The 222803-nt window shown below is 71.5% G+C and carries 226 protein-coding genes, 1 tRNA gene and 6 pseudogenes (2 of these 233 running past the window's edge); 128 read left to right on the top strand and 105 right to left on the bottom strand.

Translation table 11 applies throughout. The features are described from left to right. Together ABD143_RS36560 and ABD143_RS36565 are read left to right on the top strand one after the other, a co-directional pair. Nucleotides 1-180, top strand: partial view of a PaaI family thioesterase gene (locus ABD143_RS36560; protein ID WP_343987890.1) — the 3' portion only. The gene continues 228 nt to the left of window position 1, outside the view; the window shows 180 of its 408 coding nt (coding positions 229-408); its start codon lies beyond the left edge, outside the window; the stop codon is at nucleotides 178-180. 92 nt (nucleotides 181-272) lie between these two features. Then, entirely contained in the window at nucleotides 273-527 is a 255-nt protein-coding gene (locus ABD143_RS36565; protein ID WP_343987893.1) for a hypothetical protein, read from the top strand. Between the two features lie 28 nt (nucleotides 528-555). Here ABD143_RS36565 and ABD143_RS36570 read toward each other — a convergent pair whose 3' ends face one another. Beyond that, entirely contained in the window at nucleotides 556-1671 is a 1116-nt protein-coding gene (locus ABD143_RS36570; protein WP_343987896.1) for an LLM class flavin-dependent oxidoreductase, read from the bottom strand. Nucleotides 1672-1950: 279 nt separating this feature from the next. Here ABD143_RS36570 and ABD143_RS36575 point away from each other — a divergent pair, with 279 nt between their 5' ends. Beyond that, nucleotides 1951-2769: an N-formylglutamate amidohydrolase gene (locus ABD143_RS36575; RefSeq protein ID WP_343987899.1), complete on the top strand. Its 819-nt coding sequence runs from the start codon at nucleotides 1951-1953 to the stop codon at nucleotides 2767-2769. 3 nt (nucleotides 2770-2772) lie between these two features. Here the strand turns inward: ABD143_RS36575 and ABD143_RS36580 are convergent, their stop codons facing one another. Further along, entirely contained in the window at nucleotides 2773-4980 is a 2208-nt protein-coding gene (locus tag ABD143_RS36580) for an FGLLP motif-containing membrane protein (RefSeq protein ID WP_343987902.1), read from the bottom strand. Between the two features lie 326 nt (nucleotides 4981-5306). Here ABD143_RS36580 and ABD143_RS36585 point away from each other — a divergent pair, with 326 nt between their 5' ends. From ABD143_RS36585 to ABD143_RS36595, 3 genes are all read left to right on the top strand, one after another. Further along, on the top strand, nucleotides 5307-7223 hold the full coding sequence (locus ABD143_RS36585; RefSeq protein ID WP_343987906.1) for an FAD/NAD(P)-binding protein: 1917 nt from the start codon (nucleotides 5307-5309) through the stop codon (nucleotides 7221-7223). 66 nt (nucleotides 7224-7289) lie between these two features. Beyond that, nucleotides 7290-8723: a 3' terminal RNA ribose 2'-O-methyltransferase Hen1 gene (locus tag ABD143_RS36590; RefSeq protein WP_343988565.1), complete on the top strand. Its 1434-nt coding sequence runs from the start codon at nucleotides 7290-7292 to the stop codon at nucleotides 8721-8723. Continuing rightward, nucleotides 8720-11257, top strand: coding sequence for a polynucleotide kinase-phosphatase (locus ABD143_RS36595; protein ID WP_343987909.1), 2538 nt, complete (start codon nucleotides 8720-8722; stop codon nucleotides 11255-11257). Before ABD143_RS36590 ends, ABD143_RS36595 begins: the two co-directional genes overlap by 4 nt. 67 nt (nucleotides 11258-11324) lie before the next feature. Here the strand turns inward: ABD143_RS36595 and ABD143_RS36600 are convergent, their stop codons facing one another. After that, a complete protein-coding gene (locus tag ABD143_RS36600; protein ID WP_343987912.1) occupies nucleotides 11325-12236 on the bottom strand; it encodes a TIGR03619 family F420-dependent LLM class oxidoreductase in 912 nt (303 codons plus the stop codon). 70 nt (nucleotides 12237-12306) lie between these two features. Here ABD143_RS36600 and ABD143_RS36605 point away from each other — a divergent pair, with 70 nt between their 5' ends. Continuing rightward, nucleotides 12307-13197 (top strand): LysR family transcriptional regulator, encoded by an 891-nt coding sequence (locus ABD143_RS36605; protein WP_343987915.1) that lies wholly within the window; start codon nucleotides 12307-12309, stop codon nucleotides 13195-13197. Nucleotides 13198-13373: 176 nt separating this feature from the next. On the opposite strand, the gene ABD143_RS36610 is transcribed toward ABD143_RS36605, so the two are convergent. The 6 genes from ABD143_RS36610 to ABD143_RS36635 form a co-directional block, all read right to left on the bottom strand. Next, entirely contained in the window at nucleotides 13374-14252 is an 879-nt protein-coding gene (locus ABD143_RS36610; protein ID WP_343987918.1) for a hypothetical protein, read from the bottom strand. Between the two features lie 115 nt (nucleotides 14253-14367). Further along, nucleotides 14368-15261 carry an ABC transporter permease gene (locus tag ABD143_RS36615; RefSeq protein ID WP_343987920.1) on the bottom strand — a complete coding sequence of 298 codons (894 nt, stop codon included), beginning with the start codon at nucleotides 15259-15261 and terminating at the stop codon, nucleotides 14368-14370. After that, nucleotides 15248-16036, bottom strand: coding sequence for an ABC transporter ATP-binding protein (locus ABD143_RS36620; protein ID WP_343987923.1), 789 nt, complete (start codon nucleotides 16034-16036; stop codon nucleotides 15248-15250). The genes ABD143_RS36615 and ABD143_RS36620 overlap by 14 nt, the downstream gene beginning before the upstream one ends. Continuing rightward, a complete protein-coding gene (locus tag ABD143_RS36625; RefSeq protein WP_343987926.1) occupies nucleotides 16033-17121 on the bottom strand; it encodes an ABC transporter substrate-binding protein in 1089 nt (362 codons plus the stop codon). The genes ABD143_RS36620 and ABD143_RS36625 overlap by 4 nt, the downstream gene beginning before the upstream one ends. Nucleotides 17122-17232: 111 nt before the next feature. Then, the gene (locus ABD143_RS36630) at nucleotides 17233-17367 is read right to left on the bottom strand and encodes a hypothetical protein (RefSeq protein WP_343987929.1); all 135 of its coding nucleotides are present in this window, start codon (nucleotides 17365-17367) and stop codon (nucleotides 17233-17235) included. A 312-nt stretch (nucleotides 17368-17679) separates the two neighbouring features. Further along, nucleotides 17680-17835 (bottom strand): transposase, encoded by a 156-nt coding sequence (locus ABD143_RS36635; RefSeq protein ID WP_379659768.1) that lies wholly within the window; start codon nucleotides 17833-17835, stop codon nucleotides 17680-17682. A gap of 78 nt (nucleotides 17836-17913) precedes the next feature. Between ABD143_RS36635 and ABD143_RS36640 the strand changes: the two genes are divergently transcribed. Continuing rightward, nucleotides 17914-18885, top strand: coding sequence for an RNA-guided endonuclease InsQ/TnpB family protein (locus ABD143_RS36640; protein ID WP_343987932.1), 972 nt, complete (start codon nucleotides 17914-17916; stop codon nucleotides 18883-18885). Between the two features lie 40 nt (nucleotides 18886-18925). Here the strand turns inward: ABD143_RS36640 and ABD143_RS36645 are convergent, their stop codons facing one another. The 8 genes from ABD143_RS36645 to ABD143_RS36680 form a co-directional block, all read right to left on the bottom strand. Then, nucleotides 18926-20662: a sulfatase-like hydrolase/transferase gene (locus tag ABD143_RS36645; RefSeq protein WP_343987935.1), complete on the bottom strand. Its 1737-nt coding sequence runs from the start codon at nucleotides 20660-20662 to the stop codon at nucleotides 18926-18928. Nucleotides 20663-20716: 54 nt separating this feature from the next. Continuing rightward, nucleotides 20717-21475, bottom strand: coding sequence for a sirohydrochlorin chelatase (locus ABD143_RS36650; RefSeq protein WP_343987938.1), 759 nt, complete (start codon nucleotides 21473-21475; stop codon nucleotides 20717-20719). A gap of 12 nt (nucleotides 21476-21487) precedes the next feature. Next, nucleotides 21488-22768, bottom strand: a complete 1281-nt coding sequence (locus tag ABD143_RS36655) for a sulfate adenylyltransferase subunit 1 (protein ID WP_343987941.1) — start codon at nucleotides 22766-22768, stop codon at nucleotides 21488-21490. Beyond that, nucleotides 22768-23691: a sulfate adenylyltransferase subunit CysD gene (gene cysD, locus ABD143_RS36660; RefSeq protein ID WP_343987945.1), complete on the bottom strand. Its 924-nt coding sequence runs from the start codon at nucleotides 23689-23691 to the stop codon at nucleotides 22768-22770. The genes ABD143_RS36655 and cysD overlap by 1 nt, the downstream gene beginning before the upstream one ends. Further along, a complete protein-coding gene (locus ABD143_RS36665) occupies nucleotides 23688-24392 on the bottom strand; it encodes a phosphoadenylyl-sulfate reductase (protein ID WP_343987948.1) in 705 nt (234 codons plus the stop codon). The genes cysD and ABD143_RS36665 overlap by 4 nt, the downstream gene beginning before the upstream one ends. Next, nucleotides 24389-24556: a PDDEXK family nuclease gene (locus ABD143_RS36670; RefSeq protein ID WP_343987951.1), complete on the bottom strand. Its 168-nt coding sequence runs from the start codon at nucleotides 24554-24556 to the stop codon at nucleotides 24389-24391. The genes ABD143_RS36665 and ABD143_RS36670 overlap by 4 nt, the downstream gene beginning before the upstream one ends. Nucleotides 24557-24562: 6 nt before the next feature. Further along, nucleotides 24563-26227 (bottom strand): nitrite/sulfite reductase, encoded by a 1665-nt coding sequence (locus tag ABD143_RS36675; protein WP_343987954.1) that lies wholly within the window; start codon nucleotides 26225-26227, stop codon nucleotides 24563-24565. Between the two features lie 88 nt (nucleotides 26228-26315). Continuing rightward, entirely contained in the window at nucleotides 26316-26432 is a 117-nt protein-coding gene (locus ABD143_RS36680) for a putative leader peptide (protein WP_343987957.1), read from the bottom strand. Between the two features lie 96 nt (nucleotides 26433-26528). On the opposite strand from ABD143_RS36680, the gene hemW reads away from it, so the two are divergent. From hemW to ABD143_RS36695, 3 genes are all read left to right on the top strand, one after another. Next, nucleotides 26529-27701 carry a radical SAM family heme chaperone HemW gene (gene hemW, locus ABD143_RS36685; protein WP_343987960.1) on the top strand — a complete coding sequence of 391 codons (1173 nt, stop codon included), beginning with the start codon at nucleotides 26529-26531 and terminating at the stop codon, nucleotides 27699-27701. A gap of 16 nt (nucleotides 27702-27717) precedes the next feature. Then, nucleotides 27718-28518, top strand: a complete 801-nt coding sequence (locus ABD143_RS36690) for an esterase/lipase family protein (protein WP_343987963.1) — start codon at nucleotides 27718-27720, stop codon at nucleotides 28516-28518. A gap of 139 nt (nucleotides 28519-28657) precedes the next feature. Then, nucleotides 28658-28852, top strand: a complete 195-nt coding sequence (locus ABD143_RS36695; RefSeq protein ID WP_343987966.1) for a hypothetical protein — start codon at nucleotides 28658-28660, stop codon at nucleotides 28850-28852. A gap of 7 nt (nucleotides 28853-28859) precedes the next feature. Here ABD143_RS36695 and ABD143_RS36700 read toward each other — a convergent pair whose 3' ends face one another. The 5 genes from ABD143_RS36700 to ABD143_RS36720 all read right to left on the bottom strand — a co-directional run bounded on the left by ABD143_RS36700 (nucleotide 28860) and on the right by ABD143_RS36720 (nucleotide 33307). Then, nucleotides 28860-29642: a methyltransferase domain-containing protein gene (locus tag ABD143_RS36700; protein ID WP_343987968.1), complete on the bottom strand. Its 783-nt coding sequence runs from the start codon at nucleotides 29640-29642 to the stop codon at nucleotides 28860-28862. A 16-nt stretch (nucleotides 29643-29658) separates the two neighbouring features. After that, nucleotides 29659-30489 (bottom strand): ABC transporter permease subunit, encoded by an 831-nt coding sequence (locus ABD143_RS36705; RefSeq protein WP_343987971.1) that lies wholly within the window; start codon nucleotides 30487-30489, stop codon nucleotides 29659-29661. Further along, nucleotides 30486-31406: an ABC transporter ATP-binding protein gene (locus tag ABD143_RS36710; RefSeq protein ID WP_343987974.1), complete on the bottom strand. Its 921-nt coding sequence runs from the start codon at nucleotides 31404-31406 to the stop codon at nucleotides 30486-30488. Before ABD143_RS36710 ends, ABD143_RS36705 begins: the two co-directional genes overlap by 4 nt. After that, entirely contained in the window at nucleotides 31406-32515 is a 1110-nt protein-coding gene (locus tag ABD143_RS36715) for a sigma-E factor regulatory protein RseB domain-containing protein (RefSeq protein WP_343987976.1), read from the bottom strand. The genes ABD143_RS36710 and ABD143_RS36715 overlap by 1 nt, the downstream gene beginning before the upstream one ends. 231 nt (nucleotides 32516-32746) lie before the next feature. Then, nucleotides 32747-33307, bottom strand: coding sequence for an ASCH domain-containing protein (locus ABD143_RS36720; RefSeq protein WP_343987979.1), 561 nt, complete (start codon nucleotides 33305-33307; stop codon nucleotides 32747-32749). A gap of 85 nt (nucleotides 33308-33392) precedes the next feature. On the opposite strand from ABD143_RS36720, the gene hrcA reads away from it, so the two are divergent. The 7 genes from hrcA to ABD143_RS36755 all read left to right on the top strand — a co-directional run bounded on the left by hrcA (nucleotide 33393) and on the right by ABD143_RS36755 (nucleotide 39827). Beyond that, the gene (hrcA, locus tag ABD143_RS36725; protein WP_343987982.1) at nucleotides 33393-34412 is read left to right on the top strand and encodes a heat-inducible transcriptional repressor HrcA; all 1020 of its coding nucleotides are present in this window, start codon (nucleotides 33393-33395) and stop codon (nucleotides 34410-34412) included. Between the two features lie 110 nt (nucleotides 34413-34522). Further along, a complete protein-coding gene (gene dnaJ, locus ABD143_RS36730; protein ID WP_343988568.1) occupies nucleotides 34523-35686 on the top strand; it encodes a molecular chaperone DnaJ in 1164 nt (387 codons plus the stop codon). A 132-nt stretch (nucleotides 35687-35818) separates the two neighbouring features. Beyond that, on the top strand, nucleotides 35819-36133 hold the full coding sequence (locus tag ABD143_RS36735) for an alpha/beta fold hydrolase (protein WP_343987984.1): 315 nt from the start codon (nucleotides 35819-35821) through the stop codon (nucleotides 36131-36133). A gap of 130 nt (nucleotides 36134-36263) precedes the next feature. Then, the gene (fmdA, locus tag ABD143_RS36740; RefSeq protein WP_343987987.1) at nucleotides 36264-37517 is read left to right on the top strand and encodes a formamidase; all 1254 of its coding nucleotides are present in this window, start codon (nucleotides 36264-36266) and stop codon (nucleotides 37515-37517) included. A 39-nt stretch (nucleotides 37518-37556) separates the two neighbouring features. Then, a complete protein-coding gene (locus tag ABD143_RS36745; RefSeq protein WP_343987990.1) occupies nucleotides 37557-37862 on the top strand; it encodes an alpha/beta fold hydrolase in 306 nt (101 codons plus the stop codon). Between the two features lie 75 nt (nucleotides 37863-37937). Beyond that, nucleotides 37938-38699: a 16S rRNA (uracil(1498)-N(3))-methyltransferase gene (locus ABD143_RS36750; protein ID WP_343987993.1), complete on the top strand. Its 762-nt coding sequence runs from the start codon at nucleotides 37938-37940 to the stop codon at nucleotides 38697-38699. 282 nt (nucleotides 38700-38981) lie between these two features. Then, nucleotides 38982-39827, top strand: coding sequence for an alpha/beta hydrolase family protein (locus ABD143_RS36755; protein ID WP_343987996.1), 846 nt, complete (start codon nucleotides 38982-38984; stop codon nucleotides 39825-39827). Here ABD143_RS36755 and ABD143_RS36760 read toward each other — a convergent pair. Genes ABD143_RS36760 through ABD143_RS36770 form a run of 3 tightly spaced genes read right to left on the bottom strand, consistent with a single transcriptional unit; the run spans nucleotide 39795 to nucleotide 41620 of the window. Next, nucleotides 39795-40637 carry a MerR family transcriptional regulator gene (locus tag ABD143_RS36760; protein ID WP_343987999.1) on the bottom strand — a complete coding sequence of 281 codons (843 nt, stop codon included), beginning with the start codon at nucleotides 40635-40637 and terminating at the stop codon, nucleotides 39795-39797. The genes ABD143_RS36755 and ABD143_RS36760 overlap by 33 nt on opposite strands. A 37-nt stretch (nucleotides 40638-40674) precedes the next feature. Next, a complete protein-coding gene (locus ABD143_RS36765) occupies nucleotides 40675-41340 on the bottom strand; it encodes a TetR/AcrR family transcriptional regulator (protein WP_343988002.1) in 666 nt (221 codons plus the stop codon). 46 nt (nucleotides 41341-41386) lie between these two features. After that, nucleotides 41387-41620, bottom strand: coding sequence for a hypothetical protein (locus tag ABD143_RS36770; protein ID WP_343988005.1), 234 nt, complete (start codon nucleotides 41618-41620; stop codon nucleotides 41387-41389). Nucleotides 41621-41746: 126 nt separating this feature from the next. Between ABD143_RS36770 and ABD143_RS36775 the strand changes: the two genes are divergently transcribed. Then, nucleotides 41747-42520 (top strand): cyclase family protein, encoded by a 774-nt coding sequence (locus ABD143_RS36775; RefSeq protein WP_343988007.1) that lies wholly within the window; start codon nucleotides 41747-41749, stop codon nucleotides 42518-42520. A 55-nt stretch (nucleotides 42521-42575) separates the two neighbouring features. Then, the gene (locus ABD143_RS36780) at nucleotides 42576-44207 is read left to right on the top strand and encodes a thiamine pyrophosphate-binding protein (RefSeq protein WP_343988010.1); all 1632 of its coding nucleotides are present in this window, start codon (nucleotides 42576-42578) and stop codon (nucleotides 44205-44207) included. Nucleotides 44208-44380: 173 nt separating this feature from the next. On the opposite strand, the gene ABD143_RS36785 is transcribed toward ABD143_RS36780, so the two are convergent. The 3 genes from ABD143_RS36785 to ABD143_RS36795 all read right to left on the bottom strand — a co-directional run bounded on the left by ABD143_RS36785 (nucleotide 44381) and on the right by ABD143_RS36795 (nucleotide 50211). Next, a complete protein-coding gene (locus ABD143_RS36785; protein WP_343988013.1) occupies nucleotides 44381-44812 on the bottom strand; it encodes a nuclear transport factor 2 family protein in 432 nt (143 codons plus the stop codon). Nucleotides 44813-45186: 374 nt separating this feature from the next. Beyond that, nucleotides 45187-47106 (bottom strand): vWA domain-containing protein, encoded by a 1920-nt coding sequence (locus tag ABD143_RS36790; RefSeq protein WP_343988016.1) that lies wholly within the window; start codon nucleotides 47104-47106, stop codon nucleotides 45187-45189. Between the two features lie 72 nt (nucleotides 47107-47178). Continuing rightward, nucleotides 47179-50211: an alpha-mannosidase gene (locus ABD143_RS36795; RefSeq protein ID WP_343988019.1), complete on the bottom strand. Its 3033-nt coding sequence runs from the start codon at nucleotides 50209-50211 to the stop codon at nucleotides 47179-47181. A 146-nt stretch (nucleotides 50212-50357) separates the two neighbouring features. On the opposite strand from ABD143_RS36795, the gene ABD143_RS36800 reads away from it, so the two are divergent. Together ABD143_RS36800 and ABD143_RS36805 are read left to right on the top strand one after the other, a co-directional pair. After that, nucleotides 50358-51386: a PhoH family protein gene (locus ABD143_RS36800; protein ID WP_425563755.1), complete on the top strand. Its 1029-nt coding sequence runs from the start codon at nucleotides 50358-50360 to the stop codon at nucleotides 51384-51386. A gap of 70 nt (nucleotides 51387-51456) precedes the next feature. Continuing rightward, a complete protein-coding gene (locus ABD143_RS36805) occupies nucleotides 51457-53022 on the top strand; it encodes an alpha/beta fold hydrolase (RefSeq protein ID WP_343988026.1) in 1566 nt (521 codons plus the stop codon). Between the two features lie 153 nt (nucleotides 53023-53175). Here the strand turns inward: ABD143_RS36805 and ABD143_RS36810 are convergent, their stop codons facing one another. Further along, nucleotides 53176-54405, bottom strand: coding sequence for a D-arabinono-1,4-lactone oxidase (locus ABD143_RS36810; RefSeq protein WP_343988029.1), 1230 nt, complete (start codon nucleotides 54403-54405; stop codon nucleotides 53176-53178). A 158-nt stretch (nucleotides 54406-54563) separates the two neighbouring features. Here ABD143_RS36810 and ybeY point away from each other — a divergent pair, with 158 nt between their 5' ends. From ybeY to era, 5 genes are read left to right on the top strand one after another with little or no spacing between them, the layout of a single operon-like run. Beyond that, a complete protein-coding gene (ybeY, locus tag ABD143_RS36815; protein WP_343988032.1) occupies nucleotides 54564-55100 on the top strand; it encodes an rRNA maturation RNase YbeY in 537 nt (178 codons plus the stop codon). An 11-nt stretch (nucleotides 55101-55111) separates the two neighbouring features. Then, complete coding sequence (locus ABD143_RS36820; RefSeq protein ID WP_343988034.1) at nucleotides 55112-56497, top strand: hemolysin family protein; 1386 nt, start codon at nucleotides 55112-55114, stop codon at nucleotides 56495-56497. Further along, complete coding sequence (locus ABD143_RS36825) at nucleotides 56481-56840, top strand: cytidine deaminase (protein WP_343988037.1); 360 nt, start codon at nucleotides 56481-56483, stop codon at nucleotides 56838-56840. The genes ABD143_RS36820 and ABD143_RS36825 overlap by 17 nt, the downstream gene beginning before the upstream one ends. Continuing rightward, nucleotides 56837-58063: an L-2-hydroxyglutarate oxidase gene (lhgO, locus tag ABD143_RS36830; RefSeq protein WP_343988040.1), complete on the top strand. Its 1227-nt coding sequence runs from the start codon at nucleotides 56837-56839 to the stop codon at nucleotides 58061-58063. Before ABD143_RS36825 ends, lhgO begins: the two co-directional genes overlap by 4 nt. A gap of 4 nt (nucleotides 58064-58067) precedes the next feature. Next, complete coding sequence (gene era / locus ABD143_RS36835; protein WP_343988044.1) at nucleotides 58068-58997, top strand: GTPase Era; 930 nt, start codon at nucleotides 58068-58070, stop codon at nucleotides 58995-58997. A 14-nt stretch (nucleotides 58998-59011) separates the two neighbouring features. On the opposite strand, the gene ABD143_RS36840 is transcribed toward era, so the two are convergent. Beyond that, nucleotides 59012-59704 carry a TetR/AcrR family transcriptional regulator gene (locus ABD143_RS36840; RefSeq protein WP_343988047.1) on the bottom strand — a complete coding sequence of 231 codons (693 nt, stop codon included), beginning with the start codon at nucleotides 59702-59704 and terminating at the stop codon, nucleotides 59012-59014. 78 nt (nucleotides 59705-59782) lie between these two features. Here ABD143_RS36840 and ABD143_RS36845 point away from each other — a divergent pair, with 78 nt between their 5' ends. The 3 genes from ABD143_RS36845 to recO are packed head-to-tail and all read left to right on the top strand — an operon-like array spanning nucleotide 59783 to nucleotide 62406. Next, nucleotides 59783-60739 carry an ATP-binding cassette domain-containing protein gene (locus ABD143_RS36845; protein WP_343988050.1) on the top strand — a complete coding sequence of 319 codons (957 nt, stop codon included), beginning with the start codon at nucleotides 59783-59785 and terminating at the stop codon, nucleotides 60737-60739. Then, a complete protein-coding gene (locus ABD143_RS36850; RefSeq protein WP_343988053.1) occupies nucleotides 60736-61545 on the top strand; it encodes an ABC transporter permease in 810 nt (269 codons plus the stop codon). Before ABD143_RS36845 ends, ABD143_RS36850 begins: the two co-directional genes overlap by 4 nt. Nucleotides 61546-61563: 18 nt before the next feature. Beyond that, the gene (recO, locus tag ABD143_RS36855; RefSeq protein ID WP_343988056.1) at nucleotides 61564-62406 is read left to right on the top strand and encodes a DNA repair protein RecO; all 843 of its coding nucleotides are present in this window, start codon (nucleotides 61564-61566) and stop codon (nucleotides 62404-62406) included. 151 nt (nucleotides 62407-62557) lie between these two features. On the opposite strand, the gene ABD143_RS36860 is transcribed toward recO, so the two are convergent. Beyond that, the gene (locus ABD143_RS36860; protein WP_343988059.1) at nucleotides 62558-63307 is read right to left on the bottom strand and encodes a DedA family protein; all 750 of its coding nucleotides are present in this window, start codon (nucleotides 63305-63307) and stop codon (nucleotides 62558-62560) included. Between the two features lie 219 nt (nucleotides 63308-63526). Here ABD143_RS36860 and ABD143_RS36865 point away from each other — a divergent pair, with 219 nt between their 5' ends. Continuing rightward, entirely contained in the window at nucleotides 63527-64243 is a 717-nt protein-coding gene (locus ABD143_RS36865; protein ID WP_379659770.1) for an isoprenyl transferase, read from the top strand. A gap of 17 nt (nucleotides 64244-64260) precedes the next feature. Further along, nucleotides 64261-64641: a hypothetical protein gene (locus tag ABD143_RS36870; protein ID WP_343988571.1), complete on the top strand. Its 381-nt coding sequence runs from the start codon at nucleotides 64261-64263 to the stop codon at nucleotides 64639-64641. A gap of 7 nt (nucleotides 64642-64648) precedes the next feature. Here the strand turns inward: ABD143_RS36870 and ABD143_RS36875 are convergent, their stop codons facing one another. From ABD143_RS36875 to ABD143_RS36885, 3 genes are read right to left on the bottom strand one after another with little or no spacing between them, the layout of a single operon-like run. Then, a complete protein-coding gene (locus ABD143_RS36875; protein WP_343988064.1) occupies nucleotides 64649-65242 on the bottom strand; it encodes a hypothetical protein in 594 nt (197 codons plus the stop codon). A gap of 57 nt (nucleotides 65243-65299) precedes the next feature. After that, nucleotides 65300-65722 (bottom strand): Fur family transcriptional regulator, encoded by a 423-nt coding sequence (locus ABD143_RS36880; protein ID WP_343988068.1) that lies wholly within the window; start codon nucleotides 65720-65722, stop codon nucleotides 65300-65302. Continuing rightward, on the bottom strand, nucleotides 65719-66093 hold the full coding sequence (locus tag ABD143_RS36885) for an ArsR/SmtB family transcription factor (RefSeq protein ID WP_343988071.1): 375 nt from the start codon (nucleotides 66091-66093) through the stop codon (nucleotides 65719-65721). The genes ABD143_RS36880 and ABD143_RS36885 overlap by 4 nt, the downstream gene beginning before the upstream one ends. A gap of 98 nt (nucleotides 66094-66191) precedes the next feature. Here ABD143_RS36885 and ABD143_RS36890 point away from each other — a divergent pair, with 98 nt between their 5' ends. After that, nucleotides 66192-66518, top strand: a complete 327-nt coding sequence (locus ABD143_RS36890; RefSeq protein WP_343988074.1) for an antibiotic biosynthesis monooxygenase family protein — start codon at nucleotides 66192-66194, stop codon at nucleotides 66516-66518. A gap of 13 nt (nucleotides 66519-66531) precedes the next feature. Here the strand turns inward: ABD143_RS36890 and ABD143_RS36895 are convergent, their stop codons facing one another. Beyond that, nucleotides 66532-67710: a winged helix DNA-binding domain-containing protein gene (locus ABD143_RS36895; RefSeq protein ID WP_343988077.1), complete on the bottom strand. Its 1179-nt coding sequence runs from the start codon at nucleotides 67708-67710 to the stop codon at nucleotides 66532-66534. A 464-nt stretch (nucleotides 67711-68174) separates the two neighbouring features. On the opposite strand from ABD143_RS36895, the gene ABD143_RS36900 reads away from it, so the two are divergent. Then, nucleotides 68175-69572, top strand: a complete 1398-nt coding sequence (locus tag ABD143_RS36900; RefSeq protein ID WP_343988079.1) for a glycine--tRNA ligase — start codon at nucleotides 68175-68177, stop codon at nucleotides 69570-69572. Nucleotides 69573-69588: 16 nt separating this feature from the next. On the opposite strand, the gene ABD143_RS36905 is transcribed toward ABD143_RS36900, so the two are convergent. Next, on the bottom strand, nucleotides 69589-69936 hold the full coding sequence (locus ABD143_RS36905) for a type II toxin-antitoxin system PemK/MazF family toxin (RefSeq protein WP_343988082.1): 348 nt from the start codon (nucleotides 69934-69936) through the stop codon (nucleotides 69589-69591). Then, a complete protein-coding gene (locus ABD143_RS36910) occupies nucleotides 69924-70163 on the bottom strand; it encodes a CopG family ribbon-helix-helix protein (RefSeq protein WP_343988085.1) in 240 nt (79 codons plus the stop codon). The genes ABD143_RS36905 and ABD143_RS36910 overlap by 13 nt, the downstream gene beginning before the upstream one ends. Before the next feature lie 714 nt (nucleotides 70164-70877). Between ABD143_RS36910 and ABD143_RS36915 the strand changes: the two are divergent. Beyond that, nucleotides 70878-71484, top strand: a pseudogene (locus tag ABD143_RS36915) (response regulator). A gap of 3 nt (nucleotides 71485-71487) precedes the next feature. Here ABD143_RS36915 and ABD143_RS36920 read toward each other — a convergent pair. The 4 genes from ABD143_RS36920 to ABD143_RS36935 all read right to left on the bottom strand — a co-directional run bounded on the left by ABD143_RS36920 (nucleotide 71488) and on the right by ABD143_RS36935 (nucleotide 75011). Continuing rightward, nucleotides 71488-71907, bottom strand: coding sequence for a YccF domain-containing protein (locus tag ABD143_RS36920; RefSeq protein WP_343988087.1), 420 nt, complete (start codon nucleotides 71905-71907; stop codon nucleotides 71488-71490). Between the two features lie 62 nt (nucleotides 71908-71969). Further along, nucleotides 71970-73214 carry a deoxyguanosinetriphosphate triphosphohydrolase gene (locus ABD143_RS36925; RefSeq protein ID WP_343988090.1) on the bottom strand — a complete coding sequence of 415 codons (1245 nt, stop codon included), beginning with the start codon at nucleotides 73212-73214 and terminating at the stop codon, nucleotides 71970-71972. 1 nt (nucleotide 73215) lies between these two features. Then, the gene (locus ABD143_RS36930; protein ID WP_343988092.1) at nucleotides 73216-73971 is read right to left on the bottom strand and encodes a YdcF family protein; all 756 of its coding nucleotides are present in this window, start codon (nucleotides 73969-73971) and stop codon (nucleotides 73216-73218) included. Beyond that, complete coding sequence (locus ABD143_RS36935; RefSeq protein WP_343988094.1) at nucleotides 73968-75011, bottom strand: XdhC family protein; 1044 nt, start codon at nucleotides 75009-75011, stop codon at nucleotides 73968-73970. The genes ABD143_RS36930 and ABD143_RS36935 overlap by 4 nt, the downstream gene beginning before the upstream one ends. A 195-nt stretch (nucleotides 75012-75206) precedes the next feature. Here ABD143_RS36935 and ABD143_RS36940 point away from each other — a divergent pair, with 195 nt between their 5' ends. After that, nucleotides 75207-75794, top strand: a complete 588-nt coding sequence (locus ABD143_RS36940; RefSeq protein WP_343988096.1) for a carboxymuconolactone decarboxylase family protein — start codon at nucleotides 75207-75209, stop codon at nucleotides 75792-75794. On the opposite strand, the gene sigJ is transcribed toward ABD143_RS36940, so the two are convergent. Further along, nucleotides 75721-76650, bottom strand: coding sequence for an RNA polymerase sigma factor SigJ (gene sigJ / locus ABD143_RS36945; protein ID WP_343988099.1), 930 nt, complete (start codon nucleotides 76648-76650; stop codon nucleotides 75721-75723). The two genes, ABD143_RS36940 and sigJ, sit on opposite strands and share 74 nt — an antisense overlap. Nucleotides 76651-76660: 10 nt before the next feature. Further along, the gene (locus ABD143_RS36950; RefSeq protein ID WP_343988101.1) at nucleotides 76661-77371 is read right to left on the bottom strand and encodes an HNH endonuclease family protein; all 711 of its coding nucleotides are present in this window, start codon (nucleotides 77369-77371) and stop codon (nucleotides 76661-76663) included. Nucleotides 77372-77580: 209 nt separating this feature from the next. On the opposite strand from ABD143_RS36950, the gene ABD143_RS36955 reads away from it, so the two are divergent. The 11 genes from ABD143_RS36955 (at nucleotide 77581) to ABD143_RS37005 (ending at nucleotide 87226) form a co-directional block, all read left to right on the top strand. Next, nucleotides 77581-77820, top strand: a complete 240-nt coding sequence (locus tag ABD143_RS36955) for a hypothetical protein (RefSeq protein WP_343988104.1) — start codon at nucleotides 77581-77583, stop codon at nucleotides 77818-77820. A 4-nt stretch (nucleotides 77821-77824) separates the two neighbouring features. Beyond that, on the top strand, nucleotides 77825-78001 hold the full coding sequence (locus ABD143_RS36960) for a DUF7455 domain-containing protein (protein WP_343988107.1): 177 nt from the start codon (nucleotides 77825-77827) through the stop codon (nucleotides 77999-78001). Nucleotides 78002-78384: 383 nt separating this feature from the next. After that, nucleotides 78385-80253, top strand: a complete 1869-nt coding sequence (gene dnaG / locus ABD143_RS36965; RefSeq protein ID WP_343988110.1) for a DNA primase — start codon at nucleotides 78385-78387, stop codon at nucleotides 80251-80253. Continuing rightward, nucleotides 80250-80777: a hypothetical protein gene (locus ABD143_RS36970; RefSeq protein ID WP_343988113.1), complete on the top strand. Its 528-nt coding sequence runs from the start codon at nucleotides 80250-80252 to the stop codon at nucleotides 80775-80777. The genes dnaG and ABD143_RS36970 overlap by 4 nt, the downstream gene beginning before the upstream one ends. Next, nucleotides 80774-81541, top strand: coding sequence for a trans-aconitate 2-methyltransferase (locus ABD143_RS36975; protein ID WP_343988116.1), 768 nt, complete (start codon nucleotides 80774-80776; stop codon nucleotides 81539-81541). Before ABD143_RS36970 ends, ABD143_RS36975 begins: the two co-directional genes overlap by 4 nt. 63 nt (nucleotides 81542-81604) lie before the next feature. Further along, nucleotides 81605-81733 (top strand): ATP-binding protein, encoded by a 129-nt coding sequence (locus ABD143_RS36980; protein WP_343988574.1) that lies wholly within the window; start codon nucleotides 81605-81607, stop codon nucleotides 81731-81733. A 105-nt stretch (nucleotides 81734-81838) separates the two neighbouring features. Next, entirely contained in the window at nucleotides 81839-82432 is a 594-nt protein-coding gene (locus ABD143_RS36985) for a DinB family protein (RefSeq protein WP_343988119.1), read from the top strand. Nucleotides 82433-82694: 262 nt separating this feature from the next. Continuing rightward, entirely contained in the window at nucleotides 82695-83186 is a 492-nt protein-coding gene (locus ABD143_RS36990) for a MarR family winged helix-turn-helix transcriptional regulator (RefSeq protein WP_465269692.1), read from the top strand. Further along, a complete protein-coding gene (locus tag ABD143_RS36995) occupies nucleotides 83183-84415 on the top strand; it encodes an MFS transporter (RefSeq protein ID WP_343988121.1) in 1233 nt (410 codons plus the stop codon). The genes ABD143_RS36990 and ABD143_RS36995 overlap by 4 nt, the downstream gene beginning before the upstream one ends. Before the next feature lie 154 nt (nucleotides 84416-84569). Then, the gene (locus ABD143_RS37000) at nucleotides 84570-86177 is read left to right on the top strand and encodes an SLC13 family permease (RefSeq protein WP_343988124.1); all 1608 of its coding nucleotides are present in this window, start codon (nucleotides 84570-84572) and stop codon (nucleotides 86175-86177) included. After that, nucleotides 86174-87226, top strand: coding sequence for a tartrate dehydrogenase (locus ABD143_RS37005; protein WP_343988127.1), 1053 nt, complete (start codon nucleotides 86174-86176; stop codon nucleotides 87224-87226). The genes ABD143_RS37000 and ABD143_RS37005 overlap by 4 nt, the downstream gene beginning before the upstream one ends. Nucleotides 87227-87334: 108 nt before the next feature. Here the strand turns inward: ABD143_RS37005 and ABD143_RS37010 are convergent, their stop codons facing one another. Together ABD143_RS37010 and ABD143_RS37015 are read right to left on the bottom strand one after the other, a co-directional pair. Then, the gene (locus ABD143_RS37010) at nucleotides 87335-88720 is read right to left on the bottom strand and encodes an FAD-binding oxidoreductase (protein ID WP_343988130.1); all 1386 of its coding nucleotides are present in this window, start codon (nucleotides 88718-88720) and stop codon (nucleotides 87335-87337) included. After that, nucleotides 88717-89385 (bottom strand): GntR family transcriptional regulator, encoded by a 669-nt coding sequence (locus ABD143_RS37015; RefSeq protein WP_343988133.1) that lies wholly within the window; start codon nucleotides 89383-89385, stop codon nucleotides 88717-88719. Before ABD143_RS37015 ends, ABD143_RS37010 begins: the two co-directional genes overlap by 4 nt. 93 nt (nucleotides 89386-89478) lie before the next feature. Here ABD143_RS37015 and ABD143_RS37020 point away from each other — a divergent pair, with 93 nt between their 5' ends. Together ABD143_RS37020 and ABD143_RS37025 are read left to right on the top strand one after the other, a co-directional pair. Beyond that, complete coding sequence (locus tag ABD143_RS37020; protein ID WP_343988135.1) at nucleotides 89479-90384, top strand: fumarylacetoacetate hydrolase family protein; 906 nt, start codon at nucleotides 89479-89481, stop codon at nucleotides 90382-90384. Continuing rightward, on the top strand, nucleotides 90381-91847 hold the full coding sequence (locus ABD143_RS37025; RefSeq protein WP_343988138.1) for an aldehyde dehydrogenase (NADP(+)): 1467 nt from the start codon (nucleotides 90381-90383) through the stop codon (nucleotides 91845-91847). The genes ABD143_RS37020 and ABD143_RS37025 overlap by 4 nt, the downstream gene beginning before the upstream one ends. A gap of 9 nt (nucleotides 91848-91856) precedes the next feature. On the opposite strand, the gene ABD143_RS37030 is transcribed toward ABD143_RS37025, so the two are convergent. Further along, on the bottom strand, nucleotides 91857-92690 hold the full coding sequence (locus tag ABD143_RS37030; RefSeq protein ID WP_343988141.1) for a hypothetical protein: 834 nt from the start codon (nucleotides 92688-92690) through the stop codon (nucleotides 91857-91859). 132 nt (nucleotides 92691-92822) lie between these two features. Then, entirely contained in the window at nucleotides 92823-93797 is a 975-nt protein-coding gene (locus tag ABD143_RS37035) for a helix-turn-helix transcriptional regulator (RefSeq protein WP_343988580.1), read from the bottom strand. A gap of 194 nt (nucleotides 93798-93991) precedes the next feature. Between ABD143_RS37035 and ABD143_RS37040 the strand changes: the two genes are divergently transcribed. After that, a complete protein-coding gene (locus ABD143_RS37040) occupies nucleotides 93992-94330 on the top strand; it encodes a YybH family protein (protein ID WP_343988582.1) in 339 nt (112 codons plus the stop codon). Between the two features lie 90 nt (nucleotides 94331-94420). After that, nucleotides 94421-94558, top strand: coding sequence for a DUF488 family protein (locus ABD143_RS37045; RefSeq protein WP_343988144.1), 138 nt, complete (start codon nucleotides 94421-94423; stop codon nucleotides 94556-94558). On the opposite strand, the gene ABD143_RS37050 is transcribed toward ABD143_RS37045, so the two are convergent. Beyond that, nucleotides 94555-95226: a maleylpyruvate isomerase N-terminal domain-containing protein gene (locus ABD143_RS37050; RefSeq protein WP_343988147.1), complete on the bottom strand. Its 672-nt coding sequence runs from the start codon at nucleotides 95224-95226 to the stop codon at nucleotides 94555-94557. The genes ABD143_RS37045 and ABD143_RS37050 overlap by 4 nt on opposite strands. Nucleotides 95227-95295: 69 nt before the next feature. Between ABD143_RS37050 and ABD143_RS37055 the strand changes: the two genes are divergently transcribed. The 5 genes from ABD143_RS37055 (at nucleotide 95296) to ABD143_RS37075 (ending at nucleotide 99973) form a co-directional block, all read left to right on the top strand. Beyond that, a complete protein-coding gene (locus tag ABD143_RS37055; RefSeq protein ID WP_343988150.1) occupies nucleotides 95296-95508 on the top strand; it encodes a hypothetical protein in 213 nt (70 codons plus the stop codon). Nucleotides 95509-95629: 121 nt separating this feature from the next. Beyond that, the gene (locus ABD143_RS37060) at nucleotides 95630-97300 is read left to right on the top strand and encodes an FAD-dependent oxidoreductase (protein WP_343988152.1); all 1671 of its coding nucleotides are present in this window, start codon (nucleotides 95630-95632) and stop codon (nucleotides 97298-97300) included. A gap of 8 nt (nucleotides 97301-97308) precedes the next feature. Continuing rightward, nucleotides 97309-98748, top strand: a complete 1440-nt coding sequence (locus ABD143_RS37065) for an ATP-binding protein (protein ID WP_343988155.1) — start codon at nucleotides 97309-97311, stop codon at nucleotides 98746-98748. Nucleotides 98749-98755: 7 nt separating this feature from the next. After that, entirely contained in the window at nucleotides 98756-99172 is a 417-nt protein-coding gene (locus ABD143_RS37070; protein ID WP_343988158.1) for an OsmC family protein, read from the top strand. Nucleotides 99173-99241: 69 nt separating this feature from the next. Then, the gene (locus ABD143_RS37075) at nucleotides 99242-99973 is read left to right on the top strand and encodes a cysteine peptidase family C39 domain-containing protein (protein ID WP_343988161.1); all 732 of its coding nucleotides are present in this window, start codon (nucleotides 99242-99244) and stop codon (nucleotides 99971-99973) included. Nucleotides 99974-100362: 389 nt separating this feature from the next. On the opposite strand, the gene ABD143_RS37080 is transcribed toward ABD143_RS37075, so the two are convergent. Continuing rightward, entirely contained in the window at nucleotides 100363-101391 is a 1029-nt protein-coding gene (locus ABD143_RS37080; protein WP_343988163.1) for a LacI family DNA-binding transcriptional regulator, read from the bottom strand. Nucleotides 101392-101499: 108 nt separating this feature from the next. Here ABD143_RS37080 and ABD143_RS37085 point away from each other — a divergent pair, with 108 nt between their 5' ends. Genes ABD143_RS37085 through ABD143_RS37120 form a run of 8 tightly spaced genes read left to right on the top strand, consistent with a single transcriptional unit; the run spans nucleotide 101500 to nucleotide 108436 of the window. Further along, entirely contained in the window at nucleotides 101500-102339 is an 840-nt protein-coding gene (locus tag ABD143_RS37085; protein ID WP_343988166.1) for a BtpA/SgcQ family protein, read from the top strand. Next, nucleotides 102282-103244: a carbohydrate kinase family protein gene (locus ABD143_RS37090; RefSeq protein ID WP_343988169.1), complete on the top strand. Its 963-nt coding sequence runs from the start codon at nucleotides 102282-102284 to the stop codon at nucleotides 103242-103244. Before ABD143_RS37085 ends, ABD143_RS37090 begins: the two co-directional genes overlap by 58 nt. Then, nucleotides 103241-104248, top strand: coding sequence for a substrate-binding domain-containing protein (locus tag ABD143_RS37095; RefSeq protein ID WP_343988172.1), 1008 nt, complete (start codon nucleotides 103241-103243; stop codon nucleotides 104246-104248). The genes ABD143_RS37090 and ABD143_RS37095 overlap by 4 nt, the downstream gene beginning before the upstream one ends. 4 nt (nucleotides 104249-104252) lie before the next feature. After that, nucleotides 104253-104993 (top strand): ATP-binding cassette domain-containing protein, encoded by a 741-nt coding sequence (locus ABD143_RS37100; protein WP_343988174.1) that lies wholly within the window; start codon nucleotides 104253-104255, stop codon nucleotides 104991-104993. Then, nucleotides 104990-106015 (top strand): ABC transporter permease, encoded by a 1026-nt coding sequence (locus ABD143_RS37105; protein ID WP_343988177.1) that lies wholly within the window; start codon nucleotides 104990-104992, stop codon nucleotides 106013-106015. The genes ABD143_RS37100 and ABD143_RS37105 overlap by 4 nt, the downstream gene beginning before the upstream one ends. After that, on the top strand, nucleotides 106012-107049 hold the full coding sequence (locus tag ABD143_RS37110) for a phosphotriesterase family protein (protein ID WP_343988180.1): 1038 nt from the start codon (nucleotides 106012-106014) through the stop codon (nucleotides 107047-107049). The genes ABD143_RS37105 and ABD143_RS37110 overlap by 4 nt, the downstream gene beginning before the upstream one ends. Nucleotides 107050-107051: 2 nt before the next feature. After that, nucleotides 107052-107801, top strand: coding sequence for a glutamine amidotransferase (locus ABD143_RS37115; RefSeq protein WP_343988184.1), 750 nt, complete (start codon nucleotides 107052-107054; stop codon nucleotides 107799-107801). Next, entirely contained in the window at nucleotides 107798-108436 is a 639-nt protein-coding gene (locus ABD143_RS37120; protein WP_343988187.1) for a TenA family protein, read from the top strand. Before ABD143_RS37115 ends, ABD143_RS37120 begins: the two co-directional genes overlap by 4 nt. A gap of 3 nt (nucleotides 108437-108439) precedes the next feature. On the opposite strand, the gene ABD143_RS37125 is transcribed toward ABD143_RS37120, so the two are convergent. Next, nucleotides 108440-109060, bottom strand: a complete 621-nt coding sequence (locus ABD143_RS37125; protein ID WP_343988190.1) for an FMN-binding negative transcriptional regulator — start codon at nucleotides 109058-109060, stop codon at nucleotides 108440-108442. Nucleotides 109061-109106: 46 nt separating this feature from the next. On the opposite strand from ABD143_RS37125, the gene ABD143_RS37130 reads away from it, so the two are divergent. The 3 genes from ABD143_RS37130 to ABD143_RS37140 all read left to right on the top strand — a co-directional run bounded on the left by ABD143_RS37130 (nucleotide 109107) and on the right by ABD143_RS37140 (nucleotide 111336). Next, the gene (locus tag ABD143_RS37130) at nucleotides 109107-109466 is read left to right on the top strand and encodes a hypothetical protein (RefSeq protein WP_343988193.1); all 360 of its coding nucleotides are present in this window, start codon (nucleotides 109107-109109) and stop codon (nucleotides 109464-109466) included. A gap of 43 nt (nucleotides 109467-109509) precedes the next feature. Next, the gene (locus ABD143_RS37135) at nucleotides 109510-110958 is read left to right on the top strand and encodes an HNH endonuclease signature motif containing protein (RefSeq protein ID WP_343988195.1); all 1449 of its coding nucleotides are present in this window, start codon (nucleotides 109510-109512) and stop codon (nucleotides 110956-110958) included. A gap of 117 nt (nucleotides 110959-111075) precedes the next feature. Further along, nucleotides 111076-111336, top strand: a complete 261-nt coding sequence (locus ABD143_RS37140; protein WP_343988197.1) for a hypothetical protein — start codon at nucleotides 111076-111078, stop codon at nucleotides 111334-111336. A 51-nt stretch (nucleotides 111337-111387) separates the two neighbouring features. Here the strand turns inward: ABD143_RS37140 and ABD143_RS38440 are convergent, their stop codons facing one another. The 5 genes from ABD143_RS38440 to ABD143_RS37165 form a co-directional block, all read right to left on the bottom strand. Continuing rightward, nucleotides 111388-111951, bottom strand: coding sequence for a GNAT family N-acetyltransferase (locus tag ABD143_RS38440; protein ID WP_379659771.1), 564 nt, complete (start codon nucleotides 111949-111951; stop codon nucleotides 111388-111390). Nucleotides 111952-112216: 265 nt separating this feature from the next. Further along, nucleotides 112217-113344, bottom strand: coding sequence for a galactokinase (galK, locus tag ABD143_RS37150; protein ID WP_343988203.1), 1128 nt, complete (start codon nucleotides 113342-113344; stop codon nucleotides 112217-112219). Beyond that, nucleotides 113341-114471 (bottom strand): galactose-1-phosphate uridylyltransferase, encoded by a 1131-nt coding sequence (gene galT / locus ABD143_RS37155; protein WP_343988207.1) that lies wholly within the window; start codon nucleotides 114469-114471, stop codon nucleotides 113341-113343. Before galT ends, galK begins: the two co-directional genes overlap by 4 nt. After that, a complete protein-coding gene (locus ABD143_RS37160; RefSeq protein WP_343988210.1) occupies nucleotides 114468-115229 on the bottom strand; it encodes a DeoR/GlpR family DNA-binding transcription regulator in 762 nt (253 codons plus the stop codon). The genes galT and ABD143_RS37160 overlap by 4 nt, the downstream gene beginning before the upstream one ends. Beyond that, nucleotides 115229-117208, bottom strand: coding sequence for a beta-galactosidase (locus ABD143_RS37165; protein ID WP_343988213.1), 1980 nt, complete (start codon nucleotides 117206-117208; stop codon nucleotides 115229-115231). The genes ABD143_RS37160 and ABD143_RS37165 overlap by 1 nt, the downstream gene beginning before the upstream one ends. 167 nt (nucleotides 117209-117375) lie before the next feature. Here ABD143_RS37165 and ABD143_RS37170 point away from each other — a divergent pair, with 167 nt between their 5' ends. Next, entirely contained in the window at nucleotides 117376-117588 is a 213-nt protein-coding gene (locus tag ABD143_RS37170; protein ID WP_343988216.1) for a hypothetical protein, read from the top strand. 89 nt (nucleotides 117589-117677) lie between these two features. Further along, nucleotides 117678-117750 (top strand) — tRNA-Asn (locus ABD143_RS37175). 203 nt (nucleotides 117751-117953) lie between these two features. Here the strand turns inward: ABD143_RS37175 and ABD143_RS38445 are convergent. From ABD143_RS38445 to ABD143_RS37195, 4 genes and pseudogenes are all read right to left on the bottom strand, one after another. Next, a pseudogene (locus ABD143_RS38445) lies at nucleotides 117954-118214 on the bottom strand (transposase); the annotation flags it as partial. Nucleotides 118215-118299: 85 nt separating this feature from the next. Continuing rightward, nucleotides 118300-118911, bottom strand: coding sequence for a hypothetical protein (locus tag ABD143_RS37185; protein ID WP_343988222.1), 612 nt, complete (start codon nucleotides 118909-118911; stop codon nucleotides 118300-118302). Nucleotides 118912-119139: 228 nt separating this feature from the next. Beyond that, nucleotides 119140-119706, bottom strand: coding sequence for a hypothetical protein (locus ABD143_RS37190; protein ID WP_343988225.1), 567 nt, complete (start codon nucleotides 119704-119706; stop codon nucleotides 119140-119142). 305 nt (nucleotides 119707-120011) lie between these two features. Then, nucleotides 120012-120842, bottom strand: coding sequence for a DUF2382 domain-containing protein (locus ABD143_RS37195; RefSeq protein WP_343988227.1), 831 nt, complete (start codon nucleotides 120840-120842; stop codon nucleotides 120012-120014). Nucleotides 120843-121307: 465 nt separating this feature from the next. On the opposite strand from ABD143_RS37195, the pseudogene ABD143_RS37200 reads away from it, so the two are divergent. After that, nucleotides 121308-121741 (top strand): annotated as a pseudogene (locus tag ABD143_RS37200) (Nramp family divalent metal transporter). 603 nt (nucleotides 121742-122344) lie between these two features. Continuing rightward, nucleotides 122345-122815 carry a bifunctional nuclease family protein gene (locus ABD143_RS37205; RefSeq protein WP_343988229.1) on the top strand — a complete coding sequence of 157 codons (471 nt, stop codon included), beginning with the start codon at nucleotides 122345-122347 and terminating at the stop codon, nucleotides 122813-122815. 1356 nt (nucleotides 122816-124171) lie between these two features. Here the strand turns inward: ABD143_RS37205 and ABD143_RS37215 are convergent. From ABD143_RS37215 to ABD143_RS37225, 3 genes are all read right to left on the bottom strand, one after another. Beyond that, nucleotides 124172-124738 (bottom strand): hemerythrin domain-containing protein, encoded by a 567-nt coding sequence (locus ABD143_RS37215; RefSeq protein WP_343988231.1) that lies wholly within the window; start codon nucleotides 124736-124738, stop codon nucleotides 124172-124174. Between the two features lie 504 nt (nucleotides 124739-125242). Then, on the bottom strand, nucleotides 125243-125602 hold the full coding sequence (locus ABD143_RS37220; protein WP_343988233.1) for a hypothetical protein: 360 nt from the start codon (nucleotides 125600-125602) through the stop codon (nucleotides 125243-125245). A 44-nt stretch (nucleotides 125603-125646) separates the two neighbouring features. After that, nucleotides 125647-126090, bottom strand: a complete 444-nt coding sequence (locus tag ABD143_RS37225; RefSeq protein ID WP_343988235.1) for an Hsp20/alpha crystallin family protein — start codon at nucleotides 126088-126090, stop codon at nucleotides 125647-125649. 983 nt (nucleotides 126091-127073) lie between these two features. On the opposite strand from ABD143_RS37225, the gene ABD143_RS37230 reads away from it, so the two are divergent. After that, nucleotides 127074-128546: a DHA2 family efflux MFS transporter permease subunit gene (locus tag ABD143_RS37230; RefSeq protein WP_343988237.1), complete on the top strand. Its 1473-nt coding sequence runs from the start codon at nucleotides 127074-127076 to the stop codon at nucleotides 128544-128546. A 116-nt stretch (nucleotides 128547-128662) separates the two neighbouring features. On the opposite strand, the gene ABD143_RS37235 is transcribed toward ABD143_RS37230, so the two are convergent. Beyond that, the gene (locus ABD143_RS37235; protein ID WP_343988240.1) at nucleotides 128663-129769 is read right to left on the bottom strand and encodes a serine hydrolase domain-containing protein; all 1107 of its coding nucleotides are present in this window, start codon (nucleotides 129767-129769) and stop codon (nucleotides 128663-128665) included. A 426-nt stretch (nucleotides 129770-130195) separates the two neighbouring features. On the opposite strand from ABD143_RS37235, the gene ABD143_RS37240 reads away from it, so the two are divergent. Then, a complete protein-coding gene (locus ABD143_RS37240) occupies nucleotides 130196-130369 on the top strand; it encodes a Rossmann-fold NAD(P)-binding domain-containing protein (RefSeq protein ID WP_343988243.1) in 174 nt (57 codons plus the stop codon). A gap of 1176 nt (nucleotides 130370-131545) precedes the next feature. Further along, entirely contained in the window at nucleotides 131546-131737 is a 192-nt protein-coding gene (locus ABD143_RS37245) for a hypothetical protein (protein WP_343988246.1), read from the top strand. Nucleotides 131738-131822: 85 nt separating this feature from the next. Here the strand turns inward: ABD143_RS37245 and ABD143_RS37250 are convergent, their stop codons facing one another. From ABD143_RS37250 to ABD143_RS37265, 4 genes are all read right to left on the bottom strand, one after another. Then, entirely contained in the window at nucleotides 131823-132152 is a 330-nt protein-coding gene (locus tag ABD143_RS37250) for a DUF202 domain-containing protein (RefSeq protein ID WP_343988249.1), read from the bottom strand. A 6-nt stretch (nucleotides 132153-132158) separates the two neighbouring features. Continuing rightward, a complete protein-coding gene (locus ABD143_RS37255; RefSeq protein ID WP_343988252.1) occupies nucleotides 132159-132533 on the bottom strand; it encodes a YidH family protein in 375 nt (124 codons plus the stop codon). Then, nucleotides 132533-133717, bottom strand: coding sequence for a sulfite oxidase (locus ABD143_RS37260; RefSeq protein WP_343988255.1), 1185 nt, complete (start codon nucleotides 133715-133717; stop codon nucleotides 132533-132535). The genes ABD143_RS37255 and ABD143_RS37260 overlap by 1 nt, the downstream gene beginning before the upstream one ends. 130 nt (nucleotides 133718-133847) lie before the next feature. Next, entirely contained in the window at nucleotides 133848-134762 is a 915-nt protein-coding gene (locus tag ABD143_RS37265) for a LysR family transcriptional regulator (RefSeq protein ID WP_343988257.1), read from the bottom strand. Nucleotides 134763-135058: 296 nt separating this feature from the next. Here ABD143_RS37265 and ABD143_RS37270 point away from each other — a divergent pair, with 296 nt between their 5' ends. After that, a complete protein-coding gene (locus ABD143_RS37270; protein WP_343988260.1) occupies nucleotides 135059-135928 on the top strand; it encodes an SAM-dependent methyltransferase in 870 nt (289 codons plus the stop codon). A gap of 145 nt (nucleotides 135929-136073) precedes the next feature. Here ABD143_RS37270 and ABD143_RS37275 read toward each other — a convergent pair whose 3' ends face one another. Further along, nucleotides 136074-137210, bottom strand: coding sequence for a response regulator transcription factor (locus ABD143_RS37275; RefSeq protein ID WP_343988263.1), 1137 nt, complete (start codon nucleotides 137208-137210; stop codon nucleotides 136074-136076). 179 nt (nucleotides 137211-137389) lie between these two features. Here ABD143_RS37275 and ABD143_RS37280 point away from each other — a divergent pair, with 179 nt between their 5' ends. Then, nucleotides 137390-137800 carry a YybH family protein gene (locus ABD143_RS37280; protein ID WP_343988266.1) on the top strand — a complete coding sequence of 137 codons (411 nt, stop codon included), beginning with the start codon at nucleotides 137390-137392 and terminating at the stop codon, nucleotides 137798-137800. Nucleotides 137801-137978: 178 nt separating this feature from the next. Continuing rightward, nucleotides 137979-138557, top strand: a complete 579-nt coding sequence (locus ABD143_RS37285) for a CAP domain-containing protein (RefSeq protein WP_343988269.1) — start codon at nucleotides 137979-137981, stop codon at nucleotides 138555-138557. A gap of 426 nt (nucleotides 138558-138983) precedes the next feature. Here the strand turns inward: ABD143_RS37285 and ABD143_RS37290 are convergent, their stop codons facing one another. Both ABD143_RS37290 and ABD143_RS37295 read right to left on the bottom strand, forming a co-directional pair. Continuing rightward, complete coding sequence (locus ABD143_RS37290; RefSeq protein ID WP_343988271.1) at nucleotides 138984-140795, bottom strand: bifunctional homocysteine S-methyltransferase/methylenetetrahydrofolate reductase; 1812 nt, start codon at nucleotides 140793-140795, stop codon at nucleotides 138984-138986. Next, nucleotides 140792-142147 (bottom strand): PucR family transcriptional regulator, encoded by a 1356-nt coding sequence (locus tag ABD143_RS37295; protein WP_343988274.1) that lies wholly within the window; start codon nucleotides 142145-142147, stop codon nucleotides 140792-140794. The genes ABD143_RS37290 and ABD143_RS37295 overlap by 4 nt, the downstream gene beginning before the upstream one ends. 404 nt (nucleotides 142148-142551) lie before the next feature. Here ABD143_RS37295 and ABD143_RS37300 point away from each other — a divergent pair, with 404 nt between their 5' ends. The 6 genes from ABD143_RS37300 (at nucleotide 142552) to ABD143_RS37325 (ending at nucleotide 148913) form a co-directional block, all read left to right on the top strand. Beyond that, on the top strand, nucleotides 142552-144057 hold the full coding sequence (locus ABD143_RS37300) for a hypothetical protein (protein WP_343988277.1): 1506 nt from the start codon (nucleotides 142552-142554) through the stop codon (nucleotides 144055-144057). Further along, nucleotides 144057-145160, top strand: coding sequence for a uroporphyrinogen decarboxylase/cobalamine-independent methonine synthase family protein (locus tag ABD143_RS37305; RefSeq protein ID WP_343988279.1), 1104 nt, complete (start codon nucleotides 144057-144059; stop codon nucleotides 145158-145160). Before ABD143_RS37300 ends, ABD143_RS37305 begins: the two co-directional genes overlap by 1 nt. Further along, on the top strand, nucleotides 145157-146374 hold the full coding sequence (metK, locus tag ABD143_RS37310) for a methionine adenosyltransferase (protein WP_343988282.1): 1218 nt from the start codon (nucleotides 145157-145159) through the stop codon (nucleotides 146372-146374). Before ABD143_RS37305 ends, metK begins: the two co-directional genes overlap by 4 nt. Nucleotides 146375-146476: 102 nt before the next feature. Then, nucleotides 146477-147385, top strand: coding sequence for a formyltetrahydrofolate deformylase (purU, locus tag ABD143_RS37315; protein ID WP_343988285.1), 909 nt, complete (start codon nucleotides 146477-146479; stop codon nucleotides 147383-147385). Nucleotides 147386-147523: 138 nt separating this feature from the next. Beyond that, nucleotides 147524-148432 (top strand): methylenetetrahydrofolate reductase, encoded by a 909-nt coding sequence (locus ABD143_RS37320; RefSeq protein WP_343988288.1) that lies wholly within the window; start codon nucleotides 147524-147526, stop codon nucleotides 148430-148432. 205 nt (nucleotides 148433-148637) lie between these two features. Continuing rightward, on the top strand, nucleotides 148638-148913 hold the full coding sequence (locus tag ABD143_RS37325; RefSeq protein WP_343988290.1) for a hypothetical protein: 276 nt from the start codon (nucleotides 148638-148640) through the stop codon (nucleotides 148911-148913). Nucleotides 148914-149113: 200 nt separating this feature from the next. Here ABD143_RS37325 and ABD143_RS37330 read toward each other — a convergent pair whose 3' ends face one another. The 3 genes from ABD143_RS37330 to ABD143_RS37340 all read right to left on the bottom strand — a co-directional run bounded on the left by ABD143_RS37330 (nucleotide 149114) and on the right by ABD143_RS37340 (nucleotide 150951). Continuing rightward, entirely contained in the window at nucleotides 149114-149770 is a 657-nt protein-coding gene (locus ABD143_RS37330) for a DUF305 domain-containing protein (RefSeq protein ID WP_343988293.1), read from the bottom strand. A 69-nt stretch (nucleotides 149771-149839) separates the two neighbouring features. Then, complete coding sequence (locus tag ABD143_RS37335; RefSeq protein ID WP_343988296.1) at nucleotides 149840-150271, bottom strand: hypothetical protein; 432 nt, start codon at nucleotides 150269-150271, stop codon at nucleotides 149840-149842. Between the two features lie 107 nt (nucleotides 150272-150378). Further along, nucleotides 150379-150951, bottom strand: a complete 573-nt coding sequence (locus ABD143_RS37340; RefSeq protein WP_343988298.1) for a TetR/AcrR family transcriptional regulator — start codon at nucleotides 150949-150951, stop codon at nucleotides 150379-150381. 178 nt (nucleotides 150952-151129) lie between these two features. Between ABD143_RS37340 and ABD143_RS37345 the strand changes: the two genes are divergently transcribed. The 4 genes from ABD143_RS37345 to ABD143_RS37360 all read left to right on the top strand — a co-directional run bounded on the left by ABD143_RS37345 (nucleotide 151130) and on the right by ABD143_RS37360 (nucleotide 152921). Further along, complete coding sequence (locus ABD143_RS37345; protein WP_343988301.1) at nucleotides 151130-151297, top strand: hypothetical protein; 168 nt, start codon at nucleotides 151130-151132, stop codon at nucleotides 151295-151297. A gap of 5 nt (nucleotides 151298-151302) precedes the next feature. Further along, nucleotides 151303-151815 carry a DUF2269 domain-containing protein gene (locus ABD143_RS37350; RefSeq protein WP_343988304.1) on the top strand — a complete coding sequence of 171 codons (513 nt, stop codon included), beginning with the start codon at nucleotides 151303-151305 and terminating at the stop codon, nucleotides 151813-151815. A gap of 162 nt (nucleotides 151816-151977) precedes the next feature. Continuing rightward, nucleotides 151978-152382, top strand: a complete 405-nt coding sequence (locus ABD143_RS37355; protein WP_343988307.1) for a MarR family winged helix-turn-helix transcriptional regulator — start codon at nucleotides 151978-151980, stop codon at nucleotides 152380-152382. An 86-nt stretch (nucleotides 152383-152468) separates the two neighbouring features. Next, a complete protein-coding gene (locus tag ABD143_RS37360) occupies nucleotides 152469-152921 on the top strand; it encodes a hypothetical protein (RefSeq protein WP_343988309.1) in 453 nt (150 codons plus the stop codon). A 112-nt stretch (nucleotides 152922-153033) separates the two neighbouring features. On the opposite strand, the gene ABD143_RS37365 is transcribed toward ABD143_RS37360, so the two are convergent. The 7 genes from ABD143_RS37365 to ABD143_RS37395 form a co-directional block, all read right to left on the bottom strand. Beyond that, nucleotides 153034-155391: a heavy metal translocating P-type ATPase gene (locus ABD143_RS37365; protein WP_343988312.1), complete on the bottom strand. Its 2358-nt coding sequence runs from the start codon at nucleotides 155389-155391 to the stop codon at nucleotides 153034-153036. Nucleotides 155392-155450: 59 nt separating this feature from the next. Next, on the bottom strand, nucleotides 155451-156401 hold the full coding sequence (locus ABD143_RS37370) for a hypothetical protein (RefSeq protein WP_343988315.1): 951 nt from the start codon (nucleotides 156399-156401) through the stop codon (nucleotides 155451-155453). Between the two features lie 55 nt (nucleotides 156402-156456). Further along, nucleotides 156457-156666, bottom strand: coding sequence for a heavy-metal-associated domain-containing protein (locus ABD143_RS37375; RefSeq protein ID WP_343988318.1), 210 nt, complete (start codon nucleotides 156664-156666; stop codon nucleotides 156457-156459). Between the two features lie 34 nt (nucleotides 156667-156700). Further along, entirely contained in the window at nucleotides 156701-156982 is a 282-nt protein-coding gene (locus tag ABD143_RS37380) for a metal-sensitive transcriptional regulator (RefSeq protein WP_343988321.1), read from the bottom strand. A 351-nt stretch (nucleotides 156983-157333) separates the two neighbouring features. Further along, nucleotides 157334-157615, bottom strand: a complete 282-nt coding sequence (locus tag ABD143_RS37385; protein WP_343988324.1) for a metal-sensitive transcriptional regulator — start codon at nucleotides 157613-157615, stop codon at nucleotides 157334-157336. A 127-nt stretch (nucleotides 157616-157742) separates the two neighbouring features. Continuing rightward, nucleotides 157743-158291, bottom strand: coding sequence for a carboxymuconolactone decarboxylase family protein (locus ABD143_RS37390; protein WP_343988326.1), 549 nt, complete (start codon nucleotides 158289-158291; stop codon nucleotides 157743-157745). 132 nt (nucleotides 158292-158423) lie between these two features. Further along, entirely contained in the window at nucleotides 158424-159857 is a 1434-nt protein-coding gene (locus ABD143_RS37395) for an MFS transporter (RefSeq protein WP_343988328.1), read from the bottom strand. 348 nt (nucleotides 159858-160205) lie between these two features. On the opposite strand from ABD143_RS37395, the gene ABD143_RS37400 reads away from it, so the two are divergent. After that, nucleotides 160206-160556: an NADH-quinone oxidoreductase subunit A gene (locus ABD143_RS37400; RefSeq protein ID WP_343988330.1), complete on the top strand. Its 351-nt coding sequence runs from the start codon at nucleotides 160206-160208 to the stop codon at nucleotides 160554-160556. Here the strand turns inward: ABD143_RS37400 and ABD143_RS37405 are convergent. Then, the gene (locus ABD143_RS37405) at nucleotides 160520-161095 is read right to left on the bottom strand and encodes a hypothetical protein (protein WP_343988333.1); all 576 of its coding nucleotides are present in this window, start codon (nucleotides 161093-161095) and stop codon (nucleotides 160520-160522) included. The genes ABD143_RS37400 and ABD143_RS37405 overlap by 37 nt on opposite strands. 9 nt (nucleotides 161096-161104) lie before the next feature. On the opposite strand from ABD143_RS37405, the gene ABD143_RS37410 reads away from it, so the two are divergent. The 7 genes from ABD143_RS37410 to ABD143_RS37440 are packed head-to-tail and all read left to right on the top strand — an operon-like array spanning nucleotide 161105 to nucleotide 168363. Next, the gene (locus ABD143_RS37410; RefSeq protein ID WP_343988336.1) at nucleotides 161105-161752 is read left to right on the top strand and encodes a hypothetical protein; all 648 of its coding nucleotides are present in this window, start codon (nucleotides 161105-161107) and stop codon (nucleotides 161750-161752) included. Further along, nucleotides 161745-162725 (top strand): complex I subunit 1 family protein, encoded by a 981-nt coding sequence (locus ABD143_RS37415; protein WP_343988339.1) that lies wholly within the window; start codon nucleotides 161745-161747, stop codon nucleotides 162723-162725. Before ABD143_RS37410 ends, ABD143_RS37415 begins: the two co-directional genes overlap by 8 nt. Next, nucleotides 162726-163289, top strand: a complete 564-nt coding sequence (locus ABD143_RS37420; protein ID WP_343988341.1) for an NADH-quinone oxidoreductase subunit J — start codon at nucleotides 162726-162728, stop codon at nucleotides 163287-163289. Next, the gene (gene nuoK, locus ABD143_RS37425) at nucleotides 163286-163591 is read left to right on the top strand and encodes an NADH-quinone oxidoreductase subunit NuoK (protein ID WP_343988344.1); all 306 of its coding nucleotides are present in this window, start codon (nucleotides 163286-163288) and stop codon (nucleotides 163589-163591) included. The genes ABD143_RS37420 and nuoK overlap by 4 nt, the downstream gene beginning before the upstream one ends. Before the next feature lie 5 nt (nucleotides 163592-163596). Beyond that, nucleotides 163597-165411: a proton-conducting transporter transmembrane domain-containing protein gene (locus tag ABD143_RS37430; protein ID WP_343988347.1), complete on the top strand. Its 1815-nt coding sequence runs from the start codon at nucleotides 163597-163599 to the stop codon at nucleotides 165409-165411. Nucleotides 165412-165427: 16 nt separating this feature from the next. Then, entirely contained in the window at nucleotides 165428-166936 is a 1509-nt protein-coding gene (locus ABD143_RS37435) for a complex I subunit 4 family protein (protein WP_343988350.1), read from the top strand. Further along, nucleotides 166933-168363 (top strand): NADH-quinone oxidoreductase subunit N, encoded by a 1431-nt coding sequence (locus tag ABD143_RS37440; RefSeq protein ID WP_343988353.1) that lies wholly within the window; start codon nucleotides 166933-166935, stop codon nucleotides 168361-168363. The genes ABD143_RS37435 and ABD143_RS37440 overlap by 4 nt, the downstream gene beginning before the upstream one ends. A 28-nt stretch (nucleotides 168364-168391) precedes the next feature. Here the strand turns inward: ABD143_RS37440 and ABD143_RS37445 are convergent, their stop codons facing one another. Both ABD143_RS37445 and ABD143_RS37450 read right to left on the bottom strand, forming a co-directional pair. Beyond that, nucleotides 168392-168535 (bottom strand): hypothetical protein, encoded by a 144-nt coding sequence (locus ABD143_RS37445; protein WP_343988356.1) that lies wholly within the window; start codon nucleotides 168533-168535, stop codon nucleotides 168392-168394. Nucleotides 168536-168594: 59 nt separating this feature from the next. Next, nucleotides 168595-168801 (bottom strand): hypothetical protein, encoded by a 207-nt coding sequence (locus tag ABD143_RS37450; RefSeq protein ID WP_343988359.1) that lies wholly within the window; start codon nucleotides 168799-168801, stop codon nucleotides 168595-168597. On the opposite strand from ABD143_RS37450, the gene ABD143_RS37455 reads away from it, so the two are divergent. Then, nucleotides 168802-169134 carry a hypothetical protein gene (locus ABD143_RS37455; protein WP_343988362.1) on the top strand — a complete coding sequence of 111 codons (333 nt, stop codon included), beginning with the start codon at nucleotides 168802-168804 and terminating at the stop codon, nucleotides 169132-169134. Between the two features lie 841 nt (nucleotides 169135-169975). Next, nucleotides 169976-171328: an NAD(P)/FAD-dependent oxidoreductase gene (locus tag ABD143_RS37460; RefSeq protein ID WP_343988365.1), complete on the top strand. Its 1353-nt coding sequence runs from the start codon at nucleotides 169976-169978 to the stop codon at nucleotides 171326-171328. On the opposite strand, the gene ABD143_RS37465 is transcribed toward ABD143_RS37460, so the two are convergent. Continuing rightward, the gene (locus tag ABD143_RS37465) at nucleotides 171311-174088 is read right to left on the bottom strand and encodes a helix-turn-helix transcriptional regulator (protein WP_343988368.1); all 2778 of its coding nucleotides are present in this window, start codon (nucleotides 174086-174088) and stop codon (nucleotides 171311-171313) included. The two genes, ABD143_RS37460 and ABD143_RS37465, sit on opposite strands and share 18 nt — an antisense overlap. A gap of 124 nt (nucleotides 174089-174212) precedes the next feature. Continuing rightward, entirely contained in the window at nucleotides 174213-175943 is a 1731-nt protein-coding gene (locus ABD143_RS37470) for an L-aspartate oxidase (RefSeq protein WP_343988371.1), read from the bottom strand. 357 nt (nucleotides 175944-176300) lie between these two features. Between ABD143_RS37470 and ABD143_RS37475 the strand changes: the two genes are divergently transcribed. The 4 genes and pseudogenes from ABD143_RS37475 to ABD143_RS37490 all read left to right on the top strand — a co-directional run bounded on the left by ABD143_RS37475 (nucleotide 176301) and on the right by ABD143_RS37490 (nucleotide 180007). Continuing rightward, a complete protein-coding gene (locus tag ABD143_RS37475; RefSeq protein WP_343988374.1) occupies nucleotides 176301-178046 on the top strand; it encodes a ferritin-like domain-containing protein in 1746 nt (581 codons plus the stop codon). 222 nt (nucleotides 178047-178268) lie between these two features. Then, nucleotides 178269-178841 (top strand): annotated as a pseudogene (locus ABD143_RS37480) (sodium:solute symporter family transporter); the annotation flags it as partial. 24 nt (nucleotides 178842-178865) lie between these two features. Continuing rightward, the gene (locus ABD143_RS37485; protein WP_379659625.1) at nucleotides 178866-179150 is read left to right on the top strand and encodes a hypothetical protein; all 285 of its coding nucleotides are present in this window, start codon (nucleotides 178866-178868) and stop codon (nucleotides 179148-179150) included. A 125-nt stretch (nucleotides 179151-179275) separates the two neighbouring features. Continuing rightward, a complete protein-coding gene (locus tag ABD143_RS37490) occupies nucleotides 179276-180007 on the top strand; it encodes an SDR family oxidoreductase (RefSeq protein ID WP_343988379.1) in 732 nt (243 codons plus the stop codon). Between the two features lie 130 nt (nucleotides 180008-180137). Here ABD143_RS37490 and ABD143_RS37495 read toward each other — a convergent pair whose 3' ends face one another. The 3 genes from ABD143_RS37495 to ABD143_RS37505 form a co-directional block, all read right to left on the bottom strand. Further along, the gene (locus tag ABD143_RS37495; RefSeq protein WP_343988382.1) at nucleotides 180138-183008 is read right to left on the bottom strand and encodes a helix-turn-helix transcriptional regulator; all 2871 of its coding nucleotides are present in this window, start codon (nucleotides 183006-183008) and stop codon (nucleotides 180138-180140) included. Nucleotides 183009-183108: 100 nt separating this feature from the next. Further along, nucleotides 183109-184302 carry a low temperature requirement protein A gene (locus ABD143_RS37500; RefSeq protein ID WP_343988384.1) on the bottom strand — a complete coding sequence of 398 codons (1194 nt, stop codon included), beginning with the start codon at nucleotides 184300-184302 and terminating at the stop codon, nucleotides 183109-183111. Nucleotides 184303-184367: 65 nt separating this feature from the next. Then, the gene (locus tag ABD143_RS37505) at nucleotides 184368-184787 is read right to left on the bottom strand and encodes a cupin domain-containing protein (RefSeq protein ID WP_343988386.1); all 420 of its coding nucleotides are present in this window, start codon (nucleotides 184785-184787) and stop codon (nucleotides 184368-184370) included. A gap of 24 nt (nucleotides 184788-184811) precedes the next feature. Between ABD143_RS37505 and ABD143_RS37510 the strand changes: the two genes are divergently transcribed. The 4 genes from ABD143_RS37510 (at nucleotide 184812) to ABD143_RS37525 (ending at nucleotide 190016) form a co-directional block, all read left to right on the top strand. Continuing rightward, complete coding sequence (locus ABD143_RS37510) at nucleotides 184812-184967, top strand: hypothetical protein (RefSeq protein WP_343988388.1); 156 nt, start codon at nucleotides 184812-184814, stop codon at nucleotides 184965-184967. A 12-nt stretch (nucleotides 184968-184979) separates the two neighbouring features. Beyond that, nucleotides 184980-185723 (top strand): SDR family oxidoreductase, encoded by a 744-nt coding sequence (locus ABD143_RS37515; protein ID WP_343988390.1) that lies wholly within the window; start codon nucleotides 184980-184982, stop codon nucleotides 185721-185723. A gap of 378 nt (nucleotides 185724-186101) precedes the next feature. Next, nucleotides 186102-186536: a cupin domain-containing protein gene (locus ABD143_RS37520; protein ID WP_343988393.1), complete on the top strand. Its 435-nt coding sequence runs from the start codon at nucleotides 186102-186104 to the stop codon at nucleotides 186534-186536. A gap of 717 nt (nucleotides 186537-187253) precedes the next feature. Beyond that, nucleotides 187254-190016, top strand: a complete 2763-nt coding sequence (locus ABD143_RS37525) for a helix-turn-helix transcriptional regulator (RefSeq protein ID WP_343988396.1) — start codon at nucleotides 187254-187256, stop codon at nucleotides 190014-190016. 13 nt (nucleotides 190017-190029) lie between these two features. Here ABD143_RS37525 and ABD143_RS37530 read toward each other — a convergent pair whose 3' ends face one another. From ABD143_RS37530 to ABD143_RS37540, 3 genes are all read right to left on the bottom strand, one after another. Then, the gene (locus ABD143_RS37530; protein ID WP_343988399.1) at nucleotides 190030-190578 is read right to left on the bottom strand and encodes a TetR/AcrR family transcriptional regulator; all 549 of its coding nucleotides are present in this window, start codon (nucleotides 190576-190578) and stop codon (nucleotides 190030-190032) included. A 218-nt stretch (nucleotides 190579-190796) separates the two neighbouring features. After that, a complete protein-coding gene (locus tag ABD143_RS37535) occupies nucleotides 190797-191096 on the bottom strand; it encodes a DUF3040 domain-containing protein (RefSeq protein ID WP_343988402.1) in 300 nt (99 codons plus the stop codon). Between the two features lie 135 nt (nucleotides 191097-191231). Further along, the gene (locus ABD143_RS37540) at nucleotides 191232-191519 is read right to left on the bottom strand and encodes a hypothetical protein (protein ID WP_343988405.1); all 288 of its coding nucleotides are present in this window, start codon (nucleotides 191517-191519) and stop codon (nucleotides 191232-191234) included. Between the two features lie 514 nt (nucleotides 191520-192033). Between ABD143_RS37540 and ABD143_RS37545 the strand changes: the two genes are divergently transcribed. The 3 genes from ABD143_RS37545 to ABD143_RS37555 all read left to right on the top strand — a co-directional run bounded on the left by ABD143_RS37545 (nucleotide 192034) and on the right by ABD143_RS37555 (nucleotide 194289). Next, a complete protein-coding gene (locus ABD143_RS37545; RefSeq protein WP_343988588.1) occupies nucleotides 192034-192984 on the top strand; it encodes an alpha/beta hydrolase in 951 nt (316 codons plus the stop codon). Between the two features lie 36 nt (nucleotides 192985-193020). Further along, on the top strand, nucleotides 193021-193740 hold the full coding sequence (locus ABD143_RS37550) for an alpha/beta fold hydrolase (RefSeq protein WP_343988412.1): 720 nt from the start codon (nucleotides 193021-193023) through the stop codon (nucleotides 193738-193740). A 168-nt stretch (nucleotides 193741-193908) separates the two neighbouring features. Continuing rightward, nucleotides 193909-194289, top strand: a complete 381-nt coding sequence (locus ABD143_RS37555; RefSeq protein ID WP_343988415.1) for an STAS domain-containing protein — start codon at nucleotides 193909-193911, stop codon at nucleotides 194287-194289. Here ABD143_RS37555 and ABD143_RS37560 read toward each other — a convergent pair. After that, nucleotides 194282-195232, bottom strand: coding sequence for a sigma-70 family RNA polymerase sigma factor (locus tag ABD143_RS37560; RefSeq protein WP_343988419.1), 951 nt, complete (start codon nucleotides 195230-195232; stop codon nucleotides 194282-194284). The genes ABD143_RS37555 and ABD143_RS37560 overlap by 8 nt on opposite strands. A gap of 400 nt (nucleotides 195233-195632) precedes the next feature. On the opposite strand from ABD143_RS37560, the pseudogene ABD143_RS37565 reads away from it, so the two are divergent. Both ABD143_RS37565 and ABD143_RS37570 read left to right on the top strand, forming a co-directional pair. Further along, nucleotides 195633-195869: pseudogene (locus ABD143_RS37565) on the top strand (WhiB family transcriptional regulator); the annotation flags it as partial. A gap of 400 nt (nucleotides 195870-196269) precedes the next feature. Continuing rightward, on the top strand, nucleotides 196270-197253 hold the full coding sequence (locus tag ABD143_RS37570) for an SDR family oxidoreductase (protein WP_343988422.1): 984 nt from the start codon (nucleotides 196270-196272) through the stop codon (nucleotides 197251-197253). A gap of 200 nt (nucleotides 197254-197453) precedes the next feature. On the opposite strand, the gene ABD143_RS37575 is transcribed toward ABD143_RS37570, so the two are convergent. Beyond that, nucleotides 197454-200231, bottom strand: coding sequence for a helix-turn-helix transcriptional regulator (locus ABD143_RS37575; RefSeq protein ID WP_343988425.1), 2778 nt, complete (start codon nucleotides 200229-200231; stop codon nucleotides 197454-197456). Between the two features lie 29 nt (nucleotides 200232-200260). Between ABD143_RS37575 and ABD143_RS37580 the strand changes: the two genes are divergently transcribed. Then, on the top strand, nucleotides 200261-200566 hold the full coding sequence (locus ABD143_RS37580; RefSeq protein ID WP_343988428.1) for a hypothetical protein: 306 nt from the start codon (nucleotides 200261-200263) through the stop codon (nucleotides 200564-200566). A gap of 109 nt (nucleotides 200567-200675) precedes the next feature. Here ABD143_RS37580 and ABD143_RS37585 read toward each other — a convergent pair whose 3' ends face one another. Beyond that, entirely contained in the window at nucleotides 200676-201173 is a 498-nt protein-coding gene (locus ABD143_RS37585) for a nuclear transport factor 2 family protein (protein WP_343988431.1), read from the bottom strand. Between the two features lie 410 nt (nucleotides 201174-201583). Here ABD143_RS37585 and ABD143_RS37590 point away from each other — a divergent pair, with 410 nt between their 5' ends. Then, nucleotides 201584-202525, top strand: coding sequence for a universal stress protein (locus ABD143_RS37590; RefSeq protein ID WP_343988434.1), 942 nt, complete (start codon nucleotides 201584-201586; stop codon nucleotides 202523-202525). A gap of 131 nt (nucleotides 202526-202656) precedes the next feature. Next, nucleotides 202657-202890, top strand: a complete 234-nt coding sequence (locus tag ABD143_RS37595) for a hypothetical protein (protein WP_343988437.1) — start codon at nucleotides 202657-202659, stop codon at nucleotides 202888-202890. 113 nt (nucleotides 202891-203003) lie between these two features. Here the strand turns inward: ABD143_RS37595 and ABD143_RS37600 are convergent, their stop codons facing one another. From ABD143_RS37600 to ABD143_RS38455, 3 genes and pseudogenes are all read right to left on the bottom strand, one after another. Continuing rightward, nucleotides 203004-204050: an alpha/beta fold hydrolase gene (locus ABD143_RS37600; RefSeq protein ID WP_343988440.1), complete on the bottom strand. Its 1047-nt coding sequence runs from the start codon at nucleotides 204048-204050 to the stop codon at nucleotides 203004-203006. Nucleotides 204051-204287: 237 nt separating this feature from the next. Continuing rightward, entirely contained in the window at nucleotides 204288-205022 is a 735-nt protein-coding gene (locus ABD143_RS38450) for an SAM-dependent methyltransferase (RefSeq protein ID WP_425563756.1), read from the bottom strand. 34 nt (nucleotides 205023-205056) lie between these two features. Beyond that, nucleotides 205057-205353 (bottom strand): annotated as a pseudogene (locus ABD143_RS38455) (SDR family NAD(P)-dependent oxidoreductase); the annotation flags it as partial. Between the two features lie 201 nt (nucleotides 205354-205554). Here ABD143_RS38455 and ABD143_RS37615 point away from each other — a divergent pair. The 3 genes from ABD143_RS37615 to nthA are packed head-to-tail and all read left to right on the top strand — an operon-like array spanning nucleotide 205555 to nucleotide 206706. Next, a complete protein-coding gene (locus ABD143_RS37615) occupies nucleotides 205555-205830 on the top strand; it encodes a hypothetical protein (protein WP_343988443.1) in 276 nt (91 codons plus the stop codon). Beyond that, the gene (locus ABD143_RS37620; RefSeq protein ID WP_343988446.1) at nucleotides 205823-206113 is read left to right on the top strand and encodes an SH3-like domain-containing protein; all 291 of its coding nucleotides are present in this window, start codon (nucleotides 205823-205825) and stop codon (nucleotides 206111-206113) included. The genes ABD143_RS37615 and ABD143_RS37620 overlap by 8 nt, the downstream gene beginning before the upstream one ends. Further along, nucleotides 206110-206706: a nitrile hydratase subunit alpha gene (nthA, locus tag ABD143_RS37625; protein ID WP_343988449.1), complete on the top strand. Its 597-nt coding sequence runs from the start codon at nucleotides 206110-206112 to the stop codon at nucleotides 206704-206706. Before ABD143_RS37620 ends, nthA begins: the two co-directional genes overlap by 4 nt. Nucleotides 206707-206733: 27 nt before the next feature. Here nthA and ABD143_RS37630 read toward each other — a convergent pair whose 3' ends face one another. Both ABD143_RS37630 and ABD143_RS37635 read right to left on the bottom strand, forming a co-directional pair. Beyond that, the gene (locus ABD143_RS37630) at nucleotides 206734-207858 is read right to left on the bottom strand and encodes an alpha/beta fold hydrolase (RefSeq protein ID WP_343988452.1); all 1125 of its coding nucleotides are present in this window, start codon (nucleotides 207856-207858) and stop codon (nucleotides 206734-206736) included. Continuing rightward, nucleotides 207839-208120, bottom strand: a complete 282-nt coding sequence (locus ABD143_RS37635) for an AbrB/MazE/SpoVT family DNA-binding domain-containing protein (RefSeq protein WP_343988455.1) — start codon at nucleotides 208118-208120, stop codon at nucleotides 207839-207841. Before ABD143_RS37635 ends, ABD143_RS37630 begins: the two co-directional genes overlap by 20 nt. Before the next feature lie 157 nt (nucleotides 208121-208277). On the opposite strand from ABD143_RS37635, the gene ABD143_RS37640 reads away from it, so the two are divergent. From ABD143_RS37640 to ABD143_RS37650, 3 genes are all read left to right on the top strand, one after another. Further along, the gene (locus ABD143_RS37640; protein WP_343988458.1) at nucleotides 208278-208709 is read left to right on the top strand and encodes an SRPBCC domain-containing protein; all 432 of its coding nucleotides are present in this window, start codon (nucleotides 208278-208280) and stop codon (nucleotides 208707-208709) included. Further along, entirely contained in the window at nucleotides 208699-209028 is a 330-nt protein-coding gene (locus ABD143_RS37645) for an ArsR/SmtB family transcription factor (RefSeq protein WP_343988461.1), read from the top strand. The genes ABD143_RS37640 and ABD143_RS37645 overlap by 11 nt, the downstream gene beginning before the upstream one ends. A gap of 99 nt (nucleotides 209029-209127) precedes the next feature. Next, on the top strand, nucleotides 209128-209916 hold the full coding sequence (locus ABD143_RS37650) for a DUF899 domain-containing protein (protein ID WP_343988594.1): 789 nt from the start codon (nucleotides 209128-209130) through the stop codon (nucleotides 209914-209916). A 42-nt stretch (nucleotides 209917-209958) separates the two neighbouring features. On the opposite strand, the gene ABD143_RS37655 is transcribed toward ABD143_RS37650, so the two are convergent. Next, nucleotides 209959-210795 (bottom strand): SAM-dependent methyltransferase, encoded by an 837-nt coding sequence (locus ABD143_RS37655; RefSeq protein ID WP_343988464.1) that lies wholly within the window; start codon nucleotides 210793-210795, stop codon nucleotides 209959-209961. Between the two features lie 152 nt (nucleotides 210796-210947). Then, nucleotides 210948-211406: a DUF1348 family protein gene (locus ABD143_RS37660; RefSeq protein WP_343988467.1), complete on the bottom strand. Its 459-nt coding sequence runs from the start codon at nucleotides 211404-211406 to the stop codon at nucleotides 210948-210950. A 97-nt stretch (nucleotides 211407-211503) separates the two neighbouring features. On the opposite strand from ABD143_RS37660, the gene ABD143_RS37665 reads away from it, so the two are divergent. After that, a complete protein-coding gene (locus ABD143_RS37665; protein WP_343988470.1) occupies nucleotides 211504-212079 on the top strand; it encodes a TetR/AcrR family transcriptional regulator in 576 nt (191 codons plus the stop codon). Between the two features lie 92 nt (nucleotides 212080-212171). Here the strand turns inward: ABD143_RS37665 and ABD143_RS37670 are convergent, their stop codons facing one another. Beyond that, nucleotides 212172-212510 carry a hypothetical protein gene (locus tag ABD143_RS37670; RefSeq protein ID WP_343988473.1) on the bottom strand — a complete coding sequence of 113 codons (339 nt, stop codon included), beginning with the start codon at nucleotides 212508-212510 and terminating at the stop codon, nucleotides 212172-212174. Nucleotides 212511-212685: 175 nt separating this feature from the next. Here ABD143_RS37670 and ABD143_RS37675 point away from each other — a divergent pair, with 175 nt between their 5' ends. The 3 genes from ABD143_RS37675 to ABD143_RS37685 all read left to right on the top strand — a co-directional run bounded on the left by ABD143_RS37675 (nucleotide 212686) and on the right by ABD143_RS37685 (nucleotide 214932). Further along, nucleotides 212686-213900, top strand: a complete 1215-nt coding sequence (locus ABD143_RS37675; RefSeq protein WP_343988476.1) for a phosphodiester glycosidase family protein — start codon at nucleotides 212686-212688, stop codon at nucleotides 213898-213900. 149 nt (nucleotides 213901-214049) lie between these two features. Continuing rightward, nucleotides 214050-214514, top strand: a complete 465-nt coding sequence (locus ABD143_RS37680) for a MarR family winged helix-turn-helix transcriptional regulator (protein ID WP_343988479.1) — start codon at nucleotides 214050-214052, stop codon at nucleotides 214512-214514. 52 nt (nucleotides 214515-214566) lie between these two features. Further along, on the top strand, nucleotides 214567-214932 hold the full coding sequence (locus ABD143_RS37685; RefSeq protein WP_343988482.1) for a tetratricopeptide repeat protein: 366 nt from the start codon (nucleotides 214567-214569) through the stop codon (nucleotides 214930-214932). 12 nt (nucleotides 214933-214944) lie between these two features. On the opposite strand, the gene paaK is transcribed toward ABD143_RS37685, so the two are convergent. Continuing rightward, complete coding sequence (gene paaK / locus ABD143_RS37690; protein ID WP_343988485.1) at nucleotides 214945-216270, bottom strand: phenylacetate--CoA ligase PaaK; 1326 nt, start codon at nucleotides 216268-216270, stop codon at nucleotides 214945-214947. Then, a complete protein-coding gene (paaZ, locus tag ABD143_RS37695) occupies nucleotides 216267-218294 on the bottom strand; it encodes a phenylacetic acid degradation bifunctional protein PaaZ (protein ID WP_343988488.1) in 2028 nt (675 codons plus the stop codon). The genes paaK and paaZ overlap by 4 nt, the downstream gene beginning before the upstream one ends. 185 nt (nucleotides 218295-218479) lie before the next feature. Here paaZ and ABD143_RS37700 point away from each other — a divergent pair, with 185 nt between their 5' ends. Next, nucleotides 218480-219283 (top strand): enoyl-CoA hydratase/isomerase family protein, encoded by an 804-nt coding sequence (locus ABD143_RS37700; protein WP_343988491.1) that lies wholly within the window; start codon nucleotides 218480-218482, stop codon nucleotides 219281-219283. After that, nucleotides 219280-219882, top strand: coding sequence for a TetR/AcrR family transcriptional regulator (locus ABD143_RS37705; RefSeq protein ID WP_343988494.1), 603 nt, complete (start codon nucleotides 219280-219282; stop codon nucleotides 219880-219882). Before ABD143_RS37700 ends, ABD143_RS37705 begins: the two co-directional genes overlap by 4 nt. Before the next feature lie 489 nt (nucleotides 219883-220371). Here ABD143_RS37705 and ABD143_RS37710 read toward each other — a convergent pair whose 3' ends face one another. Then, nucleotides 220372-220953, bottom strand: coding sequence for a hypothetical protein (locus ABD143_RS37710; protein WP_343988497.1), 582 nt, complete (start codon nucleotides 220951-220953; stop codon nucleotides 220372-220374). A gap of 240 nt (nucleotides 220954-221193) precedes the next feature. Between ABD143_RS37710 and paaA the strand changes: the two genes are divergently transcribed. The 3 genes in view from paaA to paaC are tightly spaced (each overlapping or abutting the next) and all read left to right on the top strand, a layout consistent with a single transcriptional unit that may run on beyond the window. Then, entirely contained in the window at nucleotides 221194-222150 is a 957-nt protein-coding gene (gene paaA, locus ABD143_RS37715) for a 1,2-phenylacetyl-CoA epoxidase subunit PaaA (RefSeq protein ID WP_343988500.1), read from the top strand. After that, the gene (gene paaB, locus ABD143_RS37720; protein ID WP_343988503.1) at nucleotides 222147-222506 is read left to right on the top strand and encodes a 1,2-phenylacetyl-CoA epoxidase subunit PaaB; all 360 of its coding nucleotides are present in this window, start codon (nucleotides 222147-222149) and stop codon (nucleotides 222504-222506) included. The genes paaA and paaB overlap by 4 nt, the downstream gene beginning before the upstream one ends. Then, nucleotides 222503-222803 carry the start of a 1,2-phenylacetyl-CoA epoxidase subunit PaaC gene (gene paaC, locus ABD143_RS37725; RefSeq protein WP_343988506.1) on the top strand. It continues 617 nt past the right edge of the window, so 301 of the gene's 918 nt are visible here — the first part of the coding sequence; its start codon is at nucleotides 222503-222505; its stop codon lies beyond the right edge, outside the window. Before paaB ends, paaC begins: the two co-directional genes overlap by 4 nt.

Consider the following 222803-nt stretch of genomic DNA (forward strand, 5'->3'; position numbering starts at 1 on the left):
GGGACGGCTACCACCTCGTCGAACACGCAGTTCCTGCGCCCCGTCACGGCCGGGCACGTCGAGGCCGTCGCGCGTCCGCTCAAGGTCGGGCGCACGGTGATCGTCCTCGACACGGACCTGCGCGACGCGGCGGGGACGCTGGCGGCCCGGGTGACGCAGACGCAGGCAGTACTGCGTTAGTTCCCTGCCACCGGATGCGTCACAGGTGGGAGCGGCGGCGGGAGCGCGATGGCACCGTGGAACGGTCCGTTCCCCGCCCGGAGGTCTCACTCGTGATCACGTTCGAGGACTGGCTCGTCACGCAGACGGCCGCTCCCCGCCCGCGCAGCACCCTCGCCCAGCTGATGCTCGACGGCCGCTTCGCCGAGGTCGACCTGGGCGCTCGGACCACCCGCGACGCCCTGCGTGACCTGCTGGACGCCTTCGAGCGCGACGCCGACGGCCAGTGGGTGCGCAGCACGCCCCTTCCCCCGCGTCGGGGCACGGGCGGCGCCACCGCCCGCCCGCGCACCCGCCCGGCCGCCTGACGGTGCGCCGGCCCGGTAACCAGCCGGGTCAGGCCGGGACGGCGTTCCGCGCCTGCTCCGCATCGCGCTTCGCGACCTCCGCCCGCACCAGCGGGATCACCTCGCGGCCGAACTCGGCGGCGTCCGCCAGCAGGTCGTAGCCCCGCGCCGAAAGGATGCGGACGCCCAGGTCGTAGTAGTCCATCAGCGCGGCCGCGACCGTCTCCGGTGTGCCGACGAGCGCGGTGGAGTTGCCCGCCCCGCCGGTGGCCTTCGCCGTGACCGTCCACAGCGCGCGGTCGTGGCGCTCGCCCTGCTCGGCGACGGCAAGCAGCCGCTGCGACCCGGCGTTCTCCGGGTCGGTGAGCTTGTGGCGGCGGGTGATCGGCGCGGTGCCGCCCTTCGTCAGGTCCTGGATGCGGGCGACGGTGGCGTAGGCCTTCTCCCAGGCCTCCTCCTCGGTGCGGCCGAGGATGGGGCGGAACGCCACCTGGAACGTCGGTGCCGGGCGGCCGGCGGCAGTGGCCAGCCCGGTGATGGTGCGGATCTGCTCGGCGGTGCCGGCGAGCGGCTCGCCCCACAGCGCGTAGATGTCGGCTTCCTCGGCCCCGACCTTGTACGCGGCGGGCGACGAGCCGCCGAACGAGATCAGCGGGCGCGGCTTCTGTGCCGGTTCGACGTCGAGCACGAAGTCGGAGAAGTCGTAGTGCTCGCCGTGGAAGTCGAACGGCTCGCGGGAGGTCCAGGCCTTCTTGAAGATCTGGATGGCCTCGCGGGTGCGGTCGTAGCGGAGGTCCTTGGGCAGCGTGTCGCCCTCGCGCTGCTGCTCGTGGTCGTTGCCGCCGGTGATGACGTGCAGGGTGAGCCTGCCGTCGCTGATCTGGTCGAGCGTCGCGACGGTCTTGGCGGCGAACGTCGGGTACGAGACGTTCGGGCGGTGGGCGAGCAGGAGCTGGAGCCGTTCGGTGCGGCAGGCGATCAGCGCCGCAGCCTGCGCGGGGTCGGGGCTGCCCGAGCCGTACGCGGTGAGCACGCGGTCCCAGCCGGTGTCCTCGTGGGCACGGGCCAGCGCGAGCGTGTACTCCTTGTCGAACGCGGGGCCGGAGCGCGGGGTGGTCTCGGTGCCGTTGTTGGTGGCACCGATTCCAAGGAACTCGACGGGCATGGTGGGTCCTTACGGGGTGGTAGTGGGTGTCTGGGCTAGGGAGCGCGCTGAAAAGCTCGGGCCTACTGCGCGACGCCCAGGCGACCACCTCGCGGCGTTGTCGTCGGGCCCGATACAACAGCGGTATCGGGCCTCTCCTCCGCCTTGCGATGCGGCCACCTGGACGCCGCTCGCTACGGCCGGAGCTTTTCAGCACCCTCCAAGCAGCCCGGACACGCCGCCGAGCAGACGCGACCGAGGTCGACGTGCGGGCGGGTCACCAGCGGAACCCGGATGGTCATGTCCTCCACTCCAACACCAGGTGCCCGGGCCGTCAACCAGACTGGGTCCGGCGATCCCACGAGCCCCGTGCTGCTGCACGTCCCGCACGCCGGGACCGAGATCCCGGCCTGGACCCGGCGGCACATCGTGCTCGACGACGCCGAGCTGGCGGCCGAAGTAGCGGCGCTGACCGACCACCGCACGGACGAGATCGCGGCCGCGGCCGCGGACCGGGCAGCCGTCCGGCCGTGGATGCTGGTCAATCCGGTGTCCCGGTTCGTCGTCGACCCCGAGCGGTTCCCCGATGAGCGGGAGGAGATGGCCGCCGCCGGGATGCCTGCCGTGTACACGCGGGGCACGCGCGGCCAGCCGATCCGGGCCGATGACCCCGCCCACCGCGACGCGCTGCTCGCCGCGTTCTACGAGCCGTGGGGGAAGGCCGTCCGCGCGGCGGTGGACGCCCGGCTCGCGGCCACGGGTCACGCCGTACTGCTGGACGTGCACTCCTACCCGTCGGCGCCGCTGCCCTACGAGCTGCACGCCGACGGCGAGCGGCCCGCCGTGTGTCTCGGCACCGACCCGGCGCACACCCCGGCGTGGCTCGTCGCCGCCGCGCTGGAGGTGTTCGCCCCGCTCGGGACGGTCGGGCTCAACTCCCCGTTCGCGGGCACCTACGTCCCGCTCGCCCACTACGGCAGCGACGAGCGGGTGCTCTCGCTGATGGTGGAGCTGCGCCGCGACCTGTACCTGACCGAGCCCGACGGCCCGGCCACCGCAGCGTTCCCGCAGGTCGTGGCCGCGCTGGCCGAACTGGTGAACCGCTGCACGCGCCGGTAGGAGTCAGCCGACGAGCTCGCGCTCCCGGCGCACCGCTGTGGCGGGCTCCGTGCGGTAGTGGAACCACGCCCAGAACGCCGCCGCGGCGAGCAGGTAGGCGCCCACCAGCACGGCCAGGAACGTGGAGCGCCCGGCGAGCGCGCCCGCGTCGGAGGACGCGGCCAGCAGCACGTGCACGAACACGAAGGCGCCGATCCCGGCGAGCACCGCCCATACGACCTTCGACCAGCGGAAGAGCGCCGCGCCGTCGAGGAACCCGAGCGGCACCAGCATGAACACCACGTTCCCCGCGGCCGCCCCGGCCACGGCGGTGAGCGCGGCGTCGAGGGTGTCGGGGAGGAACGAGCCCCGCGCGCCCGCCGCGGCGACCACCGCGTCCCGGGAGAACCATGCGATCAGCCCCACCACCGAGAGGCTGACGGCCGACACAGCGACGGCCGGGCCCTCCTCGTCGGGGCGCAGGGCCTTGGCCGTGCCGAACGCCATGAGCGTGCCCAGGATCAGCCCTGGCTCGAGCCCGAACACCCGGGAGGCCACCACACACGCGAGCCCGAGCAGCAGGAAACCGGGGAACAGCGACAGCTGTCCGCGGATGCCCCACCACTGGTCCATGTACGCCGAGCGCGGGACCTGCTGCGCCACTGTGATCACGAGGAACGCGAGCGCCAGCCCGAGCACGAGGGCAAGCGAGGACTCGTCGAACCAGAGCGCCGGCTCGAGGAAGGCGTAGAGCACCGCGCCCGTGGCGGCCACCGCGGTCACAGCGGCGGCGAGGGGCAGCCGCTCGGTCCACGCGATGACCGCGGGCACCCGAAGCCGCGCCAGCGCCGCGCCGATCCGGCGCGCGTTGGCCTCGGCCGTGCTGTTGACGGCACCGACCGGGAGAGCGAGCACGGCCAGCAGCCCGAGCGTGAGCAGCAGGCTCTGCGCGATGGCGCCGAGGTCCCAGCGCACCTCGGCCGGGGAACGCAGCGCGTCCGCGAACGAGACGGCCGCGATCCCGCGGTCGTACTCCGGTGCGTCGCGCGAGAGTGGGGCCGGCGGGCTCGGCACGAGCGGTTCGGCCGCCGGTGGCTCGACCGGCAGCGGGCCTGCGGGCGCCGGACCGCGCACGTCCTGCGGCGGGACGAGGGCGCCGGTCCAGTCGAGCCCCGACTGCATCGAGCGGTCCGCGGCGTCCCCCGCTCCCGGCAGCACCGCCGCGGCGATGCCCACTGCGGCGCCGGAGTCGGCGGGGAAGCCGACCGCGGTGGTCGGGGCACGCCGGGCCGGGGTCGCGGGCGCGGCGGGGTCGGCAGCGGATGCCAGGGCGGGCTCGACCCCCGAGCGCTCGGCAGGCGATTGCGCCGGGACGGGCACCGCCTCGGCGTTCGCGCTGTCGTGCACGTTCGACCTCGGCGCGGAGCGGGTCTCGGCCGCGTCACCGGACGCCGAGCGGGAGTCGTCATCGGAGTCGCCCGGGGCGAGGATCGAGCCAGGTCCGAGGATCGAGCCGAGCGCGGGTCCGCCGAGCGGCAGCCCCGGCACGAGCGGCTGCTCCGTCGGGAGCACGCCGGGGCCGTAGGAGACGTCGTCGAGGAGCATCGAGGCTCTGGTCACGCTGTCGCCGACGCACGGCCCGTCGCCGAACCGGACGGGCGCGGCGTTGTCGAGGTCGACCACGCCACCTGCGCGCTTGCTGACGGTCTCGCCGTCCACCGCAACGGACAGCGCGCTGCCGTCGCGGCTCACGGAGATCATGTGCCACTGGCCGTCGTGGACGTTCGCCGGGTGCAGCACGCCGACGCCGCTGTTCCCCGCGCCCCGCAGCTCCGCGAACACCTGCCCGTCGCGGGTGCGGACGTCGAGGAAGCTGCCGGGGCGGCAGCTTGCGCGCTTACTGAGCACCTGCTCGTCCGCGCCGCCTGCTCCGGAGAAACGAGCGGAGAACCGCAACGTGAACGGGCGGGTGCCGAAGTTGCCCTCACTCGCGTCGTCGGCGGCCAGGTGGCCGCGGCCACCGAGCGCGAACGCCTCGTCGTCCTGGTCGCCGCTGCGCCCTGGCCCGTAGTCGGCCGGACCCGACCACACGAGGCCCGGCCCTCCGTACTCGTCGCTCGTGCCGTCGCCGGTGTAGTACCGGGGAGACGGGTTGTCGACGGCGAGGGCAGGTGTCGCCGCCGCCACGGCCAGCGCACACGCCAGCGCGACCGCGGTGACGGCCCGCCGCATCAGGCCGCTACGCAGTGTGATCCCCGCCCCTCGAAATTCGTCGCCCGGCTCCGGGTGCAGCCGGGCCTGCAATCCAACAACGACCTGGGACGCGATGGGAAACGATCAATTTAGAGCCGATCGGGGAACGGCTCTCACCAGTACGAATGACCCCCGAAGGGGGTGTGTGCCGAGTCTCGGAGGCTGTGTGCCGTGGGGCGGCGCCGCTTACAGTCGAGGCGTGGGGATGCAGCTCGTGCGCCGGTGGCATGTCGACCTGTGCCGTACCAGCGCCGCGCTCTGAGGTTCCGGGACCGCCTGTTCTGTCCCGCCTCGAGAGGAGCACTGTGTCGCCTGCCATCGCGATCGTCGGAGCCGGCCCCCGCGGCGTCGGCATCCTGGAGCGCATCGGCGCGAGCGCCCCGGAGCTGCTGGCCGCCGGTGGCCCGCTCGACGTGCACCTGGTCGACCCCTACCCCGCCGGTGCCGGGCGGATCTGGCGGCACCAGCAGTCGCCGCTGCTCGCGATGAACTCGATGGCGGCCGACGTCACGATGTTCACCGACTCGTCCGTCGTCTGCGACGGGCCGATCCGGCCGGGCCCCTCGTTCTGGGAGTGGGCGCAGCACCTGCAGGACTTCGGGGAGCCGCCCGCGCTCCCACCGGAGGGCGTCGGTCCCGAGCTGGCCGCCGAGCTGGCTGCCGTCACCGCGTCGACGTTCCCGAGCAGGCGGCTGCAGAGCGCCTACCTGGGTTGGGTGCTGCGTGAGGTGATCGCGGACCTGCCGCCCGGGGTGCGCGTGCACCTCCACGCCACGCGGGCCACCGGGCTCACGGAGGACGGCCCGACGCAGGTGCTGCACCTCGAAGGCGCCCCGCCGCTGCTGGTGGACGTGGTGGTACTGGCGTCCGGGCATCTCGACGCCGCACCGACACCCGGCGAGCAGGCGCTCGTGGAGCGCGCGGCGGAGCTGGGCCTGCGCTACCTCCCGCCGGAGCAGACGACCGACTCCGACCTCTCGGTGCTGAAGCCCGGCGAGACCGTACTGGTGAGGGGCCTCGGGCTGGCCTTCATCGACCTGGTCGTGCTGCTGTTCGAGGGCCGCGGCGGGCGGTTCGAACCCGACGGCGACGGGCTGCGCTACGTGCCGTCGGGCGCCGAGCCGCGACTGGTGGCCGGGTCGCCGCGTGGCGCGACCTACCACTCCAAGACCCACTACGCCCTTCGCGCCGACCGGCCGCCCCTGCCGCGGTTCTTCGGGCCGGACGTGGTCGACGCGCTGATCGCCTCCGGTGGGCCTGTGGAGCTGCGGGACCAGGCGTGGCCGCTGATGGCCAAGGAGATCGCCTGGGGCTGGTACCACGAGCTGTTCCTGGGTCACCCCGGCCGCGTCCGGGTGCCGTGGGCCGAGTTCGCCGCGCGGTACGCCGAGCTCGACTGGGACTCGCCCGCGATGGCGGCGCTTCTCGCCGACGCCGTGCCGGATCCGGTCGACCGCATCGATTTCACCGCGCTCGACCGGCCCCTCGACGGCCTGCGCGCCCGCGACCTCGCCGCGCTGCAGCCGCTGGTGCGCGAGCGGATCGCCGAGGACCTGCGCCAGCACGTCGACCCGGCCCACACGCCACACCTCGGGGCGTTCGTCGCGATGCTGTCGGTCTACGGGGAGACCACCCGTCTCGCCGGGTCGGGCGTGCTCTCGCAGCGCTCGCGAGCGTTCGACCTCGCCTGGTGGCAGGGCTTCTTCAACTCGGTGGCGAGCGGCCCTCCCGGGTTCCGGGTGCGCGAGCTGCTCGCGCTGTCGCGGGCCGGGTTCGTCGACTTCCTCGGCGCCGGCATGTGGGTGGACGTCGCCGACGGTGAGTTCCGGGCGGGCAGCGCCACCCTGGAAGGCGCGCCGCCCGTCACCGCCCGGGTGCTGGTGGACGCGCGGCTGCCGGAGCCGAGCGCGTCCCGCACGGGCGACCCGCTGCTCGCCGCGCTCGTCCGGGACGGGGTGGTCAGCGAGGACGTGCTCACCGACACCGACGGCACGGTGCTGCGCAACACCGGCCTGATCCGGGTGCGCCCGGCCGACGGGGCGGTGGTGGACGCGGCGGGGCGGGTGCACCCGCGGCTGTTCGCGGTGGGCCCGCACACCACGGTGAAGGTGGCGGGCGCCTTCACGCGGCCCGGGATGAACGCTCAGAGCCTGCGCTACAACGACGCGGTCGCGAGAGCGGTCCTCCGCGCCCTGCCGGCGGCAAGGGAGGCGGCGGCGTAAGCCCACCCGTTCGGGAGCGGCGGAAGTCGGGGGCGGGGTGTTCCCGTGCTCCGGCAGACTCAGGCCGTGCTGTTGACGTTGACGACCACCGCCGAGCCGGCCACGGACCTGGGCTTCCTGCTGCACAAGCACCCCGACCGGGCGCAGAGCTTCCCGGTGACGGCAGGCACCGCGCACGTGTTCTACCCACGCGCCGAGCCCGGCGAGTGCACGGCCGCGCTGCTGCTGGAGGTCGACCCGATCACGCTCGTGCGCGGCCGTTCCGACGCGTTCACGCTCGGCCAGTACGTCAACGACCGCCCCTACGCCGCCGGCTCGATGCTAGCGGTGGCGATCAGCTCGGTGTTCTCCTCCGCGATGAAGGGCCGCTGCGCCGCACGTCCTGAGCTGGCGGCCACGCCGATCCTGCTCACCGTCCGCATCCCGACGCTCTCCTGCCGGGGCGGCGATGACCTGGTGCGGCGCCTGTTCACCCCGCTCGGCTGGGACGTCTCGACCACCCCGGTGCCGCTGGATCCGCAGGTGCCCGATTGGGGGGACTCGCGCTACCTGGACACCGTGCTCACCGGCGAGCTGCTGCTCTCCGACGCGCTCACCCACCTCTACGTCCTGCTGCCCGTGCTCGACGGCGCCAAGCACTACTGGGTGGGCGAGGACGAGGTGGAGAAGCTCCTGCGCGCGGGTGCGGGCTGGCTCGCCGCGCACCCCGAGCGCGCCATGATCAGCGAGCGGTATCTGGCTCACCGCCGGGCCTACGTCGCCACAGCGCTGGAGCGGCTCGCCGACGCCGACGACACCGACGTCGATGCGCTCGCCGAGCCGGTGGTCGCCGTGCAGCCGGGGCGGCCGGAGCCGCTCGCGGTGCAGCGGCGGGTCGCGGTGCTCGCCGTGCTGCGCGCGAGTGGCGCCCGCCGGGTCCTCGACCTCGGCTGCGGTGGCGGCGCCTTGCTGCGGGATCTGCTGGCCGAGCCGTCGTTCACCGAGATCGTCGGGGTCGACGTCTCGGCGCGGGCGCTGGAGGTGGCCGCGCGCGGCCTGCAGCTCGACCGGATGGGCGAGCGGCAGCGCGAGCGGATCACGCTGCGGCAGTCCGCGCTGACCTACACCGACGCGAGCCTCGCAGGCTACGACGCGGCGGTGCTGATGGAGGTGATCGAGCACGTCGACGAGGAGCGGCTGCCCGCACTGGAGCAGGCCGTCTTCGGGGCCGCGCGGCCCGCCACGGTGGTCGTGACCACCCCGAACGTCGAGTACAACGTGCGGTTCGAGGCGCTCGAAGCAGGTCGAAGCCGGGGGATGGAAGCCGGCGGGGCGGGTAAGGGTAAGCGCCATGCCGACCATCGCTTCGAGTGGACGCGGGCGCAGTTCCGGGAGTGGGCCTCCGGCGTGGCCGGGCGGCGCGGGTACGCGGTGCGGTTCCTGCCTGTCGGCGCGGAGGACCCTGAGGTGGGCCCGCCGACCCAGCTGGCCGTGTTCGACCGGCAGGAGGTCGCGCGATGACGGTCCTGACGATCCCGGACATGGCGCTGGTGGTGCTCGTCGGGGTCTCCGGCTCCGGCAAGTCGACGTTCGCCCGCACGCACTTCGCGCCGACGCAGGTGCTCTCGAGCGACGCGTTCCGCGGCATGGTCGCCGACGACGAGAACGACCAGTCGGCCACCGGGCCGGCGTTCGAGGCGCTGCACTTCGTGGCGGGTAAGCGGCTGGCGGCAGGCCGCGTCACGGTGGTGGACGCCACCAACGTGCAGCGCGAGTCGCGGGCGCCGCTCGTCGCGCTCGCCCGCGAGCACGACGTGCTGCCGGTCGCGATCGTGCTGGACCTGCCCGAGGCACTCTGCCGCGAGCGGAACGACGCACGTCCGGACCGGGAGTTCGGGTCGCACGTGATCCGCCGCCAGCGCGGCGAGCTGCACCGCTCGCTGCGCAACCTGGCCAAGGAGGGCTTCCGCCGGGTGCACGTGCTGCGCACGCCGGAGGAGGTCGAGGCCGCGACGATCGAGGTCGAGCCGCTTCTCAATGACCGGCGCGGCGACACCGGCCCGTTCGACGTGATCGGCGACGTCCACGGCTGCCGATCGGAGCTGCAGACCCTGCTCGGCGAGCTGGGGTACGTGCTCACCCGTGACGCCGGAGGCCGCCCGGACGGCGCGCGGCACCCGGAAGGGCGGCGGGCGGCGTTCGTCGGCGACCTCGTCGACCGCGGCCCCGACACGCCCGGCGTGTTGCGACTGGTGATGGGCATGGTCGCCGCGGGCGACGCGATCTGCGTCTGCGGCAACCACGAGCAGAAGCTGGCGCGCGCGCTCTCCGGGCGCAACGTGCGGGTGACCCACGGGCTCGCCGAGTCACTGGCCCAGCTCGCCGCCGAGCCGGAGGAGTTCCGCAAGGAGGTGCTGTCCTTCTGCGACGGGCTGGTGGCGCACTACGTCCTCGACGGCGGGCGGCTCGTCATCGCGCACGCCGGGCTGCCGGAGCGCTACCACGGCCGGGCGTCCGGGAAGGTGCGCAGCTTCGCGCTCTACGGCGACACCACCGGCGAGACCGACGAGTACGGCCTCCCGGTGCGCTACCCGTGGGCCAACGACTACCGCGGCTCCGCCACAGTGCTCTACGGGCACACGCCCACCCCGGACGCCGAGTGGGTCAACGGCACGATGTGCCTGGACACCGGGGTCGTGTTCGGCGGGAAGCTCAGCGCGCTGCGCTACCCGGAGCGCGAGGTCGTCGCGGTGCCCGCCGAGCGCACCTGGTACGAGCCGAAGCGGCCGCTGGTGCCCGCGGCCCCGGCGCCCGTCACCCGCGAGCCGGACGTGCTCGACATCGGCGACGTCGCCGGCAAACGCCAGGTCGGCACCGGCCACCACGGCACGATCACGGTGCGGGCCGAGCAGGCAGCGGCCGCGCTGGAGGTCATGAGCCGGTTCGCCGTCGACCCGCGGTGGCTCGTCTACCTGCCGCCGACCATGGCGCCGACGGCCACCTCGGCGCGCGAGGGCGTGCTGGAGCACCCGGCCGAGGCGTTCGCCGGGTTCCGCACCGCCGGCGTGGAGGTGGTCGTGTGCGAGGAGAAGCACATGGGCTCGCGCGCCGTGGTCCTCGTGACCAGGGACGGGGGCGCGCGCAGGTTCGGGGTGGACGGGCCGGGAGTGGTCGTCACGCGCACCGGCCGCCAGTTCTTTCCGCAGGCGCTGACCGGTGACCTCCTGGCGTGCACGGGAGCCGCCATCACCGTCGCCGGGCTCTGGGAGGAGCTGGCGACGGACTGGCTGCTGCTCGACGCCGAGTTGCTGCCGTGGAGCGCCAAGGCGGGGCCGCTCGTCCGTGACCAGTACGCGTCGGTAGGCGCGGCCGCCGAGGCGGGCCTGACGGCGGCGGGCTCGGCGCTCGCCGCCGCGTCCGCCCGCGGTGTCGACGTCGCCGAGCTGGCGGCGCGCGTCACCTCCCGCACCGCAGACAGCCGGGCCTTCCGGGAGGTCTACCGGCGGTACTGCTGGCCCACCGACGGCCTGGCAGGTGTGCAGCTCGCGCCGTTCCAGGTGCTCGCGGCCGAAGGCGCCACCTTCCACGACCGCCCGCACGACTGGCACCTCGCCGTCGCCGACCGCCTGTGCGCGGCCGACCCCGTGCTCTTCCGCCGCACCCGCACGGCTGTCGTCGACACCACCGACGAGACCTCGGTCGCGGCGGGTACGTCCTGGTGGGAGGAGCTGACCGGGGCCGGCGGCGAGGGCATGGTCGTCAAGCCGATGGCGAACCTGGTGCGTGCCACCCGCGGCCTCGTGCAGCCGGGTGTGAAGGTGCGCGGGCGGGAGTACCTGCGGCTGATCTACGGGCTCGACTACACCGACCCCGCCCACCTCGACCGGCTGCGGCAGCGCAAGCTCGGCGTCAAACGCTCGCTCGCGCTCCGCGAGTACGCGCTGGGACTGGAGGGTCTGGAGCGGCTGGCCCGCGGCGAGCCACTGTGGCGCGTGCACGAGTGCGTGTTCGCGGTGCTGGCGCTGGAGTCGGAGCCGGTCGACCCGCGGCTCTGAGGGGCTGCGCTCACCCATCGCCCGTCGAAGGGGCGGCGGTGGCCAGGAGACCGGTGAGTGCGTGGAGCTACTTCACCGGGCCTACCGAGCTGAACCCCTCGCCGCGCCGTGAGTCGACGGAGGCATCGCTGGATGTTGCTCCCAGCTCCGCGGGGGCGTTGCGGGCCAGCAGGCGGTGCAGTGCCGGGGGGTCGGCGTCCGGGCGTGGCGCGATGATCAGCCGGTCGGCGCCTGCCTCGGCGTAAGCGGCCGCCGTGGCCGCGTCCACCGGCCGCTCGGGCGTGATGGAGATGTGCAGCGGGCGCTCCCGGCCCGCCTCGGCCGCCGCCTTGCGCAGCGCCGCCACGTGCTGGGCCGTCGACTCGGGGGAATGCATGTAGCCGTACCAGCCGTCGGCGTCGCGGGCCGCGCGCCGGTGCGCCGCCGCTGTGCGGCCGCCCACGACAACCGGCACCGGGCGCTGTGCCGGCCGCGGGTGGGCGTCGACGGCCGCGAACCGCACGTGTCGACCGGCGTACGCGGGGGCGTCCTGCGTCCAGAGCGCGCGCATGGCGGCGAGGTACTCGTCGGTGCGGGCGCCGCGCTCGGCCATCGGCACGCCGAGCGCCGTGAGCTCGGGTTCGAGATAGCCGGCGCCGATGCCGACGACGAGCCGCCCTCGCGACAGGACGTCCAGGGTGGCCAGTTGCTTGGCCAGGATGAGGGGGTTGCGCTGGGGCAGCACGAGCACGCCGGTGCCCAGCCGGACGTGTTCGGTGCGGGCCGCGAGGTGGGCGAGCAGGACCACGGGATCGAAGATCGGCTCGTCCGGCTCCATCGGCGAGGGCGGCACGCGCGGGCTCGGCACCACGACGTGTTCTCCCGCCCAGAGGGAGTCGTAGCCCAGCTCCTCGGCGTGCACCGCGACGTCGACGGCGGCGGCGGGATCGGACTGGACGTAGCGGTTGTGCAGGAACAGACCGATCGTCAAGGCGTTCACGCCTCTACGGTATGGAGCCGTGAGCCATGCGAATAGCGACAGCTTAACAGGGGAGCCATTCCGTCCGGGAATGGACGTGACCGACCTGCGGGTGTTCGCCGCCGTCGCCGAGCACGGGTCGTTCACCGCGGCTGCCGCGCGGCTGCGCTACACGCAGTCCGCCGTCTCCCGGCGCGTTGCGGCGCTGGAGCGGGCCGTGGGGGTGCCGCTGTTCCAGCGGGCCGCGCGCGGGGTGTGGCTCACCCCGGCGGGCGCCACGCTGCAGCAGCACGCGCTGACCGTCCTGCGTGCCGTGGACGACGCCGCGGCCGCGGTCGCGGCGGTGCGGTCGGGTTCGGCGGGTCCATTGCGGGTCGGCGCCGTCCCCACCGCCAACGCCGCGCTCGTGCCGCGTGCGCTGGCCCTCGTGGAGGAGCGCCTCCCGGAGATCGAGGTGCGGTTCCGGGAGGGCGGGAGCGTCGGGCTCGCGGCGGGCGTCGGGACCGGTGATCTCGACCTCGCCGTCGTCTTCGCCGCCCCGGTCGAGGCGCCGCCGCACGTGGAGCTGGTCGACCTGGTGCGCGACCCGCTGCTGGTGGCGATGCCCCGCGGCCACCGGCTCAGCGGCGCGCGGGAGGTGCACCTGGCCGACCTGGCGGACGAGCGGTGGGTGCAGGGTCCGCCGGACGTGGCCGACGAGCTCTTCGCCGCCGCGGACCCCGCGCCGCGGCACGTGTTCCGGGTGCGGGAGTGGACGGCCAAACAGGGTTTCGTCGCGGCGGGTCTCGGACTGACGGTGGTGGCGTCCCTCGCGGCCGACGGCGTGCGTCCCGACGTCGTGCTGCGCCCGTTGCGCGGTGCCGGCTCCGCCCGCCGGGTGGCGGCCGTGCTGCCGCGGGAGGCGAGCGCGGCCGCCAGAGGCTTCCTCGCCGTGCTGCAGGAGGTCGCGGCGGGACTGGGAGGACCGGCTGCGAGCCAGTGAGCCCCCGGTAGCTCTGCACACACATACGCGTCCACGTGGGGCGCGGGTGGGTCGTGAGAGTCGCGTCAGGGTCGATTGAGCTTGGGTTTGCGACGCTGGTGTTCAGCTCACGGGCGTGCGCGGTGCGTATGTGTGTGCAGAGCCTGGGCGCGGCCGGTAGTGGCGCAGGCTCGCGGCTACGACTCGAAGAAGGACCGCAGCTCCGGCCGGGTGACGTTCTTGTCGCCCGTGATCACGTAGTAGTCCATGCCGGCGTCGGACACGTCGCCGTTGCCGAGCAGGTCGATCCGGGAGTACAGCCACTCCATGTCGTCGCCGCCGTCCTTCAGGTAGTCCCAGTCGGACATGTCGGTCTCGCCGAGGTTGCTGTTCTGGTCCGGGATCCGGACCTTCTGGCAGCCCAGGTCGATGAGGTCGTCGTAGGTGTGGCCGCCGTGGTCGTCGTGCCCATGGGTCTCGTTCCACTTGCCGTGGGAGAGGCACTTGACGCTCTTGCGGGCCTGCGGGTCGGCGGCGGAGAGGCCCATCCAGGCGGTCTCCATGGGTCCGGCGAGCAAGAGCCACAGCTCGTCGTCGGGGGTGGAGCGGTTGATCTCGGCGGCGAGGTTCTCGGTACCGGCGGCGAGTTCGTCGGGGTTGGTGGCGTCGTAGAAGCGGGAGGTGTCGAACCCGAACCGCTCGCCGCCTTCCATGACGCTCTCGGTCATGTTCCGGCGGTGCCGCTCCTCGGAGTCCCAGATGTGGTTGTTGTAGTCGTAGTGCACGACGTTGGCCTGCAGGCCCCCGTGGGCCAGGATCGCGAGGCCCATCGCGGCACCCGCCCAGTCGTCCTCGTCGTGCTGGTTGCCGTCCGACGACAGCGCGATGCGCCGGGCACCGTCGAAGAGCGTGCGCATCTCAGGGGCGGCCCCCGGCGCGGGCGTGGAGGTTCCGGGGACAGGTGCGGCGCCCGGGGAACAGGCCAGCAGCGTGCCGGCGGCCAGCAGCGCGGAGACGAAGCCCAGGGCCGTACCGACCGTCTTGCGCGCCGACCACGACCGGTCCGGTCCACCCAATGCATGCTCCCGTTCCCGGCGATCACTGGTCGTCGGAAGCGATATCGAAACACACCCCGGCGCGGTGACCGCACGCACTCCCGCCCGATCGGGGGCACGCGCGGACGGCGCGGGCTCAGGCTGCCGTGGCGAGACCGCGGGTACGCAGGACCCGGCGCTCGAGCGGCCGGAACACCAGCAGCTCGATCCCGACGCCGACCAGAAGGATCAGCAGGATCGCGGCGATGACCCCGGGCATGCTGTTGAAGTCGCTGCCTTCCTTGAGGTACGCGCCGAGCCCGATGCCCAGCTGCGGAGAGGTCGCGATGATCTCCGCGGCCATGAGGGACCGCCAGGCGAACGCCCATCCCTGCTTGCACCCTGCGATGTAGCCGGGCAGCGCCGCGGGCAGCAGGATCAGCCGCGCCGCGTCGATCCGGCTCGCGCCCATCACCTGCCCGACGCGCGGGAGGATCGGCGGCACCTGTTCGATGCCGGAGACGAGGCCGTTGGCGATCGACGGGACCGCGCCGAGCAGCACGACGAAGTAGATCGTGGCGTCGGTCAACCCGAACCACAGCACGGCGGCGGGCACCCACGCGACGGACGGGAGGCTCTGCATCCCCGCGAGGAGCGGCCCGATCGCGGCCCGCACGACGGGGACCTTCGCGACGAGCAGCCCGAGCGGCGTGGCAATCACAACGGACGTGAGGAAGCCCAGCACCGCGCGGTGCACGGAGATCCACACGATCTCCCAGATCCGGCCGTCGGCGACTGTGCCGGCGAACTCCTGCCAGACCGCGAGCGGTGCCGGCAGCTGGTACTCGGGGTAGATGGCCGACGCCCACACCGCCTGCCAGACACCGATGAACAGCGCGAGCGCGACGAGCGGGGGCAGCCCCGTGCGCAGCACCCGGCGCAACACCGGGGTGCGTTCGACTGTCGGGGTGTCGAGCGCGTCCAGACCGGCGCCCATCGCGGCCGTGTCGGCCGCGCCGCCGGAGGTGGAGAGGACCTCAGGCGCGGGCATGCGTGGAGATCACCTCCCTCAGCCTGCCGGTGATCTCCTCGGTCAGCTGCTCGCGGTCGGCCCCGTCCGCGTCGAGGTTCCACTCGCGGACCACGGTGCCGGGCCGCGACGACAGCAGCACGACCCGCTGGCCGAGGCGCACCGCTTCGCGGACGTCGTGGGTCACGAACAGCACCGCGGTCTGCGTCGCCTTCCAGATGCGCTGCAGCTCGCCCTGCAGGAAGTCGCGGGTGATGGCGTCCAGCGCCGCGAACGGCTCGTCCATCAGCAGGAGGCCGCCTTCGCTGCCGTCCCCGGCGGACGTGGCCGCGAGCGCGCGGGCGAGCGCGACGCGCTGCCGCATGCCACCGGACAGCTCGTGCGGCCGCTTGCGGGCCTGCCCGCCCAGCCGCACGAGGTCGAGCAGCTCCGTCGCGCGGGCCCGGCGGGCGCTGCGACCCACCCCGGACAGCCGCAGCGGCAGCTCGACGTTGCGCACGGCGTCCAGCCACGGGAGCAGCGCGGGCTCCTGGAACATGACGGCCGGGCGGCTGCTGTCGACGGTGACGGCTCCCGAGCTGGGACGGTCCAGCCCGGCCACGAGGTTGAGGAGCGTCGTCTTGCCGCATCCCGAGGCGCCGAGGAGCACGACGAACTCGCCGGGCCGCACGCGCAGGTCGACGCCGGTGAGCGCGGTGACCGCCTCGGGCCCGTGGCCGAAGACCTTGCTCACGCCGCGCAGCTCGACGGCGGCGCCGTGCTGTGTGCCGACGCGACGATCGACGGTGGCGGTCATGAGTTGCCTCCGGGCTTGTCGAGTCCTGCGGCGTCAACGGTGGGACGGCCGGCGGCCTGCAGCTCGGTGTTGAGCGGGCCGACGTCGAGCAGGCCGTGCAGGTCGGTGGGCTTGTCCGTGATGCCTGCCGTGGCGCTGTCCTGCGCGAGCTGCGGGAACGTCGAGGCCAGCGGGTCGGGGCCGAGCGTGATGTTCTCGAAGGCGCGGTCGATCACCGGCTGGGCGAGGGCGTTGCCGGTGAGCTTCTCGAGCCCGGCGTTGACGATCGTCTTGGCCTGGGCCGGGTCCGAGGCGGCGAGGTCGAGGGCCTTCAGGTGCCCGCGCAGGATCGCGCGCACCGTCTCCGGGTACTGCTGGAGGAACGCGGTACGGACCAGCACCACGGTGGTGGGGAACTGCCCGTTCGGCCAGAGGCTCCGCTCGTCGAGAAGGACGCTCGCGCCGGCGTCGAGCACGAGGCGCGAGCTCCACGGCTCCGGCAGCCAGCCACCGTCGACACTGCCCTGGCGGAACGCGTCGAGCGTGCGGGGGTTGTCCAGGTTCGCGATCTTCACGTCGTTGGGGCCGTCGCCGGCCGTGAGGCCGTGCTCCGACAGCCACTTCTTCAACGCGATGTCCTGGGTGTTGCCGAGCTGCGGGGTGGCGATCGTCTTGCCCCGCAGCTGCTCGGGGCTCGTGATGCCGGGACGCACGACGAGCTGGGCGCCGCCCTCGGTGGCCCCGGCGACGAGCCGCACGGCATCCCCGTTGGACTTCGCGAAGGCGTTGATGGCCGGGCCGGATCCGATGTAGGTGATGTCGAGGGAGCCGCCGAGGAGGGCGTTGACGGCATCGCCGCCGGCGTTGAAGGTCTGCGGAGTCAGGGTCGTGGAGCCGAGCTCGGCGGTGAACAGGCCCTGTTCGATGCCGATGATGGCCGGGGCGTGCGTGACGTTGGGGAAGTACCCCAGCCGCACCTCCGGCGCCGTGCCACCGTTGACCGGGGCGGCGGTGTCAGTGGGAGAGGGCTCTGCCCGGGAGCAGGCCGCGACGGCGAGGAGCGCGGCGAGGGCGACGATCAGTGCATGGGCTCGGAGCCGAGGCATCGGGAGTGGTCCTGTTCTGAGGCGGCGTGCCGGGTGCGGGCCAGCGGGCACCGCGGCGCGGCAACGGGCGCGCTTACAGCGCGTACACCGGCCGGGGTGCGGTGCGGGGGTTCAGCGACAGAACTCGTCGTAGGCGTGGCCGCGGCGCGACGGCCAGTACCACTCGAGGTCCATCCCGAGGAATGCCCTCATCGCCGCGCCGGGCACACGCCGGAGGCCGGCGGGCAGCTGCGCGGTCGTGGGCACCGCACCATCGTGCGCGGCCGGTTCCCGCAGGACAACCAGGTGTCCGCGCTGCGGGACGCGCGCGAAATGTCCGGACGTCTGGCCGGACCACGGCAGCGGGCGGCAAGGGTCCGGACAATTGCGAGTCGGCGTGACCAGAACCACCCCCCGGGATCGCGTACGAAGCGAGAGAACCACGTCGACCACGAGTTCGCGCGGGGCGACGACGACGTCGCCGAGGCCGAGGAGAGCTACCGAGATGTGGGCTAGTGCACCGCCCTTCAGGGCGGTGGTGAAGACCCGCGCGGGAGTCCGCGCAGCGGGCGAGCGTGCCTAGGCCGGCCGTTCTTGCTGCTCGATGTACTGCCGCACAATCGACAGCGGCGCCCCGCCGACCGAGCCAGCGAAGTACGACCCGGACCACAGTCGCTGAGCGCGCCAGTAGTGCCGCGCGAGGTCGGGGAACTCCTGCCGCATGGAAGAGGTCATGCGGGCAGTGTGCGACGACTTCGAGGTGCAACTTGTCGAGTTCAACGGCGAGGCCAATGGCTCGCCGAGGTGAGCGCGGTGGTCCTGCAGCAGGCGTTGGCCGATGCGAACTCCGCGTACCGCAACTTCTTCGCCTCGATGTCCGGCAAGCGCGCCGGACGCCGGGTCGGGGCACCGCGGTTCCGGTCACGGAAGGACTCCCGGCAGGCGATCCGCTTCACCCGAGCCGCGCGGTTCCGGGTCACCGATGCCGGTCGGCTGCGGCTGCCCGGCATCGGCGACGTCGCGGTCCGGTGGTCGCGTGAGCTGCCGGGCGACGCGTCGAGTGTGACCGTGACGGTGGACGCCACCGGCCGGTACCACGCCTCGTTCGTCGTGGAGGTGGCTGACCAGCCGCTCCCGGTCGTCGAGCGCGAGGTCGGGATCGACCTCGGGTTGGAGTCGTTCGCGGTGCTCTCGGACGGCCGGAAGATCGCCAACCCGAGGTTCGCCCGCAAGGCCGCGCGGAAGTTTCGCCGGGCTCAGCGGGCGCTCGCTCGCAAGGAGAAGGGCTCGGCGAACCGTCGCAAGGCCGTCCGCTGGGTCGCACGGCAGCATGCCCGGGTGGCCGACATCCGGCGGGATTGGCTGCACAAGGCGTCCACCACGATCATCCGCGATAACCAAGCGGTCTATGTGGAAGACCTCGCCGTGTCCGGCCTCGCTCGCACCCGTCTGGCCCGCTCGGTGCACGACGCCGGGTGGTCGACATTCGTGGCCATGCTGGAGTACAAGTCAGCCCGTCACGGGCGCACGTTCGGGAAGGTGGACCGCTGGTTCCCCTCCACCCGGGCGTGTTCGACGTGCGGCGCCATCGGGGACAAGAAGGCCCTGCACGTCCGCACCTGGACATGCCCGTGCGGCGCGGTCCACGACCGCGATCACAACGCCGCGATCAACATCCTGGCCGCCGGACGGGCGGACAGGTCAACGCCTGTGGAGACGACCTCAGACCTCGGCTTGCCGGGGCAGTCGTCCCTGAAGCAGGAACCCGCCGGGAGCGCTGCATGAGCGCAGACCGGAATCCCCGCCCTTCAGGGCGGGGAGGACGTCAACGTCCGAACGCGGTCAGGAACCGGTCACGGAAGGACTCCATGGGCCAGACGGGGGCCTCCGCGTCCGGCCGCAGGCCGTCCTGCCACCCCCATCCGGCGATGCGGTCCAGGACGGCCGGGTCGCGGGCGACGATGGTGATCGGGACGTCCCTGCCGGCGTTCTCCCCGGTGACGAACGGGGCGGGCTGGTGGTCGCCGAGGAAGACGAGCACCAGGTTGTCATCGCCGTAGGTCTCCACGTACGAGATGAGGGTGGACAGCGAGTACTCGGTGGATCGGCGGTACCCGTCGCGCATGCGGGCGGGGTCGCTCTCGACGACCTGCTCGGGATCGCTCTGCCCGGCTCCGGGGCGGTCGAACACCGACCCGTCGCCGACGGCGTCCCAGGGGAGGAGCCGCGGGACCTCCGCCCATGGCCAGTGGCTGGACACGAGGGGGATCTCTGCCATGATCGGCCCTCGGTCCGGCTTGCCGCGCTCGGTCTGCTCGAAGGCGGACAGGGTGTACTGGTCGGGGGTCTGAAAGCCGGAATAGACCTGGGAACGGTTGCCGAGGTTCCCGGAGTCGTAGGACCGGTCGAATCCGTAGAACTTCCCCTCGGGCCAGGGACCGGCGCTCGACGGCATGACCGAGACGGTCTGCCAGCCGGCGCGCTGGAACGCGCTCGTGAGCGTCAGTCGGTCGCTCGTGACGAGCTTGTCGAAGGTGTGCTGGTTGGTGACCCGCAGCCCCGAGAGCAGCGTGGCGTGGGCCAGCCAGCTGCCACCGCCGGTCACCGACGATGTGAGGAAGGCGCTGCGCGCTGCGAAGCCGTCCGCGGCCAGCCTGCGGGTCCCCTCGTCGAGGACCGCGTCGACCGTCGGCGCGAACTCCGGGTCCTCCACTGCGGAGCGCCCGTAGCTCTCGACGTAGGTGAGGACGACGTCCTTGCCGCGCAGCGCCGTCAACAGGTCCGTGCTCGGGGTGCCGCGGAATGCGTCCGCGGCCGCCTGTTCGTCGAAGATCTGCTGGTCCCGCAGGCTCGTGGACACCTGCTGGGCCGTCTGGACGGCCATCGCGGCGGCGCTCCTCGACGCGACCGGTACGGGCGCGACGACCTGCGCGCCGAGCGCGAAACACACGAGCCAGGCGGCGCTGACCACGGCGACGGCCCGGATCGCGGCCGTGCGGCGCCGGGCGGCGAGATCGGCCAGGTGGCGCACGGACAGTGCCAGGAGGAGGACGAGGACAGCGGCGCCGGCAACCGCGCCGACGGCGGCGCCCACCGCGCCGGCCCGCCCCAGCGAGCCCTCGAGCAGCGTCACGACGCTGGCCAGCTGAGACCAGTCGAAGAGCGGGTCGAACGGCCGCGCGAGAACCTCGAGGAAGCCCATCTCCAGGACGTGGAGAAGGGTCAGGAGACCCAGAAGTGCCCCCGCGACGATCGCGACCACCCGGCGCGCGCGCGGTGGCAGGACGAGCAGGAGCGCAACACCGACCAGCGCCTCCACCGGGATCCGCAGCAGCGCGAGTGGGGTGACCTCCGCGACCTCGCGGGGCGCGACGAGAGCGACGAACACCAGCGCGCCGGCTAGGCAGGTGACGATCCACCCGACCGCGGGCCGGCGTGGCCGACGCTCACGAGCTGCGGTGTCGTCCTTGGACGTGTCGGACTCGTCGTTCTCGCCCGGCACGCGCGATCCCCTGCGCAGCAGCACACTCATCAGCACGGCCCGGGGGCGGCCGGGGTTCACCCGAGATCCGACGGAGGACGACGGTCCCACGGAGCGGGACGGTGGCTCGGTGGCTCAGGCCGCCGACGCGGCGAGCGAGCGCTTGACGGACGCGTAGCGGTCCAGCACCGCCTCCGCGACAGCCGGGTCGGGCCCGAGTGGATCGGCGACGTGGGCTCCCGCCGCGATGGCGTCCCGGACGATCCGGTCCGGGAGCAGCCCGGGTGCCAGGACCCACTGCGCCACGGCCACCCTCCTCGCCCCGCGGGCGCGCAGGGCCGCCACCGCGTCGGTAACGGTCGGGGTCGTTGCGGTGGCGAAGGCAGCGGTCGCGCAGCTCCAGCCGAAGCGGCCCTGCCACGTGGCGGCGACCTCGGCGACGGCCGCGTTGGCCGGGCGGTGTGAGGAGCCGATCGCGGCGAGCACGACGCCGAGCCCCGGGTCGTCGAGGGGACCTGCGACGGCGGCCAGCCGCCGCAGCGCGGCCGTGCCGAGACCGTCATGACCCCCGAGAACGGGTGCGATGGCGATGTCCAGTCCTGGCAACCGCTGCCCGGCTGCGGAGACGGCCTCCGGCACGTCCACCCGTGCGTGGTAGGCGCGCCCGAGCAGCAGGGGCACCACGACGGCGCTGCGGTGCCCGTCGGCGGCCACGGTCGCCAGCACGTCCGGGAGCCGGGGTGCGGACAGGTCGAGGAAGCTCACCCGAACGTCCAGGTCGGGGCGCTGCCTGCGGACCTCCTCGGCGAGCGCCGTCACCGCGGCGGCCGAGCGTGGGTCCCGGCTGCCGTGCGCGACGGCGACCAGCGCGGGGCTCACGAGGGCGGGGCTCACGATGGCCACCGGCTACCGGACCAGCGCCAGCGGGGCACCCACCAGCCCCGCGGCCAGCGTGTTGCCGGTGGGGGGGTCGATGAGTAGGAAGCTCCCCGTGGCGCGGACGTCGGCGTACGAGTCGACCGGCAGGGGGTCGGCCGTGCGCAGCGTCGCGTGCGCGATGTCGTTGATGGCGAGCTGCTCAGGGGTGTCGGTGAACCCGGGGGTGTCGCCCTCGAACGACAGCCGCTCGCCCAGCGCCCCGACGATCACCTGAGTGGTGCGGGTGCCGTGCTTGAGCAGGAGCCGGGCGCCCGGCCGCAGCGGTTTCTCGGCCAGCCAGCAGAGCGTGGCCTCGATCTCGTCGGTGACCTGCGGCGGCTGGGCCGCCGACGCGATCACGTCGCCGCGGGAGATGTCGATGTCGTCGGCCAGCAGCACCGTGACGCTGCGCCCGGCGCCCGCCGACTCCAGCGGCCCGTCGGCCGTCTCGACCGCCGACACCGTGGTGCGGACACCCGACGGCAGCACCACGACCTCGTCGCCCGGCCCGACCGTTCCCGCCGCGACCTGGCCAGCGTAACCGCGGTAGTCGTGCAGCTCCTCGGTTCGGGGCCGGATCACATACTGCACCGGCATCCGGAACGGCGCCGCCACATCGGGGCCGGTGACGGGCACCGACTCCAGGTGCCCGAGCAGCGTCGGGCCGGTGTACCAGGGGGTGTGCTCGGAGCGGTCGACGACGTTGTCGCCGACCAGCGCGGACACCGGGATCGTCACAACGGCCTCGTCCGCGAAACCGAGCGAGCGGGCGAGCCCGGCGAAGTCCTTCGCGATGGCGGCGAGCACGGCCTCGTCGTAGCCGACGAGGTCGATCTTGTTGATCGCCAGCACCAGCCGGGGCACCCGCAGCAGCGCCAGCACGGCTGCGTGCCGCCTGGTCTGCTCCACGACGCCGTGGCGGGCGTCGACGAGCAGCACGGCCAGCTCCGCCGTGGAGGCGCCGGTGACGGTGTTGCGAGTGTACTGCACGTGGCCGGGCGTGTCGGCGAGCACGAACTCGCGGGTGGGCGTGCCGAAGTAGCGGTAGGCGACGTCGATCGTGATGCCCTGCTCGCGCTCCGCGCGCAGGCCGTCGACCAGCAGCGACAGGTCCGGCGTCGACAGGCCCTTGTCGACCGAGGCGCGCTGCACGGCCTCGATCTGGTCGGCGAGCACCGACTTGGTGTCGTAGAGCAGCCGCCCCACGAGCGTGGACTTGCCGTCGTCGACGCTCCCCGCGGTGGCGAAGCGGAGGAGATCCTTAGGCATCAGAAGTAGCCCTCGCGCTTCCGGTCTTCCATAGCGGCCTCGGACAGCCGGTCGTCGGCGCGCGTGGCACCGCGCTCGGTGAGCCGCGACGCCGTGACCTCGGCGATCACCTCATCAAGCGTGGTGGCGGTGCTCTCGACGGCTCCGGTGCACGACCCGTCGCCCACGGTGCGGTAGCGCACGGACCTGGCCTCGAGCGCCTCGGCGCCGCGCGGCCCGCCCCACGGGCCCTCGGCGAGCCACATCCCGTCGCGCCGGAAGACCTCGCGCTCGTGCGCGAAGTAGATCGACGGCAGCTCGATGCCCTCGCGCTGGATGTAGCGCCAGACGTCCAGCTCGGTCCAGTTGGAGATCGGGAACACCCGCACGTGCTCTCCCGGCGCGTGCCGGCCGTTGTAGAGGTTCCACAGCTCAGGGCGCTGCTTGCGCGGGTCCCAGCGCCCGAACGCGTCGCGCAGCGAGATGATCCGCTCCTTGGCGCGGGCGCGTTCCTCGTCGCGGCGCCCGCCGCCGAACACGGCGTCGAACTTGTGCTCGACGATCGAGTCGAGCAGCGGCACGGTCTGCAGCGGGTTGCGGGTTCCGTCGGGGCGTTCGGTGAGGCGCCCGTCGTCGATCCAGTCCTGGACGTGCGCCACCTCCAGCCGCAGGCCCAGGCGCTCGACGAGCCGGTCGCGGAAGTCGATGACCTCCGGGTAGTTGTGCCCGGTGTCGACGTGCAGCAGCGGGAACGGCACCGGCGCGGGTGCGAACGCCTTGACGGCGAGGTGCACCAGCAGCGTGGAGTCCTTGCCGCCGGAGAAGAGGATCACCGGCCGGTCGAACTCGCCCGCGACCTCGCGGAAGATGTGGATGGACTCCGACTCCAGCGCGTCGAGCGCGTCCAGGGCGGCGGCCGCAGGGGACGGAAGCGTGGCCGTCATGAGACGTGCAACCCGCACTCGATCTTGCCGGTGCCCGCCCAGCGCCCGGAGCGCTTGTCGGCTCCGGGCAGCGGCTTCGCCGTGCAGGGCGCGCACCCGATCGAGGGGTAACCCTCGCTGACCAGCGGGTTCACCAGGATCCCGTGCTCGGCGATGTAGGCGTCCATCTCGTCGTCGCTCCAGGCGGCGATCGGGTTGACCTTCACCAGCCCGAACTTCTCGTCGTACGTGACGAGGGGTGTGTTGGCCCTGGTCGGCGCCTCGACACGGCGAACGCCGGTGACCCAGCCGTCGTAGCCGGCCAGCGTGTTCTGCAGCGGGGCGACCTTGCGCAGGGCGCAGCACTGGTTGGGGTCGCGGGCGAAGAGGTCCTTGCCCAGAAGCGAGTCCTGCTCCGCCACGGTGTGCTCGGGTGTCGCGTTGACGATGTTCACGTCGTAGACGGTGCCGACGGCGTCGCGCGTGCCGATCGTCTCCGCGAAGTGGTAGCCGGTCTCGAGGAACAGCACGTCCACGCCCGGACTCGCCGTGGCGGCCAGGTCGACGAGCACCGCGTCCTGCATGTTCGACGCCACGATCAGCCGGTCACCGAACGTATCGGCAGCCCAGGCGAGCACCTGCTGCGCCGAGGCGTCCTGGCCGAGCTCGGCGGCACCGCGCTCGGCGATCGCGCGCAGATCGGTCTCAGTTGCCACACTCATCGAGAAACCTCCGGAACCCCGATACCGATCATCTTCAGCGAGAACGTCCGCAGGCAGGCCGCGCAGTACCAGGCGCCGTGGGGCACCCTGTCGGTCTGCTCTGCGGGGCGCAGGTCCTCCTCGCCGCAGTACGGGCAGTAGAAGGGGACGGCGCGCTCAGACATGACGACTCACTTGAGGTCGTCCTCTTCGGCGCGCACAACCCATTGCGCGAACCGCTCGCCGTCCTCGCGCTGGGCGAGGAAGCGCCGCACGACCCGGTCGACGTAGTCGCCCAGCTCCGCGCTGGTGACCTTGAGCCCGCGCAGCTTGCGCCCGAACCCGGCGTCCAGGCCGAGCCCGCCGCCCAGGTGCACCTGGAAGCCCTCGACCTGCTTGCCACTCGCGTCGACGACGATCTGGCCCTTGAGCCCGATGTCGGCGACCTGGGTGCGGGCGCAGGCGTTGGGACAGCCGTTGAGGTGGATCGAGATGGGGACGTCCGGGCTCACGTCGGCGAGGCGCTTCTCCAGCTCCTCGACCAGCCGGATCGCCCGTTCCTTCGTCTCGACGATCGCGAGCTTGCAGAACTCGATGCCCGTGCACGCCATCGTGGAGCGCCGCCACGGCGACGGGTCGGCCTGCAGGCCCAGCGCGTTGAGGTCGGCCTGCAGCCCCGCCAGCGCGCGATCGGGCACGTCGAGCACCACGATCTTCTGCTGCGGGGTGAGCCGCACGCGCCGCGATCCGGCCTTCTCGGCGGCATCCGCCAGCGCCACGAGTGCGGCGCCGGAGACGCGGCCCGCCGCGGGCGCGACCCCGACGTAGTTGAGCCCGTCCTTCTGCTTGTGGACGCCGATGTGGTCGATCGGACGCTCGGGGGTGGCCGGGGCCGGGCCGTCGACCAGCTTGCGGCCGAGGTACTCGTCCTCCAGCACCTGCCGGAACTTCTCCACACCCCAGTCGGCCACGAGGAACTTGATGCGGGCGCGGTGGCGCAGGCGGCGGTAGCCGTAGTCGCGGAACACCGAGATGACACCGGCCCACACGTCGGGCACCTCGTCGAGCGGCACCCAGGTACCGAGCCGCTGCGCGATCTTCGGGTTGGTGGACAGACCGCCGCCGACCCACAGGTCGAAGCCCGGGCCGTGCTCCGGGTGCACCACCCCGACGAACGAGATGTCGTTGACCTCGTGGGCCACGTCCTGCTGCCACGAGATCGCACTCTTGAACTTGCGCGGGAGGTTGGAGAACTGCGGGTCGCCGATCCAGCGCTCGAGGATGGTGTCGATCGCCGGGCGCGGGTCGATCTCCTCGTCCGCCGCGATGCCCGCCACCGGCGAGCCGAGGATCACGCGGGGCGTGTCGCCGCAGGCCTCGGTGGTGAGCAGGCCGACGCCCTCCAGCTTCTTCCAGATCGCCGGCATGTCCTCGATCTCGATCCAGTGGTACTGGATGTTCTGCCGGTCCGTGACGTCCGCCGTGCCGCGGGCGTGGTCCTGCGAGATCTCCCCGAGCAGCCGCAGCTGCTCCGAGGTGAGCGCCCCGCCGTCGATGCGCACGCGGAGCATGAAGTAGCGGTCGTCGAGCTCCTCGGGCTCCAGCACCGCGGTGCGGCCGCCGTCGATCCCGGGGCGGCGCTGCGTGTAGAGGCCCCACCAGCGCATACGGCCGCGCAGGTCGGCGGGGTCGATCGAATCGAACCCCTTCTTCGCGTAGATGTTCTCGATGCGCGCCCGGACGTTGAGGCCGTCGTCGTCCTTCTTGGTGCGCTCGTTGGGGTTGAGCGGCTCGCGGTGGCCGAGCTTCCACTGGCCTTCGCCGCGCTTGCGCTTGACAGGAGTGGTGGGGGGCAAGACGGTGCCTCCGGATCACGGCACGGCCGCGCCGCAGCTGACCTGCGGCAGGGCTCGGCGCTGAGTGGTGGGTCGGGGGGCGCGAGAGCTAGGGCCGCAGACAGAGTGCGCTGCTCACCCGGCGCAGATCCACGTGGCGACGGGCCACGAGCCGCAGGGTGAGCGCGGCCGACCCAGGAGCGGGCTCGGTCAACGGCGCGGTCACGGACTTCAGCGTGCCACTTGTCCGGTCCACGATCCATTGGCGTCCGCATGCTGGGAGCGGGCTCACACGCCGGGCGGGCTGGCAGACTGGGATGTCGTGTCCAGCCAGCCGCTTCCCGCCCCCCCGTTCGGGGTCTACGTCCACGTGCCGTTCTGCGCGGCGCGCTGCGGCTACTGCGACTTCAACACCTATACGGCCTCCGAGCTGGCCGGCTCGGGAGCATCCCCGGACGGCTGGCTGGAGGCCGTGCGTCGCGAGCTGGAGCGTGCCGCCGCGACGGTGGGCGAGCGGGCCGTGGACACGGTGTTCGTGGGCGGCGGCACGCCCTCGCTGCTCGGTGCGGCGCGGCTCGGCGAGGTGCTCGACGCGGTGCGTGGCACCTTCGGCCTCGCACGGGGCGCCGAGGTCACCACCGAGTCCAACCCCGAGTCGACCTCGCCGGAGTTCTTCGCGGGGCTCGCGGAGGCCGGGTTCACCCGCGTGTCGCTCGGCATGCAGTCGGCCGCACCCCACGTGCTGAAGGTGCTGGAACGGCGGCATACCCCAGGGCGTGCGGTGGCCGCTGCCCGGGAGGCGCGGGCCGCGGGGCTCGGGCACGTCAACCTCGACCTGATCTACGCCACCCCCGGCGAGACCGACGACGACCTGCGCGCCTCCCTCGACGCCGTGCTGGAAGCGGGTGTGGACCACGTGTCGGCGTACGCGCTGATCGTGGAGGACGGCACGGCGCTCGCGCGCCGGGTCAACCGCGGCGAGCTGCCTGCCCCCGACGATGATGTGGCCGCCGCCCGCTACGAGCTGATCGACGACCGGCTGGGCGCGGCGGGCATGAGCTGGTACGAGGTGTCGAACTGGGCTGCGGCACCGGCGGCGGAGTGCCGGCACAACCTCGGCTACTGGCGGGGCGGCGACTGGTGGGGCCTCGGACCGGGCGCGCACTCGCACCTGGGCGGGGCGCGCTGGTGGAACGTCAAACACCCGGCCCGGTACGCGGCGCTGCTCGCGGCGGGCGACTCCCCCGAAGCGGGGCGCGAGGAGCTGACCGACGGCGAGCGGCACACCGAGAGCGTGATGCTGCGGCTGCGCCTTTCGACGGGGCTGCCGCTGCGCCTGCTCGACGCCCACGGGGCCGCGGCGGCGGTCCGCGCGGCGGAGGACGGGCTGCTCGACCCGGCGGCCCTCGCGGCGGACCGCGCGGTGCTCACGCGCCGCGGCCGCCTCCTGGCCGACCGGGTCGTCCACGCGCTGCTGGTGGGAGTCCCGGCATGACCCCGCCTGCGCCTCGATGAGCCCCCGCCGTCGGCTGCTGGTCGTGGTGCTCGCCGCGCTCGTCGCGGTGGCGGCCGTGGTCGTCGGCGTGCAGGTGGTCGCGTCCCGCGGTCCTGCGGTCGACCCCGGTTCCCGGCCTGCGCAGGACGCGCTCGGGCCGGTGCTGCTGGTCCCTGGCTACGGCGGCTCGCGCAGCAGCCTGGAGGACTTGGCCGCGCGGATCGCCGTGACCGGCCGGGAGGCCCGCGTGCTCACCCTGGCAGGGGACGGGACGGGGGACCTGTCGGCGCAGGTGCACGTGCTCGACGCCGCCGTGGCCGACGCGCTCGCCGCGGGCGCGCCCTCGGTCGACGTGGTCGGCTACTCGGCGGGCGGGGTGGTCGCCGGGCTCTGGGTCGCGCGCAACGACGGTGCGGCGAAGGCGCGGCGCGTGATCACCCTCGGTGCGCCGCTCGCCGGCACGAGGCTCGCGGCGGCCGCCGCCACCAGCACCCCGGACGTGTGCCCGCTCGCGTGCACGCAACTCGCCCCCGGCAGCGCGGAGCTGGCCGAGCTGGCCCGCGCCCGCGTGGGGTTGGCCCTCCCGTGGCTCTCTGTCTGGACGGCGGATGACCAGACGGTCACGCCGCCGGACTCGGCGCGGCTCGCGGGCGCGGTCAACGTCCCGGTGCAGTCGATCTGCCCAGGGGCGCGCGTGAGCCACTCCGAGCTGCCGACCGACCCGGCCGTGGCGGGGCTGGTGCTGGGCGCGGTCTCGACCGGGCCGCTCGGCGCCGGCGGCGAGTGCGGCGCCCTGCGGGCCGTCGGCGCGGGCTGAGGTGTCGGGCTGACGCCCGGGTGGGGCATGCCGCACCGAGCCGGAGGTCCACCGCATGACCATGCAAGTGCCCCGCTGGGAAGACCGCCTTCCAGCCCGACTGCGTATGAGATACGCTATTAAGCGTATTGCATACGCAGTGAGGGTGCACGGCGGGGTGCGTCCGCCGCTCACCGGTGGCCCGTTCGACCCGGTTGCCCTCAGCCATGCGGCAGGCGTGTCGGCGTGGCTGAGCTGGGTGGTGAACCTGCTGGTCGTCGAGTACTGGCTGCACCGCACCCGCAACCGCAGGCGGGTGCAGACCACCGCGGCGCCTGCCCTGGCCGGATCGTGAAGCGGGGTCAGACAGCCGTCGCCAGGAAGACGTACCGGTTGAGGCTGAAGAGGTAGTCGCCCTCGTCGGCGCGGGCGCGCAGGTCGGCGAGCCAGGCCTGGGCGTCCTCGGCGGTGAGACCTTGCCTGCCGGTGACGAACTCCGCCACCAGCTCCATCATGCTGGCGCTGAACGTCTGCGCGTGCAGCTGCGGGTTGAACAGCACCACAACCCGCTGGCCGGTCACCTCGAAGCCCGCCCGGCGCAGGAGCCCGGCGAGGGTCCGCGGCAGGCGGGGGTGGACGAGGTGCTCCTCCCAGGCGGCGATCACCTGCTGGTGCAGCTCGCGGTCGCGCGTGTGCCACACCAGCGAGTCCCAGTCGGTGTCGAGCACCAGCGCGCGCCCGCCCGGCCGCAACACCCGCCGCAGCTCCGCGAGCGCCCTGGGCATGTCGGCCACGTACTCGTACACCTGCGTCGACACGGCGGCGTCGAACGTGCCGTCCGGGTAGGGCAGCGCGACGGCGTCACCCTCGTCGATGTGCACCCAGGGCCGGCCCGCGGTGCGGGTTCTGGCCAGGGTGTTCATCGGTGCGCTCGGGTCCAGCCCGTGCACGGCGCCGGAGGGTCCGACGGCGTCGGCGACGGAGGCCACGAGGTAGCCCGGTCCCGACCCGATGTCGAGTACCCGCTCGCCCTGCTGCGGCCCGAGCAGCTCCATCACCTGCGCCCGCTGCGCGACGACATCCGGCGTGGCGTAGGCCCGCTCGACGCGGCGCGCCGCGGCGTCGCCGAACTCGAGCGGCGCCATCCGGCGAGCGTAGTCCTCAGCTGGTGATGTCCTTCGTCGCGAAGTTGGCCCATGCCGCGCCGAACGCGACGAGCACGTACGACAGCTGCACGGCCGCTCCCTCACGCACCGCGGTCCAGAGGATGGGGGCGCGGTAGAGGTCGATCCAGGCCAGCCAGTGCGTGGTCGGCAGGTACGTCCGGATGGCGGCCGCGGCGTCGAGCGGCATCAATGCCGCGCTCGTGACGACCACGGCCAGCACGCCGAGCGCGGCGGCGAGCGGGGAGTCGGTCAGCGTCGAGAAGAACACGCCGACGGCGCCGATCGCGAGCATGCACAGCGCGAGGTAACCCACCACCGCGGCGGTGCGGGCGCCCAGCTCGGCCGGGGTGATCACGGCTCCCGAGAGGGAGGTGATCCCGCCTGCGCCGCCGAGTGTGGCGTCGGCGCCGAAGCCGAATGCGGCGACGCCGACGACGTAGCCGGTGACCGTCACGAGCGCCACCGAGAGCAGCACGAACGCCGCCACCGCCACGAGCTTCGCCACGAGCAGCCGCAGCCGCCCGACCGGGCGGACCAGCAGGTAGCGAAGTGTCCCGGTGGCGGCCTCGCCCGCGACGGCGTCACCGGCGACGACCGCCACCGTGATGGGCAGGAACACCGGGAGCACCAGCGCCAGCGCCGCGGCCGGGAACAGCTGCCCGTTGCTGACGACGGCCGACAGGAACGCCCCGCCCTGGCCCGGTGGCGGCGCGAGCCGGGTGGTGGCCAGCAGCACCGCGACGAGCGTGGGCAGCGCGCAGAGCAGCGCCCAGCACAGCCACACCCGGCGCCGGCGCAGCATCAGCCGCAGCTCCACCCCGATCACGTAGTGCCTCCGTCCACCCGGTCCGAGCCGGTGCCGGTCAGCCCGAGCACCACCTGTTCGAGGGTCCGCCGCTGCAGGGCCAGCTCCGAGACCGCGACGCCCGCCGCGACCAAGCGGGCGTTGAGCGCCGCCGCATCGTCGCCGCGCACGACGAGCGCGTCCCCGCTGCGTCCCACGACCTGTCCGTCCAGCAGCGGGACGACGGCGGCCGGGTCCGGCGTGCGCACGAGCACATGGCCGGTCGGGGCGCGCAGGACGTCGAGGTCTTCGGTGAGGACGAGCTGGCCTCCGTCCATCACGCCGACGCGGGTGCACAGCGCCTCGACCTCGGTCAGGAGGTGGCTGGACAGCACGACGGTCGTCCCGGCCTCGTTCAGGGCGATGAGCAGGTCCCGGACCTCGCCGATGCCGCGCGGGTCGAGGCCGTTGGTCGGCTCGTCGAGAAGCAGCAGCTCAGGGGCGCGCAGGAGGGCTGCGGCGATGCCGAGCCGCTGGCGCATCCCGAGCGAGTAGGCGCGCACGGGTCGCCGGTCGATACCGCCGAGCCCGACGCGCTCCAGCGCGTCCTGCACCCGGCGGCGCCGGTCGCGGCGTCGCCCGCCCGGCCCTGCGGCGTCCAGCAGCCGCAGGTTGGCGGGCCCGGATAGGTGCGGCCACGCGGACGGCCCCTCGACGAGCGCGCCGACCCGGGGGAGCACCTCGGCCCCGTGCCGGGGCATCGCGCGTCCGAGCAGTTCGACCGACCCCGACGTGGGGTGCACCAGCCCGAGCAGCATCCGCACGAGCGTCGTCTTGCCCGAGCCGTTGGGCCCGAGCAGCCCGAAGCGGGCGCCCGCTGGGACACGCAGGTCGACGTGGTCGACGGCGGTGACGCGGCCGAACCGCTTGGTGAGCCCGCTGGTGCCGATGACGTCCATCAGGTCCGCCTCCGTTGGGGGAGCTCACGCAGCGCCTGGTCCAGCACCTCGGGCCCGACCGTGCCCATGAGCAGCACCCCGCTGCGCCTCCTGGCCCGCACGGCTACCGTCACCAATGGCGTCGCGAGCCGGACCGCTCGCGCGCCGCCCGGCACCTCCACCGACGTGCCGCCCGCCGCAGCCGCCCCGTCGACGGCGCGGCCGGCGATCTCCTGGCTGAGGGGCACGAGCGCGAACCCGGCGAGACCCGACCCGTAGAGCCCGACTCCGGGCAGCTGGGCGTCGGGGGTGCCGGCGAGCGGCACGCGGTCGCGGCCCGCGAGCCGGTCGGGCGGCGGCGGGGCGTCGAGAGTGCGGAGGGCGCCGCTGAGGTCCGCTGCGCTCGCGGTGACGGCTCCGGCTCCGGGCGGGACCGGCGGCACGAGCGCCGCGGGGTCGGGCGGGCCGTCGGTCACGTCCACGAACTCGGTGACGAGCAGCGGTGGCCCGGCTCGCGGGGAGACCTCGACGCGCAGCACCAGCCCGGTCGTCGGGTCCGCCCAGACGTCGACACCGCCCACGGTGGTGGCCGGGTCTGCCGGCACGAGCCGCAGCCCGGCGGCCGTGCGGCCCGCGACGCGGCGCGCCGGGAGCGGGCTGACCGGGTCGGCGGGGGCGAGGCGGAATAGCCGCTGCGCGAGCTGGGGCGGGAGCAGGTCGGCGGCGCGGGGCAGCCGGAGCGGCGTGGTGCCGACCACACGGGTGAGCTCGTCGCTCCCGAAGTCCCAGACGTACTCGGCGCCGCCCAGGTGATAGGTGTCGCGCTCGCCCGCGGGCGTCAGCTCGTCGGCGCGCCAGCTGTCGGCGCCCGAGACGAACGCGCGGATGCGGGTGGTGCCGGTGAGGAGCGCGGTGACCGACTCAAGCTGCGGGATCTCGGGCAGCCCCAGCCGCCCGCTGCTCTCGGCGTACCCGACGTGGGGTGGTGGGCCGGCGAGGATCCGCGCGCGCAGGGCGTCGGGCTCGGCCGTGACGGCCCCGGCGGGGAGTGCGACGACTCCGGCGCCGACGAGTCCGGCGGCGCCGGCGGCGACGAGGAGCCAGCGCCGGCTGAAACGCTGCGCGGTCACGCCGCCACACGATGCCACCAGCGATGTGAGGGGCGTGTGGCCTGCGGCTAGGAGCGCCCTGAACAACTCGGCCCTACTGCGCGCCGCCCAGGCGGGCACCTCGCGGCGTTGGACGATCGGGCCGATACAACAGCGGTATCGGCCCGATCGTCCGCCTTGCGATGCACCCACCTGGACGCCGCTCGCTACGGGCGGAGTTGTTCAGGACCCTTCTCGGCCGGATCCCATGGGTCAGCGGCGGTACGCGCGGCCGCGGGGGGAGAGGCGGTAACCGACTTCCAGGCTCTCGGTCAGGCCGAGCTCCTTGAGCTTGCGGACGTCACGCTTGAACGGGAGCGTCTCCCGGCCCATTCGCGCGGCGAGGTCGGGGGCCCGGACCGCGGGGTTGTCCGCGATCAGCTCCAGCACGGCCGCGGTCCACGGCCCGTGCTTCGACGCCCGGTCCAGCCGCGCAAGGCGGGCATCCAGGTCCGCCCGGTCGGCCGCCGAGAGCCTGCGCTTCGCCCGCAGCGCCACCCGCGGATCGGGCCCGGCCAGCCGCACGCCGACGCGGTACAGGGTGCCGTCCCCGACCTGGGCCTTCAGCAGCGCGTCGCGGTCGGCGAACCCGGCCGCTACGGCGTCGCTGCTGGTCAGGCCCGTGTCGTCGACCGGCTCGACCGAGGTGAACTCCAGCACTCCGACGGCCGTGCGCTGCGTCCCTCCCGCGCGCACCCGCGGGCGGTCCCAGCGCCGGAACACGACGGTGACGCGGCCCGTCGCGATGGCATCGAGGACCGGACGTCGGATCATCACGTGCCACATTCTGTGCGCACTCCTGCCGGCGCGAGAACACCTAGAATGGGCCGAACACCACAGATCGGAGGGGGAGCAACACGTGAACGCCGACGAGCGACGGTTCGCGGTGCTCCGCGCGATCGTGGCCGACTACGTGGCCACTCACGAGCCGGTGGGCTCGAAGATGATCGTCGACAGGCACAACCTGGGCGTCTCCAGCGCCACGGTGCGCAACGACATGGCGGTGCTGGAGGAGGACGGGCTCATCGCCCAGCCCCACACCAGCGCGGGCCGCGTGCCCACCGACAAGGGCTACCGCCTGTTCGTCGACCAGCTGGCGCAGGTCAAGCCGCTCACGGTGGCCGAGCGTCGGGCGGTGCAGGCGTTCCTCGACGGCGCCATCGACCTCGACGACGTCCTGCGGCGCAGCGTGCGGCTGCTTGCGCAGCTCACGCGCCAGGTCGCCGTCGTCCAGTACCCCACGCTCACGCGTTCCACCGTGCGCCACTGCGAGGTCGTGCAGCTCACCCCGGCCCGGCTCATGCTGGTGCTCATCACCGACAGCGGCCGGGTCGACCAGCGGGTCGTCGACCTCGGCGACGTCATCTCCGACGACGAAGTGGTCAAGCTGCGCAACCTCGTCAACGGCGCGCTGGTCGGCAGCCCGCTCGCGGTGGCGTCGGCAGCCGTGGCCGAGCTGCCCAGCACGGGCCCTTCCGAGCTGCGCGCGCAGCTCATCAGCGTGTGCACCGTGCTCATCGAGACCCTCGTCGAGCACCCCGAGGAGCGGCTCCTGCTGGGCGGCACGGCCAACCTCACGCGCAACGCGGCCGACTTCCCGAACTCCCTGCGCCAGGTGCTGGAGGCGCTCGAGGAGCAGGTCGTGGTGCTGAAGCTGCTGGCGTCGGCGCAGATCCCGGGCACGGTCACGGTGCGGATCGGCGAGGAGAACGAAGCCGAGGAGATGCGCGACACCTCCGTGGTGTCCATCGGTTACGGACCGGGCACTGTCCTGGGCGGGATGGGTGTCGTCGGGCCCACCCGGATGGACTACCCGGGCTCGATTGCGGCGGTGCATGCCGTCGCCCGGTACGTGGGTGAGATCCTGGCCGGGCGATGACGGCCGCGCACACCAGCACGGACATCAGCACGGACACGACGTGAGCAGGCACTACCGACGCAACTGACGCGAAGCAGGAACGAGCGAGAAGGACCATGGGGAACGCCAGGGTGGCACGGGACTACTACGGGATCCTGGGCGTCGATCGCGACGCCGGACCTGACGAGATCAAGCGGGCCTACCGCAGGCTCGCGCGTGAGCTGCATCCCGACGTCAACCCGGACGCAGCGGCGCAGGAGCGCTTCGCCGAGGTGAGCGCAGCGTACGAGGTGCTCTCCGACCCGGAGAAGCGCCGCATCGTCGACCTCGGCGGCGACCCGCTGGGCAACGGCGCGGGTGGCGGTGCAGGCGGCGGTGGCGGCGACCCGTTCAGCGCCTTCGGCTTCGGCGACATCATGGACGCGTTCTTCGGCGGGCAGGGCGGGGTGCGCGGGCGGGGTCCGCGCAGCCGCGTGCAGCCGGGCGCCGACGCGCTCATCCGGATGCGGCTCACGCTGGAGGATTGCGCCAGCGGCGTCACGCGCGACCTCGCAGTCGACACCGCAGTGCTCTGCTCGGAGTGCACCGGCTCGGGCTGCGCCCCTGGCAGCGCCCCCACGATGTGCGACATCTGCAACGGCCGCGGTGAGGTGCAGAGCGTGCAGCGCTCGTTCCTCGGCCAGGTCGTCACCTCGCGGCCGTGCCCCAACTGCCGTGGGTTCGGCGAGGTCATCCCGGAGCCGTGCCGGCAGTGCGGCGGCGACGGGCGCGTACGTTCGCGGCGCAACGTCGGCGTGCGGATCCCGGCAGGCGTGGCCGACGGCATGCGCGTGCGGCTCGCCGGGCAGGGTGAGGTCGGTCCCGGTGGTGGCCCAGCAGGCGACCTCTACGTGGAGGTCGAGGAGGAGCCGCACGAGCTGTTCACCCGCGACGGCGCCGACCTGCACTGCACCGTGCAGTTGCCCATGACGGCGGCCGCGCTCGGCACCACACTCCCGCTGCCGACCCTGGACGGCGTCGAGGAGCTGCACGTCGAGCCGGGCACGCAGGCAGGCAGTGTGCGCACGCTGCGCGGCAAGGGGATGCCGCGGCTGCGCTCCACCGGCCGGGTCGACGGCCAGGGCGACCTCATGGTGCACGTGGACGTGGTCGTGCCGACCAAGCTCGACCCCCGGCAGACGGAGCTGCTGCGCCAGCTCGCCGCGCTGCGCGGCGAGGAGCAGCCCGACCTCGTCGGCGGCAACCGCAACGGCCACGGCCTGTTCTCCCGGCTGCGCGACTCGTTCGGGCGCTGACTGCGCCCGGCCGCCGGCCCCGTCGCGCGCTCGTGGCGGGGCGGCCGGGGATGTGCAAGGTGGCGATGAGTCCGGCGTTGATTGGGTGGCCACCCCCGCCGCCGCCGCCGTCGGTCGGGCACTGTCGCACGCGTGAGAGCGGACGCGGACGGCCTCGTCGACGTCGGCGGCGTGCCGACCTGGTACGCGGAGCACGGCAGCGGGGAGCCGCTGGTCTACCTGCACGGCGAGTTCAGCGACTCCCGCGACCTCGGGCCGGACGCCGAGCTGGCAGTCGTGCCGGGCACCTCACACGTGCTCGTCATAGAGAAGCCGCACCGGGTGCAGGAGCTGGCACTGGAGTTCCTCACCGCCGACCCGGTGCCCACAATCATGCCGATCCGCCGGGCGAGTACAACCGATGAGTCCACCGTGGGCGATCCGGGTGACGGCTCTCCCGGCGCGTAGCACGCGGGTCTAGCCTCCCAGGCTTACAACCTGTGGGTGATGGCGCTCACCTGAACTGCGGCGCTGACCGTTTACGACCCCTAGTCGATCGCGCTCTCGTGTCGCGTACTCGGAAGCAGGGAGAGGTCGAATGCCCGAAGTCGTGTTCCCGCTCGACAACACCAAGAAGTTCACCGAGCAGCGGATTGTCGGCCACAACCGGTGGCACCCGGACATCCCGGCGCAGGTGCAGGTCAAGCCGGGGGACGCGTTCCGGGTGGAGTGCCGGGAATGGTTCGACGGCGCGATCCACAACGACGACTCGGCCGAGGACGTGCTGAACGCTCCGTTGCCGAGCGTGCACGTGCTCAGCGGCCCCCTCGAGGTCCAAGGGGCACAGCCCGGGGATCTGCTGATGGTCGACATCCTCGACGTCGGCCCGGTCCCACAGGAGGACTCCGGTCCATTGGCGGGCCAGGGCTGGGGCTATACCGGCATCTTCGCCAAGGAGAACGGGGGCGGGTTCCTCACCGACCAGTTCCCCGATGCCTACAAGGTGATCTGGGACTTCCGCGGCGGTGTGGCGACCTCCCGCCACATACCCGGGGTGTCCTTCACCGGCATCGTCCACCCCGGCCTGATGGGCACCGCGCCGTCCGCAGACCTGCTCGCGAAGTGGAACGCGCGCGAGCAGGAACTCATCGACACCGACCCGGACCGCGTGCCGCCGCTGGCGCTGCCGCCGCTGCCCGACTCGGCCGTCCTCGGCAGCCTGTCCGGCGACGAGTTCGACCGGGTCGCCCGAGAGGCCGCCCGCACCGCTCCGCCCCGGGAGAACGGCGGTAACCAGGACATCAAGAACTTCACGAAAGGGACCAGGGTCTTCTACCCGGTCTTCGTCGACGGCGCCAAGCTGTCGATGGGGGACCTGCATTTCTCCCAGGGCGACGGCGAGATCACGTTCTGTGGGGCGATTGAAATGGGCGGGTTCATGGATCTCGGCGTCGACCTGATCAAGGGCGGCATGGAGACCTATGGCGTCTCGGAGAACGCGATCTTCATGCCGGGCAACACGCCTCCCCAGTACAGCGAATGGCTGGCGTTCTCCGGCACGTCGGTAACCCTGGACGGCAAGCAGCACTACCTGGACGCGCAGCTGTCCTACCAGCGCGCCTGCCTGCATGCCATCGACTACCTGACCAAGTTCGGCTACACCCCGGAGCAGGCCTACATGATCCTGGGCGCGGCGCCGATCGAAGGCCGGCTGTCGGGGGTGGTGGACATTCCGAACTCGTGCTCCACGGTCTACATCCCGACCGCGATCTTCGACTTCGACGTCCGCCCCGGCAAGGGCGGTCCGCACCAGATCGACCCCGGTCCGGGCGTGCCCAAGGCCAGTTTCTGACGACCGATGAGTCCGGCGCGGCTCTGACGTCCTATCGGCATGAGCACAGAGCTGAGGGAGAGCGGGTACGTCGATCCCCTCGGCGTGCGGAGCTGGTACACGGCGTACGGCGCCGGTGACCCTGCGCTCACCGGGCCCACGCTCGCCGCCGGGCAGCTCGCGGCGGTCTCCGCGCGCACGCTCGTGGTGTCCGGGGACGACGACGGGGTGCACCTGGAGCACACCGTCGAGATGTACCGCTCGATCCCCGGCGCCGAGTTGGCGGTCGTGCCCGGCACCTCGCACCTGCTCGCCATGGAGAAGCCGGCGCTGCTGACCGAGCTGGTGCTGGGCTTCCTCACCTGAGACCCGGTGCCGACGATCGCGCCGATCCGCCGGGCCCACTGACCCCTGGCCCGCAGCGGGGGAGAGGATCGACCCGTGAGCACCCCGCCGCTGTTCGTGGTCGACGCGCTGCCCGCGGGCGACCGCGCGGTGCTGGACGGGCCGGAGGGGCGGCACGCCGCCACCGTGAAGCGGCTGCGGCCCGGTGAGACCGTGCAGCTCGCCGACGGACGCGGCGGGCTCATGTGGGCGGTCGTGGCCGCGGCCGGCCGGGACACGGTCGAGCTGACCGTGACCGGGCGGACCCAGCTCGACCCGCCCACGCCTCGCGTGCTGGTCGCCCAGGCGCTGGTGAAGGGCGACCGCGGCGAGCTGGCCGTCGAGCTCGCCACCGAGGCCGGGGTGGACGGGATCCTGCCGTGGCGCGCAGCGCGCTGCGTGGCCCGCTGGGAGGAGGGGCCGCGCGGCGACAAGGCGCTGGCCCGCTGGCGCAGCACTGCGCGGGAAGCCGCGAAGCAGGCGCGCCGGGCGTGGCACCCGGTCGTCGAGGAGCCCGTGACGACGGCGGCGCTCGCCCGGCGGGTGACCGATGTCGACATGGCCCTCGTCCTGCACGAGTCCGCCACCGACCGGCTCACCGACCTCGGGGCCGAGCTGTCGGAGCTGTCCGGGCTGTCCGGGGCCGCCGAGGTGCTGCTCGTCGTCGGACCTGAGGGCGGGATCACCGACGAGGAGGTCGCCGCTCTCACGGCGGCGGGCGCGCGGCCCGTCCGGCTCGGGCCGGAGGTGCTGCGCGCGTCCACGGCGGCGACGGTAGGACTGGGCGCCCTCGGCGTGCTCACCGGCCGCTGGGGCTAGCAGGCTCCTATAGGACCTAGGCCACGCGGCCCACGCGCGAACGGCACCCGGCCAGCGCGGTGGCGGAGCGTAATCCAGTCGGATGCCCGATGTCGCCCGCTCGGCCGGACTCACCGCCGACACGCTCGTCATACGGGTGAGAGGCTCCTCCCTGAGCCCTTAGGCGCGTTATCGTTCCCCGTGTTCCGGTCGCGGCACGTGATCGGACCCGTGCCGCGGGTGCTTTGCACCCACGGGGCCGCCGGGGAGTCCCCCTCAGCCGGCGGAGCCACGTCGCGGTGGGTGTCCCCCCACGTCCGCCGCGACGTGGCAACCGGCATGCTCATCGGGGTGACTCCCGGCGCCACCCCCATGCGGATCCCGTACGGCACCCATCCCAGCCAGTTCGGTGAGCTGACGCTCCCCGCCGGGCCCGTCCGCGGTGTCGCCGTGGTGGTGCACGGCGGATTCTGGCGGCAGCGGCGCGACCTGGAGCTGGGCCGCCCGCTCGCCGCGGACCTGGCCGAGCGTGGCTGGGCGGCGTGGAACGTCGAGTACCGGCGCGTCGGCGGGGACGGCGGCTGGCCCACGACGTTCGAGGACGTTGCCGCAGCCGTGGACCTGCTCGCCGGGCCCGTGCAGGAGGTGGCGGGCGGGCGGCTCCCCCTGGACCGGGTGGTTGCCGTCGGGCACTCGGCGGGAGGGCAGCTCGCGGCCTGGCTCGCCGCGCGGCCCGGACTCCTGGCCGGGACGCCCGGCGCCGGCCCGGTGGTGCGGTTGTGCGGGGCCGTCAGCCAGGCCGGGGTGCTCGACCTCGTCGACGCCGCGCGCCACGGGGTGGGCGACGGCGCCGTGACGGACCTGCTGGGCGGATTCCCCGAGGACGTCCCCGACCGGTACTCGCTGGCGTCGCCGGTGGCCCGATTGCCGATCGGGGTCCCGGTGGTCTGCGTGCACGGCACGGCCGACGAGAACGTGCCGCCGCGGCAGAGCGACCGGTTCGTCGCGGCCTCCCGGGGCGAAGCCGAGCTCGTGTCGCTGCCGGACGTGGACCACTTCAAGGTCATCGACCCGGCCGACGAGGCGTGGTGGGTCTGCCGCGACGCTGCGGAACGCCTACTCGCCCGTGCGCAGGAGCGGGGGGAGTAGCGGCGCGGCTCCGGAGAGCGGCACCTGCAGTTCGGTCACCTCGTCGGCCAGCGACAGCTCCCGGGCGTGCTGGGAGGTGAGCGGGTGGCCGTGGGCGTCGAGCCAGCGCGCGAGCGCCTGCACGGTGGGCAGGACCCGGTCCATCGGGCCGCTGTGCACGATCGTCGCGGCTTGCTCCACCGATGGGAGGTCGACGATCCCGGCGCCCTCGACGGGACCGGCACCGGCGGCGACCGGCAGCCCCGCGAGGACGACGACCCCCAAGCCGTCCGGCCCGTCCTCGTAGCGGGTGACACCGCAGCCGGTCGGGACCACGCCTGCGGCCTGCAGGCGGGCACGCAGGTCCGCGTACAGGGAGCCGACGAGCGGGCCCATCTCCCGCGGGTCGAAGCTCCGGGCCGTGCCTCTCACCTCGGCCACCCGCAGCGGGGGCAGGCTCTTGACGACCACATGGTCGGTGGGCATGAGGTGCTCGCTCTCGATCGTGCGGAGCCTCGCCTCGACCTCGGCCAGCCGCGCTGCCGTGTCGGCCATGACCGACTCCAGCTCCGCCCGCCGCAACCGCAGCATCCCGCGCAGCTCGTCGGCGCTCACGTCGTCGTGGAGGATCGAGCGGACCAGCTGGAGGCTGAAGCCCAGCTCCTTCAGCGCGACGATGCGGTTGAGCTGCGTGAGCTGCTCGGCCCGGTAGTAGCGATAACCGCTGGCCGGATCGACGTGCGCGGGGCGCAGCAGCCCGATGGCGTCGTAGTGCCGCAGCATGCGGACCGAGACGCGGCCGTGATCGGCGAAGGCTCCGATGGTGAACATGACGGGGGCGAGTACACGGCCTCACACAGGGAGAGGGTCAAGCACCTGCGTGCTTGCCGCGGCCGCAGGCCGCCTCGAACTCGTCCAGCGTCAGTGCCGGCTGAAGAAGTGAGGTCGATCCGGCGCGGTCGGCGCGGAGGCCGTCGAGCAGGATCTGCAGGTAGCGGCGCCACACCTCCGGCCGGGTGGCCGGGCTGAAGTCGGCCACCGTCGTCAGCATGACCTGCAGCGCGCCGAGGTCGGTGAGCCCGACGTCCGCGCGGAGCACCCCGGCGGCCTTCGCCCGGTCCATCGTCTGCTCCACGAGGGGCAGGAACCGTTCGCGGCGCTCGCGGAACACCTCCTTGTCGCCGACCCCGCTGAAGATCACGTCCTTGAGCCCGCGGTCCTCGATCTGCATCCTCGTGACCGACTCGAGGATTTCGACCAGGCCCTCCCAAGGGTCAGGATGGGTGGCAGCGGCCTCCACGAACGCGAACATCTGGTCGAGCCGGTCCTCGAACAGCGCCTCGATGAGCAGCGACTTCTCGGGGAAGCGCCGGTAGACCGTTCCGGTGCCGACGCCTGCGTGGCGGGCGATCTCGTCGAGCCCGGCGTCGAGCCCACGCCGCGCGAACACCTCCCTCGCGGCTGTGAGTATGCGGCGCCGGTTGCGTTCGGCGTCGGCGCGCAGTGGGCGGGATCGCTCGGCGGGGGCTGTCAACCTTGACTCCGATGTACGTACTGGCTACTGCGTTCGGACCAGTGGATCACGCCGGGCGGCGTAGCCGCGGGCGCCTTCCCATCTTCCTCCAGGGAGCGGGCTTGCGCTTGGGGAGGAGAACAAAAGTCACGACGAACGCGATCCCGACGAACCCGACGGCCCACCAGAACTTCGCTCCGAACGCCGCGGCGAGCCGCGGCTGGATCCGCGCGAGCAGCAGCCCGGTCTGGAGCGCGGACTCGCCGCGTACGAGCTGCAGGTACAGCGGGAGCAGGAGCATGCCGCCGAAGACCCGCGAGGGTCATCAGCACCATGGTGATGATCGAGGCCGAGAACACCCGGTGCGCGGACGCGTCCCGATGCGCCAGGATCGGCTGACTGGAACCGTCCCCCGTCAGGAGCTCCGATGCCGGTGCTGCAGGACCTGCTCGACGCGATGCGCGCCCGCACCGTCGAGGTCGTCGACCTCACCGCGCCGCTGCACAGCGGAACCCCGATCCTCGCGCTGCCCCCGCCCTTCGCCAACGCGTCGCCGTTCGGGCTCACCGAGATCAGCCGCTACGACGATCGCGGTCCGGCCTGGTACTGGAACGACATCCGGACCTCCGAGCACACCGGCACCCATTTCGACGCGCCCGTGCACTGGGTGACGGCGAAGGACGGCGAGGACATCGCCGAGGTGCCGCCGGAGCGGCTGGTCGCTCCGGCCGTGGTGCTCGACTTCTCGGCGCAGGCCGCCGCCGACCCGGACTTCTTGCTGGAGGTGGAGCACGTGCGGGCCTGGGAGGCCGAGCACGGGCCGCTTCCCGAGGGCGGCTGGCTGCTCTACCGCACCGGCTGGGACGCGCGCAGCGAGGACGCGGGCGCCTTCCTCAACGCGAACGCGACCGGCCCGCACACCCCCGGCATCTCGGTGGACTGCGCGCGGTGGCTGGCCGAGGAGGCGCCGGTGATCGGTCTCGGCGTCGAGACCGTCGGCACGGACGCGGGCGCGGCGCACTCCTTCGACCCGCCGTTCCCGTGCCATTCCTACCTCCTGGGCGCTGGCAAGTACGGGCTGACGCAGTTGCAGAACCTGGCGCAGCTCCCGCCCACCGGGGTGGTGGTGATCGCGGGGCCGCTGCCGATCGTGGGCGGCTCGGGGAGCCCGGCCCGCGTGCTGGCGCTGGTGGAGCGATGAGGGCCCGCGCCGACGTCAGCGGGGTGGCCCCGCTGACGTGCCGAGGGGGTTGCGCATGAGCACCGTGGCTGAGCTTGTCGGCGGCACGCTCGCGGGTCTCGGCGTCGGGCACGCGTTCGGTGTGGTCGGTAGCGGCAACTTCCACGTGACGAACGCGCTGCGCGACGGCGGTGTCCCGTTCGTCGCGGCCCGCCACGAGGGCGGCGCCGCGACCATGGCCGACGCCTACGCCCGCACGAGCGGCCGGGTGGGCGTGCTGTCGCTGCACCAGGGCTGCGGGCTCACCAACGCGATGACGGGCATCACCGAGGCGGCGAAGAGCCGCACGCCGCTGCTGGTGCTCGCCGCCGACACCGGCGCGGCCGCGGTGCGGTCCAACTTCCGCATCGACCAGGACGCGCTGGTGAGGGCGGTGGGCGCGGTCGCCGAACGGGTCCACTCACCCGCTTCGGCGCTCGCCGACACCGTGCGCGCGTATCGCACGGTCGTCGAGCAGCGCCGCACCGTGGTGCTCAATCTCCCGCTGGACGTGCAGGCGACCGAGGCGCCGGAGGGCCAGGCCGTGCCGGCGGTGCCCGCGCTCGCGCCGATCCGGCCTGCTCCCGCCGCGGTGGCCGAGCTGGCGGCCATGATCACCTCGGCGCGGCGGCCGGTGTTCGTCGCCGGCCGCGGGGCCCGCGGCGCGCGGACCGAGCTGCTGGCGCTTGCCGAGGCCACCGGGGCACTGCTCGCCACGTCCGCCGTCGCCTCGGGGCTGTTCGTGGACGAGCCGTGGGCGCTGGGTATCTCCGGCGGTTTCGCCTCTCCGCTGGCCGCGGAGCTGATCTCCGGCGCCGACCTGGTCGTCGGCTGGGGTTGCGCGCTGAACATGTGGACGATGCGGCACGGCGCCCTGATCGGCCCGGACGCGCGGGTGGTTCAGGTGGACCTCGACGCCGACGCCATCGGCGCCAACCGCCCGGTCAACCTGGGCGTGCTCGGCGACGTGGCGGCCACGGCGTCCGACGTGCTCGCCGCGGTCGGCGAGCCGCGTACCGGCTACCGGACCGACGACGTGCGGGCGGCGATCCGCGAGCGCATCCGCTGGAGCAGCGAGCCGTACGAGGACCTGACGGGGCCGGACGGGATCGACCCCCGCACGCTCTCGATCGCGCTCGACGAGCTGCTACCGGCCGAGCGCACAGTGGCTGTGGACTCCGGCAACTTCATGGGCTACCCCAGCGCCTACCTGCGGGTCCCCGACCAGCACGGGTTCTGCTTCACCCAGGGCTTCCAGTCGATCGGGCTCGGGCTGGCCACCGCGATCGGTGCGGCGCTCGCCCGCCCCGACCGGGTCGCCGTCGCGGCGCTCGGGGACGGCGGGGCGCTGATGGCGGCGGCGGAGCTGGAGACCGTGGCGCGGCTCGGGCTCCCGATGGTCGTGGTGGTCTACGACGACCGCGGCTACGGCGCCGAGGTGCACCACTTCGCGGACGGCGACCACAGCACTGTCACGTTCCCGGAGACCGACATCGCGGCGATCGGGCGCGGGTACGGCTTCGACGCCGTGACCGTGCGAGCACCGGGCGACCTGAAGGCGGTGGCCGAGTGGGTAGCCGGGCCGCGGGCCGCGCCGCTGCTGGTGGACGCGAAGATCGCCTCCGACGGCGGGGCGTGGTGGCTCGCGGAGGCGTTCCGCGGCCACTAGCAGGTCGAGTCCGGACGGCGCGACCCGCCACAACCTGCGTGACGTCGACCCGGCGACCGTCACCCGGATCCGCGCCGAGGTGACGGAGTCGCTCACGGAGTTTGAAACCACCGGCGGGGTCATGATCCCCGGCTCGGTCTGGCTCGTCACGGCGTCTCGGTAGCTCCCGTTCGTCAGCTCGGGCCGCTGGCGGCGGCGATCGCGGCGGTGTCCCAGTAGAACGGCCGGACCTCCGTGATGCGCCCGCCCTGCACCGTGATCGTCTGGAGAATGGGGAACTCGAGCTGCCGTCCGGTCGCGCGGGCGCGGGCGCGGACCTGGGTACGCACCACAACCGTGTCGCCGTCGGCGAAGAAATCCTGTTCCAGCAGCTCGAACGACTCCCAGGTCGCACTCATGGCGACGAAGAACCGCTCCATGCCCTCGTGGCCGCGCCAGAGGCCGCCGTAGGGGAGCGCGTCGGCCTGGTGCAGCACCACGTCGGAGGCGAAGAACGGGGCGAGCGAATCGAAGCTCGCCCGACCGGGACCGCCCGCGGCGAGGTAGCGCTCCTCGGCGGCGTACATGCCCTTCAGGACGTCGAGCGGGTCGGTTGTCGTCTGCATGGCGTCGAGTCTGGTGGCGCAGGCCGCGCCCGGCTGGCGGCGATCGGCCGTGGCGCTCGGCGCACGGCTCCCCAGAGGTGGCGCAGCAGTTCCTGGCCGCGCCCCGATGCTGGTCGACGCGAAGATCGCCTCGGACGGCGGTTCCTGGTGGCTCGCGGAGGCCCTCCGAGGACACTGACGTTCCGGGAACCGACAGGGTCGACGCCTACCGGTTCGCCGACCGTGCGCGGCGGCGGCGCCGGACCACCAGCGCCGTGGCGAGGGCCGCCATCAGCACGGCCGCCGCACCGGTCACGCTGCGACGGCGCGGAGCGTGACCAGCGGAGGCGTTCCGCAGCTACTGAACACCCGGCCAGGAACGCCCGGCAGCGGACCTACCGCGCGCGTCGGCGGCGCAGGGTGAGTGCCACGAGCAGTGCGGCCAGCAGCGCGCCGCCGGCGCCGATCGCGGCCCAGCCGAGCGGCGAGACCACGGTGCTGCTCGTGGCCGTCCCCGCGGCCGCCGGGGCGGGCTCGGCCCGCGGTGCCGCGGCAGCGGGCACCTTGCCCTCGCCGAACGGCCCCGCCTGCCGGGCCTCGGCCGAGGCGAACGCGTACTGCGGGCCTGTTTCGGGCGTGCCCGTGACCGACACGTCCAGCTGGACGGGTACCGGAGCGGCCGCACCGTTGTCCTCGCTCGGTGCCCCCACCTGCACCGACACGTAGTACCAACCCGCCACGCTCTGCGTGCGGGAGCCGACGACGTCGGCCGCGCGGTTGCCGTAGCGCACTGGGACCGTGGTGAGGGCGGGCGAGTTCGTCGGTAACACGCTGTCGGGGCCGGTGTAGGCCATGAAGTCCTGCTCGATCTCCTCCCGCGTGGGCGCGTACAGCCGCGTCGACACGGGCGAGACGTTCTCCAGGCCGGTGCCGGGCGTCGCGCCGAAACGGACGCGGTAGGCCAGCCCCTGGCCCCAGTCCAGCCGCACCCGGTAGAAGACGAACTCGCTCCGGCGCAGCACGTCGGTGTAGCTCCCGGAGCCGTCGAGCGTGCCGGCCACGGCGAACGACCCGCCGCCGACGACCGGCCGGGGTGCGCCCGCCGGCTCGACGAACTCCGCGGCGGGCAGGACCGCGACCGGCCCGCCGTCGGTGACCGCGGGTTCCACACCGACGAGCAGCTCGACCGGCAGCCGCGCGGGCACGCCTGCGGACACCCGGTCCCACTCGAGTGCGAAGTAGTAGCGGCCGCCGCCCTTGCACCGGTCGCCGCTCGCGCTGCCGGTGTCCTCCTTGGTGGCGCCGTCCCACGTCGTGGCCACGGTGAGCGCGGCGCCGTCGCTGGACCGCGACGTCTGCTCGGACTCGAACGCGTGGCAGTCCTCGCCACCGTCGCCGTAGGTCCGTAGCTGCAGCGTGTTGAAGTCGTCGAGCACATTGACGTCTTGGACGCGCGGGAAGGAGACGGTCGCGCTGAAGTACGCCGTGGCCCCCGCCGGAACGTCGACGGCGTAGTAGCGCTTCTCGTGCTGGCCGATCGTGTCGAGGTGCTGCCCCGGTCCGGCCGAAGGCGCCGTGTCGGAGGCCGGGGTGCCGGTGATTGGGGTTCCGGTCGGCTCGTAGTTGCGCAGCGCCGTGGCGGTGACACGCGGCAGTACCCGCTGCAGCGCGGCCGCGTCGGGTGCGTCGGTGTAGGTGCCGCCGGTGGCCTGGGCGATGCAGGCGAGCTGGGCGCGGGCGGTGTCGTCCACGCCGAAACCGACGGTGTGCACGACCAGGTCGACGCCCTGCCCGGCGAGGGTGCGCACCACATCGCACGGCTCCGGCGGGGCGCAGGTGTCCTCCCCGTCGGAGACCAGCACGAGCGAGCGGGGGCCCTCCTGCGGCAGCTGCTCGGCCGCGACCTGCAGGGATCGCCCGATCGGCGTATAGCCCCGCGGGGTGACCGCATCGACCGCGGCGGCGAGCCCGGCCTTGTCGACCGGCCCGGGCGGGCTCAGAACGGTGACGTCCTGGCAGCCGCGCTCGCGATCCGCCGCGGAGTTGCCGGTGGACGTGCCGTAGACCGCGAGACCGACCGGGGCACCGTCCGGGGCGGTCTCCACCAGCGCGCGCACCGCCCGCTTCGCGGCGTCCATCTTGCTGCCGCCGTCGGGGTCCGGACCGGTCATCGAGCCGGACGCGTCGAGCACGACCATTGTGGGTGCCAGCTCGGTGCGGGCCTGTCCGTCCTGTGCGTTCGCGCCGGTCAGGGGGAGGACCGCGAGGAGGACCCCGGCCAACGCCGCGATCGCGATCCGAGTCGGCCGTGCCATGGTGTTGTCGGTCCCCCCGTTGCACCGGGGCCCTCGTTGCCCCGGTTGCCGTGACGGAGTGTTCCATCCGGCTCAACCGAGTTGATCACCAGCTCCCCTGCGGTAGCGCAGGGTGACGATCTGGAACGGACGGACGGTGAGGTGCGTGCCGTCAGGGGCGAGGGCGACAGGCTCGGTCAGCGGCGTCTCCAGCAGGTCGGTCTCCACCACGGACCCGTACGGGAAGTCCGTCGTGACCTGCGCCGTCGCCCGCCCGCCGTGTGCCTCGTAGAGCCGCACCACGACGTCGCCACTGCCGTCCTCGGCCAGCTTGACGGCCTCGACGACGACGGCGGGGTGGTCAACCGCGACGAGCGGAGCGATGCCGGAGCCGCCACTGACCGTGCGCAGCGGGAGGTTCAGCCGGTAACCCTCCGCCACGGCGTCCGCAATGGTGGCGCCCACCCGCAGCGACACCGCGAGCCGGTGCTCGCCCTGGTCGGCCGTCGGGTCCGGGAAGAGCGGCGCGCGCAGCAGCGACAGGCGCACGGTTGTCGTGGTGCCGCCGCCCGGCCGCGTCGAGCGCCCGACGTCGTGGCCGTAGGTGGAGTCGTTGGCGACGGCCACCCCGTAGCCCGGCTCGCCGACGTGCACCCACCGGTGCGCGACCGTCTCGAACCGCGCCGCGTCCCACGAGGTGTTGGTGTGGGTCGGGCGGTGGATGTGCCCGAACTGGATCTCCGACGTCGCCCGGTCCGCGTGCACGTCCAGCGGGAACGCCAGCTTGAGCAGCTTCTGCCGCTCGTGCCAGTCGACGTCGGTCACGACGTCCACCGCGGGCGTTCCTGCCCGCAGGCTCACGACCTGCATGATCGTCGACGCGCCCGCCTTGCGTGTGATCCGCACCGCCACCCGCTCCGGGCCCCGCTCGGTGACGGTCAGTTCGGCGACGTCGACCAGGTCGCGGCCGTGGCGGCGGTAGTGCTCGTCGATGTCCCACGCGTCCCACTTCACCGGCGTGTCGCGGTGGAGCTGGAGCAGGTTGGCCGCGGCGCCGGGCGGCACGAGCTCGCGGTCGGCGGCGATGTCCCGCACCGACGTGAGCAGCCCGCGCCCGTCGACGACGACCCGGACGGCGCCGTTGGCGAGCACGATCTCGTCGCCGACCTCCTCGACGGCTGCCGTGGCGTCGGGCGGCACGACCGTGCCGCCCCCGAGCGCGGGCACCCCGTCGCGGGCGTACGGGCCGGCGTTGATGGCGATCTCCCGGTCGCCCGCACCCGCCAGCGCCGCGAGCGAGCGGGTGATCACGTCCTCGAGCTCCGCGGCCACCCGCGCGTAGTTGCGCTCCGCCTCCTGGTGCACCCACGCGATCGACGTGCCCGGCAGGATGTCGTGGAACTGCTGGAGCAGCACCGTGTGCCAGCAGCGCTCCAGCGTCTCCGCGGGGTACGGGACTCCGGCGCGGACGGCGGCGGTGGCGGCCCACAGCTCGGCCTCGCGCAGGAGGTGCTCGCTGCGCCGGTTGCCGCGTTTCGTGCGCGCCTGCGAGGTGTAGGTGCCGCGGTGGAACTCCAGGTACAGCTCGCCCGACCAGACGGGCGGGCTCGGGTACTCAGCCTCCGCCGTCGCGAAGAACTCCGCCGGCGTTGTCATCCGGACGGTCGGCGAGCCCTCGAGCGAGCGGGTGCGTGCCGCCGCCGCCAGCATCTCCCTGGTCGGCCCGCCGCCGCCGTCACCCCAGCCGAACGGCACGAGCGAGGTGTTGGCCCGGCCCTTCTCCGCGTACTGCCGCTGCGCCCTCGCCAGCTCCGCCGCCGAGAGCTGCGCGTTGTAGGTGTCGACCGGCGGGAAGTGCGTGAACACCTGGGTGCCGTCGATGCCCTCCCAGCGGAACGTGTGGTGCGGCATCACGTTCGTCTCGTTCCAGGAGATCTTCTGCGTGAGGAACCAGCGCGCGCCCGCCGCCGTGATGATCTGCGGCAGCGCCGCCGAGTAGCCGAAGGAGTCGGGCAGCCACACCTCCTGCGGGTCGACCCCCAGCTGCTCGCGGAAGAACCGCTTGCCCGCCACGAACTGCCGGGCCAGGGCCTCCCCACCCGGCATGTTGGTGTCCGACTCCACCCACATCGAGCCCACCGGTACGAACCGGCCCTCGGCCGCCCGCGCCTTGACGCGCGCGAACAGCTCGGGCTGGTGCTCCTGCAGCCATGCGTACTGCTGGGCCGACGAGGCCGCGAACACGAACTCGTCGTCGCCGTCCATCAGGTCGAGCACGTTCGCGAACGTGCGCGCCACCTTGCGGACGGTTTCGCGCACCGGCCACAGCCACGCCGAGTCGATGTGCGCGTGCCCGACGGCGTGCACCCGGTGCGCGCTCGGGTACGCGGGGCTCGCGAGCACGCCGGCCAGCGCCGCACGGCCCAACTCCGCAGTGCCGGAGACGTCCTCCGGGTCCACGGCGTCCACGGCCCGCTCCAGCGCGCGGAGCACCTCGGCACGCCGCGGCAGGTCGGCCGGCAGCTCGCCGACCAGCCCGGAGAGCGTCCAGATGTCCTGCGCGAGCTCCCACACCGGCACGTCGAGCAGCGCGACGTCGATCCCGGCCAGCCGGCAGATCGGGTCGGTCCCGGCCGTCTGCAGGTCACCGAGCGGCGTGGGGCCGAACTCCCACGTGCCCGCTACCTGCGGGTTCGAGGCGGCCTCCACGTACAGGTCGACGGCCGAGCCCGCGCCGCCCAGCCGGACGTGGGCGTTGAACGGCTCGACCGCCGCCACGACCACGCCGTCGGGGGTGTAGGCGAGCCCCTCGGCCTGGAACCCGGCCGTGACGGCGGTGAACCCCAGGTCGACGACCAGCTCGGGGCGCGTGGCCGGGTCGGTCCACGCCGCGGGCACCGAGCCCGTCACGTGGAACCACACGGTGCCCCACGGGCGCCCCCACGGCGCGCCGGGCGCGATCGGGGTGAACTCTTGGCGCACCGCGTCGGCGAACGGGACCGGCTCGCCGGGCGCCGTCCACGCCGTCAGCTGCGCTGGAACGCGCTCGCGGTAGAGGGCGGGCGTGAGCCGCTCGCGGACGAACCGCGCAATTCGCGGAAGGACAAGAGCCGAGTCGTCGTGCACGGGACCATCGAATCAATTCGACACCTCGGCGGAAAGGCCGGGCGCGTCGCGGGGTATGGGCGGTAGCATCGAGTACGTCCCTACCAGCAGAGTTGAGGAAGCAGGCGGCACAGCCCTTGACCATTCCGGATTCCGTCCAGTCCCGTATGGCCGTTCCGGACGCCGCTCTGCTCGCGCTGCTGGGTTCGCGCGACGAGAGCCTGCGCGTCGCGGAGGAGATGCTCACCGCTGACGTGCACGTTCGCGGCAACGAGCTCACGCTCACCGGGGACCCGGCCGACGTGGCCTTCGCCGAGCGCGTCTTCACCGAGCTGATCACCCTGGCCGAGCGCGGCCAGCAGGTCTCCACCGACGCCGTGCGCCGCACCGTCGAGATGCTCGGCGACGGCGAGGCCGACGAGCGCGCCCGCATCGGTGAGTCACCCGCCGAGGTGCTCTCGCTCGACATCCTGTCGCGGCGGGGCAAGACCATCCGGCCCAAGACGCTCAACCAGAAGCGCTACGTCGACGCCATCGACGCGCACACCATCGTCTTCGGCATCGGCCCGGCGGGAACCGGCAAGACGTACCTGGCGATGGCCAAGGCCGTGCAGGCGCTGCAGGCCAAGATGGTCAACCGGATCATCCTGACCCGCCCGGCCGTCGAGGCGGGGGAGCGGCTGGGTTACCTGCCCGGCACGCTCTACGAGAAGATCGACCCGTACCTTCGCCCGCTGTACGACGCCCTGCACGACATGATCGACCCCGAGTCGATCCCGAAGCTGATGGCCGCAGGCACCATCGAGGTGGCGCCGCTCGCGTACATGCGGGGAAGGACGTTGAACGACGCCTTCATCATCCTCGACGAGGCACAGAACACCACGCCCGAGCAGATGAAGATGTTCCTCACCCGGCTCGGCTTCGGCTCGAAGATCGTCGTCACCGGTGACGTCACGCAGGTCGACCTGCCCGGCGGCACCCGTTCCGGGCTCATGGTCGTCCGCGACATCCTCGGCGACGTCGACGACGTGCACTTCGCGCAGCTGTCCAGCACCGACGTCGTGCGCCACCGGCTGGTGGCCGACATCGTCGATGCCTACGCCCGCTGGGACGCCGAAGGTGAGCGGCCCAACCTGCGTGCGGCCGCCCCGCGCAACGGTCCCCCGCAGGACCACCGCCGCTCCCGGCGCCGCTGACGGATCGCGCTACGGCAACGGGGGCGCCGCCCAGTTGTCGTAATGGTCGGCATCCGCCAGGATTCCCGCTGTGCCGTTCCGCCTTCGCGCGTTCATCGCAGCTTCGATCGCCGCGCTCGTCGCCGTCGCGCTAGCCGCGACGCCGGCGGCTGCGTCTGACCTGGAACGAGGGGCGGGACTAGAACGGTACGCCGACCAGGAGCTGACCTGGGGCTCCTGCGGCGGGTTCGCCCGCACGGCCGACGAGGAGAAGACCTTCGCCGACGCGCGCTACGACTGCGCGTACCTGGAGGTCCCCCTCGACTACTCCGAGCCGGACGGGAAGATCGCGCGCATCGCACTTCTTCGGCAGAAGGCGCTCGACCCGGCCCACCGGATCGGCTCGCTCTTCATGGACCCGGGCGGGCCCGGCGGGTCGGGCGTGAGTTTCCTGCCTGCGATCGCCGGCATCATCGGCGACGGCGAGTTGGCCCAGCGGTTCGACCTGATCGGCTTCGACCCGCGGGGCGTCGGCGTCTCCGAGCCGACGATCGACTGCTCGAACACCGCCGAGATCGACGCCGAGCGGGCCGACGTCGACGTCGACACCTCGCCGGAGGGTGTCGCGCAGACCGAGGAGGAGTACAAGGCCTTCGCCGAGCGCTGCGTCGACCGCGTCGGCCTCGACGTGCTCGCGAACGTCGGCACCCGCGACGTCGCGCGCGACCTGCACATCGCCCACCACGTGGTCGGTGACCCGAAGCTCACCTACGTCGGCTACTCCTACGGCACCGCGATCGGCGCGAAGTACGCCGAGCAGTTCCCCACCGACGTCCGCGCGCTCATGCTGGACGGCGCGATCGACCCGTCGCTCGGCCCCGTGGAGTCGCGGCTCACGCAGTCGCGCGGCTTCCAGCGGGCCTTCGACAACTTCGCGGCGGCCTGCGTCCAGCAGCCGGGCTGCGCGGTGGGCACCAACGCCGCAGACGCGTCCGCGCGCCTGCAGCAACTGCTGCGGCCCCTGATCACCAAGCCGGTCCCGGCCGGTCCAGGCCGCACGCTGAGCTACTCCGACGCCATGACCAGCGTGATCACCGCCATGTACGCGCAGTCGCTGTGGCCGTTCCTCTCCGAGGGACTGACGAAGGTGGCGAGCGGCGACGGCACCGACCTGATGCGTCTCGCAGACTCCTACTGGGAGCGCAACCCCGACGGCAGCTACAGCAACCTGCTCGAGGCGTTCCAGGTGATCACCTGTGCCGACACCGTCCCGATCATGGATCGGGACGTGGCCCGCCAGATCAGCGAGCAGTCGATCAAGCTCGCCCCGTTCTACGACGCCGGGTTCGGGCCGTCGAACGCGCTGGAACAGTGCTCGTTCTGGCCCGTGCCGCCCACGTCGAAGCCGGGCCCGGTGCGCGCCGAAGGCCTGCCCACCGTGCTCGTCGTCTCGTCGACGGGCGACCCCGCCACCCCGTACGAGGACGGCGTCTCGCTCGCGAAGCAGATGGGCGCCCGCCTGCTGACCGTGGAGAACGACGGCCACACCGTCGCGCTGCAGGGCGCGAACCCGTGCGCAGACGAGGTGGCCACGAGCTACCTCGTGGACCTGAAGCTCCCCGCGAAGGACAAGACCTGCGCGGCGCCACACGCCTGAGGCGGGTGGCCGTCAGGGCGGGGCGCTCCCCGTCGCGGCCCACATCGGCGGTGAGGTCCCCGGCCGGCGAGCATGATCACCTCGGGGTGAGGGTCGAGCGCCGACGGTATGAGCCGGTGGGTGCCGGGGTGAGAGCCCGCGCCCGATACGGCGTCAAGCCGGTACGTAGCGGTCGAGCATCTCGTTGCGGAACTTGCCGGCCGGGTCGTGCTCCGCGAGGAGCTTGCGGAACTCCGGCAGCCGCGGCCAGCGCCCGCTGACCGTGGCGGGTGACATCCCGAACACCTTGCCCCAGTGCGGGCGCGGGGCGAACGGCTCGACCGCCGCCTCCACCGCGGCCACAACCGGGAGCACCGCCGCCGCGTCGGGCACCCACGTGAAGTGGAGTGCGGCGCTGTCGCGGCCCTCGGCCAGCGAGAGCCACAGGTCGTCGGCGGCGACGGTGCGGATCTCCGACACCAGCAGGACCTGGGCGATCCGATCGCGGATGGCATCGAGCGCGCGCAGGGCGTCGGGGAGGGCGGCGCGCGGCACGAAGTACTCCGACTGGAGCTCCTCGCCCGTGCTCGGGGTGAACGCGAGCCGGAAGTGCGGGAGCCGCTCGTGCCACGCGCCGGGCTCGCCGAGTTGCGGTGTGCAGTGCCCGGGGTCGACGCCGCGCACCATGTGGCGCTGCGCGTCCGCCCGGGTCGCCCCGAGCCAGCGCGCAGGCGGCTCGGGGTCGGTGTCGCGCTGTTTGACCCATGCCTGCTCGAAGCCGTCGCCCTCCCAGTAGGTGAAGAGGCTGACGCTGTAGGCGGAGGCGAGCACCTCCTCCGCGTCGCCGAGGGCGAGCCCCTCGTACACCCACTGCCGCACGCCGAACGCCGGCTGCAGGTCCAGCGTCAGCGCCGTCACGATGCCCAGCCCGCCGAGCGCGACGACCGAGCCCGCGAAGTCCGGGTCGCCGCGGCGCACGGTGCGCAGCTCGCCGTCCGCGCCCATCAGCTCGACGGCCGACACGGCCGTCGCCAGCGCGCCGTTGTCGTTGCCGGAGCCGTGGGTGCCGGTCGCGCACGCTCCGGCGACGGCGATGTGCGGGAGCGACCCCAGGTTGGGCAGGGCGAACCCGGCCTCGTGCAGCCGCGGCGTGACCTCGCCGTACCGGAGCCCCGCCCCGATCGTGGCGGTGCCTGCCGCGGCGTCGATGTCGACGACCGGCGGGAGCCCGGCGAGCGTGACCAGGTCGCCCGTTGTGTCCGCGATCCGGCTGAACGAGTGCCCGCTGCCGAGCGCCCGGATCCGCTCGCTACCCGCCACCAGCTCCTGCAGCTGCGCCACCGAGGTCGGGCGGTGTAGCGCCCGCGCGGCGAACACGACGTTGCCCGCCCAGTTCGTCACCATGACGGGAACCTAACCGAGGCCGGGCGGCGCGAGTACGTCGTCCGGATGTCGGGAAACCCACGCTCCTGCCTCCGCGGACCCCCGCGGTGCGCAACGCGGTGCGGCGAGCGCCACCGGATACTCTGAACGGAGTCCATCGGAACGGAGCTGGGATAAGGGTGTCGATAGAGGTCTCGAACGAGTCCGGCGTGACGGTGGATGAGTCGCTCCTCGCCTCCGTAGCGCGCTACGCCCTCGACGCGATGCGCGTCAACCCGGCCGCCGAGCTCAGCATCCTCGCCGTCGGGCTCGACGTCATGAGCGAGCTGCACGAGCGCTGGATGGACGAACCGGGACCAACGGACGTCATGTCGTTCCCGATGGACGAGTTCGCCGAGGAGTCCCGGCGCCCCGACGCGCCCGAGATGGGGCCCGCGCTGCTCGGCGACATCGTGCTCTGCCCCGAGTTCGCGAGGGAGCAGGCCAAGAAGGCGGGCCACGGCCTCGCCGACGAGCTGCACCTGCTCACGGTGCACGGCGTCCTGCACCTGCTCGGGTACGACCACGCCGAGCCGGAGCAGGAGCGAGAGATGTTCGCGCTGCAGAACAAGCTCCTCACCGACTGGCGAGCGGCGCGTCAGCTCGCCGCCGAGCGCGAGGCGCGGCGCCGCACCGACTCCGCCGTGCTCGGCACCGCCGGCCTCGAGGACGGCTGATCCCTTCCGTCATGGACGGCACCACCCCCCTCATCGTCATCGCTGTACTGCTGATCCCAGTTGCCGGGTTGTTCGCCGCCGCGGACGCCGCCCTGAACTCCGTCTCCCGGGCCAGGGTCGACGCGCTGGTGCGCGCCGGGCGCCCCGGGTCGCGCGCGCTCGCCGCCGTGGTGGCCGACCGGCCGCGACACGTCAACCTGCTCCTCCTGCTGCGCCTCGCCGCCGAGACCGTGGCCACGGTGCTGCTCACCATCGCGCTCATCGCGATCTTCGACCGGGACTGGACGGGTGCCCTCACGGCTGCGGGCATCATGATCGTCGTCAGCTACGTGCTCATCGGCGTCGGACCGCGCACTCTCGGCCGTCAGCACCCGTACCGAGTCGGGATGCTTGTCGCGGCGCCCGTCCGCGCGCTGGCCACCCTGCTGGGCCCGCTCACCAAGCTGCTGATCGTCGTCGGCAACGCGATCACCCCCGGCCAGGGCTTCCGCCAGGGCCCGTTCTCCTCGGAGGTGGAGCTGCGCGAGCTCGTCGACATGGCGAGCACCAGTGGCGTCGTCGACGAGGACGAGCGGCAGATGATTCACTCCGTGTTCGAGCTGGGTGACACCCTCGTGCGTGAGGTGATGGTGCCGCGCCCCGACGTCGTCTGGACCGAGCAGGACACGCCGGTGGACAAGGTGCTGCGGCTCGCGCTCAAGAGCGGCTACTCCCGCATCCCGGTGCTGGGGGAGAACATCGACGACATCGTCGGGGTCGCCTATCTCAAGGACATCGTGCGGGCGCAGGCAGAAAGCCCGGAGGACACCCCGCTGACCCACGTCATGCGGCCCGCGGTGTTCGTGCCGGACACCAAGCGCGTCGACGACCTGCTCAAGGAGATGCAGGCCGCCCGCAACCACATGGCGATCGTCGTGGACGAGTACGGCGGTACCGCGGGCGTCGTGACGATCGAGGACATCCTCGAGGAGATCGTCGGTGAGATCACCGATGAGTACGACTCCGAGGAGGTGCCCGCGGTCCAGGAGCTGGACGGACGTAGGCTCCGGGTGGCGGCGCGGCTGCCGGTGGAGGACCTCGCCGAGCTCTTCCCCGGTGTCGACGGCACCGACAGCGCGCTCTCCGAGGTACTGGCGGCGGCCGACGTCGACACGGTGGGCGGCCTGCTCGCCCAGCAGCTCGGCCGGGTACCGCTGCCGGGCGCGGAGGCGGAGGTCGCCGGGCTGCGGCTGCTCGCCGAGGGGGGCAAGGACGCCAGGGGGCGAGTGCGCATCAACACGGTGCTCGTCGAACCGGTCGAGCCCGGTCCCGTCGGCGAGCCGTCCGACGAGGAGCACGACGAGGACGGCGACGGCACGGCCCGCCGCCGGGAGGAGAGCGATGTCCGGCCCGGGTGAGATCGGCCCCGAGGACACCAAGATCGTGACGCTCGCGCGCTCGGCCAGAGCCCGCACCGGGGCAGCCGAGGGCGCCGCCGTCCGCGATACCGACGGCCGCACCTACGCCGCGGCCACCGTCGCGCTCCCGTCGCTCGCGCTCACCGCGCTCCAGGCCGCCGTAGCCGCAGCCGTGTCGAGCGGAGCCCCCGGTCTGGAGGCCGCTGCTGTTGTCACCGGTGCCGGTGTCGTGGACGAGGCGTCGCTCGCCGCCGTCCGCGACCTCGCCCCCGCCGCACCCGTCCTGCGCGCCGACTCCTCCGGCGCGGTCCAGCAGATCCACACCCCGGAGTCGCTTACATGACCACCCCCTCGTTCGACGTCGTCGTTGTCGGCGGCGGCATCGTCGGCCTGGCAACCGCGCACGCCGTGGCCCGGACCGGCCGATCCGTCGCAGTGGTGGAGCGCGAGCAGCAGCTTGCCAGGCACCAGACCGGCAACAACTCCAACGTGATCCACTCCGGGCTGTACTACGCCCCGGGCGGGTTCAAGGCGCGCCTGGCCGTGTCCGGCTGCGCGGAGACGGTGGCGTTCTGCCGCGAGCACGACCTCCCGCATGAGGTCACCGGCAAGCTCGTCGTGGCCACCGACCCGGAGGAGCTGCCGCGGATGGCGGAGCTCAAGCGGCGCGGCGACGCCAACGGCGTGGAGAACCACGAGCTGGACCAGGCCGGGATGCGCGAGCACGAGCCGCACGTCCGGGGCATCGCGGCGCTCTACGTGCCGTCCACCGGCATCACCGACTACCGCGCGATCGCGGAGAAGATCGGCGAACTGGTGGCCAAGGAGGGCGGCGAGATCCACCTGGGCCGGGCGGTGACGCAGATCGCGCGCCGGGCCTCCGACGTCGTGGTGCGCACCGACGCCGGTGACCTGCTCGGCAAGCAGGTCGTCGTCTGCGCCGGGCTGCGCTGCGACGAGGTGGCGAAGGCCGCGGGCGCCGACCCCGGCATCAGGATCATCCCGTTCCGCGGCGAGTACTCCGGGTTCAGCGAGCGCGCGGCGGGCATGGTGAAGGGCCTGATCTACCCCGTGCCCGACCCCGCGTTCCCGTTCCTCGGCGTGCACGCCACCCGCGGCATCGACGGGCACGTCCACGCCGGGCCGAACGCCGTGCTGGCGCTCGCGCGTGAGGGCTACTCGTGGGGCACGATCAAGCCCAAGGAGTTCCTGGAGACCATCACCTACCCCGGGATGCTGCGGATCGCCAAGCAGCACTGGCGCTACGGCTTCGGCGAGATGCACCGCTCGCTGTCGAAGAAGGCGATGGTCAAGCAGATCCAGCGGATGCTCCCCGACGTCCGGGCGGAGGACCTGCACCCCGCAGGCGCCGGTGTGCGCGCGCAGGCCGTCAAGCGGGACGGCACGCTCGTCGACGACTTCCTGTTCGTCGACCAGGGTTCGGGCCCCGGCTCGGTGCTGCACGTGCTCAACGCCCCCAGCCCCGCTGCCACGGCCGCCCTGCCGATCGGCCGGGAGATCCTGGAGCGGCTCACCGGCGAGAAGCTCTCCCCATTGACGGCGTGAGCGCGTGAAGAGCTTCCTGGAGGTCCCGGACGGCTACCGGTCCGGCTTCGCCTGCTTCGTCGGGCGGCCCAACGCCGGCAAGTCGACGCTGACGAACGCGCTGATCGGGTCGAAGATCGCGATCACGTCGAGCCGTCCGCAGACCACGCGGCACGCCATCCGCGGCATCCTGCACCGGCCCGACGCGCAGCTCGTCGTCGTCGACACCCCGGGCCTGCACAAGCCGCGCACGCTGCTCGGAAGCAGGCTCAACGACGTGGTCCGCCAGACGTGGGCCGAGGTCGACGTGATCGGCTTCTGCGTCCCGGCCGACCAGCCCGTCGGCCGGGGCGACGAATTCATCGTCAACGAGCTGCGTTCGGTCGCCGCGCGCACACCGGTGATCGGGATCGTCACGAAGACCGACATCGCGCAGCCGGAGCAGATCGCGGAGCGGCTCACGCAGCTCAGCGGACTGATGAACTTCGCGGAGGTCGTGCCCTGCTCGGCAGTCGACGGGTTCCAGGTGGACCTGCTCGCCGACCTGCTCGTGGCGCGCCTCCCGGAGGGCCCGCCGCTCTACCCGGAGGGCGATCTCACCGACGAGCCCGAGGAGACGCTGGTCGCGGAGCTGATCCGCGAGGCCGCGCTGGAGGGCGTGCGCGACGAGCTGCCGCACTCGATCGCCGTGGTGATCGAGGAGATGGTGCCCCGCGAGGGCCGCCACCCGAAGGCGGAGCCGATGCTCGACGTGCGCGCCAACATCTATGTCGAGCGCTCCAGCCAGAAGGGCATCGTGATCGGCAAGGGCGGCGAGCGGCTGCGCCAGGTGGGCAGCGACTCCCGCCGCCAGATCGAGGCGCTGCTCGGCACGAAGGTGTTCCTGGACCTGCACGTGAAGATCGCAAAAGACTGGCAGCGCGACCCGAAGCAGCTCCGCAAGCTCGGCTTCTAACGCCTGCCCGCACCTCATGGCCGGTCGCCGCCCGTCTCGAGGAGGCCGGTCAGTACGCGGGGCAGCACGCTGTCGAGCAGATCGGCGACGGCGGGCGTCGCCTGGGACGGGGTGGCGAACGCCGCGGCGAGGTGGGGGTGACGCCCGTCGGTGACCACCGAGGCGAGGAACTCGGCCTGCGACTCCTGCCATTCGGTCGTCGCGCCGCCCAGTTCCTTCTCGGAGCGCACGAGGAGTGCGACGAAGCCGTTGAGCAGGGCGAACGCCTCCATTTTCGCCGGGGTCGGCGCGTCGAGATCCTGCATCGTGGCGAGCGCGTACTCCAGGACGTCCACGGTGTTGGGGCCCAGGGCGACCCGCCCCGGTGCGATGTCGAGCATCCACGGGTGGCGCCGGTACACCTCGCGGAGCTCATGCGCGAGCGCGACGAGGTCGGCCCGCCAGTCCCCCGACGGCGCCCGGGAGAGGTCGATCTCCCCGGCGGCGGCGTCGGCCATGAGCTCCAGCAACTCGTCGCGCGTCTCGACGTAGCGGTAGAGCGACGCGGCGCCGGCGCCGATCGCGGCGGCCACCTTCCGCATGGAGACGGCGTCGAGGCCGCCGACGTCGGCCAGTTCCACGGCGGCCGCGGCGATCCGCGCCCTGCTGTGCTCGGGCGCGGGTCCCCGGCCGGACCGTTCCTGGCGCAGCCAGATGCTCCGGGCCATCACTACTCCTTTGCGAACAGCGTACCCAGTCGGCTATCCTCGCTCACTGCGAACAATGGTTGCAGTACAGGAGGACCGATGACGGTTGCAGTGGTAGCAGAGGGCCTCGTGCGGGCATACGGCCCAGTGCGGGCGCTCGACGGGCTCGATCTCGTGGTCGCCCGCGGCAGCGTGTGCGCCGTGCTCGGGCCCAACGGGGCAGGCAAGACCACGGCCATCCGCGTGCTGGCCACCCTCACCGTGCCCGACGCCGGACGGGCCACGGTGCTCGGCCACGACGTGGTGCGGGACGCGGCGCTGGTCCGCGCCTCGATCGGCCTCGCCGGGCAGCACGCCGCCGTGGACGACGACCTCACCGGCCGGGAGAACCTGGAGATCCTCGGCCGGATGCACCACCTCGGCCGCCGCGCCGCCCGGGAACGGGCCGGGGAGCTGCTGGACCGTTTCGACCTCGCCGACGCCGCCGACCGGCTCGTCAAGACCTGGTCGGGCGGGATGCGCAGGCGGCTCGACCTGATCGCGAGCGTGGTCGTCGCGCCGCCCGTGCTGTTCCTGGACGAGCCGACAACCGGGCTCGACCCGCGCAGCCGCACCGAGATCTGGACGACGGTCCGCGAGCTGGTGGCCGCCGGCACCACGGTGCTGCTCACCACCCAGTACCTGGAGGAAGCCGACCGGCTGGCCAACGACATCGTGATCGTCGACGGCGGGAGGACGGTCGCCACCGGCAGCCCGGACGTCCTCAAGGACTCGATCGGCGTCCGCGTCGACGTCATCGTTGAGACACCCGCCGAGCTGCCCGCTGCGGCGGCCGCGCTCGCTGAGTACGCCCGTGGCGAGCCGGAGATCGACGAGGCGGCCCTGCGGATCAGCGCTCCTGTGGCCGGCGCCGCGGTCACGGTGCCGGGCGCTGTGCGCATGCTCGACGCCGCAGGCGTGGCGGTGCTCGACGTCGGCATCCGCCGTCCGACTCTCGACGAGGTGTTCCTGCACCTCGTCGGCCGCCGGCCCCGGCAGGAGGAAGCAGCGGCATGACCACCATCCCCATGACGCCCACCCGCTCCCGTTCGGCCGTGGACGGCGCCGCGGCCGCCGTCCGCGTGCTCTGGAAGCTGCGCCACGACCCGGCGGGGATCGTCCTCACCCTCGCCGCACCGGTCGTGCTCGTGCTCGTGTTCGGCTACATCTTCGGCAGCGCGATCGCCGTGCCAGGCTCGGGCGACTACCGCGAGTTCCTCGTGCCCGGGCTGTTCGCCACCATCGCGTTCAACATCATCCCGTCGATGATCACCATGGCGCGCGACAGCGGGCGCGGTGTCGTCGACCGGTTCCGCTCGATGCCGATCTCTCGCGTCGCGGTGCCGTTCGGGCAGGCGGCGGCGACCGCCGTGTACGGGTTGCTGTGCCTGCTGTTGATGGCCGCCTGCGGCCTGCTGGTGGGCTGGCGGATCCGGAACGGGATCGCGCCGGCGCTCGGTGCGCTGGGGCTGCTGGTGGCGTTCCAGTTCGCGGCCACCTGGATCGGCATGTTCCTCGGCTTGCTGATCGGGAAGGAGGAGGTGGCCGGGCAGCTGTCGGTGCTCGTCCTCCCCGTAGGGATGCTGTCGAACGTCTTCGTGCCGACGACGGGGATGCCGGCCTGGCTGCGGACGATCGCCGACTGGAACCCCGTCAGCGCGGTGGCGGCGGCCGTCCGCGAGCTATGCGGCAACCCCACGGCGCCGACGAACGGGGCCTGGCCGCTGGAGCATCCCGTGGTCGCCTCACTGGGCTGGACGGCGCTCCTGCTGGCGGTATTCGTGCCGCTCTGCACGGCCCGGTACGCGCGGCCGCGCGCCTGACCGCCGTAGTCTTGCGCGGTGAGCCTCTACCGCGACATCGGCGTGGTGCTGCGGGTGCAGAAGCTGGGCGAGGCCGACCGGATCGTCACGCTGCTCACCCAGCGCCACGGGAAGGTGCGCGCGGTGGCGAAGGGGGTGCGGCGCACGCGGTCGCGGTGGGGCGCCCGGCTGGAGCCGTTCAACCACGTCGACGTGCAGTGCTACACCGGCCGCTCGCTCGACATCGTCACGCAGGCCCAGACGGTCGACGCGTTCGGCGCGGGCATCATCGGCGACTACACCCGCTACACCACCGGCTGCGCGATCCTGGAGACGGCCGACCGGCTCGTCGCCGAGGAGGGCGAGCCCGCGTTGCGGCTGTACCTGCTGCTGGTCGGTGCCGTCCGGGCGCTCGCAGGCCGGGAGCGCGACCCCTCGCTCGTGCTCGACGCGTTCCTGCTGCGGGCGATGACCCACGCCGGCTGGGCGCCCGCCATCAGCGAGTGCGCCCGCTGCGCCGAGCCCGGCCCGCACCCGGCGTTCAACATCGCCGCCGGGGGAGCGGTGTGCCCGCGCTGCCGCCCGCCCGGCTCGGTGATGCCCTCGCGCGAGACGTTCGCGCTGCTCGACGCCCTGCTGCACGGCGACTGGGACACCGCGGACGCCGCCGCCCCCGCCACCCGCCGCGACACCAGCGGGCTCGTGGCGGCGCACCTGCAGTGGCACATGGAGCGCCAGCTCCGGTCGCTGCCGCTGGTGGAGCGGCGGTCGGTCACGCCTCCGGCGGCGTCAGGAACACGCACCGCGGGCCGGGAGCCCGTGTCAGCCGACGGGTCGAGGGTGACAAGCGGGGCGCCGAGCAGTTCGGCGAGTGCGACGTAGCAGTCACCCGCAGCCTGAGCCGGGGCGAGGGCGGGCACCAGGAGCGCCACGGCCGCGGGTGCGACTAGCAACAGATGCGCAATCGAGGTGAACCCACCCCAGGGTGAGCCCGAGGCCCGTACGAGCCGCCCGCCCGATCACCGATCGGACGCTACCGGCGCGGGCCGCGCGGCGGGGGCGCCTGACCCGGACGGGCCGCCGGGAGCCGCACCGTCGGGCTCTCGGCCGACACGACCGGCAGCCGCTCGGTGGGGCTGTCGGCCGACGCCTCCTCCACGGGGTGGCGGCGGCGCCACAGCCGGTGCGCGATGAATCCCACGATCGCGAGCACGGCGATCACGAGCACCACGCGGGAGGCGATGCCCGCGTATTGCTCGACGATGTGCCAGCTCTCCCCGAGGCCGTACCCGGCCAGCACGAACGCCGTGTTCCAGATGAGGCTCCCGGCCGCCGTGAGCGCCGCGAAGAGCAGCACCGGCATCCGTTCGACACCGGCAGGCACCGAGATCATGCTCCGCACCAGCGGCACCATCCGGCCGAAGAACACCGCCTTGTTGCCGTGGCGAGCGAACCACTCCTCCGCCTTGTCGACGTCGCGCAGATTCACCAGCGGCATCCGGTCGACGATCGCGCGCAGCCGTTCGCGGCCGAGCGCCGCCCCGATGCCGTAGAGCGCCAGTGCTCCGACGAGCGAACCGAGGGTCGTCCAGATGATCGCCGCGAGGAGGCTCATGTCGCCGCGGGCCGCGGCGAAGCCGGCCAGCGGGAGGAAGACTTCGCTAGGGAGCGGGGGGAAGACGTTCTCGAGGGCGATGGCGAGCCCGACGCCCGGGGCGCCGAGTGAGTCCATCAGGTTGACGACCCAACCGACGATTCCGGTCAATTCGGGAGCGCTGCTCATACCGTCGAGATTAGGGAAACTTCTCTGAAGGGGTACTGAGGGGATCAGCCGGAGCACCCTGAGGCCATCCCCACCCCCGCCCGCGTGCATCCGGGCTGGACGCCGGAGGGGGCCAGGAACCCCGTTTCCCCGCCACTAGGCTGGTCCGCCGTGGCCCGTTTCCAGCCCCCTCCGCCGCACCCGTCCGGTGCGCGACCGCCAGCGATCCCGAAGGAGCTGGTGCCCAACCACGTCGCGCTCGTCATGGACGGCAACGGACGCTGGGCGAACGCGCGGGGGCTGCCCCGCATCGAGGGGCACCGGCGCGGCGAGGCCTCGCTGATGGACGTGGCCCGCGGTGCCATCGACATCGGCGTCCGCTGGCTCTCGGCGTACGCGTTCTCCACGGAGAACTGGAAGCGCAGCCCGGACGAGGTCCGGTTCCTCATGGGCTTCAACCGTGACGTCATCCGCCGCCGGGTGGACGAGATGCACGCGATGGGCGTGCGGGTGCGGTGGGCGGGCAGGCGGCCGCGGCTGTGGCGCTCGGTGATCAAGGAGCTGGAGATCGCCGAGGAGAAGACGAAGCACAACGACGTCCTGACCCTCACCATGTGCGTCAACTACGGCGGGCGCGCCGAGATCGCGGACGCGGTCAAGAAGATCGCCCAGCTTGCCGCGGAGGGCCGGATCCGCCCCGACAAGGTCGACGAGCGCATGATCGCCCGCTACCTCGACGAGCCGGACATGCCCGACGTCGACCTGTTCGTGCGTTCCTCTGGCGAGCAGCGCACGTCCAACTTCCTGCTCTGGCAGTCCGCATACGCGGAGATGGTCTTCCTCGACACGCTCTTCCCCGACTTCGACCGGCGCCACCTCTGGGAGGCGATCGAGATCTACGCTCGCCGCGACCGCCGCTTCGGCGGCGCCCTCGACAAGCCCGGAGCGGCCTCGTGACTGCGACGATCCCCCAGATGCTCGACGTCGCCAAGGTGGCGCTCGAGCGCTACCACGACGTCACCGTCGACGACGACGGCGCGCTCACGTTCGCCCACGGCGGCGTGGTGTGCGCGCTGCAGGGTCTGGAACTGGAGGAGGGCCTGCCGGTCCTGAACCTCACCTGCGTCGTGGCGTGGGACCTCGCGGCCGAGTCCGACGTCCCGCAGCGCGTGGCGCTCGGCGCAGGCGAGGGCTTGTTCGGCACACCGCGGGTTATCCGCGGCGCGAACGGATGGGACGTGACGCTGCGCTACGCGTTCCCCGCCGCCGGCCTCGACGAGAAGGCCATGGGGACGCTGCTGATGCTGGTGGTGAGCAGCGCGTCGAGCATGCGGGCCGAGCTGACGGAGGAGTGAGACCCGGTCAGGCCAGGTGCACGAGCGGCAGCTTGCTGAGCTGCGCCGGAGAGAGGCTCCCGGCGGCCGCGAGCACCCGCGCCTGGGTCTCCTGCATCCGTGCGTCGAGCAGCCCGCTCAGCGCGTAGGCGACTCGGCCGAGCAGCCGGACGGTGGTGTCGTCCACCAGCGGGCGCGGCGCCGAGACCACGGCGACGCCGGTCGGCGTGCCGTCGTTGGCCTGCGCGGCGCCGATCGTGAAGGACTCACGCGGGTTCACGTGGCGCGAGGCATAGTGGTCGCGAAGCTTCTTGACCATGCCGTGGAACTCGCGGACGTCGCCGTCGAGCTCGAGCTTCCCCAGGTCGTCGTCGGTGAGCACCCCGGCCCGCCCCGAGAAGCAGCGGGCGTAGCCGACCAAAGCGCCGGTCCACAGCGCCTCGACCATCGCCGAGTCGGGCTCCGGGCGGGCGAGAGCGGCCACGAGGTGCTCGCAGCAGCGCAGCACGTACTGCAGGTCCTCGAAGACCGCGGCGAGTGCGGCCAGGTGGTCGACCTCGCTGCCGTCCAGCCTGCGGACGGCGCTCGGCGTGGTCACGGCCCCGTTCGCAGCTTCGCTCACTCGGCGGAGGCTAGCGGTGACCGGGGCCACCGGATGTGTCGTTCTGAGACGGGCGGCTCAGCGGATGCCGCAGCCCTTGCACAGGCCGAAGATCTCGGCCGTGTGGCTCAGCTCGACGAAGCCGTGTGTCTCGGCCACCCGCTGTGCCCACGTCTCGACGGCCGGGCCTTCGATCTCCACGGTGTGGCCGCAGCGCCGGCACACGAGGTGGTGATGGTGGTCGGCCGTGGCGCAGCGGCGGTACACGGCCTCGCCGGAGCCGGTGCGGAGCACGTCGACCTCGCCGCTGTCGGCGAGGGTCTGCAGCGTGCGGTAGACGGTGGTGAGCCCGATGCCCTCCCCGGCCCGGCGCAGCTCCTCGTGGATCTCCTGCGCGGAGCGGAAGTCGTCGAGCCGGTCCAGCAGCGCCGACACCGCGGCCCGCTGCCGGGTGGCACGCACGGCGCGGGTGGTGGGTGCCTGCCCGTTGCTGGTGGTCATCGGCTCTCCTCGGCGTGCGCCACGGCGTCCACGACGATGTGCGCCAGGTGGTCGTCGACCAGGGAGTAGACCACTTCCCGGCCGCGGCGATCACCCCGCACCACTCCAGCCGACTTGAGCACGCGCAGGTGCTGGCTGATCAGCGGCTGCGCGACTCCGAGCGCGTCGACGAGGTCGTGCACGCAGCGGTCGGACTCCAGCAGCTGCAGCACGATGGCGATGCGGACGGGGGCGGCGAGCGCGCGCAGCAGGTCGCCTGCGGCTGCGAGCGTGCGCGGGGTGCGGACGGGCGCAGGAGCGGTGCCGTGCGCCGTGGCCGTCCTGTCGCCCACGGACGTGTCCGCGGGGCCGGCACCTGCGACGATCGACATCGGTGTCCCATCCCCGGAAGCGGCGGCCGCGCCCCCGGTGATCAGTGTGCGTGTGGGCCGCACCGTCCATCGTAGGCGTGTGCTGCGATGCTGATGCGATGTTGCTGGTCTGCCGGTTCGCCGCGACGCCGGAGGACGCCTCGGAGCTCCTCGCCAGGGCCTGTCGCGCGCTGGAGCTGCTGACCGCCGCCGAGGGCTGCCTCGGCGGCGAGTTCGGCCGGTCCGTGGACGAGCCGGAGCGCTGGGTGCTCGCCGTGCGGTTCACGTCGGTGGACGCCTACCGGCGGGCGCTCTCGCCGTTCCCGGTGCGTGAACACGTGGTGCCGCTGCTCTCCGAGGCGCTCGCCGACGAGCCCGCCACGTACGAGACGCTCGTGAGCGCAGTGGACGCGGTGGCCACCGAGCACCCCAGCCTGCTCGCCTGATCAGGCGCTTGGCTCAAGCCCGCAGCTCGGTCTGTAGGGGAGCGGGGAAGCGCACCGAGAAGCGGACGTCGCCGATCAGCTCCTCCAGCCGATGGGCGGCGGCCTCGATCTCCGCGCGCCGCTCCGCACCGACGTCCTCCAGCAGCCGGAGGGCGATGGTGCCGTCGGCGCGCTGCACCCAGCCCCCGACCATCCGGCCGTCGACCCACACGGTGGGGCCGCCGTTGCCGTTGCGGTCGAACAGGACGGGCACGTGGGCGGGGTCGAGGTGGAACCCACGCTGCTTCCAGCCCATCGTCGAGGGGTCCAGGCCCGGCAGCAGCGCCACGAACGGCTCGGCGGGTGGGACGGGGTCGACGTCGTCGGGAAGGACGAAGCCGGGCCCCTCGTCGAGCTCGACCTCGACCGCGCCGACGTCGGCGAGCGCTCGTTTGGTGGTGGCGACCGTCCAGCCGGCCCACCACTGCAGGTCGGCCTGCGTGCCCGGCCCGAACGCGCGCAGCCAGCTCGTGGCGAGAATGGCGGCGGCCGCTCGCGGGTCGAGCGGCTCGCTGAACGCGGGGAGCCAGTCGTGCGTGGCGGCCCAGCGGTACTGCCCGTTGATCCACGTGCCGGTCGGACGGGCCCGCAGCACCCGCCCCTCGAAGCCGAGCACAAGCAGCACCCGGGTGTGCGCGGCCTGCACTGCTGCGTTGCGGCCGGTGCCGATGGTGAGCGGAACGGCGAGGTGCGGCACGAGCTTGCCCAGCTCGCGTGCGCTCTGCAGGCCCTTGCCGGAGAGCACCGTGAGGATCTCCCCCGACGCAGCGGCGACCCAGCGCTCGGGATCGGGGCCGAGCCCGGCCCCGGCCACGGCGTCGAGCAGCATGGCGCGCTGCCGGGCGAGGAGCGTGACGGTGGACGAGTGGTGCGCCGCCCGCGCCAGCTCATGGCCGAACACCCAGAGCGTTCGCCGCATCGCGTGGTGGCGCACCAGGCTGCGCTCCTCGTAGAGCGCCTCCTCCACGGCCGGGAGCCGCGGGTTGCGCATGCGCGCCGCGACCGAGAGGTGGACGGTGACGGGGTCGGTGGAGTGGAGGCCGGCGAGGTCGTCGGCGATGGCCACGACGTCGTCGGTGTGCCCGGTGGCCGTGAGCCGGTGGCGGACGGCGAGCCGGGCGCGGCGCTCGGCGACGGGGATGCGGCGGGACACGGGGGAAGGCTCCCAGACGCCCCCGACACCCAGCGCCCGAGTGGTGGCCGGCGGCGGGCGGGCGCATCTCCAGGCTCTGCACACATCCACGCACCGGCCGCCACTGTGAGATGGACATGAGAGCTGCTCAGGCAAGATCGATTAGCTCTGGTGTGGATCTCGTGGCTGGTGGGTGGTGGGTGGACGCGTATGTGTGTGCAGAGCCTGGGGCGGTCCGGGCGCGGGCGTCTCGCCCCCTCCAGGCTCTGCACACATCTACGCACCGGCCACCGTCGTGAGATGGACGTAAGAGCTGCTCAGGCAAAATCGAACACTCTCGTGTGCATGTCGAGGCCCGCCGGCGAGTGGGTGGACGCGTATATGTGTGCAGAGCCTGGGCGCCCGCGGCCCGCAGCGGGCGCGGGCAACCGGCTCGCGCGCGATCGCTACCCTGGAGTCTCACCTTCCGTCGTCCTGGAGTCGCTGTGGCCAGCAAGTCCTCTTCCGCCAAGATCGATACCATCGTCGCGCTCGCCAAGCGCCGCGGATTCGTCTTCGCGTCAGGGGAGATCTACGGCGGTACGCGGTCGGCGTGGGACTACGGGCCCCTGGGCGTCGAGCTCAAGGAGAACATCAAGCGGCAGTGGTGGCGGAACATCGTCACCGGGCGCGAGGACGTTGTGGGGCTCGACAGCTCGGTGATCCTGCCCCGGCAGGTGTGGGTGGCGTCCGGGCACGTCGGCGTCTTCACCGACCCGCTGGTCGAGTGTCTGAGCTGCCACCGCCGTTTCCGGGCCGACCAGCTGGCCGAGGAGTACAGCGAGCGCACGGGCAAGGAGGTCGCGGAGGACGACCTGTCCGACGTGCCCTGCCCCAACTGCGGCACGCGCGGCCAGTACACCGAGCCGCGCGACTTCAACATGATGCTCAAGACCTACCTCGGCCCGGTGGAGTCCGAGGAGGGCCTGCATTACCTGCGGCCGGAGACGGCGCAGGGCATCTTCGTCAACTTCCTCAACGTGCAGACCACGTCGCGGAAGAAGCCGCCGTTCGGCATCGGCCAGATGGGCAAGAGCTTCCGCAACGAGATCACGCCGGGCAACTTCATCTTCCGCACGCGCGAGTTCGAGCAGATGGAGATGGAGTACTTCGTCGAGCCGGGCACCGACGAGGAGCTGCACCAGTACTGGATCGACGAGCGCACCAACTGGTACGTCGACCTGGGCATCTCGCGGGAGAACCTGCGGCACTACGAGCACCCGAAGGAGAAGCTCTCCCATTACTCGAAGCGCACCGTCGACATCGAGTACCGGTTCGGCTTCACCGGGCAGGAGTGGGGCGAGCTGGAGGGCATCGCCAACCGCACCGACTTCGACCTCACCACGCACTCCAACCACTCGGGTGTGGACCTGTCGTTCTACGACCAGGCCACCGACACCCGCTATCGGCCTTACGTCATCGAGCCGGCGGCGGGCGTGGGGCGCTCGATGATGGCGTTCCTCGTCGAGGCCTACACGGAGGACGAGGCGCCCAACGCCAAGGGCGGTGTGGACAAGCGCGTGGTGCTGCGGCTGGACCGGCGGCTCGCGCCCGTCAAGGCCGCGGTGCTGCCGCTCTCGCGCAACGCCGACCTCTCGCCGAAGGCTCGTGACCTCGCCGCCCAGCTGCGCAAGTACTGGAACGTCGAGTTCGACGACGCCGGGGCGATCGGCCGCCGCTACCGCCGCCAGGACGAGATCGGTACGCCGTTCTGCATCACGGTCGACTTCGACACGCTCACCGACCAGGCCGTCACGATCCGCGAGCGCGACTCGATGGCGCAGGAGCGGGTGGCGCTGGACCAGGTCGAGGGTTACCTGGCGGCCCGCCTGATCGGCGCCTGAGGCAGCTCGACGGGGGTCAGAGGGCCAGCGCGAGGCGCAGGCCGGCGTCGAGGGCGTAGCGCTGCGCGGTGGGTAGCGATCCCGCCTGCCGCACGAGCATGCCGCGGTCGACGCATGCGAGCTGGCTGACGTTCACCACGGACGGGCGGTCGAGGCCGGTCTCGTCGGGGGAGAGTGCGATGTTGCCCGGGGCGGCCGCGAGGGTGACGTTGGAGGTCACGGCTGCGACGACGACGGTCCTGATCCGGGAGCGGTTGAACCGGTCGGAGGAGACGACGACGGCGGGGCGGCGGTAGCCGGGTTCGGACCCCTGCGGCTCGCCGAAGTCGACCCACCAGATCTCGCCGCGCTTCACCACTCCCACTGGCCTGAGTCGACGAGCTGTCGTGCGGCCGCGGGGGTGAGCGCGGGCTCGAACTGCGCGGCCAGCTCGTTCAGCTTGGCTGTGACGGGGTCGTTCTCGTCGTCGTGCGACGCCAGGTACTCCTCCAAGGCACGCGCATAGACCTGGGAGCGGGAGACGCCCAACCGGCCCGCCAGCTCGTCGGCCCGTTCGAACAGTTCATCGGGTACGGAGACAGCAATCTTCATGCGGTCGAGTATAACCGGTATTACCCCGTTTTCTCAGCCTCGTCCGGCACCCCTGACATCCGTCACCCCGAGGACGTGACGCGCGATCCGGGCCCGGCGCGGCCGGCGGCGCGATTGTCGTGGCATGACGAGGAGCACTCCCGCGAGACCCCTGGCCCCGCCCGTCGTGACGGCGGGCGCGGCGGTCGCGCTGAGCGGCCTGCGCCGTAGCTACGGCACCGTCCGCGCCGTCGACGGCATCGACCTGACCATCGCGCCGGTCGACATGGAACGGCTCGGGCGGCAGGCGCTCGCGGAGGTGCGGGTCCACGGTGTCGGCGAACCGCGTGGCCTCGCTGGGGCGCGAGCTGGCGGGGGCCAGGGAGGCGCTGCGGGCGGCCGGGATCGCCGCCGAGCTGCCCGGCGCGGTCGACGACGTGCCGGCCGATCGGCAGCAGGCCTTCGCGCACGTCGTGCGCGAGGGCGTCACCAACACGATCCGGCACAGCGGGGCGAGCCGGTGCACCGTGCGCCTCACGCCGACGTCGGTCGAGGTCGTCGATGACGGCGTCGGGAGCCCGGCGGGGTTCCTGCCGGGCACGGCATCAGCGGGCTCGGGGAGCGGCTCGCCGCCGTCGGCGGCCGGGTCGTCGCGGGCCCGATGCCTGACGGCGGCTATCGGCTGCTGGCGGAGTGCCTCCCGCGCGCCGCCCGGGACCGCCGCCCGGAACTCGCATGATCCGGGACCTGCTCGCCGACGACCAGGCCCTCGTCGGGGGCGCACTGGCCGCGATGCTCGGCCTGGAGACCGACATCGAGGTGGTCGCCCAGGTCGGGTCGGGTGCCGAGGTGGTGCCCGCAGCGCTGCGCACGGTCCCGGACGTCGCCCTCCTGGACGTCCAGATGCCCGGCGGTGACGGCCTCGACGCTGCCGCGGCACTGCACGAGGCGCTTCCTGCGTGCCGCGTGCTGATGCTCACGACCTTCGGCAGGCCGGGTTACCTGGCGCGCGCCATGCGGCGCCGGGGCGAGTGGGTTCCTGGTCAAGGACGCGCCACCCGAGCAGCTCGCCGACGCGGTGCGCCGCTCGCACGCCGGGCTCCGGGTCGTCGACCCGGTGCTCGCCGCTGAGTCGCTCTCCACCGGCACGAGCCCACTGACCGACCGGGAGCGTGACGTCCTGCTGGCCGCGGCCGACGGGGCCACCGTGGCGGACGTGGCCGCGCGGCTGCAGCTGTCGGAGGGCACGGTCCGTAACCACCTCTCGTCGGCGATCGGGAAGACCTCCGCCCGCACCCGGGCCGAGGCGGTGCGGCTCGCCGATGAGCGTGGCTGGCTCTGATCGTCAACGGTAGGCGGGCTCGCGGCCGTAGTGCGGGGTGGCCCAGTTGTCGTGGGCGTCCACCACCTGCGTGCCGAGCGGCACCAGCGCCAGCACGGCGAGCTTGATCGACGCGATCCCGAACGGGATCCCGATGATCGTCACCATCAGCAGCAGCCCCGCCACGAGGTGCAGGAGTGCCAGCTCCCACCCGAACAGCAGGATCCACAGGACGTTGCCGATCGCGGACGCCGCACCTGCGCTCCGGCGCACCACCACCCGCCTGCCGAACGGCCACAACGCGTAGCCGGCGAGCCGGAACGACGCGATGCCGAACGGGATGGTGACGATCAGGAGGCAGGCGAGCAGGCCGGCCACGGCGTAGGCGAGGGCGAGCCACCAGCCGACGAGGACGAACCACAGCAGGTTCCCCACGGTGCGCATTCACCCAGGATGGCGCGAATCGCCCGGCCGGGCCTCGGGGAGATCCCGGATACGGGTCGGGGTCAGCGCGCTCCTAGCGCGGCGTGCCGGGCTACCGCCTGCTGGTCGGTGAGGATCGCGACCTGGTCCAGCACCACCCGCAACCGGGCGCGGTCGTCGGGGGCCGCCTCCCAGTCCTCGACGAACACGGGATCGAGCACGTCGGGCGCCGCGGCGAGCAGCGCCGTGGCCAGCTCGGCGAGCAGCTCGCGCTGACTGGCCTGCATCGCGATTCGGCCGGGGTCGCTCATCACGTACCGCAGCGCCACGGCCTTGAGCAGGGCCACCTCGGCGGCCGCCGCGTCCGGCACCGCGAGGTCGGCCGCATATCGCAGCAGCGGGCCCGGCCCGTGGACGGCCCGGGTGGCTTCGGTCGCGGCGTCCACGAACCGGCCGACGAGCTCGCTCGTGAGCCGCTTCAGTGCCGCGTGCGCGGACGCGGGCGCTTCGGTGGGCGAGAAGCCGCGCACGGCGTCCACGACGGGCAGGGCGAGCAGCTCCTTCCCGGCCTTCGTGAGCGCCTCGGGGTCGGCGCCGAAGTGCTTCGCCGCGAGTGCCACCAGCGCGTCGCCCTCCGCCGGTGAGCCGAGCGCGGCGAGGTCGATGCGGCCGGCGAGGATGCCGTCCTCCACGTCGTGCACCGAGTACGCGACGTCGTCGGCCCAGTCCATGACCTGCGCTTCGATGCAGCGCCGTTCGGGCGGCGCCCCGTCACGCAGCCAGGAGAAGACGGCCCCGTCCTCGGCGTACGCCCCGTACTTGCGGTCGCCGGGCCTGCGGACCCACGGGTACTTGCAGGACGCGTCGAGCGAGGCGCGGGTGAGGTTGAGCCCCACGCCGCCGATCTTCGGTTCGAGGCGTGTCAGGATGCGCAGCGTCTGCGCGTTGCCCTCGAACCCGCCGCACGCCACGCCGATCTCGTCGAGCGCCCGCTCACCGTTGTGCCCGAACGGCGGGTGCCCGATGTCGTGGGCGAGCCCGGCGGTGTCGACGATGTCCGGATCGCAGCCCAGGTCCTCGCCCATGCCACGGCCGATCTGTGCCACCTCGAGCGAGTGCGTGAGGCGGGTTCGTGGCACGCCGCTGACTTCCGCGCCCTCACCGGGCCCGACGACCTGGGTCTTGCCGGCGAGCCTGCGCAGAGCCGCCGAGTGCAGCACGCGCGCCCGGTCGCGGGAGAACGGGCTGCGCCGTTCGCTGCGGGTGGCGCTCTTGGGCGGCTCCGGGGCCAGCCGCTCCCGGTCGTGTTCGGAGTATCCGGGGTGCACCTCAGCCGAGCCCCGTAGTCTCGGTGTCCACCGACGCATGGGTGAGCCGGTAGTACAGCAGCGCGGCGGTCTCGCGGACGATGTAGCGCAGCTGCGTCTCGCGGGTCTGGACGACGGGTCCGCTTCGGGTGGGGGAGGTCCACGCGTAGAGCCCGGTGTCGCGGGCCATCGTGCGGGCGCGCAGCGAGTGCCACGGGTCGCTGACGACGAGCGCGCTCTGCCAGCCGTCCTGGTTCGCGCGGGCGGCGACCGCCTGGAGGCTGCCCAGGGTGTCCGAGCCCACCGCCACGGCCACAACCCGGTCGGCCGGCACGCCCCGGTCCATCAGGTACCGGCGGCCCGCCTCGGCCTCGGTGTAGACGTCACCGGTGCGCCCGCCTCCGGTGGTGACGATCAACGGCGCGACGCCTTGCTCGTAGAGCGCCTGGGCGTGCCGCAACCGGGAGGCGAAGATCGAGCTGGGCACGCCGTCGTACTGGGCCGCACCGAGCACGACGACCGCGTCGACCGGCCTGCGGTCGTCGATGCGGGCGACCTGCCAGACGCTGAAGGCCGTGCCGCCCAGCACCAGCGCCCCGACCAGGAGCCCACCCACGATCACCCGGACGAGCCACCCGCGACGGCGGCGTCGTGGCGCAGCGGCGGGCGGGGGCTCGCTCCACAGCGGAACTGTCGGCGGGTCGCCGGGCGCGGCCCACTCGTCCCCGGGGAGGGAGCGCACCGCCTCCCGGCGCGCCGGGCCGTTCCGGGCGGTCATCCGCCGATCCGGCCTTCCGCGGCGGCGAGCGCGGTGCCTGCGCGTCCGGAACGGGCCGCGACCACCTGCGCCACGATCGACACCGCGGTCTCGGCGGGGGTACGGGCGCCCAGGTCGAGGCCGACGGGGCCGCGCAGCCGGGCCAGTTCGTCCTCGGTGACGCCTGCGGCGAGCAGCCGCTCTCGGCGCGCGCTCTGGGTGCGCCGCGAGCCGAGGGCGCCGATGAAGCCGCGCCCGCGGCGGAGGCCTTCGGCGAGCACGACGTCGAAGGCCGGGGCGTGGTCGAGCAGCACAAGCACGTCGGCGTCGGTGAAGGCGGCGACGGCCGCCCGGACCGGCTCCGGCTCGGTCTCCGTGCGGGCGGTCCAGCCGAGCAGCCCGGCCTGGGCGACGAGCGCGGCGCCGATCGCGCCCGCTCCGGCCACCAGCACCGACGGCACCGGCACCCACAGGTCCAGCAGCAGCTCGCCGCCCTCGACGTCGATCCGCTCGGTGGCCGTGGCCCCGCGGCGCAACAGCCGGCGGGCGGCGTCGGAGGCCGCCTCGTCCAGCTCGGAGGTGCCCAGCCCGCCGTGCGCCGACTCGAGCTCGGGCCCGGTGAGCACCAGCGCGCCCCGGCCCGCCGTGGTGGACACGAGCGCGGCGGGCACACCCTGCTCCAGCGCCTCGCCCAGCGCGGCGGCCGGTCGGGCGGGTAGCGGGTGGCCCAGCAGGGTCGCGCCACCGCTGCACGCGAGCCCGGCGTCGAGCGCCGCGGCTTCCGGCACGTGGGCGTCGGCGGTGCCGGGTGTGTCCACGGCACTGACGACGAGCGGGACGGCAGCGTGGTCGAGGGTGCCGCGGTAGAGACCCCCGGCGAGGGCGCCGTCGATCCGGCCGGCGAGCAGCTGCCCGCTCTCGACCGTGCCGAAGCCGTGGCGATCCAGGACCCGCACCACACCGACGCCGGCGGGCGCCCACTCCCGGAGTGCCGCGCCGAGCTGCCGCAGCGCGTTCGACTGGGACGGACCTGGTGCAGCTGCGGTGCTCGTGTCGGCCACGACCGCCAGGCTAGCGCCCCACGGTCGCCACAAGACGGTGCGACCGGAGCGCGTCGGCGATGTCCCGTCAGGCGCGTGAGACCTCCGGCGTGTCCCCGCTCCACCCAGCCCATGGGTGTGGCGCGCGTCTCGGTCCGTCACGCCGCGGGCCGCGGTCCCGTCCCCGGGGTGACGGTCCGAATCGAGGAGGACAACATGGCACGGATTCCCGCGGTGCCCGCGGACGAAGCAGGGGTGCTGGGACGGCTCGTGTATCGGTTCGCCCGGCGCCGGTTCGGCGACGTGCCCGAGCCGTTCGGGGTGGCCCGCCACCACCGCAAGGTGTTCTGGGCCCAGCTCGTCACGGAGGCGGCGCACGAGAAGGCGGCGACGGTGCTGCCGGCGCGGCTGCGCGAGCTGGCCGTGTTCCGCACGGCGACGGTGGTGGGCTGCTCGTGGTGCGTGGACTTCGGCACGATGCTGCAGCGCCTCGATGGGCTGGACATCGAGCGGCTGGAGCACATCGACTCCTACGCCACACACCCGGCCTACGAGCCCCTGGAACGGCTCGTGATCGCCTACGCGGACGCGATGACGGCCACCCCGCCCACCGTCACGGACGGGCAGGTCGCGGAGCTCGAGGAGGCGCTCGGCCGGACCGGGCTCATCGAGCTGACGACGCAGGTCGCGCTGGAGAACATGCGGGCGCGCAGCAACCACGCCTTCGGGATCACCGAGCAGGGCTTCGACGCGGCCTGCAAGGTGCGGCTCGGCCCGGGAGGTGCGCCAGCTTCTCGGGGTTGACCACCTGGTAGGCGCCCTCGATCCGGCCGTCGCGCACGGCCAGCACGGCGACGCCCGCGGGCTCGTGCTCGCCGTAGGCGGGAAAGCGGAAGCCCGGGTCGCCGTTGACGAGCACGGGCTCCCAGCCGACGGCGATCGCGCCCGCGTAGCGCTCCAGTAGGCCGAGCAGCAGGCGCCTGACCTTCTCCGCGCCCACCACGGCGCGCCGCGCGGCGCGCGAGCGGCCGTCGGAGTCGGTGACCCAGACGGCATCGGGGTGCAGCAGTTCGAGCAGGGCCGGGCCGTCGGCGCGGGCCATGGCCTCGGCGAACCGGGCAAGCACGGCTTGCAGGTCCGCGGGCGGCACCCGCGGGGGCGGGTCGGCGTCGGCGACGATCTTGCGGGCCCTGGCCGCATGCTGGCGGGCGGTGGCCTCCGGGCAGCCGAGCACCTCGCCGATCTGGGCGTAGGGCAGTTCGAGCGCCTCGTGCAGCACCAACGCCACACGCTGCGGAGGCGTCAGCCGCTCCAGCACCACCATGGCGGCCATCCGCACGCCCTCGTCGCGCACGACGGCGGCCAGTGGCCCATCGGACTCGGGGGTGGTGACGAGCGGCTCCGGCAGCCACGGGCCGACGTACTGCTCGCGGCGTGCCGCAGCCGACCGCAGCCGGTCGAGGCACAGCCGCCCGACGACCTTGGTGAGCCAGGCCCGGTCGTCCCGGATCGCTGCCCTGGCCTCCTCGTCGAGCGCCGCGAGGCGCAGCCACGCCTCCTGCACTGCGTCCTCGGCGTCGGCGATGCTCCCGGTGATGCGGTACCCGACCTGCGTCAGGTGCGTGCGGTGACGCTCGAACAGCTCGACCCCCGTGTCCACAGTGGAGACGCTACGCGGGCTCGACACCGGAGTCGGGCGGCAGCGGCTCGCCGTCGCAGCCCGACAGCACGCCCGCGATGGCGTCCCGCTCGGCCGCCGTCACCCACAGCGTGTACTTCGCCTTGACCGCCACCTGCCGCGCCACGTACGCGCAGCGGAAACCCCGGGCGGGCGGCAGCCAGGTGGCCGCGTCGCCGTCGCTCTTGGCCTGGTTGACCGCCCCCTCTGTGGCCATCAGGTTGAGCGGGTCGTTGGCGAACCGCTCACGGGTGGCCGGGTCGAGCTGCTGTGCGCCGGTCTGCCACGCGTTCGACAGCGCCACGACGTGGTCGATCTGCACGTCGTCGCTCGTGTCCCGGCCGCGCGTGAAGGGGATGGTGTGGCCGGAGTACGGGTCTTCCAGGATCCCGGTGAGCACGACGCACGACCGGGTGCCCTCGCGGAACGCCACCTGGGCCAGGTCGCGGGCGAGCACGTCGTTGCGCTGGTCGCAGCCGTTGCGGTCGATGTCGCGCCAGCTCTCGCCGAACTGCTCCCGCTCGTACCCCGTGCGCGGGGCACGGCCCTTGACCGGAAGCGTGGCGAGGACGGTGGCGGCGTCGCCCGTCGGCTGCGGTGGAGGGCCGACGAGATCGGGGAGAACGGGGAGGCCGGCGCAACCGGCGCTGACGACCCCGACGACCACGGCCGCGAGCAGTGCCCGCCCCCACCCGATCCGCACCTGGTGATCATGGCGTACGGGCGGGTGCCTGCGCGCCTCTCGTGGGGAACGGCACGGCGATCGGCGGCCGTCGGGTGGGGGGCAGCCCCCACCGGGGTCGGCGGGTAGGGGCCAGTGACATGGGGGGACAGCGGGCTGGCCGGTCGACCCGCCCGCGACGGATCCTTCAAGGGTCGCCGAACCACACCGCACCGGAAGGCGAAACGACGATGAGCACCACAGCCGAGGCCCCCCTCAACCACCGTGATCGCGCTGTTCTCCGCGCGGTCGCCGCCGGCCGATGCGAGGTCAGCAAGGTCTCGTGCGGCGCGTTGGTCGTCGACGGCCGGTTCCTCAGCGACCAGTTCTCGGGCCACCGGCTCGCCGCGGCAGGCCTGATCGAGGCCCGTGCGGCCGGGGGACCGGCCCGGCTCACCGCCTCCGGCGTGGCCGTGCTCGCGGCGGTGTGACGTCATGGCCACCCAGACCTCCGTGATCCTCACCAACCGGGACCGCTGCGACCGATGCCGGGCGGCCGCCGCCGTCCGGGCTCTGCTCCCGGCAGGCGAGCTCCTGTTCTGCGGGCACCACGCCCGCAAGCACGCGCCCCGGCTACGCGAGATCGGAGCACAGCTCCGCCCCGATCCCTGACCCGCCCCCCGCCACCGATGAGCCCGGTCCTCCCGCGACCGGGCTCGTCGGTGCGTCCGCGGACGGCATCGCCTCGGCCGACTTGCCGAGAGATTTCAGGAAATCCGCACCTAAGCCTGAAGCGCGTTCAGGTAGCGCGACGCAGAGTGGAGTTATGAGAGTGGTCGGGGAAGTTCTGACGATACTCGGTGCCTCCGCCGGGATAGCCGTCTTGTTGATCATGGCTCTGGTGCCGCTGCTGATCGATTCCTACCGGCCACACGGGTGGGTCGGCGGGGTGCGGGGGGCGCGGGCGCCCACCCAGCGCGGTCCCTCGCACCTCTCATCGCGTGTTCTGGGCCGGGCGGGGCGGGCCGGGTCGCCGCGCGCCTAGACTTCCCACTGTGGCGGGGCGGATCCGGGACAGCGACATCGCGGAGGTCCGCGACCGCACCCGCATCGACGAGGTCATCGGCGAGTACGTGGCGCTGCGCAGGGCAGGCGCCGGTTCGCTGAAGGGCCTCTGCCCCTTCCACGACGAGAAGAGCCCGTCGTTCAACGTGCGGCCCAGCCACGGCACGTTCCACTGCTTCGGCTGCGGTGAGGGCGGCGACGCCGTCGCGTTCGTCATGAAGATCGAGCACGTCGGGTTCGTCGAGGCCGTGGAGCGGCTCGCCGACCGCGTCGGACTCCGCCTCACCTACGAGGGCGGCGGCAGCTCGGTGCAGCGTGACCGCGGCACCCGGTCCCGGCTGCTGGAGGCCAACAAGCGCGCCGCGGAGTTCTACGCCGCGCAGCTGCGCACGCCCGAGGGCGCCGCGGCCGTCCAGTTCCTCACGAGCCGCGGGTTCGACGTCGTCGCGGCCCAGACGTTCGGCTGCGGCTACGCGCCCGCAGGCTGGGACCTTCTCACCAAGCACCTGCTCGCCGCCGGCTTCACGCTCGACGAACTGATGAAGGCCGGGCTCACGAAGGAGGGCCGCCGCGGCCCGATCGACCGGTTCCACCGGCGGCTGCTGTGGCCGATCAAGGACCTCGGCGGCGACGTCGTCGGGTTCGGCGCGCGCCGGTTGTTCGACGACGACGGCATCGAGGCCAAGTACCTCAACACCTCCGACACGCCCGTCTACCACAAGACGAAGGTCCTCTTCGGGCTCGACCTCGCCAAACGCGAGATCGCCAAGCGTCGCCAGGTGGTCGTGGTCGAGGGCTACACAGATGTGATGGCGATGCACCTGGCGGGTGTGCCCACCGCCGTGGCGTCCTGTGGCACGGCCTTCGGCGCCGAGCACATCGCCGTCATCAGGCGGCTCATCGGCGACGACTCGTTCGACCTCGGCGAGGTGATCTACACGTTCGACGGCGACGCGGCCGGGCAGGCGGCGGCGCTCAAGGCGTTCGAGGGCGAGCAGAGCTTCGCCGCCCAGACGTTCGTGGCGATCGCCCCCGACGGGAAGGACCCCTGCGAGCTGCGCCAGAGCCACGGCGACACCGCCGTCCGCGACCTGGTGGCGCGGCGCGAGCCGCTCTTCGAGTTCGCGATCCGCTCCATGCTGCGCGACCACAACCTGGACACGGCGGAGGGCCGCGTGGCCGCCCTGCAGCGGTGCGTGCCGCTGGTGGCGCGGATCAAGCGGGAGGACCTGCGCGACGAGTACGCGCGCAGGCTCGCCGGCTGGACCAGCTGGGACGACATCGCCATGGTCGTGCGCCGTGTGCGGGAGTCGGCGGGCGCGCCCGCGGAGCCCGTGCGGGGCGGCCGGGGCGCGAGGCGGGACACCACGGTCCCGGTGCCGCCCAAGGACGAGCCGCGGCTGCACCGCCAGCGCGAGGCGCTCAAGGCGGCGCTGCAGGTGCCGGCCATCGCCGGCCCGAGCTACGACGAGCTGCCCGGACAGGTGTTCACGCATCCCGCGTTCGCCGCAGTGCACCGGGCGGTGCAGGCCGCCGGTGGGGTGTGCAGTGGGCGGAGCGGGCAGGCCTGGGTGGAGGCGGTGCTCGCCGAGTGCCCCACGGAGATCCGGTCGCTCGTCACCGAGCTCGCGGTGGAGCCGCTGCAGCTCCCGCGGCGCAACCCGGACGAGGCCCGGTACGTGGGGAGCATCATCGCGGGGGTGCGGCTCGCGATGGTGGAGGCGCACGTCGCGGAGCTGAAGGCCCGGCTGCAGCGCATCAACCCTGTGGAGGAGCTCGACGCCTACATGGAGGCGTTCGGCGACCTCGTGCCGCTGGAGCAGTACGGCAAGGCACTGCGGGAGAAGGCGGAGGCATGAACCTCCTGGTCGCGGTGCGCAAGCTGCTGGGGCGCGACGAGCTGCCGGCGGGTTTCTCCGGGAAGCTCGACGCCGACGAGCGGGTGCTCGCCACAGCGGCGATCGTGGGCGGCGGCCACCTGGTCGTCACGTCGGTCGGGATCTGGCTGCCCACCGCCGACGGCGTCCGCAGGCTCGGCTGGCACCTGGTGAGCAAGGCGTCGTGGCAGAACGGGGCGATCACCCTGGTGGAAGCCGAGGAGCGGGAGGACGTCGGCGGAGTCGTGCTGCTCGCCGACCTCCCGCCACAGCGGCTGCGGCTCGCCGAGCCCGGCCGGGTGCCCGAGGCCGTGCACGCCCGGGTGGAGGGCTCGATCAGGTCCCGCCACCATCGTGACCTGCCCGGCGGCGGCGCGTGGTTCGTCCAGCGCAAGATCGCGGGCCGGGACGGCACAGTGCTGCAGGTGCGTCCCGACCCGGGCACCGACGTGGCCGTCGTGCGCCAGGTCGCGGGTGACGTGGCCCGGACGCTGGGCGGCGAATGACCAGCACGAGCTGGGACCCGACCCTTTACCTGGGTTTCGACGACCACCGGGCACGCCCGTTCCACGACCTCGTCGCGCGGATCGGCGCCACGGCTCCGCGGCGGGTCGTCGACCTGGGCTGCGGGCCGGGAAACCTCACCGGCCTGCTCGCGGCCCGCTGGCCCGGCGCCGAGCTGAACGCGCTGGATTCGTCGGCGGAGATGGTCGCTGCCGCGCGCGAACGGGGCGTCGACGCGCAGCGCGCCGACGTCGTCGACTGGATGCCCGCGCCGGACACCGACGTGGTGGTCACCAACGCGGTGCTGCAATGGATCCCCACGCACCCCGAGCTGCTGCCGCGGTGGCTGGGCGCGCTGCCGCGGGGGGCGTGGTTCGCGATGCAGGTTCCGGGCAACTTCGGCGCGCCGTCACACGCGCTGGTGCGCGAGCTGCTGGCCGAGCCGCGGTGGCGGGGGAGCGTGGAGCTGCGCGGGGAGAAGTCCGTGCCGGAGCCGGACGAGTACGCCGAGCTGTTGTCGGGCACCGGCGCGGACGTCGACGTCTGGGAGACCACCTACCTGCACCGGCTCACCGGCACCGACCCGGTGCTCGACTGGATCAGCGCCACCGCCCTGCGCCCCGTGCGCGACGCGCTCGCCGCCGACGACTACGCCGCCTTCCGAGAGGAACTGGCCCCGCGGCTGCGGGCGGCCTACCCGCAGCGTCCCGACGGCACGACCTGGTTCCCGTTCCGGAGGATCTTCGCCGTCGCCCGCACGGCTTAGGCAAATCGGGCGAACCGAGGACCAGGCGATCGAGGCGGCCGTCCCGGTGTCGAAGGGCGGCTGATCGGCGACTCCGGCACCGGCAAGTCACACCTGCTCATCGCGCTCGGGACCGAGGCTGCGATGGACGGCTACCGGGTGAAGCACGCCCTGGCCACGAAGCTGGTCGTCGTCGCCGGTTCGTCTGGCTGAGTCTCGGCATCCGCGCGTCGGACTGTCCGATAGCGGACAGGAACTGACCGTTATGGTCGGCAGAGTCGTGTCCACAGCACCACCATGGAGCCCGGAGGTCGCACGATGTACGCACCCGCCCAGCACGACGAGGTCACTGGCCTGGTCAACTACATCGACGAGCAGCTCACGGCCATCCGTGCCGCCGCGTTCGGCCTGACCGAGGAGCAGGCGCGCGAGACGCCGTGCCGGAGTGCGCTGTCGGTCGGGGGCATCATCAAGCACGCGGCCTACGTCATGCGAGGAGCGCTGGAGCGGTTGAGAGCCGAAGTCACCGAGCAGCCGGTCGATGCGGCGGCGTACGCCGCGTTCACCGATAGCTTCGCCGTGCGCGATGGCGAGACGGTGGCCGGGACCATCGAGGACTTCGACCGGGTGCGGGCTCAGCTGCTGGCCACGGTCGCCGCGACCGATCCGGCCGGCGACACCATGGCGCCTCCCGCGCCGTGGCACGGGATCTTCGACGCCCGGCTGATTCACGCTCGCTACTACCTGGTGCACCTGGTCGAGGAGTGTGCCCGGCACGCGGGGCATGCCGACATCATCCGCGAGCAGATCGACGGTGTGGCGGTGCCGACGCTGGTGCTCACCCTGGCCGGGGCGAGCGCCAACGACTTCTTCCAGCCGTACCAGCCGGCCCCTGGCACCCTCCTGGCGTGATCTGCGGCCGCGGCGGCCACCGGCGCTGCGGTGAGTCGGTCACTGTTCGGCGCTCACGGCGGCGGTCAGCCTTTGTCGACGGTCCGCGCGACCCAGGTGACCACCAGGTCCCGCGTTTCTCAGGGCGGACGTCGCGCGTCGGCTTGGCAGGGCGGTGGCCCGGTGGCACCTCGGGTGCATCGGCGACGAGGACGCCGCCGACATGCCCAGGGTGGACCAGCGAGCTTCCCAGGCTGTCTATTAGGGCTGTTATATTAGTGCTGTGACATCTCCGGGAGGCGGCGATCCGACGCTGCACAGCGCAATCCGCCCCTTGCGCGAGCTCCTGGGCGAGATGGACGCCGACATCGGGCGCCTCTACGCGGCCCGCGGCGTCACCGGCGTCCGGCCGCGGTTCAGCATGGCGCTCATCCGCCTGCACCACCGCGGCCCGATGACCGTCAAGGAGCTGGCGGAGCAGATCGACGTCTCGCACTCGGCGATGAGCCAGACCGTCACGGCCATGCGGAGCGAAGGGCTTGTCGAGACCGCCCCCGGCCGCGACGCCCGGACCCGCGACGTGAGGTTGACCGAGAAGGGCCGGGCGCTCGTCCCGTTCCTGGAAGCGGAGTGGCGGGCGACCGAACGCGCCTTCGCCGAGCTGGAGACCGAGCTGCCCTACGCCCTGACACAGGTGGTGGAGGACATGGCGGCGGCCCTGCGGCGCAGGCCGTTCCTCGACAGGATCACGGCTGCGCTGGACGAAGGACCGTGAGTGCGCTCGACGGCGTGATCGACACCCGGCCGCTGCGCTCGCAGCCCGCGTTCCGCCGCCTCTGGATCGGAACGACCACGGCGGTCTTCGGCGCGCAGGTCGCCATGGTCGCGGTGCTCTACCAGGTGTGGGAGCTGACCCACAGCGCCGTGTGGGTCGGCGTGGTCGGCGTCGCGACGGCCGTGCCCACGATCGTGTTCGGGCTGATCGGCGGCACGCTGGCCGACGCGGTGGACCGGCGCAGGCTCGTGCTGCTGTCCGGCCTCGGGCTGACCACCGCGGCCGTCCTGCTCGCCGTCCAGGCCGCGGTGGGGGCGGGCTCGCTGGCGCTCGTCCTGGTGCTCGTGACGGCGCAGACGGCATGCGGCTCGCTCGGCTCGGCCGCCCGGCGCACGTTCGTCCCGCGCCTGTTGCCCCGCGAACTCGTGCCTGCGGGGGTCGCCCTGAACCACGTGAGCTTCCAGTTCGCGATGCTGGCGGGCCCGGCGGTCGCCGGTCTGGTGCTCGCCGGCTGGGGCCTGACGGCGGCCTTCGCGATCGACGCGGTGGCTGTCGCCGTCTCCATGTACGGCGTGGCTCGGCTCCCGAGCATGCGCCCGGACGGCGCTACCCGGCCCGGCCTGCGGGCCACGTGGGACGGGTGGCGGTTCGTCCTGCGCCGCCCGGCGCTCCGTGGGGCGATGGCGTCCGACCTCGCCGCCACCGTGCTCGCCATGCCGATCGCGCTCTTCCCCGTGCTGAACGAGGAGCGGTTCGGCGGTGACCCGCAGACCCTCGGGCTGTTCCTGTCGGCCATCGCGGTGGGCGGGATCGCGGCCGGACTGACCTCGGGTGCGGTGACGCGGGCGAGCCGGCCCGGCCTGGTCATGCTCGGCGCGGCGGGCGTCTGGGGAGCGGCGCTCGCCGGGTTCGGGCTCGTCGACTCGCTGTACCCGACGCTCGCCTTCCTCGCCGTCGCCGGGGCGGCCGACACGGTCTCGGTGATCTCCCGTGGCGCGCTGGTACAGCTCGCCACCCCCGACGCCTACCTCGGGAGGGTCAGCTCGGTCGAGAACGTCGTCGGGATGGGCGGTCCGGGCATCGGCAACGCGCGGGCGGGACTGGTCGCGGGGCTCACCTCGGCCTCGTTCGCGGCCGTCAGCGGCGGGCTCGCGTGTGTCGCCGTGGTGGCCGCGCTGGCCGCCTCCTCGCCCGGGCTGCGCCGGTGGCGTCAGGACCCCGGCGGGTGACCGTGTGGACCGGGATCGGCACCTGCCTAGCCGTGGGCGGGGGGCCCTGATGCGATGAATGTGGCTTTCCTGGCTTTCCTGGCGTTCTGGGGTGGCACGTCCGGGTGAGCGGTGTCACTCTCTCCATGTCGATCTCTCGGAGTGGAGGGGGACCATGACCGCGGGGAGCAAAGGCGCTCGCACGGACGTCGACAAGGCCCTGCTGGGGCACGCCACCTATCGGAGCCTGGGGGAGCAGCGGCTCTCGCCCGCCGAGGAGCGGTTCGAAAGGGGCCGCCGGACTGTCGGGCTGGTGCTCGCGCCGGTCGTCACACTCGTGTTCCTGGCGTTGCCGCTCGCCATCACGCCGCAGCAGCAGGTGCTCGCCGGGATCCTGCTCGGCGTGATCGTCCTGTGGGTCACCGAGGCGGTGCCGATCCCGATCGCGGGGTTGCTCGGCGTGGCGCTGGTGGTGATCATGCAGGTCGCCCCGGCCGACGACGTGCTCGCCAACTTCGGCAACTCCACGATCTTCACGTTCATCGGGGCGTTCATCCTGGCCCAGGCGATGCTCAAGCACGGCGTCGCGCGGCGGTTCGCGTTCCGGATCCTCGCGCTGCCGCGGGCCGGGCGCTCGACAACGGGCGTGATCATCGCGTTCGGCGGCATCACCTGCGTGCTCTCGGCGTTCGTCTCCAACACCGCCACCGTAGCGATGCTGCTGCCGACGGCGCTCGGCATCCTCGCGGTGATCGCGAAGCTGATGCAGGAACGCGGGGTCGTCCCGGTCGACTTCGACCCGCTGCGGCTGCGGGTCGGCGCCGCGATCATGCTGATGCTCGCGTACGGCGCGAGCGTCGGCGGCCTGCTCACTCCGGTCGGCAGCCCGCCCAACCTGATCGGCCGTGGGCTGATCGAGGAAGCCACCGGCGTTCGGATCAGCTTCGCGCAGTGGGTGGCGATCGCCGTGCCGGTGTGCCTGCTGATGTTCGTGGCGCTCGCCGTCGTGCTGCTCCTGCTCAACAAGCCCGAGATCAAGCGCATCGACGGCGTCGCGGACTACGTCGCTGAGCAGCGCCGCGAGATGGGACCGCTGTCGCGCGCGGAGAAGAACACCCTCATCGCCTTCGGCGTCACTGTGACGCTGTGGATCCTGCCCGGCATCGTCGCGTTGTTCGCGGGCAACGAGTCGCCCGTGTACACGGCTCTCAGCGACCGGCTCGACGAGGGCATGGTCGCCATCCTCGGCGCGTCGCTGCTCTACCTGCTGCCCACCGACTGGCAGCAGCGGGAGTTCACGCTGCGCTGGCGCGACGCCGCCGAGATCGACTGGGGCACGATCGTGCTCTTCGGCACCGGCATCATCTTCGGTTCCCTGCTCGCCGACACCGGCCTCGCCGAGACGATCGGCGTCGCCGTGGCGCAGGGAGCGGGGCTGAACAACGTCGTCACGATCACGGTCTTCGCGGTGCTGCTCGCGATCATCGTCTCCGAGACCACCAGCAACACGGCCTCGGCCGCCGTGGTGGTGCCGATCATCATCCCGGTGGCGGTGGCCGCGGGCGTCAACCCGTTCGTGCCGGCGCTCGCCGCGACGTTCGCGGCCTCGTTCGGCTTCATGCTGCCGGTCTCGACGCCTCAGAACGCGGTGGTCTACGGGTCGGGTGCTGTGCCCATCACCACGATGATTCGCTCCGGCGCGGCGTTCGACGTGCTCGGCGCGATACTCATCATCGTGTTCCTTCCATTGATGGTGTCGCTGCTCGGCCTGGGGGTCGCGTGACCTCTCAGAAGATCGCCGTGATCCCCGGCGACGGGATCGGTACCGAGGTCGTCTCCGCCGCTCGTGAGGTGCTGGACGCCGGGTGCGCCAAACACGGCGTGACGCTCGAGTACACCGAGTTCGACTGGTCGTGCCGGCGCTACGAGGAGCAGGGCGCGATGATGCCGCCCGACGGCCTGGAGAGGCTGCGCGGCTTCGACGCGATCTTCCTCGGCGCCGTCGGCTGGCCTGGCGTGCCCGACCACGTATCGCTGTGGGGCCTGCTCATCCCGATCCGCCGCACGTTCCGCCAGTACGTCAACCTGCGCCCGATCCGCGTGTTCGACGGCGTGCAGAGCCCGCTACGGGGGGCTGAGCACGTCGACTTCGTGGTGGTGCGGGAGAACGTCGAGGGCGAGTACAGCGAGGTCGGCGGCCGGGTGAACCGTGGGTTCCCGGACGAGGCCGCGATCCAGGAGTCGATCTTCACTCGTGTCGGGGTGAGCCGGATCGCCGACTTCGCGTTCGACCTGGCCGCATCCCGCCGCGGGTACGTCACCTCGGCGACCAAGTCCAACGGGATCGTCCACACGCTCCCGTTCTGGGACGAGGTGGTCGCCGAGCGCGCCGCCCAGCACCCGGACGTGCGGTTCGACAGCGAGCACATCGACGCCCTCGCGGCGAAGTTCGTACTGCAGCCGGAGCGGTTCGACGTGGTGGTGGGCTCCAACCTGTTCGGCGACATCCTCTCCGACCTCGCCGCCGCCGTCGCGGGCTCGATCGGGATCGCGCCCTCGGCGAACCTCGACCCGACCAAGCAGCACCCGTCGATGTTCGAGCCGGTGCACGGCTCGGCTCCGGACATCGCCGGGCAGGGCGTGGCGAACCCGGTCGGAGCGGTGTGGTCGGCTGCACTGATGCTGGAGCACCTGGGCCATGCGGCCGCGGCCGCCGACGTCGTCGCGGCGATGGAGGCGACCCTGGCGAAGCCGGAGACGAGGACGGCCGACCTGGGCGGCACGGCGAAGACGGCCGACGTGACGGCGGCGATGGTGGCGCACCTGCGCTGACCGCGGATCGCGCAGGCGCAGCATCCGGGATCAGAGCAGGTCCACCTCCCGGCCCGTACCTCGCCCGGCGCCGGCACGTGGTCCCCACGGACGTCCTCGCGGCGTGACTCACCCGGCCGCGAGGACCTTTCCGGGGTTCAGGATGCCCAGCGGGTCGAAGGCCTTCTTGATGTCGCGGTGCAGGCGCGTGCTCAGCTCGCCAAGCTCCGTCGCGAGCCAGTCGCGCTTGAGCACCCCCACGCCGTGCTCGCCCGTGATCGTGCCGCCGAGCGCGAGCCCGAGCCGCATGATCGCGTCGAACGCCTTCTGCGCCCGCTCCACCGCGGCCGGGTCGCCGCGGTCGAAGATCACCGTGGGGTGCATGTTGCCGTCGCCGACGTGGCCGGGGCAGCAGACGGTCACGCCGTGCTCCTGGGCGATCACGGTGATCCCGTCGAGCAGGTCCACGAGCCGCGAGCGGGGCACGGCGACGTCGTCGATGAGCGTGGAGCCGAGCTTCTCCACCGCGAAGTGGACGATCCGGCGGGCCTCCATCAGCATCGCCGACTCGGTGGCGTCGGAGGCCACGGCCACGTCGAGGGCGCCGAGCTCGCCGCAGATCACGCCCATCGCCTCGACATCGGCGGCGGCGCGCGGGCCGCGGTCGGACTGCGTGAGCAGCAGCGCCCCGACGCCGGTGGGCAGGCCCATGTCGCGGTAGTCCTGGATCGCCCGCACGGTCACGCCGTCGAGGAACTCGCACATCGACGGCTGCAACCCGGCGGCCATGATCTTCGTGACGGCGGTGAGCGCGTCGGCGGCCGTGGTGAAGGCGGCGGCCATCGTCAGTGCCGCCTCGGGCGCGGGCTTCAGCCCGAGGGTGGCCTGCGTGATCACGCCGAGGGTGCCCTCGGAGCCGACGATCAGGCGGGTGAGGTCGTAGCCGGCCACGCCCTTCGCGGTGCGCCGGCCGGTGCGCAGGATCTCCCCGCTCGCCATGACGACCTCGAGGGCACGGACGAAGTCGGTGGTCACCCCGTACTTCACGCAGCACAGCCCGCCGGCGTTGGTGGCGAGGTTGCCGCCGATCGTCGAGAGCTCCCACGACGACGGGTCCGGCGGGTAGTAGAGGCCCTGTTCCAGCACCGCCCGGGACAGCACGGCGTTCAGCACGCCGGGCTCGACGACCGCGACCTGGTCGACGGGGTTGATCTCGACGATCTGGTCCATCCTGCTGAGCGAGAGCACGATCCCGCCGTCGACGGCGTTGGCCGCGCCCGACAGGCCCGTCCGGGAACCCTGGGGCACCACCGGCACCCGGTGGGCCGACGCCACCCGCAGCACGTGCTGCACCTGCTCGGTCGCGGTCGGCCGCACCACGGCGAGGGGCGTGCCGGACGGGCAGAAGTTCGCTTCGTCGTGGCGGTAGGCCTCGGTGCTCGCCGGGTCGGTGAGCACCGCGTCCGCGGGCAGGCCCGCAGCGAGTTCGTCGAGAACGGGCGCGAGAACGGTCATCGGTCTCCTTCGGCGTACGTGGGGCGCAGGCGGCCGTAGTAGGACCGCTCGAGGTGCTCGCGCATCGCCGCCTCCGCGGCGGCCGCGTCGCAGGCGAGCACGGCGTCGCTGATCTTCCGGTGCTCGGCGAGCGCCTTCGGGCCGATCCCGCGGTCGTAGTGGAGGCGGTAGATGTGCAGGTGCCAGTGGGTGCGCTGGAACGCCTGCCGCACCTGGTCGCTGCCGGCGAGCTCGGCGACCAGCAGGTGGAAGCGGGCGTCGTGCGCGGTGAAGGCCCGGTATGCCGCGTACGTGTCGTCATCGGGTGCGTCGGCGGCGGCGAGCTCGGCGGCCAGCCGCGCCCGCCCGTCCTCGCCCGCTCGCCCGGCGGCTCGCGCCGCCGCCCACGGCTCGATGAGCAGCCGGAACTGGTACAGGTCGTCGAGCTGGTCGAGGGTCAGCAGCGGGGTGGTGCGGTAGCCGCGCAACGGCTCCTTGACGACGAGCTGCGCCGACTCCAGCCGGGCCAGCGCCTCCCGGACGGGGGTGGGTGAGACGCCCAGGTCGCGGGCCAGCCCGTCGATCGAGACGCGGGCACCCGGCGCGATCCGGTGATCCATGATCAGCGCCTTGATCGCCTCGTGGACGTCGTCGACAAGGACCGGACGACGGAGCGGCGCGCCCATGTGTGACCTCCGACCCCTCCGGCGACGCGGTAGATCCTATAGGATCCTCTTCGATCGGGACCTTGGAGACAGCGCAGCAGACAGGAGTCGTGCATGGAGATCGTCCGCTACGTCGAGCCGGGGGCGGCGGAGCCCCGGGTCGGGGTGCGCCAGGACGGGCGCGTCACACCGGTCGGCTTCGACAGTGTCGGTGCGCTGCTCCGGGAGCCGGTTGCCACCCTGCGAGAGAAGCTCGGTCCGGCGGGCTCCGAGGTCGACGCCGCTGAGGTGACGTTCCTCCCGCCCGTCGACGGCCGCACGGAGGTGTGGGCGGCGGGCGTCACCTACGAGCGTTCCCGCACCGGGCGCGTCGAGGAGAGCAGCGCGGCCACCATCTACGAGAAGGTCTACGACGCCGAGCGCCCGGAGATCTTCCTCAAGTCCGTCGCGTGGCGGCTGGTCACCGACGGCGAGCCGGTGGCCCTGCGCGCCGACTCCAAGCTCGACGTGCCGGAGCCGGAGCTGGCGGTCGTCGCCAACAGCGCGGGCGAGATCGTGGGCTACACCGTCTGCAACGACATGAGCTCCCGCTCCATCGAGGGCGAAAACCCGCTCTACCTCCCGCAGGCCAAGATCTACTCCGGCGCCTGCTCGGTGGCCACCGGCATCCGGCCGGCGTGGGAGGTCGACACGAGCGACCTGGCGATCACCATGCGCGTGGTGCGCGACGGCGAGGTCGCCTACGACGGCGAGACGAGCACCGCCCGACTGCATCGCACGCTCGAGGAGCTCGTCGCCACGCTGTTCGAGCCCACCGACTTCCCGGACGGCGCCGTGCTCTCAACGGGCACCGGCATCGTCCCCGAGATGAGCTTCTCGCTCGCCGAGGGCGACGTGGTCGAGATCGAGATCGAGCAGGTGGGCACCCTGACCAACCCCGTCGTACGGGGCCGCGAACCGATGACCTGGCTGGTCGACGCGCTGGAGCGTCCCGGCACCAGGAGGAAGGCGCAGCAATGAGCACCGTTCCCGGCACCACTCCTGAGGAGCTCGAGTCCGTTCTGGCCGCGGCCACCCGCGCCGCCGGGCCGCTCGGCACCCTGCGTCCGGCGGAGCGCGCAGGCCTGCTGCGCGCGGCCGCCGACGCGCTCGACGCCGCCGCGGACGAGCTGGTCCCGCTCGCGATCGAGGAGTCGTCGCTCCCGGAGGGCCGCCTGCGGGGCGAGGTCGCCCGCTCCAGCGGCCAGCTGCGGCTGTTCGCCGAGGTGCTGGAGGAGGGCTCCTTCCTCGAGGTCATCCTCGACAGTGCCGACGCGGGCGCGAAGCCCGTGCCGCGCCCCGACCTGCGCCGGATGCTCGTGCCGCTGGGCCCGGTGCTGGTCTTCGCCGCGAGCAACTTCCCGTTCGCGTTCTCCGTGCCCGGCGGCGATACTGCATCCGCGCTGGCCGCGGGCTCGCCCGTGGTGATCAAGGCGCACCCGGGGCACCCGAAGCTCTCCCAGCGCACCGGCGAGGTGCTCGTGGAGGCGCTGCGCGCCGCGGGCGCACCCGAGGGCACGTTCGCGGTGATCCACGGCATGGACGTGGGCACGACGGCACTCACCGACCCGCGGGTCAAGGCGGCGGCGTTCACCGGCTCGGTGAAGGGCGGGCGGGCGCTGCTGGACATCGCCACCACCCGCGCGGAGCCGATCCCGTTCTACGGGGAGCTGGGCAGCCTCAACCCGGTGTTCGTCACGCCGGCCGCCGTCGCCGCCCGCGGTGACGGAATCGCCGACGGCTACGTCGGCTCGTTCACGCTCGGTACCGGGCAGTTCTGCACGAAGCCCGGCCTGTTGTTCCTCCCGGAGGGCCACGGGCTGGAGGAGCGGATCGCCGCCGCCGTGCGCGGCACCGCCCCGGCGGGGATGCTCAACGACCGCATCCGCGAAGGCCACGCGCACGAGCGCGACCGGCTTGAGGGCCTCGGCCCGGTGCGCACCCTCGTGCACGGCGCCGACAGCGACGCCGGGGTGGCGCCCACGCTGCTCGCCACAACAGCGAAGGAGCTGCTCGCCGACCCGGACGCGCTGCTGCAGGAGTGCTTCGGCCCCACGTCGATCATCGTGGAGTATGCGGGTCAGGACGAGGTGCTCGCGGCCGCGGAGGCGTTCGGCGGCAACCTGACCGCCACCATCCACGCCGAGGACGGCGACGCCGCCACCCTGCCCCCGCTGCTCGACGTGCTGCGCGAGCGCACGGGCAGGCTCGTCTACAACGGCTGGCCTACCGGCGTGGCCGTGGCGTGGGCGATGCACCACGGCGGCCCGCACCCGGCCACGACGGCGTCGGTGCACACGTCCGTGGGCGCCACGGCGGTGCGGCGTTTCCTGCGCCCGGTCTGCTACCAGGACACGCCCCAGGCCCTGCTGCCCGAGGCGCTGCAGGACGGGAACCCGCTGGGCCTGCCGAGGCGGATCGACGGTGTGCTGACCCCGGCCTGACCCAAGGCGTCACGACCAGATGACCAGGCGCTCGTCCTGGGTGACGCCGATGAAGAAGGACAGCGAGAGGCGGCCGACGCCCCCGGCGCACGGCAGCACGCGGTGGTAGCCACGCGGGTCGAAGATCAGCGCGGCGTGTTTCGCGGGGCTGACGTCGACGGAGCCCGCACCGTCGGGGGGCGGGGCGTCGGCGCCACTCGCCCAGATGCGGGTCTCGCCGCCGTGCGGGACGTCGCTGAGGACGAGGTCGAACGCGAGCTGGCCGAGGACGGGACCGCCGAGGATCCCTGCCGGGAACTCCTCGGCGACGTCGTTCCGGTGGACCGGCGTGCCGGTGTGGGTCTCCCGGAGGACACCCCAGTACAGCTCCCGGCCGTCGACCGTGGTGGCCGGCGCGACGCTCGTGGCGAAGACGCCCGCGAGCCGGGCCCGGCAGCAGTCGCGCAGGTCCCGGACCTCTGGGACCGCGTCGTCGACGAGCATCGCGTCGGCCGCCCGCTCCCAGTACCGGTCGGACAGCTGCCCGTTCACCCGGTGCTCGGCGAGCGTCGGGCCGTACAGCGGTGCTGCTGACCCATACGGCGCTGACCCATATGGCGCTGACCCATATGGCGCTGACCCATATGGCGCTGACTCGTACAGCGCTGACCCGTATCGCTCCGCGCCGTCGTAGGCAGAGGTGGATGGATGGCCGAACCCCGCCGCGACGGAGGCGCAGATCTCCCAGGTGAGGTAGGGGGCGAGGACCAGCGCGCGCAGCTCACCGCCGAGCAGCGCGTGCAGGTCGTCGAGCTCGGCCTGTTCGGGCCTGCAGCGCACCACGAGATCGTCGGCTCTCGTCATCTCGAATGCCTCTCGCGGCTCGGCGATTGTCCGAAGCGCGGTTCATCGTACCGACCGGCGGTCGCCGATCCCCGCTCCTTCGGTGGTTTGCGGATGCCGCCCTCGCCTGGCAGGTGAATCGCCCTTCAAGTCTCAGGATGACACTCCGTAGCAGGTGGCGATCGCGGCGGCGCGGTCGCGCAGGGCGGTGCGTAACCATTGCGGGGCCAGGGCTTCCGCGCTCGTGGCGAGCTGCCACAGTGCCCATTCGGCGTGTCTCGGATCGCTGAAGGTCACCTCCAGTCGCAGCCAGCCGTCCGCGTCGGGTTCCTCGGCGCGGACGGCCAGCGCGGTGCGCACCAGCTCCTCCCGCCGTGCCGCGTTCATCCGTACCAGCACGGTGACCTGGTCGCCCCTGGTCCGAAACTGCGTGCTGCGTTCCTGCCAGGCCCGGTCCAGATCGACCCGGTCTGGTCGCTGTGCGGGTTCGGCGAGTTCCTCGGCGGCCAAGACCCGGGACAGCCGGTAGGTGCGGTCTGCGCCAGACTTCGTGGCCAGCAAGTAGCCCTGGTCGCGTACGGTGACCAGGCCGATCGGGTCCACCGTGCGCCACTTCGGGGTCTGGTCCACAGCCGCGTAGTGGATGCGCAGCTTGTGCCCAGCGAACACCGCGCGCCGGATCTCGGTCACTATGGTGTCGGGCACCACCTCAGCGACCAGCCGGCGCGAGAGGAGGTCGGTCTCCGGGTCGATGAGCAATCGCTGGGCCGCGCCGGCCGCGGTGGCCCGATAGCTTTCGGGTAGGGCGTCAACCACCTTGCGCATGGCCGAAGCGAGCGCCGAGCCGAGGCCGAATGCCTGCGCGCCGCGCCGTGATCCGGCGACCAGCAAGGCAAGCGCCTCATCGTGGTTCAGTCCGGTGAGCTCGGTCTGGAAACCGGGCAACAACGCGAAACCGCCGTGCCGGCCGCGTTCGGCGTAGACCGGGACGCCAGCCGCGGACAGCGCCTCGATGTCGCGCAGCACGGTGCGGGTGGACACCTCCAGCTCGTGGGCCAGCGTGGCCGCAGACAGCCGACCGCGCTGGCGCAGCAGCAGCACCAGCGAGACCAACCGGTCGGCCCGCATACGAAAAATTATGCCAGGAATACACGACACAAGATGTCGTGATTGGCTGGGAGGCTCTCCAGCATGATCCCGGCAAAAGGTACCGGCCCCCGACCGCCCTACCTCGACGCCCTGGCCTGGGTCCACCAGCCGGCCATGGCGGTCAACCGTTCTTGTCCGACCCCTGCGGCACGGTGCTCGGCATGACGAAGATGGTGGCTACCGAGCCCAATGACCTGGGCAGATACTTCATCGAGCGCGCCAACGCCGGCGACGTCGACGGGCTGGTGGCGTTGTACGAGCCGAACGCCGTGCTGGCGTTCCCGCGGGGCAACCTCGCGACCGGACACGCGGAGATCCGCAAGGTGTACGAGCAGTTCGTCGCGGCCGCGCCGGTGCTCTCGCCGGGCAGGCAGCATCCAGCGCTGGTGAGCGGCGACCTGGCACTGACAGCGTCCACGCTGACCACCGGTGAGGTGACCGTCGAGATCGCCCGTCGCCAGCCGGACGGATCGTGGCTGTGGGCCGTAGACGAGCCGGCACTCGTGCCGTAGCGGGGCGGCGGTGGGCCGGCGTGACCGAGCCCACCGCCGCGCAGCGGCGTATGTACGAACGGCGCGTACGCCGCCCCGCACGGCGCGCTCGTGGCGGAGCGCCCGGGCGACTCGGTGATCGCCCTGCTCTGCGTCGAGCGCGATCCGGAGGCGTGCCACCGCTCGCTCGTGGCCGAGCGCCTGCGCGCCGAGCACGGCCTGCCGGTCACGGACCTCCGCCCGGTTTAAAGGAGGCGCAGCCCGTAGTCGGTCACGCAGCTTGAGTGTTCGGGCCGCTCGTTGTGCCAGCGCCAGTCGGTGCGCCGGGGCCTGCCGGGCAGCTCGGTGCGGCCGGTCGCCCAGCGCAGCACCTCCCACGGCGCCTGCTCGCCGACCTCGACGTCGGCCATCAGCCGGGCGAGCACGCGGGCGCACAGGTCATCGTCCGGCCGCCACTCGAGCCCCAGCCCACGGGCCACGTCGTCGACGTGCACCAGGGTCTCCAGCACCCCCATCGCCGCGGACGCCTCGGCGTCGGCGAGGCCGTACGTGTGGTAGCCCCGGGCGTCCGGCGGCGCGGCCGTGACCGCCGCGACGAGGAGGGCGCCGCACGCGGAGAGCACCGCGAGCAGGCCGTCAGGCCCGGCGTCGGGCTGGGCCTGGATCGTGTTCGGCTCCCCGTCCGGGTACCGGGGCGTCGCGAGGAACGGGAGGTAGGCGGTGGTGTCGCGGGCGGCGAGTTGCGCGGCGTAGGCGAACAGGTCGTCGGCGACGTGCTCGACGGTCTCCCAGCAGGTCCAGTCGAGCCCGCCCGCCGGCACGGACCAGTCGCGGTCCCGACCGCCGCTGAGCGCTCCAACCGCCGCCGCCACCGCGTCCCGCACGTCGTCGGCCCGCACCGGCACCCGCTCACCCATCTGCTGGACGGTAATGGAACGGCTCCGGTGTGCGATTACCACTACGACACGTGCGCCGGAGGGGGAGCGATGGAGTCGCCGCTGCAGCACGCTCGTACGGTCGCGTGGGGGGGACTGTGGTTCCTCGTCGTCATGACGTTCACGGCCGCGGTCGGCGTCATCTCGGCCGCCGCTTCGGCTGGTGAGATGCCCCCGCTCACCCCCAACGTCCGGACCGTCGTCGGCCCGTACCCGGACGGGCCCAGCTCCGCCCCGTCGCCGGACCCGCTGCGGGCCGGCTGACCCTCGCCGTCCTAGTCCCGGCGCGGGCTAGATTTCTTCTTCGCAGTCGGTGTACGGCAGCGGCACCGCGCACCGCCGCGCGGGCACAATCGACGGAGAAGCTAGTTCGGCAGGAGCCCGCATGACAGCCCCCACGGCAAAGCCCGTACTCATGACCGTCGACGACGACCCGGGAGTGAGCCGTGCGGTCGCCCGCGACCTGCGCAGGCGCTACGGCCAGGACTACCGCATCGTGCGCGCGGAGTCCGGCCCGGAAGCGCTCGAGGCGCTGCGCGAGCTGACACTGCGCGGCGAGCCCGTCGCGGCGATCCTCGCCGACTACCGGATGCCGGAGATGAACGGCATCGAGTTCCTCGAGCAGGCGATGGACGTCGCCCCGCACGCCCGCCGCGCGCTGCTCACCGCGTACGCCGACACCGACGCCGCGATCCAGGCCATCAACCTCGTCGACGTCGACCATTACCTGCTCAAGCCGTGGGACCCGCCGGAGGAGAAGCTCTACCCGGTGGTAGACGCGCTGGTGGAGACCTGGCGGGCGGTGGGCATCCGCCCCGTGGACGAGATCCGCGTGCTCGGCCATCGCTGGTCGGCCGAGTGCTTCGCGGCGCGCGACTTCCTCGCCCGCAACTCCGTGCCCTACCGCTACTACTCCATCGACGAACCGGAGGGCGCCCGGCTCCTGGAGGCCGCCGGCGCCACACCCGAGGACGTTCCGGTGATCGTCATCGCTGACGGCACGCCCTTGCTCTCGCCCACCGACGCCGAGATCGCCAGCGCGTGCGGGCTGACCACCGACCCCGTCTCCGACTTCTACGACCTGATCGTGATCGGCGGCGGCCCGGCGGGGCTCGGGTCCGCGGTCTACGGCGCATCCGAGGGGCTGCGCACGGTGCTCGTCGAGCGGCAGGCCACGGGCGGGCAGGCCGGGCAGAGCTCCCGGATCGAGAACTACCTCGGCTTCCCCGACGGGGTGTCGGGAGCCCAGCTGACCGACCGCGCGCGCCGGCAGGCCGCGAAGTTCGGCGCGGAGGTGCTCACGGCCCGGGACGTCGTCGCGCTGGAGGCGCGCGGCTCGGCGCGGGTGGTCCGGTTCGGCGACGGTAGCGAGATCGCCGCCCACGCGGTCGTGCTCGCCACGGGGGTGTCCTACCGGAGCCTCGACGCGCCGGGGGTGGCCGACCTGACCGGCCGCGGCGTCTTCTACGGCTCGGCCGCCACGGAGGCGCCGGGCTGCCGCGGCGAGGACGTCTATATCGTCGGTGGCGCCAACTCCGCAGGCCAGGCAGCTGTGTTCTTCTCGAGGCACGCCGCGACCGTCACGCTCGTGGTGCGCGGGGCGAGCCTCGAGGCGTCCATGTCGAGCTACCTGATTAAGCAGATCGAGGGCATCGACAACGTCGTGGTGCGCACCCGCTGCGAGGTGGTGGAGGCCACGGGCGAGGGGCACCTGCAGACGTTGCGGCTGTGCGACCGCGACAGTGGCACTGTGGAGGCGGTGAAGGCGGGCTCGATGTTCGTGTTCATCGGCGCGGCACCGCGCACGGACTGGCTGGACGGGGTGGTGCAGCGCGATGAGCGCGGGTTCGTGCGCACCGGGCCCGACCTGATCGTCGACGGGCAGCGGCCGCCGGGCTGGCCGCTGGACCGCGACCCGTACCACCTGGAGGCGAGTGTGCCGGGAGTGTTCGTGGCCGGGGACGTGCGGGCCGAGTCGGTCAAGCGCGTCGCTTCGGCCGTAGGGGAGGGCGCGATGGCTGTCACGCTCGTTCACCGCTACCTGGCGGAACAATGAGCGAGCTCTTGAGCGATTCATCGGCGCAGCACCTCGCGCCGGAGGAGCTGCGGACGCTGTTCCTGTTCACGGACCTCACCGACGAGCAGGTCGGGTGGGTCTCCACCAACGCCGAGATCGTCAACGAACCGGCAGGCAAGGACATCGTCGTCGAGGGTGAGCCGGCGCGCTGCTTCTACGTGCTGCTCGCCGGCACCGTCTCGATGAGCCGGCTGGTGGGCGCCGAGTCGGTCGAGACCACCCGCACCGACCAGCGCGGGGTCTACTTCGGCGATGTCCAGTTCTACGTCGACAACGAGACGCCCCGCGACTACCCGGCGTCGGTGCGCGCGATCACCGACGCCACGGTGCTCGCCCTGCCGGCCCGCGAGTTCGCCGCGGAGTTCTCCCGCTGGTACCCGATGGCCGTGCACCTGCTGGAGGGGCTGCGGCTGGGGATGAAGCGCGGCAACTCGATGCTGGCCGAGCGGGAGCGGCTGCTCGCGCTGGGCAAGCTCTCGGCGGGCCTCACCCACGAGCTCAACAACCCCGCCGCCGCGGCCGGCCGCGCGGCCGACACCCTGCGGGACAAGGTCGCCGGGATGCGCGCCAAGCTCGCCATGATCGCCGACGGGCGGATCGCGGGCGACCAGCTGAAGAAGCTGGTGATGGCGCAGGACGAGTTCGTCAAGAAGGTGCGAAGCGCCCCGTCGATCTCCGCGCTGGAGGCCTCCGACCGGGAGGACGAGGTGGGCGACTGGCTCGACGACCACGGCATCGGGGGTGGCTGGGACCTCGCGCCGGTGTTCGTGGCGGGCGGGCTCGGCGTCGAGGACATGGAGGCCGTGTACGCCGCGGCCAACGAGACCACGCTCGAGGGGGCGATCCGCTGGCTCGCCTACACCGTCGAGACCGAGAGCCTGCTGCGCGAGATCCTCGACGCCACCACGCGGATCTCCGACCTCGTGCTCGCGGCCAAGCAGTACTCGCAGATGGACCGCGCCCCGTACCGCTTCGTCGACGTGCACGAGGGCCTCGACGCCACCCTCGTGATGTTCGGCCGCAAGCTGGGCGAGGAGCGCGGGATCGGCATCGTCAAGGACTACGACCGGAGCCTCCCGCTGATCCCGGCCTACTCCGCCGAGCTCAACCAGGTCTGGACCAACATCATCGACAACGCGATCGACGCGATGGGCGACGGTCCCGGCACGCTGACCGTACGCACGTCCATGTTCGACGAGTGCGTGCAGGTGGAGATCGGTGACACCGGGCCGGGCATCCCGCCCGACGTCCGGGCGCGGATCTTCGAGCCGTTCTTCACCACGAAGCCGGTGGGGCGCGGCACGGGGCTCGGCCTGGACGTGAGCTACCGCGTGATCGTCTCCCGCCACCACGGCGACATCTCGGTGGAGTCCGAGCCGGGCGACACGCGGTTCCGGGTGCGCCTGCCGGTCACCGAGGAGCCGTGACCGCCGGATGACGATGCAGATCCCGATGGCGACCGCGCAGGCTCGCCTAGCGTCCGAGGCCGGTCGGGCCGTCGAGCTGTCCCTCGGACCGCACACCGTGGTGGCCGACCACGCCGAGCGCGGCAGCGGCAAGGGGCCCACCCCGCTGGAGCTTCTGACGGCGTCGCTGGCCGCGTGCAGCGCGATGTCGGCACGCACGCATCTGGAGCGCGACGGCGACCCCGGCGACATCGAGGTGATCGTCACGCTGGACGCAGGCCCGCCGACGCTGCTCTACCGGCGCGTTCTGCTCGGCTACCGCCTCGACGCGGGGGAGGCCCATCAGCTCGCCGACGCGCTGGAGCGCACCGAGCTGACGATGATGCTCAAGCCCGCTTTCTCCATCCGCACGCAGATCGAGCACGCGGGCGATCCGCTGAACTGAGTGCATCGAGGAGCGCGCTGAAAAGCTCCCTCCTAGACGAATTCTGCGGAAATATGGCACGGTGCCGGCATGGTATTCCCTTATGTCGGTTCCGGTCCGTACTGCTACGCCAATTCCGCCGCCATGCTGATGGGGGTTGCCGCGCCCGAGCCGTCCGCGATCGAGGTGCTCACCGGGTCGCCGTTCGGCCTGTCCCTGCACGAGGGGCTCGCCTACTTCGACCCGCTCGGCTGGAATCCGGAAATCGGCCTGGACACGGCGCTTGACCTGCTGGGGTGGACGTGTGAGCGGGTGGCGGGCGGGTCCGCGGCCGACGCCGTGCGGCGGCTGCGGGACGCGGGCGGACCCGTGCTCGCCGGGCCGGTCGAGATCGGGCTGCTGCGCCACCACCCCGGATCCGGCACCCCGGTGGAGTCCGACCACTTCGTGGTGGTGATCGGAGCCGAGGACGGCCACGTACATTTCCACGATCCGCACGGCTACCCGTTCTCGACGCTGCCCGTCGCCGAATTCACGGCGGCCTGGGAGTCGGTTTCCTTCGCGTATCCGGCCGTACCGTTCACGATGCGGTCGGATTTCCGGCGCGTCCGTGCCGTCGACGTGCCGGACGCGCTGCGCGCGTCGTTGCCCGCCGCCCGGCAGTGGCTCGCCCCGGCCGGTGAGATGCCCGCCGCGGCCGCCCTGCGGTTCGCCGATCTCGTCGAGGACGGGCTCACGCCGGGGCAGGAGGCACCTCGTCCATTTCGCCGTGCGGGTGGGCGCGCGCCGATTGGCCGACGCCGCGCCCTAGGAGCGCGCTGAAACGCTCGGGCCTACTGCGCGACGTCCAGGCAGCCACCTCGCCGCGTTGTCGTCGGGCCCGATACAACAGCGGTATCGGGCCTCTCCCGTCAGGTGACCCGATGCGATGCGGCCACCTGGACGCCGCTCGCTACGGCCGGAGCTTTCAGCACCCTCCTAGCTCGCCCGGATCGGGTGCGGTGCCGCGGCCGACGTGGCCGCCCGCCAGGCGCGCCTGGTCGGCGGCCTGCAATACCCCCTCGTGACAGGTGACCGGTCGGCGGCTGCCGGTCTGCTGCGCCGCCTCGCGCCCACCTACGGGGAGCTGCGCGCGGCCCTCCCGGCGGGTCGAGGCCGCGAGTTCCGGTTGCGCTTGCAGGCTGAGCCCATGCGCAACCGACGCGGTGGCCTCAGCCCCCCGTGCTGGCCCGCACCACGAGACTCGGCTGCAGCGCCAGCCTGCTCAGCGGCCGCTCGCCGGCGCGTTCGGCGTCGGCCAGCAGGCGGACCGCCTCGGCCGCGATCTCGACCTGCGGCTGCCGCACGGTGGTGAGCGGCGGGTCGCTCAGCGCCGCGAAAGGGATGTCGTCGAAGCCGGTGACGAGCAGGTCGTCCGGCACCCGCACCCCGCCTGCCGCGCAGGTCTGGAGCACGCCGAGCGCGATGAGGTCGTCGGCGCATGTGACGGCGTCGGGCAGCGACGGCCCGGCGAGCAGGCGCTGCATCGCCTCGCGGCCCCACTCGATCGAGTACTCGCCGAGCAGCATCCCGCCGGGGGCGAGGCCGATTCCGAGTCGGGCGCTGTGCTCCTGGAACCCGGCAACGCGCAGCTCGGTGGAGGAGCTCGTCAGCTCCGAGCTCACGAAGGCCGCGGTGCGCACGCCGCGCTCGGCCAGGTGCTCCAGCAGGAGCCGCAGCGCGGCGTCGTCGTCGACGCCGACCCAGTCGCTCTCCACGCCCGTGACGTAGCGGTCCACCTGGACCAGCGGCAGCTCGCCAGCCGCCCACGACACCGCGCCGGTGCTCTCCGTGCCGTGCACCGGGCTGATCACGATGCCGTCGACCTGCCGCGCCACCAGGCTGCGGAGCCGCTGGGCCTCCAGCGCGGGGTCGGAGCGGGACGAGCAGAGGAAGAGCTGTCTGCCGCTGTCCTGCAGCGCGTGCTCGACACCCTCGACGAGGGAGGTGAAGAACGGGTTGGTGATGCTCGGCACGACCATCCCGACGGTGTCGGTGCGGCTGCGCCGCAGGGCGCTGGCGATCCCGTTCGCGGAGTAGCCCAGCTCCTCAGCCGCCTGCCTGACCTGCTCGACCACGGCGGGGGAGACCCGCTTCGCCCCGGAGAGTGCCCGGGAGACGGTGGCCGTGGAGACGCCGACGCGCGCGGCGACCTCCCGGATCGTCACCCTCGCCACCGCGGCCTCCCGTCGTCGTCGCAACAGAAATGTAAACGATTGCCTCTTCCCGTCCGGCAGGGCGTGAGTTTAAGGTCTCGCCGCGAGGTAATCGATTGCCCGGCGTCGGCCGGGCGTAGTCAAGGAGGTGGCGTGACGGGCTCCCTCGGGGTCTACCCGCCCAAGCCGTCGGCGGTCGCCGAGCTCTTCGGCGCCGGTCCGGTGCTCATCGGCGCCGTGCACCTGCCCCCGCTCCCGGGCAGCCCGTCCTACCGCGGGGAGCCGGTGGCGCAGATCTGCCGCTTCGCCGTGGAGGAGGCGCGGGCCTACGTCGACAACGGGTTCGACTCCGTGATCGTCGAGAACCACTGGGACATCCCGTTCCTCAAACCTGGCGAGCACGGCTACGAGGTGGCGGCCGCGATGGGCGTGATCACAGCGGCCGTGGTGGCCGAGCTCGGGCCGCACGTAGGGGTCAGCGTGCTGTCCAACGCGGGAGAGTGCTCGGTGGCCTCCGCATGGGCCGCTGGGGCGGGCTGGGTGCGGGTCAACCAGTGGGCCAACGCCTACGTCGCCAACGAGGGGTTCATCGAGGGGCAGGCGGCGCGCACCACCCGCTACCGCCACACGATCGGCGCCGACGGCATCCGCGTCTTCGCCGACGTGCACGTCAAGCACGGGGCGCACGCCATCGTCGCCGACCGGACGCTCGCCGAGCAGACCGAGGACGCCGAGTTCTTCGACGCCGACGTGCTCATCGCCACCGGCTCCCGCACCGGCCACGCCACCTCCGTCGACGAGGTGATCGGGATCCGCTCGGCCACCCGGCTGCCGGTGATCGTCGGCAGCGGGATCGACCCGGCCAACGTCGCCGAGCTCTTCGCCGAGTGCGACGGCGGGATCGTCGCGTCGGCGGCGAAGGAGAACGGCCGCTGGTGGGGCCGGGCGTCCCCGGACCGCGTCCGGGCCGTCGCGAGGGCCGCCGGCAAGTGATCGTCTTCTGCGGGTACGCCAACCTGGACGTCGTCGGCCGCGTGCCGCACTTCCCCCGGCCCGACGAGCGGGTGCACGCCTCCGCCGTCGAGCACCTGCCGGGCGGGATGGCGGCGAACGCGGCTGTCGCGGCGGCCAGGGCGGGCGCCCGCGTCGCGTTCGCCGGGGCGCTGGGTGGCGACCCGCTGTCGGACCGCTTCCTCGCCGAGCTCGTCGCCGAGGGCGTCGACACCGCGTGGAGCGACCGCTCGGCCTTCCTCTCCACGGCCATCGTGCTCGTCGACGCGGCCGGCAGGCGGTCGGTGATCAGCGAGGACGACGGGCTCGGCGGCGCGCACGTCACGGTGGCGGCCGACCGGCTCGCGGCCGCGGGTGGCGGTCTGCTCTACCTCGACGGCTATCGCGCGGCGGCGGCAGCGGCGGCTGTGCGGCCCGGCGTTGCCGTAGCGGTGGACCTGGACGGCTGCGACGACCCGGCCGACGCGCTCCGCGCGGTGCGCGCTGCGACACACGTGGTGGTGGGCAGGCACCGGCTGGAGTCGTTCGGCGTGCCCCGCGACGGCTGGTCCGCGCTGGCTGCAGCGTCGGGCACCGTGCTCGCCGTCACCGACGGGGCCAGCGGCTGGACGCTCTGCACACCCGACGGCGCTGTCGTAACCGGTGCCGCCCTCCCCGTCGACGTCGTGGACGACACCGGCGCGGGCGACTGCTTCACAGGCACCTTTCTCGCCGGGATCGACGATGGGCTCCTGACCGCCGAGGCCGCCCGCCGCGCCGGTGTCGCGGCGAGCCTGTCGTGCACGGTGCCGGGCGCCCGTGGGGCGCCAACCCCGGACCTCGTCGGCGTCGCGCTGCGCCGCCTGCCCCCCGACCTGCCCCAACCCCTGCTGGAGGACCCCACATGAAGCGCATCCTCGCTGCGGCCGCGGCCGCCTGCATGCTCCTGCTCGCCGGTTGCGACAGCGCGCCGCCCCCATCCGCGGACCAGCCGAATGCTGCGGCACCGGCAGGGCTGCCGGTGCCGCAGGCCCAGCCGAAGGGCTGCACAACGACCGACGGGCCGATGAAGATCGCGCTCGTCACGATCAACCTGCAGGCACTGTTCTTCAACCAGATCAACTCCGCGGCCCAGGCCATGGCCCAGCAGCACGGGGTCGACCTGCAGATCATCTCGGGCAACGACGACTCGGTGACGCAGGCCGACGCGATCGACAACCTCGTGGCCTCCGGCGTCGACGCGATCATCGTGGACGCCGTCGACACCGAGGGCATCAAGCCCGCGATCCGGGCGGCCGACGCCAAGGGCGTGCCGGTGGTCGCGGTGGACTCGATCGTGGACGACCCGGCCGTCGACGCGCAGGTCGGCACCGCGAACGCCGACGGCGGCAAGCAGGTCGGTGAGCTGCTCGCCCAGCAGGCGGGCGGCACGGGTGAGGTCGGCATCGTGGGGGCGCTCAACAGCACGATCCAGCTCGACCGCCAGCGCGGGTTCACCGACGCGGTCTCCGCCGGCGGGATGACGGTCGGCACGGTGGTGGACGGCAAGAACATCCAGGAGAACGCCCAGTCCGCCGCGGAGAACCTGCTGACCGGCAACCCCAACCTGCGCTACGTCTACGCGACCGGCGAGCCGGCGTTGATCGGGCTCGCGGCCGCCGTGCGCAGCCAGAGCGCCCAGGACCGGATCAGCGTGACCGGGTGGGACCTCTCCGTCCCTGCCGTGGACGGGCTCAAGGCCGGCTGGATCAAGGCGGTCGTCCAGCAGAACACGTTCGAGTTCGGCTACCAGGCGATGTCCTCGGCCATCGACCTGGCCTGCGGCAACCCCGTGCAGCGGGACAACCCGGTGCCCACCCAGATCGTGACGCCGCAGAACGTCGACCAGTACAGCTACTACCTGGAGTCCTGAGGCCATGACCGACGACCTCCTCGTGGAACTGCGCGGGATCACCAAGTCCTACGGACCGGTGCGCTCGCTGCGAGGCGTCGACCTGTCCCTGCGCCGCGGGGAGGTCCTCGCCCTCGTGGGAGACAACGGCGCCGGCAAGTCCACGCTCATGAAGGTGCTGGCCGGGGCCGTGCAGCACGACGACGGCGAGATCCGCGTGCACGGCCACCCCGTGCGCTTCGCCAAGCCGGCCGACGCCCAGGCCGAGAAGATCGGGATCGTCTACCAGGACCTGGCGCTCTGCGACACGCTCGACGTCGCGGGCAACCTGTTCCTCGGCCGCGAGCCGCGGCGCGGCCCGTTCCTCGACCGGCCACGGATGCACGCGGCGGCGGCGCGGATCCTCGCCGAGCTCGACGTGAAGGTGGCGAGCACCCACCAGGAGATCGGCACGCTCTCGGGCGGCCAGCGCCAGACCGTCGCCATCGCGCGAGCGGTCTCGTTCGCCCCCGACGTGCTGATCCTCGACGAACCGACCGCGGCGCTCGCCGTCGCCGAGGTCGAGTCGGTGCTGCGGCTGGTGGGCGAGGTCGCTGCCCGCGGGGTGGGCGTCATCCTCATCACCCACCGCCTGCAGGACATCTTCCGCGTCTGCGATCGCGTCACCGTCATGTATGAGGGGCAGAGCGTCGACGACGTGCCGATCGGCGAGCTGAACATCGAGAAGCTCGTCGGCCTGATCACACGGCAGGAGGAGCCGGTATGACCACCACCGCGCAACCCGCCCCGGCAACCGCGCAGCTCGCCCGGCCGCCGTCATGGTGGGCCCGGGCGAACAAGGCGACGGTCGTGATGGCCGTGGTCACCTTCGTTGTGGGCGTGGTGTTCGCCGTCGCCGACCCGAACTTCCTCAGCTTCGCCAACATCTCCAACCTCGCGACCCAGGTGGCGCCTGCGCTGATCGTCGGCGTCGCGATGACGTTTGTGATCACCGCGGGGCAGATCGACCTGTCGGTCGGCTCGATCGTCGCGTTCGTCTCGGCCACCTGCGCGCAGCTGCTGGTCGCCGGCTGGGACTCCTCGGTCGTACTCGTCGCCGGGCTGCTCATGGGGCTCGGCTGGGGGCTCGTGAACGGGTGGTTCGCCGCCTACCAGGGCATCCCGGCGTTCATCGTGACGCTGGCGACCCTGTCGGTGGTGCGCGGCTTCGCGCTGCTGCAGACCGAGGGGTTCTCGGTGCCGATCGAGTCGTGGACGTTCTTCGCGCGGTTGGGCGGCGCGCGCTGGCTCGGCTTCTCGATCAGCGCGTGGATCGCGGTCGCCGTGACGATCGTCGGGCTCGTACTGCTGCATCGCACGCGCTTCGGCCAGTACGTCGTCGGGATCGGGGCCAACGAGGAGTCGGTGCGCCGGGCGGGCGTGGACGTGCGTCGGGTCAAGATGCTCGCGCTCGGCTTCTCCGGGCTGGCTGCGGGCGTGGCCGGCATTCTCATCGCCGCCCGGCTGGGCTCCGGCTCGGCCAACTCGGCGCAGGGCTTCGAGCTGACGGTGATCGCCGCCGTCGTGCTGGGTGGGACGAGCCTGCTCGGCGGCCGCGGCACGGTGGTCGGGACGCTCATCGGGGCCGTGCTGACCGGGGTGATCGCGAACGGGCTCACGCTGGTAGGCGTCAGCCCGTTCCTCACGCCGATCATCACCGGCTGCGTGCTGATCCTCGTCATCTGGATCAACCTGCGCAGCGCGGGCGTGGCCGAGCTGGTGCGCAGGCTGACAGGCCGCTCCTCGTGACGCTCGTCGCGACCGTCACCGGCGACGTGGACGCGGCCGACCTGGGGCTGGTGCTCCCGCACGAGCACCTGGGCAACGACATCTCGGCAGCGTTCCGGCCCTCGGCCGACCCACGGGTCGCGGCGCTGCTCGACGGACCGGTGCGCGCCGACCTGGCGTGGGTACTCACCGACCACCCGTACGAGAGCCTCGACAACTGCCGTCTCGACGACGACGCTGCGGTGGCGGCCGACCTCGCCGGGTTCGCCGCCGCCGGCGGGCGGACGATCGTCGACCTGACCCCGCCCGGCCTCGGGCGCGACCCGGAACGGCTGCGGCGGCTCTCGGAGGCGTCGGGCGTGCAGGTGGTGATGGGTTCGGGCTGGTATCTGGAGGCCACCCACCCGGCCGGCCTCGCCACCGCGTCCGTCGACCTGCTGGCCGAGCAGCTCGTCGCCGAGTTCGATGCGGCGCGGGAGATCCGGCCGGGGGTGATCGGCGAGATCGGCGTCTCTCCGGCGTTCACCGAGGCCGAGCACCGCGCCCTGCGGGCCGCGTGCCGCGCGCAGCGGGAGGTGCGGGTGCCGCTCTTCGTGCACCTGCCCGGATGGCAGCGCCGCGCGTTCGAGGTGCTCGACGTCGTGCTCGGCTCCGAGGGCGTCGACCCGGCCGCCGTGGTGCTCTGCCACATGGACCCCTCCGGCGACGACCCCGGCTACCAGCGGGCTGTCGCCGAGCGGGGTGTCCACCTGGAGTTCGACATGATCGGCATGCCGTTCGACTTCCCGGGCGAGGGCCGCTCGCCCGCCCCCCACGAGACCGCCGCCGCGATCGTCGCGCTGGTGGAGGCGGGCCATGCCGACCGGCTGCTGCTCTCCCACGACCTGTTCCTCAAGGCGATGCTCACCCGCCACGGCGGCAACGGGCTCGCGTACGTGCCGCTGGCCTTCGCCGACCGGTTGCGCCGTGCCGGGCTCGACCCCGCGCTCGTGACCTCCCTCATGACCGACAACCCGCGCGCCCTGTTCGAGGGCGCCGCACCGGAAGGACCCTGACGTTGGCCCGCATCCTCATCGCCGGCGAGAGCTGGATGACCACATCGACCCACGTGAAGGGCGTCGACGCGTTCTCCGTGCACTCCTACACGGAGGGGGTCGGCCCGCTGCGGGACGCGCTCGTCGCGCGTGGGCACGAGGTGGTGCACCTGCCGGCGCACCGGGTGCCCGGCGAGTTCCCCGGCGACGCGGCGGCGCTCAGCGCGTACGACCTCGTGGTGCTCTCCGACATCGGCGCCAACTCGATCCAGCTCGCCCCCGCGGTGTTCGAGCGGGCCGAGCCCGGCGAGGACCGGCTGGGCGCGCTGCGCGACTGGGTCGGCGACGGCGGCGCCCTGCTCATGGTCGGCGGCTACCTGTCCTTCAGCGGGTTCGAGGCGAAGGCGGCGTTCCGCCAGACCGTGCTCGCCGACGTGCTGCCCGTGACGATGCTCGCCGAGGACGACCGCGTGGAGCGCCCCGCAGGCGTCGTCCCGACCGTGGTGGAGGCGGGGCACGCGGCGCTCGGCGGCGCGGGGGAGTCGTGGCCGCTGCTGCTCGGCTACAACCGGGTCGTCGCCAAGGAGGGCGCCGAGGTGCCCGTGGTCGTCGGGGACGACCCGCTCGTCGCGCTGGGGACGTTCGGGGCAGGCCGGGCGGGCGCGTTCACGTCCGACTGCTCGCCGCACTGGGCACCGCCCGCCTTCTGCGAGCAGTGGCCCGGCTACGCCGACCTGTTCGACGGGCTCGTGCGCTGGCTGGCGAAGGCGTGACAAGCCGCTCGGCCGCGCTGCTGGACCGCAACGCCGCGCTGCTGGACGCGGCGTGCGCGATCCGGTTCGTGCGCGAGGCCACCGACGGCACCCTCGCCGCCGCCGACTTCGCCCGCTACCTCGTGATCGAGGAGGCGTTCGTGCTCACCGCCTCGCGGGTGCTCGGGCGCGTGGTCTGGGAGTCGACGGGCTGGGCCGACCTGCTCCCGCACGCCCGGTCGCTCAGCAACCTCGTCACCGAGCAGCGCGACTACTTCGCCGGGCTGCGCGGCCGCTGGCCCGTCCCCGACGGCGTGGCGGCGGATGCCCTTCGGCGCTCCGCGGTGCTCTCCGACGTGGTGCTCGACCAGGTCGCCGGGGGTGGCCGGGCCGCCGCCGTGACCGGGATGCTCGCCGCCGAGACGATGTACACGCGCTGGTGCACGGCGGCGGCCGGCGTGCCCGCAGAACGAACCCCCGACCTGCAGGTGTGGATCAACCTGCACACCGAACCGGCGTTCCTCGCCCAGGTGGACGCCCTGCGCGCCGACGTCGACGCCCTCTACCCGGCTGTCGTGCCGGACGCGCAGCTCGACCGCTGGTTCGCCGGGGTGCTGCGCGCCGAGATCACCTTCCACGAGGCGGCACACGCCTGACTCTTACCCGCGGGACGCCCGGACCGCCGCGGCCGTAGCGGTGTCGCCGCGTGCCTCCAGGCCAGCGATCACGCCGTCGACGTCGGCGGCCGGGCGGTTCTGGCTCATCTTGACCTTCGCCTCGATGCGGCTGACCACGAGCTCCACACCGACGATCGCGCGCAGCTGCCCCGTCACGAACTTCTCGGGAGGGTCGTCGACGGTCCACGGCCGCGGTTCGGCCGACTCGTGCAGCTCGGTCAGCCTGCGGACCAGCGCGGCGAGCCACGCCGGGTCGTCGTGCACGCGCAGCTCGCCGTAGACGTGCGCGGTGACGTAGTTCCAGGTCGGCACCACCCGGCCGTGTTCGGCCTTGGACGCGTACCAGTTCGGCGTGACGTAGGCGTCCGGGCCGTGGACGATCACCAGCGACTCGCCGTGCGCAGGACGCGACCACTGGTCGTTGTTGCGTGCGACGTGCCCGCGCAGGACGCCGTGCTCGCCCTCGTCGGGGTCGAAGACGAACGGGAGGAACGTCGCGACCATCCCGTCCTCGGTCATGGTGACGAGGTCGGCGGCCTGCGGGCGGGCGAGCAGCGCACGCACGGCGGCGTCGTCAGCGGCGAAGTGGGTGGGGACGTACACGGTCTGAGTCTGCGCTCCGATCCGGCCCGGCTTCTACCCTGTTCCGATGATCGAGGTGGGGACACGCAGGCGCGGGCAGCCGGCCCCGCCGCAGGTGGTGGCGGAGTCCCTCCAGCAGCCCGACCGCGACCCCGCCCGACCCTGGATGCGGCTGCTGGCCGACGAGCAGCCACCGCGGGTCGTCGAGGCGCGGCCGCCGGAGCTGGTGGTGTGGTCGTCGTTGTGGGCGACGCGGCCGGACGCTCTTGTGCGCTTCGACCTCGTGTCTGACGGGCGGGGTGGCACCGACGTGCGCTGGACGCTCCTGGTTGCCGAGCCCGTGCCGGACGCGTCCAAGCTCGGGCACCTGCGCAAGAGGTTGAACCAGCTGATCAACGCCGACCTGCGGTACAGCTACGGACAGTAGGAATCCCTTGTCGTAGATCAATTCATCAGGTACGATCGAACACATGTTCGAGTCCGCTGCGCCGCCCCTCACAGGGGACGAGCTCGCGGGTCTGGACCTGCTGACCTGGCCGGAGCCGCCGCCGGACCGGACCTGGGCGGATACCGCCCCGTCCGGGATCGCGGCGCTCGAGCTCGACGTGGATACCGCTGACCTGGCCGGCCTCTCGGATGCGAAGTTGATCGACGCGATGGTCGGGTTCGAGCGGCAGGCCGCGTGGGCCGAGGCCCGCCAGGCCCGGATCGTCGCCGAGTTCGCCCGCCGCCGGCCCCCGGACGCCAAGGACCTGTCCGGCACCGACCGCACCTGCGCCGCCAGCCCGTACGCCCCGGACGAGGTCGGGCTGGCGCTACACCTGTCGCGGTGGTCGGCGACCGGGCGGATCGGGCAGTCCCGGGACCTGGTCGAGCGGCTCCCGGAAACCCTCGGGCTGTGGGAGGCCGGAAGGTTGGACGAACGCCGGGTCGCGGCGATCTGCGATGCCACCCGCCACCTGTCGGTCGAGACGGCGCGGGCGGTGCAGGAGCGGGTGCTGCCCCGCGCCCCCGAACAGACTGTGTCTCAGTTGCGGGCGGCGCTGGCACGGGCGGTGATCGCCGCCGACCCCGAAGGCGCCGAGCAGCGGCACCAGGCCGCCCGCCGCGACCGGCGGGTCGCGGTCAACCCGGAGCCGGAGGGGATGGCGTCGTTGTGGGCGCTGCTGCCGGCCACCGACGCGGTCGCCGCCTTTCAGTGGTTGACCCGGCTGGCCCGGGGCTGCGGCGCGCAGGACCCACGCTCGATGGACGCCCGCCGCGCCGACCTGCTCGCCGCGCTCCTCAGCGGCCGGCTCACCCCCGCCACCGACCCCGGCGGCGGCGACACCGGTCCGCGGCCGGTCAGCCCGGGCAAACCCCTGGTGCAGGTCGTGATGCCCTTCACCACCCTGCTCGGGGCCGACCAGCAGCCGTGTGAGCTGGTCGGGCACGGCCCGATCACCGCCCAACACGCCCGGGAGATCGCCGCCGACGCCACCCTGCACCGGCTGGTCTACGACCCCCACTCCGGCACCCTGCTCGACTACGGGCGCGCCACCTACCGGCCCCCCACCGGGCTGGCCGACCACGTCCGCGCCCGCGACGTCCAGTGCCGCCAGCCCATCTGCCGCCGCCGGGCGATCGACAGCGAACTCGACCATGTGATCCCGTTCCCGTTGGGGCCGACGAGCGAGGCGAACCTGGCCACCGGGTGCAGCCACGACCACCACCTGAAACACAGCCCTGGCTGGCAGGTCCACGCCCTCCCCGACGGGGTGATCGAGTGGATCACCCCGACCGGGCACCGCTACCGCAGTACCCCGCACGACTACCGCGACGACGACGACCCGTTCCCCCAGGTGTGGGCGGCCAGACCACCACCCGCCGAGCGCAAACCCCAGCACCACGACCCGGCGGACGACCCGCCACCATTCTGACGCGCGGCAGGGGAGCCCAAGCCGCACGCACGCCGTCCGGCCGCTTGCGCTGCCGCTGACCGGTGCAATCTCCGTGCTGCCCCGATTTGCCGGGCGCAGGTGCGGATATCCGTTCTCATGCGCGGGCTGCGGGCATTGGCGGGGCTGCTGGTCTGGCTCCTTGCGTCGCTCCTTCTCGTGCTCGCGATCGTCCTGTCCATCACGATCCTGCTGCTGCCCGTCGGCCTCGTGCTCGGGTTCGTCGCGATCCGCCTCTACGCGGTCGGTCTGCGCCTGTTCCTCCCGCGCGGCAGGGACATCGAGAAGGGCGTGCGGAAGCAGGCGCGCAGGTGGTGGAAGAGCACGCGGAGTTCGGCGCGGGGCTTGGCGAAGCGCTAGTCGATTCTCGCTGAGGTTGAGCAGCGCGGCCGTCGTTGACCAGCGGATTGCTCAACATGACTGAGACACCGCTAGCACGTGCTCGAGGTAGAGCTCATCGAGTCGAGCGCGTACGAGACGGTCCACAATCCCGGGACGACCTCGCGCTCGCCCGTCTCGCGGAACCCCGCGCGCGTAGAGCGCTCTGGCCGGGACGTTGTCCCGCCCGGTGGAGACGACGACGGACCGATGCTCGGCGAGCTCTACGACGGCGGCGAGGAGGCGGCGACCGATGCCTCGGCGGAAGGCTCTGGGCGCGACGACGAGGCGGTCGAGTTCGATGATCTCGGTGGTCTCCGCGATCGCGGCGGCGCCTAGCAGTCCCTCGCCGTCGCGGCAGCCAATCCAGCCCAGGCCGGCGGCGACCAGGGTCGCCGGAGTCTCGTGCAGCGCGGGGATGGCGTGGGAGCCGATTAGTGCGGCCTCGACCCGGTAGGCCGCGACCTGCAGGGTGAGCAGTTCGGCGGCGAGGTGCCATCGAGCAATGACACGGTTTGTGACACGAGCTGGAGTCGTGTGGCGGCGTCCGGATTGGCCTGGAGAGGCCGAGCGCGTGGCGGTAGTTGCAAGACGCACTGGACTGCATAGACGGGCCGTCTTGCACCCGAGCAGTCACAGGTTCGAAACCTTCCGCGCCGACCGCTAGGTCAGGTTTAGGGTGACGTTCTCGTGGGCCGGTTCAATGATCGTCCGGGAGTTCGCCGCGATCCGCCTCTACGCGTTCGGTCTGCGCCGGTTCCTCCCGCGCGGGCGCGACATCGAGAAGGGCGCCCGCAAGCAGGCGCGCAGGTGGAAGAAGAGCGCGCGGAAGTCCCTGCCGTCCGTCCGGAAGCACTGGACCTCAGGACACCCGCGCTGCCCCCGCCGACGGCTCCTCGCCCCGGATGTGCGGCGCCCGGAAGCCCGCGTCCGCGAACGCCGCCCGCACCGCGTCCGACAGCGCGGCCACCCGCTCGACCGGCACCAGCGCGATCGCGGAGCCACCGAAACCGCCGCCGGTCATGCGCGCGCCGAGCGCCCCGGCCTCCCGGGCGGCTGTGCACGCCAGGTCCAGCTCCGCGGAGGACACCTCGTAGTCGTGCGCCAGCGAGGCGTGTGACGCGTCGAGCAGCGGGCCGATCTCGCGCAGCCGCCCGGCGTCGAGCAGCATGACCGTCTCCCGGACGCGCGCGATCTCGGTGACGATGTGCCGGGCGCGCGGCATGAGGTCCGCGGCGAGGGTCCTGATCTCGTCCAGCGTGGCGCCGCGAAGGCTCGGCATCCCGAGCGCGGCAGCGGCCTTCTCGACGGCCGCGCGGCGCTTCCCGTATTGGCCGTCGGCGAGGCGGTGCCGCACGCGGGTGTCGATCACCAGCACGACCAGTCCGTCGGCTGCGGGCGCGAAGGGCACGGCGCGGGCGGTCCCGTCGCGGGTGTCTAGCAGCAGGGCGTGCCCCGCGGTGGCCAGTAGCGCGGCCGCCTGGTCCATCCCACCGGTCGCCGCTCCCACCACGTCGTTCTCCGCGCTGACGCACGCGGCCGCAAGTGTCCGGCGTCCCGCGATGGAGCCGCCGAGGCCGAGCCCGAACAGCTCGTCGACCGCCAGCGCCGCGGAGCACTCGAGCGCCGCCGACGACGACAGGCCGGCGCCGAGCGGCACCGTGTCCGTCACGAGCAGGTCGATCCCGCCGACCCGGTGTCCCGCGCGGCGCAACGCCCAGAGCACCCCGGCCACGTACCCGGCCCACCCGCCGGGGGAGCCGGGGCCGACGTCGGCAAGCGCGCCCTCCCACGCCCCGTCCTCGGCGAGGCTGCGCAGGCGCAGCCGGTCGTCGTCGCGGGCGGCCACCTCCACCACCGTGCGCTCCGCGATGGCGAACGGCAGGCAGAGCCCCTGGGCGTAGTCCACGTGCTCGCCGATCAGGTTGACGCGCCCCGGTGCGGCCCACCGCCCGTCCGGCTCGCGGCCGTAGAGCTCGCGGAACGTCATCCGACCTCCCGCAGGCGCTGCGCGATCCGCTCCGGCGCCACGTCGCTGATCCACGCCCCCGCGCCCGACTCCGACCCGGCGAGGTACTTGAGCTTCCCGGGCGCGCGGCGCAGTGAGAACAGCTGCAGGAACATGCGCGTGAGGTTGCGGCCTGCGCCGACCGGGGCCTGATGCCACCCGGCGATGTACGGCGGCGGCCCGCCTTCGGGGAAGTAGACCTCGACGCGGTGCAGCAGGTCGCCGTACAGGTCGGCCAGCTCGGCCCGCTCGGCGTCGTCGAGCGCCGTGAAGTCGGGAACGGCCCGGTGCGGCACGATGTGCGCCTCCACCGGCCAGCGCGCGGCGGCGGGCACGAACACCGTCCAGTGCTCGGCCTCGCGGACGACCCGGGCGCCCGACTTGCGCTCGGCGTCCAGCACGTCGCCCAGAAGGTCGCGGCCCGTGCGCTCGCGGTGATCCGCGGCCCGCTGGAGGAGTTGCCCCATGCGGGGTGTGACGAACGGGTAGGCGTAGATCTGCCCGTGTGGGTGCTCCAGCGTCACCCCGATCTCGGTGCCGCGGTTCTCGAACACGAACACCTGCTCGACCCCCGGGAGGGCCGACAGCTCTGCCGTGCGGTCCGCCCAGGCCTCGATCACCGTGCGCACCCGCGACACGGGGAGCGCCCCGAACGACGAGTTGTGGTCGCTGGTGAAACAGACCACCTCGCAGCGCCCGAGCGCGGGGCGCTGCGGCCACAGCGGCACGCCGTCGACGAACGGCGGGACGTCCCTGGCCCCGATCTGTGACAACGGAGCCTGCGACAACGACGGGAAGCGGTTCTCGAACACGACCACGTCGTAGTCGGGCGCCGGGATCTCCGTCGGCTCCCGGCCGGGCCGGGTGGGGCAGAGCGGGCAGTGGTCGGCCGGTGGCAGGAACGTGCGGTCCTGGCGGTGCGCCGCGATCGTCACCCACTCCCCGGTCAGCACGTCGTAGCGCACGGTCGAGCTGTGCTGCACGTGCGGCAGATCGCGGGTGTCCGGCGGCGGCACCCGGCCCGTGCTCACGCACGGCTCGGTGTCGTCGAAGTAGAACAGCTCCCGGCCGTCGGCCATGTGCGTCTTCGTGCGTCGGACCGCGGTCATGCCAGCACCACCCTGCAGCTGTTCTCCAGTACCCGGCACGCGTGGGGCGGGAGCCCCGCGTCGGTGACGACGACGTCCACCTCGTCAAGGGTCGCGATCGTGCTCAACCCCACTACTCCCCACTTCGAGTTGTCGGCCACCACGGCCACCTGCCGGGCGCAGTGCACGAGTGCCCGGTTCGTCTCCGCTTCCACCAGGTTCGGCGTGGTGAACCCGGCCTCGGCGTCCATCCCGTGCACTCCCATGAGCAGCCAGTCGACGTGCAGCTGTCGCAGCGCGGCCACCGCGACCGGTCCTACCAGAGCGTCCGACGGAGTGCGCTCACCCCCGGTGAGCACCACCGTCAGGTCGTCGCGGGCCGCGTCGTGGAGCACCTCGGCCACACGCAGCGAGTTGGTCACCACAGTGAGGCGCGGCGTGCCCAGCAGTGCGGACGCGACGGCGTGTGTGGTGGTGCCGGCCGAGAGCGCGACCGACGCCCCCGGCTCGACGAGCGCCGCGGCCGCCACTGCGATCGCCTGCTTCGCCGCCGTGTGCAGGCCCGACTTGGCCGCGAAACCGGGCTCCTCGACGCTGCTCCCCGGGGTTGTGGCGCCGCCGTGCACGCGCGTGACGAGCCCGCGGCTGGCAAGCGCCTCGATGTCGCGCCGCACCGTCATGTCAGAGACGCCGAGCCGTTCGACCAGGTCGGAGACCTTCGCCCCGCCGGTCGCGCGCACCGCCGTGAGGATCAGCTCCTGGCGCTGACGGGCGAGCATCAGGCCTCGTCCTGGCGGACGACGGCCGCGCACCCGCCCGACACGATGACGCTCTCGGCGACGTCCCTGCCGCTCAGGAGGTCGACCCCGTGGGCCCGGACGACTGCAGCGACCGGGCCGCGGTTGAGCACGAACAGGTACCGCCCGCGCCGCACCACTTCAACGCCGCCGCCCGGGCCGAGCCGCACCACGCCGGCCTCGCGGGTGAGCCGGTCGGCCAGCTCGGCGGTGGCGGTCTCGTCGAGCCATGTGGCGAGGTACCAGGCTGTGCCCGCGCCGACGGCCCGGCGGGTGAGCGCGGGGGTGCCCGGGAGCGGCCCGTCGGCGTAGCGGGCGACGACCTCGGCGTCGGTGACCGTGAGCAGCTCCGTCCACGTGTCGGCGGTGCTGCCGTCGTCGAGGCTGACGAACTCGCCGGGCAGCAGGGGCGCGAACTCCTCGGTGCGGACCCCCAGCAGCTCCCGGAACGCGCCGGGGTAGCCGCCGGGCCGGATGTGGTCGTTCTCGTCGACGATCCCGGAAAAGTACGTGACCAGGACGTGCCCGCCGCCGCGCACGTACGCCTCGAGCGCCGCGGCCGTCGCGTCGGAGCAGAGGTAGAGGGTGGGGACGATCACGAGCCGGTAGGCGGAGAGATCGGCCGAGGGGTGCACCACGTCCGCCGTCGCACCCAGCTCGGTGACGGCCCGGTGCCAGCGCAGGCCGGCGTCGAGGTAGCGCACCTGGGAGCTGGGGTGCGATCCCAGGTCGCACGCCCACTCCGCCTCCCAGTCGTGGAGCAGGGCGACGTCGGCACGCACGCGGCTCCCGGCCACCTCGCCGAGCCGCCGCAGGGCGTCGCCGAGTGCGCTGACCTCGCGGAACCGCGCCGAGTCCGGCCCGGCGTGCGGCACGAGCGCCGAGTGGAACTTCTCCGCCCCGGCCAGCGAGGCGCGCCACTGGAAGAACCCGACGGCGTCGGCGCCGCGGGCCACGTGCCGCAGCGAGTCGAGCAGCAGCTCACCCGGACGCTTCGCGCGGTTCACCGGCTGCCAGTTCACCGCGCTCGGGGCCGACTCCATCAGCAGCCACGGCGCCCCGCCCGCTACCCCGCGGGTGAGGTCGGCGCAGAACGCCTGCTCGGCGTATGGGTGCGGGAGGCGTGCGTCGAGGTAGTGGTCCTGGGCGACCAGGTCCAGGTCGGCGGCCCAGCTGAAGTAGTCCTGCTCGGACTGGTGGGAGGTGACCATCAGGTTCGTCGTGACCGGCACGTCCGGGGAGAGCTCGCGCAGCAGGTCCCGCTCCGCCCGGTAGTAGCCCAGCAGCTCGTCGGAGGAGAAGCGGGCGAAGTCCAGCTCGTGGGTCGGGTTGGGGATCGCGGGGGTGAGCCGCGGCGGGAGCACCTCGTCGAAGCTCCCGTAGCGCTGGGACCAGAACGAGGTGCCCCACGCCTCGTTCAGCGCCTCGACCGTGCCGTAGCGAGTGGCGAGCCAGCGCCGGAACGCCGCAGCGCTGACGTCGCACCAGCACTTGCCGACGTGGCAGCCCAACTCGTTGCTCACATGCCACAGCCGGACCGCCGGGTGGCTCCCGTAGCGGCGCGCCAGCTGCTCGACCAGGCGCAGCGCGTGTTTCCGGAACAGCGGCGAGCTGGGGCACCAGGACTGCCGGCTGCCGGGCCACAGCGTCCGGCCCGCCGCGTCGACGGGCAGCACCTCCGGGTGTGCGGTGGTCAGCCACGGCGGCGGGGACGCGGTGGCCGTCGCCATGTCGACCGCGATGCCCCCTTCATGCAGGAGGCCGAGCACCTCGTCGAGCCAGTCGAAGTCGTACCGCCCGGGCTCCGGCTCCAGCAGCGCCCACGAGAACACCCCGAGCGTCACGAACCCGACGCCCGCCTCGCGCATGAGCGCGACGTCCTCCCGCCACACCGGCGGCGGCCACTGCTCGGGGTTGTAGTCACAGCCCATGGCGATGCCGTCGAACGGGATCGGTCGCACGTCGCCCCTTCGGACACAAAGCAACAGGTTCGGACAGAAACGCAAGCCGAGGATGGGCGGGTCACCGAGGTGTGTCAAGCCTGTGTCCGTGCGGGTACCCCGGCCACGCAGTTGCCCGGGCTGGGGCAGGATCGGGCGGGTCAGGTGACGACGAGCCGGGAGAAGACATGCTGAAGTTCCTGTTGGGCGCCGCCGTCGGGTACGTGCTGGGCGCCAAGGCAGGCCGCGAGCGCTACGAGCAGCTCTACCGCACCTATCAGCGCGTCGCCGACCACCCAGCCGTGCAGGGCGCCGCAGGCGTCGTGCGGGCGCGGGTGGAGGAGACTATGAACGGCGGCAAGCACACCGCCGACACGGGAGCCGGCGGCCCGGTGCGCTGACCCGCCGGCCGACCCCCCGAGCGCGGAGGCGGAGGCGGCTTGCGCTAACCTGGTTCTCGCCGACGGGACACGAGCCCGCAGCTTGACGGTCCTCCGTAGCTCAATCGGCAGAGCATGCGACTGTTAATCGCAGGGTTACTGGTTCGAGTCCAGTCGGAGGAGCAAAACCCCAGGTCAGGGGCTGTGTCGAGGTTCTCCATCAAGATCGACACATCACCTATCCATCACTTATGCATGGCGACCTCGCCGACTGCAACCTGCAGGGCACCGCCGTGCGGCGGCTCGTCAGCCGGCGGCCGAGGTAGTTGTCCTGTGTCACGCAGTAGGCCCTTGCCCTTGACTCGGATGATCTTGTTGTCGATGAACAAGTCCCTTGTCCTGATCAATGTTCTCCCAATCGACTGCGCCAGAGCCCGGATCTTCACGTTGATCGCGTCGATGAAGATCACCGGATAGACCGCGTCGAGGGGCCGGTTCTGCCACTCGGCCATCCCGTCGAGGACCTTGTCGGTGATGGTGGAGATGGTCTGGCGGGATACCTCGGCGCCGTAGACCTCGGCCAGGTGGGCCTGCACCTCGCCGGTAGTCAGGCCCTTCGCCGACAGCGAGATGACCAGCCCCGCCACCGCGCGCCGACCAAGATCAGCCTCCTACTGAAAGCCGGGGCCCGAAATTGGCTGCTCGCGTCGACAGGTTGCGCCGGGAGGTCCGTCAGCGGCGGTCGGAGTCGCGTTGTCCGCGTCCGGGCCAGAGCTTGGCGCCAATTGAGCCGCCGACGGCGCTCGCGACCATCGACAGGCCCAGACCGAGCGCGGCCCAGCCGGCGGTGTCCCGGGCGGTCTCGGCGGCCCTCGCGGCGTCGACGCCGGCGCCGGCGTTGCGCAGGTTGACGAACTGCGACGCGACGTCGGCGAGCGACCCGAGCAGCGCGCCACCGCCGATCAGCGCGAGCGCCAGCAGGCCCGTTACGGTGACCGCCCAGCTGACCACTCCGTTGACCATTCCGTCGTTTGCGCGGTGCCACAGGGATGAGGAGCCCGCTGCGGCGCCGCCCAGGAAGAATGCGACGAGGCCGAGCACGCCGCTGACGACAGCGCGAACGGTGCTGTCACCGCCCCCGGCGAAGCCCAGGTCCAGCCATCCGAGGGCGAAGAACAGCAGTTGGAGGACGACGTAGGTTGACAGCGTCGTCAGCGCCCCGGCCCACACCGGGCCCCAGCGAATGCGGTCACGGCGCTCATCAGTGGTCGGTGTTTGGTGGTCGGGCCCGCCTTTGACGGCCGTGCCAGCCCTGGTCGCGCCGGGATCTGCGTTGAAACTCATGCCTTTTCTTCTCCGTTTAAGGTAGGTGATTTTGGTGGGCCGACGGGAGACGTCGGTCGTTCCGATGGGTCGGGCTGCAAGGTAATTTCTGGAGTGCAGCCAGCAAGCTCTCGTCGAGGCCCTCGGGCCGGCTCATGTTTGGTATGCGGGTTCATCCCGTGCGCCGCGCCACAACTGCTGCAGCTGCTCGGGTCCGAAGGGCACGGACCCGGGAGCGAGGCCGGAGGGTCAAGCTGCACGGAACCACTGCGCGGGCTTGGCCAGGATTGCGATTAGCTGCTGGCTGGGCCGTTGCTGCTCTCCCTCCAGGGAGTTGAGAACGGCGATTCCGCCGGTGAGAGCGGGAATGAGCCACTGGGTGACCTTGAGCTGCTGCTGGGCCCCCGCGACATCGGCAGGGGTCTCCGGGGCGGGGTCGGTGCCGCCCTCGACCGCAGCGCCGTCGGCCTGCTCGAGCTTCTTGCCCAGCGCGCGGCCGTAGGCGGTAGCACCGAGCGCTGAGATGGTCAGCGCGGCCTTCGCGGCGGTGGCGGCGCCAACGCCTTGCTGGGTGGCGACCCGGCCCTTGTTGGCGAGCAGCAGGCCGGCGCCGCCGAGGAGGTGCGCGACGATCGCAGCCAGGTTGACCGGTGTCCATCGGGCCCATCCCGCGTTGGCGACGTGCAACCGCTGGCTCCGGTCGGTAACTTCGGCAGCGGCGCCGTTGACGGCGACGGCGCCGGCCAGCGTGCCGCCGAACCATGCGGCGAGTCCGAGGTCGTGCAGGCTGCGGACGACTGTGTTGCGCTGTGACATGCGGGCATCCTTCGTGATCGTCTTGCTGTTTCGGACGAGTAGGCGGGACGTGATGGGAGCACCCCTCGCGGCTTCCCGCCGCCCACCACGTCCCGCCGCTCGTGCCGTCGAATTTCGGACATTTCGCCAGGAGTTGCCGGCGGTCGACGCCGAACCTGCCCCACAGGCCCGCGTGGCTCGTCGGCATCGGCCTGCTCGGGCAAACCCGAGTCGGCCTGTTGGGCCTGGTTCGGTCTCCGCGTGCGCGAAGCAGTTCGCCGATCTTGTCCTGGGGGATCTGCGCAGCTGGCCGGGGCTGGGCTTTGTCAGTCCTCGTCCCGCCTATGGAGGCCGGGCTCGATGCCGTCGGTCTCGATCTGCTCCTTGCGGATGGTCTCGTCGACCTGCTGCTGCTCGGTGACGGTCTCGGTACCCAGGCGGACCCGCTCGACCGGGACGGTCTCCTTGCCGACCACGACCCGCTGCTCGGTGAGGGTGACCTCGTGCTCCTCCTCGGACAGGTCCGGACCGGACATCGCCTCGGCGCGGTTGGCGTCGGTGATCGGCTCACGTTCGATGGTGACTTCTTCGTGTGAGACGGGCACCGTGGTGGACACGTGCTCGGTGACGATGTGCTTGCGCAGCCGGGCCCGCCCGGACTCGCGCTGCTCGGTGCCGACGTGCAGCTGCTCCTCCGAGCGGGTCATCGCGTCGTCGGTCGTCGGACCGGATATGTCACGGCCCTCGATACCGGGCTCGCCCGCGCGATCGCGCCGCGGGTCCCGGCCCGCGTCTTCAGTGTGCTCACCGTGCGTGGCGGTGGCAGCGGTCCCGGCACGCTGATCACTTCCGGCGGTGCTGAGCCCGTAGTGGCGGTACAGCTCCTCCTCGTCGGTGGAACTGATCGCGGCGTCGGGATCGTGGTGCCGGGCGTCTTTCAGCGCGGCCTTGTCGAACGGAACGGTGAGGGCGTTGCCGTCCCAGCTGCTCTGGCCCAGCGGTACCAGCGCGACGTGGCCGCCGAAAAGGCCGGTCCTTGTCGCCGCCCACTCGGGCCGGTTCGTCTCGTTGTCATAGTAGATCGACTCGATCCTGCCCAGCTTCTCGCCATCGGTGCTGTGCACCGGTGCGCCGATCAATGTATTCGGGTCAGACATGTCGGTGAACGCCATGATGTCCTTTTCTGCGCAACAGGTCGCGCTGAGGTGGGGTTTGCTCGGGGTGCCCTCGATTGGGGCTCGGATGCGGGGGAGATAGGTGTGTGTGTGTCGATCTTCGGCCCGCGTCCTCAAATGATCGACCGGTTCCTCGTCGGTCATCGCATAAATACCCGCCGGGGTGCCGGCTAACCCATTGCTGCAAGATCTTCTTCTGATCTTTTCGCTCTGACCGAAGGTTGATCAAGAATGGCGGCTCTTCGACCTTGAGCGTGGTGCGGGGCTGCAGGACTCGATCTGCCTGAGCCCGGAGACGGGCCTGAGGCCTCATGATCCGTGGTGTTCAGCGGCGGCCCTGAAGGCAAGCGTCGTGAATTCGGGAGGCGAGCCTGGGTAAGTGCCATAACGACCGCGAGACCGATCGGTCACATCGAAGGCATCCCCAAATAGACCGAGGGACAGGGGCTGTTCGAGCCCACCGAGGCGAACCTCTCCCGTTGGCGCCGCTGGTGGCGGTTCGCCAACTGGGAGCAGATGCTCACCGTCCCGGTGATCACGGTGTTCACGATCGCGTTCATGTCGATGCTCGCCTCGTCGACCGTGTTCGGGCGCGAGGACCTCCCGAACGGCATCGGTTTCCTCGACATCGAGGCTCAGGTGCTCAGTGACACTCGATCAGCGAGAGCAAGCTCTACTTCGGGCTGGTGTGGGGCCTGGTGGCGATCGGGATCCTCGTGCTGCTGGCTGGCCTCGACCAGCCGCTCGTCCTGCTGGTGATCTCGGCCTGCGTCGGCGGCGGGATGATGTTCATCTACTCGATCCTGCTGCTGGTTCTCAACCGGCGGACGTTGCCCCCGCCGCTGAAGATCCGGTCCTACCGGATCGCCGCCCAGATTTGATCCATCCTGCTGTTCGGGGTGCTGTCCGTCATCACCGTCATCGAGCAGGGCGGGAAGATCTTCGGCGGGTAGCGAGAAATCATCTGCGCCCCTGCTGATCGCGACCGGCACGATCTCGGTATTGCCACCACCGGATCCGCCCCCGACCTCGACCTCGACGGGCTTCGATTCGCGATGCCGCTTGGGCGCGGACGCTTCGCGACACGCTGCCCGCAGCACCGCCACGGCGAGGAGTCCGCGGACGGGGTGAGCCCACACAATCCCGTTTCGTGGAGCAGCGCGGGCCAGCGGCGGGCGCAAGGGCAGGCGGCCTCGAGCGCGGCGGTGGCGCGGAGCGCGGGGGTGTCGTTGAGGCGGCCGGCGACGATCCTGGTACACGCGGCGGGCGGGCCGGGACCCCGACTTCTTTCCGTTCGAGCCGGACCTGTCGGTCATCAGTTACGGTTGGCGCGGCCGACGTCCGGCTGTGCCTCGGCCTGGCCATCGTCGTGATCGCGCTCGGAGTGCTGCACGCCCGCCCGGTCCGCACCGCCGCAACGGGGCCCGGCTGAGCGCCACCCGACCCGGGCGAGGCGAGCCGCTCATGAAGAAGAGGAACCGGTCATGGCCGAGATGCGCGTCGTCGCTATCGCTGTCGATCCCCGCATGGCCGCGCCGGTGCTGCTGCTGCAGGAAACCGCCCCGCGGCATCGAGTGTTGCCGGTATGGGTGGGGCCCGCGGAGGCTAACGCCATCGAACTCGAACGCCGACACCTCCCCACGCCTCGCCCGACGACCCACCAGTTGATCGGTCAGGTCATCAGCTCCTGCGGACATCGCCTGCAGCGGGTGTGCGTGACCATGGTCCGAGACGGCGTCTTCCACGCTGAACTAGTCATCGGGCCCGACGTGCGGGTGTCGGCCCGAGTCAGTGATGCCGTGGCGCTGGCCATGCACCTGGGTGTGCCGGTCCATGCCTCTGACGTCGTGCTCGAACAGGCCGCGTTGGACGACCTCCAAATGATCGACGCGGAGCTCGAGGAGTTCCGCCGGTTCCTCGACGACGCGACCCCCGAGGACTTCGGCACCGAGTGAGCAGGATCTCGCGCTTCCAGCCCGGCGCCAGAAGCAATGATCAAACCGCGGCGATCGCGCCGCCGGAACGGACACGGCGACGACGACGGGCCGCGATCGTCCGCCCCGTCGTGGACGCTCGCGTCGTCCACGTTCCGAATCGGTGCCAGTCGACCTCGCTGAAGCCCAGCATGCCGACTCTCTGGGTGACGGCCCCGAAGGACCGGGCGGTCGACGAGAGCTGGCCGACCCACGGCTTGCCCGTGCGGCGTACACCCGGGAGAAGGCGTACCTCGAGCGAATCCTCGACACCTTTGAACGGGAACATCCGGAGACGAGGGTGGTTCGGCTGCGGCCGGGGTTCATCTTCAAGCGCGAGTCGGCGGCCGAGCAGCGGCGGCTGTTCGCGGGTCCGCTGTTCCGGGACGAATCGCGCGACCGGGTTTCGTCCCGGTGGTGCCCGACCTGCCCGGGCTGCGCTTCCAGGCGCTGCACTCCACCGATGCGGCAGAGGCATACCGGTTGGCGGTCACGCACGACGCCCGCGGCGCATTCAACCTCGCCGCCGACCCCGTGATCGACGCCGCGCAACTGGCCGTCCTGCTGCGGGCCAAGACGCTGCGGGTGCCTGTCGATGCGCTGCGGGCAGCGCTGAGCACGGCCTGGCACCTGCACCTCATTCCGCGTCACCCCACCTGTTCGACGCCGTCTTTCGGCTGCCGATCATGGACGCCAGCCGGGCCCGCACTGAACTCGGATGGGCACCGCGGCACAGCTCGCTCGATGCGCTCCGAGCGTTCATGGACGGGCTGCGCGAGGGGCGGACATGGACACACCCCCACTCACCCGGCGCGCCGGTCGCCCGCTGCGCCTGCGGGAGTTCAGGACCGGTGTGGGACGGCGGACGTGAGGGCGAAGCCAACACATGGCGGCAGCCAACCGCGCATGCTTGCGCGGCATGTTCGGTCAGCCCCAGGGGTTGGCCCCGATGACCGGTTTGGTCCTCGGGGCCGCGTCGTCAGGCCCAGGCCGCGGTATTGATGAGTAGGCAACAAGATCCGGGCGCTACGCGAGGACGGAACCCTGGCCCGGCTGCGAAACGATGGCCCTCGAGGAGATCCGCGACCGCCTCTCCGGCGCCGACCCCGACGTCTCCCGCGCGGCCCGCGACTATGAACAACCGCGCCGATCTGCTGGGCGCCGGCCGCCCCACCAGCTGACCACCGCAAGATCGTGCCCGGCCGGCACGACGACAGCGAACCCACGTCGAGCAGCGGGCAGGGCGGCCCTGGAGTGGTCGGTTCTCCTTCGAGCCCCCCGCCACACCGGACCAGGAGCTGCCCAGGGCGCTGCGGTGCCCCCACTGCGGCCGAGCGCTCAGCCGGTCTGCCGTTGGGTGAGCCGGTCGCGGAGCCGGTCCACCATTCCGACGCCCGGTCCAACCAGCTTGTGGAACAGCTCGGCGTTGGGTGCGGCCGGGTGCGGCCGGGTCGGCGCGATCCGCTTGGCCGCGTCGACCTTCTCGCGCAGTTCGATCAGGGTCTGGCTTGGCACCCGTTCCCGCAGCTTCGGGAACTGCTCGGACTCCTCGGCCGTGGCGTGATGCCGCAGCGCCGAGGTCATGTCCGCGATGAGGGTGTCGAACCGCGGTTCCGTGGGCTCGACCGCCTCGAGCTGCTTCATGATCTCCTCGAGCTGGGTGTGCTCGCGCACGTCCTCCTCGACCGTCTCGCCGCCGTGCTCGAGGCGATCGCGCATCGCGGGATAGACGTACATCTCCTCCGCCACCGCGTGGCGCACGACCTCGGCGATCACGGTGTCGGCGAGGTCACGGCGCTCGCGTGGGTCGCTGCTGTGGGGGATCTGCTCGAGCAGCGCGAGAGCCTCGCGATGGTCCGTCATCAGCTCGTCGACGACGTCCATGGTGCCTCCAGCCTCGGACATGTGGGCCTCCTGTGGTCTCGAGTAGTCGCAGGCCTGCCCGGCCGCGTGGCTGCCCAACCAACGCATGGGCAGCCACTTGGCGACGGGGCGGAGCTGCCGGCCCCGTGTGCATCGCGCCGCCGCGGGTGGGTCTTCAGCGCGGGATCGTGCCGCCCGTGAGCTCTCGACGCGGCGCGGGCGTGGGATCGCCGGACTGGAGGCCAAGCTTGGCCCGGGTTCTGGAAGTGACGTGTCCATGGCCCCGCCGGCCGAGGGGTGAGCCGGTGGGGCCATGGTGTGCGGGCTGGCGGCGGGGGTGGGACTCCTGCCGTGTCCGCCGGGAGTGGGGGTTCAACGGAGGGACGCGTTGAGGGCTGGCTGTCGCCGGTCACCTTCTGGTGGGCGCCATGCGGACGCGGGGGGCGGGCGACCTGACAGGCAGGTGCGGCCTCGGCCCGGTGGTCGGGCAATTGTGGTGGCGAGCGGCAGCCGTTTCATTGTTGGGCCAGTAGATGGTTCGATCTCTCACCTCCTGCCCGGATCGACGTTTTGCTCCCGGCGGCCGTTGGGGGGCGGGCCGCGCTGGCGGGCCCGGTGTCGCCGGGCCGCTCGGATCGCGGTCCGGTCCGGCCGCCGACCGCGGCCGGTCGACCGGGATCGCTCGGGGTGGGCCCGGTCGCACAGCGGCGGCGCGGGACGCCGCGGTGGGTCCTCGCATGCCTGCCCGGCCTCGGGCGGGAAGTTCGCGGCGATGATCGCGTCGAACTCGGCGCGAAGCAGCTCACCGTCGGCGCACACGACGTCGACGAACTCGGCCGTGGCAGCGGGCCGGTCGCGTGGTGGCGGGCATGCTGTGGGTCGGTCGAGGACGGGATGCTCGGTCATGTCGCTACCCCCGGCGGGTCCGGGATCGGGCCGGTCGGCGTGGGTCAGGCGTCGATCTGCCTGCGGTCGCTGTCGCTGCTGCCGCTGATGGCGATCTTGCGGGGCTTGGCCTTTTCCGCGATCGGGATCCGCAAGGTCAGCACCCCGGCGTCGTAGCCGGCGTGGATGTGATCGGTGTCGAGGGTGTCGCCGAGGAACAGCTGGCGGGAGAACACCCCGAGCGGGCGCTCGGCGACCTGCATCTCCACGTGCTCCCCGGTCGAGGCAGGGCGTCGCTCGGCCTTGACGGTCAGCACGTTGTGCTCGACGTCCAGCTCGATCGCGTTCGGGTCCACCCCGGGCAGGTCGAAGGCGACCACAAACTCGTCCCCGGCGCGGTAGGCGTCCATCGGCATCATCGTGGGCCGGGACCAGGTGCCGGGCGTGGTGCCGAAGACCTGCTGGGTCAGGCGGTCCAGCTCACGGAACGGGTCGGTGCGCATCAGCATCGCAAGCCACTCCTTTCATGATCGACGATGGGGCGGCGATGCGTTCGGAGCGAGTCGAAGCGGGTGACCACGACCACTCCGATAGCTACAATACTAACTAGAGTGTTTCTACAACGCAAGCCGTTGACTCGGTTGAGCCGTCGCTAGAGGTAGAGGGACTGGTGGGATGAGCCTGACCAGCGTGGGTGCAGACGCTCGTGACGGGCTGGTGCGCGCCGACCAGATCTAAAGAGGTGGGGCGCAGCCGCCTGGACCACAGGGCCGGCGACCGGCCGGCCGCCGATCCATGCACATCAGGTGGGGAGCCTGTATCCCGGCGGGGCTGCCCGCCCTCTGGTCCTACGGGATGTTTCGCCTGCCCCGCGGCTTGGCTCGGCCGCCGCTACCGGGACACTGGTGCACACCTGGTGCACACGAGCACGAAAAACGGCGGTAGACGCTGCGAGACGTCGAGAGACGGTCTCGCAGGTCAACCGCCGTTTGCGGGGCTTCCTAACAGGTCAGCGCGACGTCGGGATCAGACGTCGTAGATCAGCGCGATGGCTCTCGTCGCGGCAGGCAGGCAGGCGGTTCGCCCAGCTGATCGGCCACGTCCGGCCCGCCCGTCCGAGACTCCTCGGCCGCCTCCGACGGCGCTGACCCGCCACCGGTATCAGCCAGGCACATCCGCCTGATCGGTACGTGCTCGCCGCGCCCGTCCGGGCGACCTTGCGGCCAAAGTAGTTGTCCTGCGTCATCGACACCTTGGCGTGCTCGAGCTGGTCGGCCGCTTGGCGGGCGCTCAGGCCGGCTGACCTCGGACCTCTGAGTGGAGCGACGCCGGGGAGTTCGGCGTGCCCGCGATCCTCCCACTGTGACCGGGGCCTCGCGGGCCTATCGCTTAATCCAGGGCGTTCTGTCGGTCCTACCTCGTAGATTCGCGTCCAGATGATCGGGGCCGGCCGGCCGGGATCAGGTGCCGCCCCGCGATGCAGAGGAAGACAATGACAAACACCTCCGACGTCATCCCCGCAGTGTCCCCTCCTGATACGCCCGCAGAACTGACTGCACGCGATCGCACGGTGATCGCGGTGCTGCTCGTCTCGACGTTCGTCGTCATCCTCAACGAGACGATCATGAGCGTGGCCCTGCCGGTCCTTTTGACCGACCTCCAGGTGGAGGCGAGCGTGGGACAGTGGCTCACCGCAGGCTTCCTGCTCACGATGTCCGTGGTCATCCCGATCACCGGATTCCTCATCCGCCGGGTGCGCACACGGCTGCTGTACGGCATCGCCATGGCGCTGTTCTCCGCAGGCACACTCATTGCCGCGCTGGCGCCGGGCTTCTCGATCCTGCTCGCCGCGCGGGTGGTGCAGGCCAGCGGCACCGCGATCATGCTTCCGCTGCTGATGACCACCGTGATGACGCTCGTGCCGTCGGCGCGCCGCGGCGCGGTGATGGGCAACATCTCGATCGTCATCTCCGTCGCACCCGCTGTCGGGCCCACCGTTTCCGGCGTCGTGCTGAGCCTGCTCGGCTGGCGGTTCATGTTCTGGCTCGTGCTTCCGATCGCGCTCGTCGCCGTGGTGCTGGGCCTGCGCAGGATCGTCGACATCGGCGAGCCCAGTCGAACGCCGATCGACGTGCCGTCGGTCGTGCTCTCGGCGCTGGGCTTCGGCGGTCTCGTCTACGGGCTCAGCACCATCGGCCAGTCATCGGGGAGCACCTCCCCAGTCGCGGTGTGGGCGTCGTTCGCCGTCGGCGTCGTCGGGCTGGTGGCCTTCGTCGCCCGGCAGATCGTGCTCCAGCGCACCGACCGCGCGCTGCTCGACCTGCGCACGTTCCAGGCGCGCACGTTCACCGTCGCGACCGCGATCATGAGTCTGATGATGGCGACGCTGCTCGGCACCATCGTCCTGCTGCCGATCTACATGCAGAGCGTGCTGATGCTCACGCCGCTGTCCACCGGCCTACTGCTGCTGCCGGGCGGCCTGGTCATGGGCCTGCTCGGGCCGGTCGTGGGCCGCCTGTACGACCGCTTCGGCGCGCGGGCCCTCCTCGTGCCCGGCACCGTGGCGACCAGTGCGGCGCTTTGGTCCACCACCCTGTTCGGCATCGACAGCTCGATCATGCTGGTACTGGGCTTCCACCTGATGCTCAGTGTCGGGCTGGCGTTCGTTTTCACCCCGCTCTTCACCGCCGGACTCGGCGCCGTGGCGCCGCATCTGTACTCCTACGGCAGCGCGATCTTCGGGACCACCCAGCAGCTCGCGGGCGCGGCCGGAGTGGCCCTGCTGGTCAGCGTGCTCAGCGCGAGCTCGGCCGAGCTCGCCGCCGGGGGTGCCTCGGTGGTCGAGCAGACCGCTGGTGGGGTGCACGCCGCGTTCGTCGTCGCCGCCTGTTTGTCGCTGCTCGCGGTCGCCGGCGCACTTTTCGTCCGCAGTCCGCCCACGGCGGTCGGGGCAGCGCTGGAGTGATCCTGGTGGTGCGGCTGCCACTCGGCAGCTCGGCGTAGCCCCGAAGACGCCGAGGCTCGGCCCAAACCTCGCACCTATCGCCGGAAATTTGAGTACGCCCTTTGAAGAACGCAGCGCTAGCTCCCGGGCGGCATCGGTGGGGCGTCGCTGGGAACAAGCGCCGCTGCGATCCTCCTCCAGAGAACGTCGGCAGAGTTCTTGTAGTCGCCCGTAGTCGGGTCGAAAGCGGCCTGGTCGAAGGTGACGGCGACGGCGATGGCAACCTTCTGCGAGGGCAGGTAGGCGAATGCTCCGGCTTCACCGGAGAACAGCGGGTTCTGCAACACCCAGTTGCCGGAGGAGATGATCCCGAGCCCATAGGTGTAGCCCGCGAATTGCGGGAGGCAGGTGGCGCATCCGGGCAGTGTTGTGGTCTTGCCGATCAGGTCCTTGGTCAGCATCTTCTGGTAGGACCCCGGTGAGAGGAGTGTGCCCGTGCCGATGGCCACGGCCGTGGCGTTCAGATCGTAGATGTTGGTGGTCTGGATGGCTCCGTGGGTGATGGTCCACGACGGGTTCCAGTAGGTCGATTCCTCGTAGAAGGGTGTGCCGGCGGGAATCTTGAGCGCCTGCCGGCGCTCGGAGGTGTAGGCGTGCAGCGCGGGCTCGGTGATCGCCGGCGTTCCCGGGTCGGTGGTGTTGTCCAGCCCGAGGGGGCCCAGCACCTTCTCCTGCAGGAGCGCGGCCACGTTCTGCCCCGTGATCTTCTCAAGGGCGAGTCCGAGGATGACGTAGTTCGTGTGCGAGTAGTTCCAGTTCGTTCCGGGCTCGTAGAGGAGCGGGTGTTTGGTGCTGATCGCGATGAGGTCCTCGGGGGTGATGGTCCGGAACGGATCCGCGTACTGCTCGTTGCTCAGCTCGGGAGTCGTCACGTAATCCACATACCCCGAGGTCATCTGCGCCAGCTGGCCCAGGGTCACCTTGCCCGTGTAGGGGATGTCAGGCAGCCACGTCGAGACCTTGTCATCAAGGCCCACCTTCTTCTCGTCGACGAGTTGCAGCAGCGCGGTGGAGACATAGGAGATGGCAACGGCACCGTTGCGGAAGTGCATGTCCGTCGTCGCGGGCACGCCGGGCATCGAATCGCCGACGGCCTGAGTGACGATCTCCTTGTCATCGATCGTGACGCGTACGATCACGGCCTTCAGATGGGCGTCCGCCATGGTGTCCTTGACGACCTTCATCACCGCGTCGGCCCGGGCTGGATCAACCGACGCTGACGAAGTGGTGCTCGTCGTCGTCGTCGTCGTCGTCGTCGTCGTCGTCGTCGTCGTCGTCGTCGTCGACGATGACGACGACGCGCTGCTCGACGTGCACCCAACGCACAAGCCGACAACACACAGCAGCACGAGGAGCGTGCGCGGCAGCACCCCTCTGGTCGGGACGTCCATCGCCGCCTCCCGCCCGAGCTTGTGGTGCGTGGCAGCGAGTCCTCGCCGATCCCGCTCGGCCATAGCACCGGATCGACGGCCTCATGAGCTGCTGGCTTCCTGGCTGAACGGAGGGTCGTCGATCGGGCGGCGAGCATTACCGGCATCTCGGACGCTTGGTCCTCCGTCTCGGCCAGGCTGCCGGCGAACGCGGGACTCCCCAGAACCGGTCTGGATCAGATGCGGATCCTGATCAACTCCGCCTCATCCGGCTGGGTCCGCACCGATCTCGGCGGCTTCCGCGCGCCTCGCAGTGTCGAAGACGGCGCAGACACGCCAGTCTGGCTGGCCACCCTCCCCGCAGACGGCCCGACCGGCGGGTTCTTCCTCGACCGCCAGGAACTCGACTGGTAATAGGGATACCCGCGAGAGCCGCTCCAAGTGGGGATGCTTCGCTATTAGGAAGCAACCTGCCACCGATCGTCCAATCTCATGCGGCTCGACACCGGAGAGATGCGGATTGGGACAGTCGGCGGATCTTCTTAGTCGGCCGCACAGACTCGGACGGAATCCCCCCGGTCCACCCCACTCCCGTCCGCGGCGACGTCGGCGCTCCAGGCACAACTGCCCGCGAACCCCGCTCGCGCTCGTATCGGACAGATTTGTTGTCCGAAACCAGACGGGTAGCCGCGCTCCGTAGTTTTCGGACGTCCCGATTGTCCGAGCCGTCACCCTTCTGTGAGCTTGCCCCCAGCCACCGCCCACGGGACATTAGCAACCGACACGGTAGATGGAGGAGGTGATTTCGCCATGTGGCCCGGTCGGCCGACCTTTCCGGTATCGCCGTCACGCAACTCGGCGGCAGCGGTAGTGATCTCGGCGCCCGACGGCTGGGATCACGCAGTAGATGAGGTGATTCTCGCTAAGACACTCGATGGCCGGTACCTCGCCCGATGTGGTCGACTTGTGTTGAGCGCGGCGCTGGTCTCCGAGCCGGGCCGCAGGTGCCCACTGTGTTTCCCGCGCAGCCCTTCCACGGCCCGGTCCTGATTCTGCCGAAACAGCCGTGCTCCGCTGCGCACGTCCGCGCAGATTCTGCGAAGCAATCATCCTGTCTGCCTGGCGGGTTCAGTGTGTCGCGGCCGCTGAACCCGCCGGGAACGAACAAGACCCTGATCGGAAGGTTCATGACTGATCCGTCCAGCCTGCCGAAGACGTGTGTGCGGGTGCTCAGCCCGTTCATAGGCGGCCGGTTCGGCGCCGGCCTGCGGGCGTGGCCACGGCGTGACACGCAGCGTCGATCAGGTAATTGATCTTGTGGGTCGATCCCGTCATTTCGGTGACAACCAAGCGGCCGGCGCGCACGGTCGAGTGGTCGCCCGAGCGGCGAGCCACCGCCGAGTGCGGCGGGATCGTCCGGGCGGGATGCGGAAGGCACGCGGATCGAGCATGACCGGACAGGCCGGGCAGTTGTGCGCGGCACCGGCATCGCACCCAAAGCCATATAGGGCGCGTTGCGGACCGCAATGCGATGACGGGACAGGATGACGGGACAGGTTGTCGGCACCCATTGGGCGGGAGCATGATCGGATGATGCGATTCGTGATTGCCGCCCTCGGCGTCGTCCTGGTCCTGGTCGGCGCGGTGTGGACCCTTCAGGGCGCCAACCTGCTCGGCGGCAGCGTCATGTCCGGTTCCCCTATGTGGCTGGTGATCGGGCTGGTGGCTCTGGTGGCGGGGATCTGGCTGGTGGTGCGGGCGGTCCGCGCCCGGCGCGCCTGAGCGCGAACGTGACCCTCGGGTAGCGCGTCGATCACCGACGCCGGCGGCGGCTCGAAGCGATTCGCCGCTCCCTCAGCGACGCCGTTTACAGCACGAGGGCGGCGATGGCCGTCGCGAAGCCGGCCGTACCCCAGCCGATCAGGAGCACCTCGGTCCGGGCGTTGGACACGATGTTCTTTCCCGCCACGACACGGATAGCTCTGATCCGCTGTCTCCTCCTGCGCTCAAGCTTCAGGACGAGTAACGCCAGCAGAACCGCCGTGACGGCCAGGAGCGTTCGCCCGACGGCAGGTAGCTCGCTCTGTCGGAGCAGCAGGAGCGCGCCGCTGGCAAGGAAGCTGATCGCGCTGCGTTCCCAGGACAGCCCGGTTCGTTCGGGTTGCAGTCCGGGCTTGTCCTGTGGTTGACGACGCACGTCGCCCTACGGCGCCGGGACGAGCAGCACGGCGAGCACCAGGATCGTCACTGCCAGGAGGCCAAAGCCGAGTAGTAGCGGAAGTCGCGTCGGTGGCAGGTCTGTATCTCGGCGCATCGCGGCCTGTACTCGTTGCCAGCGCCGGACGGCCAGCGCCGCCAGAAGAGCGCCTCCAGCGGTGAGCAACACGCCGAGGATGTGCCGTCCTCCCGGAATTCCGAACGTCGGAGCGAGTTGGACCACGGCGACGCCACCGGCGATCAGCGCGAGCGCAGTGCGGATCCAGGCGAGGAAGGTCCGCTCGTTGGCGAGCGTGAAGCGGTAGTCCGGCTCCTGCTCGTCGCCGGTTGGCACCCGCCGGTCGAGTAGTTGCAACGTCATCATGCGACCCGGCGGCTCGGCCGGGACGCAATTTCCCACTCCCGGTGTGACGGCTCGCGACGCGTCGCGGATTCGACGTGCACGGGGTGTGCCAGCACCGAACGCTGAAGATAGCCCAGCTCGTTCCACGACGAGGAGTCTGGTTGGGTGTTGCCCTGGTCATCGGTCGCGCGGACCCGGAGAGTGTGCTCGCCCGGTTCCGGATCCCAGAAGATCTGCCAGCGCACCCACGCCCCCGGCGTTTGCGGCGACACGATCGGTGCGTCCTGCCAGGGGCCCTCGTCGATGCGGTACTCGACTCGCACGACCCGGTTCTCGCCCGCGAACGCCCGTCCTCGGATCACCTGCGGTGCCGCCCGGAGGCGCGCCGGCCAGGGCAGCTCCACCAGGCTCGACACCGGGAGCGCGGTGATCGCCGGGCCGCGTGCATGCTCATCCGCGGGGACGTTTGGGCCGATCACCACGTAATCCTCGGTGTTCCACGGCACGTACAGGGCCGCTTCCGAGACCTCGATCCGACCCAGCCACTTGATGCTGGCCGCACCGAGCCACCCGGACACCACCAGGCGGGCTGGGAACCCGTGATCGGGCGCGAGCACCTCGCCGTTCATGGCCAACGCGACCACGGTGTCGTCGGCCCTCGCCTTGTCCAGCGGCAGCGGCCGGCGGGCCCGGATCTCGTCCAGTCCTTCCGGCATGACCTCGCAAGCCTCGGTCGTGATTCCGGCCGGTTCGAGCAGGTCGCGGAGCCGGACGCCGGTCCACTCCGCGGTCCCGATCGCACCGCGCCCCCATTGCGTGCCCGCGAACGGGCGCCCGACCTCCTCACCGAACAGCACCCGGCGATTGCCCGCGCACTCGATCGTCCGGACCACGGAAACGTGCGGAAATCGATTCCACAGGTCGTCGTAGGTGTACGTGACCGGTTCGTGCACCCCGCCGCCCTCGACCCGGAGCGTCCACGTCGCAGGATCCAGTCGGGGGGTGGGCGCGTGGCTGCGGATGTAGAAGCGATCGGTCGGGGTGAGGAAGCCCGGCATGCGGTCCGGCCGGACCCCGTAGTCCAGGCCGCTACCGGTGTCCTCCATCAGCTCCGCGGGCGTGGGCTTGACGACTCCACGGCCGTTGCGGTCGGTTGCGGAAGTAGCCCCTGTCGTGGTCTGGGTGGTCCTCGACGTTGTCATAGGGCCACTCTGTGCGTTGTCACCGATGTCGAGTAGGCGAAATTGCCGATGGATACATAACCTGGGCTTATGGCTCGGCCTCCTGTCGAGTAGCACCCACATCGACGGGTGGCGGCCGATCACGACAGGGTCAGCCGACAGCGCTTCGCAGTGCGATGGTCAACAAGTCACGCGCCGGGCCCTGCAGCGTGTGCCCGACCGGCCAGATCGCGTGCAGTCGCCGGGTGAGATCCAGACCGGGCACGGCCAGTCGCACCAGCGTTCCGGCGGCCAATTCGGCCGTGACTGCGCGCACGCTGAGCACCGCGGGGCCGATCCCTCCCATCGCGGCTGCCTTGATCGCCGTGGTCGAGGACACCTCGAGGATCGGAGCGGCCAGGTCGGCGTCGAGCTGTTCGCGCACCGCCTGTTCCCATGCCTGCCGGGTGCCGGAGCCTGGTTCCCGGCTGACCAGCGGTGTGGCGACCAAATCCGCGGCACGCACGCGGCGCCGCCGCGCCCACGCGTGGGATGGCCCCACCACCACCGCCAGCTCGTCGCGCGCGACTTCACGAGCCTGCACGCCCCCGGGCACCTTCGGTCCCTCGATGAACCCGATCTCGGCCTCCCCGGCGAGCACCTGCGTGGCGACCTCAGCGGAGTTCCCGCACCTGAGCGCGGTCACCGTGTCCGGATCGGCTGCCCGCAAGGCGATCAACCACGGGGTCAGCAAGTACTCGGCCACGGTCAGACTGGCCGCGATCCGCAGATGAGTGTGCCGGTCCATCCGCAGGGCCGCGATCCCCGCTTCGAGATCGGCGGCGCGGTCCACCGCCGGCTGAGCCCAACTGGCCACCAACTCACCAACGGTCGTCAACCGCGCACCGCGTGCCCCCCGCTCCAGCAGGCGAACGCCGACGTGATGCTCCAGTTGCCGCAACCGCGCGCTCGCGGCGGGCTGGGACATCTGGTGCGCCGCTGCCGCGCGCCCAATACTCCCCAGCTCAGCCACGCTCAACAGCAGATCAAAGCTGGTCAGCTCGCTGACGCGAGAGGGCAGAGGCATAGGCGCAGTTTATGTGTGGCGCAGTTTATGTGTGCAGTGCGCCTGACTACCGAAAACCCGACCCCGGGGCTACTGGCACGTGCACGGCAAGCTGGCCGGCCTCGGCTACCAGACGTGCAGCGTGCGTGGCGGCGATCGTGCGCGTTGCTGAGGGACCGCGTGCGGGCGAAGATGTGGATCAAAGATGATATGGCCGTGGGCGCGGCTCAGTGCGTGGCGGAAGTCCTGGCCGGTGCCCTCACGGAGTACTCGGAGCGGAGCACCAGGCGCCGGTCCGGAGATGAAGGGGTGGGACAGTGGGCGATCCAGAGAGCTGGCGGCGCGAGTACCTGAGCACGCCGGGGCAGCTACCGCCGGAGATTGACACGACCGTTCCGTCGGTGGCGCGGATCTACGACTACGCCCTCGGCGGCAAGAACAACTTCCAAGTCGACAGGGACACCGTTGCGGCGCTCTCTGCGGCGTTTCCGGGCTCGGTGCCGCTGGCCGTCGACAACCGCGCGTTCCTCCGGCGGGGCGTCCGGTACCTCGTCGGCGAGGCGGGGGTGAAGCAGATCATCGACTTCGGGTCCGGGTTGCCCACGGCGGGCAACGTGCACGAGATCGCCCACGAGATCGACCCGTCGGTGCGTGTGGTCTATGTCGACATCGACCCGATCGTGCTGGCGCACGCCAGGGCACTGCTGGCCGACAACGACACCACCACGGTGATTCAGGCCGACGCCGGCGAGCCGGAGTCGATCTTGGAGCACCCCGAGACCCGCCGGTTCATCGACTTCGACCAGCCGTACGCGGTGCTGCTGTCGGCGATCTTGCATCATCTACCCGACGAGCGGGACCCGGTTGGCGTCGCCCGCTACATCAAAAACCGGATGCCTCCTGGCAGCTACCTCCTGGTGACCAACTTCCTCGACGACGACGACCCGCGCGCCAAGATGATGGAGGAGCAGATGACCTCCCGGGTCGGCACCGGCCGGTTCCGCACCTGGGCGGAGCAGCGGGAGTTCTTCGACGGTCTGGAGATGGTGGAGCCCGGCCTCGTGTACGCAAACGACTGGCGCCCCGACGGGGACACCGACGTGAACGGTGCCTGGACGACGTTCACGGCCGGGGGCATCGGGCGGAAGCCGCTGCTCACGGCGGACTCGAACTCTTCTTCGAGGTGACCTACGACATGAATCCGGGACAGTAGGAAGCCTCCTCGCCAACAGCAGCCGGCCAGAGGAACGCCGGAGCCGCAGCGATGACAATCCTGTACGCCTGGTGGGCGCACCCGGGCGCTTCACGAGGGCACCGGGCGGGTCACGCGGCCTATCGGTGGGCCGGTCCGCCGCGGATCGGACGCTGTGTTGCCACGCGCTCTTCGTTGTCGCGGAAGCGTGGCTCGTAGTGGGTGAAGAACACCTTGCCGACCAGGTCGCGGCGGCTGCGGACGCCTGTCTTTTCGAAGATGCTCTTCAGGTGCTGTTGCACGGTGTGGGTGGAGACGACGAGCTCGTCGGCGATCTGGGCGGTGGAGAAGCCCTGCAGGGTCAACCGGGTCACGTCACGCTCGCGCTCGGTGAGGCCGTAGGCCGACATCAGTAGCGGGTAGATACGCGCTGGGTGCGCCGGCTCGATGATGACGGCGACTCGGTGCTCGCGGGCGGAGTCCAGGCTCGCGCCGTGCAGCACCACCCAGGTACCGCCGCGGGAGAGCACCCGGGCGAGCGCGACTTCGCCTGGCCGGTCGCGGGACTTGGCGGTGCGTAGGGCGCGGGTGGCGACCGAGAGCACCGCGGGGGGCAGCGCTGCGCCGTCGGCGTCGCCACCCGGGAGTTCGGACAGCCAGCGATCCGTTCCCGGCGTCGCGGACTCGACGTCCCCGCGGTCGTTGAGGATGATCAGTCCGGGTGACTCGAGGCCCTCAGGGTCGGTGGCCGCGCCGACCAGCAGCGCCCGTCGGGTGCCCTCGGCAAGGTGCGGAGCGAGGCTGCGCAGCAACTCTTTCTCGTCGCTGGTGAACAGTGGGCGGCCCGGTTCTCGATACAGGGCCGCCGCTCCCCACATTTCGCCGGAACGGGTCCTCAGCGCGACGATCATTTCTTGATCGCCGCCTAGTTTCATGTTCCGGTGCCAGCGGGGACTGCGGCGTGGGTCGCCGCGGGTGGCGTCGTGCAACGTGGTGATGCCGCTGGCCGACCGGGCCAGGTCGGCAAGCTGGTTGACATCATCGTCGTAATACTCGGCGGTCAAGCACTCGGGCGGGAACTCCGCAAGGTTCTCCTGGAAGTGGCTTGTGATCAGCAAGGACGCGGGGTCCACGCTGTAGAAGCAGGGCTCCCAGTAGTGCGGAATCGCCTCCGCGAGTACGTCGGTGACTTCCCGCCACAAGGTCACTAGGTCGTTCGGTCGCGCCGCCACTTTCGCGATCTTTTCCGCGGCGCGCTGCGACGTCGGCTTCGGCATGGCCGCTCACGGTACGGCGGCTCGCGTGGCCGCTAGATACCAGATTTGTGGAATGGTCCGTTCGGCGGATCTCTTAGTAGCGTCGAGGGCATGTCTCATCGGCCAAAGAGGTTCTTCGCCGACCGCGTCCGAAGATTGCACACGCACATGTCTCGATGCCGTCCGCTGCGGTCGAAGCCATGAGTCCCGAGGAGTTGGAGACAGCATTGGAGGACGCTCTCGTCCTGCGCGATGTCGACGGCGTAGCCGGGCTGTTCGAGCCGGCCGGGGTCCTCGACGCGGGCCCCGGGTTGCGCGCCCGGGGACGCCCCGAGATCCGGCGGGTCGTCGGCGCGCTGTCCACCGAGCACGGGTTCCTCGCCGGTTCCGGCGTCGTCGTGCAGCATGGGAATCTCGCGCTGGTGATCGGAGATCGTGCCACCAGCGTCGCCCGGCTGACCCGCGCCGGCACGTGGCGCTACGCGATGGTCGTACTCACCAGCGCGAACGGCGGCGCGGCAGGGACGGCAGCCTCGTCGCCTCATCCACCGAACGATGCAGGCCGGCCGCCCGGTCGGCAGGGGTCGCCGTTCCCGGAACCGGGGGCGTGAAAGCCGTGTTCCATCGTTCCAGCTGTTGGTTCGATTCGTTGGCGGCCGCTGCCATTAATTGGCTCAGCACTTCTTGTTCGGTGAATGGTGCCGGACGTCGACCGATCAGTAAGATCTGCGCGGGCAGATCGCAACGTCAGCCTGCGCTTCGTCCATTTCCACTGCAAGGAGACGCCAGGTGAACAGCAAACTGAACCGCAAGGTCGCCCGTGCCCTGACCGCCACCGTCGTCGGCGGAGCCGCGGTATTCGCAGTCGCCGCGCCGGCCTCGGCCGCCCCGGCCGACTGTACCTACAACCCCGGAGGCCGTGGTGGCCTCGGCTCGTACGTCGATGGGCTCGCCCTCGACCATCGCGATTGGGAGATCGATCTGGCCAACGCGATCAATACGTATCGGGCCCAGAACGGGCTGGCCGGGCTAACGTACTCGCGGACGCTCGCGCGCCCGGCGATGTGGGCCAGCCTCGACAGCTACAACCGCGGGTCCTCCCCGGCAAACCACATCGACAGCCGGAACATGAACATCCCACAGCGGGTGCAGTTCTGCTCCGGCTACACGGGGTACGTCGGCGAGATCACCTACTGGGGGCGCGGCACAGGCGCGACCTGGCAGTCCGCGCTGGCGTGGTGGAAGTCGTCGCCCACCCATAACAACTGGATGCTGGACCGTCGGTCCAAGACCTTCGCAGTGGCAATGGCGTACGAAGGCGAGGATCGCAGGCGCGCGCACTACACGGTGGTCTTCGGCGACCACTGAGTTTGAGCCCGGATCCACCATCCGGGCCGGAACCGGGAGTCAAAGGGGGCGCAGGTTCACATCCCGTCGTCCCGACGGCACGATGGGTGGTTCCCCCCGACGGGGGACCGCCCTCCGCGTTTCTCGCCCGAGAAACGCCCACATCGCTGATCTTGGGGAACCACGCCGCGGAGGGCCGGCCGTGGGTGAAGAACCCGACCGTTCGACCGGATTCGGAGGCAAACTTCACCCTTCGACCAGCAGCACCCGCTCGCGGAAGAGCTGGTCACCGACCGGTCGAGGCCTACCGGACCTACTGCTTCCATCATCCAAGGCCCACGCCGGCGACCCCGCGTCCGACGACGAGCTCGCCGAGTACATCTGGGTCTACTCCCGCCCCAGCCGAGCTACCCCACCCTCTGATCCCACAGCCGTCGCCGCGGCAGGTCAGGTGCCCAGGATCCGGTGCACGGTGTGCACCGGATCGCGGGTCGGTGTGATCACCAGCCCTTTGACTAGTGGCTTGACCGCCGCGGCGAGCTCGGCTGCCAGCTCCAGCCCGGCCTCGGGCGCCTCGGCTCCGGCCCGCTCGAGGGCGTCCAGCACGGCGTCGGGGATGTGGATGTCGGGCACCTCGTGGGCGAGGTACTCGGCTTCCTCGAACCCGGTCAACGGGCGTACGGCAGCGAGCACGGGGGGTATGTCGTTGCCGATCGCGTCAAGCAGGCGTTCGAGGTCGGTGAGGTCGTAGAGCGGTCGGGTGATGAGGAACTGGGCGCCGGCGGCGATCTTGTCGCGGGTGCGGGCAACGGCCTGGGTCACGTCGCTGCTGCCGGGGTTGATCCGGGTGCCGATCTCGAAGGTGGTTTTGGTGGGCAGTTGCAGGCCGTAGAAGTCGGTGCCCTCGTTGAGCCCGGTGAGCAGTTCGATGAGTCCGATCGCGTCGACGTCCCAGACGCCGTCGACGTGCGGGTAGTCACCGAGCAGGGGTGGGCTGCCGGTCTCGCAGATGATGCGGTGGAGTCCGAGCGCGTGCGCTCCGAGCAGGTCGGCTTGCAGCGCCATGATGGTCCGGTCCCAGGTGGTGACCGTTGCCATGACCTCGAGTCCGAGTCGCTGGTGCAGGTTCAGCGCGAGGTCGGCCGGGCTGATGCGGGCACGCGGCCCGCTGCCGGCTCCGACGGAGACCAGGTCTGGCCCGCTGTTCGCCAGCTGTGCGGCGAGGTCCACCGAGCTGTCGATGTCGCCGCTGATCTCGGGGGTGAGCTCGACGGCCACCAGCGGGCCGGGATCGGAGAAGGACAGGGTGGCGGCGGGGGAGGTCGCCGGCTCGCGGACCGACGCCGCCGCGAGCCTCTTAGCCGTGTGGCCTCGGTGGTCGGTGACCATCTCGACGACGGCCGCGAGCTGCGTCGGGGTCGTGCCGCAGCACCCGCCGACGACGTTCGCGCCGGCGTCGAGCAGCTGGCGGACGTAGCGCACGAGGTACTCGGAGTCGATGTCGTACTCGAAGCGCGCCGGTCCGGTGCGGCGGGGGAGGCCGGCGTTCGGCTGGCCGGTGAGTGGGAGGTCGGTGTGCGCGCGGAGCTCGCGGACGACCGCGAGCATCCGCTGGGGCCCGATGGTGCAGTTCGTGCCGATCGCCGCGATGGGTGCGCCGGCGAGTGCCTGCGCGACCTCCCGCGGGGTGTGCCCGCTGAGGGTGCGGGCGTCGTGGCCGAAGGTGGCTTGGGCGATCACCGGGATCGACACGACGTCGACGGCGACCTCGACGGCTTCGAGGAGCTCGTCGAGGTAGCCGAACGTCTCCAGCAGGACGAGGTCGACCCCGGCGTCGGCAAGCGTGGTGATCTGCTCCTTGAGCGCTTCGATACGGGCTTCCGCGTCCACCCGCCTGCGCTGCTGCACGCTCACCGCGGGGGAGACGGACCCCGCGACGAGGATCGGGCGGCCGCCTCGTGCGGCGTCTCGGGCGATGCGCACCGCGCTGCGGTTGATCTCTTCGGTGCGGTCTGCGAGGCCGTACTCCGCGAGCCGCAGGCGGCTGGCGCCGAACGTGTTGGTCTGGATGATGTCGACCCCGGCGTCGACGTAGCTGTCGTGGACGGCGCGTACCAGTCCGGGATCGGAGAGCGAGATCGCGGGTAGGGCCTGGTCGAGGGAGTTGCCGGCGGCGTGCAGCATCGTTCCCATCGCGCCGTCGAAGACCAGCGTACGGTCGGCGAGGCGGGCAAGGACCCCCGATACGTTGGTGGTCATCGTCGGCTGCTCATCCCTTCCAGGATCTCCACGGCTATCTCGGCCATCAGCCGGTCCCGTTGCAGGTCGAGCCGCAGCCCGGTGATCTCCTCGGCCCGGCGCAGGCGGTAGGCCACCGTGTTCGGGTGCACGTGGAGCTGCTTGGCGGCGCGGCTTGGGCTGCCCAGTTCCTTGAAGTACACCGAGAGTGTCGTCACGTAGTCGGTGCCTGTCGTCTCGTCCTCCTGGACGAGCCGGCCGAGGATGTCCTCGGCGAACGCCCGCAGCTCGGCGACGTCGGGGAACCGAAGGAGGAGCCGGTGGATGCCGAGCTCCGCGAACAGGGTGACGTTGCCCGGCCCTATCCGCTCGCCGGCCGCGACCGCGCGCCGCGCTTCCGAGTACGAGCTCGCGATCTCGGCGGCTGGGCGGTACTGGTTGCCGATCCCGACGGCGGCGACGGAGAGACCGCGTCCGCCCAGTTCCGTGACGCAGTTCGTCGCGATCCGTCGGGCGTGCTCGACGGCGCCCCCGCCACGGGCGGGCTCCGCCACGATGGCCACGACCTCATCGGTACGGCTGACCAGGATCGCGTCGCAGGCGAGGCGGGTGAGCAGGCTCTCTACTGCGGCCTGCTCGGCAGCCTGGCTGTCCTTGGTGAGCGCGACGGACACGACGGCGTGGTACTGGCGCTCGTCATAGCCGAGGTGCTTCGCCCACCGGGACGCCTCGCCGTCGTCCTGCCCACGGGCGAGCAGGAGGCCCTCGACGAGCTCGCGGCGCGCTCGCCCGGCGGCAGCGGTGACGACGATCTCCCGGCCGAGCAGCACTCCGCAGACCATGGCGGTGTGCTCGCTCGCGAGCAGCATCAGGTCGCCGCCTATGCCGCCCCCCATGCCGCCCACGTCGTCGCTGCCCACGTCGTCGCTGCCCACGTCGTCTCTGATCGCGACGAGGTACCCGGCGACCTCGTCTCCGACCGATACGGGGGCGACGACCACCGAACCGTCCCGCTCGCGGCCGGGCACGCGAAGGGCCCGCCGGTTGCGTGCCGCGGCGGCGAGCACGCTCTTGAGCCCGGCTTGGCCGGCGTGGCTGCGGGTCCGGGCGACGATCCCCTCGCCGTCTGCCGCGCCGGCCGCGGCGAGCACCTCGAACCCTCGGTCCAGAACGGCGACCGAGGAGTTCGTGTTCGTCGCGAGGAATCGGAGAACCGGTTCGAGCTCGGTCTGTTGCGCGGCGGCCGCGGAAAGGTGGCTGCACATCGCCACGAGCCTGCGCAGGCGGACCAACTCGTCGTCGACGTGTCGTATTCCGTCCGCGCGCCGGTGAGCTGCGGAGAGCCCGCCAGTGGGCGCGTCGGTTGCCGACATGTCCGGACTCTATGGCCGCCTCCCAGCCGGCGGCAACGCATGGTGGGGCGTTCCGGCCGGTCCTGTGCGATACCACAACCCGTGCCGGGTTCCGGGTGAGGGTCGAGCACAACCGGCCTCAGACCGCCCGGACGGTGCTGCACCGCGGGCACGCGCGACCACGCGCGCGCTGACGAGAGGCCGTTGTGGCGAACGACAGCGAGTCTCCCCCCACCTTTGAGGCGCGGCCCGAAGACCGAGCGCCACCCTCCTGTCAGGGTGAACAGGAACCAGCGCCGAGCCCGTGGCCGAATTCAACGGCGACGGTGAGCCGGTGTTGATGTAGAAGCGGTGTGAGAAGCGCGCCCACATATCGTCGGCCCGATTCAGACATTGCTTTTCAAAAACGCGAAGGGCGATCGCCGATGCTCGTTGACTTCCGACCGCACACCCGGCTCCGCGGCACGAAGCCGGTGGACCTGACGACCTCCCTCGTCCCTGTCGTGGAGGCGCTGGGTGAGGGCGCGGTGGATCTGGCGAAGGTGCGGGTGGTGTCCGACTGGGTGCAGTACCGCGAGAACTTCCGTGACGTCGTGGACCTCAGGCCGATCCTGCACTCCGCACCGGCAGGCGGCGGCGCCGTCCCGGTTCCGATGGGCGCGCGCGAGGACGACCTCGAGGTCGCCGTCGACGTGCGACGCAGCCACGACGTCGCGCTCAAGGAGCTGACCGCCACGCTGCTGCGCAGTGCGCCGGACCGGGCGGTGCTGGAGGGGTGGGGGCGCGGGAGTGAGTCCCTCGTCTGGGACTTCAACGCGCTCTACTGGTCGGCGCTCGAGCTGTGGGAGAAGGCGACGGGGTGCGGGTACGAGCAGGCGTTGCCCGGCGGGGAGAGCGACGCCCGCAACCGTGACGCGGCGCGCGAGCTCATCGACGGGCTGTTCGCGGTGTGGGACCGGTTGTCCGCGTCGAACGCGCTGCCCGAGGAGCTGTACGTCGTCGAGCTCGGGGTGGGCAACGGCAGCCAGGCCAAGGTGTTCCTCGACGAGTTCCGTGATCGTGACCGCGAGCACGGGCGCGGCTACTACCGGCGGCTGCACTACCTGATGTGCGACTACTCCCAGCACGTCCTCGACCTGGCACGGGAGACCGTCGCCGAGCACATCGCGCACGTCAGCTCGTTCGCGCTGGACGCCACCCGACCCCGGACGTCGCTGGGCTTCCTGCAGTACAAGGTCTTCCTCGTCTATATCTCGAACGTCTACGACAACCTGCCCACCGACGAGGTCGCGCACCTCGGGGGCCGCACGTACTGCGTGCAGACCAGGGCGTACCTGCCGGCGGGGGAGGCTGCCGAGCTGGCCGGCTCGGTCGCGGCGAGCACCCAGGAGCTACCGGCGCTCGTGCACAAGCTGCTGCGGCTAGGCCCGGCGCTGCTCCCCGAGGCCGCCGCGGCGCACTTCCCCGACGTCGACTCCGCAGTGGGCTTCTGGCGGCGAGCGTGGGCGGCGCTGCGCCTGGAGGAGCGCTACGTCCCCCTGCCCGGGCTGGACACCTACCCGCTCACGCCCGTGACGGGCCGGGTCGGGCAGATCCCGTTGAGCGGGGAGCTGCTGCGCCCGTTGCTGGAGTCGGGTGCGGACGTCCGGATGCACGTCAACAACGGTGCGCTGGCCAGTTTCGTCGACAGCCTGATGCTGCTGCACCCGTTCGGGACGCTGGTCTGCCACGACCTGTTCGTCACCGACATCGAGGGCTACCGGACGCACTTCCGCGGTCCCGGCAAGTACGACGGCTCGGTGGTCAACTGGGTGAACGGGCCGCTGCTGGCGCACGTCGGCCGCCGCCGCGGCTTCGACGTGCACTACGACCGCTTTCGGCACCGCACCGGCGGCAACATCGTGACGATGACCGCGCAGGTGAGGGATTGATGGATGGCCTGCCCCTGCTGCCCACGACGGTTGTCGGCTCCTATCCCGTCCCGGAGTGGATGGAGCGACTCAAGACCGAGTACTTCCGCGGGAAGATGAGCCACGCCCAGCTGCAGGACGTGCACGAGATGGCCATCAAGGCCGCGCTGCGCGACCAGGAGCTGGCCAGGATCGACATCGTGTCCGACGGTGAGCTGCGCCGCGACAACGACCTGGACTACTTCCTCGCCCGCATGCCGGGCATCGAGATCGCGCACACCGCCAAGGACTTCTACTTCGACTACTTCGACACCCGGGTGAACGCGCCGCTGCCGGCGCCGGACGGCCCGGCGCCGCTCGGGCTCGCCGACGACTTCGCGTTCACCGACTCGCAGACCGACCGGCCGATCAAGTTCTCGTTCACCGGCCCGTTCTCCCTGTCCCGGCGGGTCCGCGACGAGGCCTACGCCGACCGTCGGGACCTGGTGTTGGCGATCGCGCGGATCCTCAACGCGGAGGCACACGCCCTGGCCGCGCGGGGCGCGCGGCTGCTGCAGATCGACGAACCGTTCCTCGCCGGCTACCCGAACGAGCTGGGCACCGCCGTCGAGGCGATCAACATCGTCACTGCGGGCGTCGACGTCACGTGGGGGCTGCACGTCTGCTACGGCAACCGCTACGCCCGGCCCTCGTGGGAGGGCCACTACGACTTCCTGTTCCCCGCGGTGCTGGACGCCGCCGTCGACCAGCTCGTCCTGGAGTTCGCCCGCAAGGGCCACGACGACCTGCCCGTCGTCGAGAAGCACGGGTGGGACCGCGTGCTCGGCGTCGGTGTCGTCGACGTCAAGACCGACCAGATCGAGACCCCGGCCCTGATCGCCTCGCGCATCCGCTTGGCACTCGAGTTCGTTCCCGCCGACCGCCTGGTGGTCAACCCGGACTGCGGGCTGCGCAACCTCACCGGCGCCGTCGCCCGGGCGAAGCTCGCCGCGATGGTCGCCGGCACCGCTCAGGTCCGGCGCTCGCTCGCAGGTGATTCCGTCGAAAACCCCGCCGTCGAAAACCCCGCCGTCGACGACGCCGCCCACGACAAGGGCGCCTTCGGAGAAGGAGCACCACGATGACCCAGTCCGAGCCACACGAGTACCTCTTCACCTCCGAGTCGGTGACCGAGGGCCATCCGGACAAGATCGCCGACGCGATCTCCGACGCCGTGCTCGACGCCGCGCTGACGAACGACCCCCACTCGCGCGTGGCGTGCGAGACGCTGATCACCACCGGCATGGTCGTGCTCGCCGGGGAGATCACGACCCCGCAGCATCTCGACTACACCCAGATCGTCCGTGACACCGTCAACCGCATCGGCTACGACGACGGCCGCTACGGCTTCGACGGGCACACCTGCGCGGTGCTCGTCGCGCTGGACAAGCAGTCCCCGGACATCGCCCAGGGCGTCGACCAGGCGCATGAGCACCGCGGCCGACTCTCCGACGACGAGCTCGACCGGGCCGGTGCCGGCGACCAGGGAATGATGTTCGGCTACGCCACCGACGAGACGCCCGAGCTCATGCCGATGCCGATCGCGCTGGCGCACCGGCTCTCCCGCCGGCTCGCGGCGGTGCGCAAGGACGGAACGCTCGGCTACCTGCGGCCGGACGGCAAGACGCAGGTGTCGGTCCGCTACGTCGACGGCGCGCCGGTGGCCGTGGAGCGGGTGCTGATCTCCACCCAGCACGCCGAGGAGGCGATGACCGAGCAGATCCGCGAGGACCTGTGGCAGCACGTCGTTACCGCCGAACTCCCGGCCGACTTCTACGACGCGGACGAGCTGCGCGCCGACCTGCTGGTCAACCCGACCGGCCGGTTCGTCATCGGCGGCCCGGTCGGCGACGCCGGGCTGACCGGGAGGAAGATCATCGTGGACACCTACGGCGGGTTCGCCCGCCATGGCGGCGGCGCCTTCTCCGGCAAGGACCCGTCGAAGGTCGACCGCTCCGCCGCGTACGCGGCCCGGTACGTGGCCAAGAACGTGGTCGCTGCGGGTCTGGCCCGGCGCGCTGAGGTCCAGGTGGCGTACGCGATCGGCGTCGCGCGTCCGGTGTCGGTGTTGGTGGAGACGTTCGGTACCGAGCGGGTGGACCGCCGGCTGATCGAGAAGCTGGTCGCGGAGCACTTCGACCTGCGCCCGGCGGCGTTCCGCGGCTACCTGGACCTGCACCGCCCGATCTACTCGCCGACCGCGGCGTACGGCCACTTCGGCCGCACCGACGTCGACCTGCCCTGGGAACGAAACGACCGGGCCGCTGCGCTCCGCGACGCCGCCGACCTCACCACCTGAGAGGACCGACATGATCGTGAACACCCCGGCGCCCACCTCCCATCAGCCCCGCAGCGGCGTCGACGTCGAGGGCCCGTTCAAGCCCGAGCACTCCCGCTGTTGATGACCACCACAGTCGAACGGCCGCGCCCGGCGGGAAGGCCCGAACCGGCTGCCGGCCATGACATCGGCCGGCTCGTCGTCTCGTGCACCGACGGGCCAGGGGTCGTTGCCCGGATCAGCGCGTTCCTGCATCGGCACGGTGCCAACATCGTGCAGTCCGACCAGTTCTCCACCGGGCCCGTGGGCGGCGGGTTCTTCCTGCGGACCGAGTTCCATCTGCCCGGTCTGTCGAACGCGTTGCCCGAGCTCGAACACGCCTTCGCCGACCAGGTCGCGCCCGCGATCGGCGGGACGTTCCACCTGCGCGACGCCTCGTCGACGACGCGCGTGGCGCTGTTCGTGTCCCGGTACGACCACTGCCTGCTCGACCTGTTGTGGCGCGCCCGGCGGGGGGAGCTTCCGATGTCGGTGGTGCAAGTCGTGTCCAACCATCCGGACCTGGCGGCCGAGGTCGCCGCGTTCGGGGTGCCCTTCGCGCACGTCCCGGTCACCCGGGCCGCGAAGCCGGAAGCCGAGCAGCGCGAGCTGGACGTGCTGGCGGGGCGGGTCGATCTCGTCGTGCTGGCCCGGTACATGCAGGTCCTGTCCGCGGACTTCCTCGCGCGCGTGCGGGTGCCGGTGATCAACATCCACCATTCGTTCCTGCCGGCCTTTGCCGGCGCCGGCCCGTACGAGCGCGCCAAGCAACGCGGCGTGAAGCTCATCGGCGCCACGGCCCACTACGCCACAGAGGACCTCGACGAGGGCCCGATCATCGAGCAGGACGTCGCGCGGGTCTCGCACCGCGCCACTGTCGCCGAGCTCACCCGGGCCGGCGCCGACGTCGAACGTGCCGTGCTCGCCCGCGCCGTCCGCTGGCACTGCGAGGACCGGGTGCTCGTCGACGGGCGTACCACCGTCGTCTTCTGATCCGCCCAACCCATCCCATGGGAGATGCTCATGCCGCCCGGAACCATCGCGGGCTCGGGCTCGGGCTCGGGCTCGAACGCGCCGCGCAGCTCGGTTCGCTCATCGCCACCCCGCCTCGACCATGATCTCGCCACTCGGATGCAGAACGACCAGCGCCACCACGTGCTCGACGGCTTCTCACTGGAGATGACCGGGCGGGACGCCGCAGGGCTCGACGAGGCGGCAGCGCTCCTGCCGGCGGGGACGCGAGTCAACATCGCCTACCTCGCCGGCGAGACGATGCAGGAACGGATCGACGCCGCAGCGGCGGCTCGGCGACATGGCTTCGCCGCGGTACCGCACATCGCGGCCCGTCGCATGCGGTCGCCGGCCGAGCTCCGCGAGTTCATCGCGGCCCTCGGCGAGATCGAAGCGCTCGACGAGGTCTTCGTGGTCGGTGGCGACCCGACGACCCCCGCCGGCCGGTACCACGACAGCCTCTCGGTGCTGCGCAGCGGAATGCTGCAGGAGGCCGGCGTACGGCGGGTGAGCCTTGCCGGCTATCCCGAGGGCCACCCGCACATCGCCGTCCACGCGCTGGCCGAGGCCCTGCACGCCAAGCTCGCATTGCTCACCGAGCAGGGGCTGGTCCCCGCAGTGATCACCCAGTTCGCTTTCGACGTGCAGCCGGTCCTCGGCTGGATCGGCGGGTTGCGGCAGCAGGGGATCGAGGCGCAGGTCCGCGTCGGGGTCCCCGGACCGGTCGGGATCAAGCGGCTGCTCTCCTACGCCCGCCGGTTCGGCGTGGCCTCCTCTGCTGGGATCACGCGCAAGTACGGATTCTCCCTCGCGAACCTCATGGGCACCGCCGGCCCGGACGCGTTCCTCTCGGCGCTGGCGGAGGGCCTCGATTCGGCCGTCCACGGCGACGTCCGGACGCACTTCTACACGTTCGGCGGCGTGCAGGCGACGTCGGCGTGGGCTCGCGACTTTGCTACCCGGACCATCCCATCCGGGGGTGGCACACGCTCCGAGACTGGAACGGGAACAACCAGCGCGGCTGGATGAGCGCCGGCGGATCCGATCCGCGGATGGAGGTCGGCACCGGATTGACCACTAGCAGGCCCAAGTGTCAAGAAACGCGGACGAAAGCGGCCCTTCGAGTCTTTGGGGTGGTGCACAGCCGGTATGTGCTGATCGTTGGGTCGCGACACATGGGCTGTCGTCCGGGCGGACATTATGGTAGGACCACTAGGTCGACGAAGGCGGTGCCATGGCCGATGTGATGGAGCCCATCGTTCGCGAGCTCGCCCGCATCGCGGACATGGCCGAGTCCTTCAAGCCTGGCGATGACCACAGCGTCGCGGACATGCAGTGCGAGCTCGCAGCGCTGCGGGCCGAGGTGGCCGGCCTGCGGCGGGCGGTTGCGCACCTCCGGTCGTCGAACGCACCTGTGCCGGTAGATCTGCGGCCGGTTGTCGCGCGGGCGGTTCTTGCAGGAAATGTCTCGCCTGGACGATTCCGTTCGAGCGCGAAGAGCGGCCGCTAGCTGGTTATTGTCTTGCAGAGTCCGGGGATATCGAAACCATTCGCCCGACCGTCGGTAGCGAGTTCTGAGATTACCGGCTCTCACCGCTGAGCAAGGACGTTAGGACAGCACGAGGTTCCTGCGGGGTTCATGAGGATCTCCAGATGGCAGGCGCGGCCGGGAGGGCACCGCCCTACCGGCCGCGCCTGCGGAGCGACGGATCAGCCGGTCTTCAGCAGCTGCTGCATCCGCGTGATCTCCGCGGTCTGGCCCTCGATGATCTGCGAGGCCAGTGCCTTGGCCTCGGGGTTGGTGCCCTCGGTGAGCTCGCGCTGCGCGTCGGTGACCGCGCCCTGGTGGTGGGCGATCATCATCTGCAGGAACATGGTGTCGAAGCCGGCCCCGGTTGCGCCGCCGAGCTGCTGCATCTGCTCCTTGGTCATCATCCCGGGCATGCCGGACTGATCCATCCCGGGCATGCTGCCGTGGTCCATACCGCTCATTGCTCCCGTCGCGGGCACCTCGGCGCCCCAGGCTTGCAGGAAGCCGGTCATCGTCGCGATCTCCGGGTCCTGGGCGGAGCGGATCTGTGTGGCGAGGTCCTTGACCTCCGCGCTGGTGGCTCGTTCGGTGGCCATGCCGGCCATTTCCACGGCCTGCTGGTGGTGCGGGATCATGGTCTGGGCGAATCGGACGTCAGCGTCGTTGTGCTCGCGGCTGACCCCCGCTCCTGCTGGCGCCGACGTCGCGGCGCCGGGCTGCGTGCCGGTCTGGGGGCTGGTCGGGGTGTTGTCAGCGCCGCAGGCTACGAGCACGAACGGCACGGCGAGCGCGGCGACAGCGGCGCCGAGGCGTGCGGAAGGACGAATCGGGGACATGGGTGTACTCCCTCAAGGGCATGACGGTGTGCGGACTGGCAGCCCGGGTCGCGCCGGGCGCGCCAGGTCCTACAGCCGGAACACGCAGAGGGAGACGAAGACAGGACAGGGTGGAGCGCGTGCCGGTCCGTGACTCAGCATCGGCCCGGAACGGGTGGCGGACGTGATCTGAGCGGCCGTCAGCCACAGCGCGCGCAGCGCGATCGCGCCGGCGAGCGCCAGGAGGGTGAACACGCAGCCGACCATCGCGGCGTCGTGCTGAGCCGGGTCCTGCGCGGTGGCGGTGCCGAACACAGGCGCAATGGCGCCGTGTTCGTCTGCTGCCGGCATCGCGTCATGAGCGTCGTGCTGGGCGACGACGCTGCCGAGGTGGTGGGCGCCGGCGGAGTCCGTCGCTGCGAGACCGTGCATCGCGAAGAACCCGGCCAGGGCGGCCACGACCAGCAGCAGGCGAGCCGCTCCGCCGGCCGATTCGATCCGCTTCAGGTTCCGCATGTCCACCGCCGCCCATCATGCCCGCACCAGCGGTGGCCGGCCCCTCCGGGGTCGTGACCCGGCGGCCTACGGCGGACTGCGAACCGGTCGCAGTGTCGCTGGCGATGGCTTCCTCAAGCGTGCGGGCGCAGGCCGGCCGAAACGACCCTGACCAGCCGCCGTACCGAATCGACGGACGGCAGACTCGCGGCTGCCTCGAGGGCGTGGAGGCAGTAGCTGGCCAGCTCGTCGGGCGCCACGTCGTCCCGGACGTCGCCGGCCGCGACTCCCTCGACAACCAGGTCTCGGATGAACTCCCGCAGGTGCTCGTGTGCCCGAGTGACGTGCGCGCCTCGGTGCAGCAGCGCCGCAAGTTCGCCGGTGTCGTGCTGGTGGGACATGAGCGCGTAGGCCTCAAGCACGCCTTCGAGTCGAGCTTTCGCGTCGCCGGCGCGGTCCCGGACCTCGGCAAGTTGCGCGAGGTGGCCGGCGACCTGACGTTCGTGCCATGCCGACAAGATCGCCTGGACGTCGGGGAAGTACTTGTACAGCGTTGCGCGCCCGATGCCGGTGGTCTCCGCGATCTTCGACATCGTCACCGACAGCAGGCCGTGCTCGGCGACCAGGGCTGCTGTGGCGTCCAGCGTCGCGTCGTGCACGGCGCGACGGTGGGTCTCGATCGTCTCGCTCCACAGCTTCGGCACCATGCGAGCTTACATCCTGCCGATGGAGTGGCGATTCGTATTGACAGCGACAGACTGTCTCGTAAACTACCTGGCATGACTGCGATGCGGGAACGAGTTCACGGACATGGCTGACCCGGGCTCAGGTGCCGGCTCCGAGACAGACAGCGGCTCGGGCTCCGGCGTTCGATCCGCTGCGGGGATGCCTCGCTGGGTGAAGGTGTCCGGGATCGTCGCGCTGGCCGTGGCGCTGGCTCTCGTCGTCGTGCTGCTCACCGGCGCCGGTGGTCACGGGCCGGGTCGTCACATGCCTTCAGGTGTCACCTCTGGTGTGCCGTCCACGGTCACCGAGCACGGCGAGCACCCGTGAGGACCATGGCCCCGCCTGTCCGCAAGCTCGCGCTGACCGTGCATGTGACGTCCTCGGTTGGCTGGCTCGGCGCGGTAGCAGCCGTCCTGGTGCTCGCCGTCGCAGGGATGAGCAGCGGGGACGCCCTCACGGTCCGTGGTGCGTACCTGGCGATGGAGCTGGTCGGGTGGTTCGTCCTCGTCCCCTTGGCCCTCGCATCACTGCTCAGCGGCCTCGTCCAGAGCCTGGGCACCGTGTGGGGCTTGTTCCGGCATTACTGGGTCCTGCTGAAGCTCCTGATAACGGTGCTCGCCACGGCCGTGCTGCTGATGTACATGGAGACTCTCGGCGTCCTCGCGGACGTGGCGGCAGGGCCCGCTGACCAGCTCGAGCTGCTGCGGACCCCGTCGGTCGTTTTGCACGCGAGTGCCGCCTTGCTGCTGTTGCTGGTGGTGACGATCCTGGCGGTGTACAAGCCGCGCGGCAGAACGCGCTACGGACGGCGGAACCACGAGCGGACGTCAGTGTCGCCCAGCTAGACCGCCCACCTTCGGATCGACGCCCAGCGGCGCGGCCGCGCCGGACGTTCGCGAGCCGGGGTCCACGATTGGCGGAATTGATGCCTCCTGCAACTGATGTATGCTGCATCGGTGGAACACCCCAGGGAGGTATCAGGCGCTGCGCGTCTGCAGCACGACCTGATGGGTTTCATCCGTGCCTTCGGGCTCCTGTCGAACGACCAGACGCCCTGTGGGCAGCCCATGGCGCCCTCCGACGCTCACGCGCTCACCGAGATCGCCGAGGGGGTCCTCACTCAGCGCGCGCTCGTCGATCGGCTGCACCTGGACCGCAGCTCGGTGAGCAGGCTGGTTGACCGCCTCGTGGCCCGGGGCTGGGTGGAACGCGTCGGCGGAGCCGAGGACCGGCGCACCGTCCGGCTGGCTGCCACTCCGGCGGGGCAGCGGGTGGCAGCCGAGATCGCCCGGTCCCGGGCGGAGCGGTTCGCCGCCCTGATCGACGCCGTCCCGCGGGAGCGGCGCGACGACGTGCTCGACGCCATCCAGCTGCTGAAACGAGCAGCGCGCACTCGCGGAGGAACAGCATGACCAGCCGGCCGTCCGGCACGGCTACCGAAGCACGGTCTGTCTCTCGTCGCCGTCGTGTGCTCATTGCGGGCGTTGCGGTACTGGCGGTGCTGGTTGCGGTGTCCGTCGTCGGGGTCAGCTCGGGGTGGTTCGGCGGTGACGACCGGCAGGACGTCGTCGCCGCGCGTGGCGCGCGGGTCATGCCCTTCGACCTGGAGGCCACGACCCACCGCTTCGTGCCGAACGCACAGGGCGGCCTGCAGAGCGTCGTCGCCGATGTCCCATCGGACCGGGAGCAGGTCGCGCTCATCCAGCAGCATCTCCAGGAGGAGGCCGCAGCGCTCCAGCGGGGAGACTTCGGCGATCCCGCCCAGATCCATGGCGCCGACATGCCTGGTTTGGCGGCGCTGCAGGCGGGAGCGGGGCGGATCGACGTGGAGTACCGCCCGCGGGACGACGGCGCGGAGCTGACCTACACGACGGACGATCCGGTCCTCGTCGCCGCTCTGCGCGACTGGTTCGCCGCCCAGATCTCGGACCACGGGCAGCACGCCGAGTGAAGAATCCTCGGAGGTCCCGGTGCTGGCGCCGGGCTGTGTCGACCGGTTCACACGCGATCGACGGCGCCGACCCGAGGCTCGGGCCGGCGCCGCCGGTGGGGTGATGTCGTGATCAGCCGCGGATGGTCGCCAGTTCGTGCGTCGTCTGGTGCCCGGCTCCCGCAGGCGCGACAGGCTGCTCCTGCGAGAGTGATCGGAACCGTCGCAGCCGGAGGCTGTTGGCCACGACGAACGCGGAGCTGAATGCCATGGCTGCGCCGGCGATCATCGGGTTGAGCAGTCCTGTCGCGGCCAGGGGCAGGGCTGCGATGTTGTAGGCGAAGGCCCAGAACAGGTTGCCCTTGATCGTGGCGAGGGTGCGGCGGGAGAGCCGGATCGCGTCGGCGGCGGCTCGGAGGTCGCCGCGGACGAGGGTGACGTCGCTGGCCTCGATGGCGACGTCGGTGCCGGTGCCCATCGCCAGTCCGAGGTCGGCCTGCGCGAGAGCGGCGGCGTCGTTGACGCCGTCCCCGACCATCGCCACGATCTTGCCCTGGTCCTGCAGCCGCCGGACGACGTCGACCTTGTCGGCCGGCAGGACCTCGGCGATCACCTCGTCAATCCCGACCTGGTCGGCCACCGTGCGGGCAACGGCGGCGTTGTCGCCTGTGAGCAGCACCGGGGTGAGCCCGAGGTCGCGGAGCTGAGCGATCGCCTGCGCCGACGTCGCCTTCACGGTATCGGCGACGACCAGCACGGCTCGGGCGGCGCCGTCCCACGCGACGGCGATGGCGGTGTGGCCCCGGGCCTCGGCGGCTGCCTTCGCGGCCTCGAGTTCGGGGGTGAGGGGCTGGCTCCATTGTTCGAGCAGCGCTGCGCGTCCGACGAGCAGCGCCCGCCCGTCCACGACGCCCTGCACACCGAGGCCTTCGACGTTCGTGAACTCCTCGACATCCGGCAACGTGCCAATTCGGTCGCGGGCGCCCCGGGCCACCGCCGTGGCGATGGGGTGTTCCGAGGCGTTCTCCACCGCCCCGGCCAGCCGCAGCACCTCGTCCTCGTCCACGCCCTCGGCAACGTGGCTCGGGTCGATGTGGATTGCGACGAGGGACATCTGGCCGGTGGTGACGGTGCCGGTCTTGTCGAGAACGATGGTGTCGACGCGGCGGGTGGACTCCAGGACCTCCGGCCCCTTGATCAGGATCCCGAGCTGCGCGCCGCGACCGGTGCCGACGAGCAGCGCCGTGGGTGTAGCCAGGCCGAGCGCGCACGGGCAGGCGATGATCAGCACCGCGACCGCGGCGGTGAACGCCGCGGCGGCGCCTGCGCCGGTGCCCAGCCAGAACCCGAGGGTGGTCGCGGCGAGGGCGATGACGATCGGCACGAACACCCCGGAGATCCGGTCAGCGAGCCGCTGCACCTGCGCCTTGCCGTTCTGGGCGTCCTCGACGAGGCGCGCCATCTGCGCCAGCTGGGTGTCGGTGCCGACACGGGTGGCGCGGACGACGAGCCGGCCGCCGGCGTTGACGGTGGCGCCGACAACGATGTCGCCGGGGCGCACCTCCACGGGGACGGACTCGCCGGTGAGCATCGAGGCGTCGACCGCCGACGAGCCCTCCTCGACCACGCCGTCGGTGGCGATCTTCTCGCCGGGCCGCACGATGAACCGGTCGTCGACGGCGAGCTGGTCGGTGGGGATCCGGGTCTCGACCCCGCCCCGGATGACGGCGACGTCCTTTGCGCCGAGCTCGAGCAGGGCGCGCAGGGCAGCTCCGGCGAGTCGCTTGGATCGGGCCTCGAAGTAGCGCCCGGCGAGGATGAAGGTGGTGACGCCGGCCGCGACCTCCAGATAGATGTTGCCCGCCCCGTCGCTCGGGGCGATCGTGAGCTCGAAGGGGTGGACCATGCCCGGCACGCCTGCCGTGCCGAACAGCAGGGCGTAGAGCGACCACGCGAACGCGGCCAGCACGCCCATCGAGATCAGGGTGTCCATGGTGGCGGCGCCGTGGCGCAGGTTGGCCCACGCGGCCCGGTGGAACGGCCACGCCGCCCAGGTGACGACGGGCCCGGCGAGGGCGAGGGAGATCCACTGCCAGTAGGTGAACTGCAGCGCCGGGATCATCGCCAGCGCGATGACGGGCACCGCGAGCACCACGCTGGTGACCAGGCGCTGGCGCAGCGCGCGGGTCGGGTCGCTCGCGCTGTCAGTGGCCCCTTCGCTCGATTCGGCGCCCCTGGCCTCTGTTGCCGGCGGCTTGGGCAGCTCGGCGCGATAGCCGGCCGCCTCGACCTGGGCGACGAGGGTCGCCGGGTCGACGCCTTCCGGGGCGTTGACCCGGGCCTTCTCGGTGGCGTAGTTGACCGTGGCAGTGACGCCGGCGAGCTTGTTGAGCTTGCGCTCGATGCGGTTGGCGCACGAGGCGCAGGTCATGCCGCCGATCGCGAGTTCGATGTCGGTGACGCGGGCACCGGCAGGCGCGGGGGTGCTCATTGCTTCGAGTTCTCCTTCCCGATTGATGGGCCGAGCACTGTGTCCGGTCAGGGGAGCCATCAGTGCCCGTGCCCGTCGTCGCCGTGCTCCCCGGGCGGTACGGCTCCTGCGGCCTCCGGCCCGGTGGAGACGGTGAACTCGGCGGTGCGCACGACTCCGTTGTGCTGGAAGTCGAGGAACAGCCGGTAGCTGCCCGCGCTTGGCACTTCGGCCACGAACTCGATCTCCGGTCCGGCAACGGTGCGACCGTCGCCCGGCGAACCCTCGGGATGGACGTGCAGGTAGGCCAGGTCCCCCTCGCGGAGCGCGACCAAGTGGCCGTACGCGGCCAGGTAGGGCTGCAGGTCGGTGACCGGCTGCCCGTCCTTGCGCACGGTGAGGGTCAGGGCCGAGGCCTGCCCGGCGACCACGTCCCCGGCCAGCTCCACCTGGTAGCCGTCGACAGTGGCGATGCGGCTGGGCTCGTGGGCGGCGGGCTCGTAGGTGCCCGGCGTCGATAGGTCGGTGCCGAGGGTGAGTCCGTCACCCCCGGTGGGGGCGAAGTCGGCGAACGCGCGGTAGCTGCCGCCTGCGGGCAGGGTGAGCGGCACCGACCAGGTGCCGTCGGCGGCCATCTCGGGGTGGACGTGCTGGAAGAAGGTGGTGTCGCGGCGCACGACGATCAGGTGCATGCGCTTGTCGTGCTCGATGTCGAAGGCGGTGACCGGCGCCCCGTCCGGGCCGGTGATGGTGAAGGAGAAGGTTCCGGTGGTGGGCGTCGGGTCGGTGGGCGTGAGGGTGTAGCCGCCCCTGCTCGACGCCAGCCCGCCGGGCTGGTCGGCGGCCTCCGCGACGGTGCCGCTGTGTGTGTCCCCGTGTCCGGCGCTCCCAGCGCCGGGCGTCTCACCGAGGTCGCCGGAGCCGGCGGTCGCGGTGGTGAGGGGACCGACAGCGGTGCCGACGACATACGCCCCTGTGATGAGCAGGGCGAGCGCCGCACCGTAGGCGGAGAGCTTCGCTGCAGTGTTCATGGCAATCGGTGCTGCTTCCTGTGCCGGGTGCTGCTTCTGGGCCTACTTCGTGGGCCTATGCGGCCGCGACCTGGTAGCCGGCCTCCTTGACGGCGGCGTGGACGTCCGCGTCGTCGAGCGGCTTGCTGCTGGTGACGGTGACCGTGCCGGTGGGGAGATCCACGGCAACGTCGGTGACGCCGTCGATCTCGCTGATCTCCTCGGTGACGGAGGCGACGCAGTGGCTGCAGGTCATGCCGGCGACGGTGTAGGCGGTCTGGCTCATCGTGAGTTCCCTTCGGATCAGGACTTGTTCAGGGTCAGGACTTGACGAGGCGGGCGATCGCGGCGCTGGCCTCGGCGACCTTGCGGTCCGCCACAGCGCCGCCTTCGGTGGCCGCCTGAGTGACGCAGTGCTTGAGGTGCTCGTCGAGCAGGCCCAGCGCGACGGCTTCCAGCGCCTTGGTTGCGGCCGACACCTGGGTGAGCACGTCGATGCAGTACTCGTCGTTCTCGATCATCTTGGCGATGCCACGGACCTGGCCCTCGATCCGCCGCATCCGCTTGAGGTACGAGTCCTGGTCCTGGGTGTATCCGTTCATTTCGTCCCTCCTTCGTGCTCGCAGAGGGAACATACCATAGGGGGGTACCCTACCCAGGCGGATCGTTGTCGCCCTCGTCACGCCGGCGGGGAGTCGGTGTGCTGATGACCGCACGGGACCTCGGGGTGAGGTGGGGTTGCCGAACGGGATGAGCAGTCACGTCCGGGACAGCGCCGAGCGCTCGCTCTGTGGCGTCGGCTCGAGCCGTTGGCCGGCAGGTAGTCGGATGCGATCGCGGCATCGATGCATCTTGCGGCGTCTCCGCTCAGAGCAGAGGCCGAGCGGCCCGCGCTTGCAAGAGCCCCCGAGGAGATCGCTGTCGGCCCTGTCGAGGTTCAGGGCTGACGACGGTCAGGACTTGACGAGGCGAGCGATGGCGGCGCTCGCCTCGGCCACCTTCTGGTCCGCGATCTGTCCGCCTTGGGCCGCGGCCTGTGCGACGCAGTGCCGGAGGTGCTCATCGAGCAGGCCCAGCGCCACGGCCTCCAGTGCCTTGGTGGCCGCCGAGACCTGGGTGAGCACGTCGATGCAGTACTTGTCGTCCTCGATCATCTTCGCGATGCCGCGGACCTGGCCCTCGACGCGGCGCAGGCGCTTGAGGTAAGCGTCCTTGTCCTCGGTGTACCCGTGCATCTGTGTCCTCCTCGGCGCCTCGGAAATACTATGCCCGGGTACGGAAACACGCGCCGCTCGGCAATCCGATGAGCTGAGGCCGGCGCCGAGCATGCGGTCGAGTCTGCTCCCGTACGGCACCGGTCGATCAGGACGCGGGAGCCCCGGTTGGTGCGGTGTGCTCGGCCGGTTCGAGTCCGGCGACGAGGTTGAACGCTCCGGTGAGCTGGTTGAGTGCGACCAGGCCGACGACGTCGGCCAGGATCCGGTCGCTCCAACCGTGCGCCCGCAGTTGCTGGACGTCGGTGTCCGTGATCGTGTTCGGTTCCGTGAGCACCCGCACGGCGTAGGTGATCAGGTCCGCGTCCCGGGCGTCGGTAGCCGTTCCGTCGCGGGCCAGGGAGATGTCGATCTCGGTGAGTCCGACGGAGCGAGCGGCTGCGGTGTGGGCTTCGAGGCAGAGGGCGCAGCCGAGCCGCTCCTGCACGGCGAGGGAGATCTTCTCGCCGAGGGGGCGCGGGATGGCGGCGCGCTTCATGGCCCTGGATAGCTCGAGGTAGCCCTGCAACAGGGCGGGAGAGTGGGCCATGGTGCGCACCATCGCGCCGGCGTCGCCGTGTCGGTCGATTATCCCGGTGAGCAGGGTTCGCGCCGTGGAGGAGGCCTGCTGTGGGTCGAGGGGAACGAGGCGAGGCATGTGAGCTCCTTGCAGGATCGGGGTGGCGGTTCGCCGCGCCGGAGCGGTACGCGTCCGGCGCGGCGAACCCGTTCGGTGGGCCGGACGGCCTGCTGGCCAGTCCAGCTGTCTGGTCTCCGGTGGTCGCCCCGGTCACGCGGCCGTCTGCGCCGGCCGCTCCTCACCTGCGGCCTGTGGTGCGCGGCGGAGGGCGAGAGCCGCGAGGGCTGCCCCGGCGAGCGCGATCACGGCGGCGCCGACGAACGCAGCGGAGTAGCCGTCAGTCAGCCGGTTCGGGTCGCCGAGGGCTGTGGCCCCCTGAACGCTGGCGAGCGCGGTGATGGCCGCCAGTCCCAGAGCGGAGCCGATCTGGTAGCTGGTGTTCACGATCCCGGAGGCGAGCCCGCCCTCCTCCGGCCGGGCCGCCGACAGCGCGGTGCCCAGGCTGGGGATGAACGCCATCGACATGCCCAATGCGGCCACGATCGAGGCCGGCAGGACGTCGACCCAGAAGGTGCCGTCGGGCCGGATGAGAGCCAGCCATCCCATGCCGACCGCGAGTACCGCCAGTCCGCCGACCGTCAACGCCTTGGGACCGAACCGCGCGATCAGCCGCGGCGCCAGGCCGATCATGCCGATCATGATCACGATCGTCATCGGCAGCAGCGCAGCCCCGCTGGGGAACGCCGTGTAGCCCAGGACCTGCTGGAGGTAGAGGTTCAGGAAGAACCACATCGGGATCCACGCCGCCCCAAGGAGCAGCTGGGCAACGTTGGCGGCGGCGAGGTTCGGGGCACGGAAGATGCCCAGCCGCACCAGCGGCTCACGGCGGCGGGCCTGCACCGCCACGAACGCCCCGAGCAGCACGACGGCGGCGCCGACCGCCAGCAGGGTCTCAGCGGCGAGCCAGCCCGCCTCGGATGCACGGACGATGCCGTAGACCGCCAGCCCGAGCCCGGCGGTGACGGTGACGGCGCCGACGGCGTCGACCGAGCCACGGCGTCGCCCGCCTGCCGGCATGACCGCCGGGATGACGGCCAGGATGACGAGCGCGATCGGGACGTTCAGGTAAAACACCCACGGCCAGCTGAGGTACTCGGTGATCACCCCGCCGAGGAACACTCCCGCCGTACCGCCGGCGGGTGCCGCGGCGCCGTAGAGGGCCAGTGCCTTGGTCAGCTCCTTCGGTTCGGAACCGAAGAGCATCATCAGCAGCGTCAGGGCAGCGGGGGCGATCAGGGCCGCCCCGGCTCCTTGCACGGCGCGTCCGGCCAGCTCCCAGGCGGCGTTGCCTGCGGCACCCGCGAGCACGGACCCACCGAGCAGGACGAGCCAGCCGATGCCGAACAGCCGGCGTGCTCCGAACAGGTCCGAGAGCCGCCCGCCCAGGAGCAGCAGCCCTCCGAAGGCCACGACGTAGGCGTTGAAGACCCAGGACAGCCCTTCGGGGGAGAAGCCGAGGTCGGCCTGCATCTTCGGCAGGGCCACGCCGATGATCGAGGTGTCCATGATGACCATGAACTGGGCCGCGGCGATGACCAGCAGCCCGATCCGGCGCCGTGGGGGAGCCGCGCTTGTGGCGGACATCGTAAACTCCTTACGGGTAGGGGGTATTAAGTGTCGAGACCGTAGCACTCTCAGAGAGGTGGGTTGCACCCGCGTCACACGATCGGTCAAGTACGGCTAGGGGGTATCCGTTGTCGATCTCGAGGCCAGGTGGCGTCGGCCCTGACCGCGACCACGCCTGAGCGGGAACAGCCGATCAACAGCAGATCGAGAGGCCGGCCTGGACGATGACCCGATGGGTGCGCGGGTCGATGTTGGGTATCACCCGACGGTGCGCGACGTTGCGGCCCTCCGTGCCCGAGGGTGGACACGCCACGGGGTATGGGTCATGATCCGGAACCCCATACCGGTATCGAGGAGGCGGGATCTGTGACGGAGTTCGGCCCGCTGGTGGTGGTGCTCGCTGTTGCTGTCGGGCTGGTGCTGGCCGGATACACAGTCTCGGCGCTTCTCGCGGTACAGCGAGAGATGGCCGCCGTTCCGGCCTGTACCGGTGGTCTCCCGCCGGTTGAGCACGCCGTGTCGCGGTTCCACGTCCGCTGGTACCCGGTGACGATGGTGTTCCTGGCGTTCGACATGGAGATGCTGTTCATGTACCCGTGGACGTTGGTCGTCTCCCGGGTCGGGCCCGCCGCGGTGATCGAGATGTTTCTGTTCCTCGGGATCCTGCTCGCCGGCGTCCTCTACGCCTGGCGCGAAGGGGCGCTTCGATGGACCTGACCGCGGTGCTGCTCCGCGCGGCGGCTCGGCGTCCGCACGTACTCGTCGTACCCGCCGCCGGGGGTGCCGCAACACGAACGGCGGTCGAAGCCTCGATCGCCCGGCGCGGTTGGCCGACGGCGAGCAGCCCGGCCGACGCGGACGTCGTCGTCGTCGCCGGCTCGCCAGGTCCCGAGCTCGCAGCGGTCATCGAGCGCGTTTGGCAGCACGTGCCCGCGCCGCGGGCCCGTGTCGCTGTCGCCGAGTCCTCCGATGTGGACCGAGAGCTGGACAAGGCGGCCACGGAGCTGGCTGATCGCCATCACCAACGTTCGCATGCAGGCGGCGGTACGGAAGCCGCCAATGGTGCAGCCGGCCACGCCGGACACGAGGAGCAGCACGACCACCACGGGGGCCACGGCGGCGGCCCTGGTCATGATCCCGGTGACGGCATGGGCCACGACGAGCGGGCCGAGCACGGCTCGACTGGCGACCACGCGCGCCGTGCGGACCGAAGCGAGCATTCGGGGCACGGCGGGCACCAGAGTCACCACGGGCACGGCGCCGGGATGGAGTTGCCCGGTGGGCTGCCGATGGCCGACCTGGGCGAGGACCGCGACGGGCTGGCGCTGGACCGGCTGCACGTGCCGCTGGGGCCGGTGCTGCCGGACTGGCCGGCTGGGCTCGTGGTGCGGGTGACGCTGCAGGGCGACGTGATCCAGGAGGCCGCCGCCGAACTGCTGGACGCCGGTCGCGCTGCGGCGTCCTCGTGGTGGACCGGCCGTGGCGCGGCACGCGAGTTGGACGCGCTGGCGCGGTTCCTCGGCGTCGCGGGCTGGGCGGACGCGGCTGCGCAGTCCCGCCGGCTGCGCGACGCCCTGCTGGCCGGCGCCTCGCGCGAACAGATTGCGGCGCCCGCAGCAGCTCTGGCGCGCCGGGTCCGTCGCTCCCGCACGCTGCGCTGGCTGATCCGCGGGATCCCGGCAGGAGCGACCGACGTCGCCGGGCTACTCGAGCAGCGGCTCACCGCGATCGAGGTTGCCGTCGCGTCCCGCACAGAAACAGCCGGCGCGGTGCGGGCGGCATCCCGCCAGAGCGTCGACGAGTTGGCGGGCCTGCTGGTGGGCGCCGAGCTCGCCGCGGCACGCGTGATCGTCGCGGCGGTCGACCCGGACACCGAGCCGATGCCGGTGCGGGAGGGCGCGCGGCATGGGTGAGATGCCCGCCGCAGTGACATCCCAGGCGCTTCCGTGGTGGTCGGCGCTGTTGATGCCGGTGCTGCTCGGCCTCGCGACCTGGGCTGCGCTCGCCTGGGATGCCGCGCTGACTGCTCGTGTCTCGGGTGGTCCGGCCGGGCGTGCGGCGCTGCTCGCACCGGCTCGGGAGGCTGCTCGGCTCCTCGTCGGACAGCGCCGCCACACGGTTGCCTCCGACCGGGTGCTGGCCCGGGTCGGCGTCGCGGCGCTGCCGGTGGCCGCGCTGCTCGCCGCCGCGGTGCTGCCGCTCGGGGAGCGGCCGGTGGCCGATCTCGGTGTCGGTGTCGTGTGGTTCAACGCCATGGAGGTGGTGGCCTGGGCCGCGGTGTGGATGGTCGGCTGGGGCTCGAACAGCGCGCTCGGGCTGGTCGGGGGCTACCGGTTCGTCGCGCAGGGGCTGGCCTACGAGCTGCCGCACATGTTCGCGATCATCACCGCCGCACTGGGCGCGGAGAGCCTGCGGATCACGACGATCGTCGACGCGCAGCAGGACCTCTGGTTCGTGGCGATCATGCCGGTGGCGTTCGTCGTGTACCTGATGTCGGCCGCGGCGATGGCGTTCTGGGGGCCGTTCGACGCGCCGGTTGCGCGGGACGTCGCCGGCGGCGCGGCCGTCGAGTTGTCCGGGGTGGACCGGCTGGTGTTCTACGGGGGCAGGTGGCTGCTGCTCGTTGTGGCCGCGGCGATGGCGGTGCCGTTGTTCCTCGGCGGCGGTGGTGGGCCGCTGCTGTCGCCGTGGGCGTGGGTGGCGGTGAAGACGGTGGCGGTGCTGGCGCTGCTGGTGTGGCTGCGCCACCGGTTCCCGACGCTGCGGATGGACCGCTACACCGAGTTCTCCTGGGTGGTACTGGTCCCGTTGACGATCGCTCAGGCGCTGGTCGTGGCGCTCGTGGTGCTCGCCAAAGGCGGCGATGTGGCAGGAGGGGGGATGTAAGTGGCCTCGATCGTGCTGTTCTGGGTGCTCGCCGTTGCCGCGCTGGTGTTCGGGTTCCTGGTGTTCCGGCTGGACTCGATGGCGCGGGTGACGTTCGCGCTGCTCGCCTCGTTCCTCGCCGTCGCCGGTTTGGTGCTGCTGCTCGGGCTGGGTTACCTCGGTGTGGTGATCGCGCTGATGATGGTCATCGAGATGGTGATCATGGCTGTTTTCATGATCATGTTCATGATGAACCCGGCCGGGTTGATGCCGATGTCGATGGTCCACAACAAGACCGGCTCGACGGCGATCGCGCTCGGTACGTTCGTGCTGCTCGCGGCCGGAATCCTGCTCGTGGACTGGCCTTCCCGCCAAGGCAGCCCGTCCCCGGATCCGACCTTCGCCCTCGGCGAGGCCCTGATGGGCGGGCAGATGCTCACGATGATGACCCTCGGGGTGGCCCTGTTCGCCACGATCGTCGCCACCGTGGTGCTGGCCACCGCGCGGGGGCGCTACGACCGGCTCGGTGACGACCTGCGCGCGCCGCGGGCCGACGATCCGGCGGGCGGGGGGGTCGGGCGATGACGCTGGAGCTGTTCCTGCTGCTCGCGGCCGCGCTGTTCGCGATCGGCCTGTACGGAGCGCTGTCCCAGCAGTCGATCGTGATGCTGATGATGGGCCTCGAGCTGATGCTCAACGGGGTCATCGTCGCCACCGCCGCGTTCTGGTACTTCGTCGCGCCGGGCGGCGCCGACGGGCAGGTGCTCATCGTCGTGATCATCACCGCGATGGCGGTCGAGATGGCCGCCGGGTTCGCCGTGGTCACCGCCCTCTACCGGGCGCGCCGGGTCGACATGACCGACGACGCCGCGGATCTCAAGGGCTGACGCGGATGCTGCTCTGGTGGCTGATCGGTGTGCCGCTGCTGTCGGGGGCGCTCCTCGCGGTAACCGGCCGCCGCGCTGATCGGGCGGCGCCCGTGGCGGGCGTGCTCGTCGCGGTCGCCGTGCTGGGTCTCGCGGTCGCTGCGGCGGACGCGCGTCCGGTCGTCGACGCCCCGCTGCTGCTGGCGGGGATCCGGGCCGGGTTCGCGGTCGACGGATTGTCGGCGCTGATGGTCATCACGGTCGCCGTCGCGACGCTGGCGGTCCTGGTCTTCTCAGGGGGGGACAGGGACCTGCGCACCTCGCGGTTCGTCGGGTTCGTGCTGCTGTTCGCGGGCGCGATGCTGGTGACCGTCACCGCAGCAACCCTCGCCGTGCTGCTCATGGCGTGGGAGGTGATGGGCGCGATGAGCTGGGCGCTCATCGGCTACCAGTGGCGCGAGCCGGAATCGGTGCGGGCGGCGGGCACGGCGTTCCTCACCACCCGGTTCGCCGATCTCGGGCTCTACGTCGCCGCGGGTGCCGCGTTGGCCGGCGGCGTCGGGTCGCTGGCGCTTGCCGAACTTCCCTCGGCCCCGACCCCGTGGCTGCACGTCGTCGCGGCCGGGGTGGTGCTCGCCGCGCTTGGCAAGTCGGCGCAGCTACCGTTCAGCTTCTGGCTGTCGCAGGCGATGCACGGCCCGAGTCCGGTGTCGGCGCTGCTGCACTCCGCCACGATGGTGGCGGCCGGGGCGTACCTGCTGCTGCGACTGATCCCGCTGCTGGAGCCCACCGGTTGGGCGGGTCCGCTGGTGGCGTGGGTCGGTGCGGCCACCGCGGTGCTGCTGGGGCTGGTCGCGGTCGCGCAGAGCGACCTCAAGCAGCTCCTCGCGGCGTCGACGTGTGCGCAAATCGGGTTCATGGTGCTCGCCGCGGGCGCCGGTGGCGTCGCGGGCGGAGCGCTGCAGCTGGTCGCGCACGCCGCGACCAAGACCCTGCTGTTCCTCGCCGCGGGGGCGTGGCTGGTGGTGCTGGGCACCAAGCAGCTCGGTGAGCTGCGAGGCGCCGCACGCCGGTTCCCGGTCGTCGGGGTCACCTTCACCGTCGGGGCGGCATCGCTGGCCGGGCTGCCGCCGCTGTCGCTCTGGGTGTCCAAGGACGCGGTGCTCGCGGCCGTGCTCGAACGCGGCTGGGTTCCGTTGTACGTCGCGGGCCTGGCCGGGGCCGTGATCTCGGCCGTCTACAGCGCGAAGGCGGTCTGGTTCGTCTGGCAGCCCGTCCCGGCCCGTACACCGGCCGGCGCGAGGGCAGCCGACGGCCGGGTGAACGCGGCGATGTCACTGCCGCTGGTCGTGCTTGCGGCGCTGGCCGCCCTACTCGGTCTGCTCCCGACACTGGCGTCCGGGTCGCTGGCGCCCGCGCCCGCTGTGTGGGAGCTGGTCCTGTCGGGACTGCTCGCCGCTGCAGCGATCGCCGTCACCTGGCGTTCAGCCGCCCGGATCGGTGCTCCGCGCCCGCTCGCGTCGTGGCTCGGGCTGGAGCGCGCCGCCCACGCGGTGATCGTTCATCCGACGCTCGCCCTGGCCCGGTTCCTCGCGCGTTTCGACGACAGGTTCCTGGACCGATCGGTCGACGCGGCGGCCCGTGCGACCGGCGCGGTGGCGCGCGCGCTGGACCGCCGGGGCGAGCCGTTGGTCGACGGCGCGGTGCGGGCGGTCGCAGTCGCTGCCCGTTCGCTGGGCCGGCTCGCCCGGCGTCCCCAGACCGGGCAGGTCCACCAATACTACGCCCAGGCCGCCGCAGCGCTGGCGTTGCTGGCCCTGTTCGTGATCGTCGTGCGGTGACCCCCGAGGAGCTCGCGTGTTGTCGCTGATCGTGTTCCTGCCCGCTGCGGCGGCTGCGGTCCTGCTGCTGGTCTCCGGTACGGCGCCACGCAGGGTGTTCATCGGCGCCTGGATCGCGGTCAGTGCCATCGACCTCGCCCTCGTCGTGGCCGTGTGGCTGCGGCTCGTGCCCGGCGGTGGCTTCCAGTTCGAGCAGCGAGCCGACTGGATGCCCACCGTGGGGATCTCCTACCACGTCGGGGTGGACGGCCTGTCGCTTCCGCTGGTCGCACTGACCGCGGTGCTGTTCGGCGCCTGCGCGGTGTTCGCGCTGCGGGAGACCCGCCGGGTCAAGCCCTACGTGACGTTGTTCCTCGGACTCCAGACGGTGTCCCTCGGGCTGTTCGTCGCGCTGGACCTGATCCTGTTCTTCCTGTTCTTCGACCTGTCCATTGTGTTCATGTACTTCCTCATCGCCGGATGGGGGCACGGCGAGAGAGCACGCGCAGCCGCACTGAAGTTCTTCCTCTACACGTTCCTGGGCTCGCTGGCGCTGCTGCTCGGATTCATCCTGCTCTACCTCGCGGCGCGGCCGCACACGTTCGACATCGTCGACCTCATCGCCGCCGACCCGCTGGCCGGCGGCGGTGTCTACGCCGCGCTGACGCTGTTCGCGGTCGGTGTCGGCCTTGCGGTGAAGACGCCGACGGTGCCGTTCCACACCTGGCTGCCCCCGGCGCACACGGAGGCGCCGGCCACGGGCTCGGCGATCCTGGCCGGGGTGCTGCTGAAGATGGGCACCTACGGGTTCGTCCGGATCGCGATGCCGATCCTGCCCGACACCTGGCGGCAGTTCGCCCTGGTCGCGGTGGTGGTCGGCGTCGTGTCGGTGCTCTACGGGGCGCTGGTGGCGCTCGCGCAGACCAACCTCAAGCGGATGATCGCCTACACGTCGGTCAACCACATGGGCTACGTGATACTCGGGGTCGGCGCCGCAGGGATCCTCGCGGGTACGGACGAGCAGGCCCGGCAGCTGGCCACCACCGGGGCGGTGACCCAGATGGTCGCCCATGGGCTGATCACCGGTGCGTTGTTCCTGCTCACCGGGGTGCTCTACGACCGTGGCCACACCTACGACATGGCCGCCTACTCCGGTCTCGCGGCCCGGACACCCGTGTTCGCGGCGGTGTTCGCCGTCGCCGCGTTCGCCTCGCTGGGCTTGCCGGGGTTCGCCGGGTTCATCGCCGAGTTCCAGATCTTCACCGGGTCCCTGTCCGCTGCGCCGGTGGCCACCGCGCTCGCGGTGACCGGCATCCTGATCACGGCCGGGCTGTTCCTGCTGGCCGTGCAGCGGCTGTTCCTCGGCCCGCTGCGCATCCCGGACGCCCCCGGTAGCCCGCGGCCCTTCGCGGACCTGCACCGCAGCGAGATCGCCGCGATCGTCCCGCTGCTGGCGGTGGCCACCGTGATCGGCGTGCTACCCCGGTTCCTGCTCGACGTCATCGAGCCGGCCTCTCGCGCGCTGGTGGAGCTCGTCGCACGATGACCGGCGCGTCGATGATGAACGAGAATCCGGGGGCGCTGATCCCGGAGTTGCTCCTGCTCGGCGGTGCCGTCGTCGGGCTGCTGCTCGGGGCGTGGCTGCCGCGGTGCCGGCAGTGGCTCGTGCGGCTGCTCGCCGCCGCGGCCGCGCTCGCCGGGCTGGCCGCCACCGCAGCCGCGGCGACGCGGCCCGGCGAGGTCGCCTTCGGCACCAGCTACGCCATCGACACACTCACCCACGCCACCCGGGCCATCGTGCTCGTCGCGGTCCTGGTGGCGCTCGCCCTGTCCGTCGACGCCACCGCCGGGCACCGCCGGGAGACCGAGTTCGTGGTGCTGCTGCAGCTCGGGGCGCTGGGCACGATCCTGCTCGGGGGCGCGAACGACCTGCTCCTGCTGTTCGCCGCGTTCCTGCTGGCCAGCGTTCCGTTCTACGCGCTCGCCGGCTGGGACAAGAGCACGCTCGGCACGGAAGCGGCGATGAAGTACTACCTGTCCGGGGCGTTCCTCGGCGTCGCGATGCTCACCGGCACCGCGGTCCTCTACGGCGTCGGCCGCTCCACCGCCTACGGCCCGCTGCGTGAGGGCCTCACTGTTGCCCCCGTCGCCGCGGCCGCCGTCGGACTGGTCGCCGTGCTCGCCGGGCTGCTGTTCAAGGTCGGCGGCGTGCCCGGGCACTTCTGGGTGCCTGACGTCACCGACGGCACCCCGGCGCCGGTGGCGGCGATCGTCACCACGATCCCCAAGATCGGCGGCCTGGGCGCGATGTACCGGCTGCTGCTCGTGGCGATCCCCGCCGACACGATCGACTGGCCCCTGCTCGTCGCCGGCCTGGCCGCGGTCTCGATGACTTTGGGCAACCTCGCCGCGTTCTTCCAGACCTCGGTGCAGCGGCTGCTCGCCTACTCGACCATCAGTCAGGTCGGTTACCTGCTGATCGCCGTTGCCGTGGCCGGCCGGGCGGGGCTGGCACAACCCGCCCTGCTCTTCTACCTCGCCGGCTACGCGATCACGAACCTCGGCGCGTTCGCCGTGGTCGCAGCGCTGCCCAGCGCCCGCACACTCGAGGACTACCGCGGCATGGCCCGCCATCGCCCGGCGCTCGCCACCGCGCTTGTCGTGTGCCTCCTCGGCCTCATCGGCACACCCCCGACCGCGGTGTTCGTCGGCAAGCTCACGGTGTTCACCGCCGCGGTCGAGGGTGGCTTCGCCTGGCTCGCGGTCGTCGCCGTCGTCAACACCGTGGCCAGCGTCTTCTACTACCTGCGCTGGATCGCGCCCGCCTTCCGCAGCGCCGCCGAGCAGGCGCCGCCCGCAGTCCTGGAGTCGGGGGGAGCAGCGGCCGCCGTGAGCGCCTACGCCTGCGCGGCAGCTGCGGTGCTTCTCGGCGTCGGCGCGGGCGCCGTCCTTCCGCTTCTCTCACCCGCCTGATGGGATCGCCGCCCGGCCGGGCGCGGCCTTACCCCGGGAGCCAGCGCTCGGACAGCACACCCACGGCGATCCCGACGACGACCGCGACCAGGACCCAGCTGAAGCCGACCTGTGCTGCCAGCGCGCCGAACAGCACCCCGAACGGAAGAGCACCGAGGACGATCGGCGCCACGTCCCTGGTCCCTTTCCCGAACTCGGCCATCCGGGGCCGTCGACGGGAGGCGTGCTCACTCATGCGGCGAACGCCCAGTGCGCCACCGCGAACGCCAGCACACTCACGCCGAACACGAGGAAGAAGTTGTCCTTCTCGAACGCGCCGACCACGAACCCCGCGACGACACCAACCAGGTAAGGACCGTAGACCGGCGCCCGCACGGCGCCGTCGTCGGCGAGCAGTGCTCCGGGTAGCAGCAACGCGGCCAGCACCGCGGGAAACACGTGGCCGATGGTGCGGAGCGCCAGCTCGCCCCGGACCCGAAGTCGGCCGAGGGCCGCCGGGCCCGCCTCGAGCGCGACCACCCGTCGGTGAGCCGACTGATCGGCTTCGTCTCGGTGGTGATGGTCATCGTCGGCGTGGGTCTCAACGTCCTGCAGCTCATCGATCCGATCTCCCGGATACCCCCCATCGCCGAGAACTTCGGGGTGTTCGAGTCGCCGATCTACCTGCCGCTCTGGCTCAACATCACGCTCGGTCTCGGGGCCGGGCTGGCCAGTACGGAACGGGCCCTGCGGCTGCGTTACCACTGGCTGCTCGACGCGGGCGGGAACTGACCCGCGACCCCGACCCGACCACACCATCGAGACGCGGGGGAGCCGCCATGGCCGACCGCACCCACCACGCCAGAGCCGGACATCACTACCACCGCGGGAACCCGCGGGCTGACGAAGCGCGGCGCCGGCGGCCGTCCTCTCCCCGAGGGCACGATCGACATCGTCGAGGTAGCGCGACACGACACGGCAGCGATCGTCGTCCCGCGCCACCGGGCGGCGACCTGGCGCACTCGACTCCTCTGTCGGAGCGCTCTCTCGCGCCCGACCTGGCGCGGGGCAATGATGCTGCTGCTTATCGCGCTGGCGCACGTTCCCTACTTCCTCCACACCGCCCGCACGGGCGCGATCGGGCTTCATCCCGTCGTGGGAAACGTGGCCGACCGTGGCCACCGCGGCTCGCATCGATGCTCGTGGGTTGTGCTGTCCGCAGCCATTCATCTCGACGCCGTGTCACAGACCGATGTGCTGCCCGGTCCTTGCTGGTGTTGACGTCCGGCCCGGTGTGCCCCTCGCGAGCCGTCCTCGCTCGGCGAACGAGCTGTCCCGCGCGAACTGTCAGTTGCTTGACGTACATCTGCGAACAACGAGGTGGATCACCCATGTTTTCACTCAGTAGGCGCGTCCGCGTCATCGACAGACAGGCCGCCGAGCGCCTGCGAGAACCTGACGGTTACGCGCGTGCGACATCGTTGAAGACTCGACGCCGCCGGAGCCGGGCCGTGCCGTCCGTCGGGATGCTCGCCTTCGTGTTCCTGAGTCCGGGGCTGGTGCTGGTGAACGGGTTCGACCTGGGACGCCTGGTGCACGCATCCAGTCGCGACCTGCGTGACAGGCACCGGCGATGAGAACTGCCGGTGAGCGGCCGGTCCGACCGCGGATCGTGGTCGTCGGCGCCGGGTTCGCCGGGCACCAGGCGGCGAGAACATTGTTGCGCCGTCTCGGGGACGATGCGGACGTCGTGGTCGTGAATCCGACCGATCACTTCTTGTACCTTCCGCTACTGCCCGAGGTCGCCGCGGGAACCCTTGAACCACGCCGGATCGCGGTTTCGCTGGCGGCGACGTTGCCAGGAGCGCAGTTGGTCCTGGGCAAGGTCGACGCAGTCGACGTGCGCGAGAAGCGGGTCGGCTGGGTCGACCCGGAGGGCCGTCGGGGTGAGACGGGATACGACTGGCTCGTGCTTGCGGCCGGGAGTGTGACCAGGCTGCTGCCGGTCCCGGGGATCGCCGAGTACGCGCACGGCTTCCGTGGCATTGCCGAGGCGCTGTACGTGCGTGACCACGTCACCAGGCAGATCGAGCTGGCTGCGGTGACCGATGACGCTGCGGAGCGGGCGGCGCGCTGCACCTTCGTCGTGGTCGGCGCGGGCTACACCGGAACCGAGGTGGCCGCACAGGGCGCGTTGCTCACCGCCGCGCTCGTGCGCCAGCACCGGTCGCTTCACGGACAACCGATCCGCTGGATTCTGCTCGACCGGGCACCGCGCGTTCTGCCCGGACTGGATGAGCGGCTCTCCCGAACCGCGCATCGGGTGCTGGTCGAGCGGGGTGTCGAGGTGCGCGTCGGGGAGTCCGTTGAGGCGAGCGAGGTCGACGCGGTGCGGTTGACCACCGGCGAGCGAGTTGACACACGCACCCTCGTGTGGTGCGTCGGCGTGCGACCCGATCCGTTGGTCGCCGGCCTCGGCCTGCCGACCGATCACGGTCGACTCGTGGTCGATCCGTACCTTGCTGTCCCGGACTGTCCGGACGTCGTTGCGTGCGGCGACGCCGCCGCTGTGCCCGACCTGACGCGACCGGGACACATCGCCGCCATGACGGCCCAGCACGCGGTCCGTCAGGGTCGTCTTGCGGGGCACAATGTCGCGGCGTCGCTGGGGCATGGTCGGCGGCGCCGCTACCGCCACCACGACCTGGGATTCCTGGTAGAGCTCGGGGGGCGTAAGGCCGCGGCGAACCCGCTCGGTGTGCCGCTGTCCGGGATCGCGGCGGCGGCGGTAACACGGAGCTATCACCTGTTGTCCCTGCCTGGCAATCGCCTGCGGATCGCGGCGGACTGGATGCTCAACGCGGTGTTGCGACAGCAAACGGTGCAGCTCGGGCTCGTACGTGGCGCCGCCGTGCCACTGGAGTCGGCGCGCCGCAGCAGCCGTCTGGTCGCAGCCAACAACGCCAGATCAGCCACAGGCACGTGAATGGCTACCGTCGGTCAGCGTGGCGCGGATCTGTCTGCGGGATGTGATGCCGAGCTTGGAGAACACCTTGCGTAGGTGCCACTCGACGGTGCGTGGGCTGACGAACAACTGCGCACCGATCTCAGGGTTGGTCAGCCCGTCGCCGGCGAGACGTGCGATCTGTGCTTCCTGAGGGGTGAGCGTTGCGCGCATCTGGACGGTCCGTTTGCGAACGGTCGCTCCGGTCGCCTCGAGTTCACGGCGCGCGCGTTCCGCGAACGCCTCGGCCCCGATCTCGCTCAGCATCTTGTGGGCGAGGCCTAATTGTTTCCGTGCGTCGACGCGGCGGTTCTCGCGACGGAGCCACTCGCCGTAGAGTAGCCGGACTCGGGCGGTCTCGATCCGCACGCCGGTGCGCTCGAGCCGATCGATCGCCTCTCGGTACAGAGCGTCGGCAGCTTGCCCGTCGCTCAATTGGGCAGACACGCCCGCCGCAGTGCCCAATGCCCAGTCGGTACCGCTCGCCTGCGCCAGGTGGCTGATTCTCTGCACGGCCTCGGCTGCGTCTTCCGGCTTGCCGAGCCGCACTGCGGCCTCGACGAGTTCGACCATCGACGAGGTGGACAGCCCCAGTTCCTGCGGGTACTCCGAACCGCGCTTGGCGGCAACGTACGCCTCCTCGTACCGACCCAGACCGTTGTAAAGCACCGCGGCCGCCCATCCGGTCGCGGTCAGAACCTTTCCCTCCCCGCGCAGGAGCATGTCGTGGGTGATGACGTCGATCACCTCAAGTGTTTCGGCCTCCCGGCCTCGCCACGCCTCAAGCACCAAAGCTCCATAGTGCGCGAAGAAACTGCTGCCCGTGGCCTCACCGATCGTCGCGGCTTCGGCCACAAGCGAGGCCGCCTCGGCGAGGTCCCCGGCGTTCACCCGATTCGACAGCCGCAGCAGGAGCGCCGACGGCAGAATGGACAAGGCCCCGGTTCCGCGGGCCAGGTCGACCAGCCTGGCCGAGAGAACGGACCAGCTGTCGAATTCCCATGCGTTATGAGCCATGCGGCACGCGAGCGGGAGCCAGCCGAGGCCCTCGTCCTTGGAGAGTTCTTCGGCATGGAAACCGGTCAGCGCCTTCTGCAAGAGCGGCACACCGGCCGGGTACCCCTCGGTGGTCACTCGTGCCAGGCCCTCGAGGAGCAGGTCGGCTCGCGTCGCGTCCGGTGTGGGGGCCATGGTGAGCGCCGCCCTGGCGACCTCCACGACTCCGTCGTCGCCCGGCAGCCGGCCCGCGGTGAGCGCCGCGTAGATCGCGTCGCGGTAGGTCTCGCGAGCTAGCCCAGCGTCAAGCGGCTCGAGTCGCTTGGCAGCTTTGAGCAAGATCGGTAGGCCGGCGCTGGCACTGCGGGAGGCGAACATGATCTGTCCGCGCAGCAGGGTCGACTGCGCACGTCCGAGCTCGTCGAGCGGGTTGAGTTCGGCCGCGCCCAGCAACTCGAGTGCGTCGCCGAAAGCGCCGGCCTGATGCTTGGCCCGCGCTGCTGCCAACAATCTGGCTCCGCGGCGTGCGGGGTCAGCGGTGAGCTGTCCGGCTCGGTCCAGGAAGGCTGCTGCGGCTGCGAAACCGCCGCGCGCCTGCGCTCGGTCTGCCGACTGCTCCAATCCTGCGGCCACGGACTCGTCGGGTCCCGCGGTGGCACGAGCCAGGTGCCAGGCCCGACGATCTGGATCGGACTGAGCATCGGTCGCCTCTGACAGGGCCCGGTGCACTTCCTGACGGTCGCTCGTGGGCGCTGCGCGGTAGGCCGCGGAACGAACCAGCGGGTGCCGGAACCGCACCCACGTGCCGAGTGTGATCAACCCCGCCGCTTCGGCCGGGGCCACCGCTGTGTCCACTGCGATTCCCAGCCGTTCAGCGGCACGCCGCAACAACGTCACGTCGCCGATCGGCTCGGCAGCAGCGATGAGAAGCAGGCGTTGTGTTTCAGGTGGTAGCGATTGGACGCGTCGAAGAAAGCCCTGTTCTATCTTACTGGAGAGGGGGCGCGCGTCGGGACGCCCGAACCCTGCGGCCATCTCCGCTGCGGTCAGGCCCCGAGGCAGTTCGAGCAGGGCGAGGGGGTTGCCGCGCGTCTCGGCCAAGATCCGACCTCGGATCCGTATGTCGAGCGGTCCGGGAGCCGTTGAGTCCAGCAGGGCACCGGCGTCATTGTGGTTCAGACCCACCACCTTGAGCTGCGGCAGTCCCTTCAGTGCGTGTTCGGCGGTCGTGTCGCGCATTGCGAACAAGAGCGCCACTTGCTCTGCGAGGAGGCGTCGCGCAACGAAGGCGAGGGTCTGTGCCGAGACTTGGTCCAGCCATTGGGCGTCATCGACGAGGCAGACGAGCGGTCGTTCTTCGGCTACGTCGGCGAGCAGGCTGAGAACCGCTAGTCCGACCAGAAAGCGATCTGGCGGCGTTCCTGCGTTCAGGCCGAATGCTGTCCCAAGGGCGTCACGTTGGGGGCCGGGTAGACGGTCGACGTGATCCAGAAACGGGGCACACAACTGGTGCAGCCCACCGAAGGCCAGCTCCATCTCGGACTCGACGCCGGCCGCTCTTGCGATCCGGCAACCGGACGCGCTCCGCAGCGCGTACTCCAGCAGCGCCGTCTTACCGATGCCAGCCTCACCGTGCACCACGATTGCCGCGCTTCGACCGCTCCGGACGCCGGCCAAGAGGTCGTCGAGGGCTTCGCACTCGTTTCGCCGTCCGAGGAGGCGCCCGGGCGACCGTCTGCTGCTCATCATGTCTCCTGAGGAGACTACTCACGCCCGCGCCGCGCAGCCCGAGCCAGACCGCCGCGGAGCGCTCACGACCCTTGTTGCCGGCCAGGCGGGGTGAGCAGCTTGTTGACCTGCACTTCAGGGGTTACTCCACGAGCTTGCCGGCGGTCGAGACTTCCCGGACGAGCGCCGCGATCTCCACCGGCGTCTCCGCCACCGGCTCCCGGACGACCTGCCCCGGCCCGGACCAGACCATGTTGACCCGCAGCGACTCGTCCAGGTCCGGGAAGTCGGAGCGGTTGTGGCAGCCGCGGGTCTCGCGGCGCTCGATCGCGGCTTCCACCGTCGCGCGGGCGGCGACGAGCGACGATCGCAGGTCGAACGCGTGGGCCAGGTCCTGGAAGCCGGCCAGGTCGGGATGCACGCCGACTTTCTTCTCGGCGGTCTCGATGTCGTCGAGTCGCGCGAGGCCCGCCCGCAGGCCGTGCTCGTCGCGCACCACGCCGGCGTGCTCGGTCATGGTGTCGCGGACTGCCCGCTGCAGGGACCGCACGTTCTCCGGCCCGTCCGCGGCGAGTACCTGGTCCACCTCGTCGCGCGCATCGGCGACCGCGGCGGCGCTGCGCGGTTGCGCGTCGAGGTCGGCCGAGTAGTCCGCGGCCGCGTCGCCGACGATCCGGCCGTACACAAGGAGTTCGATCAGGGAGTTGCCGCCGAGCCGGTTGGCGCCGTGCAGCCCGCTGGCGGCCTCGCCGATGGCGTACAGGCCTGCGATCTCTGTGCCGTGGTCCTCCGGGCGTACCCAGACCCCGCCCATCGAGTAGTGGGCGGTCGGTGCGATCTCGATCGGCGTCGTGGTGATGTCGAGCATCTGCAGCTCGATCAGCGTCTGGTAGACGCGGGGGAGCCGCTGCATGATCGTTTCTCGCGGCAGGTGGGAGACGTCGAGCCACACGCCGCCGTCCGGGGTGCCGCGGCCCTCCTTGATCTCGGTGTAGGCGGCGAGGGCGACCCGGTCCCGGGTGGAGAGCTCCATCCGGGCGGGGTCGTAGCGTTGCATGAACCGCTCGCCGAGCCGGTCGCGGAGAACGCCGCCTTCGCCGCGAGCGGCCTCCGACACCAGCGTGCCGGCCGCGTCCTCGGGTTCGAGCAGGCCCGAGGGGTGGAACTGCACGAGCTCGGGATCGCGGATGCGCGCTCCCGCGGTGAGAGCGAGCCGGAACGCGTCGCCGGTGTTCTCGTCGCGTCGCGAGGAGGTCCGTCGCCAGATCCGGGTATGACCACCTGCGGCCAGGATCACGGCGTCGGCGTGGACCACGTAGCGGGTGCCGTCGCCGGTGTCGAATCCGTAGGCGCCGAACACCACGTCGTCCCGGGTCAGGATCCGGGTGACGTAGATCGTGTCGATGATCGGCACGTCGAGCTGGCGGGCCCGGTTCACGAGGGTGCGCTGGATCTCCAGGCCGGTGTAGTCGCCGGCGAAGGCGGTCCGTCGGAAGGTGTGCGCGCCGAAGTACCGCTGCGAGATACGGCCGTCCGCTTCGCGGGCGAAGGGCATGCCCCAGCGTTCCAGGTCGGCGATGCCGCGGGCCGCCCCCTCGGCCACGATCCGGACGGTGTTCGGGTCCGCGAGGAAGTAGCTCTCCTTGAGCGTGTCCGCGGCGTGCTGCTGCCACGAGTCCTCGGGGTCCATGGTGCCGAGGGCGGCGTTGATGCCGCCCGCGGCGAGGGTGGTGTGGGCGTCGGCGGCGGGCCGCTTGCCCACCACGAGGACGTCGGTACCGCGCTCGGCCAACTGGATGGCGGCACGCAGGCCGGAGCCGCCGCTGCCGATCACCAGGACGGAGGTCGCGAGCCGCCGCTCGGCCGAGCTCATCGGCCCCGCCGGCGCGTGGCGGCAGGGCGTGTGGGCGTCGGCGTGATCGGGTGCCGGCGGACGACCTGTTCGTCCAGGCTCGTCATCGTGGGTTCTCCTTAGTTGGACTGTTGGTGTCCGGCGGCGGGTGGGACCAGCCACGCTCTGCTTGACGCAGACTCCGAGGAGCCGTCTGAAACCCGGTGCTCCCGCTCTTACCTCGCGACTCGGCCGGACACACTTCACCAACCAGGACAGGGGAGCGCCTCGGAATGTGACGTCACGGTGCCCGGCGCGCCTCGTGTCACAGATTCGGGCCCCGTCCTGTCCTCCGGACGGCGGGTGCGCACACCCGCGAACTCCCGAGGAAGGACCACCGTGACGCTCTCCACCTCCCGCATCGCCACGCTCGAGGATCTGCGTACGCATTTACAGTGGGCGATCGAGTTGGAGCACTCCACCCTGCCGCCGTACCTCTGCGCGCTGTACTCCCTCGATCCCGTGCGGAACGCCGCGGCGGCGCACGTCGTGGGCAGCGTGTTCGCCGAGGAGATGCTGCATCTGCTGTTGGCGGCGAACCTGCTCAACGCCGTAGGCGGCGATCCGGTGCTCGACGCGCCACACCTGCTGCCGTCCTACCCTCACCCGCTGCCGCATGGCGACGGGTCGGTGCGGGTGGGGCTCGCTCCGTTCGGCCCGGAGGCGCTGGAACTGTTCCTGCACATCGAGCAGCCGGCCCGGGCGGACGCCCCGGCACAGGACGACGGCTACGCCACGATCGGCCAGTTCTATGCCGCGATCGAGGACGGCCTTCGCGATATGTGCGCCGCGCTGGGGGAGGAGGCCGTGTTCAGTGGGGATCCCGCGCGTCAGGTCCGTGACGTCCACCTGAGCCGGGGCGGTGGGCAGGTGATCGCCGTACAGGACCTCACGTCGGCGCTCGAGGCGCTTCACGAAATCGTCGAGCAGGGCGAGGGCGCGGCCCGCACGGAGGTCTGGGACGGCGACCGGGACGTGTTCCACCCGGAGCGCGAGGAGGTCGCCCACTACTACCGGTTCATGGAGCTGAGGGAGGGCAGGCGGTTCCAGGCGGGGGACACCCCACAGTCCGGTCCCACGGGGGAGGCACTGACCGTGGATCTCAGCGGTGTGCTGCCGATGCGGCCGAACCCGCGCACAGCAGACCACGCGCCGGGCAGTCCCGTCCGGCTGGCGCAGGAGGAGTTCAACCACACCTACTGCGTCCTGTTGCACCTGCTGGAGGAGGCGTTCACCGGTAGCCCGTCGCTGTTCGGGGTCGCAGTCGGGATGATGTACGCGGTGCGAGAGCAGGCGCGGGCGCTGATGCGAATGCCCAGCGGCGACGGCCGGACGACGGCAGGCCCCACCTTTGAGTACGTACCTGAGGAGCGGCGCCGCCACCGCACCGGGGACGCTCGGCGGATCGCGGTCCTGGAGAACGGGCCGTACGTCGTGTACGGGCAGATCCCGTTGCGTCGCAAGCGCAAGATCGTCTCCAGTCCGGAGAAGCAGTCCCTGACCTGGGAGACCGGGCCGGACCTCGCCACCGAGGAGACGTACGCCCTGTGCCGGTGCGGCAGGTCGTCGTCCAAGCCGTTCTGCGACGGCAGCCACGCGATGGCCGGGCCGGACCACGAATCGTTTGACGGGACCGAGACGGCCGACCCGCGCCCGTACGCCGAGCTGGCGCACATCCACGACGGTGAGGGCATCTCCGCGCACCGAGTGGGGGAGCTGTGCGTGCACGCCGCGTTCTGCATCGGCCGCACTCACCCCATCGCGAAGATGCTCGACGACTCCGGTGATCCGGACGTGCGGTCGCACATCATGGGGTTGATCGACCACTGCCCGTCGGGCTCGTACGCCTACAGTCTCGAGCGCACCTCGGAGCTGATCGAGCCCGACTTGCCGCAGGCGATCTCGGTCCTCGAGGAGGAGGACGGGATCGCCAGCTCCCTGTGGGTGACGGGGCGGGTCCCGGTGGAGCGGGCCGACGGAGTGCCGCTGGAAACGCGCAACCGCATGACGCTGTGCCGGTGCGGGCACTCCGCGAACAAGCCGCTGTGCGACGGATCCCACCGGGCCGTGGGCTTCCGCGAGTAGCCGGTCCGGCCCCCTGGGCGCGGGGCCCGATGTCCGATCAAAGGGGCAGGCCTGGCCGCGAAATCGCCATGACCTCGGAACGCTTCGACGTCGTTCGCTTGGCAATCTGTCCAGCGGACAGGCCGAACCGGCGAGCTGCGCGAATTCCGGGACCCGCGCTCGGCAGCGCGAGCGGGCTCCCGCCGGGGCCGGAGCAGCTCTCGTCGTGGCCCGGCACCGCTCAACACCGTGTTCACCTACGACCTGTGGCAGGACTGGATCCGCCCCGGCCGCTCCGACGGGTACTACCTGCGCGTCGGGCGGGCCGTCACGGTCGTGGGCTGCCTGCTGGCCATCGGCACCGCGTTCATCGCGGGCAGCTACCAGAACCTCATGGACTACATCCAGGCACTGTTCAGCTTCTTCAACGCGCCGCTGTTCGCGATCTTCATCCTCGGCCTGTTCTGGAAGCGGATGAGCGGCCCGGCCGGCTGGACCGGGCTCATTGCGGGCACGGTCGCCGCGGTCGCCGTGGACGCGCTGGTGCGGGCCGGCGTCATCGCTGTGTCGTCGCAGGCGGGCTCGTTCATCGGGGCGAGCGCGGCGTTCGTCTTCGGGATCGCGGTCAGCGTGGTAGTCACGATCGCCACCGCGCCGAAGCCGGAGTCCGAGCTCGTCGGGCTGACCTGGGCGATGACACCGCGAGACCGCATGAACGTGCGCGAGGACGGCGAGAGCGCGTGGTGGCAGTCGCCGGTGGTGCTGGGCGTGATCGTCCTGGTGCTGACCCTCGCCCTCTACCTGATCTTCATCTGACCCGAGACGCGAGAGGAATCGACCGTGACCGAACCCGAGGAGACGACCGCCGACGACGGCGGCCCCCGCGAGGCGCCGAGCGCGGCGTCGCAGCTGTTCGACCTGCGCACGATCATCGCCGTGCTGCTCGGCGGCTACGGCATCGTACTGACGATCATGGGCGCGTTCTTCGTGGACGAGGCCCAGTTGGCCAAGGCCGCCGGCATCGACATCAACCTGTGGACGGGCATCGTGATGCTGGTGGTCGCCGCCCTCTTCGTGCTGTGGGCACGACTCCGGACGCTGGTGCCGCCCGGGCCACCGCACTAGGTCTCGCGATGACGTTGTCACAGATCGTCGGGCTGTCCTGTCCTAGTTGTGTCGCGGCCGCCGCGGGTACAGCGGCTCCGACGCGAATGTGGACAACAGATCATCAGGGAAGGGCAGGACGTGCCATGAAGTTCGCAGTAATCGGCGGAACCGGGCTGATCGGGTCACAGGTCGTACAGATCCTGAACGCGGCCGGGCACGAGGCGGTGCCGCACTCGCTGTCCACCGGCGTCGATGTCCTCACGGGTCAGGGCGTGGACGCGGCGCTGGCCGGCGCCGACGTGGTCGTCAACCTGACCAACTCCCCGACCTTCGACGACGCCTCGCCCGCGTTCTTCCAGACTTCGATGGACAACCTCCTGGCCGCGGCCCAGCGGGCAGGCGCCGGGCACTTCGTCATCCTGTCCATCGTCGGCGTCGACCAGGTTCCCGAGCTCGACTACTACCGCGCGAAGGTCCTCCAGGAAGACATCCTCAAGGCCGGCCCCGTCCCGTACTCCATCGTCCGCGCCACCCAGTTCATGGAGTTCATGGACGCCGCCCTGTCCTGGACTGCGGACGACGACACCGTCCGTCTGCCCCGTACCCCCGTCCAGCCGGTCGCCGCGGCGGACGTCGCTGCCACCGTCGCGGAGGTCGCGGCCGGATCACCGCTGAATGGCGTCCTCGATCTGGCCGGGCCGGATGTGTACCCGCTGGACGAGCTGGGCCGGATCACCCTCGCCTCAAAAGGCGACGAGCGCTCGGTGACTGTCGACGACACCGCCGGCATGTTCGCCGCCGTCCACGGCGACGTCCTCACTGCCAAGAACGGCGCCCGCATCGCCTCCACCCACTACACCGACTGGCTGAAGTAGACCGGCCCGCTGATCCACCACAGCGACAAGGGCGCTCAGTACTGCGGACCTCTACCGAGACACCCCGGCCTGTGGAACCGGCGCCCACCCTGAGGATCTCGGGCACGCAGTCGTACCCACCGGGGGAGAATCAGCACGCCAAGACCGGCCCGGGACTGCCCTCGATCACCCCGGGATTAAGCGGGTGAATTGCCTGAACGGCGTCGGGCAGCGCAGCCGACAGCTCCCTGCGGGAGCTGATGCCGAGTTTGGTGAACACCTTCCGCAGGTGCCACTCGACGGTGCGGGGGCTGATGAACAGCTGGGCGCCGATCTCCGAGTTCGTGCGCCCGAGGGCCGCGAGTCGGGCGATCTGCGCTTCCTGGGCCGTGAGTTGGTCGCGGGTCTCGGCGGTGCGCTTGCGCGCCGTCTCTCCCGTGGCCAGTAGTTCGCGGCGGGCCCGTTCGCCGAAAGCCTCGGCGCCCATGGCGGTGAACACGTCGTGGGCGGCCCGCAACTGCTCGCGGGCGTCGAGGCGGCGGCCCTCGCGGCGCAACCATTCTCCGTAGAGCAGGCGGGCCCGGGCGAGCTCCGCCCGGACCCGCGTGCGGCCCAGCCGCTCGATCGCCTCCCGATAGAGCGGCTCCGCGGCACCGCCCTCGGTCAGCAGCGCGCGCGAGCGCGACTCGACGCCGAGTGCCCAGTCGGTGCCGCAGGCCTGCGTCATCTCGGAGAGTCGCTTGAGCGCATCGGCCGCGAGGTCGGTGGCGCCGCTGCGGGCGGCCGCCTCGATCAGTTCGGTCAAACCCCAGTTCGCTGCGGCCAGTTCCTGTGGGAACTCTCCGGCCGCTCGAGCCGGGACCAGTGCGTCCTCGTACCGGCCCAGGCCATTGAAGAGCAGCGCGTTCGCCCATTGTGCGACGGCCGCCCCGATACCCTCGCCACGGGCCACGACCTCGCTCATGCTGGCCTCGATCAGCGGAAAAGCGTGTTCTTCGCGGCCCTGCCACGCGGCGAACACCATTACTTCGTAGAGGGGACGTTCGCTTCCGATCGCCTCTCTCACCGCTCTCGCCTCATCCACGGTGGATGCCGCCGCTTCCTGTTCGCCGGCGAACAGGAGCATGAGGATGCGTGAGTTGAGCGCGAGGAGAAGTTCGCTGAGGGCGCCGGCATCGCGAGCGATCTTCACGAAGCGCGCGGACAGGATGTGGAAGCTCTCGTCGTCCCACACATCCGCCGCGACGACCCCCGCGAGCCAGAGGGACCGCAGGCCTTCCGCAACCGAGATCTCCTCGGTGCGGTACGCCTGCAACGCTCGCCGTACGATCGGCAGCGCAGCCGAGTACCCATCCCTGACCAGGTAAGCCAGGCCCTCCAGGAGGATGTCGCGCTTGCGGGTGTGGTCCGTCGTCGCCCGCGGTACGGCCGCCGCCACCTCCGCCAGGTCGGCGGCGCGGGCGAAGCGGCCGGCGTACATCGCAGCAGAGAAGGCGTTCAGATAGGTCTCACGGGCGAGCTCGATGTCGAGCGGCTCGAGTCGCATGGCGGCGGCGAGCAGCAGCCGGGGAGCCTCGTTGCTGCGGCTCGAGGCGTACGCGATCTGGGCACGCAGCAGATCGATCCGCGCCCGCCCAAGATCATTGAGGGGTCCCGCCGCGGCCGCCGCCAGCAGGTCCAGGGCCGGATCGAACTCACCGGCCTGGAACTTGGCCTGCGCTGCAGCCAGGACGCGGGCCGCCCGGTGCACCGGATCGGGGGTCAGCTCCGCGGCCCGCTCGAGGAAGGCCGCGGCCGCGGCGAACCCACCGCGCGCCTGGGCACGGTCGGCCGAGTGTTCGAGCTCGGTGGCGACCACCTCGTCCGGTCGCGAGCTGGCCTGTGCGTGGTGCCATGCCCTGCGGTCGGGATCGAGTCTGGTCGCCTCGGCCAGCGCGCCGTGCACCGCCCTCAGGTCGTGCACGTCGGCCGACCGCCATGCGGCCGAGCGCACCAGCGGATGGCGGAACCGCACCCGCGCACCGAACTTGACCAGGCCCGCCTCCACGGCCGGGGCCGCCGCGTCCGGCGTGATACCGAGAAGCTCGGCCGCGTGCCGCAGCACCGTCACGTCGCCGACCGGCTCGACCGCAGCCGCGAGAAGCAGCCGTCTGGTCTCGACGGGAAGCGGTTGAAGCCGTCGAAGGAACCCTTGTTCCATGCGGCTGGCCAGGGGCATCGTGTTCGGCAGCCCGGGCCCGAACGCCAGCTGCGCGGGCGTGCGCCCCCGGGGTAGCTCCAGCAACGCCAAGGGGTTGCCGCGCGCCTCGGCGACGATCCCGTCGAACACGGCCGCATCGAGTGGGCCGCGAACCGCCGCCCGGAGCAACACCCGGGAATCCGCGTCTCCCAGTTCACGGACGCGCATCTCCGGCAGCCGCCCGAACGCCTGGTCATCAGCGGTCGTTCGGGTCGCGAAGACCAGTGCGACCGACTCCGCGAACAGACGGCGGGCGACGAATGCGAGCGTGTGCGCCGAGGCCTGGTCGAGCCACTGAGCGTCGTCGACGAGGCAGACCAGAGGTCGATCCTCGGCGACGTCGGACAGCAGGCTCAGCACCGCCAGGCCGATCAGGAAGCGGTCGGGTGCGTTCCCGTCCCGCAGGCCGAACGCCGTTCCCAACGCGTTCCGTTGGGGGGCGGGAAGCCGATCGAGCCGGTCCAGGAACGGTGCGCACAGCTGGTGGAGCCCGGCGAACGCGAGCTCCATCTCGGATTCCACGCCGGTGGCGCGGGCGATGCGGCACTCGGATGCGCGGCCGGCGATGTACTCCAACAGGGCGGTCTTGCCTATCCCGGCGTCGCCGCGCAGGACGAGTACTCGACTCTGCCCTGTACGGACGCTCGTCACGAGCTGTTCGAGTGACTCGCACTCGCTGCGGCGGCCCCGCAGACCGAGCACGCGATCACTCTTCGACATGGCCACCGCTGCCGCTAGACACAGCCGCCAATCTAGGCCGTCGCCGACGACCCAGATGTCCATCGAGTCAGCATCACATCACGCTCTTGGAGGGTCGGGCTTCGGCGCACCGCATGGGACTCCGCGAGTAGCCGTCCGAACCATTGAGCCGCCCCATCCGGGCTCACCGTGGGGCGGCTCGTGCGGCCTGACTCCCCGTGTGGCTGTGCACGACCGTCATGGCGACCGCTGCGGCGGTGATCAGCGCGACGAGGGCGATGATCACCGCCACGCCCGCTCGGGCGGCCGCCACTGGAGCCAGCAGCACGAGGGTGGCGGCGCCGAGGAGGATGGATGGCCGGACTCGCGACCGCGGCAGGATCGGAGCGTGGCTCACCCACAGCAGCGCCAGGAACACCGCGGTCGGGCCGGCGACCGCGTAGCCCGTTCCGAGCGGGCCGATCGCGTCGTGCACATCGTGGGCCCCGGCCTGCCGGGCGGCGACTTCGAGGCCCGCGCCGAGTGCGGCGAGTGCCGCGAAGATCCCGTAGTGGCCGTAGCCCCACAGGAACGAGCGCCCCCGCCGGGTGGTTAGCCCGTCGGCGCTGGGCTCGAGGTCGTAAAGCCACCAGAGCGCGAACAGCAGCACCAGCCCGGAGCCCGCGACGACCACGAGCGACCCGTCGAGGCCGGATCCGAGGACGTCGGCGATCCCGGTCGAGACCGCGAGGACGCTCTCGCCGAGCAGGATGATGGTGAACAGTGCGTATCGCTCGGCGATGTGGTGGGGATGCCAGCTCATGCTTCGGCTGTGCTCGGCCCAGACGGGCACGGCGAGCTCGGCCACGGCCAGAGCCAGGAACACCACGACCGGCGCCGGGCCGGTGAGAGCACCGACCTCATCAAGCAGCAGGCGGAGGAGCCAGAGGATCTCGACGGCGGTGATGCCTCCGGCGTATCGGAGGGCGGTGCCGCGGCTTTCCGGGTCCTCCCGCGCCGCGCGCAGCCACTGTGCGACCAGGCCCACCCGCATCACCAGGTAGCCGATGGTGACCGCGCGGTAGTCCCCGGTGTCGAACGCGGACGGCACTCCGGCGGCCAGGACGAGCACCCCGCTCATTTGCAGCAGGGTGAGTAGCCGGTACGGCACGTCGTCGGTGTCGTAGGACGAGGCGAACCAGGTGAAGTTCATCCAGGCCCACCAGATGGCGAAGAACACCTGCAGGAACGGCCCGATGACCTCCGTCGCGTGCCCCTCGGCCACCCCGTGGCCGAGCTGCGCCACGCAACCGGCGACGGCCACCACGAACGTCAGGTCGAACAGCAGTTCGAGCTGCGTCGACACCCGGTGCGGCTCATCGACGGCGCGGGCTGTCATCCGGATCCGCAGCGAGATCCGAGCGCGTGCTGGACCGGGTTCCGGCTCGATCCGCGGCTGCATGCCTATTCCCAGTCCTCCTGCCAGGAGTAGACCGAGTCGGCACTGGTCGCAGTGGCGACGGGGTCGGGCGCTCCGAGCACGAGCGACACGGTGAGCAGGAGTGCGGAGTCCTCGACCGCGGAGAGTGTGTGGGCCGTGGCGGGCACGGTGAGGAGGTCGCCCGTGACGGCGTCCAGCGTCTGCCTGCCGGAGGTCAGTCGCACGCGGCCCGCGAGTACCTGCAGCGTCCCGTCCCTGGAGCTGTGGTGCTCGCGCAATGTCGTGCCGGCTCGCAGGGCGATGACGGTCTGGCGGAGTGCGCGGCCGTGGCCCCCGTGCACCGTGTGCGCGCTACGGCCGTGAACCGCCGCCCGCGCACGTTCCAGATGGGCCCGCGCCGCGTCCGCCAGCGACGTCGTGTCCGCCGCCGACGTCGTTTCCATGTGTCCTCCTCGCGAGGTGCCGGTGTGTCGAAAGGGGGACAGGACGAGGACCCGATCCGTGACATGACCGTCATCACAGCCCTCTTCGCGGATCCGCGTCACAGATCCGTGGGCCGCCCTGTCCTCGCTTTCGACGCCGCACTGCTCGACAGCGGGCGGCGGGACGTGTTCGTCGTGTGAAAGGGGTATGTCGTGAAGGTTGTTGTGATCGGTGGGACGGGGCTCATCGGGTCGAAGCTGGTGGGCAAGCTGGGCGAGCACGGTCATGAGGCGGTTGCCGCTGCCCCGAACACCGGGGTGAACACGCTGACCGGGGAGGGGCTCGCGGAGGCGCTCGAGGGTGCGGCGGTCGTGGTGGACGTGTCGAACTCGCCGTCGTTCGCCGACGACGCGGTGATGGAGTTCTTCCGGACCTCCACCAGCAACCTGCTGGAGCACTCGGCGAAGGCGGGGGTCGGGCACTACGTGGCGCTGTCGGTGGTCGGCACGGACCGGTTGGCGGAGTCGGGCTACTTCCGGGCGAAGATCGCGCAGGAGAAGCTGATCCGCGAGTCGGGGCGGGCGTACTCGATCGTGCACGCCACCCAGTTCTTCGAGTTCGTCAAGGGCATCGCTGACTCCGGCACGGTGGGGAACGAGGTCCACCTCGCGCCGGTCCTGATCCAGCCGATGGCGTCCGACGACGTCGCGGCCGGGGTCGGCCGGGTTGCGGTGGGGGAGCCGCTGAACGGGATCCGCGAGATCGGCGGCCCGGAGCAGTTCCGGCTCGACGAGTTGGTGCGCAAGGGCCTCGCGGCGAAGGGCGATCGGCGGGTGGTCGTCGCCGATGAGCAGGCCCGCTACTTCGGGGCGCTGCTCGGTGAGCGGACGCTGCTCCCTGGGCCGGACGCCCGGCTCGGGGAGATCACCTTCGACAACTGGCGCGCGCAGCAGTAGGCGCGAGCCCGCAGACGCCGGTTGGCCGTCGGCGTGCAGCGGTCGCCCGGCACCAGCCCGCCGCCGGTGGCGACCCCCCGGCTGTCGGCGGCGGGCGCCCGTAATCGATCGAGGTGACGGCATGGACTGCGGTCGGCGGCGAAGCCGCGGCGCGTGACGCCCGCGCCCGGCCGCCGTGGACCGGCCGCCGTGGACCGACCGCCCCTCATGGCTCGATGCCGTGGCGGGCCCTTTGTCGTTCCCTGACCGGTCGCGTTCGAAGCACGCCACCCGCCATCCCGACCGGACCCGCCTGCCGCTGTCACAGAAGCTGGAGCCGTCCTGTCCTACCTGGTGGCCGGTGACGCCGGCGCACCGCACGAGCAGCTGGGAGAAATCATGACTACCGACCACCACTCGCATCACATCGAGGACCCGAACGCGACGACACCCCCGCCGCAGATCGAGGTCGTCGGATCGGTGCCGACTCCGCCGGTGCCCGACCCGTCCGAGGCCATGACCCTCCTCGTCACCCTGCCCCCGGGCAGTGCCGGCAGCCCGCCGCACCGGCACACTGGTCCGGCCTTCGGCTACGTGATCGAGGGCCAAATGATCTTCGAACTGGAGGGTGAGCCCGAGCGCGTCGTGGGCCCAGGCGAGACCTTCTGGGAGCCGGGCGGCGACGTGATCCACTACCAAGACGGCAACAACCTCGCTGACGCCGAGACCCGGTTCGTGGTCACCATGTTCGGCGTTCCAGGCCAGCCGATGCTGATCCCGGTGAGCGCCGAGGAGCTCGAGGAACGTCGGTCCCGCCGCGCCCCTCGTCCGTGATCCCGCCCGCCCGGGCGAAGCGCCCCGGAGAAGTGTCCAGGGAAGCGCCCAGGGGAAGCGAGGCCGCACCGGCACCCGGCGACGGCTGATATGGGATCTTCAAGGCATGCGCACGACCGGCCGGGGCGTCAATCGCTGTCGCGTAGGCGTGCCGGCTCGTGGATGGAGTCCCGCTCGCCGGGGCCGAGGATGCCCACCGATGGCCGACAAGGGCCGGCGCCATGGGGGAGCCCGCCGAATGTTGTCGGCTGAGGACCCGGCCGGCTCGAGCTGAGCGAGAGCACCAGCCACCTACTCTGAGCGCACCGGCAACCCGGCAGGCCTTCGTGGCCTGCCGGGTTGCGGCGTGACAGCCCGCGGCGGCCGCGGCCAGGGCAGGCGGCTGGTGCAGGAGTCCCGCTTCATCAGTTGGCCGTCACCCGCGGCGCGCCTACGCATATGCCCGGACGGCTCGACGCACACGGGGGACTCGAGTCCCGGCACTTCGTCATGCCAGGCAGCCGATCTCTACCCGCCTGTCGACTCCCCGGAGGCCCTCCTCACCAAGGCCGGTCGCTTCTAGTCGCGGACCAACGGGTCGGTTATGGTTTCTGCACCGACCGTTCGGTCTGCCGCCTGGAGGACGCTGTGGATCAACTTCCTCCGGCGGGGGCGGGGAGGTCCCCGACGACGCCCGGGCGAAGGACGTCGTGACCGCGCACGAGCAGAGCGGCGCCCGTGTACGGAGGTGAGCCCGGCGGTCCGGGCCTGTACGGCCGCCGCAGCGAGTGCGACCGGCTCGAAGGGATGCTCGCCGAGATCCGCACGGGTCGGAGCCAGGTTCTCGTCCTGCGGGGCGACGCCGGCATCGGCAAGACGGCTCTTCTGGACCACATGGCGGGACAGGCCTCGGGGTGTCGCGTCGCCCGGGTGACCGGAGTCGAGTCGGAGATGGAGCTCGCATTCGCCGGGCTCCACCAGCTGTGTGCCCCGTTCCTGGATCGCCTCGACCGGCTCCCTGCACCGCAGCGCGACGCGCTCGGCATGGTGTTCGGTCTCCAGGAGGGGAACCCACCCGACCCGTTCTTCATCGGGCTCGCCGTACTCGGCCTGCTGTCCGACGCCGCCGAGGAGCGCCCGCTGGTCTGCCTCGTCGACGACGCCCAATGGCTCGACCAGGCCTCCGCGCACACGCTCGCGTTCGTCGCCCGCCGCCTGCTCGCGGACTCGGTGGCCCTCGTCTTCGCGACGCGCGAGAGCGCCGACGAGCCGGCGCTGCGGCAACTGCCGGACCTGCGCGTGAAGGGCCTGGGCGACGTCGATGCCCACGCCGTGCTGCGAGTGGCGCTGCGCAGCCCGCTGGACCCGGCTGTGCTCGACGGGATCGTCGCCGAAGCACGTGGCAACCCGCTGGCGTTGCTGGAGCTTCCCCGTGGGCGGACGCCCGCGGAGATCGCGTTCGGGTTCGGGCTGCCGAGCACGATGCCGCTGGCCAGCCGCATGGAACACGGGTTCCTCCGGCAGCTCCAGGCGCTACCGCCCGAGACCCGCAAGCTCCTCCTCCTCGCCGCGGTCGAGCCCGTCGGTGACGTGATCTTGTTGTGGGAGGCGGCCGAGCGACTCGGCATCGGAGCGGACGCGGCGACTCCGGCCGAGGCCGCCGGATTGATCGACCTCGGTTCACGGGTCCGGTTCCGCCATCCCTTGCTGCGGTCAGCGGTGTTCCACGCCGCGGAGGTGGGTGAGCTGCAGGAGGTGCACGCCGCGCTGGGCGCGGCCCCTGACCTCGATCCCGATCGCCGGGCGTGGCACCGTGCGCAGGCGAGCCCCGGACCCGACGAGGAGATCGCGACCGAGCTCGACCGATCGGCCGACCGGGCGCGCTCGCGAGGCGGGCTCGCGGCGGCAGCAACCTTCCTCGAGCGGGCGGCGACGCTGACACCCGACCCGGCCCGTCGGGTGACGCGGGCACTGGCCGCAGCGCAGGCCAAGCTCCAGGCCGGCGAGTTCGACACGGCATCGGAGCTCCTCGTCACGGCCGAGTCCGGGCCGCTCGACGATCTCCTGCGGGCGAGGATCGCGCTGCTGCGCGCCCAGATCGCGTTCGCGGCGGAGCGCACCGACGAGGCGCCTCAGCTGCTGCTGTCGGCCGCCGCGCGTCTCGAGCCCCTCGATGTGGGACTCGCTCGCGAGACCTACCTCGACGCCTTCTCGGCCGCGACGTTCGTGGGCCGTCTTACCGGTGATCCGGGACTCCGGGAGGTCGCCCAGGCAGTGCGCCGGGCACCCACGCACCAGGTGGGCAAACGCGAGCTGATCCTGGACGGCCTCGCCGCGCTGTACACGGACGGGTACGCCGCGGCCATTCCCATCAGACGACGAGCCGTCCAGGCGTTCCACTCCAACGACGGCTCGGGCGCGGATGAGCCACGCCTGCTCTGGTTCGCGGCGATCGCCGCCGCCAACATCTGGGACGACGAGGGCTGGAACGTGCTGTCCACCCGACATGTGCGGGTCGCCAGGGGCACCGGGGCGCTCAGCGAGCTGCCCCTCGCCCTCAACTCGCAGATCGTCGCCCTCCTGCTGTCTGGCGAGCAGGCGATCGCCGCCGCCCTCGTCGAAGAGGAGCGCGCGGTCCGGGAGGCGACCGGCAGCAACATCGCGTCATACGGCGCTCTGGTGCACGCCGCGTTGCAGGGACGCGAGATCCCGGCGTGCGAGCTGATCGACGCCACGGTCAAGGAGGTCGTGCAGCGCGGCGAGGGCATCGGCGCGATGAACGCGTACTGGGCGTCGGCGCTCCTGCTCAACGGGCTGGGCCGCTACGAAGAAGCGCTGGCCCCGGCGCGCAAGGCCAGCGAGTACCCGCTGGAGCTCGGCATGCCGGCCTGGGGGTTGATCGAGCTGATCGAGGCCGCCGTTCGCAGCGGCGACAACCGGGTCGCACGTGACGCCTTCGAACGCCTCTCGGAGACGACCGGTGCCACCGGCACCGACTGGGCGCTCGGCATGGAATCACGCTCCCGTGCGTTGCTGGACACCGGCGACGCCGACGAGCTCTATCGTCAGGCGATCGACCACCTGGGCCGCACCCGGGTGAAGGTGGAGCTCGCCCGGACCCACCTGCTGTACGGGGAATGGCTCCGCCGAGATGGGCGTCGAATCGACGCACGCGGGCACCTGCGCGCCGCCCACGACCAGTTCTCCGCGATGGGAGCCGAGGGATTCGCCGAGCGGGCTCGCCGGGAGCTGGCCGCCACCGGCGAAACGGCGCGGACACGTGCTCCCGACGCCCGCGAGAAGCTCACAGCTCAAGAGACCGAGATCGCCCGGCTCGCCGCCCTCGGCCGGACGAACCAGGAAATCGGTGCGCAACTGTTCATCAGCCCGCGCACCGTCGAATGGCACCTGCGCAAAGTGTTCATGAAGCTCGGCGTCAGTTCGCGAAAGGAACTGTACGACGCGTTGCCCGGGGAAGTGCGGATATCGATTCCCGGCTAGTGTTTCCGCGGCACTAGGGCGTGCGGTGGTTCGCCTGCACGCCGTGCAGGAGCACGTCCATGATCGCGGCGGTGAGATGTTCACCCGTTGCCCCCGGTGCCCGCCAGGCGAACGTGAAGATGAAGACGCCGAAGACCGACTCCACGAAGGCCAGGTCGACATCCCGGAAGTCGCCGGTCTTGATCCCCTCGGTGAGCACGGCGCGCCAGTGGTCGAGGTAGGTCCGGCGGAGGACGAGCACTTGCTCCTTGTCGCTGTCACTCAGCGAGCTGTAGTCCCGTAGAAACACCGTCCAGGCGGGCAGGTGCTCATCCATCGACCGGCCGAGCTCCCGGCCCAGGGCCATCAACTTGGCGAGCGGTTGCTCGTGCGAGGCCGTGATGGCCTCAGCGGCGGGCAGTGCCCGGTTGATCGGGTCCAGCATGATCTCCAGCAACAGGTCTTCTTTGCTGGTGATGTGGTGGTAGAAGCCACCCTTGCCTAGCCCCGTCGCGGCTAGGAGCTGGTTCAGACCAGTGCCGTGGTAACCCTGTTTCGCGAATAGGTCCGCGCTCGCACGCACGATGCGCTCGCGCGTTTCCTCACCTTGAATCACAGGTCACCCCGTCCTGCCTCGTGGATTCGTTATTCCCGACACACAAACCTCTCCCGCGAGACTCTCCAACGGCTGACGCCCCGCAACCACAGCGCCGCGGCGAGCGGGCGATCGCCGCGGCACTGTCTCACGCCGTTCGCTTGGCCGGCGCATCTCCTGACACGTCGGAGTCCAGCCGACGGATCTCATCGCCGGCGCCGGTGGTGTTCGTCGCTGCGGACGGCCCGCACGATCCATCCGAGGCCGGCACCCCCCGTCAGGAGCCCGGCGGTCAGGAGCAACACCCCGTCGCCCAGGCCGAGCCCGAGGAGCAAGAACGCGACCGCCAGCCACCCGGCGAACCGGTGGATCCATTCCCCAGCGAACCAGTGGGTCCACCCCCGAGGGGTACGTTCGGATAGGCGGAGCAGCTCGGCCAGCACGGGATCCTCGACGGTCAAGTTCTTCTCGATGGCCCGCAGCGCGCGGCGCTCCTGCGAATTCATGGAACGCGTGATCCTTTCGGGGTCGTTCGGATGCGTGGGGGTCGGGCTGCGTGCCGCGACGAAGTCAGGTGGCCGGACCGGGCTGCTGGTCCCGGCCGGGTGCTTCAGCGCACACCGACGGGAGGAGGTACGTCGTCACGTGGCGTGCGATCTCCATCTCGCGCCCGACACCACGGTGTGGTGCACCTCGTCGCCGCGGTGCAGTGAGAACGCGAGGGCGTCGAGTAGCCGCGCGAGGCCGAAGAGGGCGGGCTCGCCGGGCGGGTGCGAGCGGAAGACGCCCAGCTCGAGCCCGTATCGCAGGATTCGCGCGGCTTCGACCAGCAGGTCGTGGTCGCCATGGACGCCCCATGTCGTCGCGCTCAGATCGTTGCCCGCGCCGGCGACCGGCTGTTCGAGCCCGTTCATCTCGTGAGACCCCACACCATGCTCCACCTTCCGCCGTGAACTCCTAGGACCGGGCAGCATCTCGATCTGTGACAACCGCTGCCGGGCTGGAGCCGGCCGGTGGCGGGACGACAGTGGCGGCATCGGGGGTCGGCCACGACGAAGAACTCGGTCGAGAGCGACAACAGTTCGACAGGTGCGCGATCGAGATGGGCCGTTCGGTCACAAATCGGTGGGCTGTCCGCTCTCAACTCGGCGGGGAGGACACAAACAGAATGGCGACGATCTACTGCCGATGTGGAGAACCGCGAATCCCTCGGTTCGACCTGTTCATGGCCATGCTCCGGCCGGCCGATGAGCTCGGTTCCCCAGACGAGGACCGAGCAGGGTGGCGGATCGTGAAACCGCGATTTAGCCGATCGCTCACCCCCACGAGGCGTGTCACATGTCGACCGGCTGTCCGGTCCTTACTCGGTAGCGACGGTAGGTGCCCGATTCGGCGGCCGCTCGTCACCGAAACGGAACCTGGGAAGGACAAAGAAACTTGATCATGAGCACGCCCATCCTCGAAGCAGCGGCGCAGAGGTTCGCGGACGCGACGTCCACCCCTCCATTCCTGTACGAGCTCGGCGCGGAGGGCGCCCGGAAGGTTCTCGACGACGTCCAGGCCGCCCCGATCGACAAGCTCGACATCGACGAGAAGTGGATCACCGTGCCGGCCAAGGTCGGGGACGTGCAGGTCCGCATCGTCAAGCCCGTCGCCACGACCGGTGCCCTACCGGCCGTCCTCTACATCCACGGCGGCGGCTGGGTCCTCGGCAATGCCGGAACCCACGACCGGCTCGTGCGCGAACTCGCCGTGGGCGTGAAGGCCGCGGTCGTGTTCGTCGAGTACGACCGTTCCCCCGAGGTTCGCTACCCCGTCGCGATCGAGCAGGCCTATGCCACTGCCCAGTGGATCACCCGACATGGCCTGGCCGAAGACCTCGACGCATCCCGCCTCGCGATCGCCGGCGACTCCGTCGGAGGGAACATGACTGCCGCGGTCGCGATTCTCGCCAAGCAGCGCGGCGACGTCACGTTCGTGCACCAGTCGCTGTACTACCCGGTGACCGATGCCGCGCAGGACACCGACAGCTACCGCGAGTTTGCCGACGGCCCGTTCCTGACGGCGAAGGCCATGGCCTGGTACTGGGACGCCTACGCGCCCGACGACTCCAGCCGCTCGGAGATCACCGCATCTCCCCTCCGCGCGAGCCTCGACGACCTCGCCGGCCTGCCGCCGGCATTCGTGATCGTCGACGAGAACGACGTCCTCCGTGACGAAGGTGAGGCCTACGCCCGCCGTCTCACCCAAGCCGGAGTGCCGACGACGACCGTGCGCTACAACGGCATCATCCACGATTTCATGATGCTCAACCCCGTCCGCGAAACCCGAGCGGCGACCGCCGCCATCGAACAGGCCGTCCATGTTCTCCGGAAGGCCCTGGCGACCGACTAGCACGACGCCTCGAACTCAAACACAAGAAGGAGAACCATGTCTGACGACAAGCCGGCAGTCGTGCTCGTGCACGGCGCCTTCGCAGAATCCGCGAGTTGGAATCCGGTCATCGAACGGTTGCGTGAGAAGTCGCTCGATGTCACCGCGGTCGCAAACCCATTGCGGAGCGTGTCCGGCGACGCAGCGTACGTTCGCGATGTCATCGCCGGGATCGGCAAGCCCGTAGTGCTCGTCGGGCACTCGTACGGGGGCATCGTCATCACCGAGGCGGCCGCGGGCAACGAAGCGGTCATCGGGCTGACCTACGTCGCCGCCTTCGCGCCCGAGCAGGGCGAGTCTGCGTTCGAGCTCTCCGGCAAGTTCCCGGGGAGCACGCTCGCCGATGCCCTCGTGGCCTACCCGCTCTCGACCGGCGGGAACGAGTTCGCCATCGCGAAGGACTCGTTCCACCAGCAGTTCGCGGCGGATGTCGCCGCATCCGAGGCGGCCGTCATGGCAGCTACTCAGCGACCTGTGACCGAGGTTGCGCTCACTGCCGGCCTGCCGACCGACAGGCCGGCCTGGAAGACGATCCCGTCCTGGTTCGTCTTCGGAAGCGAGGACCGCAACATCCCCGCCGAGTTGCTCCGGTTCATGGCCGAGCGAGCAGGCTCGCGCGGAACCCGCGAAATCGCCGGCGCCTCGCACGCGCTGAGTGTCTCGTGCCCGGATGCGGTGGCGGCGGCGATTCTCGACACCGCGGGCGTGTCCGGGTAGCACGGCCTCGTCTGGCGGCGCCTCCGACGGCGACGTCGCTGGTCACGAGCCCGCACCTCGCGGAACTGGGGAGGATCGCGAGGTGCAGCGCGCCGTACCGGTCCCGGCATAGGGCCGGGACCGGTACGGCCTACCTCCCGCAGGACAACAGAAGGGTGAGCGTGCACGATGGGCGCGCCGGAACTGGACGTGCGGCTGCACGCGCCCACCCCCGATGTCGTGGTGGTCCGGGTGAGCGGTTCGGTGGACGAGGCGACCAGCCTCGAGCTCGCCCGGCGGGTCGGCCAGCAGCTCGGCCGGGCCCCGCACGTCGTGATCGACCTGCAGGACGTCGGCTCGCTGTGCGAGCGGTCCCTGCGTCTGCTGTGTGCCCTGCACCGGCGGGCCGTCGCGACGGGGACGCAGTTGCACGTATCGGCCGATCGCCTTGACGTGCTGCGCTCGCTGCAGCGCAGCGGGCTGGACCAGCTCGTGCCGGTCCGCCCGGCTGCCGAGTTGGTCGTCGCCGGCCTCACCGCGATGCCGGAAGCCGACCGGGTGCTCACCTGACCGGGGCCGGCGATCGGTGTCCGGGTCGGCCACGAGCGGCTGCGTTCTCATTCACCACACCGTGGTCATCTCGGTGAGGGCGATGCCCACGGCTCACGGACCGCAACCTCTGCCGCGTCGCGGTCGCCGCGGACGAACCGGGTGCTCCCATGTCTCGGCCGCCGTTGGAGTGGGCGGTGAGGTCATCGGTGAGCAAGCATTTGAGTTGCGTGATGTCGCCAGAGCGTGCTGCTTCGAGGAAGGCTTTCAACAGGCGATCACGGTCCGCAGGATCGACCGGCGCGTGCCGTTGTTGGTCGAGGTGTATGCGCGCTCGACGCGCGAGTTGCCTCGCGTTGGCGTCGCTGATCCCGAGCGCGTCGCCGATCTCGCGGAACGGATAGTCGAACGCTTCGCGGAGTACGAAGACGGCGCGTTCGATCGGTGACATCCGCTCGAGCAGGAGTAGGACGGCGACCTCGAGAGCCTCGTTCCGTTCTGCTTCGAGCGCCGGATCGTCGGTCGCGGGACCGGCCTCCGGTGCCCGTTGGCCAGCAGCGACCTCGCGGCGGGCGTGGGCCGAGGTGACAACGTTGAGTGCGACCCGCGTCGTGGTCGTCACGAGGAACGCAACCTGATCACGTACGCGTGCTCGGTCCGTGCCCTGCCAGCGGATCCAGACGTCCTGGACCACATCCTCAGCGTCGGACACGCCGCCGAGGACTCGGTACGCGATCCCGAACAAGCGTGGACGGACGCTCTCGAAGTCCGCGATGGCGTCGGCCACCTCGCGCGTCGGTGAATCAGCCGCGGCACCACGGCACACCGCGCCGCTCGTGGCCGGCGGATACGAGATACCCGCCGCGGCGGACGAACGCGCGGACGTCGCCGCGTTCGCAGACGTGCCGGCTCTCGACGAGCCCGACTTCGACAGGATGTTGACGCATGACAAGCGCATGATCATCACCGTCGTCCGGCCAGGGCTCCGATCGCGCCGGTCGAAGCCCCGGGTGCCACCCTGGGGGGTGCCCCCCAGGGACACCGGTCGTACCCCCAGGGGCCCGTGTGCGGGTCAACGGCACGGCGCGATCCGACCCGGGCCGATTGCCCCACCCATTGCAAGCATGAGCTCGGTCCGCGCCGCGGCGGCCCGTCGACAGGGCCGCGCTCCCCACCTACTTCCACGGGTGCGCTCGGGCCTGCACCAGGGACTGGCAGGGGTCTTCCCCTGGCTCGATCGGTGATCGTCGGGACGACAGTGGTCCATATCGCTGATCGGGTCGGAACGGAAGCGAGTAACTGGCCTCATGACGTCCTGACCAGCGCGTTCACCACATCAGGAGCTATTTCCGAAAGAGGTTGACGTGGATTGGCGTTTCCGAGCGGCCTGCCGCAGGTCGGATCCGGAGCTGTTCTTCCCGGTCGGGACCAGTGTGCCCGCCCTGGTCCAACTGGCCGATGCCAAGTCGGTGTGCCGGCGATGCCCGGTGTCGGTCGAATGCCGCACGTGGGCGCTGGAGACCGGTCAGGACGTCGGGGTGTGGGGCGGCATGAGCGCGGCAGAACTCCGGGCGAAGCGCCGGAGTGACCGCCGCGCCCGCCGCGACCTGCACCTCGTGCGCGGCGGTCACCCCGTGCCGCAACCGCCGGACGCGGCCGAACCTGCACCGGCCACAGCCGGCGAGATGCGAGCCGTGCGCCCGTCCCGGCCTGCCCCGCCATCGCGGGCACGCGATGGCCGGACGGACACCAGGGTGGACAGCGCCATGGGCGAGGAGACGGCGGGCCGGGCGGGGAAGGCGGCTGACGGTGACATCGACAGACGGGCCGCCGGCCGTCCGATGAACGGAGCCACGTGATGGCGCCGCCGACCGGCGCCCCCGTGAGTGCTGCGATGACGTCGTCACAGATCGTCGGGCTGTCCTGTCCTACTAGAGCTGTCGTGACCCACTCGGTTCCACGGGCCGTGGCACGAAATGACCGATCAGCAGGAAGTGTGCAATGCGAACTGCCGTAAAGGATCTGTCCATCCCGGACCTCGCCGGGAAGCTGGCCGTGGTCACCGGCGCCAGCGACGGCGTCGGGCTGGGCCTCGCCGAGCGTCTGGCGCGAGCCGGCGCCGAACTCGTTCTGCCGGTACGGAACCCCCGTAAGGGCGCCGCTGCCGTGGAGCGCATCCGCGGGGCCGTGTCCGATGCCGTGGTCTCGCTGCGTGATATCGACATGGCGTCCCTCGACTCGGTTGCCACGCTCGCGCAGACCCTGCACGACGAGGGCCGCCCGATCCAGATCCTCGTCAACAACGCCGGGGTGATGGCTCCGCCGACGCGGCACACCACTGCGGACGGTCTGGAGCTGCAGTTCGGCACGAACCACATCGGACACGTGGCGCTGACCGCGCGGCTGCTGCCGCTCCTCCAGGCCGGCCGAGCGCGCGTCACCACGGTGTCGAGCAGTGCCGCCCGGTTCGGCCGACTGGAGTGGGATGACCTGCAGGCCGAGCGGCGTTACTCGCCGGTGCGCGCGTACAACGCCTCGAAGCTTGCGAACCTGTTGTTCGCGATCGAGCTGGACCGACGCAGCAGGACCGGCGGCTGGGGGATCACGAGCAACGTCGCGCATCCCGGCACCACCCTGACGAACCTCTACACCTCCGGGCCCAATCTGGGCCGCCGGCGCCCGTCGCCGCAGAAGGCGATCATGGCCCGACTCGCGCGCTGGGGCTTGTTCGTCCAGGAGGTGCACGCGGGCGTGCAGCCGATCCTGTACGCAGCGACCAGCCCAGCCGCCGCCGGAGGCCGCCTCTACGGGCCCGACGGCCCCGGCCAGTTCACCGGTGGCCCGACCGAGCTGCCGATCTACCGGTCTGCGCGCAAGCGCGACGACGCCGTGCGGCTCTGGGAGCTGTCCGAACAGCTGGCGAACGTGACGTTCGCGGCTCTCGATCCAGAGCAGACCGAGGCGCTACGGCGGAGAGCGGTGTGATGGTTCGCGCACGGCTCGCTGGGTTCCTGCGCGCCCAGCGGGAGGCACTGCTACCAGATGATGCGGCGACCTCGGCCCGCTCCCCGGCAGCTAGCTAGACCGGCCCAAGTGCGGGGCGAGGCGGGGGTCGGCAAGACGGCGCTGCTTGACTACGTGGTGGGGCAAGCGTCGCCGACCCTCGGCCGCCTTGATGAACGTCGCTACATCGACGAGGCGACGCGTCCGAGTTCGGGCAGCACGTCAATGAGCTGTCTGCGCGAGCTGATGCCGAGCTTGGCGAAGATCTTGCGAAGGTGCCACTCCACGGTCCGGGGGCTGACGAACAGTTGAGCACCGATCTCAGGATTGGAAAGCCCGGATCGGGCGAGCCGGGCGATCTGCCCCTCCTGCGCCGTGAGCTCGTCGAACCTGTCGACCGTGCGGGTGCGCACGGTCTCGCCCGTCGCCAGAAGATCACGGCGGGCGCGTTCGGCGAACGCCTGTGCTCCTATCCGGGTGAAGATCTCATGGGCACGACGGAGCTGCTCGCGTGCGTCGATGCGCCTGTTCTCGCGGCGCAACCATTCCCCGTAGAGGAGATGTGCCCGGGCGAGATGGATGACGATGCGGCTGCGGCCGAGCCGATCGATCGCCTCGCGGTAAAGGGCCTCGGCGGCGGGGCCGTCACCGAGCAGGGCGCGGGAGCGGGCCTCTATCCCGAGGCCCCAGTCGGTGCCTGCAGCCCTTGTCCGCTCACTGAGGCACCGCAGGGCGTCCGCGGCCGCCTCGGGCTGCCCGCAGCGGGCGGCTGCCTCGATGAGCTCGATCTGCAACCAGGCAAGTAGACCCAGATCGTCGTGCGTGCCGGCCCGTTGGGCAGCCGCGAGCGCGCCGGAGTAGTTCCCGAGACCGTTGTAGACCACCGCGGTTGCGTACTCGGCGAGCGCGATGGCTCGTCCCTCGCCGCGCGCGGTCGCGTCTCGAATACCGCGCTCGATCAGCTCCATCACGTGCTCCTGTTGTCCGCGCCATGAGGCGAGCACCAACGCGGCGTACATGAGCGGTGCGTTGCCGGTCGCCTGGGCGATCGCGTCTGCCTCGTCGACGAGCGCTGCAGCGTCGCCGAACTCGCCGGCGTGCACGTGCACGGCAGCGCGGTAGGTGGATCCAAGGGGCAGGAGGCTCAGCATGCCGGCGGCGCGGGTGAGCCGAACCTGACGTGCGGCCAGCTCGTGCCACATGTCGTCGTCCCACAGATCCGATGCGATGCGGCAGGCGAACCAGAGCCAGCGGCTGTCGTCCGCCGTGACGCCGTCCTTTTGGGAAAACGTCTCCAAAGCCCGTCTGAGCGGGCCTACCGCTGCTGCGTAACCCTCGGTCGAGCGCGTGATCAGGCCAACGAGTAGTTGGTCGATCGCTGGTGGCAAGTCGGGCGCCGGCGGAGCGCTGCGGGCGGCCTCGGCCAGCTCGAGCATTCCGCCACCTACGGTGAGGCGGCCGGCGAAGGATGCCGCTTCGAATGCTTCGAGATAGGTCTCCCGGGCCAATCGGGCGTCCAGTGGTTCCAGCCGCTTTGCTGCTTTGAGTAGCAGCATCGGTGCGTCGCTGCCCCGGGTGCGGGTGAACGCGACCTGCGCCCGTAGCCGTTCCAGTCCCGCCTGCTGCAGGTCGTCCAGACGGCCCATCTCCGCGGTCATGAGCAACGCCAGTGCCGCATCAGGTGCCGCAGCCTCGAACTTCGCCCGAGCCGCGGCCAGCGCACGCGCCGTCCGCCGGGCCGGGTCTGGCGTGAGCTCGGTCGCTCGCTCCAGGAATGCAGCTGCCGCCGCGACACCGCCCCGGCTCTGGGCCCGCCCAGCGGAGCGTTCCAACTCGGCTGCCACATCAGCGTCAGGACCCTGCGCGGCATTCGCGCGGTGCCATGCGCGGCGATCGGGATCGTCCTGCGGGTCCGTGGCTTCGGCGATCGCGAGATGCACGCGCCGGCGCTCCGGCCACGGTGCGTGCCTGTAGGCCGCCGATCGGACCAGCGGATGGCGGAACCGCACCCGCGACCCGAGCTCGATCAAGCCCGCAGACTCCGCCGGCGCCGCCGCATCGGCTCCGACTCCGAGGCGTTCGGCTGCGCGCCGCAGCAACGTCGCGTCCCCGACTGGTTCGGCCGCTGCCAGGAGCAGGAACTGTTGTGTGTCGCGCGGAAGCTGCTGAAGCTGACGAGCAAAGCTCTGCTCGATCCGACTCGCGAGGGGCCGCGCGTCGGGAAGGGCGAAACCGCCCGCCAGCTCTGCCGGGCTCAGCCCGCGCGTCAGCTCCAACAGGGCGAGGGGGTTGCCGCGCGTCTCGGCGACGATCCGGTCACGGACCTGCTCGTCGAGCCGTCCCCGGATCGCCGAGGCCAGCAGGTGACGTGCATCGGTGTCGCCGATACCCTCGATCAGCATCGCCGGTAAGCCCGTCAACTCCTGCTCGTAGCTGGGCTCGCGTACGGCGAACACCATGCCAACCGGCTCGGCCAGCAAGCGTCGGGCGGCGAACGCCAGCGCTTGCACGGAAGCCCGATCGAGCCACTGCGCGTCATCGACCACGCAGACCAGGGGCTGCTCCGTCGCGACCTCGGAGAGCAACGTCAGGACGGCCAGGCCGACGAGAAAGCGATCGGGAATCGCCCCTTCCGACAGTCCGAATGCGACGCGCAACGCATTGCCCTGAGGGGCGGGCAGGTGGTCCAGTCGCCCGAGTATCGGCACACACAGCTGGTGAAGGCCGGCGTAAGCCAGCTCCATCTCCGATTCGGCGCCTCCGATCCGGACGACGCGGCAGCGCGCCGCGCGCCCGTGCGCGAAGTCGAGCAGGGCCGACTTGCCGCACCCGGACTCGCCGCGCAGCACGAGCACCGAGCTCCGACCAGCCCGCGCGTCATCCAGCAGCCTGTCCAAGGCCGCGCACTCCGAGCGGCGACCGAGCAACCTCGGTCGGGCATGAATACCCGGTCTGCCCATCTGATGAGTAGATGGACGGTTGAGCCCTGTTGGCAACCCCGTTCGACCGGATTGTCGTGCGGCGGTTTGGTGAAGTCGGTTTCGTATTGGGTCCCGGCGGGAGGGCGTCCCGCCATGCCGAAGTTGCTGCGGGTCGAGCCATCGTCACCCACGGCGGGCCGTCGTGCTGGCCGCCGCCGCTGGAGTCGCCGGGGGGATGTATTTCACGGACGCGGCAGGTCACTATCGGGACGCGCGGCGCGTTCGGCGGACTGCGCGAGATCACCGAATGGGATCGGGAGAACCTGATCCGGGTGGTGCAGGTGAAGGGAAGCGAGACCAGGTGCGAGGGGTGACCGCCGGCCCGGCCATCGTCGCTGCTGGTCGAGCGTCGCCAGGATGCTCTGCGCCCGCGGCGTGCACGGTCTCGGCAGCGCTTCGGATCACCTCAGGGTCCCCGTTGCTTCAACGATCGAGGAACCTGCGCCTGGCCAGGAACGGCCCGAGCCCCGATCGCCACCACGGCAGCCAGGCGGACGGTCGGCGCAACACCGCCTGAATCAGCGGGCCTGAGTCGAAGAAGGAGTCCCGGCGAAGGACCGTGCCCGTCGGCGTGAGCCACAGTTTGTCGACCGCTCGGAAGTCCAGGGGTTTCCCGCCGAGTGTGGCGGTGAGCAGGAGTTCGATGAACATGACGTCCTCGTGGCCTGCCCAGCTCATCACCTCGCCGCGGATGTCGGGAAGGAGCGTCACGAGGCGCTGCGCTTCGTCGTGCCACGTCATTCGCGTCGTGCCGGGCAGCAGCAGCGGCTGGTTGAGTATGATGTTCTCGGCCATGAGGCTGTCCCACGCATGTGGTTCGGGTGTATCCCAGCCCTTGGCGAACGCGGCGAGGACGCGTTCGTGCGCGTCGGCCCAGTCGGTCGTCGCGGCATAGATGCGGACATCGTCTTCGGTGGTCACCACGTCCTCCTCGGGAACTGGGTCGGGTGAGCGAGGCGGGCTGGGACCCACCTCGATCGCCGCGATGTCATGATCCGCCGTGCAGCCCGCCGTCCCCGCTGGGCGAGGTCTCCCCACCGACGTACCGGTGTGCTTGCTGGTCGTGAGCGATCGATCATCGGTGCCCACGACCAGGTGTGGGGACGGAAGCACATCGTGGTGATCCTAGTGCCGTCTCGCAGAACGTTGGCGGGGTAATGGTGGCGACGGCGGTGTCCGCATCCTGCCTGCACTCGGGCCCGCCACGGGTGAGCGGTCGAGCACCGCCCTGACCAGCCGTCGCGTGGCAGGTTGTCACAAATCGGTGCTCTGTCTTGTCCAAGTGACGGCGGCCGCCGGCGCGCCGTCCGGTCCACCTAGGAAGGGAACTGATGGGCACACGACTCACGAGCCACGTCGACGATCCGGACGCGAAGAGGCCTCGACCGGAGAGCCTGCCAGTCGTCGTGGGCATCGACGGGTCATCGTCGGCGATCGAGGCTGCCCGATGGGCAGCACGCGAAGCCGCACGCCGCAGGACCACTCTGCAGCTGATCAGTGCCTTCGGCTGGCCCGAGACACGTCACCTCGGCGACCCCGGATTCGGTGGTCACTACCGCGAGACGATGTTGAAAGGCACGCGTGCCGAGGTCTCGGCGGCCGCCGAGGCGGCCGCGGAGGCCGCTCCTGGCGTCGAGATCTCCGAGCTCGTCGTCGACGGCTTCCCGGTACCGCAGCTTGCTGCCGCGTCGAGCCGTGCGGGACTGGTCGTTCTCGGTGATCGCGGCCTCGGCGGATTCACGACCTTGCTGGTCGGTTCGGTCGCGATCGGCCTGGCCGCCCGGGCGGTATGCCCGGTCGTCGTCGTGCGCGGTGAACGACCGTCTGACGCCGGCCCGGTCGTGGTCGGCATCGACGGCTCGCAGATCAGCGAGGCGGCACTGGCGTTCGCCTTCGAGGCGGCAGCTACGCGCAAGGTGCCCTTGATTGCGGTGCACACCTGGACCGACTACGTGCTCGACGCCGCCGTGGCGCCTCTGCTGGACTGGGATGCCATCGAGGCCGATGAGCATCGGCTGCTCGCCGAGCGGCTGGCGGGGTGGATCGGGAAGTATCCCGACGTCGAGGTGCGGCGTGTCGTCCTGCGGGACCGGCCCGCTCATGCGCTGATCGAGCAGGCCACCGTCACCGCGGCTCAGCTCGTGGTCGTCGGATCACACGGCCGAGGCGGCATGGTCGGCCTCGTGCTCGGCTCCGTCAGCCACGCGGTGCTGCACCATTCACCGTGCCCGGTTGCTGTCGTCCGGACCGATCCGAGCGCTGCGGCGCTGTGACGTCGGCGGCCTGCGGAAGCATCGCGGATCTCGCCTTCCATGGGCGAGCCGCGGGCTGGTCGCAGGCGGGGTCATCGGAGCGCGGTCAGGCGCTCCGCCGCGCAGAGATATACCAACGCATGGAGGAAGACATGAGCAACCCGACTGGCGAAAACGACTCTCTGCGCGAGCTCGAGATCGAGGTCGAGGCGGATCTGAACTTGGCCGAGTCGAGTCGCCCGGAGGAGCTCATCGGGTTACCGAGCGCCGAGTGGTTGTTCGATCCGATGGATGTCCAGCGAGAGGAAGTCGGCCTCCGCAGCCTTCTTGGCGCGATCGAGGAAATGGAAGGAGACTCACGAGACGATCGCACCTCAGGTTCCTGACGAGTCGACCGGCGGCGGCGCACGCGGTCACTGGTGGTGCGAGGCTCCATGGCACCCGAGCCACCCGGGACGGCGGGCCGTGCTCCCGCTGGCGCCGCGCGCATGCCGGGCGGTCAGGAGACCTCCTCCTTCAGCAGGTCCGCGATGCAGGCGTCGATCTGCTCTCGGTCGGAGTCGGTCATGCAGAACATCGCGAAGTGCGCCCACAGGCTGTCGACCACGCGGAACTCGCTGTTCGGTATGAGCTTCTGCTCGGCCTCGCAGTCGGCGGGCGGGAAGAACATGTCGCGGGAGAACGGCACGACATAGGTCTTTGCAGTGATCCGGCCGAGCGCGGCGGCGAGATCCCCGCCGGTATGCCGGCTCACGTCGCCGTGACGCCACTTCCACCCCATCCAGATCAGGTTGTTGGGATCCATTGGGGCGAAGTAGCCCTCCCAGAAGCGGTGCAGGAAGTCCTCGAGGGAGGTGAACCCGACGCCCCGCCATGCCTCCACGCTGTAGAACTCGGGGCACAGGCCCATCACCGACCAGATCTGCGCATGCCGGCGCAGCCCGACGTGGACCTCGCTCTGATCGCGGTAGAACCCGCCGTTCCAGGCCGGGTCGGACTTGAGGGCGTCCTCGTGGGTGCGCACGAAGATGTAGTCGTGCGGGGTCGTCTTCGCAGTTCCGGCGAAGGGCAGCGCCCGCTTGACCATGTTCGGGTAGCGCACCGCCCACTCGTAGGTCTGCTCGGCACCCATCGACCAGCCGAGCACCAACTGCAAGCGCCCGATCCCGTACTCCTCCGTGACGAGCCGGTGCTGGGCGCGGACGTCGTCGCCAATGCTGACGTTCGGGAAGGCGCCGCCGTTGAATGGCGGCGGCGTGTTGCTGGGCGACGACGAGAAGCCGTTGGCGAACTGCCCGGGCAGGATGATGAAGTACTTGTCCGGGTCGAGGGGCCGGTTGCGGCCGATGAAGATCTCCATCGCCTTCGGCGTGCCCGACCACATGTGCGGGAAGAGGATCGCGTTGTCCTTGGCCCGGTTCAGCTTCCCGTGGGTCTTGTAGCCGATCCGCGCGCGCGGGAGCGTGATTCCGCTCTCCAGTTCGAAGTCGCCCAGTTCGAAGTGCTGGTGGGGGCCGTGCCGCTCCTCGGAGTAGTAGTCGCCCATCGCTCCGCTCCTCCCCGTTGAGCTCACGAGTCAGGGGATGTCGGTCATAATTCTCGCCGACGCGGGAGGGTCAATCGGCCATGCGGCGGAGCGGCCGCCTCCGGCGACATCCACAACACCGGCGACAACTGCACCGCCCCGGCGTGGCCGCGGCCCTCGTCGCAGACCTTGCTGGCGTGCGGAAGACCGCACCGCGTGGTGACGACCCCTGGCGGCCGCGTTCCTTCCCCGCTCCGGTCACCCCCCGCTCCGGTCACCACAGCGATGCGCGTCATTCCTGGGCGTGCCGGCGCCGGCCTCGCCCAGGCTTCCTACGAAGGCCCGGGTTTGCGTGCGACCCCGCCGTAGGCGTCGATCGGGGGTGAGCTCTCCGACCTCGACGTCGTCGGGTCGCCACTGGTTGATCGGGACCAGGCCGGGGTCGATCAACTCGAGACCGGTGAACCATTCGCGGATCTCGGTGATGCTGCGCAGGTGATAGGGGGAGCCCATGTCGGCCTGGGCCTTGGCGGCGATGTGGACGGCTTCGCTGGTGTCGGTGCCGTCCCACAGGGCCATGTAGCTGCCTGCTGGGACGGCGTCGAGCACCCGGTCGACCACGGTGGCCGCTTCGTCGGCGGTGTCGAGGTAGCCGAACACGCCCATGAACAGCACTGCGATCGGCTGGTCGAAGTCCAGCACCTCGCGGGTTGACGACCTCCTGATCCGGCTCGCAGAGCCGTGCCGGGACCTCGCCGGCGTCGTGGGTGGGGAGCGTGCCGGTGCTGTGCAGCCGCAGGACCTTCCGGTCGGTCGGGCCGGGGTCCACGCTGACCGCGGCGATGGGTTGGGCGGCCGGCGACGCCGTGAACACGGTGAGCGCGAGTTGGGACTGCGCGAACGCGGCGAGTTTGGTGTAGCTGCGTGTCCGGTTGGGGTCTTTCCAGTCCAGTCTGCCGCCGCGGTGCAGCGTCGAGGAAACGGTGACCACACGGGGCCTGTCCGACCTCGCCAGGGGCTCGGTGAGCGATCGGACGAGCAGGTACGGGGCCAGGTAGTTGACCTGGAAGGTCAGTTCGTTACCGTTCTCGGTGATGGCGCGCTGATCCGATCCGGCGACCATGACGGTGTTGACCAACACGTCGAGTACCGGATGGATTTCCGTGACCTGTTTGGCCATGAGGACGACCTCGTCGAGGCTCGTGAAGTCCGCAGCCACGGAGAACAGGTGACTCGGGTCGGCTCCGTCGGCGACAAGTTGATGCACGTCCTGGCCGGCCGCCAACGTTCTTGACGCGATCACTACGGGGACGCTGATCGGCATGACGAGCTGGACCTACAAGTCGAGCGCTCCGAGACTCTGATCAAGCTCGTGCTGCAGCGCTGAGCCGTGGCAGCTGCCATGGTTGACGCGGGTCGCCTCACGGTCGAAGGTGCAGGTGGTCTGGACGCGCAGACGATGCGGGAGCCGCCTGTGACCAGATCTGGCTGATACGACCCCGGTCGGGAGGGCATGTTGAGCCGGATGAACGACGTGGGGGGAATGGTGGGGTTCCCGCCGATCGAGGAGGAGCTGGACGAGCCGCCCTTCCACTCCGACTGGGAGGCCCACGTCTTCGCGCTGTGCCGCGCGTTGCTTGGCCACGGGATCTTCAACCTCGACGAGTTCCGGGACGCGATCGAACGGATGCCGCCGCAGGAGTACCTCGCGGCGTCCTACTACGAGAAGTGGTTCCACGCGATCGTGACCCTGCTCGTCGAGAAGGGTGTGCTGACCGCGGAGGAGATCGCCGGTGGCTGAGGACTTCCAGCCGGGAGACCGGGTGCGCGCGAGCCGCGCCGATCCGCCGCACCACCTCCGGGTCCCGCGGTACGTCCGCGGCGCGGTCGGGACGGTCGTCGAGCAGCAGGGCCGGCATCCGGTGCCCGATGACCGGGCGCGCGGCATGGATGGTGAGCCGCAGATGGTCTACGCCGTGCGCTTCGCGGCGCGGGAGCTGTTCGGCCACGGCGAGCACGCGGTGACGGTCGACATCTGGCAGCGCCATCTGGAGCGCGTCGAGGACGAGGGGACCGGACGGTGAGCGGAGAGCACCACGGCCCGGCGGCGGCGGTGGCCGCGCGGGTCCGACACGTGGAGGCGTTGCTGGAACAGCGCGGTCTGATCGACGCGGCGGAGCTCGACAGGGCGTTGGAGTCCTTCGTGGCCCGCTCCTCGCCGGCCAACGGCTTCCGCGTGGTGGCGCGAGCCTGGGTGGACACGGGCTTCCGCGCGCGGCTGCTGTCCGAGGCGAACGACGCCCTGCCCGAACTGGGGATGTCGATGGGCGGCGGCCTGCAGGAGCAGCGGCTCAAGGTCGTGGAGAACACCGAGCAGGTGCACAACGTCATCGTCTGCACGCTGTGCTCGTGCTACCCGATCGCGCTGCTCGGACCTTCCCCGACGTGGTACAAGAGCGAGAGCTACCGCTCGCGCGTCGTCCGGGACCCGCGCAGTGTGCTGTACGAGTTCGGGTTCGAGCTCGACGAGAGCGTCCAGGTGACGGTGTGGGACGCCAGTGCCGAAACCCGTTACATGGTGCTGCCCCGGCGTCCGGCGGGCACGGAAGGGCTGGGCGAGGACGAGCTCGCCGGGCTCGTCACCCGCAACGGCCTCATCGGTGTGGCAGCGGTCTGACGCAGGGCGTTCCGTGCCCGTCCGGGCTCAGCTGCCGGTCCGCGCATCCAATCGCGTGACCGCCTCCAGGTACCGTTCGGGCCGCTCGAAGTGGACCAGGTGCCCGGAGGCGACCTCCATCAGCTCTGCGTCCTGGAGCCGGTCGAGCGCCCGCGCCACGTCCTGGTCGTCCATCGCCGCCATGAGCACGCCGTCGTCCGAGTAGTACGTGCCGTACTGCTCGGACCAGAAGTTCGTGTGGAGCAGGACGACCGGGCAGGTCACGGCGGCGAGGGTCGCGTCGGTGTCGAAGCCGGAGTACCAGCGCCCGTCCTCGAAAGCAGCTCCGAAGGCGGGGTCGTAGTGGACCAGGCCGCGGAAGAACACGTTCACCAACGGCGGCAGGAAGAACACCTCGAGCGGCTCGCCCTGATGTGAGTCGAGGTACTGCGACGCGTAACTGACGATGGGCGGTGCCAACGCTCCGAAGAAACTGAAGTAGTCGCCGTTCTCCACGTAGTGCCGCGTGAAGTCCGTGGCAGCCCCGTCCCGGAGGAACTCCTGGGCCAGCCGCGGGAGCCCGCCACCAACTGTGCCGGCCAGCCGCTGCGGGGTCGATGAGTACAGCGGTGGATCCTCCAGCAGTACCCCGATGACCAGGTCGGAGCGTTCGGCCGCGAGCGAAACCGCTAGAAGGCCGCCCGACGAGTGCCCGGACACCAGCACTGGGCTGCCGACCACGCGCTCGACGAACGTCGCCAGCAGCTGCCTGATCCGGACGTTGGTGTACTGATTTGCGGGCAGCCGGCCCGATCCCCCGTGTCCGGGCACATCGACTGCGAAGACGTGATGGCGCGCGACGAGCTCGGGCAGGACCTTCGCATGGTCCTGCCACTGCGAGCCCTGCCCGTGGATCAGCAGCATCGCCGGGCCGTTGTCCGGGCCCTCGGCGTAGCTGACCACGTGGCCGTCGACATGGGCCTGCTTCGGGACGATCCCGGCCCGCGCCAGGTCTGCCATGTCCCGTTCGTAGTAGTGGATGTTCGTGTCGACGTAGCGCGCGATCAGGGCGGTGAGCACAACCGGGACCACCCCGAGCGCCACCAGGACGATCCGGAAGCCGCGCCGGCGCTTCCGCAGCGCGCCCGCCCGGTCAGCCTGCACCGGGGTCACCGGCCCCGCTCGCTTCGTCCTCTTCGATCGCCCGCAGCAACGACGACGCCCCCTTGAGATTGCGGGTCAGCGTCTGCAACGTCATGAGGGCGAGACCTTGCTCCGGGTCACCCAGCACCAGCAGCTTGTCGCCGGCCTTGATGCCCAGGTCCCGGCGGGCGGCGGCCGGCACCACGATCTGTCCCCGCTCGCTCACCGTCACCGCACCGTAGAACCCGCGGCCCCCCGGGCCGGAGTGCACCGCACGCTCGTCACCGCTCATCGCCTGCCCACCTCACAACGTCCGTACCTACACGATATACACGAGATACAAACTACACATGACGGCCGAGTGCTGCTCGATGGTTGCGGCCATTGACGCAACCGGCAGGTTGCCATAAAGTCGCAACCGGCCAGTTGCTAAATCGTTGGAGGCTGACATGGGGTTCCCCGATCGGATCGAGCGGATCGTCGAGATCGCCAACCCGCCGGCAAAGGTGTGGAAGGCGCTCACCACCGCCGAGGGTCTGGCCGGCTGGTTCGGTAATGAGGCAGTCATCGATCTGCGCCCGGGTGGGGCGGCCCGGGTGGCGTGGGCCGGCGGCCAGTCGGTCGACCTGCGGGTCGAACGGGTGGAGGAGCCGACGGTGTTCGGGTTCACCTGGCACATCTACGGGCTGCCCGAGGAGGACCCGCGGCGCACCTACGTCGAGTTCACGCTCGAACCGGTCGGTGTGGGCACACGGCTCACCGTGGTCGAGTCCGGGTTCGCCCAGCTGCCGGAGGAGGCCCACAAGTCGGCGTACGACAGCCACACCGAGGGTTGGGCGAGCGAGCTGGGTGAACTGGTCGCGTTCGTCGATGCCGCCTGACGTCGAGGCGATCGCCGAACAGGTATTCGTGGCGCTGGCCGACCCGAGTCGGCGTTCCATCCTGGCTGCGCTGGCGTCGGGTGGTCCGGCCACCGCCACGGACCTGGCCGGTCGCCTTCCGATCACCCGACAGGCGATCGCCAAGCATCTGGCCCTGCTGACCGAGGCCGGCCTGGTGACGGCCGAACCGGGGGAGCGGCGCCGGGTGCGCTACCGCCTGCGATCCGCGCCCATGCAGGTGGCGCAGCAGTTCCTGGCCGCGCTGGCCCGCGACTGGGACGGCCAGCTCGACGCGCTGAGGGAGCACCTCAGCCGGTGAATACCTACCGCAGAACGTGAGGAAATCATGAGCGATCAGAGTTTGACCACCAGCGTCACGGTCGACCGAACTCCCGCGGAAGCTTTCGAACCGCAGGTCGTGTCGCTGCAGGACTGGGAGGCTGCGCGCGAGCAGCTGCTGGTGAAGGAGAAGGAGCTGACGCGCGCCCGTGATGCGCTCGCGGCCGAGCGTCGGCGGATGCCGTGGGTGGCGGTGGAGAAGGAGTACCGGTTCGAGGGACCTCGGGGTGCGGCGAGCCTGCTCGACCTGTTCGAGGGCCGTCGTCAGCTGATCGTCTACCGCGCCTTCTTCGAGCCCGGCGTGTTCGGCTGGCCCGACCATGCTTGCCGCGGCTGTTCCCTGGTGGCCGACCAGGTCGCGGACGTCGCGCACCTGAACGCCCGTGACACCACTCTCGTCCTGGCCTCGCGCGCGCCGCAGCCGGACATCGAGCGCGTGAAGGCGCGGATGGGCTGGACGATGCCCTGGTACACCATGACCGACGATTTCGACGCCGACTTCGGCGTGGACGAATGGCACGGCACGAATGCGTTCTTCCGCGACGGTGACAGCGTGTTCCGCACCTACTTCATCAACAGCCGCGGCGACGAAGCGTTGGGGAGCACCTGGAGCTACCTCGACATGACCGCACTCGGCCGCCAGGAGAACTGGGAGGACTCGCCCGAGGGCTATCCGCAGGGCCCGCCGTACGAGTGGTGGAACTGGCATGACGAGTACGGCGCCGCCGCAGTGTCGCCCGAGTGGCTGGCGAAAGTCGCCGCCGCCGGCGTCGCCGATGGCGGCAAGGACGACGGGCCCACGTCCGCGAAGGTCGGCGACACCACTGGGTCGCCTGCGCCGGGGTCGGGCACCTGCTGTTCTGGGTGAGTGTGCCCGGTCCCGGCGGGCATTGGCCGAGGTCGGCGAAGATTACGGCTTGCGACCGACTCCGCCGAGGATCAAATGCTGCTCCGGCCAGAGCCGGCGAACCCGCGGTCCCGTGGGCCACCAGTCCTCGAGCCCCACCAGGCCGGGCTCGATCATCTCCAGATCGCCGAACAGCGAGGCGATTTGCTCTCGGGTGCGGTAGTAGCCGCTGCCCAGGCCGAGCTTGGTGAAGGCGTGCTCGAGTTCCCGCGCCTTCTTGCTCAGCTCGGCATCCTCCTCCGCCGGATCCCAGAAGTGCGTCATCGCGACATACGAGCCCGACGGAAGCGCGTCGATGTACTCGCGCATCATCCCTGCCGGGTCGACCTCGTCGGGCACGTGGTGCAAAGTGCCGCACTGCATCAATGCAACCGGCTGGTCGAGGTCGATGCGGCGGACCACGTCGGGATGCTTCAGCAGGTCCGCGGTCCGGGTCATGTCGGCTTCGACGAAGGTCGTGAAGTCGTTCTCCTCCAGCATCGCCCGCCCGTGGGCACTGCAGATGGGATCGATATCGACGTACACGACCTGGACCTCGGGGTTGTGGCGCTGAGCCACCTCGTGAGTATTTTCGGTCGTCGGCAGCCCGCTGCCCAGGTCGAGGAACTGATTGATGCCCACCTCATCGGCGAGATACCCCACCACACGCGCCAGCCAGCGCCGGTTCATCTGGCTGACATCCCCTTGGTGCGGGGCCGCCGCCCTGATCCGCTCCCAGACGCGCCGGTCGACGTCGAAGTTGTCCTTGCCCCCCAAGCTGGCGTCGTACACGCGGGCGATGGTGGGCTTCGTGGTATCCAGCAACGACGGCAGAAACGACGGCAGGGCTGCATCGTCCACGGGTGCCTCCCCCTCGGTGCCTGGAAGGCCACCAATCTAGCGCACCCCCCGCGGGCGCCCAATGTGGACGAGTGACGTCGCGCCCACCGAGATGACAGGAAAGCCACGCTGCAGGTGTTAGCGGTCCTGAACGTGGCTTTCCAGGCGTTCGGTCAGTAGATCGGGAAGCTTGCGCCGCGTTCTGAGTCCGGGCGGGGGCCCAGGATGCGGCGCTCCGACTCCGTGATCCGGCGGTCGTTGATGCTCGCCTCGCGGCGGCGCATCAGGCCGTCCTCGGTGAACTCCCACAGCTCGTTGCCGTAGCTGCGCCACCATTGCCCCGACGCGTCGCGGCTCTCGTACTGAAACCGCACGCCGATCCGGTCGCCCTCGAACGCCCACAGCTCCTTGCGCAGGGCGTAGTCGAGCTCGCGCTCCCACTTCTCGGTCAGGAACGCGACTATTTCCGCGCGCCCGACGACGTGCCGGTCCCGGTTGCGCCACACGGAGTCCTCCGTGTACGCGAGCGACACACGCTCGGGGTCGCGGGTGTTCCACGCGTCCTCGGCGGCCTGGACCTTCTGGGCCGCGGTCTCGGCGTCGAACGGGGGGAAGGGTGGGCGGCCGGTCATGGCTCGTTCCTCTGCTCGAAGTTCGCGGAGAACGGACGTTCTCCGTCTCACCCGGTAGCCTAGAGAACGCGCGTTCTCGCACGGCAAGAGGAGTGACGTGGATCTCATCGACGCCAACCAGCGGCTGCTGGCGGCCGCTGAGCGGCTCTACTACCCCCGCGGCATCCACGCCGTGGGGATGGACGAGGTGCGCGCCGAGGCGGGTGTCTCGTTGAAGCGGCTCTACCAGCTCTACCCGTCCAAGGAGCATCTGGTCGCGGCCTACCTCGACGCTCGCGACGAGCGCTGGCGCGCGCGGCTGCGCACGCACGTCGAGCGGCACGCCGTCGACCCGGGGGAGCGCCTGCTGGCGGTGTTCGACTGGCTGGGGCTCTGGTTCGCCGAGCCCGGCTTCCGGGGCTGCGCGTTCGTCAACGCGTTCGGGGAGATCGGCGGCGACGCCCCGCTCGTGCTCGCCGTCGTGCAGCGGCACAAGGTGCTCTTCCGCGAGTACCTGCTGGACCTGGCGCGGGCGTATCCGACGCCTGACCCCGAGGCGCTCGCCGACGAGCTGCTGCTCCTCGCCGAGGGGGCGATGTCGGCCGCCGCGGTCCTCCCCGAGCCGCGCCCGGACGTCGCCGCGCGCGCCCGCCGGGCTGCGTCTGCCCTGCTGGCTGCCGCCTCGGTCGGCTGAGGGTCAGCCGGTCTCGCCGGTGTCGGCGTGCGCCACACCCGCCGGCTTGGACTCGAGCGAGCCGCGCTCGCACCGGCGGGCGAACGCCGGGGTCAGCTGGTCGGCACCTGCGCCTGCTGTGTCCGCACCGCGATCGGCGCGCCCGCGAGGTCCTCCTCGTTGCAGAGCAGCTTGACGTCGTAGTAGGGGCTGCCCGCGCTGTCGTCGTAGTCGAGGTGGATCGCGATGACGTCGAGGGGCTCGCCCAACCATTTCTGGGCGCTGCGCAGCCACGCGGCGGACCGCTCGAGCGCCGTGGCCAGGTCGTCGTCGCGGAACTGCACCGGCCGGTAGGGCACCTGCTGCACGGAGTCCCGTTCGTTGGCGGGTGCCGGGAGGTCGGTGGCAACGCCCGTCTCGTCGAGGTCCAGTTCGATCGCCTGCTCACTCACGTTGCCAAGGGTGGCCTGGCGCGGCCGCCCCGGCAAGCGTGGCGCGTCCGCCCGGCCACCGGTTCGGGCCGCGTCCGCGACACCTGTGGGTTCAGCGGGGTTCTCGGTACCATGCCGGCTCGCTGGCGCGTGCTCCCATCCCCCTCGGGGGCGGTGATCAGGAGGGAGTTGGCAGGTGCTGGTAGCAGCCATGGCGGCGGTGTTCGCGCTCACCCTCTCGCTGACCGGATCCCCGTCGCCGACGCCTCCACCACCCGTTCCCCAGACGCAGGCCGGCGCCCAACGTGTCCTCGGCAAGCTGCTGCCGGCCGCGGAGGTCGCGCCTGGCGTCTCGCACCGAGAGTTCACGACGACGGCGGCGGCGGGAGAGGTCAACGGCGACATCGTCGAGGTCGACCTCGCCAACCCGACCGTTCACGTCGACCTGATGACAGCGGGGGCCGTCGCGGCACGCTCTGGGGTGGAGCAGATGGCGAACCGCAGCGGCGCGGTGGCCGGGATCAACGGCGACTTCTTTGACATCGACCGCACCAACGCCCCGGTGGGGCCTGCGGTCGCGGGCGGCCGGGCGGTGAAGGCGGCGGTGCCGCACGGCAGGCGGATGGGGCCTGCGGTTCCGGGCGCGGAGGTCGACTCCGTCTTCGCGGTGGACCGGACGGGCATCGGCCGGATCGACCGGCTGCGGCTGGAGGCGTCGGCGACGACCGCTTCCGCGACACTGCCGCTGGTCGGGCTGAACCAGTACGCGGTGCCGGACGGCGGGATCGGGATCTTCACGCCGGACTGGGGCGAGGTCGACCGCGCGACGACGCTCTGCGGGTCCGACACCGACCGGAACGCGCCCTGCTCGCCCGAGCAGGCGGAGGTCGTGGTGCACAAAGGGGCCGTGGCGACCACAGCGCGCCCCACCGACGGCCGCATCGCGCCGGGAGACATCACGCTGACCGGCCGCGACCAGGGTGCCGCCACGCTGCGCGCGCTGCGCGTCGGCGAGCCCGTCGACGTCCGGTACGCGCTGGTGCCGGCGAGCGGGATCCAGCCGGACTTCGCTATCGGCGGCAGCCCGATCCTGCGGGACGGCGCGCTCGTCCGAGGGCTGGACGACCGGGCGCGGGCCCCGCGCAGCGCCGTCGGCGTCGGCCCGAACGGGCGCCGCATGTGGCTGCTCACGCTGGACGGCCGCCAGGACGACAGCGTGGGCGCCTCTCTGGAGGAACTGGGGTCGTTGCTGCGCGAGTTGGGCATCCACAATGGGGTCAACCTGGACGGTGGCGGGTCGTCGACCCTCGTCTACAGGGACGAGGGGGAGCGGTCCGCCATGATCGTGAACAACCCGTCGGATCCGTCGGCCCGGCTGGTACCGAACGGGATCGGCGTTTACGTGCGCTGACGATCACTCGATCGGTCCAGTTGGTGGCTCATCGTGTCGTTTCATCAACGACACCTGGGGCGGACGATCGGGGGGATTAGCCTGCGGACGTGACACATCGCGATCCCGCAATTTGATGATGTCTCAACATATGTCATACCATGCCGGGTATGGGCGATCCGGCGTGGCTCGACGAGCGCGAGGCGGCCGTCTGGCAGGCCTGGCTCGCGATGCAGCGGCGGCTGCCGGCCGAGCTGGAGCGGCTCCTGATCCGCGACGGCGGGCTGTCCGGCGCGGAGTACACGCTCCTCGTGCCGCTGTCGGAGTCGCCGGAGGGTGTGCTGCGGGCGCGTGAACTGGGGCGGGTCGTCGGCTGGGAGCGCAGCAGGCTCTCGCATCAGGTCGCCCGCATGGAGCGGCGCGGTCTCGTCGTCCGCGAGGAATGCGCCGAGGACGCCCGCGGGTCGATGGTGCGGCTGACCGACGCGGGACGGGCGGCGATCGTCGAGGCCGCACCTGGGCACGTCGACGCAGTGCGGCGGCTGTTCTTCGACGTACTCACCCCGGCTGAGATCGAGGCGCTCGGAACCGTGTTCCAGCGAGTGCTCGACGGGCTCCCCGACGACGTCTGCTGAGCTCCCGGAATACCCCGTCTGGGTATTGGGTTCCACCCGGTCGGAGGTGGAGATGAACGAGATCGAGCGCTACCGGATGGCGGAGGGGTTCCTCGAGCTGGGCAAGCCGCTCGAGGCCCTGGACCTGCTGGAGCCCATCGCCGACCAGTTGCACGACACGGCAGGCGGCCAGCTGTTGATCGGGCGTGCGTACTACCACTCCGCCCAGCTGAACCGTGCCCAGCAGGCGCTGGAGCGGGCGGTGGAGCTGGCGCCGACGGACGCCTACGCCCGATTCGTGCTGGGCCGCACCATGCAGCGGCAGAACCGGCACACCGAAGCAGGCGCCCACTTCCGGGTGGCCGCCGCCCTCGACCCGAACCCGGAGTTCTGCGAGCACCGCGACACGCATGCCCGCATGCACCCCGCGGCCGCCTGACCGGTCCCGGTCTCAGCGCTGCCGCAGATCCTTGAGGCGCTGGAGCTTCCCGACGGACCGCTCCAGCGTCTCGGGGTCGACCACCTCGCACGCGACGGTCACACCGACCGTCTCCTTCACCGCCGTCACGAGCTCGGCGGCGGCGTCGGCGCGGCGTTCGGCCGAGGCGTCGGGCCGGGCCTCCGCGCGGACCGTCAGCGCGTCCATCCGGCCCTCGGTCGTGAGCACGAGCTGGAAATGCGGCGAGAGGCCATGTGTGCGCAGCACGACCTCCTCGATCTGCGTCGGGAAGACGTTCACGCCCCGCAGGATGATCATGTCGTCGCTGCGGCCGGTGATCTTCTGCATCCGGCGCATGCCTGGGCGGGCGGTGCCCGGCAGCAGCGTCGTCAGGTCCCGGGTGCGGTAGCGGATGATCGGCAGCGCCTCCTTGGTGAGGGAGGTGAACAGCAGCTCGCCCTCCTCGCCGTCGCGCAGCGGCGTGCCGTCGAGGGGGTCGACCACTTCGGGGAGGAAGTGGTCCTCCCAGACATGCAGCCCGTCCTTCGACTCGACGCACTCCTGCGAGACGCCGGGGCCCATCACCTCCGACAGCCCGTAGATGTCGACGGCATGCATGTCCATGCGCTGCTCGATCTCGGCGCGCATCTGCTCCGTCCATGGCTCGGCGCCGAAGATGCCCACCTGTAGCGACGACGACCGCGGGTCGATGCCCTGCTTCTCGAACTCGTCGATGATCGTGAGCATGTAGCTCGGGGTGAGCATGATGATCTCCGGCCGGAAATCTTGTATGAGCTGCACCTGCCGGGGCGTCATCCCGCCCGAGACGGGGATGGCCGTGGCCCCGAGCTTCTCGATCCCGTAGTGCGCGCCGAGACCGCCGGTGAACAGGCCGTACCCGTAGGCGTTGTGCACCTTGTGGCCGGGCCGCCCGCCCGCGGCCCGGATCGAGCGGGCCATCACCGTCGCCCAGGTGTCGATGTCCTTCGCGGTGTAGCCGACGACCGTGGGGCGGCCGGTCGTGCCCGAGGAGGCGTGGATGCGCCGGACCTGGTCCTGCGGCACCGCGAACAGGTCGAACGGGTAGTTGTCGCGCAGATCCGCCTTCGACGTCGTGGGGAACTTCGCGAGATCGGACAGCTCCCGGCAGTCCTCGGGATGCACCCCAGCGGCGTCGAAGCTCCGCCGGTAGAAGGGGACGTTGTCGTAGGCGTGCCGGAGCGTCCAGCGCAGGCGGTCGAGCTGGAGCGCCCGCAGCTCGTCGACGGACATGCGCTCGGCCGGGTCGAGAGTGGCAGGCGCCGGGACCTCGCCCAGCCGCCTCGCCGTAGCGGTCATTGCTTTGCCACCAGCGTCAGCACGTCGTAGCGCGCGACCGACTCGCCGTCCTGGCGCGCGACGTCCGCGTCCCAGCGGACCTCGCCGTACGCGGCGCTGTCCCGCGGCGTCACCTGCTTGCAGGTGAGCGTGACCGTCAGTGCGTCCCCGAACTTGACGGGCGTGAGGAACCGGAGCCGGTCGACGCCGAAGTTCGCGAGCACCGGGCCGGGGTCGGGGTCGACGAACAGCCCGGCGGCGAGCGAGACCACGAGGTAGCCGTGGGCCACGCGTTCCCCGAACAGCGGGTTCGCCGCGGCCGCGTCGGCATCCATGTGGGCGTAGAACGTGTCGCCGGTGAACTCGGCGAAGTGCTCTACGTCCTCCTGGGTGACTGTGCGGGGCCCGGCGACGATCGTGTCGCCGATGCGCAACTCCTCGAGGTGCTTGCGGAACGGGTGGACGTCGGTCCGGCGACGCTCCGAGCCCGCGACCCAGCGCCCGGTGATCGCCGTGAGCGTGTCCGGGTCCGCCTGCACCGCCGTGCGCTGCATGTGGTGCAGCACGCCGCGGATGCCGCCCATCTCCTCGCCGCCGCCCGCGCGGCCGGGGCCGCCGTGCACGAGCGCGGGCATCGGCGAGCCGTGGCCCGTCGACTCCTTCGCGTCGGCCTGGGTGAGCACGAGCAACCGCCCGTGCCACGGGGCGACGCCGAGCACGACGTCGCGGGCGAAGCCGCGGTCGCCCGTGACGACCGACCCCACGAGGCTGCCCTGGCCGCGTGCGGCGTAGGCGATGAGCTGCTCGGTGGAGGAGTAGGGCAGCACCGTGGAGACCGGCCCGAACGCCTCCACCTCGTGCGGCTCGGCGCGGTCCGGGTCGCCGGTGAGCAGGATCGGCGAGACGAACGCGCCGCGTTCGGGGTCGGCGTCGACCACGTCGACCTTCTCCGGGTCGCCGAAGACGACGCGCCCGGCGTCGGCGAGCGCATTGACGCTGCGGCGCACCTCCTCGCGTTGCTCCAGGCTCGCGAGCGCCCCCATCCGCACGCCCTCGGCTGCCGGGTTGCCGACAGTGGTCGTCGCCAGCCGCGCCGAGACGGCCTCGACCACGGCGTCCACGTGCTGGGCCGGCACGAATGCGCGCCGGATCGCCGTGCACTTCTGGCCCGCCTTGACGGTCATCTCCTGGGTCAGCTGCTTGACGTAGAGGTCGAACTCCGGTGTGCCCGGTTCGGCGTCCGGGCCGAGGACGGAGAGGTTGAGCGAGTCGGCCTCGGCGGTGAAGCGCACGGACCGCGAGACGATCGTCGGGTGGGTGCGCAGCTTCGCCGCGGTCGCGGCCGAGCCGGTGAAGGAGACGAGGTCCTGCTCGGTGAGGTGGTCGAACATGTCGCCCACCCCGCCCGCGACGAACTGCACGGTGCCCTCGGGCAGCAGCCCGGAGCCGATGACCAGCTCCACGAGCTTCTCCGTGAGGAAGGCCGTGGGGCTCGCGGGCTTGATCACGGTCGGGACGCCGGCGAGGAAGGCGGGGGCGAGCTTCTCCAGCGGTCCCCACACGGGGAAGTTGAAGGCGTTGACCTGCACCGCCACGCCCCGCAGCGAGGTGGCGACGTGCTGGCCGACGAAGGTGCCGCCCCTGCCGAGCGGCTCGACGTCGCCCTCGACGTAGACGGTGTCGTTGGGCAGCTCGCGGCGGCCCTTCGACGCGTAGGCCTGGAGCACGCCGATCCCGCCGTCGACGTCGAAGCGGGAGTCGAAGAGCGTAGCGCCGGTGCGCGCGGAGACCGCGTAGAGCTCCTCGCGGTGCTCGCGCAGGTGCCCGGCGAGCGCCTTGAGCAGGCCGGCGCGCTGGTGGAAGGTCAGCTCCCGCAGCGCGGGCCCGCCGACGGCGCGGCCGTGGTCGAGCACGCCTGCCATGTCGATCCCGGCGGAGGAGATCCGGGCGACCTCGTCGCCCGTCACCGCGTCGAAAAGCGGTCTGCCCTCGTCAGGAGGGGCCTGCCAGCCCCCGGCGACGTAGCTGCGCAGGACCGGTGCCATGGGGAGCCTCCGTGCTCGACCGACCGTTCGTTCGGGCGAAACTAGCACGGGATCAGGTAGCCGAACAGGCCCGCCGGGAGCCTCGGTGCGTATGTGTGTGCAGAGCCGGGTCCAGGCTCTGCACACACATACGCGTCCACGCTCCGCGCTCGACCGATCGTTCGGTCGGGCCTTAGTATGGCGCGATGGTCGACGACCCCGCGGTGCTCCTCACGCGTGACGACGCCGATGCGGCAGTCGCTGTGCTCACCCTGAACCGTCCCTCCCGGTACAACGCGCTCACCGTCGAGCTCAAGACCGCGCTGCTCGCCGCCGTCGGTGAGCTCGCGAAGGCGGAGGACGTGCGGGCGCTCGTGATCACCGGCGCCGGCCGCGCGTTCTGCGTCGGGCAGGACCTCAGGGAGCACGCCGAGGCAATCCGCGCCGACCCCCACACAGCGTTCGCCACTGTCGCGGAGCACTACAACCCGATCGTCCTCGGCCTGGTCGACCTGCCGTTCCCGGTGGTCGCGGCGATCAACGGCCCGTGCGTCGGCGCGGGGCTCGGGTTCGCGCTGGCCTGTGACCTGCGGGTGGCCGCGGCGGGGCTGGAGTTCCGCACGGGGTTCACCGGCATCGGGCTCACGGCCGATTCGGGGCTGTCGGCGAGCCTCGCGCACGCTGTCGGGGTCGCGCGCGCCACCGAGTTGCTGCTCCTCGGCGAACCGTTCAGCGCCGAGGACGCGCAGTCCTGGGGGCTGGTGCGCAGCGTCGTGCCCGCCGAGGAGGTGGTCCCCGCGGCGCTGGAGCTGGCTCGCCTTTTGGCCACCGGCCCCACCAGGGCGTATGCGGAGATCAAGCGGGCGGTGCGGCTCGGCGTGGTGGCGGACCTGCCGGATGTCCTCGCTGCCGAAGGCGCCGCACAGACCCGCCTCGCCGCCACCCGCGACCACACCCGGGCCGTCGACGCGTTCCTCGCCAAGCAGCGCCCGGCATTCGAGGGCCGATGACGGCCGACGCGGCCCGCCGCGTGCGCAGGCCGAGCACCGGACCGGGGTCGCTGCTGGAGGTGGCCGTCGGCGAGTTCATCGCGCGCGGGTACGACGCGACGTCCATGGAGGACCTCTCCCGGGCGGCCGGCATCACGAAGTCGTCCTTCTACCACCACTTCACGGGCAAGGAGGCGCTGCTGCGGGCGGCGCTGGAACGGGCGCTCTCGCGGCTGTTCGCGATCCTCGACGAGCCCGGCGCCACTGCGGGCTCGCCCGTTCAGCGGCTGCGCCACATCGTGCGGGGCCAGGTCGCGGTGCTCACCGAGGACCTCCCCTACGTCACGCTCCTGCTGCGCGTGCGGGGCAACACCGAGACCGAACGCTGGGCGCTGGAGCAGCGCCGGGCCTTCGACACGCGGGTCGCGGCGATCGTGCGGGAGGCGGTGGAGCAGGGCGAGGTGCGGGCCGACGTGGACCCGGCGCTGGCCGCGCGCCTGCTGTCCGGGCTGGTCAACTCGGTGGTCGAGTGGTTTCGGCCCGGGCGCTCCGGCGCCGCCGAGCTGCCGGACGAGGTTGCGCGGGTGGCGTTCGAAGGGCTCCTGCCAGCCGCCAGGTGACCTGTGCCTCCTAGGGCGCAACTTCTGCTGTCACAGGGAGTTAGAGTCAGCAAGGACACGCCACCCTTTTGGGTTATGTGTCTGCCGCTCAGACGTCCCCAGCTCCCCGGGAGTGCTGAAGGTGAATACGCACCGTGATGGCGCCGCCACTGGGCGCGCCTCGGCCAGAACGGCCGGGGCCCCTAAGGGCATCAGCGTCGAGGCGCTCGTGCGCCGGGAAGGCGCCGCGCCTGCCGCGCCCTCGCCGTCCCGGCGTGGCCGTCGGCGTCGGCGCCGGGTGTCCGCCCGGCCCGCGCCCTGGTTCGCGGCCAGCGCTGTCGCGGCGGTCTCCGCCGCCAGTGCGTCCGTGGTGGTCCTCCTGCCGGAAGGCTCGGCGGGGGCGGAGACGGCCGTCACGATCCAGGCCGCAGGCAACCTCGGCGCCGGTGCACCGGGCTACGCCCCGGCTCCGCGGCCGTCGCTGGGTGCCGGCGAGCTCGTGAACCCGGCTCAGGTGGCGGAACTGGCTCGGCTGGCGGCCGCAGGCAGCCCCGCGCCGGACGGGTTCGGGTCCGTGCCTGCACCGGCTGCGGCCCCGCCTCCCGCGCTGGCTGTACCCGGCGTCCCGGCGCCGCTGCCGAGCCTCCTGGCCGCGCCCCCGGCCCAGCGCGCCGCGCCGTCGTCCGACCAGGCGCCGGCGGACCCGCCCGCGTACCGCCCGGCGCCGGAGCCGCGTCCGTCGCAGCCGCGTCCGTCGCCGCCGTCGGCATCGGAGCCCTCGACGACCAGGCCTGCGCCGCGACCGGAGCCGACGTCGCCGCCGCCGTCCTCGCAGCCGCCCTCGTCCCAGCCGCCGTCGAGCGAGCCGCCGCCGTCCTCGCAGCCGCCGCCCTCGTCGCAGCCGCCGCCCTCGTCGCAGCCGCCGCCTTCCCATGAGCCGCCGCCGTCGTCCCAACCGCCATCGTCCCGGCCCCCGTCCTCGCAGCAGCCGGACCAGGCGCGTCCGCCGCAGGGCGGCGGCGGCCGCGGGGACAGCGGCGGCCGTGGCGGATCGGGCCAGGGCGACAACGGCAACGGCAACGGCAACGGCAACGGCAACAACGGTGGTGGCAACGGTGGCAACGGTGGCAACCATGGCCAGGGCGGCCAGGGCGGCCAGGGCGGCCAGGGCGGCGGCGGCGGCCGCGGTCGCTGACCCGGCTGTGCGCTGATCCCCGTACATACGTGGTGAGCGCTCGAACCCGCCGGGTCCGGGCGTAGCCGCGCCTTGTCTTGCGTCCGCCGGACCCGTGCGGCACCATTAGCCGAACGAACATTCGGTAGGAGGCGCGAGTGAGCGGTTCGGAGACTCAGAGCTGGTACGAGTCCCAGTTCGAGGAGACCATCGCGGCCGACCAGCGCATCGAGCCGCGCGACTGGATGCCCGACGCGTACCGGAAGACGCTGATCCGCCAGATCGCCCAGCACGCGCACTCCGAGATCATCGGGATGCAGCCGGAGGGCAACTGGTTGCTGCGCGCCCCCAGCCTGCGGCGCAAGGCGATCCTGCTCGCGAAGGTGCAGGACGAGGCCGGGCACGGCATGTACCTCTACGCGGCGGCCGAGACGCTCGGCGTCGACCGCGAGGAACTGACCGAGAAGCTGATCGAGTCGAAGCAGAAGTACTCCTCGATCTTCAACTACCCGACGCTCTCGTTCGCCGACATCGGCGTGATCGGCTGGCTCGTCGACGGCGCCGCGATCTGCAACCAGGTGCCGCTCTGCCGCTGCTCCTACGGCCCCTACGCCCGGGCGATGATCCGCATCTGCAAGGAGGAGTCGTTCCACCAGCGGCAGGGCTACGAACTGTTGCTCGCGATGGTGAACGGCACCGATGCGCAGCGGGAGATGGTGCAGGAGTCGACGAACCGCTGGTGGTGGCCGTCGCTGATGATGTTCGGCCCGCCGGACGCCGACTCGCCCAACACCCAGCAGTCGATGGCGTGGGGCATCAAGCGGCACACGAACGACGAGCTGCGCCAGCGCTTCGTCGACATGACGGTGCCGCAGGCCGCGGCGCTCGGCATCACGCTGCCCGATCCGGGGCTGCGCTGGAACGAGGAACGGCAGGCGCACGACTACACCCAGCCGGACTGGACGGAGTTCAAGGCGGTCATCGCCGGCTCCGGCCCGTGCAACGCGCAGCGGGTCGCCCACCGGCGCCGCGCCCACGAGGACGGAGCGTGGGTGCGCGAGGCCGCGCAGGCGTACGCGGAGAAGCGAGCGGCGCGGGCGGAGGCGGCAGCGTGACCGAGTACACGGCAGCGGGCGGTCACGGCGCGGTCCCCACCAGCGGCGTCGAGGCCGGCTCGGGGGAGCGCAAGCGGCGCAGCTGGCCGCTCTACGAGGTGTTCGTGCGCGGCAAGCGGGGCCTCAACCACGTGCACGTCGGTTCGCTGCACGCCGCCGACGACGAGATGGCGCTGCACAACGCCCGCGACCTCTACACGCGCCGCAACGAGGGCGTCAGCATCTGGGTGGTGCGCGCCGACCGCATCACGGCGTCGAGCCCGGCGGAGAAGGACCCGTTCTTCGCCCCCGCGGGCGACAAGGTCTACCGGCACCCCACCTTCTACGCGATCCCGGATGAGGTTCCGCACCTGTGAACGCCCACGCGCACGCCGAGGAGGAGGACGCGACCAACGCCTACCAGTCGCTTGCCGAGACGGTGGGGCACGACGACCCGCGGTGGGCGTTCGGGTCCGGAGTGGAAGACGTCCAGGCCGAGATCACCTCGCCGGTTCCCGAAGGCGTCGACCCGGCTGACCTCGCGCAGTACTGCCTGATGGTCGGCGACGACGCCCTGATCTGCAGCCAGCGGCTCACGGAATGGGTGAGCAACGCCCCCGAACTGGAGGAGGAGGTGGCGCTGGCCAACATCGCCCTCGACCTCCTCGGTCAGG

Source organism: Pseudonocardia aurantiaca, assembly GCF_039526725.1.
In the GTDB taxonomy this organism is placed as follows: Bacteria; Actinomycetota; Actinomycetes; order Mycobacteriales; family Pseudonocardiaceae; genus Pseudonocardia; species Pseudonocardia aurantiaca.

Bases quoted from the DNA above. Each gene is read 5' to 3' on its own strand.
- ABD143_RS36570 (WP_343987896.1), bottom strand. From the start codon at position 1,671: ATGCCCGTCGAGTTCCTTGGAATCGGTGCCACCAACAACGGCACCGAG.
- ABD143_RS36575 (WP_343987899.1), top strand. From the start codon at position 1,951: ATGTCCTCCACTCCAACACCAGGTGCCCGGGCCGTCAACCAGACTGGG.
- ABD143_RS36580 (WP_343987902.1), bottom strand. From the start codon at position 4,980: ATGCGGCGGGCCGTCACCGCGGTCGCGCTGGCGTGTGCGCTGGCCGTG.
- ABD143_RS36595 (WP_343987909.1), top strand. From the start codon at position 8,720: ATGACGGTCCTGACGATCCCGGACATGGCGCTGGTGGTGCTCGTCGGG.
- ABD143_RS36605 (WP_343987915.1), top strand. From the start codon at position 12,307: ATGGACGTGACCGACCTGCGGGTGTTCGCCGCCGTCGCCGAGCACGGG.
- ABD143_RS36615 (WP_343987920.1), bottom strand. From the start codon at position 15,261: ATGCCCGCGCCTGAGGTCCTCTCCACCTCCGGCGGCGCGGCCGACACG.
- ABD143_RS36620 (WP_343987923.1), bottom strand. From the start codon at position 16,036: ATGACCGCCACCGTCGATCGTCGCGTCGGCACACAGCACGGCGCCGCC.
- ABD143_RS36625 (WP_343987926.1), bottom strand. From the start codon at position 17,121: ATGCCTCGGCTCCGAGCCCATGCACTGATCGTCGCCCTCGCCGCGCTC.
- ABD143_RS36635 (WP_379659768.1), bottom strand. From the start codon at position 17,835: ATGACCTCTTCCATGCGGCAGGAGTTCCCCGACCTCGCGCGGCACTAC.
- ABD143_RS36655 (WP_343987941.1), bottom strand. From the start codon at position 22,768: ATGCCTAAGGATCTCCTCCGCTTCGCCACCGCGGGGAGCGTCGACGAC.
- cysD (WP_343987945.1), bottom strand. From the start codon at position 23,691: ATGACGGCCACGCTTCCGTCCCCTGCGGCCGCCGCCCTGGACGCGCTC.
- ABD143_RS36665 (WP_343987948.1), bottom strand. From the start codon at position 24,392: ATGAGTGTGGCAACTGAGACCGATCTGCGCGCGATCGCCGAGCGCGGT.
- ABD143_RS36670 (WP_343987951.1), bottom strand. From the start codon at position 24,556: ATGTCTGAGCGCGCCGTCCCCTTCTACTGCCCGTACTGCGGCGAGGAG.
- ABD143_RS36690 (WP_343987963.1), top strand. From the start codon at position 27,718: ATGAGCCCCCGCCGTCGGCTGCTGGTCGTGGTGCTCGCCGCGCTCGTC.
- ABD143_RS36700 (WP_343987968.1), bottom strand. From the start codon at position 29,642: ATGGCGCCGCTCGAGTTCGGCGACGCCGCGGCGCGCCGCGTCGAGCGG.
- ABD143_RS36710 (WP_343987974.1), bottom strand. From the start codon at position 31,406: ATGGACGTCATCGGCACCAGCGGGCTCACCAAGCGGTTCGGCCGCGTC.
- ABD143_RS36720 (WP_343987979.1), bottom strand. From the start codon at position 33,307: ATGATCCGACGTCCGGTCCTCGATGCCATCGCGACGGGCCGCGTCACC.
- fmdA (WP_343987987.1), top strand. From the start codon at position 36,264: ATGCCCGAAGTCGTGTTCCCGCTCGACAACACCAAGAAGTTCACCGAG.
- ABD143_RS36745 (WP_343987990.1), top strand. From the start codon at position 37,557: ATGAGCACAGAGCTGAGGGAGAGCGGGTACGTCGATCCCCTCGGCGTG.
- ABD143_RS36760 (WP_343987999.1), bottom strand. From the start codon at position 40,637: ATGTTCACCATCGGAGCCTTCGCCGATCACGGCCGCGTCTCGGTCCGC.
- ABD143_RS36770 (WP_343988005.1), bottom strand. From the start codon at position 41,620: ATGCTCCTGCTCCCGCTGTACCTGCAGCTCGTACGCGGCGAGTCCGCG.
- ABD143_RS36775 (WP_343988007.1), top strand. From the start codon at position 41,747: ATGCCGGTGCTGCAGGACCTGCTCGACGCGATGCGCGCCCGCACCGTC.
- ABD143_RS36780 (WP_343988010.1), top strand. From the start codon at position 42,576: ATGAGCACCGTGGCTGAGCTTGTCGGCGGCACGCTCGCGGGTCTCGGC.
- ABD143_RS36785 (WP_343988013.1), bottom strand. From the start codon at position 44,812: ATGCAGACGACAACCGACCCGCTCGACGTCCTGAAGGGCATGTACGCC.
- ABD143_RS36790 (WP_343988016.1), bottom strand. From the start codon at position 47,106: ATGGCACGGCCGACTCGGATCGCGATCGCGGCGTTGGCCGGGGTCCTC.
- ABD143_RS36800 (WP_425563755.1), top strand. From the start codon at position 50,358: ATGGCCGTTCCGGACGCCGCTCTGCTCGCGCTGCTGGGTTCGCGCGAC.
- ABD143_RS36810 (WP_343988029.1), bottom strand. From the start codon at position 54,405: ATGGTGACGAACTGGGCGGGCAACGTCGTGTTCGCCGCGCGGGCGCTA.
- ABD143_RS36820 (WP_343988034.1), top strand. From the start codon at position 55,112: ATGGACGGCACCACCCCCCTCATCGTCATCGCTGTACTGCTGATCCCA.
- ABD143_RS36825 (WP_343988037.1), top strand. From the start codon at position 56,481: ATGTCCGGCCCGGGTGAGATCGGCCCCGAGGACACCAAGATCGTGACG.
- lhgO (WP_343988040.1), top strand. From the start codon at position 56,837: ATGACCACCCCCTCGTTCGACGTCGTCGTTGTCGGCGGCGGCATCGTC.
- ABD143_RS36840 (WP_343988047.1), bottom strand. From the start codon at position 59,704: ATGGCCCGGAGCATCTGGCTGCGCCAGGAACGGTCCGGCCGGGGACCC.
- ABD143_RS36845 (WP_343988050.1), top strand. From the start codon at position 59,783: ATGACGGTTGCAGTGGTAGCAGAGGGCCTCGTGCGGGCATACGGCCCA.
- ABD143_RS36850 (WP_343988053.1), top strand. From the start codon at position 60,736: ATGACCACCATCCCCATGACGCCCACCCGCTCCCGTTCGGCCGTGGAC.
- ABD143_RS36860 (WP_343988059.1), bottom strand. From the start codon at position 63,307: ATGAGCAGCGCTCCCGAATTGACCGGAATCGTCGGTTGGGTCGTCAAC.
- ABD143_RS36870 (WP_343988571.1), top strand. From the start codon at position 64,261: ATGCTCGACGTCGCCAAGGTGGCGCTCGAGCGCTACCACGACGTCACC.
- ABD143_RS36880 (WP_343988068.1), bottom strand. From the start codon at position 65,722: ATGACCACCAGCAACGGGCAGGCACCCACCACCCGCGCCGTGCGTGCC.
- ABD143_RS36885 (WP_343988071.1), bottom strand. From the start codon at position 66,093: ATGTCGATCGTCGCAGGTGCCGGCCCCGCGGACACGTCCGTGGGCGAC.
- ABD143_RS36890 (WP_343988074.1), top strand. From the start codon at position 66,192: ATGTTGCTGGTCTGCCGGTTCGCCGCGACGCCGGAGGACGCCTCGGAG.
- ABD143_RS36910 (WP_343988085.1), bottom strand. From the start codon at position 70,163: ATGAAGATTGCTGTCTCCGTACCCGATGAACTGTTCGAACGGGCCGAC.
- ABD143_RS36920 (WP_343988087.1), bottom strand. From the start codon at position 71,907: ATGCGCACCGTGGGGAACCTGCTGTGGTTCGTCCTCGTCGGCTGGTGG.
- ABD143_RS36930 (WP_343988092.1), bottom strand. From the start codon at position 73,971: ATGACCGCCCGGAACGGCCCGGCGCGCCGGGAGGCGGTGCGCTCCCTC.
- ABD143_RS36940 (WP_343988096.1), top strand. From the start codon at position 75,207: ATGGCACGGATTCCCGCGGTGCCCGCGGACGAAGCAGGGGTGCTGGGA.
- ABD143_RS36955 (WP_343988104.1), top strand. From the start codon at position 77,581: ATGAGCACCACAGCCGAGGCCCCCCTCAACCACCGTGATCGCGCTGTT.
- ABD143_RS36960 (WP_343988107.1), top strand. From the start codon at position 77,825: ATGGCCACCCAGACCTCCGTGATCCTCACCAACCGGGACCGCTGCGAC.
- ABD143_RS36970 (WP_343988113.1), top strand. From the start codon at position 80,250: ATGAACCTCCTGGTCGCGGTGCGCAAGCTGCTGGGGCGCGACGAGCTG.
- ABD143_RS36975 (WP_343988116.1), top strand. From the start codon at position 80,774: ATGACCAGCACGAGCTGGGACCCGACCCTTTACCTGGGTTTCGACGAC.
- ABD143_RS36985 (WP_343988119.1), top strand. From the start codon at position 81,839: ATGTACGCACCCGCCCAGCACGACGAGGTCACTGGCCTGGTCAACTAC.
- ABD143_RS37000 (WP_343988124.1), top strand. From the start codon at position 84,570: ATGACCGCGGGGAGCAAAGGCGCTCGCACGGACGTCGACAAGGCCCTG.
- ABD143_RS37010 (WP_343988130.1), bottom strand. From the start codon at position 88,720: ATGACCGTTCTCGCGCCCGTTCTCGACGAACTCGCTGCGGGCCTGCCC.
- ABD143_RS37015 (WP_343988133.1), bottom strand. From the start codon at position 89,385: ATGGGCGCGCCGCTCCGTCGTCCGGTCCTTGTCGACGACGTCCACGAG.
- ABD143_RS37020 (WP_343988135.1), top strand. From the start codon at position 89,479: ATGGAGATCGTCCGCTACGTCGAGCCGGGGGCGGCGGAGCCCCGGGTC.
- ABD143_RS37025 (WP_343988138.1), top strand. From the start codon at position 90,381: ATGAGCACCGTTCCCGGCACCACTCCTGAGGAGCTCGAGTCCGTTCTG.
- ABD143_RS37030 (WP_343988141.1), bottom strand. From the start codon at position 92,690: ATGACGAGAGCCGACGATCTCGTGGTGCGCTGCAGGCCCGAACAGGCC.
- ABD143_RS37035 (WP_343988580.1), bottom strand. From the start codon at position 93,797: ATGCGGGCCGACCGGTTGGTCTCGCTGGTGCTGCTGCTGCGCCAGCGC.
- ABD143_RS37050 (WP_343988147.1), bottom strand. From the start codon at position 95,226: ATGGGTGAGCGGGTGCCGGTGCGGGCCGACGACGTGCGGGACGCGGTG.
- ABD143_RS37055 (WP_343988150.1), top strand. From the start codon at position 95,296: ATGGAGTCGCCGCTGCAGCACGCTCGTACGGTCGCGTGGGGGGGACTG.
- ABD143_RS37060 (WP_343988152.1), top strand. From the start codon at position 95,630: ATGACAGCCCCCACGGCAAAGCCCGTACTCATGACCGTCGACGACGAC.
- ABD143_RS37070 (WP_343988158.1), top strand. From the start codon at position 98,756: ATGACGATGCAGATCCCGATGGCGACCGCGCAGGCTCGCCTAGCGTCC.
- ABD143_RS37075 (WP_343988161.1), top strand. From the start codon at position 99,242: ATGGTATTCCCTTATGTCGGTTCCGGTCCGTACTGCTACGCCAATTCC.
- ABD143_RS37095 (WP_343988172.1), top strand. From the start codon at position 103,241: ATGAAGCGCATCCTCGCTGCGGCCGCGGCCGCCTGCATGCTCCTGCTC.
- ABD143_RS37100 (WP_343988174.1), top strand. From the start codon at position 104,253: ATGACCGACGACCTCCTCGTGGAACTGCGCGGGATCACCAAGTCCTAC.
- ABD143_RS37105 (WP_343988177.1), top strand. From the start codon at position 104,990: ATGACCACCACCGCGCAACCCGCCCCGGCAACCGCGCAGCTCGCCCGG.
- ABD143_RS37130 (WP_343988193.1), top strand. From the start codon at position 109,107: ATGATCGAGGTGGGGACACGCAGGCGCGGGCAGCCGGCCCCGCCGCAG.
- ABD143_RS37135 (WP_343988195.1), top strand. From the start codon at position 109,510: ATGTTCGAGTCCGCTGCGCCGCCCCTCACAGGGGACGAGCTCGCGGGT.
- ABD143_RS37140 (WP_343988197.1), top strand. From the start codon at position 111,076: ATGCGCGGGCTGCGGGCATTGGCGGGGCTGCTGGTCTGGCTCCTTGCG.
- galK (WP_343988203.1), bottom strand. From the start codon at position 113,344: ATGACGTTCCGCGAGCTCTACGGCCGCGAGCCGGACGGGCGGTGGGCC.
- galT (WP_343988207.1), bottom strand. From the start codon at position 114,471: ATGACCGCGGTCCGACGCACGAAGACGCACATGGCCGACGGCCGGGAG.
- ABD143_RS37160 (WP_343988210.1), bottom strand. From the start codon at position 115,229: ATGCTCGCCCGTCAGCGCCAGGAGCTGATCCTCACGGCGGTGCGCGCG.
- ABD143_RS37170 (WP_343988216.1), top strand. From the start codon at position 117,376: ATGCTGAAGTTCCTGTTGGGCGCCGCCGTCGGGTACGTGCTGGGCGCC.
- ABD143_RS37185 (WP_343988222.1), bottom strand. From the start codon at position 118,911: ATGAGTTTCAACGCAGATCCCGGCGCGACCAGGGCTGGCACGGCCGTC.
- ABD143_RS37190 (WP_343988225.1), bottom strand. From the start codon at position 119,706: ATGTCACAGCGCAACACAGTCGTCCGCAGCCTGCACGACCTCGGACTC.
- ABD143_RS37195 (WP_343988227.1), bottom strand. From the start codon at position 120,842: ATGTCTGACCCGAATACATTGATCGGCGCACCGGTGCACAGCACCGAT.
- ABD143_RS37205 (WP_343988229.1), top strand. From the start codon at position 122,345: ATGGCCGAGATGCGCGTCGTCGCTATCGCTGTCGATCCCCGCATGGCC.
- ABD143_RS37215 (WP_343988231.1), bottom strand. From the start codon at position 124,738: ATGTCCGAGGCTGGAGGCACCATGGACGTCGTCGACGAGCTGATGACG.
- ABD143_RS37220 (WP_343988233.1), bottom strand. From the start codon at position 125,602: ATGACCGAGCATCCCGTCCTCGACCGACCCACAGCATGCCCGCCACCA.
- ABD143_RS37225 (WP_343988235.1), bottom strand. From the start codon at position 126,090: ATGCTGATGCGCACCGACCCGTTCCGTGAGCTGGACCGCCTGACCCAG.
- ABD143_RS37230 (WP_343988237.1), top strand. From the start codon at position 127,074: ATGACAAACACCTCCGACGTCATCCCCGCAGTGTCCCCTCCTGATACG.
- ABD143_RS37235 (WP_343988240.1), bottom strand. From the start codon at position 129,769: ATGAAGGTCGTCAAGGACACCATGGCGGACGCCCATCTGAAGGCCGTG.
- ABD143_RS37240 (WP_343988243.1), top strand. From the start codon at position 130,196: ATGCGGATCCTGATCAACTCCGCCTCATCCGGCTGGGTCCGCACCGAT.
- ABD143_RS37245 (WP_343988246.1), top strand. From the start codon at position 131,546: ATGATGCGATTCGTGATTGCCGCCCTCGGCGTCGTCCTGGTCCTGGTC.
- ABD143_RS37255 (WP_343988252.1), bottom strand. From the start codon at position 132,533: ATGACGTTGCAACTACTCGACCGGCGGGTGCCAACCGGCGACGAGCAG.
- ABD143_RS37260 (WP_343988255.1), bottom strand. From the start codon at position 133,717: ATGACAACGTCGAGGACCACCCAGACCACGACAGGGGCTACTTCCGCA.
- ABD143_RS37265 (WP_343988257.1), bottom strand. From the start codon at position 134,762: ATGCCTCTGCCCTCTCGCGTCAGCGAGCTGACCAGCTTTGATCTGCTG.
- ABD143_RS37275 (WP_343988263.1), bottom strand. From the start codon at position 137,210: ATGCCGAAGCCGACGTCGCAGCGCGCCGCGGAAAAGATCGCGAAAGTG.
- ABD143_RS37280 (WP_343988266.1), top strand. From the start codon at position 137,390: ATGAGTCCCGAGGAGTTGGAGACAGCATTGGAGGACGCTCTCGTCCTG.
- ABD143_RS37290 (WP_343988271.1), bottom strand. From the start codon at position 140,795: ATGACCACCAACGTATCGGGGGTCCTTGCCCGCCTCGCCGACCGTACG.
- ABD143_RS37295 (WP_343988274.1), bottom strand. From the start codon at position 142,147: ATGTCGGCAACCGACGCGCCCACTGGCGGGCTCTCCGCAGCTCACCGG.
- ABD143_RS37300 (WP_343988277.1), top strand. From the start codon at position 142,552: ATGCTCGTTGACTTCCGACCGCACACCCGGCTCCGCGGCACGAAGCCG.
- ABD143_RS37305 (WP_343988279.1), top strand. From the start codon at position 144,057: ATGGATGGCCTGCCCCTGCTGCCCACGACGGTTGTCGGCTCCTATCCC.
- metK (WP_343988282.1), top strand. From the start codon at position 145,157: ATGACCCAGTCCGAGCCACACGAGTACCTCTTCACCTCCGAGTCGGTG.
- purU (WP_343988285.1), top strand. From the start codon at position 146,477: ATGACCACCACAGTCGAACGGCCGCGCCCGGCGGGAAGGCCCGAACCG.
- ABD143_RS37320 (WP_343988288.1), top strand. From the start codon at position 147,524: ATGCAGAACGACCAGCGCCACCACGTGCTCGACGGCTTCTCACTGGAG.
- ABD143_RS37325 (WP_343988290.1), top strand. From the start codon at position 148,638: ATGGCCGATGTGATGGAGCCCATCGTTCGCGAGCTCGCCCGCATCGCG.
- ABD143_RS37330 (WP_343988293.1), bottom strand. From the start codon at position 149,770: ATGTCCCCGATTCGTCCTTCCGCACGCCTCGGCGCCGCTGTCGCCGCG.
- ABD143_RS37340 (WP_343988298.1), bottom strand. From the start codon at position 150,951: ATGGTGCCGAAGCTGTGGAGCGAGACGATCGAGACCCACCGTCGCGCC.
- ABD143_RS37345 (WP_343988301.1), top strand. From the start codon at position 151,130: ATGCCTCGCTGGGTGAAGGTGTCCGGGATCGTCGCGCTGGCCGTGGCG.
- ABD143_RS37350 (WP_343988304.1), top strand. From the start codon at position 151,303: ATGGCCCCGCCTGTCCGCAAGCTCGCGCTGACCGTGCATGTGACGTCC.
- ABD143_RS37355 (WP_343988307.1), top strand. From the start codon at position 151,978: ATGGGTTTCATCCGTGCCTTCGGGCTCCTGTCGAACGACCAGACGCCC.
- ABD143_RS37365 (WP_343988312.1), bottom strand. From the start codon at position 155,391: ATGAGCACCCCCGCGCCTGCCGGTGCCCGCGTCACCGACATCGAACTC.
- ABD143_RS37370 (WP_343988315.1), bottom strand. From the start codon at position 156,401: ATGAACACTGCAGCGAAGCTCTCCGCCTACGGTGCGGCGCTCGCCCTG.
- ABD143_RS37375 (WP_343988318.1), bottom strand. From the start codon at position 156,666: ATGAGCCAGACCGCCTACACCGTCGCCGGCATGACCTGCAGCCACTGC.
- ABD143_RS37380 (WP_343988321.1), bottom strand. From the start codon at position 156,982: ATGAACGGATACACCCAGGACCAGGACTCGTACCTCAAGCGGATGCGG.
- ABD143_RS37385 (WP_343988324.1), bottom strand. From the start codon at position 157,615: ATGCACGGGTACACCGAGGACAAGGACGCTTACCTCAAGCGCCTGCGC.
- ABD143_RS37390 (WP_343988326.1), bottom strand. From the start codon at position 158,291: ATGCCTCGCCTCGTTCCCCTCGACCCACAGCAGGCCTCCTCCACGGCG.
- ABD143_RS37395 (WP_343988328.1), bottom strand. From the start codon at position 159,857: ATGTCCGCCACAAGCGCGGCTCCCCCACGGCGCCGGATCGGGCTGCTG.
- ABD143_RS37410 (WP_343988336.1), top strand. From the start codon at position 161,105: ATGGAGTTGCCCGGTGGGCTGCCGATGGCCGACCTGGGCGAGGACCGC.
- ABD143_RS37415 (WP_343988339.1), top strand. From the start codon at position 161,745: ATGGGTGAGATGCCCGCCGCAGTGACATCCCAGGCGCTTCCGTGGTGG.
- nuoK (WP_343988344.1), top strand. From the start codon at position 163,286: ATGACGCTGGAGCTGTTCCTGCTGCTCGCGGCCGCGCTGTTCGCGATC.
- ABD143_RS37430 (WP_343988347.1), top strand. From the start codon at position 163,597: ATGCTGCTCTGGTGGCTGATCGGTGTGCCGCTGCTGTCGGGGGCGCTC.
- ABD143_RS37440 (WP_343988353.1), top strand. From the start codon at position 166,933: ATGACCGGCGCGTCGATGATGAACGAGAATCCGGGGGCGCTGATCCCG.
- ABD143_RS37460 (WP_343988365.1), top strand. From the start codon at position 169,976: ATGAGAACTGCCGGTGAGCGGCCGGTCCGACCGCGGATCGTGGTCGTC.
- ABD143_RS37465 (WP_343988368.1), bottom strand. From the start codon at position 174,088: ATGAGCAGCAGACGGTCGCCCGGGCGCCTCCTCGGACGGCGAAACGAG.
- ABD143_RS37470 (WP_343988371.1), bottom strand. From the start codon at position 175,943: ATGAGCTCGGCCGAGCGGCGGCTCGCGACCTCCGTCCTGGTGATCGGC.
- ABD143_RS37490 (WP_343988379.1), top strand. From the start codon at position 179,276: ATGAAGTTCGCAGTAATCGGCGGAACCGGGCTGATCGGGTCACAGGTC.
- ABD143_RS37495 (WP_343988382.1), bottom strand. From the start codon at position 183,008: ATGGACATCTGGGTCGTCGGCGACGGCCTAGATTGGCGGCTGTGTCTA.
- ABD143_RS37500 (WP_343988384.1), bottom strand. From the start codon at position 184,302: ATGACAGCCCGCGCCGTCGATGAGCCGCACCGGGTGTCGACGCAGCTC.
- ABD143_RS37505 (WP_343988386.1), bottom strand. From the start codon at position 184,787: ATGGAAACGACGTCGGCGGCGGACACGACGTCGCTGGCGGACGCGGCG.
- ABD143_RS37520 (WP_343988393.1), top strand. From the start codon at position 186,102: ATGACTACCGACCACCACTCGCATCACATCGAGGACCCGAACGCGACG.
- ABD143_RS37535 (WP_343988402.1), bottom strand. From the start codon at position 191,096: ATGAATTCGCAGGAGCGCCGCGCGCTGCGGGCCATCGAGAAGAACTTG.
- ABD143_RS37545 (WP_343988588.1), top strand. From the start codon at position 192,034: ATGAGCACGCCCATCCTCGAAGCAGCGGCGCAGAGGTTCGCGGACGCG.
- ABD143_RS37550 (WP_343988412.1), top strand. From the start codon at position 193,021: ATGTCTGACGACAAGCCGGCAGTCGTGCTCGTGCACGGCGCCTTCGCA.
- ABD143_RS37555 (WP_343988415.1), top strand. From the start codon at position 193,909: ATGGGCGCGCCGGAACTGGACGTGCGGCTGCACGCGCCCACCCCCGAT.
- ABD143_RS37560 (WP_343988419.1), bottom strand. From the start codon at position 195,232: ATGATCATGCGCTTGTCATGCGTCAACATCCTGTCGAAGTCGGGCTCG.
- ABD143_RS37570 (WP_343988422.1), top strand. From the start codon at position 196,270: ATGCGAACTGCCGTAAAGGATCTGTCCATCCCGGACCTCGCCGGGAAG.
- ABD143_RS37575 (WP_343988425.1), bottom strand. From the start codon at position 200,231: ATGGGCAGACCGGGTATTCATGCCCGACCGAGGTTGCTCGGTCGCCGC.
- ABD143_RS37590 (WP_343988434.1), top strand. From the start codon at position 201,584: ATGGGCACACGACTCACGAGCCACGTCGACGATCCGGACGCGAAGAGG.
- ABD143_RS37595 (WP_343988437.1), top strand. From the start codon at position 202,657: ATGAGCAACCCGACTGGCGAAAACGACTCTCTGCGCGAGCTCGAGATC.
- ABD143_RS37600 (WP_343988440.1), bottom strand. From the start codon at position 204,050: ATGGGCGACTACTACTCCGAGGAGCGGCACGGCCCCCACCAGCACTTC.
- ABD143_RS37615 (WP_343988443.1), top strand. From the start codon at position 205,555: ATGAACGACGTGGGGGGAATGGTGGGGTTCCCGCCGATCGAGGAGGAG.
- ABD143_RS37635 (WP_343988455.1), bottom strand. From the start codon at position 208,120: ATGAGCGGTGACGAGCGTGCGGTGCACTCCGGCCCGGGGGGCCGCGGG.
- ABD143_RS37640 (WP_343988458.1), top strand. From the start codon at position 208,278: ATGGGGTTCCCCGATCGGATCGAGCGGATCGTCGAGATCGCCAACCCG.
- ABD143_RS37645 (WP_343988461.1), top strand. From the start codon at position 208,699: ATGCCGCCTGACGTCGAGGCGATCGCCGAACAGGTATTCGTGGCGCTG.
- ABD143_RS37660 (WP_343988467.1), bottom strand. From the start codon at position 211,406: ATGACCGGCCGCCCACCCTTCCCCCCGTTCGACGCCGAGACCGCGGCC.
- ABD143_RS37680 (WP_343988479.1), top strand. From the start codon at position 214,050: ATGGGCGATCCGGCGTGGCTCGACGAGCGCGAGGCGGCCGTCTGGCAG.
- ABD143_RS37685 (WP_343988482.1), top strand. From the start codon at position 214,567: ATGAACGAGATCGAGCGCTACCGGATGGCGGAGGGGTTCCTCGAGCTG.
- paaK (WP_343988485.1), bottom strand. From the start codon at position 216,270: ATGACCGCTACGGCGAGGCGGCTGGGCGAGGTCCCGGCGCCTGCCACT.
- paaZ (WP_343988488.1), bottom strand. From the start codon at position 218,294: ATGGCACCGGTCCTGCGCAGCTACGTCGCCGGGGGCTGGCAGGCCCCT.
- ABD143_RS37700 (WP_343988491.1), top strand. From the start codon at position 218,480: ATGGTCGACGACCCCGCGGTGCTCCTCACGCGTGACGACGCCGATGCG.
- ABD143_RS37705 (WP_343988494.1), top strand. From the start codon at position 219,280: ATGACGGCCGACGCGGCCCGCCGCGTGCGCAGGCCGAGCACCGGACCG.